205 protein-coding genes, 1 tRNA gene, 26 pseudogenes and 2 CRISPR repeat arrays (1 of these 234 only partly in view) are annotated in these 228708 nt (G+C 68.9%); of the genes and pseudogenes, 135 read left to right on the top strand and 97 right to left on the bottom strand.

Annotated elements, in window-relative coordinates:
• The 3 genes in view from P8A20_RS38255 to P8A20_RS38245 are tightly spaced (each overlapping or abutting the next) and all read left to right on the top strand, a layout consistent with a single transcriptional unit that may run on beyond the window.
• Positions 1-435: the final stretch of an ABC-three component system protein gene (locus P8A20_RS38255; protein ID WP_112489457.1), read on the top strand. 501 nt of this gene lie to the left of the window's left edge; only the last 435 of its 936 coding nucleotides appear in the window; its start codon lies beyond the left edge, outside the window; the stop codon is at positions 433-435.
• Positions 432-698 (top strand): ABC-three component system middle component 6, encoded by a 267-nt coding sequence (locus P8A20_RS38250; RefSeq protein WP_037872348.1) that lies wholly within the window; start codon positions 432-434, stop codon positions 696-698. Before P8A20_RS38255 ends, P8A20_RS38250 begins: the two co-directional genes overlap by 4 nt.
• Positions 676-2436 carry an ABC-three component system protein gene (locus tag P8A20_RS38245; RefSeq protein WP_306105425.1) on the top strand — a complete coding sequence of 587 codons (1761 nt, stop codon included), beginning with the start codon at positions 676-678 and terminating at the stop codon, positions 2434-2436. Before P8A20_RS38250 ends, P8A20_RS38245 begins: the two co-directional genes overlap by 23 nt.
• Before the next feature lie 49 nt (positions 2437-2485).
• Here the strand turns inward: P8A20_RS38245 and P8A20_RS38240 are convergent, their stop codons facing one another.
• The 3 genes from P8A20_RS38240 to P8A20_RS38230 form a co-directional block, all read right to left on the bottom strand.
• Positions 2486-3883, bottom strand: a complete 1398-nt coding sequence (locus tag P8A20_RS38240) for a HEPN domain-containing protein (RefSeq protein WP_306105424.1) — start codon at positions 3881-3883, stop codon at positions 2486-2488.
• Between the two features lie 226 nt (positions 3884-4109).
• Positions 4110-4268, bottom strand: a complete 159-nt coding sequence (locus P8A20_RS38235) for a LexA family protein (RefSeq protein WP_306105474.1) — start codon at positions 4266-4268, stop codon at positions 4110-4112.
• 57 nt (positions 4269-4325) lie between these two features.
• Positions 4326-4568: a DUF8825 domain-containing protein gene (locus P8A20_RS38230; protein ID WP_097243039.1), complete on the bottom strand. Its 243-nt coding sequence runs from the start codon at positions 4566-4568 to the stop codon at positions 4326-4328.
• 327 nt (positions 4569-4895) lie between these two features.
• On the opposite strand from P8A20_RS38230, the gene P8A20_RS38225 reads away from it, so the two are divergent.
• Positions 4896-5159 carry a hypothetical protein gene (locus P8A20_RS38225; RefSeq protein ID WP_097243040.1) on the top strand — a complete coding sequence of 88 codons (264 nt, stop codon included), beginning with the start codon at positions 4896-4898 and terminating at the stop codon, positions 5157-5159.
• Positions 5160-5174: 15 nt separating this feature from the next.
• Here the strand turns inward: P8A20_RS38225 and P8A20_RS38900 are convergent.
• A pseudogene (locus tag P8A20_RS38900) lies at positions 5175-5312 on the bottom strand (restriction endonuclease); the annotation flags it as partial.
• Between the two features lie 560 nt (positions 5313-5872).
• Here P8A20_RS38900 and P8A20_RS38215 point away from each other — a divergent pair.
• On the top strand, positions 5873-6649 hold the full coding sequence (locus tag P8A20_RS38215; protein WP_306105423.1) for a hypothetical protein: 777 nt from the start codon (positions 5873-5875) through the stop codon (positions 6647-6649).
• Positions 6650-6698: 49 nt separating this feature from the next.
• Here P8A20_RS38215 and P8A20_RS38210 read toward each other — a convergent pair whose 3' ends face one another.
• Positions 6699-6956: a hypothetical protein gene (locus P8A20_RS38210; protein ID WP_306105422.1), complete on the bottom strand. Its 258-nt coding sequence runs from the start codon at positions 6954-6956 to the stop codon at positions 6699-6701.
• On the bottom strand, positions 6953-7261 hold the full coding sequence (locus tag P8A20_RS38205) for a hypothetical protein (RefSeq protein WP_306105421.1): 309 nt from the start codon (positions 7259-7261) through the stop codon (positions 6953-6955). Before P8A20_RS38205 ends, P8A20_RS38210 begins: the two co-directional genes overlap by 4 nt.
• Before the next feature lie 126 nt (positions 7262-7387).
• On the opposite strand from P8A20_RS38205, the gene P8A20_RS38200 reads away from it, so the two are divergent.
• The 3 genes and pseudogenes from P8A20_RS38200 to P8A20_RS38190 all read left to right on the top strand — a co-directional run bounded on the left by P8A20_RS38200 (position 7388) and on the right by P8A20_RS38190 (position 8700).
• On the top strand, positions 7388-7834 hold the full coding sequence (locus tag P8A20_RS38200; protein ID WP_306105420.1) for a hypothetical protein: 447 nt from the start codon (positions 7388-7390) through the stop codon (positions 7832-7834).
• Positions 7835-7919: 85 nt separating this feature from the next.
• A pseudogene (locus P8A20_RS38195) lies at positions 7920-8417 on the top strand (NF041680 family putative transposase); the annotation flags it as partial.
• A 34-nt stretch (positions 8418-8451) separates the two neighbouring features.
• A complete protein-coding gene (locus tag P8A20_RS38190) occupies positions 8452-8700 on the top strand; it encodes a hypothetical protein (protein ID WP_097243044.1) in 249 nt (82 codons plus the stop codon).
• Between the two features lie 18 nt (positions 8701-8718).
• Here the strand turns inward: P8A20_RS38190 and P8A20_RS38185 are convergent, their stop codons facing one another.
• Entirely contained in the window at positions 8719-12417 is a 3699-nt protein-coding gene (locus tag P8A20_RS38185) for a hypothetical protein (protein ID WP_306105473.1), read from the bottom strand.
• 279 nt (positions 12418-12696) lie between these two features.
• Between P8A20_RS38185 and P8A20_RS38895 the strand changes: the two are divergent.
• Both P8A20_RS38895 and P8A20_RS38180 read left to right on the top strand, forming a co-directional pair.
• Positions 12697-12867: pseudogene (locus P8A20_RS38895) on the top strand (DUF6303 family protein); the annotation flags it as partial.
• 228 nt (positions 12868-13095) lie between these two features.
• Entirely contained in the window at positions 13096-13419 is a 324-nt protein-coding gene (locus tag P8A20_RS38180; RefSeq protein ID WP_306105419.1) for a hypothetical protein, read from the top strand.
• Between the two features lie 25 nt (positions 13420-13444).
• Here P8A20_RS38180 and P8A20_RS38175 read toward each other — a convergent pair whose 3' ends face one another.
• Entirely contained in the window at positions 13445-13990 is a 546-nt protein-coding gene (locus tag P8A20_RS38175; protein ID WP_306105418.1) for a hypothetical protein, read from the bottom strand.
• A 273-nt stretch (positions 13991-14263) separates the two neighbouring features.
• Here P8A20_RS38175 and P8A20_RS38170 point away from each other — a divergent pair, with 273 nt between their 5' ends.
• The 5 genes from P8A20_RS38170 to mihF all read left to right on the top strand — a co-directional run bounded on the left by P8A20_RS38170 (position 14264) and on the right by mihF (position 19610).
• Positions 14264-14503 carry a hypothetical protein gene (locus P8A20_RS38170; protein WP_306105417.1) on the top strand — a complete coding sequence of 80 codons (240 nt, stop codon included), beginning with the start codon at positions 14264-14266 and terminating at the stop codon, positions 14501-14503.
• Complete coding sequence (locus P8A20_RS38165) at positions 14482-15393, top strand: helix-turn-helix domain-containing protein (RefSeq protein WP_306105416.1); 912 nt, start codon at positions 14482-14484, stop codon at positions 15391-15393. The genes P8A20_RS38170 and P8A20_RS38165 overlap by 22 nt, the downstream gene beginning before the upstream one ends.
• 182 nt (positions 15394-15575) lie before the next feature.
• Positions 15576-17291: a hypothetical protein gene (locus P8A20_RS38160; protein ID WP_306105415.1), complete on the top strand. Its 1716-nt coding sequence runs from the start codon at positions 15576-15578 to the stop codon at positions 17289-17291.
• Between the two features lie 295 nt (positions 17292-17586).
• Positions 17587-18531 (top strand): hypothetical protein, encoded by a 945-nt coding sequence (locus P8A20_RS38155; RefSeq protein ID WP_306105414.1) that lies wholly within the window; start codon positions 17587-17589, stop codon positions 18529-18531.
• Between the two features lie 758 nt (positions 18532-19289).
• Positions 19290-19610 carry an integration host factor, actinobacterial type gene (mihF, locus tag P8A20_RS38150; protein ID WP_097243049.1) on the top strand — a complete coding sequence of 107 codons (321 nt, stop codon included), beginning with the start codon at positions 19290-19292 and terminating at the stop codon, positions 19608-19610.
• A gap of 159 nt (positions 19611-19769) precedes the next feature.
• Here the strand turns inward: mihF and P8A20_RS38145 are convergent, their stop codons facing one another.
• On the bottom strand, positions 19770-19901 hold the full coding sequence (locus P8A20_RS38145; RefSeq protein WP_258395913.1) for a hypothetical protein: 132 nt from the start codon (positions 19899-19901) through the stop codon (positions 19770-19772).
• Positions 19902-19954: 53 nt separating this feature from the next.
• Here P8A20_RS38145 and P8A20_RS38140 point away from each other — a divergent pair, with 53 nt between their 5' ends.
• On the top strand, positions 19955-20209 hold the full coding sequence (locus P8A20_RS38140; RefSeq protein WP_306105413.1) for a hypothetical protein: 255 nt from the start codon (positions 19955-19957) through the stop codon (positions 20207-20209).
• 84 nt (positions 20210-20293) lie between these two features.
• Positions 20294-21184 (top strand): hypothetical protein, encoded by an 891-nt coding sequence (locus tag P8A20_RS38135; RefSeq protein ID WP_306105412.1) that lies wholly within the window; start codon positions 20294-20296, stop codon positions 21182-21184.
• 557 nt (positions 21185-21741) lie between these two features.
• Here P8A20_RS38135 and P8A20_RS38130 read toward each other — a convergent pair.
• From P8A20_RS38130 to P8A20_RS38115, 4 genes are all read right to left on the bottom strand, one after another.
• Positions 21742-22251, bottom strand: a complete 510-nt coding sequence (locus tag P8A20_RS38130) for a hypothetical protein (RefSeq protein WP_306105411.1) — start codon at positions 22249-22251, stop codon at positions 21742-21744.
• A gap of 43 nt (positions 22252-22294) precedes the next feature.
• A complete protein-coding gene (locus P8A20_RS38125; RefSeq protein ID WP_306105410.1) occupies positions 22295-23563 on the bottom strand; it encodes an AlbA family DNA-binding domain-containing protein in 1269 nt (422 codons plus the stop codon).
• Positions 23564-24768: 1205 nt separating this feature from the next.
• Positions 24769-25443, bottom strand: coding sequence for an HNH endonuclease family protein (locus tag P8A20_RS38120; protein WP_306105409.1), 675 nt, complete (start codon positions 25441-25443; stop codon positions 24769-24771).
• A gap of 155 nt (positions 25444-25598) precedes the next feature.
• Complete coding sequence (locus P8A20_RS38115) at positions 25599-25949, bottom strand: hypothetical protein (protein WP_306105408.1); 351 nt, start codon at positions 25947-25949, stop codon at positions 25599-25601.
• A 332-nt stretch (positions 25950-26281) separates the two neighbouring features.
• Here P8A20_RS38115 and P8A20_RS38110 point away from each other — a divergent pair, with 332 nt between their 5' ends.
• Positions 26282-26545 (top strand): Thoeris anti-defense Tad2 family protein, encoded by a 264-nt coding sequence (locus P8A20_RS38110; protein ID WP_097243084.1) that lies wholly within the window; start codon positions 26282-26284, stop codon positions 26543-26545.
• 35 nt (positions 26546-26580) lie between these two features.
• Here P8A20_RS38110 and P8A20_RS38105 read toward each other — a convergent pair whose 3' ends face one another.
• Both P8A20_RS38105 and P8A20_RS38100 read right to left on the bottom strand, forming a co-directional pair.
• Positions 26581-26910, bottom strand: a complete 330-nt coding sequence (locus P8A20_RS38105; protein WP_306105407.1) for a hypothetical protein — start codon at positions 26908-26910, stop codon at positions 26581-26583.
• Positions 26911-26950: 40 nt separating this feature from the next.
• Positions 26951-28222, bottom strand: coding sequence for a competence protein CoiA (locus P8A20_RS38100; RefSeq protein WP_306105406.1), 1272 nt, complete (start codon positions 28220-28222; stop codon positions 26951-26953).
• Between the two features lie 301 nt (positions 28223-28523).
• Here P8A20_RS38100 and P8A20_RS38095 point away from each other — a divergent pair, with 301 nt between their 5' ends.
• From P8A20_RS38095 to tpg, 4 genes and pseudogenes are all read left to right on the top strand, one after another.
• Positions 28524-30137 carry an AAA family ATPase gene (locus tag P8A20_RS38095; RefSeq protein WP_306105405.1) on the top strand — a complete coding sequence of 538 codons (1614 nt, stop codon included), beginning with the start codon at positions 28524-28526 and terminating at the stop codon, positions 30135-30137.
• A complete protein-coding gene (locus P8A20_RS38090; protein WP_306105404.1) occupies positions 30137-30976 on the top strand; it encodes an HNH endonuclease in 840 nt (279 codons plus the stop codon). Before P8A20_RS38095 ends, P8A20_RS38090 begins: the two co-directional genes overlap by 1 nt.
• A gap of 211 nt (positions 30977-31187) precedes the next feature.
• Positions 31188-31364, top strand: a complete 177-nt coding sequence (locus tag P8A20_RS38085) for a hypothetical protein (RefSeq protein WP_306105403.1) — start codon at positions 31188-31190, stop codon at positions 31362-31364.
• Positions 31365-31378: 14 nt separating this feature from the next.
• Positions 31379-31928: pseudogene (gene tpg, locus P8A20_RS38080) on the top strand (telomere-protecting terminal protein Tpg).
• Positions 31929-32060: 132 nt separating this feature from the next.
• Here the strand turns inward: tpg and P8A20_RS38075 are convergent.
• Complete coding sequence (locus P8A20_RS38075) at positions 32061-33488, bottom strand: hypothetical protein (RefSeq protein ID WP_306105402.1); 1428 nt, start codon at positions 33486-33488, stop codon at positions 32061-32063.
• Between the two features lie 463 nt (positions 33489-33951).
• Between P8A20_RS38075 and P8A20_RS38070 the strand changes: the two genes are divergently transcribed.
• The 5 genes and pseudogenes from P8A20_RS38070 to P8A20_RS38050 all read left to right on the top strand — a co-directional run.
• Positions 33952-34866 (top strand): hypothetical protein, encoded by a 915-nt coding sequence (locus tag P8A20_RS38070; protein WP_306105401.1) that lies wholly within the window; start codon positions 33952-33954, stop codon positions 34864-34866.
• 357 nt (positions 34867-35223) lie between these two features.
• Positions 35224-35502 (top strand): hypothetical protein, encoded by a 279-nt coding sequence (locus P8A20_RS38065; RefSeq protein ID WP_306105400.1) that lies wholly within the window; start codon positions 35224-35226, stop codon positions 35500-35502.
• A complete protein-coding gene (locus tag P8A20_RS38060) occupies positions 35499-36104 on the top strand; it encodes a sigma-70 family RNA polymerase sigma factor (RefSeq protein WP_306105399.1) in 606 nt (201 codons plus the stop codon). The genes P8A20_RS38065 and P8A20_RS38060 overlap by 4 nt, the downstream gene beginning before the upstream one ends.
• 3 nt (positions 36105-36107) lie before the next feature.
• Positions 36108-36845, top strand: coding sequence for a hypothetical protein (locus tag P8A20_RS38055; protein WP_306105398.1), 738 nt, complete (start codon positions 36108-36110; stop codon positions 36843-36845).
• Between the two features lie 934 nt (positions 36846-37779).
• Positions 37780-38274 (top strand): annotated as a pseudogene (locus tag P8A20_RS38050) (hypothetical protein); the annotation flags it as partial.
• A gap of 59 nt (positions 38275-38333) precedes the next feature.
• Here P8A20_RS38050 and P8A20_RS38045 read toward each other — a convergent pair.
• Positions 38334-38561: a hypothetical protein gene (locus P8A20_RS38045; RefSeq protein WP_306105478.1), complete on the bottom strand. Its 228-nt coding sequence runs from the start codon at positions 38559-38561 to the stop codon at positions 38334-38336.
• Between the two features lie 139 nt (positions 38562-38700).
• Between P8A20_RS38045 and P8A20_RS38040 the strand changes: the two genes are divergently transcribed.
• Positions 38701-39096, top strand: coding sequence for a hypothetical protein (locus P8A20_RS38040; RefSeq protein ID WP_306105397.1), 396 nt, complete (start codon positions 38701-38703; stop codon positions 39094-39096).
• A gap of 187 nt (positions 39097-39283) precedes the next feature.
• Here P8A20_RS38040 and P8A20_RS38035 read toward each other — a convergent pair whose 3' ends face one another.
• From P8A20_RS38035 to P8A20_RS38000, 8 genes are all read right to left on the bottom strand, one after another.
• Positions 39284-39658, bottom strand: coding sequence for a hypothetical protein (locus tag P8A20_RS38035; RefSeq protein WP_306105396.1), 375 nt, complete (start codon positions 39656-39658; stop codon positions 39284-39286).
• A gap of 88 nt (positions 39659-39746) precedes the next feature.
• Positions 39747-40364, bottom strand: a complete 618-nt coding sequence (locus tag P8A20_RS38030) for a hypothetical protein (protein ID WP_306105395.1) — start codon at positions 40362-40364, stop codon at positions 39747-39749.
• Positions 40365-40368: 4 nt separating this feature from the next.
• Complete coding sequence (locus tag P8A20_RS38025; RefSeq protein ID WP_306105394.1) at positions 40369-41013, bottom strand: RNA polymerase sigma factor; 645 nt, start codon at positions 41011-41013, stop codon at positions 40369-40371.
• Positions 41014-41018: 5 nt separating this feature from the next.
• Positions 41019-41219, bottom strand: a complete 201-nt coding sequence (locus P8A20_RS38020) for a hypothetical protein (RefSeq protein WP_306105393.1) — start codon at positions 41217-41219, stop codon at positions 41019-41021.
• Between the two features lie 744 nt (positions 41220-41963).
• Entirely contained in the window at positions 41964-42251 is a 288-nt protein-coding gene (locus tag P8A20_RS38015; protein WP_306105392.1) for a hypothetical protein, read from the bottom strand.
• 20 nt (positions 42252-42271) lie between these two features.
• Complete coding sequence (locus P8A20_RS38010) at positions 42272-43414, bottom strand: polymorphic toxin type 44 domain-containing protein (RefSeq protein ID WP_306105391.1); 1143 nt, start codon at positions 43412-43414, stop codon at positions 42272-42274.
• Positions 43415-43446: 32 nt separating this feature from the next.
• The gene (locus tag P8A20_RS38005; RefSeq protein ID WP_306105390.1) at positions 43447-43827 is read right to left on the bottom strand and encodes a hypothetical protein; all 381 of its coding nucleotides are present in this window, start codon (positions 43825-43827) and stop codon (positions 43447-43449) included.
• Positions 43828-44005: 178 nt separating this feature from the next.
• On the bottom strand, positions 44006-44176 hold the full coding sequence (locus tag P8A20_RS38000) for a DUF6233 domain-containing protein (RefSeq protein WP_306105472.1): 171 nt from the start codon (positions 44174-44176) through the stop codon (positions 44006-44008).
• A gap of 298 nt (positions 44177-44474) precedes the next feature.
• Between P8A20_RS38000 and P8A20_RS37995 the strand changes: the two genes are divergently transcribed.
• The 3 genes from P8A20_RS37995 to P8A20_RS37985 all read left to right on the top strand — a co-directional run bounded on the left by P8A20_RS37995 (position 44475) and on the right by P8A20_RS37985 (position 47846).
• The gene (locus tag P8A20_RS37995) at positions 44475-45443 is read left to right on the top strand and encodes a hypothetical protein (RefSeq protein WP_306105389.1); all 969 of its coding nucleotides are present in this window, start codon (positions 44475-44477) and stop codon (positions 45441-45443) included.
• Positions 45444-46211: 768 nt separating this feature from the next.
• Positions 46212-46805, top strand: coding sequence for a helicase associated domain-containing protein (locus tag P8A20_RS37990; protein ID WP_306105388.1), 594 nt, complete (start codon positions 46212-46214; stop codon positions 46803-46805).
• 303 nt (positions 46806-47108) lie between these two features.
• Complete coding sequence (locus P8A20_RS37985; RefSeq protein ID WP_306105471.1) at positions 47109-47846, top strand: HNH endonuclease family protein; 738 nt, start codon at positions 47109-47111, stop codon at positions 47844-47846.
• A gap of 100 nt (positions 47847-47946) precedes the next feature.
• Here the strand turns inward: P8A20_RS37985 and P8A20_RS37980 are convergent, their stop codons facing one another.
• From P8A20_RS37980 to P8A20_RS37970, 3 genes and pseudogenes are all read right to left on the bottom strand, one after another.
• Positions 47947-48225 (bottom strand): hypothetical protein, encoded by a 279-nt coding sequence (locus tag P8A20_RS37980; protein WP_306105387.1) that lies wholly within the window; start codon positions 48223-48225, stop codon positions 47947-47949.
• Positions 48226-48534: 309 nt separating this feature from the next.
• Positions 48535-49791, bottom strand: a complete 1257-nt coding sequence (locus P8A20_RS37975) for an RNA polymerase sigma factor (RefSeq protein WP_306105386.1) — start codon at positions 49789-49791, stop codon at positions 48535-48537.
• A pseudogene (locus tag P8A20_RS37970) lies at positions 49788-50149 on the bottom strand (YciI family protein). The gene P8A20_RS37975 and the pseudogene P8A20_RS37970 overlap by 4 nt, the downstream one beginning before the upstream one ends.
• A 1040-nt stretch (positions 50150-51189) precedes the next feature.
• On the opposite strand from P8A20_RS37970, the gene P8A20_RS37965 reads away from it, so the two are divergent.
• Positions 51190-52842 carry a serine/threonine protein kinase gene (locus tag P8A20_RS37965; protein WP_306105385.1) on the top strand — a complete coding sequence of 551 codons (1653 nt, stop codon included), beginning with the start codon at positions 51190-51192 and terminating at the stop codon, positions 52840-52842.
• Between the two features lie 216 nt (positions 52843-53058).
• On the opposite strand, the pseudogene P8A20_RS37960 reads toward P8A20_RS37965, so the two are convergent.
• Positions 53059-53397 (bottom strand): annotated as a pseudogene (locus P8A20_RS37960) (transposase); the annotation flags it as partial.
• A gap of 33 nt (positions 53398-53430) precedes the next feature.
• Positions 53431-53760: pseudogene (locus P8A20_RS38890) on the bottom strand (ATP-binding protein); the annotation flags it as partial.
• 256 nt (positions 53761-54016) lie between these two features.
• Here P8A20_RS38890 and P8A20_RS37955 point away from each other — a divergent pair.
• Positions 54017-54796 (top strand): NsdA family TPR-like regulatory protein, encoded by a 780-nt coding sequence (locus tag P8A20_RS37955; RefSeq protein ID WP_511104035.1) that lies wholly within the window; start codon positions 54017-54019, stop codon positions 54794-54796.
• Here P8A20_RS37955 and P8A20_RS37950 read toward each other — a convergent pair.
• Positions 54786-55649, bottom strand: a complete 864-nt coding sequence (locus tag P8A20_RS37950) for a hypothetical protein (RefSeq protein WP_306105384.1) — start codon at positions 55647-55649, stop codon at positions 54786-54788. The two genes, P8A20_RS37955 and P8A20_RS37950, sit on opposite strands and share 11 nt — an antisense overlap.
• A 306-nt stretch (positions 55650-55955) precedes the next feature.
• Between P8A20_RS37950 and P8A20_RS37945 the strand changes: the two genes are divergently transcribed.
• Positions 55956-56756, top strand: a complete 801-nt coding sequence (locus P8A20_RS37945; RefSeq protein ID WP_306105383.1) for a peptidoglycan-binding protein — start codon at positions 55956-55958, stop codon at positions 56754-56756.
• Positions 56753-57625: a helix-turn-helix domain-containing protein gene (locus P8A20_RS37940; protein WP_306105382.1), complete on the top strand. Its 873-nt coding sequence runs from the start codon at positions 56753-56755 to the stop codon at positions 57623-57625. The genes P8A20_RS37945 and P8A20_RS37940 overlap by 4 nt, the downstream gene beginning before the upstream one ends.
• Positions 57626-58616: 991 nt before the next feature.
• Here P8A20_RS37940 and P8A20_RS37935 read toward each other — a convergent pair.
• From P8A20_RS37935 to P8A20_RS37925, 3 genes are all read right to left on the bottom strand, one after another.
• The gene (locus P8A20_RS37935) at positions 58617-58883 is read right to left on the bottom strand and encodes a DUF6924 domain-containing protein (protein ID WP_306105381.1); all 267 of its coding nucleotides are present in this window, start codon (positions 58881-58883) and stop codon (positions 58617-58619) included.
• Positions 58880-59440: a hypothetical protein gene (locus tag P8A20_RS37930; protein ID WP_306105380.1), complete on the bottom strand. Its 561-nt coding sequence runs from the start codon at positions 59438-59440 to the stop codon at positions 58880-58882. Before P8A20_RS37930 ends, P8A20_RS37935 begins: the two co-directional genes overlap by 4 nt.
• A 792-nt stretch (positions 59441-60232) precedes the next feature.
• A complete protein-coding gene (locus tag P8A20_RS37925) occupies positions 60233-60931 on the bottom strand; it encodes a hypothetical protein (protein WP_306105379.1) in 699 nt (232 codons plus the stop codon).
• Positions 60932-61047: 116 nt separating this feature from the next.
• Between P8A20_RS37925 and P8A20_RS37920 the strand changes: the two genes are divergently transcribed.
• The 3 genes from P8A20_RS37920 to P8A20_RS37910 all read left to right on the top strand — a co-directional run bounded on the left by P8A20_RS37920 (position 61048) and on the right by P8A20_RS37910 (position 65051).
• Positions 61048-61698 carry a TetR/AcrR family transcriptional regulator gene (locus tag P8A20_RS37920; RefSeq protein ID WP_306105378.1) on the top strand — a complete coding sequence of 217 codons (651 nt, stop codon included), beginning with the start codon at positions 61048-61050 and terminating at the stop codon, positions 61696-61698.
• Positions 61699-62646: 948 nt separating this feature from the next.
• On the top strand, positions 62647-63804 hold the full coding sequence (locus P8A20_RS37915; RefSeq protein ID WP_306105377.1) for a ParA family protein: 1158 nt from the start codon (positions 62647-62649) through the stop codon (positions 63802-63804).
• The gene (locus P8A20_RS37910) at positions 63801-65051 is read left to right on the top strand and encodes a ParB/RepB/Spo0J family partition protein (RefSeq protein ID WP_306105376.1); all 1251 of its coding nucleotides are present in this window, start codon (positions 63801-63803) and stop codon (positions 65049-65051) included. The genes P8A20_RS37915 and P8A20_RS37910 overlap by 4 nt, the downstream gene beginning before the upstream one ends.
• 545 nt (positions 65052-65596) lie before the next feature.
• On the opposite strand, the gene P8A20_RS37905 is transcribed toward P8A20_RS37910, so the two are convergent.
• The 5 genes from P8A20_RS37905 to P8A20_RS37885 form a co-directional block, all read right to left on the bottom strand.
• Positions 65597-67090, bottom strand: coding sequence for a S1 RNA-binding domain-containing protein (locus P8A20_RS37905; protein WP_306105375.1), 1494 nt, complete (start codon positions 67088-67090; stop codon positions 65597-65599).
• Positions 67091-67505: 415 nt separating this feature from the next.
• Positions 67506-68522: a Vgb family protein gene (locus tag P8A20_RS37900; protein ID WP_306105374.1), complete on the bottom strand. Its 1017-nt coding sequence runs from the start codon at positions 68520-68522 to the stop codon at positions 67506-67508.
• 13 nt (positions 68523-68535) lie between these two features.
• Positions 68536-71955, bottom strand: coding sequence for a WD40 repeat domain-containing protein (locus P8A20_RS37895; RefSeq protein ID WP_306105373.1), 3420 nt, complete (start codon positions 71953-71955; stop codon positions 68536-68538).
• Entirely contained in the window at positions 71952-72653 is a 702-nt protein-coding gene (locus P8A20_RS37890) for a hypothetical protein (RefSeq protein WP_306105372.1), read from the bottom strand. The genes P8A20_RS37895 and P8A20_RS37890 overlap by 4 nt, the downstream gene beginning before the upstream one ends.
• Positions 72650-73171, bottom strand: a complete 522-nt coding sequence (locus P8A20_RS37885; protein WP_306105371.1) for a hypothetical protein — start codon at positions 73169-73171, stop codon at positions 72650-72652. The genes P8A20_RS37890 and P8A20_RS37885 overlap by 4 nt, the downstream gene beginning before the upstream one ends.
• Positions 73172-73385: 214 nt before the next feature.
• Positions 73386-74205: direct repeats of the CRISPR family, unit length 28 nt; unit sequence GGACCATCCCCGCGTGCGCGGGGAGCAG.
• 234 nt (positions 74206-74439) lie between these two features.
• Here P8A20_RS37885 and cas3 point away from each other — a divergent pair.
• The 9 genes and pseudogenes from cas3 (at position 74440) to P8A20_RS37840 (ending at position 84763) form a co-directional block, all read left to right on the top strand.
• The gene (cas3, locus tag P8A20_RS37880) at positions 74440-77361 is read left to right on the top strand and encodes a CRISPR-associated helicase Cas3' (RefSeq protein WP_306105370.1); all 2922 of its coding nucleotides are present in this window, start codon (positions 74440-74442) and stop codon (positions 77359-77361) included.
• Entirely contained in the window at positions 77354-79048 is a 1695-nt protein-coding gene (gene casA, locus P8A20_RS37875; protein WP_306105369.1) for a type I-E CRISPR-associated protein Cse1/CasA, read from the top strand. Before cas3 ends, casA begins: the two co-directional genes overlap by 8 nt.
• Positions 79045-79743, top strand: coding sequence for a type I-E CRISPR-associated protein Cse2/CasB (casB, locus tag P8A20_RS37870; protein WP_306105368.1), 699 nt, complete (start codon positions 79045-79047; stop codon positions 79741-79743). Before casA ends, casB begins: the two co-directional genes overlap by 4 nt.
• Positions 79740-80933: a type I-E CRISPR-associated protein Cas7/Cse4/CasC gene (cas7e, locus tag P8A20_RS37865; RefSeq protein WP_306105367.1), complete on the top strand. Its 1194-nt coding sequence runs from the start codon at positions 79740-79742 to the stop codon at positions 80931-80933. The genes casB and cas7e overlap by 4 nt, the downstream gene beginning before the upstream one ends.
• Positions 80930-81655 (top strand): type I-E CRISPR-associated protein Cas5/CasD, encoded by a 726-nt coding sequence (gene cas5e, locus P8A20_RS37860; protein WP_306105366.1) that lies wholly within the window; start codon positions 80930-80932, stop codon positions 81653-81655. The genes cas7e and cas5e overlap by 4 nt, the downstream gene beginning before the upstream one ends.
• Entirely contained in the window at positions 81655-82431 is a 777-nt protein-coding gene (cas6e, locus tag P8A20_RS37855) for a type I-E CRISPR-associated protein Cas6/Cse3/CasE (RefSeq protein WP_306105365.1), read from the top strand. The genes cas5e and cas6e overlap by 1 nt, the downstream gene beginning before the upstream one ends.
• Positions 82432-82484: 53 nt before the next feature.
• A pseudogene (cas1e, locus tag P8A20_RS37850) lies at positions 82485-83177 on the top strand (type I-E CRISPR-associated endonuclease Cas1e); the annotation flags it as partial.
• Positions 83174-83524, top strand: coding sequence for a type I-E CRISPR-associated endoribonuclease Cas2e (gene cas2e / locus P8A20_RS37845; RefSeq protein WP_306105364.1), 351 nt, complete (start codon positions 83174-83176; stop codon positions 83522-83524). The pseudogene cas1e and the gene cas2e, both read left to right, overlap by 4 nt.
• Positions 83525-83616: 92 nt before the next feature.
• Positions 83617-84194: a CRISPR direct-repeat array (repeat unit 29 nt; unit sequence GTGCTCCCCGCGCGTGCGGGGATGGTCCC).
• 215 nt (positions 84195-84409) lie between these two features.
• The gene (locus P8A20_RS37840) at positions 84410-84763 is read left to right on the top strand and encodes a hypothetical protein (RefSeq protein ID WP_306105363.1); all 354 of its coding nucleotides are present in this window, start codon (positions 84410-84412) and stop codon (positions 84761-84763) included.
• Positions 84764-85244: 481 nt separating this feature from the next.
• Here P8A20_RS37840 and P8A20_RS37835 read toward each other — a convergent pair whose 3' ends face one another.
• From P8A20_RS37835 to P8A20_RS38880, 6 genes and pseudogenes are all read right to left on the bottom strand, one after another.
• Complete coding sequence (locus P8A20_RS37835) at positions 85245-85766, bottom strand: hypothetical protein (protein WP_306105362.1); 522 nt, start codon at positions 85764-85766, stop codon at positions 85245-85247.
• A 39-nt stretch (positions 85767-85805) separates the two neighbouring features.
• Positions 85806-86264 carry a hypothetical protein gene (locus P8A20_RS37830; protein ID WP_306105361.1) on the bottom strand — a complete coding sequence of 153 codons (459 nt, stop codon included), beginning with the start codon at positions 86262-86264 and terminating at the stop codon, positions 85806-85808.
• A 1265-nt stretch (positions 86265-87529) separates the two neighbouring features.
• Positions 87530-87973, bottom strand: coding sequence for a hypothetical protein (locus tag P8A20_RS37825; protein ID WP_306105360.1), 444 nt, complete (start codon positions 87971-87973; stop codon positions 87530-87532).
• Positions 87974-88567: 594 nt separating this feature from the next.
• Entirely contained in the window at positions 88568-89920 is a 1353-nt protein-coding gene (locus P8A20_RS37820; protein ID WP_306105359.1) for a DUF4241 domain-containing protein, read from the bottom strand.
• A gap of 88 nt (positions 89921-90008) precedes the next feature.
• On the bottom strand, positions 90009-90185 hold the full coding sequence (locus P8A20_RS38885) for a DUF1877 family protein (RefSeq protein ID WP_371934448.1): 177 nt from the start codon (positions 90183-90185) through the stop codon (positions 90009-90011).
• 49 nt (positions 90186-90234) lie between these two features.
• Positions 90235-90501, bottom strand: a pseudogene (locus P8A20_RS38880) (DUF1877 family protein); the annotation flags it as partial.
• A gap of 189 nt (positions 90502-90690) precedes the next feature.
• Here P8A20_RS38880 and P8A20_RS37810 point away from each other — a divergent pair.
• The 3 genes and pseudogenes from P8A20_RS37810 to P8A20_RS38875 all read left to right on the top strand — a co-directional run.
• The gene (locus tag P8A20_RS37810; protein ID WP_306105358.1) at positions 90691-90921 is read left to right on the top strand and encodes a hypothetical protein; all 231 of its coding nucleotides are present in this window, start codon (positions 90691-90693) and stop codon (positions 90919-90921) included.
• Positions 90921-91178: a hypothetical protein gene (locus P8A20_RS37805; protein ID WP_306105357.1), complete on the top strand. Its 258-nt coding sequence runs from the start codon at positions 90921-90923 to the stop codon at positions 91176-91178. Before P8A20_RS37810 ends, P8A20_RS37805 begins: the two co-directional genes overlap by 1 nt.
• 9 nt (positions 91179-91187) lie before the next feature.
• Positions 91188-91392: pseudogene (locus tag P8A20_RS38875) on the top strand (C2 domain-containing protein); the annotation flags it as partial.
• A gap of 8 nt (positions 91393-91400) precedes the next feature.
• On the opposite strand, the gene P8A20_RS37800 reads toward P8A20_RS38875, so the two are convergent.
• Positions 91401-92606: a DUF4241 domain-containing protein gene (locus tag P8A20_RS37800; RefSeq protein WP_306105356.1), complete on the bottom strand. Its 1206-nt coding sequence runs from the start codon at positions 92604-92606 to the stop codon at positions 91401-91403.
• 925 nt (positions 92607-93531) lie between these two features.
• Here P8A20_RS37800 and P8A20_RS37795 point away from each other — a divergent pair.
• The 4 genes and pseudogenes from P8A20_RS37795 to P8A20_RS37780 all read left to right on the top strand — a co-directional run.
• Positions 93532-94608: a bifunctional DNA primase/polymerase gene (locus P8A20_RS37795; RefSeq protein WP_371934447.1), complete on the top strand. Its 1077-nt coding sequence runs from the start codon at positions 93532-93534 to the stop codon at positions 94606-94608.
• On the top strand, positions 94605-96152 hold the full coding sequence (locus P8A20_RS37790; protein ID WP_306105355.1) for a DNA primase family protein: 1548 nt from the start codon (positions 94605-94607) through the stop codon (positions 96150-96152). The genes P8A20_RS37795 and P8A20_RS37790 overlap by 4 nt, the downstream gene beginning before the upstream one ends.
• Before the next feature lie 133 nt (positions 96153-96285).
• Positions 96286-96666, top strand: coding sequence for a DUF6009 family protein (locus P8A20_RS37785; RefSeq protein WP_306105354.1), 381 nt, complete (start codon positions 96286-96288; stop codon positions 96664-96666).
• A gap of 297 nt (positions 96667-96963) precedes the next feature.
• Positions 96964-97362 (top strand): annotated as a pseudogene (locus tag P8A20_RS37780) (transposase); the annotation flags it as partial.
• 18 nt (positions 97363-97380) lie between these two features.
• Here P8A20_RS37780 and P8A20_RS37775 read toward each other — a convergent pair.
• Both P8A20_RS37775 and P8A20_RS37770 read right to left on the bottom strand, forming a co-directional pair.
• On the bottom strand, positions 97381-97614 hold the full coding sequence (locus P8A20_RS37775; RefSeq protein ID WP_306105353.1) for a hypothetical protein: 234 nt from the start codon (positions 97612-97614) through the stop codon (positions 97381-97383).
• A 252-nt stretch (positions 97615-97866) separates the two neighbouring features.
• A complete protein-coding gene (locus P8A20_RS37770; RefSeq protein ID WP_306105352.1) occupies positions 97867-98232 on the bottom strand; it encodes a hypothetical protein in 366 nt (121 codons plus the stop codon).
• 202 nt (positions 98233-98434) lie between these two features.
• Here P8A20_RS37770 and P8A20_RS37765 point away from each other — a divergent pair, with 202 nt between their 5' ends.
• From P8A20_RS37765 to P8A20_RS37735, 7 genes and pseudogenes are all read left to right on the top strand, one after another.
• Positions 98435-98740, top strand: a complete 306-nt coding sequence (locus tag P8A20_RS37765; RefSeq protein WP_306105351.1) for a hypothetical protein — start codon at positions 98435-98437, stop codon at positions 98738-98740.
• On the top strand, positions 98737-99552 hold the full coding sequence (locus P8A20_RS37760) for a hypothetical protein (RefSeq protein WP_306105350.1): 816 nt from the start codon (positions 98737-98739) through the stop codon (positions 99550-99552). Before P8A20_RS37765 ends, P8A20_RS37760 begins: the two co-directional genes overlap by 4 nt.
• A 257-nt stretch (positions 99553-99809) precedes the next feature.
• Complete coding sequence (locus tag P8A20_RS37755) at positions 99810-100199, top strand: roadblock/LC7 domain-containing protein (protein ID WP_306105349.1); 390 nt, start codon at positions 99810-99812, stop codon at positions 100197-100199.
• An 83-nt stretch (positions 100200-100282) separates the two neighbouring features.
• Positions 100283-100731, top strand: a pseudogene (locus P8A20_RS37750) (transposase); the annotation flags it as partial.
• Between the two features lie 425 nt (positions 100732-101156).
• A complete protein-coding gene (locus tag P8A20_RS37745; protein ID WP_306105348.1) occupies positions 101157-101420 on the top strand; it encodes a hypothetical protein in 264 nt (87 codons plus the stop codon).
• 78 nt (positions 101421-101498) lie between these two features.
• Positions 101499-102869, top strand: a complete 1371-nt coding sequence (locus tag P8A20_RS37740) for a VanZ family protein (RefSeq protein WP_306105347.1) — start codon at positions 101499-101501, stop codon at positions 102867-102869.
• Between the two features lie 146 nt (positions 102870-103015).
• Positions 103016-103824, top strand: a protein-coding gene (locus tag P8A20_RS37735) for an IS5 family transposase (protein WP_306105346.1) whose coding sequence is annotated in 2 segments (ribosomal slippage) — positions 103016-103333 and positions 103336-103824 — 807 coding nt in all. Because the reading frame shifts where the segments join, the coding sequence is not laid out codon by codon here.
• Positions 103825-103839: 15 nt separating this feature from the next.
• On the opposite strand, the gene P8A20_RS37730 is transcribed toward P8A20_RS37735, so the two are convergent.
• Positions 103840-104286, bottom strand: coding sequence for an SRPBCC family protein (locus P8A20_RS37730; RefSeq protein ID WP_306105345.1), 447 nt, complete (start codon positions 104284-104286; stop codon positions 103840-103842).
• 142 nt (positions 104287-104428) lie between these two features.
• Positions 104429-104932 (bottom strand): hypothetical protein, encoded by a 504-nt coding sequence (locus P8A20_RS37725; protein WP_306105344.1) that lies wholly within the window; start codon positions 104930-104932, stop codon positions 104429-104431.
• Positions 104933-104967: 35 nt separating this feature from the next.
• Here P8A20_RS37725 and P8A20_RS37720 point away from each other — a divergent pair, with 35 nt between their 5' ends.
• Positions 104968-105378 (top strand): transposase, encoded by a 411-nt coding sequence (locus tag P8A20_RS37720; protein ID WP_306105343.1) that lies wholly within the window; start codon positions 104968-104970, stop codon positions 105376-105378.
• Between the two features lie 217 nt (positions 105379-105595).
• Here P8A20_RS37720 and P8A20_RS37715 read toward each other — a convergent pair whose 3' ends face one another.
• Positions 105596-106717, bottom strand: a complete 1122-nt coding sequence (locus P8A20_RS37715) for a ParB/RepB/Spo0J family partition protein (RefSeq protein ID WP_306105342.1) — start codon at positions 106715-106717, stop codon at positions 105596-105598.
• Positions 106714-107958, bottom strand: a complete 1245-nt coding sequence (locus P8A20_RS37710) for a ParA family protein (protein WP_306105341.1) — start codon at positions 107956-107958, stop codon at positions 106714-106716. Before P8A20_RS37710 ends, P8A20_RS37715 begins: the two co-directional genes overlap by 4 nt.
• Positions 107959-108268: 310 nt before the next feature.
• On the opposite strand from P8A20_RS37710, the pseudogene P8A20_RS37705 reads away from it, so the two are divergent.
• Positions 108269-108569, top strand: a pseudogene (locus tag P8A20_RS37705) (DUF2637 domain-containing protein); the annotation flags it as partial.
• A 221-nt stretch (positions 108570-108790) separates the two neighbouring features.
• Here P8A20_RS37705 and P8A20_RS37700 read toward each other — a convergent pair.
• From P8A20_RS37700 to P8A20_RS37665, 8 genes and pseudogenes are all read right to left on the bottom strand, one after another.
• Positions 108791-109089 (bottom strand): annotated as a pseudogene (locus tag P8A20_RS37700) (transposase); the annotation flags it as partial.
• Positions 109090-109231: 142 nt separating this feature from the next.
• Positions 109232-109714 (bottom strand): annotated as a pseudogene (locus tag P8A20_RS37695) (hypothetical protein); the annotation flags it as partial.
• Positions 109711-109986, bottom strand: a pseudogene (locus tag P8A20_RS37690) (PadR family transcriptional regulator); the annotation flags it as partial. The pseudogenes P8A20_RS37695 and P8A20_RS37690, both read right to left, overlap by 4 nt.
• A gap of 185 nt (positions 109987-110171) precedes the next feature.
• A complete protein-coding gene (locus P8A20_RS37685; RefSeq protein WP_147958319.1) occupies positions 110172-110804 on the bottom strand; it encodes a CoA transferase subunit B in 633 nt (210 codons plus the stop codon).
• Entirely contained in the window at positions 110801-111553 is a 753-nt protein-coding gene (locus P8A20_RS37680; protein WP_306105340.1) for a CoA transferase subunit A, read from the bottom strand. The genes P8A20_RS37685 and P8A20_RS37680 overlap by 4 nt, the downstream gene beginning before the upstream one ends.
• Positions 111553-112758: a fumarylacetoacetase gene (gene fahA / locus P8A20_RS37675; RefSeq protein WP_306105339.1), complete on the bottom strand. Its 1206-nt coding sequence runs from the start codon at positions 112756-112758 to the stop codon at positions 111553-111555. Before fahA ends, P8A20_RS37680 begins: the two co-directional genes overlap by 1 nt.
• Positions 112755-113633, bottom strand: coding sequence for a hypothetical protein (locus P8A20_RS37670; RefSeq protein ID WP_306105469.1), 879 nt, complete (start codon positions 113631-113633; stop codon positions 112755-112757). Before P8A20_RS37670 ends, fahA begins: the two co-directional genes overlap by 4 nt.
• A 5-nt stretch (positions 113634-113638) precedes the next feature.
• Positions 113639-114841, bottom strand: a complete 1203-nt coding sequence (locus tag P8A20_RS37665; RefSeq protein ID WP_306105338.1) for a homogentisate 1,2-dioxygenase — start codon at positions 114839-114841, stop codon at positions 113639-113641.
• Between the two features lie 439 nt (positions 114842-115280).
• On the opposite strand from P8A20_RS37665, the gene P8A20_RS37660 reads away from it, so the two are divergent.
• Entirely contained in the window at positions 115281-115952 is a 672-nt protein-coding gene (locus P8A20_RS37660; RefSeq protein WP_306105337.1) for an IclR family transcriptional regulator, read from the top strand.
• 201 nt (positions 115953-116153) lie between these two features.
• Here P8A20_RS37660 and P8A20_RS37655 read toward each other — a convergent pair whose 3' ends face one another.
• Positions 116154-116816, bottom strand: coding sequence for an IclR family transcriptional regulator (locus P8A20_RS37655; RefSeq protein ID WP_306105336.1), 663 nt, complete (start codon positions 116814-116816; stop codon positions 116154-116156).
• 204 nt (positions 116817-117020) lie between these two features.
• Between P8A20_RS37655 and P8A20_RS37650 the strand changes: the two genes are divergently transcribed.
• The 6 genes from P8A20_RS37650 (at position 117021) to P8A20_RS37625 (ending at position 122767) form a co-directional block, all read left to right on the top strand.
• Entirely contained in the window at positions 117021-117476 is a 456-nt protein-coding gene (locus P8A20_RS37650; protein WP_306105335.1) for a nuclear transport factor 2 family protein, read from the top strand.
• 236 nt (positions 117477-117712) lie between these two features.
• Complete coding sequence (locus tag P8A20_RS37645) at positions 117713-119056, top strand: MFS transporter (protein ID WP_306105334.1); 1344 nt, start codon at positions 117713-117715, stop codon at positions 119054-119056.
• Positions 119053-119868: an SDR family NAD(P)-dependent oxidoreductase gene (locus tag P8A20_RS37640; protein WP_306105332.1), complete on the top strand. Its 816-nt coding sequence runs from the start codon at positions 119053-119055 to the stop codon at positions 119866-119868. The genes P8A20_RS37645 and P8A20_RS37640 overlap by 4 nt, the downstream gene beginning before the upstream one ends.
• Positions 119869-119968: 100 nt before the next feature.
• Positions 119969-120805: an SDR family NAD(P)-dependent oxidoreductase gene (locus P8A20_RS37635; RefSeq protein WP_306105331.1), complete on the top strand. Its 837-nt coding sequence runs from the start codon at positions 119969-119971 to the stop codon at positions 120803-120805.
• On the top strand, positions 120798-122264 hold the full coding sequence (locus P8A20_RS37630) for an FAD-dependent oxidoreductase (RefSeq protein ID WP_306105330.1): 1467 nt from the start codon (positions 120798-120800) through the stop codon (positions 122262-122264). Before P8A20_RS37635 ends, P8A20_RS37630 begins: the two co-directional genes overlap by 8 nt.
• Positions 122261-122767, top strand: coding sequence for a nuclear transport factor 2 family protein (locus tag P8A20_RS37625; protein ID WP_306105329.1), 507 nt, complete (start codon positions 122261-122263; stop codon positions 122765-122767). Before P8A20_RS37630 ends, P8A20_RS37625 begins: the two co-directional genes overlap by 4 nt.
• A 533-nt stretch (positions 122768-123300) precedes the next feature.
• Here the strand turns inward: P8A20_RS37625 and P8A20_RS37620 are convergent.
• From P8A20_RS37620 to P8A20_RS37605, 5 genes and pseudogenes are all read right to left on the bottom strand, one after another.
• The gene (locus tag P8A20_RS37620) at positions 123301-123795 is read right to left on the bottom strand and encodes an HIT family protein (protein WP_306105328.1); all 495 of its coding nucleotides are present in this window, start codon (positions 123793-123795) and stop codon (positions 123301-123303) included.
• A 566-nt stretch (positions 123796-124361) separates the two neighbouring features.
• Positions 124362-124541 (bottom strand): hypothetical protein, encoded by a 180-nt coding sequence (locus tag P8A20_RS37615; protein ID WP_306105477.1) that lies wholly within the window; start codon positions 124539-124541, stop codon positions 124362-124364.
• Between the two features lie 29 nt (positions 124542-124570).
• Positions 124571-124891 (bottom strand): annotated as a pseudogene (locus tag P8A20_RS37610) (SMI1/KNR4 family protein); the annotation flags it as partial.
• A gap of 432 nt (positions 124892-125323) precedes the next feature.
• Entirely contained in the window at positions 125324-125614 is a 291-nt protein-coding gene (locus P8A20_RS38870; RefSeq protein ID WP_371934451.1) for a hypothetical protein, read from the bottom strand.
• Between the two features lie 164 nt (positions 125615-125778).
• Positions 125779-127041, bottom strand: coding sequence for an MFS transporter (locus P8A20_RS37605; protein ID WP_306105327.1), 1263 nt, complete (start codon positions 127039-127041; stop codon positions 125779-125781).
• Positions 127042-127130: 89 nt separating this feature from the next.
• Here P8A20_RS37605 and P8A20_RS37600 point away from each other — a divergent pair, with 89 nt between their 5' ends.
• The 5 genes and pseudogenes from P8A20_RS37600 (at position 127131) to P8A20_RS37580 (ending at position 131957) form a co-directional block, all read left to right on the top strand.
• Positions 127131-128111, top strand: coding sequence for an ArsR/SmtB family transcription factor (locus P8A20_RS37600; protein WP_306105326.1), 981 nt, complete (start codon positions 127131-127133; stop codon positions 128109-128111).
• A 333-nt stretch (positions 128112-128444) separates the two neighbouring features.
• Positions 128445-129487, top strand: a pseudogene (locus tag P8A20_RS37595) (tyrosine-type recombinase/integrase).
• A complete protein-coding gene (locus P8A20_RS37590) occupies positions 129487-129816 on the top strand; it encodes a helix-turn-helix domain-containing protein (protein ID WP_306105325.1) in 330 nt (109 codons plus the stop codon). The pseudogene P8A20_RS37595 and the gene P8A20_RS37590 overlap by 1 nt, the downstream one beginning before the upstream one ends.
• A gap of 10 nt (positions 129817-129826) precedes the next feature.
• Complete coding sequence (locus P8A20_RS37585) at positions 129827-131404, top strand: site-specific integrase (RefSeq protein WP_306105324.1); 1578 nt, start codon at positions 129827-129829, stop codon at positions 131402-131404.
• A 43-nt stretch (positions 131405-131447) separates the two neighbouring features.
• Positions 131448-131957, top strand: a complete 510-nt coding sequence (locus tag P8A20_RS37580) for a hypothetical protein (protein WP_306105323.1) — start codon at positions 131448-131450, stop codon at positions 131955-131957.
• A gap of 225 nt (positions 131958-132182) precedes the next feature.
• Here the strand turns inward: P8A20_RS37580 and P8A20_RS37575 are convergent, their stop codons facing one another.
• Together P8A20_RS37575 and P8A20_RS37570 are read right to left on the bottom strand one after the other, a co-directional pair.
• Positions 132183-133097 (bottom strand): recombinase family protein, encoded by a 915-nt coding sequence (locus P8A20_RS37575; protein WP_306105322.1) that lies wholly within the window; start codon positions 133095-133097, stop codon positions 132183-132185.
• A 287-nt stretch (positions 133098-133384) separates the two neighbouring features.
• On the bottom strand, positions 133385-134368 hold the full coding sequence (locus P8A20_RS37570) for an NADP-dependent oxidoreductase (protein WP_306105321.1): 984 nt from the start codon (positions 134366-134368) through the stop codon (positions 133385-133387).
• Between the two features lie 140 nt (positions 134369-134508).
• Between P8A20_RS37570 and P8A20_RS37565 the strand changes: the two genes are divergently transcribed.
• From P8A20_RS37565 to P8A20_RS37550, 4 genes are all read left to right on the top strand, one after another.
• Complete coding sequence (locus tag P8A20_RS37565) at positions 134509-134862, top strand: winged helix-turn-helix transcriptional regulator (RefSeq protein ID WP_147961230.1); 354 nt, start codon at positions 134509-134511, stop codon at positions 134860-134862.
• Between the two features lie 270 nt (positions 134863-135132).
• Complete coding sequence (locus P8A20_RS37560) at positions 135133-136002, top strand: IS5 family transposase (protein WP_306105320.1); 870 nt, start codon at positions 135133-135135, stop codon at positions 136000-136002.
• 134 nt (positions 136003-136136) lie between these two features.
• Positions 136137-138398 carry an McrB family protein gene (locus tag P8A20_RS37555; protein ID WP_306105319.1) on the top strand — a complete coding sequence of 754 codons (2262 nt, stop codon included), beginning with the start codon at positions 136137-136139 and terminating at the stop codon, positions 138396-138398.
• Positions 138395-139600, top strand: coding sequence for an McrC family protein (locus P8A20_RS37550; RefSeq protein WP_306105318.1), 1206 nt, complete (start codon positions 138395-138397; stop codon positions 139598-139600). Before P8A20_RS37555 ends, P8A20_RS37550 begins: the two co-directional genes overlap by 4 nt.
• 251 nt (positions 139601-139851) lie before the next feature.
• Here the strand turns inward: P8A20_RS37550 and P8A20_RS37545 are convergent, their stop codons facing one another.
• On the bottom strand, positions 139852-140802 hold the full coding sequence (locus P8A20_RS37545; protein ID WP_327436494.1) for a hypothetical protein: 951 nt from the start codon (positions 140800-140802) through the stop codon (positions 139852-139854).
• A gap of 380 nt (positions 140803-141182) precedes the next feature.
• Between P8A20_RS37545 and P8A20_RS37540 the strand changes: the two genes are divergently transcribed.
• The 6 genes and pseudogenes from P8A20_RS37540 to P8A20_RS37515 form a co-directional block, all read left to right on the top strand.
• Positions 141183-141866 carry a hypothetical protein gene (locus P8A20_RS37540; RefSeq protein ID WP_306105316.1) on the top strand — a complete coding sequence of 228 codons (684 nt, stop codon included), beginning with the start codon at positions 141183-141185 and terminating at the stop codon, positions 141864-141866.
• 135 nt (positions 141867-142001) lie between these two features.
• Positions 142002-142217 (top strand): hypothetical protein, encoded by a 216-nt coding sequence (locus tag P8A20_RS37535; protein WP_306105315.1) that lies wholly within the window; start codon positions 142002-142004, stop codon positions 142215-142217.
• Between the two features lie 145 nt (positions 142218-142362).
• Entirely contained in the window at positions 142363-142515 is a 153-nt protein-coding gene (locus tag P8A20_RS37530; protein WP_306105314.1) for a hypothetical protein, read from the top strand.
• Entirely contained in the window at positions 142512-142637 is a 126-nt protein-coding gene (locus P8A20_RS37525) for a hypothetical protein (protein WP_306105313.1), read from the top strand. Before P8A20_RS37530 ends, P8A20_RS37525 begins: the two co-directional genes overlap by 4 nt.
• Before the next feature lie 863 nt (positions 142638-143500).
• Positions 143501-143938: a hypothetical protein gene (locus tag P8A20_RS37520; RefSeq protein ID WP_306105312.1), complete on the top strand. Its 438-nt coding sequence runs from the start codon at positions 143501-143503 to the stop codon at positions 143936-143938.
• 14 nt (positions 143939-143952) lie between these two features.
• Positions 143953-144246: pseudogene (locus P8A20_RS37515) on the top strand (site-specific integrase); the annotation flags it as partial.
• A gap of 62 nt (positions 144247-144308) precedes the next feature.
• Here P8A20_RS37515 and P8A20_RS37510 read toward each other — a convergent pair.
• The gene (locus P8A20_RS37510; protein ID WP_306105311.1) at positions 144309-144803 is read right to left on the bottom strand and encodes an EF-hand domain-containing protein; all 495 of its coding nucleotides are present in this window, start codon (positions 144801-144803) and stop codon (positions 144309-144311) included.
• Between the two features lie 281 nt (positions 144804-145084).
• On the opposite strand from P8A20_RS37510, the gene P8A20_RS37505 reads away from it, so the two are divergent.
• Positions 145085-145477 (top strand): hypothetical protein, encoded by a 393-nt coding sequence (locus P8A20_RS37505; RefSeq protein WP_306105310.1) that lies wholly within the window; start codon positions 145085-145087, stop codon positions 145475-145477.
• Between the two features lie 148 nt (positions 145478-145625).
• On the opposite strand, the gene P8A20_RS37500 is transcribed toward P8A20_RS37505, so the two are convergent.
• Complete coding sequence (locus P8A20_RS37500; protein ID WP_306105309.1) at positions 145626-146663, bottom strand: recombinase family protein; 1038 nt, start codon at positions 146661-146663, stop codon at positions 145626-145628.
• A gap of 326 nt (positions 146664-146989) precedes the next feature.
• Between P8A20_RS37500 and P8A20_RS37495 the strand changes: the two genes are divergently transcribed.
• Positions 146990-147517, top strand: a complete 528-nt coding sequence (locus tag P8A20_RS37495; protein ID WP_306105308.1) for a hypothetical protein — start codon at positions 146990-146992, stop codon at positions 147515-147517.
• A 125-nt stretch (positions 147518-147642) separates the two neighbouring features.
• Here P8A20_RS37495 and P8A20_RS37490 read toward each other — a convergent pair whose 3' ends face one another.
• Positions 147643-150783 (bottom strand): Tn3 family transposase, encoded by a 3141-nt coding sequence (locus P8A20_RS37490; RefSeq protein WP_306105307.1) that lies wholly within the window; start codon positions 150781-150783, stop codon positions 147643-147645.
• Positions 150784-151005: 222 nt separating this feature from the next.
• On the opposite strand from P8A20_RS37490, the gene P8A20_RS37485 reads away from it, so the two are divergent.
• Positions 151006-151269, top strand: coding sequence for a hypothetical protein (locus P8A20_RS37485; RefSeq protein ID WP_306105306.1), 264 nt, complete (start codon positions 151006-151008; stop codon positions 151267-151269).
• Positions 151270-151291: 22 nt separating this feature from the next.
• Here the strand turns inward: P8A20_RS37485 and P8A20_RS37480 are convergent, their stop codons facing one another.
• Both P8A20_RS37480 and P8A20_RS37475 read right to left on the bottom strand, forming a co-directional pair.
• Positions 151292-151672 carry a hypothetical protein gene (locus tag P8A20_RS37480; RefSeq protein ID WP_306105305.1) on the bottom strand — a complete coding sequence of 127 codons (381 nt, stop codon included), beginning with the start codon at positions 151670-151672 and terminating at the stop codon, positions 151292-151294.
• Positions 151673-151879: 207 nt separating this feature from the next.
• Complete coding sequence (locus P8A20_RS37475; RefSeq protein ID WP_306105304.1) at positions 151880-152095, bottom strand: hypothetical protein; 216 nt, start codon at positions 152093-152095, stop codon at positions 151880-151882.
• 180 nt (positions 152096-152275) lie between these two features.
• Here P8A20_RS37475 and P8A20_RS37470 point away from each other — a divergent pair, with 180 nt between their 5' ends.
• On the top strand, positions 152276-152866 hold the full coding sequence (locus tag P8A20_RS37470; protein ID WP_306105303.1) for a hypothetical protein: 591 nt from the start codon (positions 152276-152278) through the stop codon (positions 152864-152866).
• A gap of 149 nt (positions 152867-153015) precedes the next feature.
• Here P8A20_RS37470 and P8A20_RS37465 read toward each other — a convergent pair whose 3' ends face one another.
• Together P8A20_RS37465 and P8A20_RS37460 are read right to left on the bottom strand one after the other, a co-directional pair.
• Entirely contained in the window at positions 153016-153369 is a 354-nt protein-coding gene (locus P8A20_RS37465; protein WP_306105302.1) for a hypothetical protein, read from the bottom strand.
• A gap of 198 nt (positions 153370-153567) precedes the next feature.
• Positions 153568-154674 carry a site-specific integrase gene (locus P8A20_RS37460; RefSeq protein WP_306105301.1) on the bottom strand — a complete coding sequence of 369 codons (1107 nt, stop codon included), beginning with the start codon at positions 154672-154674 and terminating at the stop codon, positions 153568-153570.
• Between the two features lie 1441 nt (positions 154675-156115).
• On the opposite strand from P8A20_RS37460, the pseudogene P8A20_RS37455 reads away from it, so the two are divergent.
• Positions 156116-156559: pseudogene (locus tag P8A20_RS37455) on the top strand (transposase); the annotation flags it as partial.
• Between the two features lie 206 nt (positions 156560-156765).
• On the opposite strand, the gene P8A20_RS37450 reads toward P8A20_RS37455, so the two are convergent.
• On the bottom strand, positions 156766-166194 hold the full coding sequence (locus tag P8A20_RS37450; protein WP_306105300.1) for a hypothetical protein: 9429 nt from the start codon (positions 166192-166194) through the stop codon (positions 156766-156768).
• Positions 166195-166335: 141 nt separating this feature from the next.
• Positions 166336-168879, bottom strand: a complete 2544-nt coding sequence (locus tag P8A20_RS37445; protein WP_306105299.1) for a CHAT domain-containing protein — start codon at positions 168877-168879, stop codon at positions 166336-166338.
• Between the two features lie 128 nt (positions 168880-169007).
• Here P8A20_RS37445 and P8A20_RS37440 point away from each other — a divergent pair, with 128 nt between their 5' ends.
• A complete protein-coding gene (locus tag P8A20_RS37440; protein ID WP_306105298.1) occupies positions 169008-171158 on the top strand; it encodes a hypothetical protein in 2151 nt (716 codons plus the stop codon).
• 19 nt (positions 171159-171177) lie between these two features.
• On the opposite strand, the gene P8A20_RS37435 is transcribed toward P8A20_RS37440, so the two are convergent.
• On the bottom strand, positions 171178-171687 hold the full coding sequence (locus tag P8A20_RS37435; protein ID WP_306105297.1) for a hypothetical protein: 510 nt from the start codon (positions 171685-171687) through the stop codon (positions 171178-171180).
• 1092 nt (positions 171688-172779) lie between these two features.
• Here P8A20_RS37435 and P8A20_RS37430 point away from each other — a divergent pair.
• From P8A20_RS37430 to P8A20_RS37410, 5 genes and pseudogenes are all read left to right on the top strand, one after another.
• Positions 172780-173289, top strand: coding sequence for an SseB family protein (locus P8A20_RS37430; RefSeq protein ID WP_306105296.1), 510 nt, complete (start codon positions 172780-172782; stop codon positions 173287-173289).
• Positions 173286-173933, top strand: coding sequence for a hypothetical protein (locus tag P8A20_RS37425; RefSeq protein ID WP_306105295.1), 648 nt, complete (start codon positions 173286-173288; stop codon positions 173931-173933). The genes P8A20_RS37430 and P8A20_RS37425 overlap by 4 nt, the downstream gene beginning before the upstream one ends.
• Positions 173933-178609, top strand: coding sequence for a putative T7SS-secreted protein (locus P8A20_RS37420; RefSeq protein WP_306105294.1), 4677 nt, complete (start codon positions 173933-173935; stop codon positions 178607-178609). Before P8A20_RS37425 ends, P8A20_RS37420 begins: the two co-directional genes overlap by 1 nt.
• A 17-nt stretch (positions 178610-178626) precedes the next feature.
• A complete protein-coding gene (locus P8A20_RS37415; RefSeq protein ID WP_306105293.1) occupies positions 178627-178947 on the top strand; it encodes a hypothetical protein in 321 nt (106 codons plus the stop codon).
• Positions 178948-179091: 144 nt separating this feature from the next.
• A pseudogene (locus tag P8A20_RS37410) lies at positions 179092-179444 on the top strand (IS701 family transposase); the annotation flags it as partial.
• 92 nt (positions 179445-179536) lie between these two features.
• Here the strand turns inward: P8A20_RS37410 and P8A20_RS37405 are convergent.
• Positions 179537-179707 (bottom strand): hypothetical protein, encoded by a 171-nt coding sequence (locus P8A20_RS37405; protein ID WP_306105476.1) that lies wholly within the window; start codon positions 179705-179707, stop codon positions 179537-179539.
• Positions 179708-180337: 630 nt separating this feature from the next.
• Here P8A20_RS37405 and P8A20_RS37400 point away from each other — a divergent pair.
• Positions 180338-180714 (top strand): annotated as a pseudogene (locus tag P8A20_RS37400) (DJ-1/PfpI family protein); the annotation flags it as partial.
• Here P8A20_RS37400 and metE read toward each other — a convergent pair.
• The 3 genes and pseudogenes from metE to P8A20_RS37385 all read right to left on the bottom strand — a co-directional run.
• Positions 180698-182071: pseudogene (gene metE / locus P8A20_RS37395) on the bottom strand (5-methyltetrahydropteroyltriglutamate--homocysteine S-methyltransferase); the annotation flags it as partial. The pseudogenes P8A20_RS37400 and metE overlap by 17 nt on opposite strands.
• 155 nt (positions 182072-182226) lie before the next feature.
• Positions 182227-182757: a helix-turn-helix domain-containing protein gene (locus P8A20_RS37390; RefSeq protein WP_306105292.1), complete on the bottom strand. Its 531-nt coding sequence runs from the start codon at positions 182755-182757 to the stop codon at positions 182227-182229.
• Positions 182758-182812: 55 nt separating this feature from the next.
• The gene (locus P8A20_RS37385; protein WP_306105291.1) at positions 182813-183454 is read right to left on the bottom strand and encodes an HAD family hydrolase; all 642 of its coding nucleotides are present in this window, start codon (positions 183452-183454) and stop codon (positions 182813-182815) included.
• A 315-nt stretch (positions 183455-183769) separates the two neighbouring features.
• Here P8A20_RS37385 and P8A20_RS37380 point away from each other — a divergent pair, with 315 nt between their 5' ends.
• The 4 genes from P8A20_RS37380 to P8A20_RS37365 all read left to right on the top strand — a co-directional run bounded on the left by P8A20_RS37380 (position 183770) and on the right by P8A20_RS37365 (position 185728).
• Positions 183770-184111: a hypothetical protein gene (locus P8A20_RS37380; RefSeq protein WP_306105290.1), complete on the top strand. Its 342-nt coding sequence runs from the start codon at positions 183770-183772 to the stop codon at positions 184109-184111.
• Positions 184112-184114: 3 nt separating this feature from the next.
• A complete protein-coding gene (locus tag P8A20_RS37375; protein WP_306105289.1) occupies positions 184115-184297 on the top strand; it encodes a hypothetical protein in 183 nt (60 codons plus the stop codon).
• Entirely contained in the window at positions 184276-184560 is a 285-nt protein-coding gene (locus P8A20_RS37370) for a hypothetical protein (RefSeq protein ID WP_306105288.1), read from the top strand. The genes P8A20_RS37375 and P8A20_RS37370 overlap by 22 nt, the downstream gene beginning before the upstream one ends.
• A 64-nt stretch (positions 184561-184624) precedes the next feature.
• Positions 184625-185728 (top strand): hypothetical protein, encoded by a 1104-nt coding sequence (locus P8A20_RS37365; protein ID WP_306105287.1) that lies wholly within the window; start codon positions 184625-184627, stop codon positions 185726-185728.
• A gap of 177 nt (positions 185729-185905) precedes the next feature.
• On the opposite strand, the gene P8A20_RS37360 is transcribed toward P8A20_RS37365, so the two are convergent.
• Positions 185906-186124 (bottom strand): hypothetical protein, encoded by a 219-nt coding sequence (locus tag P8A20_RS37360; protein ID WP_306105286.1) that lies wholly within the window; start codon positions 186122-186124, stop codon positions 185906-185908.
• A gap of 155 nt (positions 186125-186279) precedes the next feature.
• On the opposite strand from P8A20_RS37360, the gene P8A20_RS37355 reads away from it, so the two are divergent.
• The 7 genes and pseudogenes from P8A20_RS37355 to P8A20_RS37320 all read left to right on the top strand — a co-directional run bounded on the left by P8A20_RS37355 (position 186280) and on the right by P8A20_RS37320 (position 190091).
• Positions 186280-186609 carry a PadR family transcriptional regulator gene (locus P8A20_RS37355; protein ID WP_327436616.1) on the top strand — a complete coding sequence of 110 codons (330 nt, stop codon included), beginning with the start codon at positions 186280-186282 and terminating at the stop codon, positions 186607-186609.
• The gene (locus P8A20_RS37350) at positions 186606-187175 is read left to right on the top strand and encodes a hypothetical protein (RefSeq protein ID WP_306105285.1); all 570 of its coding nucleotides are present in this window, start codon (positions 186606-186608) and stop codon (positions 187173-187175) included. The genes P8A20_RS37355 and P8A20_RS37350 overlap by 4 nt, the downstream gene beginning before the upstream one ends.
• Positions 187176-187278: 103 nt before the next feature.
• A tRNA-Gly gene (locus tag P8A20_RS37345) sits at positions 187279-187349 on the top strand.
• 140 nt (positions 187350-187489) lie between these two features.
• Positions 187490-188290, top strand: a pseudogene (locus P8A20_RS38865) (putative antirestriction adenine methyltransferase); the annotation flags it as partial.
• Entirely contained in the window at positions 188291-188842 is a 552-nt protein-coding gene (locus P8A20_RS37330; RefSeq protein ID WP_371934450.1) for a GNAT-like putative antirestriction protein, read from the top strand.
• Positions 188839-189696: a ParB N-terminal domain-containing protein gene (locus tag P8A20_RS37325; RefSeq protein ID WP_306105281.1), complete on the top strand. Its 858-nt coding sequence runs from the start codon at positions 188839-188841 to the stop codon at positions 189694-189696. The genes P8A20_RS37330 and P8A20_RS37325 overlap by 4 nt, the downstream gene beginning before the upstream one ends.
• Positions 189693-190091, top strand: a complete 399-nt coding sequence (locus P8A20_RS37320; protein WP_306105280.1) for a hypothetical protein — start codon at positions 189693-189695, stop codon at positions 190089-190091. The genes P8A20_RS37325 and P8A20_RS37320 overlap by 4 nt, the downstream gene beginning before the upstream one ends.
• An 8-nt stretch (positions 190092-190099) precedes the next feature.
• On the opposite strand, the gene P8A20_RS37315 is transcribed toward P8A20_RS37320, so the two are convergent.
• Positions 190100-190507, bottom strand: a complete 408-nt coding sequence (locus P8A20_RS37315) for a hypothetical protein (protein WP_306105279.1) — start codon at positions 190505-190507, stop codon at positions 190100-190102.
• 122 nt (positions 190508-190629) lie between these two features.
• Between P8A20_RS37315 and P8A20_RS37310 the strand changes: the two are divergent.
• Positions 190630-191120, top strand: a pseudogene (locus tag P8A20_RS37310) (hypothetical protein); the annotation flags it as partial.
• A 2-nt stretch (positions 191121-191122) separates the two neighbouring features.
• Positions 191123-193183 (top strand): serine/threonine-protein kinase, encoded by a 2061-nt coding sequence (locus tag P8A20_RS37305; protein WP_306105278.1) that lies wholly within the window; start codon positions 191123-191125, stop codon positions 193181-193183.
• 430 nt (positions 193184-193613) lie between these two features.
• Here P8A20_RS37305 and P8A20_RS37300 read toward each other — a convergent pair whose 3' ends face one another.
• The 7 genes from P8A20_RS37300 to P8A20_RS37270 all read right to left on the bottom strand — a co-directional run bounded on the left by P8A20_RS37300 (position 193614) and on the right by P8A20_RS37270 (position 200281).
• Entirely contained in the window at positions 193614-193904 is a 291-nt protein-coding gene (locus tag P8A20_RS37300) for a barstar family protein (RefSeq protein WP_306105277.1), read from the bottom strand.
• A 153-nt stretch (positions 193905-194057) separates the two neighbouring features.
• A complete protein-coding gene (locus P8A20_RS37295; protein WP_306105467.1) occupies positions 194058-195422 on the bottom strand; it encodes a replicative DNA helicase in 1365 nt (454 codons plus the stop codon).
• A 26-nt stretch (positions 195423-195448) separates the two neighbouring features.
• On the bottom strand, positions 195449-195832 hold the full coding sequence (locus P8A20_RS37290) for a hypothetical protein (protein ID WP_306105276.1): 384 nt from the start codon (positions 195830-195832) through the stop codon (positions 195449-195451).
• A 1186-nt stretch (positions 195833-197018) separates the two neighbouring features.
• Positions 197019-197270 (bottom strand): helix-turn-helix domain-containing protein, encoded by a 252-nt coding sequence (locus P8A20_RS37285; protein ID WP_306105275.1) that lies wholly within the window; start codon positions 197268-197270, stop codon positions 197019-197021.
• Positions 197271-197358: 88 nt separating this feature from the next.
• Positions 197359-198588: an NsdA family TPR-like regulatory protein gene (locus tag P8A20_RS37280; protein ID WP_306105274.1), complete on the bottom strand. Its 1230-nt coding sequence runs from the start codon at positions 198586-198588 to the stop codon at positions 197359-197361.
• 236 nt (positions 198589-198824) lie between these two features.
• A complete protein-coding gene (locus P8A20_RS37275; RefSeq protein ID WP_306105273.1) occupies positions 198825-199526 on the bottom strand; it encodes a P-loop nucleotide/nucleoside kinase family protein in 702 nt (233 codons plus the stop codon).
• Complete coding sequence (locus P8A20_RS37270; protein WP_306105272.1) at positions 199523-200281, bottom strand: GntR family transcriptional regulator; 759 nt, start codon at positions 200279-200281, stop codon at positions 199523-199525. Before P8A20_RS37270 ends, P8A20_RS37275 begins: the two co-directional genes overlap by 4 nt.
• Positions 200282-200601: 320 nt before the next feature.
• Between P8A20_RS37270 and P8A20_RS37265 the strand changes: the two genes are divergently transcribed.
• The 15 genes from P8A20_RS37265 (at position 200602) to P8A20_RS37195 (ending at position 214786) form a co-directional block, all read left to right on the top strand.
• A complete protein-coding gene (locus P8A20_RS37265) occupies positions 200602-201312 on the top strand; it encodes a hypothetical protein (RefSeq protein WP_306105271.1) in 711 nt (236 codons plus the stop codon).
• Positions 201313-201502: 190 nt separating this feature from the next.
• Complete coding sequence (locus tag P8A20_RS37260; protein WP_306105270.1) at positions 201503-202036, top strand: transcription factor WhiB; 534 nt, start codon at positions 201503-201505, stop codon at positions 202034-202036.
• Complete coding sequence (locus P8A20_RS37255) at positions 202033-202530, top strand: hypothetical protein (RefSeq protein WP_306105269.1); 498 nt, start codon at positions 202033-202035, stop codon at positions 202528-202530. Before P8A20_RS37260 ends, P8A20_RS37255 begins: the two co-directional genes overlap by 4 nt.
• 186 nt (positions 202531-202716) lie before the next feature.
• The gene (locus tag P8A20_RS37250; protein WP_306105268.1) at positions 202717-202878 is read left to right on the top strand and encodes a hypothetical protein; all 162 of its coding nucleotides are present in this window, start codon (positions 202717-202719) and stop codon (positions 202876-202878) included.
• A gap of 13 nt (positions 202879-202891) precedes the next feature.
• Positions 202892-203074: a hypothetical protein gene (locus P8A20_RS37245; RefSeq protein WP_306105267.1), complete on the top strand. Its 183-nt coding sequence runs from the start codon at positions 202892-202894 to the stop codon at positions 203072-203074.
• Positions 203075-203092: 18 nt separating this feature from the next.
• Complete coding sequence (locus P8A20_RS37240; RefSeq protein WP_306105266.1) at positions 203093-203836, top strand: hypothetical protein; 744 nt, start codon at positions 203093-203095, stop codon at positions 203834-203836.
• 134 nt (positions 203837-203970) lie between these two features.
• Positions 203971-205170: a hypothetical protein gene (locus tag P8A20_RS37235; protein ID WP_306105265.1), complete on the top strand. Its 1200-nt coding sequence runs from the start codon at positions 203971-203973 to the stop codon at positions 205168-205170.
• 222 nt (positions 205171-205392) lie between these two features.
• A complete protein-coding gene (locus tag P8A20_RS37230; RefSeq protein WP_306105264.1) occupies positions 205393-207021 on the top strand; it encodes an FtsK/SpoIIIE domain-containing protein in 1629 nt (542 codons plus the stop codon).
• Between the two features lie 187 nt (positions 207022-207208).
• Entirely contained in the window at positions 207209-208207 is a 999-nt protein-coding gene (locus tag P8A20_RS37225) for a C40 family peptidase (RefSeq protein WP_306105263.1), read from the top strand.
• Between the two features lies 1 nt (position 208208).
• Positions 208209-208478 carry a hypothetical protein gene (locus P8A20_RS37220; protein WP_306105262.1) on the top strand — a complete coding sequence of 90 codons (270 nt, stop codon included), beginning with the start codon at positions 208209-208211 and terminating at the stop codon, positions 208476-208478.
• 10 nt (positions 208479-208488) lie between these two features.
• A complete protein-coding gene (locus P8A20_RS37215; protein WP_306105261.1) occupies positions 208489-209772 on the top strand; it encodes a hypothetical protein in 1284 nt (427 codons plus the stop codon).
• 81 nt (positions 209773-209853) lie between these two features.
• Positions 209854-210927, top strand: coding sequence for a hypothetical protein (locus P8A20_RS37210; protein WP_306105260.1), 1074 nt, complete (start codon positions 209854-209856; stop codon positions 210925-210927).
• A complete protein-coding gene (locus tag P8A20_RS37205; protein WP_306105259.1) occupies positions 210924-213077 on the top strand; it encodes a putative type IV secretion/conjugal transfer ATPase in 2154 nt (717 codons plus the stop codon). The genes P8A20_RS37210 and P8A20_RS37205 overlap by 4 nt, the downstream gene beginning before the upstream one ends.
• 141 nt (positions 213078-213218) lie before the next feature.
• The gene (locus tag P8A20_RS37200; RefSeq protein ID WP_306105258.1) at positions 213219-213857 is read left to right on the top strand and encodes a nucleotide-binding protein; all 639 of its coding nucleotides are present in this window, start codon (positions 213219-213221) and stop codon (positions 213855-213857) included.
• On the top strand, positions 213854-214786 hold the full coding sequence (locus P8A20_RS37195) for a hypothetical protein (protein ID WP_306105257.1): 933 nt from the start codon (positions 213854-213856) through the stop codon (positions 214784-214786). The genes P8A20_RS37200 and P8A20_RS37195 overlap by 4 nt, the downstream gene beginning before the upstream one ends.
• 3 nt (positions 214787-214789) lie before the next feature.
• On the opposite strand, the gene P8A20_RS37190 is transcribed toward P8A20_RS37195, so the two are convergent.
• Positions 214790-215062: a hypothetical protein gene (locus P8A20_RS37190; RefSeq protein ID WP_306105256.1), complete on the bottom strand. Its 273-nt coding sequence runs from the start codon at positions 215060-215062 to the stop codon at positions 214790-214792.
• 142 nt (positions 215063-215204) lie between these two features.
• On the bottom strand, positions 215205-215429 hold the full coding sequence (locus tag P8A20_RS37185) for a hypothetical protein (RefSeq protein WP_306105255.1): 225 nt from the start codon (positions 215427-215429) through the stop codon (positions 215205-215207).
• 405 nt (positions 215430-215834) lie between these two features.
• Here P8A20_RS37185 and P8A20_RS37180 point away from each other — a divergent pair, with 405 nt between their 5' ends.
• Positions 215835-216080, top strand: coding sequence for a hypothetical protein (locus P8A20_RS37180; protein WP_306105254.1), 246 nt, complete (start codon positions 215835-215837; stop codon positions 216078-216080).
• Positions 216081-216171: 91 nt separating this feature from the next.
• Here P8A20_RS37180 and P8A20_RS37175 read toward each other — a convergent pair whose 3' ends face one another.
• Complete coding sequence (locus P8A20_RS37175; RefSeq protein ID WP_306105466.1) at positions 216172-216915, bottom strand: HNH endonuclease family protein; 744 nt, start codon at positions 216913-216915, stop codon at positions 216172-216174.
• Positions 216916-217218: 303 nt separating this feature from the next.
• Positions 217219-219855: a DEAD/DEAH box helicase gene (locus tag P8A20_RS37170; RefSeq protein ID WP_306105253.1), complete on the bottom strand. Its 2637-nt coding sequence runs from the start codon at positions 219853-219855 to the stop codon at positions 217219-217221.
• Between the two features lie 181 nt (positions 219856-220036).
• On the opposite strand from P8A20_RS37170, the gene P8A20_RS37165 reads away from it, so the two are divergent.
• The 8 genes from P8A20_RS37165 to P8A20_RS37130 all read left to right on the top strand — a co-directional run bounded on the left by P8A20_RS37165 (position 220037) and on the right by P8A20_RS37130 (position 226423).
• The gene (locus P8A20_RS37165; RefSeq protein ID WP_306105252.1) at positions 220037-221584 is read left to right on the top strand and encodes a helix-turn-helix transcriptional regulator; all 1548 of its coding nucleotides are present in this window, start codon (positions 220037-220039) and stop codon (positions 221582-221584) included.
• Positions 221584-222159, top strand: coding sequence for a transcriptional regulator (locus P8A20_RS37160; RefSeq protein WP_306105251.1), 576 nt, complete (start codon positions 221584-221586; stop codon positions 222157-222159). Before P8A20_RS37165 ends, P8A20_RS37160 begins: the two co-directional genes overlap by 1 nt.
• 157 nt (positions 222160-222316) lie before the next feature.
• The gene (locus tag P8A20_RS37155; protein WP_306105250.1) at positions 222317-222667 is read left to right on the top strand and encodes a DUF8825 domain-containing protein; all 351 of its coding nucleotides are present in this window, start codon (positions 222317-222319) and stop codon (positions 222665-222667) included.
• Positions 222668-222669: 2 nt separating this feature from the next.
• Positions 222670-223014, top strand: coding sequence for a DUF6233 domain-containing protein (locus P8A20_RS37150; RefSeq protein WP_306105249.1), 345 nt, complete (start codon positions 222670-222672; stop codon positions 223012-223014).
• Between the two features lie 57 nt (positions 223015-223071).
• Positions 223072-223257 carry a hypothetical protein gene (locus P8A20_RS37145; RefSeq protein WP_306105248.1) on the top strand — a complete coding sequence of 62 codons (186 nt, stop codon included), beginning with the start codon at positions 223072-223074 and terminating at the stop codon, positions 223255-223257.
• Between the two features lie 36 nt (positions 223258-223293).
• Entirely contained in the window at positions 223294-224295 is a 1002-nt protein-coding gene (locus tag P8A20_RS37140) for an ATP-dependent DNA ligase (protein ID WP_306105246.1), read from the top strand.
• A 180-nt stretch (positions 224296-224475) separates the two neighbouring features.
• Positions 224476-225141, top strand: coding sequence for a hypothetical protein (locus P8A20_RS37135; protein ID WP_306105245.1), 666 nt, complete (start codon positions 224476-224478; stop codon positions 225139-225141).
• Positions 225142-225403: 262 nt separating this feature from the next.
• Positions 225404-226423: a DUF6292 family protein gene (locus P8A20_RS37130; RefSeq protein ID WP_306105244.1), complete on the top strand. Its 1020-nt coding sequence runs from the start codon at positions 225404-225406 to the stop codon at positions 226421-226423.
• Positions 226424-226644: 221 nt separating this feature from the next.
• Here P8A20_RS37130 and P8A20_RS37125 read toward each other — a convergent pair whose 3' ends face one another.
• Positions 226645-227100, bottom strand: coding sequence for a hypothetical protein (locus P8A20_RS37125; protein ID WP_306105243.1), 456 nt, complete (start codon positions 227098-227100; stop codon positions 226645-226647).
• Between the two features lie 850 nt (positions 227101-227950).
• Here P8A20_RS37125 and P8A20_RS37120 point away from each other — a divergent pair.
• The coding region (locus P8A20_RS37120; protein WP_306105242.1) for a DNA polymerase III subunit beta family protein at positions 227951-228708 on the top strand (758 nt) is incomplete at its 3' end.

Here is a 228708-nt window from a genome sequence, read left to right as displayed (position 1 = left end):
GGGATGGAGGACCTGGCACCATTGCTGAAGCAGCTGCAGGACATCCGCGCCGAGTCCAACCCTCTGATGTCCCTGCCTGACGTGCCGGTGGAGAAGTTGGACTTCAACCGGATCGAAGGAGCGGACCGGGAGGACCTCCTCCGCGGCATGCGACAGAGCTACCTGGTAGACGCGTTCTACGCCGGAAGCCAGAGCGAGCTGGAGCACGACGAGGTCGCAGAGGGCTTCCGCCTGCACTACCAGCAAGTGCGCCGCGACTACAGCGACGCCGACGACGTTCTTTGGCAGCTCAAGATGTACTTCCTGGGGAACGCCCAGCCGCGACCGAAGGTGCTGCGCGCCGCCCTTGTAGTCCTGGCGCATTTCTTCGAACGATGCGACATCTTCGAGACGCCGCCCGCCGGCTGGCAACCAGGCATCGGACTGACCGCATGATCACTCCGACGAAAGGAATCGCTCCTGACCGCTGCCTGCTCGCTGTCGGCGCGCAGGTTCTCCTCCAGCTCGATGAACCGCGGACCGTCAGTCAGACGTGGGCAAGGCTGAAGAGCTGGCGCGCTGATCAAGCCCATACCTCACCGGTATCGTTCGAGTGGTTCGTTCTGGCCCTGGACATCCTCTTCGCCATGGGTGCGGTGGAGCTGGTCCAAGACGTTCTCGTCGCAAGGAGTACGGATGCTGCGCCGTCTGAGCGCTGACGACGCACGGTTCAAAACGGTGGAGTTCTCACCAGGACTGAACCTGCTGGTCGCGGACACCACCACGTCGTCGGCTGAAACCGACAGCCGTAACAGCGCCGGCAAGTCCAGCGTGATCGAACTCATCCACTTCCTTCTGGGGGCCAAATCCTCCGGGTCGCTGGCCACGAACAGGGCGCTGCGCCACATCACCTTCAGCCTCGCTATGGACTGGCCGTGGCAGGACGATCCGCTTGAGGTACGACGGCGCGGAGGCAATCCCAAGGTCGTGTCGCTGAGCCGGGACGTGTCCGGCGTGCCGGCCGACACGCTCTTCACGGACCGCCAGGACGTAGAGCTGTCCGTGGAGCAGTGGAATCGCGTCATCGAGAGGGACCTCTTCGGGCTGGATGGCGACCACCCCGGGGTGAGTGGTCGCACGCTCCTGTCGTTCCTCATCCGCCGGGTCTCCGCTCACGGCTTCAACGAGCCGACCCGGACGTTCTCCCGACAGGCCGCCGCCGAGGCATCGTCAAACCTGTCCTACCTCCTCGGGCTGGATTGGCAACTGGTCAACGGGTACCGCGAGCTCAATGCCCGCAAGGCGACCAGGGACCAGCTGAGGAAGGCCGTCAACGATCCCGTATGGGGACGGATCGTCGGGTCCACGGCCGATCTGCGAGGCCAAATCACTCTCGCCGAGGCGCAGGTCGAACGGCTGCAGACGCAGGTTGCCGCCTTCCAGGTGGTCCCCGAGTACGAGCGACTCAAGGAGCGCGCAGACCAGGTGAGCCATCGGATCAAGCAGCTCGCCCAGGACGACGTGATCGACCAGCACAACCTCGAAGAGCTCCGGGGCGCGGTCACTGAGACCACCGACGTCGAGGTGTCCTACCTCGAGCCGGCCTACCGCGAGCTCGGGGTCATCCTCAACGACCAGGTCCGGCGTCGCTTCGACGACGTCAAGGCGTTCCACCACTCCGTCGTACGCAACCGGCGCAGGTTCCTGGAGGAAGAGATCCAGGAACTCACCGACCGCCTGGCCGCCCGGCGTCAGGAACGTGCCGACCTGGGCGAAAACCAGGCCCTCCTCCTGCGCGAGCTGGCGGACGGTGGAGCGCTGGAAGCACTGACCGCCCTGCAGACAGCCCTGGGACGGGAAGAGGCCGCTCTCGGTGCTCTTCGCCACCGCTTCGACGCAGCGCAAGCCCTAGAAACCAGCGCCCGCCAGATCACCGCCAAGAGCGTCGAACTGCAACAGGCCGTCGATCTCGACCTCCGAGAGCGCCGACAACAGACAGACGAAGCGATCCTGCTGTTCTCCCGGTACGCCCAGCGCCTCTACGGCGAAGGCCGCGAAGCCTACCTCGCCATCGAGGCCGGCCGGACCAGCCTCAGCATCACGCCCCGCATCGACGCCGACGACAGCCGCGGCATCAACAACATGGTCATCTTCTGCTTCGACCTCACCCTGGCCGTCCTCGCACACCGCCATGAGCGCGGCCCTGACTTCCTCATCCACGACAGCCACCTCTACGACGGCGTCGACGAACGCCAGGTCGCACGAGCCCTCGCGCTCGCAGCCGAAGTGACGGAGCAAGAGCAAATGCAGTACATCGTCACCCTCAACACCGACACCCTCAGCACCGCGGCCCAGCGCGGATTCAACCCCGAACCCCACATCCGCAGTCCCCGCCTCACCGACGACGAGGAAGGCGGCCTCTTCGGCTTCCGCTTCAAAGCCACAGGCAAGGCATAGCGAGCAGCCCGCCCCGACCGCGATAGCCGCCGGGAGTTTCTTGGCCGCCTCATGACCTGATGTCGTCTTGCGTCGTCACTTCCTCGAAGAAGGTGCGCAGAGGCTCGTCGATGGCTCGCTCACAGCTGCGGCAGTCGGCTGCGGCGTCGAGACGTGGTGCGAGGTCTTCGGTGTCATGGGGGGTGAGGATGAGCCAGCGCAGCACAACCTGCCGCACGATCAGCCTCAGCGCACGTAGCTCAGTTTGTCTTTCGCTTTCCTCCTGCTCTTTGAGCAGGTCTCCGTGCACGTACAAGGACCGCGCGTTGTACGCGTCCCGTACTGCCTTCGTGACGAGTTCGCGCAGCGCTGGGGGGAACAGGGCGGCCGTGCGAGTCTGCATCTTCTTGCTAATGCCGTCGTGCTTGTCGTTGGGGCTGGCTATCAGGGCTTCCAGGGCTATGACGTAGTCCAGGTGCAGCTCGTCTATCTCTTGCTCCCATACTTCGTTGTCGCTGGTGGTGCGCTGGTAGGCCTGCAGCAGGTGTCGGGCGGCTCGTTCAAGCCGTCGGGCACGTTTCCTGGGCAGCTTGCGGCCGCTGGTTGCGCCAGCCATGACGGCATCGATCCTGGCTGTTATTGCGGAGCAGAAAGCCTGCATCCGCGGCAGATCGGCCGGGGCGAGGTAGAAGCTTCCCGTCTTGCGGGCTTCGAATTCGACTGGAGTTCCGTGGCGGCTCGCAACGGTGTCGATGGTGGTCGGGATGTCGTTTCGGTTCAGTTCGAAGTACCGGCCGCGCTCGACTCTGAACACGGCATCGATGTGCAACAGGTCCTCGCTCCACAGGATGAGGGGAAGCAGAGCTCTCCAGTGGCGGGCTTCCGGCCGAGGACCGGCGGTCTCGAACCAGTGGGTCCCTCTGCGGTCCGGCGTACGGTCAGGGTTCGGGGCATGGACGAAGGGCGCACCGCTTAGAAGATCGAGGTCGAGCCCGCCCGGCTGCAAGCCGTGGAGCGCGGGCATGGGGCCCAGCTGCTTCAGTTCGTCGGTGGTGAAGGTCTGCAGGGTGTGCTGGCCCAGCGGAACTCGTGCGCTTTCAGGGAGATCGCCGGTCAGCAGCAGCCAGTCCTCGACGCCCGATGCCGACGCCGTACAGAAGGCAACGAAACTGTCCGCGACCTCTTCCACCGGTACCGCCGCCCCTTGAGCGATCAGACGGGTCGCGTCGCCCAGCCCGGATGCACCGAGGATTACGGGCCATCTGGGCAGCCAGTCACCAGTGAGCTTTCCGTACAGGTCACGGTGCTCCGATATCGGCGCCGCCATGACCACGGCGTTGCTCAGGTCATCCCACTCCGACCGCGCTGCAAGCGCTGCGTCGGTGACAGCCTGGGGAATGGAGGGCAGATGACGTGCTTGCTCAAGCCAGGCGAGGGCGGCTTGACGTAGCTGGGAGGTGTCTTCCATGCGACACGAAACTAGCGCACCCCGCAGCCGGCTCCTGGACATATCGCAGCACGTCGACCAGCTGGCCGCACTCTCGACGCTGAGCGTGGACGATGCGGGCCGGTGAGGCCGCAGCCGTACGGCATTGGCTTGATCCGCCAGTATGCGGGGACACTAACGTCGCCTTGGGGATGTCACGGTTCCGAACTTTGACGGTAGGCCGGGTGCCGCTGAGAGAGCGAGGGACTCAGGTGCCGAGCTGACAGGAGCGCCAACGGCGCCCGGCGCGGCTGATCAGGCCAGGGTCTTCCAGCCGAGCGAGTTGGTAGGCGACCGAGCTGCTACTGGACAGGCCGACCCGTTCTCCGATCTGGCGGATCGAGGGGCCCTCGCCGTGATCCGCGATCCAGTTTTTTGATCACCTGCAGAATCTGGACCTGTCGATCGGTCGGGGCTTCGGTTCTCATGCCGCCCTCGCTGCACGACGGTCGCCGCGGGCCTGGCGGCGCAGCTCGGTCCGGTCTGCTGGCCTGCCGGTCCGTCGGGTGTTCCAGAAGGGGTGCCACCAGATGCGGGCGGACAGGAGGAGCAGATGGCGGCGCAGTGTGGTGTTGCCGTGCTGGTGGGGTGCCGCGAGGGCGTCGTACGTGGCGTTGAGGTCGCGCTGGGCCTGGACCAGGTCGGTGGGGAAGTTGGGGGCGTCCATTCCCGCATTAGATCGTGTGTTCGATTTTTTTGTCACGTCTGGACACGCGTGTCCGTGCTCGCTGCCCGATCAACCGCACGACCCTACCGGCAGACACCGAACATGACGGGCCCTGCAACGCACGGCCCTGCACAGGCTCCACGCACCTTCATCCAGGGCATCGGCGCAGGTCAGGGGTGAAATGTGCAGGAGCGTTTCACCAGTGGCGCTCCACTGCCACGCGCTGATGTTGCACCTGTATGGGCTGCGCAGCGGGCAGGGACTCTTCGTGGTGAAGGCGCACCGATTCCTGTCCTGGTGGCCCCTGTGTCGCACCAGACTGGTCGCATGACACAGGCACCGAGGGTGTACGGCAGCGAGCGTGATGACCTGGAGCCTGGGCCACAGCCCGGCCGCGACTACCGCGAGCTGACCGGTGGGCCGCTGGACGGACAGCTGATCGAGGTGACCGGCTGGACTGAAGAGGAGATCACCACCGGCGCGTTCTTGATCACCCCTCATAGCGCATACGGACCGGGCGGGCGGGCCTCATACGGGCCCACCTTCAGCCGTCCTGGCGGTCCGTGGGTATGGGAGGGCGACACGCCCTGATCGGGCTGAGGGCGCGGCAGACTGACCAGTTGCGGTCTCCAGGCGGTCCAAGCGTTCGTAGAGGGCACGAACAAGCCGCGCACGGCTCTGGGCGCAGCGGACGGCGCCCTCGATCATCGTGGACAGTCGGCCTTCTGCCTCGCGCAGTACAACGGCGCCACTCCATGTACATCGAGTCGACCGCGCGGGCGGTGGCGATGAGCCGGAGGCAGCCCGGCGTGCTGGGCGTGGGTACCGGGTTCGGTTCAGCTGGAGCCGAAGCCGAATAACGCTCGACAGCGCTGGAGACGCGGTGGGCGGCGTGGCGGTGGGCGGCGGCATCAATCCTCTGTTGGACGCAGTGGCCAGGAGGACATGTTTCATGCTCGGGTGAGAATTCTCCGGCGCGCGCCAAGACTCCTCGTCCGTCGAGCGTGCGGCCCGGCAACGAGCCGCACGGTAACCGATGGTCCTTCGGTCCGGCGCAGGGCTAGGATCGACAAATCAGCGCGCGGGGGCGCCACTTGACAACATCGCGACCACCGGCCGGTCGCGGGCGGGGCCGGCTGATCGCCGGTCGTGGGGTGCGTATGTGCTCTTCGCGCACCATAGCGACTGGGGGCAGCATGGTAAGGCGCACGGGCGGGCGGGAACACCTCCGGAGGGTGTCCGAGCGTCGCCGGCCGGCTTCTTCCGGACCGGAGGATCAGAGAACCTCGGCCCGCACGGTCCTCATGGCCGCGGTCCTGACCGGGGTGTCCGCCGTTGTCGTCAGCCTCATCACCGGCCTGGGCTCGTCGCTGCAGGGGCTGGTCACCGACACCCTGTTCGGTGAGGACAAGCCCGCCGCGACGGCCCGGCCGGTGTCGAAGGCCTCGTCGGCCGTCACCGTGGCGGTACTACCCGGGGACAGCAGCGCGTTCCTGGTCTCGGGGCAGCGGGTCAGCCCCGCGGATCGCGCGGTGCTCACAGGACCGTACGATCAGGCAGCGCTGGACCGTCTGTTCCTGAAGATCGGCGCGGTCTCCCTGATCAAGACCGCCTATAAGTTGTCCGTGACCAACACATCGTCCTCACCCATCACCGTGGTGGACATCGTCCCCGTGATCACGCGGCGTACCCCGGCGCTCGGCACCACGATGATCGAGCCGCTGGGAGGCGTGGCCGAGGACACAATCCCGGCGGAGCTGGACCTCGGCAAGCGGGACCCCCGGTTCACCCAGGAGGGGAAGCCCTACTTCACCGGGAAGTCACAGGTACTCAAACCGGGCGACGGCTTCGTCATGGCCGTGGAGTCGAAGCTCCTCAACAAGGAGTACGTCGAATACCACCTTCGGGTCGACTACATCGACGGCAAGGGGAAGAAGCAGTCCCTCCAGGTGAACGAGGACCCCGATATCGTCCACCCTGTGTTCCGTGTCTCGGGACCCATCAGCGACAACGCCGAGTACACCGAACACTGGAAGCCCGCCACGTCCGGCAGAGCCTGGACACTGACCGCAGGCCCGTGACAACGGGGCGGCGCGACGCGGTTCGCCACCTGGTGTCTGAGTGGCTGGCCTACGAGTCGGCCGTGCCGGCGTACGCGATCGTGAGGACGGTCATCGTCGCTGTGTCGTGGCCGAGGAGGATCACCGCGGTGACGTGGCCCTGGGCAACGGTGCGGATGATGCCGTCGTCCTGCCCATAGGGCTCCGAGTACGCGAGCGGGTCCTGCTGAGCGTCGACCAAGGCGAGCGCGAGGTCCCGCCGGGCGAGCTCGGGGAGCTGCTTGTAGGTGTCGAAGACGTCGGTAGGGAAGTTGAGCCGGTAGGTCACGCCGCTCCCCGGCCGCGGTCGTCCCGGTTGCCCTGGCGCGGCTCGGCGTCCCTGAGAACGTCGGCGGTGACGTCCCTGGTCTCCAGGTCGTCAGGGAGAACACCGCGCACCTTTATGTGGGCGCGGGCGGCCTCGATGCGGGGCCGGGCTGATTCGAGCTGCTCGGCGGCCGAGGCCCATCCGTCGAGGACGGCAGGCAGGTCCTCGATCGGGGTGAGGTTGACGTCCTGGAGCAGCTGTTGCCGGGACGCCGAGTGGGGCAGCGCAACGTGCAGTCGGTCCACGGTCCAGTCCTCGTGCGCCATGTGCCCCTCCTGCAGTCGTGCTTAGAGTGCCAGAGTAGCGCCAAGGGGAGCGTCGCGGAGGCGCTCGTTCGTGCTGACGCGTGGGCGTCGTGGCGCGGCAGTGGTCTCTCTCGCTACGGTCAGCGGATGACTTTCGATGATGAGCCCGTCGCCGACTTACGACTGGGCGAAGCACCGGCGAGCGTGATCGTCAGCGCACTGCGCTGGGACATCCTGAACGAGTGGGTCCGTTACCTGAACGATGACAAGTACCCGGACAAGACGGCCGAGATGTCGTACGTCTGGGGCTTCATCAACCGGGACTTTGGCGGCGACGCGCTGCGGTGCCTGTGGAGCAAGCACGAGACCGCGTACCCACTGTTCGCCGAGACGGTGTGGTTGCTGCACCGCGAGTTCAGCGAGGGCGCCGGGCCAGAACGTCACCCCCTGTTCGCCGACCTTCCGCCGATCCCTTCCGACATCCTCTTCCGGAAGATAGCGAACTCGTCAACGGTGGCATTCCGGAAGCTGACCGAGCCCCAGATGATCGAGATCCTCCGCAAGGCCCCGAACGACTACGCGACGATGCAGTAGGGACGGCCCCGAGGAGCGACGGCTCGGCCCGGGTTCGCCCGATGGGCGGGCCGTCGACAACTGAATGCACCACGGATCCAGAGCCGCCACGACCGACGATGTGGATCGCTGCTGGCAGTCCTTCCTCCGCCGCTTCGATCTTGAGCACACGTTTCGCCTGCTCAATCAGACACTCGGGTGGACCAAACCCCGGCTCCGCAGCTTGGAAGCGGCCGACCGATGGACGTGGTTGGTGGTCGCGGCCTACGCCCAGCTTCGGCTTTCCCGCCCGCTGGCCACCGACCTCCGACGGCCCTGGGAGAAGTCGGCCTCGCCGAACAGACTCACGCCCGCCCGCGTCCGCAGAGGGTTCAGAAACCTGCGCGCGAAGACCGGCTCTCCAGCCGGTGCACCGAAACCCTCCCGCCCCGGCCCTGGCCGCCCCTTAGGCTCGAAGAACCACCGCCCTGCCACCCGTCACGATGTGGGCCGGGTCCTCGCGACCGGCCAGACATACAGCCGCCCTACACACCACAAGGCCAGCACCAAACCCCGTCGTGGGAGCGGCACTGACACGCTGGCAGTGCTCCGTAGTCTGCTCTGACACGGGACAGCGTGATCTTTGGCGGGAGACCCTGATGACAGGTGGCAGCAGATCCAGCACGGCCATCGGCGGCGGCCATATCGGACTGGTCGTCACGATCATTGCCCTGGCCGTCATTGCCAGTTTCTCGGGCCCTCGCTGGACTTTGATCATCGCGGGGTGCTTTGCCGCCTGGTTCGTCATTGCGCCGACCATCATCCGCATCAGGGGTGGACGGGGCGGAGAAGCCGTTCGACGCGCTTACGTCGCCACTTTCGGCTGGGGCGACTACGTCACCCCCTGATGGGGTTAAACGACAAGCTCAGCTGGTTGTCGACGTCGTCCGGGCAAGGTCCACCTCTCCGGCCTCCACCAGCGCTCGGCGTAGCTGCTCGGTGGCTGCCGGGTGTTCGGGGGCGGGTTGGGTATCGGCGGCCAAGAGCAGGGTGCGGGCGTGCGCGCGGACCTCGATGTCGTGCCAGGGGGCGAGGGCGGATCGGGTGAGCAGGTGCGCGGCCAGGAGCAGGGCGTCGTTATCGCGCGGGTGGGCGGCGGCCCGTTCTGCGATGTCACCGGCGCGGGTCTGGGCCGGGGTATGGGCGGCGCTGCGGCGGGCCAGCGGCAGCCACACCGTGTCGTCGAGGGCGGTGTCGGCGAAGTCGCCGGCGGCGGCGAGCGCCCCGGGCGGCAGGTCGGCGTCCAGCGCCGCGGTCCACCACCGTGCTGCCGCTGCCAGGGCGCGGTGGGCGGCCGGGTCCGGCGGAGTGTCGCCGGACCCGGTCCGGTGCGGAGTGCGTGCGGCGAGCGCGGCCAGGAGCCGGGATGCCGCAGGCGAGCCGTCAGGTGCGGCGGCCAGCTCCGTCCAGGCGGCCCGTGGGTCGCCCAGAACGTCGTCGGCGTCGCCGGTGCGGATAAGCAGGGCGTGGGCGAGGTGCCGGTCGGCGCCGGGCAGGTTCGCGCGTACAGCGTCAAGGAGTGGGCTGGGGCCCAGGGCGGTGAGCAGCAGCGGGTCGTATCCGCCCCAGCGCAGCCACGCGGCAGCCGGGGTGGGCCGGCCCGGCGTGAGGACGTACAGGCTGGGATGGGCATCGGTGAACTCGGCTGCATGGCGGTGCAGGAACGGCAGGGCCACCCCGATGGCGGTGGTGAGCGCCTCCTCGCCGCCGCGCGCGGTCAGGGCTCGGACCACCAGGTCGAGGACGTCGTTGGGAACTGCGGCGCCGGTACGGACTTGGGCGGCGGCGTACTCCAGCAGGCAGCCCAGCGCGCGCACCGCCGGGTCCGAGCCGGGCAGGTCTCCGGTCGGCTCGGGCACCGCGCTCTCGTCGTCCGGACCGGCAGCGTCGGCGAGCACGATGCTGTCCGGGCCTGGGCCGGGCGCGGGTGGCGGAACGGCGGGAATGGTGAGCGGGGTGGCAAGGGCGTGCAGATGTTCCAGGGCGGGGGTGAGGTCCTCGGCGAGGTCGGTGCCGGTGCGCCACACCAGGGTCAGCAGGTCGAACAGCGCCTGGTCGGCGAACAGGAGGACGGTGGGGTTCGGTTGGCTGGGGACGGGGGCGGGCAGGGTGCGGCGCAGGTCGAGGGCGGCCCGTGCTGCCGGGGCCGGCCCGGCCGGAAGGGCGCCGGGGCGGTGGGCGGGGTTCGCGGTGGCGGCGAGGTAGAACGCGCCGAGCTCCGCCCGGTCCAGGGCGGTGAGCACGGCGGGGACGTCGGCACTCCAGGCGGCCGGATCGGCCTCGACGAGGCGGTGCAGCACGATTGCGTACCCGTCGGCTCCGGCGTCCTCGGCGGCGGCCAGTGCGGCGGCGGCTTCGAGCGGGCCGTCTGCGGCGGCCCGCTCCAGCAAGTCCTCCTCGACGAGGGTGACGGTGCGGCGCAGCGGCACCAGGTGATCGGCGGCGCGCGGGTCTGGGGGCCCGGCCGGGCGCAGGCGGCGCACCGCGGCGAGCAGCGGGCCGAACCCGTCCAGCAACGGTGCGGTGAGCACCGGGGACCAGTCCCACACCCGCAGCCAGGACGCGAGCGGCTCCACCGTTCCGTCGATCTGGGTGGTTCCGGCGGGCAGGGCTTGCTCCACCTCGGCGGCTGCGGGTGTGGGGCCGAGCGCCGCCCGGGCCCGCCGCTGAAGGCTTTCGGCGCGCTCGGGCGGGCAGGTGGTGAGGACCAGGTCGGCCAGTCGGGCGCCCTCCGGAGTGGGGCGGCCGGTCAGCAGCCGCTCCGTGGTCTCCAGCGCCAGATCCCACCACTTCCCCGTTTCCCCTCCCGCCGTTTCGGCGAGGGCAAGGGCGGGGGTGCCCGGGTCCGAAGCGGTGTACGGGTCCGGGGTGTGGGGCGGGTGGGCGGCCAGGTGTGCGGCAAGGAGGCGGGCGTGCAGGTGCGCGTCGGCCTGTTCGATCCGTGGCCATGCCCGCAGCCGCTCGGCGAGCGGGAGGCCTGCCGCGGCGTCCGCTGCGGCGAGGTCGAGAATGGTGCGAGCCAAGCGCGGGCCAATGAAGGCCGCAGAGTCGCCGAGGCGGACCTCGTCGAGGTCGACGTCGAAGACCAGCTCCCGGGCTGCGGATGAGGTCGCCTCGACGTCGCGGCGCAGCAGCCCCGCCACCGCGCCGCGTACGGCGCGCGCCCACCGGAACGCGCTGCCCTCCCCACCAGGGGTGGGGTGGACAGTCGTCACCAACTGGTGCAGCAGGCCCGCGACGTCGCGGGCGGGCAGGCGGTCGGCGTTCTGCCGGGCGATCGCCTCCTCCATCTCCAGATCGGCCAGGGCCGCGGCGCGCTCGGCACCGGGCACCGACGCGGGGCCGGCCTCCGTGGCTTCCTGGGCGGCGTGCGCGCGCTCCAGCACCGCCTGCAGGGCCAGGTGGCCGGTGTGCTCGGCGTCCACAGCATCCGTCAGCAGCATTTCGGCCACCACCACCCAGTCCCCGTCGCGGGCCGCCACCGGGAGGGTGCGCGCCCAGCGGGCCGCGAGCCGGCGCGCGAACCCGCCCTGCCCCGACGGCGCCCCGGGCAGTACCGGGGCGGTGATGTGCGGGAGCAGCGAGCGGATACCGGCCGGGGTGAGGGCGTCGGCCAGGGCCAGGCGCAGCAGCGCGTCCAGTGCGCCCGGGCCTTCGGCGGCGAGCTGTTCGGCGTGGGCGGCCAGCCAGGGTCGGGCGGTGTCCGGGGCGGTGGTGTTCAGGTGCTCGAGGAACGGGGCGGCCGGCCAGGTGCCGTTCTCCTCGTCGGCGAGCAGCAGGTGCCCGGCGTGCTCGTCCAGCACGCCCAGCCAGGCCGGGGACGGGCCGGAGCGGAAGAAGAACGCCTCCGCCCGCGGGTCTGTCCACCGGGCCAGCTCCGCCGCGTCGTCCGGGCCGGGGTCGGTGAGGGCAGTGAGCTCCAGGACCCGATCGGCGCGGCCGGGCAGCGGCACAAGCAACTCGCGTGCTGCGTGCAGGAGTTCGGTGTACAGGTAGGTGGGTCGGTCCTTCTCGGCACCGGCGCCGTGCAGGGTGCCCGATGCTTTCGAGTACAGGGCCCCCCACGTGTCCAGTGCCTTGTCCTGCGCGGCACCGAGCCGCAGACCCATCAGCCGCTCGGCAATTCCCCGCGCCTGACGGCGCTTCTGGCCGCCGGGGCTCTGGATCTCGCTGCGCAGCACCTCGGCCGCCTCCGCGACCAGCTCCCAGGCTCGGCTTCCAGCCGGGGCTTGGTGCCCAGGGGGACCCGTACGCCCGGCGGGTGGCGGGCCGAAGGCATCCACCGCCGCCAGCAGGTCTTTCGCCGCCGACTTCAGGCCGGGCGGGTTCTTCGGGGCACCAGGCAGTTTCAGCAGCGCCTCGGCCGCGCTGCGCACGCACGCCTCCACGATCTCCCCCGGCCGCTCCAGCCTGTCGGCCCCCGACAGGATCCGGTGCGCGTCCCGCAGCAGCCCCAGCGCTCGGACACCGCCCTCGCCCTGCGCCCGGAGCGCGGCGGCCAGGACCTCATCCACCACCGGCAGGTCCAGTCCGGGCCGTACGCCGCCGCCCGGGGGCATCTCCATGTTCACCGGTGCACCGTAGAACGAACGACCCGGCGCCCGGAGGCGAACCGGACAAACGGCAGCCCGCCTGTGGGCGTGGCAGCTCTTGAGGCGTCGGAGCTGATGATGATGCACGGTGCACCTTCGATTCCTACGCGTTGCCCCTCTGTCTGCCCGTACTCTGCCGCTGTCGGTATGGACGCCATAGCCTGGCGCATGTGATGCGGCGGCCTGAAGGATCGGACAGCTCATGACGGATGTGACCGCATTCCTGAGCCCGCAGGAGAGCGCCGGGGGCGTGTGGCGGCTGTGGGTCGACACCACGCTCATCAAAGGAGCTGGCGGCGTGCAGCACGACTTCCCTGCGGGCCGACCGCTCCCACGGTGGCCGCTCGCATCCGGGCACTCGCCGCGCTCGGCTTCGTGCCGGCAGACCCGACCCCAGGCCTCGTATGGCGCTGGACGGAGCTGCCGTCTTTCAGCGGGGAGGGCGTTACGGTCGTCGGCGAGACGCTTGTGCGCCCGCTTCCGGAGGCAACGGGGACACCGGCGGTGTCGGGGCGGCGCAGAACGACGACTGTGGTACGTGACGCGCCGCGTGGCGGACGCGGGCCTGTCGCCCCGGAGGAGCTGGCCGAGCTGCTCGGGCCGGAGGCGGCACAGTGGCCTGCGCTCGGTCTGACCGTGCACCGTGGCGGAGTGATCGACTACGACGGCAGCCAGTTCCGTGTGCTCGACGGCCACGAGCTCGTCGGCTTCACGATGGCGCAGGGTGAGGGCCGGCAGTACCGCGCTGTGGTCCACACCGACCGCGAGGGTCTTCCGTATGGCGAGCCGCTCCCTGCGCTGCCCGACGATCCTCTGAGGGCGCGGCACGAGGCGCTCCAGGGCTTCCTGCCGCCGACCGATCCTGATTACCCGCAGGGGCCGTACGTTCGGCGGGTTGCTCGGGGTGTGGTGGGTGATGGGCCGGGTCCGAATGAGCGTGAACGGGGAAGCGTCGAGCCGTCACCGAGACGGTGAGGCCGATGTGGGCCCCGCTCGACGGCTACCAGTTCTGGGTCGGCCGGGGGCGTTGCTGCAGTTCGGCGAGATCGGCTACGGCGAGGAGACGGTCGGTGGTCTCCTGGCCGACTGCTTCGCTGAGCCGCTCGGTGCTTGAGGCGATCAAAAGCCAGGATCGGTGCGGCAGCAGGCTCAGGCGGGCGATGGCGTCCGCCAGGGCACCGGCCTCCAGTGCCATCGTCGCCTGGACATCTGCTGGGTCGGATTGCAGTGGTCGTGTCGCCTCACGTACCAGGTCGACGGAGAGCGTGACGTCGTCGATGACTGTCACCGCGGTGGTGTTCTCGATCGTGCCGGGTTCGTAGGTGCTCTTGAGATCGAGGGCTTGGTGGACGGTGATGTCCGCCTCGCGGTATCCGGCGGTCGTCAGTCGGCGCAGCGCGGCGTAGGCGGTGTGTGTTTTGCCGGACCAGTGGGGTCCCAGGAGCAGGAGGCGGGCGGTGTCGCCGGCCAGGATGGTGGAGCACCACTGGGCGATGGCCGGGTCGTCGGTCTCGGCTTCGCGGAAGAGGGCCGGTATGACGGACATGGGGGCAGCGTAGTCGCACAGGGCCTTGGTCGCGGGCGTGGGTGAGTCTCTTGGTCTGTGGGGTCAGGCGGCGGCGAGAGGGGGGTGTGGACATGAAAGTGACCTCTCTGCGGCTGACCTGCGCTCGGCGACCGGGCGGAAAGGTACGCCTGCGAGGGGCCTTGGTGAGCAGGTCGCGCGGCATCCGGCGGCGCTGGGACGATCGGTGGCAACGCGCCGGAGTGGTTCTCGCTCCGCACTGCGCATGCCCCCTGACGATTTCGAGGTGCCTGCATGTCTTGTTCCTGTCCCCCGCCGTCCGGGCCGCCCCCGGTCACCGAGAGGGTGTGCGGGCGTGTCGGCGCGGGTGAGGCGCTGGTCGTTGTTTCGGTGGTGGCCGCCGTGACAGTGCTCGCCGTGCTTCAGCGGCCTGTGCCCGCCGTCCTGTTCGCGCTCGCCGCTGCGGCCGGGGCGCTGCTGGTGCCCGGCCGGCTCGGCTGTCTGCTCGGTTCATGTTCCGGCGGCAGCCGGTGAGCCGCTCGGCCCGTCCGGGCACGTGGGCCGAGCTGGACGCATTGCGCGCGTGGATGCGCGAGGTCAAGGGGGAGTTGACCTTTCCCCGTCTCGCCTTCCGGGCTAGGCAGTTCGGCCGACCCGTGGCCGAGCGGACGCTGCGCCGGGCTCTGCAGGAGGGTCTGCCCGGAGTGCAGACGGTCAGGGCTTACGCCTGGGGCAGCAGAAAGGCAACCGACAACCATGCCCGCGAGGCACTGGAGGAGACCGGTCTGAGGCTTCGCGAGGCGGCGCAGCGGGCTGCTCCGGTTCCGGCCAGGACCTGGCCCGCGCCTGTCTACGTCCCGGGGCGTGTCAGAACCTGGCCCGGTCTGACGAGGGCCCTCAACCGACTTCGCCTAGAGGCCGGAGAGCCCCCGGTACGTGCGCTGGCCGCTTCCTGCGGAGCGGCCGGGCGGCTGTCGAAGAGCACGATCAGCAACCTTCTCAACGGGCAGCACCCCACGGTCGAACAGCTCGCCGCGCTCGCTGCGGCCTTGGGTGCCAGCCCGGCGGCCACCGACGCGCTGCTCGCCGCGCACCGGAGGATCACTGCCGGGCCCCGGCCGCCCGCGGTCTATCCGTGCGACGTCGTCGATCGGGCCGAGGAGGAACGTGAGGATCGCCGTGAGCAGGAGGAGAAGCGGCGCCGGTTCAGAGGCATCCCCGAGGAGAAGGAGGTAGAGCTCGACCCGTACGACCAGCAGTTGCGTGAGGAGGAAGAGGCGGAGCACCGGCGGAGGGTGGCGTGGGTGGATGGCCTCAGTGCGGACGAGCTCGCGGCCCTGCAGCGTCAGTCCGTGGCCGGGGCGGGCCGGGACCTGCACGCCGAGCTGACCGCCTACGTGGCTCGGATCTGTCCGGGGAGATGACGAAGGGTGGGGTCGGTGGGGTGCCTGTGGGGTGCGGTGGAGGGCGCGCCTGTGGGAGAAGGCCGCATCACGAGGATGCTCTTCGCCGAAGGGCTGACGTCCTTCGGCAACCGGGCATACCGGTCGGGTGCCTGTGTCACAGTGAGCGCCCAGGCAAAGGGGCGACAAGGGGGCGGGCTGCCGTGTGGCGTGACCGAGAACTGCCGGTGCTGCGGGAGAGGGAGCTGACGGCTGCGGGGGTGGATGTCGGGCCGCTGCGGCAGATCACCGTGGTACTTGGACGCATGGGTGGCGGGAAGTGGCATGTTCCCGCCGACGGGTCCCAGTGGCGGAGCCATTGTCGGCATGCGGAGGGGTTGACGGGCAGCCCGCGCGCGCTGCTGGATGCCTGCGAGCAGGTGTGCCGTCACTGTTGTGCGGTGGTGGGTGTGGAGCCGGGCCAGGAGGCACTGTGGCGGGCTGCGGCGGAGGTCGTGGCGGCTGACGGGCGGGTGCGCGGGCTGGAGGAGCAGGAGGCTGGCCCGCGGTCCTGGGAGGGTTATGCGCGGGTGCTGTGGGAAGCGGCCCGGCACCGTGATGCGGGCGTGCGCGGGAGGCTTGAAGCGTGGACGGGTGATCCGTCGGTCGGTGCGGGCGCGCGGCAGATGCTGCAGGCGTGGTCGGCGGTGGTGGAGCGGTCGGAGGCGGTGCTGGCCGGATGGCGGGCTGCGGCGCCCGCGGCGGGCTCCGCGACGTCGGTCAGTGGGGCGTGCGATGTGGTGGCCGCCGACGGGAACGTGCAGCGGGAGGGTATGCAGTTGGCTGCCGCGGTGCTCAAGTCCCGGTGGGCGGAGCCGTTCGAGGCGTGGGCGACCATCCGGCGGGCGTGGAGCGGTGTCCGGGACCAGGGCGGCCAGCAGGACGCGGCGCGTACGGCGGCCATGCGGGCGGTGGAAGCCGTCTGGGGCGGGGCGCGGGTGCGTGATGTGACGGCGCTGCCGGAGCCGGCCCTTGTGGCGGGTGCACGATTCACCTCTCCCGCGCAGTGGGCGGATGCGGAGTTCGAGCATCGGTGGCAGCAGTACGTGTTGGACTGCTGCGACAAACTGGAGGAAGCGCTCCAAGCGGCCCCGGGGGAGGGCGGCGACGGGCGGCAGTTGATGCTGGTGACCGGATGGCCGCTGACCCGGCGGCAGGATGCGGAACTGGCCTACCTGGCCCAGTACGAGCAGTACGGGCCCACCGTCCCGTTCGGTAGCCGCCGAGCCGGCTACGGCATCGAGCCCGACCACGCTGTCGTGCTCGCCGTCCCCGGCTTCGCAGCCCGGCATGCCGCTGACCACACCGGCGGCGAGCAGCGGCAGATCGTCCTGGGACCGGGCATTCTCGCGGGTACCGCAGGGCCGGATGAGCGGGACGTGCTGATGCTGCTGCGCGGCGCCTACCCCTATCTGTCGGCGGACGCCGCCGGCGACGGGCCGTGGGCCAGACCCACGGCCATGGTGACGACGGCCCGGGCAGTGCGACGCGTTGCGCAGGAAAGGCGGCAGTCCGCCTACAGCGGGTCCGACGATTCGCTCGAGGTGTACAACGACCTGGTCGTCGGCAAGTACAGCTGGGTCCCCGATGACGATCACCCCGGCCCTGCGGCGGCTGTGCTGGAGAAGCAGCCCGTTCACTGGCTCAAGGACTGGGTGCTGTGCCTGGACATCGAGTGCGGGCCCCGGGGTGAGACCGCCCTGTACCGGCTGTACGGCACGGTGACCTCCTACGAGCCCGACACCGGTCACGTGGTGTTCGTCCCCACGGGCGGCCACCCGGCCATCGCCGGGCCCGTCCACCGGATCGTCGCGCTCACAGGCGACCGGCAGCGACGCAGGGAGGGGCAGGTGCCCGCTCACGAGCCGTACGACGGCTAGGTACTGAGAGGGAGCCGGGACGGGCGGGGATCCTGCGCCTGGGCAAGGAGCAGCTCACCGGGCCGTTGAGATCGCTGCTCAGGATTCTGCGCACCTCAGGGGGAACGGCTCCGGTCCGTGTCATACAGGGCTGGCCGTGTACAGGGCCGTGCTGCTGTGGTGGGGGCTGCTGTGTTCCAGGCCCACCCCCGAGAGGGTGTGGCGTGGATCACAGAGAATTCTTGCGGTTGCGTTGTCGGATCGAGCCCGTGCCGGGACCGAGAGGAGAAGGATTTCCCCCGACAAGGAGGCACTCATGGCCACCGATGACCCGACGCCCAGTTACGCCATGGTCGAGGATGACGGCTCCGTCCACACCGATCTGGCCGAGCGGATCAGCCATTTCAACTGGGGCTCGAAGACAGGCGCGGCAGTCACGGCCCTGTTCCCCGCTCCCTGGAACGAGAACGCCGGCGACCTCGTGACCCTCCGGGAGGACGGAAGCCTCGTCCTCGACATGGACGACAACTTCGGGCTGCCGGAGCCGTTCGACCGTGTCGCTCCTCCCATGATGATCACCACCACCACCGGCATGGCGGTGCTCAAGGCCGACCATCCTGCCAACCAGACAATCGAGTCCGGGTTCCAGGCTCTGAACATCCCGGTCCCCGGCGTGATCCAGGCGCTGGGCGCACGCGATGCCGCACTCACCGGCGACGGATCCACGATCCGCTCCTTCACTTCGGACGTGCTGGGACGGTGGAGCGGATGGACTGAGCCGGTCTCCACCGCCTTGCTCGGCAACTGGGCGGACACGCTCTACGACCAAGGCCGCCTGACCCCTGACGCCCTGGACAAACTGAAGGCGGAGGCCCGCGTCATCAATCGGCAGCTCACTCCGGTCTGGCGCCGCAAGGTCACCCAATCGCGGCTGCTGCTGCTCGACACCCCGCTCGGCGACGGGCTGTCCCTGTACGACCTGGTTCCCGGTCAGGCAGCCGCCGACCTCGGAGTAGAGGCCGGCTTCGATGACCCGCGTCTGAGCGAGCTCATGGAGGCGCTCTCCCCGGCCGAGCGGGCGGTGACTCTCGCCCTCGCCGCCGACGGGGTCACCACCTGGGCCGAAGCGGCCATGGCCGCCGGTGCCACCCCACCAGAGTATGTGGGCAATCAGGTCCGCCGGAAGGTGAACCGGCTCGCTGCGCGCATCACCGGCCGCTCTTCGGCGGCGACCGAGGCGACGCCGGGGAGCGGACGATGAGCGCCCGCGCCCCCGCATCAGCCCGCCCTGCCCGGCGCCAGGAGGTGGTGCTGCGGATCACCCTGCCCAGCATTCCAACCTGCACCGCCACGCTCGGCACCGGCGGCATCGCCGCGGCCCTGGTTCACGGCGCTATCCCGGCCGCGTCGCCGCTCGTGTGGCCCCTCGTGGTGCTCGCCCTCGGCGCGATGGCGTATGACATCGGGCTCCGTGCCCGGCCCGCCGCGCGGGCTGACTGCTGCGCCGGAGGGCATCGAGGTCCTGCGGATCGGTAGCTGTACGCGGAAGGCGCTGGCCGGCGGTGGGAGTCGTCCGGCCAGAGCCCGCCCTGCGCCGGGGCCGCAGGCGAGCAGCTGGTAGTCCAGCAGCCCGTCCGGCTGGTCCACGGTCTGCGGCCTGAGCCACTTGTCGAACACGCGCCCTTGCCCCTCCCCCGGCGCCACGCCTCGTCGGCAAGCACACCTGGGGCAAGGCTAGGCCAGGGTGGCGGACCGCCTCCAGCTGAAGGCCGAGGCGGTGGTTGCCGCCCAGAAGGCGTTCCTGGACACCTGACGGGAAGAGCTCTCTTACAACGCCCACGTGTACCAGATCCTGCGCAAACGCAAGAAGAAGCGCTTCCTTCGGCAACTCACCGCCGGCTGACCACGCCTGTCCCCCCTTGAGCTTCCGGTCCACAACGACGGAATCGGGGAGCGCACCGTCCGCACAGGGAGGGCCAGGTCGGTCATGATGGGGCAGCCGACCGATAAAGGAGCGCCATGCCGACCCCTCTCCCCGCCCTGACCGCTGAGCAGCGAGCAGAAGCGCTCGCGAAGGCCGGCCGGGCCCGCAAGGAGCGCAGCGAGATGCTCGCGGCGCTGAAGGCTGGACGTCTTTCGCTCCTCGACGTCCTGGACCGCGGTGACGACACCGCCCGGCAGACCCGCGCTCTTCACCTTCTGCAGTCCCTTCCTGGTGTCGGCACGGTGAAGGCACGCCGTCATCTCGTGGATCTCGGCATCTCGGAAACGCGGAGGATCCAGGGTCTCGGCGCACGGCAGCGTGCCCGCCTGATCGAACTGTTCGCGCCCCAGGCCTGACAGGCCGCGTCTGTGTCCTTGAGCGGTAGAGGGACTGCGGTTCGCCTAACGCGAACTCAGGACGCCGCGCTCTGGTCGACTTCACGCTGGCAGGGCATGCCTAGGGGACCGGTCGACCTGCCGCTCGCCTTCGTGGATGTCCCTGCGACCCGGCCCGCCTCACTGACGCCGCACCGGGCCGGGGCCGGGCAGGTTCAACCGGGCGGTGTAGAGGCGGTAGCCGGGCTCCCGGCCGCGTGCGGTCTTGGGTTCGCTGATGTCCAGCCAGTACGTGGAGACGGCTGCGGCCACGATGTGGTCGTCCAAATGGGGGTCGCGGCGGCAGCCGCGCAGAGGAGGGCGAGGTGGCGGCGGGCTTCGGCAAGCAGGTGGCGACGGTGAAAGCGGCCGCAGCCGTTCATCATTCGCACGGTCGCGGTGACGTCGCGCGCCGCACGATCAGTGTCGACCACGGTGGGGATCCGGTCCCGGATCTTGGGAGCTGCGGCGCGGGAGTTACGGGAATCGCCGTCCGCTACGGCAACGGCCGCTGGGGCCGCACCGCCGACAAGAACTACGAGCAGCACATGGCCGAACTCAACGCCAAGGCCTTCGAGTGAGTACGGCGCCGAAGCAGGCCGCAGCGCGTGGTCGCAGAGCGCTGGGTAACTCTCTTCCTGGCCGGGTTCTGGGAGGATTTGGGGATGTTCATCAACGAGGGCCCAGAGGCTGAGGTAACCGACGCCCCCGGGTGGCACGAGGTGTTCCGGCGGGGCGTGCGCGAACCCAACGACCTGGTCGGGGAGGTCCGTTCGGCGGTCGAGCATGGACTGCACGACCCGGTGGACTCGCTGGAGATGGTCAGCGCGGCCGTGGAGACCACCGGGGCCGTGGTGACCGCGCTGTCGAGCCCGTGGTCGCTGTACACCCCGCAGGACGCCGCGACGGCCGCGGCGGGCCTCTTCGTCCAGCTGGAGCACCAGGCAGAGGCGCTGCAGGAGCTCGGGGGTGCGGTCGGGCGGATTGCCGGGCGCGGCGAGACGGTCCTGCCCGCCCCGGCCGAGCCTGGGCAGGAGGCGAACCTCGCCGACGCCCTGGCAGCTCTCCAGTCGGTGTCCCAGCAGGTTCGGGCTCTGGTCGCCCAGCATGCGCCCGGCATCGTGCGCGCGCTGGACGCCGCTCCGGCCTCTGCCCCCATTGCGGCTGACGTCCACGCAACGGTGGTGGCCGTCGCCGAGCTGCTCACCAAGCAGCACAACGGCACGGTGACGCTGAACCGGCGCCACGAGGACGGTGCGTTCGAGGACCCCGAGGACGGCTTCGGGTGCGGCTGCGACATCACGCTCCACACCACCGAGGAGGAGTACACCTTCTACCGGGGCGACTGCGCGTGGTCGATCGTCAAGGACTCCGACGGCCGCGACCTCGGTGACGGCTCCACGGTCTACGACGCCCACGAGACCCTGAGCGTCAGCCTCAAGACCGCCCACCCGCAGCAGCTCGCCGACAGCGTCCTGCGGATCATCGCGGACGATCAGCAGGAGCCGGCCGACTTCACCCTCGGGCTGCGCAGCGTGCCCACCGGCGGATCCTGACAAACGTCAGGGGCGCGTCCGGTTCCGCCACCACCAGCGGCGGCCATCCGGAGTCTGCGCCGGGTCCGGGACCAGCTCAGAGGCCGGCCCGGTGGCGGGCGGTGGGGCTGTCCGTTCCGGCTGAAGCCCTACCCGGCCCGGATGCACGCAGACCGGGATCCTGCCGTCCGTGGTGTAGCGGAACCCGTCGGCGGCGTCGAAGGGCCAGCTCCTGCTGGGCCGGTCGGCAACCAGAAACCCCTCACGCGGCAACCGCAAGGCCGGGCAGTACCAACAGCAGGGGTAGTCCGACTCCGGGTCGATGAAGGGTAGCCGCGCCGCGTGCTCCATACCCCCGGGACGGTAGCGCACCGGGCGCGGCCTCCCTGCCGCCGCCCAGCCCCACCCGCGCTCAGGGCACGGAGCGTTCATACCCGGGCGGGAGTTCGGTCGGAGCACGAAGAGTTGGCAGAGACAGGTTCCGGCACTGGCCGGCAGAAGGGTTCCCCACCATCCGTATCTCTCTGTGAAAACGGGTGGACGCCCGCAGCGTACGCACAGAAGCGGAGCCCTTTTCGTCACTGGCGGGCGACCCATGTCTGGTGGTCGGGGGCGACGTGCAGGTGCTCGCGCAGGCGTCCGCGCAGCACCCCGACGCGTGTCCGGCCCTCCAGGACCTGCAGCCCGCCGGCGGCCGGGTCCAGGAGACGCCGCTCGATCAGGAGCGGCGGGCGCAGCCACGTCCCGTGCGTCTCCCAGTGGAGGGCGACCTGCGGGGGCCGGACGGCGACCCAGTGCACCGGGTTCTTCGCGTAGTTCTCGATGCAGCCCTCGTCGGAGGCGCCGGTGGTCATGCCGGTGAAGTGGGCGGCGGGGATGGTCTCCAGCTGCCAGGTGATGTCACGCAGGTCGATGGTGTTGTAGTCGTTGATGAAGGCGGTGTTGTCGCCGTGGTCGAAGAGGAACTGCTCCAGGACGTCGTCGGGCCACCGCAGGACGGCCACCGTCGGGTCGGTACGGAAGCGCTCGAAGCTGAGCGCGCCGTCCCGCCGGCGGGCCATCAGCGGCCGAAGGTCGGTGAGCCTCATGCCACCGGATCGGAGTCGGTGGCCGGTGCGGCCGGGCTTGCCGTCAGGACTGGTCACCCAGTGCCCCTGCGAACAGGGCTTCCGAGCCCAGGGAGCGCAGCATCGGGCCCAGGAGCCGGCGGGTGACGGCGCCCGGTTGGTCGCGGAGTTCGGCAAGGGTGGTGCCGGTGGTCTCCTCGTAGGTGTCGTCGCTGTAGCGGTCGTTGGCGGGAAAACTCGACTGCCCGGTGTACCGCCGGCGGCCGTGCAGCCGGTTCGCGCCGGCCCCGATCGCCCAGTTGCCGTGGTAGCCGACCTCTTCGGAGACCAGCCGCATCAGTTCCAGCACACGCCAGGTGAGAAGCACAGCGGCATCGTCGGCCAGCAGCTGCTCCTCGCCTTCCTCCGGCCGGTGGGGGCTGGAGACGCCGATGGAGAGGCGGGACATGTACAGGCGCAGTCCGCCGTCTTCGAAGAGCTGGACTTCGATCACTGCCTCGCGAACATGCTGCGGCTGCTCGTGTGCGTAGGTGCGGTCCGGGTTGAGTCCGCGGGAGCTGAGCGCCACTCCCCTGGCCCTGCGGTGTGCCTGGTAGGCGTCATCGATGTCGGGGTGGAACGTCGCCAGCGTGGCGGGCACGGTCTCACTGGACTTCGCCTTTTCGACCAACGTGAGGAGGCGCGGCTGCCAGTCGGGGGCGCCGGTGATGGGCAGGCACACGTCGCGGCGCGCGGCTGTGGGGCGGGCCACGAGGAAGAGGTGGGACTGGTCGTCGACGTTGCGCAGCGGGTCGTTGTCCATCTCCGTGCGCAGCCGGGTCAGGGTGTCGGCTTCGGTGCTACGCCGCCGGGCGTGGAGGGAGACGACCTCGGCGTCACCCAGTTGGTACTTCGTCTTGTCGCCGCGGCCGTAGTACTTGTTGTCGACCATGTGCGGGGCCACGGGGCTGGCCGGGATGTGCACGATGAGGTACCCGGTGCCGTCCGCGGTCTTGGCGGTGATCTCCTCGGTGATGACGGTGAGCGGGGGGTCGGGGATCGTGCGGGCGACCGACTCGATCTTCTCCGGGAGCCCGTTGAGCGGCTGGGGTGCAAGCTCGAAGGTCCGGCTCTCCTTGTTCTCCTGGACGCCGATGACCAGGGTGCCGCCGTCTATGGCGAACGAGGCCAGGTCCCGGGCCAGCTCCCTGTTGTCGCTCTTGGTGCCCGGGGCCTTCTTGAGGTCGAGGTGGTGGTTCTCCTCGAACAGGCCACCGTCGATCGCGCCTTGGAGGTCCTCCTCGGACCGTGGCACCCAGCGGGGGTTGTCGGAGGAGAGATAGATCGAGGTCACGCGCGTCCCGCTCTCATGCAGAGGCCCGGGCCCGGGCCGCAACTTGCCTTGGACTCAAGGGTAGGGAGGGGCACTGACACAGGGGCGCTGTCCGCTCGTCGGCCTCTGTTTCGGGCGGGTGGTCGGTGGGCGGCAGGAGTCCTTGCCGGGTCGGCGCCGCTGCGTCGTGCCACCCAGCGGCGGTCGTGACAGGCCTCCGGGTAAAGAATTTCCGGCAGCCAAAAATTCGTTCACACGATCGACGAGAAAGGGGGCAAATCCCCCTCCGGAGGAATCCGCACAGAAAATCAGTTCACCTATCCCTTAAGGAATTGACTCAAGCACCCCACCGAGGATCTACTGATAAGCGAGGCCAATTCACCCACTCCAGAAAGGACCGCACGGGCATGACCCGAAATGAAGCAGCGCCACCCGAGGTGCCGGATCAGAGAACCCCGGGAGTTACGTCCGGTACCCCGCTTCCGTGCTCACACCGAAAGCCGTGGGTCGCAGATCCCGCGCGCCGAGGGCTGAGGGTTCTCTACCGCGGAGTCACGATCTCGATCCGTCTGTGGCCGTACGTACATGAACACGTGGTTCTGCTGCTCCAGCAGTACCTCTAGGGCGGCCGCGAGGCCAAGACCACGCCCATGGTCCAAACCTCGCGGCCGTCTCGGAGAGCTCCAGGGGTCAGAGGTTGAGAACGCCCGATGACTCCCGGCGCGTGAATCACGTCCGAGACTGTGCCGGTGAATCACGGGATCCCGTGATTCACCGGCACAGTCATTCTAGGCTCTTCGGAGTGGATGAATCCACTCCGAAGAGCCGTTTTTTGTTCTCAGCCACCCAAATTCCCGCGAAATCTTGATCTGCCGTCCGGCCGAAAAACCCGAACTCATATTTTCGCGAGTTTTCAGCGCCACGCATTCGCCATACGGGCCAGATTCCTGGTTCGCTGATTCCACTTTTGCGAACTTTTCAGGCTTCGGATTCTTCGCGAGCGCCATGACCTGAAAAGTGGGCCGTTCGCCCTCCCCGAACTTTTCAGGATCGGCGTTTTCGGGGAACTGGGGGTGCGCAGTTCTTCGGTTTCTGCGCATCCCGGGCGGGCCGCTGCCCTCGCGTACGTCACGGGCGGTGTGGCAGGACCCTGCCTGTCCTGCGGTTTCGGTGACTCCACGCGACACGGTCGATCGCCGGCCCGGTCCCCGAGGGGTGGGGAGGGTTCAGGCGGCCGGTGTGTAGCGGACGATGGTGTCCTTGCACGGCTCGTCGGCGTACGCCTTCAGCGTCTCCAGCTCGCGGTCGTCCGCGGTGAGCTGCCAGCGGATCTTGGTGGCCACCCACTCCCCCACGTACCGGCATTGTGCCTCGGGGGACGGCGGCATCCAGTCCGTCGGGTCCTGGTCCGCCTTCTGCCGGTTGGTGCGTGCGGTCACCGCGACGAGGGAGGTGTGCGCCTCCTGGTCGTTGGCGTAGGCCTCGCGCCGTGCCGCGGTCCAGGCGGAGGCGCCGGAGTCCCAGGCCTCGGCTAGCGGCACCATGTGGTCGATGTCCAGGGCCCCGGCGCTGGTGACTTCCTGGCCGTCGTAGTAGGAGATCCACGTGCCGCCGGTCAGCTTGCAGCCGGTCTCCACCGTCGGCGCGATGACCGCCTCGGAGATGAGGACCTCGTTTCGGGTGTTGCACCCGTCGGACGTGTCCTCGCCCAAGTTCCAGTGCTTGAAGGAGCTGCGGGTGTACCCGGTGCGGTCCTCCTGCGCCGCCTGCACCAGGCCGACCGCGTCGGCCAGGGTGGTCACCTCGGCCGTCGGGGCGGCCTGGGCGGCGGGGGCGGAGAGAAGGGGGACGAGGGCGAGGGAGAGTGCGCTGAGCCCGCGCACGAGTTTCTTGATCACCATGGCGTTCTACCGGCCGTGATCCGCTCACGGTGAAGCCGGCAGCGCACGCTCACCCGCCCGGGGGACATCGTTCACCGTCAGAACGTTTCAGCGCTCCGCCTGCCCGCAACCGCTCGGGCACGCCTGATCCGGTGGCTGGAGACGTCGCTGTCGGCTCAGCAGGTCTGCGGCGCCGGTTCGCCAGGAGCCGTGGTGGGCTCTGCGGTACCCCGGAGGGGCGCGGCCCGCCGGAGCGCCTGGCCCAGGTGCCACAGGGTCACGGCCGGAAGGAGCCCGCCGAGGCGGTCCGCAGCCCTCAGGTGGGCGACCGCACCAGCCAGTTCGGTCCGGGTGAAGGAGGTGATGGCGTGGAGGTTCGCTGCGGCGTCCTCCAGGAGGACGGCCAGCTCGGCCACCCCGGGGTCTTCGGGCACCTGCCCGCCCCAGTCGGTCACGGCGCGGCTGAGCTCGATGATGACGCGGGCGCGCGCGTCGGCCAGCCGTGCTGACAGATCCCCGATGATCACAGGAGCATCCTCTCTCATGTCCGTGGCGCGGTGGACCCGTTCGGCGAAGCCCCTGCTCAGCAGGGGCCACGGTCTGCCCCCGCTGCGTAGCGCGCGGCGGTGCGCGATCGGTCCACCACGGCCCGCTTTCCGCTGCCCCTGTTCGGCTGCAGACGGCGCGCGTCCTGGGAAAAACAGGTGCGTGCGTGACCCGGTCCGGAAACGGGTTGCCAAGTGGCGAGCGCACTACAGGCGAGGGTCCGGTGCCGGGGCGGTAGGTGGACGGCGGCCGAGTTTGTCAACTGCGTTACCGGTCCACAGGGTTCGGGCTCTACGCTCACGAGGTGACGTACATGAGCTGGTCAGATCTGCTGCGGCGGGGAACGGCGGACCCCGCCTTGACCTTCGCCCGCCAGAAGTGGGAGCAGCCGGGGAAGTTCGTGTGGGTGGCCCCCCGGGAGACGGTTACGGCGCCCACCGGGAAGGAGTACCCGCTGTGCGTCACGGTGTACTTCAAGGACGCCGATGACGTCGTCAAGCCCTACCAGCCCAGCATGGACGGGATGACCGAGGCAGACGACTGGTACATCGGCATCTCCGGGCAGCCACCCGCATAACCGCCCCGGGGGCGCACGCTCGCTGGCCGGCGCTGTCAGAGGAGCTCTCCGGGGTCCCGGAAGACCGGTGTGCCATGTCTGCTCTCACCGCGGTTCGGTGTCAGCCGTTCCCAGTCACGGCCCATCGCCGAGGCCATGGACAGATACCCCCGCTGCTGGAGATCGCGGTCAGCCTCCTCCAGATCGGTGGCCGTGAAGGACTCGCGGACCTCACCCTCGCCGTCCTGGAGGCTGATGTTCCATCCGTGACCGGCGGTGTCCGGGAGCGCCACCGCGTACAGCGGGGCGGGGGTGGCCCTGACTGCTTCCAGTACCTCGGGTCGCCAGGTCACGGCGGGTGCGGGTGGATCGGGTAAGCGGCTCATGAACGGGAGATCTAACGACGCGCGGGCTCCTGTGGTGGGCTCATTCGAGGCGGTCCGGCGCCGGACTTTGAACCGATGGTGGGAGGATGCGTTCGAAGGTGCTGCGTCCGGTGCGGGGGTCCAGTACGGCGACCCGCAGCGGGACCCTGGCGGCGGCCCGGATGCGGGCGAGCCAGGTGTGGTCGGGGACCAAGACGTCGAGCTTCTCCGGCCACCGGGTGAGCGCGCGGGGGTCGGGGCAGACCACGGCGGCCAAGGCGTAACCGCCGTCTGTCCCCCGGGCTCGGGCGTGGACCAGCAGGCCGTTGCCGTAGCGGGGGCTCTGCTCCCCGTACGCGATCGCCTTGCCGGAGGCGGAGCGGACCAACCTGGTGAAGGTGTCCCAGGCCGTGAGGTCGAAACCGGTGCGCTGGAAGAACCCCGCCAGCCGTTGCATCTCGTTGTGCCGTTCCTCAAGTTCGGCCTGGCGGTCCAGGGCCCGCTGCTCGGCGGCCCGGCGGCGCCGGTCGGCGGCCGCGGCCTGTTCACGGCGGCGCTCCGCGGCGGCCTCCTGCTCGGGAGCTTCGGCGTCGGCCTCCAGCCGCGCACGCTCCAGGGCCCGTTCCTCGTAGGCGGGCGCCGTCCACCACACCGTCCCGTTCACCGCTGTGTGAACGCGCACCTTCCCCTGGAGGATCCATGCGAGGGCGTCGCCGAGCGGGCAGGTGATGTGCTCCCACGTGGCCTTCGCCTTCAGGGTGCGGGGTGTCCAGGTGTAGCGGGCCAGTCCGTGCCGCACCGTCCAGGAATTCTCTCCCTCAGCGGGGACGGTGGCTCTGAGCGTGGGCACGGCGCGCGTCCAGGGGCGGTCCTGCATGGCGACCCAGCACGCCCCCACCCCGTCGCGCGCGTAGCGGTCGGTGCGCATCCTGGCCTCGGTGGGCGTCATCGGCGACAGTTGCGCCTCCAGCGCCATGAAGGGCCGGTCCCGGTCGTCGAAGACCAGGACGTCGGCCCGCCAGTCCCGTAGGTCGCTGCTGACCTCCAGCTCCGCGCGCCACCCGGCCGCCCGGGCCGCCATGGCCAGCTCCAGCTTCAGGAAGTGATGCTCCGGCGACTCGTTCGCCAGCTCGCAGTCCGGCGGCCGTACCTGGTGGTAGAAGTGGCGCAGGCCGTAGCGGGAGGATCGGGCGAAAACTCTTCCGCCGCATTCCGGACATGCCAGTCGCATTCCCTTGACCCGGTGGATCTCCCCCCAGGTGCGCCCGCACCCCAAGTCGTTCAGCGACACGTCCAGTCGGCCCCAGACCGGATGCACAGCGGTGTAACCCATCAGCCCCCCCCCTGACGCCCATCGGCATCCCCAGTGTCCCCACGCCAGAGCGGGCCCGGGCTTGAATTGCGGAGATCGGCCGAACCCCGGTGCGGGAGCGGGCAGCTGCAGAGCTGGGGGGCCTGGGCGTGGCCGGTTTGGCGCGGCTTGGCCGCGGTCCGGCGGAGGGTCGTCGGCTGCCGAAAGCCGACGCGTGGTCATCAGCCTCAGTACGGTTGACGAACCACTCGCAAAGTGGTCGCGTCCGTGCCTCTTCGGCGGAGGCACCCAGGGGCAGGGCAGTCTGCGGCAGGAGGGGTTCGTGCGGTTCACCGTGCTACGGGAGGACGAGCATCTGCGAGGTGGTGCTCGCGGGTGTGTCCTGGTGCCGGCGCCGGTGTCGCCAACGCAGGGTGATGAGTACTGCACGCTGTATCGACTGTGGTTCCGCGATGGTGCGGGAGCAGACCGCGAGCTGGGTTTGGTCAAGATCGGCTATGCCGACCTCATCCGAGGGGAACGTCCCCTGGAGGTTGGGGACTTCGCCTCGTTGGGACCGGGGCACGAGCGCCGCTTGTACTGGTTCTCGGTCGGCCAGAACGACAGCTACTACGGCAACATCCGGGCACTTGGCCCGATGCTGCGTGCGGAAATTTTGGACGGGCTGTGCGACATCGCCTACGACGAGGACCTGTTCGATCAGGCGACGCTGTGGGACGTGACGCACGCGTCGTTGCTTCACGCGGTCGCGCCCCAGACAGTCGGGGTCCAGTTCCGGCGCATCGCCTGGGGAGGCTCGCAGTTCACGGACTACAACTTCTCCTACGTCGCGCCCGCCCCTCCGTGCGATGAGGAAGCCGCGCCCGGTCCCTGGCGCCTCTCCTTCGCTGTACGGCCCCATTCCACTCCGCCGACGAACGTGCACGTCCTGATAGGCCGAAACGGCGTGGGAAAGACCACCCTGCTCAGCGGTCTTACCAGCGCAGTGACGAACCCTGACCAACGAGGTGCTGACAAGGGGCGGATCGAAGGGGCGTCTGGGCCCGGGACGTTCGTCAACGTGGTCTCGGTGACCTTCAGCGCCTTTGATCCTTCCCAGGGGCGCTCTGAGGGCGAAAGCGGGCAGGGCGAGCTGATTGGCTGGGACTCTCAGGATGGGTACGGACGAGCGTCACCCTCGGTTGCCTACCAGTACGTAGGTCTGGCCAAGGTCGATGAGATGGGCCGGCCCACAGGAGAGCGCAGCTCCTACGAGGACCTGCGCAGGGGATTCAGTAGGAGCGTGGCGGAGGTCGTGGCTGCCGGCCGTGTCGACCGGTGGGTCGCCGCGCTGGACAGGCTGGGCAGCGACCCTCACTTCCACCAGTCTCCCGTCCACAGTTTCGCGAGGGATCTGCGGGAACACGGGGCGTTCCTGACAGAGGACAAGGAAAGGGCCGAGGCACTCTTTGCCTCGTTGAGTTCGGGGCACGCGATCGTCCTGCTGACCATGACGCGGCTCGTGGAGACAGTTGCCGAGGCGTCCCTGGTGCTCTTGGACGAACCCGAGGCACATCTTCACCCGCCCTTGCTGGCGTCGTTCGTCAGGGCTGTGTCGGATCTTCTCGCCGACCGCAACGGCGTCGCGGTCATCGCCACGCACTCGCCGGTGGTCCTGCAGGAGGTGCCGCGCTCGTGTGTCTGGAAGATCGGCCGCTGGGACCGCGGTGTCCGGCCCGTGCGGCCGGAGATCGAAACCTACGGGGAGAACGTCGGCATCCTCACGCACGAGGTCTTCGGCCTGGAGGTCGCCCAGTCCGGCTTCCAGGCCGAGATCGAGAAGGCGGTAAGGGAGTGCGGGTCCTACGAGGAGGTCCTGGCCCGTTTCGGCGGCCAGCTCGGCGGTGAGGCCAAAGGGCTGGTCCGGATCCTTCTGGCCTACCGGGAGCGCCGCTGATGTGGCCGCTCGAGCCACCAGCCGTGTCCGCGCGCCTCAGCTTCGACACGTGCGTGGGCAATACCCGTGACCCGCAGCGCCGCGAACGGCTCGTTGCCGCCGGGGAGAGCGTCGAGGACGCGGGGGCGCGCTTGCGCGTCGCCGCGCAGGAGGGCGCTCTGCACGATCTGAGGAGCGGGTCCTTCTCTGTGCCGGGGATCGGTGCTGACGATGCTGTGCGGTGGGTCTACAAGAACGGCATGGTCGAGGGGAAGGGCCGCCAGATCTACGACCAGTTGATGCGGGCCCCGTTGTACGAGCGGTGTCCCCTGTGCGGGCATGGCACCGTCACCACGCTGGACCACTTCCTGCCGAAGAAGCTGTTCCCCGCGCTGTGTGTGGATCCACTCAATCTCGTGCCGGCGTGTGCCGAGTGCAACCACGCCAAGGGCGAAAGGGTGCCCTCGAGCGCGGAGACGACGCTGCTGCACCCCTACCTGGACCGCATAGACCAGGACCGGTGGCTCGAGGCGAGGATCGTGGAATCAAGCCCTCTCTGGCTTGAGTTCTTCGTCAGTCCCCCGACCTCGTGGGAGCAGGTACTCGCGCAGAGGACCCGGCATCACTTCGAGCGGTTCCGGCTTGCTGAGCGGTTCGCCGTGCAGGCCAACCGCACCCTGGCGGGCATCCGGCGACAACTCACCAGCCTGTTGCAGGTGGGCGGCGAGGAGCCGGTGCGCGCCTACCTGGCCGCCGAAGCCGAGACCCGGCTCGCCGACCGTCCCAACGGCTGGGAAGGAGTGACCTACCGGACTCTGGCAGAAGACGACACCTTCTGCGCAGGCGGATGGCCGCAATGAGCCTGTGGTGTCCGGCCGGGGCCCACCGGGGGGCTACCAGCAGTGCGGCCCGTCTTGACGACGTGCGAAGGGCGCCGGACGGGCTCCGCACCCCATGATGCCCCTCCGAGCACGCCATAGAGGCGCGGCATGGCCGAGGCGGCGCCCGCACGGCCGTGGGTGAGGTCTGGGCGCGGTCGCATGCGCGGGATCGCCGCCAGGAAGCGGGCTGTTGGACGCGACCGCCGTGAAGCGCCCGGATGCGGTGTGGCGATCGGCAGTGCGACCGGGTCGCGGTGCTGGTGGTGCGGCCCGGCTTTTGGAGCAGCTCGGCGCAGAAGGCAAGGTCGCCAACCTCGCCCGCTACATCAAGACCGGCGAAGTCACCGCCCGGGACACCGGAGAATAGGGAGCGTACGGCGGATGATCACCGTTGAAGAAGAGCTCAGCCGGGCGGTCCAGGGGGCGTTCACACGCCCGGTGCCCAAGTCCGCCGGGGCGTAGATGCGTTACCTGGTGCGCCAGCACCAGGGCAGCACCCACCAGGTAGCCGGTCTGCTCGGCATCAGCCAGCGCACCGTGGAGCGGTATGTGAAGGGCCAGATCAAGCATCCCCGACCGCAGCTGGCCACCCGGCTGGAGGGAGAGGTCCGCAGCCGGTGGCAGCCGCAGGTCAGGGCCCGGGCCCGGCGACAAGCGGCCACGACCGACGGCATCATGATCGACGTGCAGGCCCGGTTCGGCTACACCGCCGCCGCCGGATCCACCGACCAGTCCCGCATCCGCCACCTCACCCTCGCCCTGCCACGCCGCCCGCCTCCTCGACGCCCAGGCCTCCGGACTCGACGAGGACCAGCTGCTCCAGCTCACCGCCGAAGCACTCGGCGAGACCTACTTCCGCGACAACGGACGCCGCGCCCACGGCCTCGAAGTCGAACTCACCGACCTCCTCGACCTCCAGTTCCGGCTGTAGGCGAGAACGGGCTGGCGGGGCGGTTTGCGGGTGCGTGAGCCGAAGCACGACAGGTGTCGTCAAGGCAGGCGTGCTGTCACCGGGGCCACCGGACGGTGAGTGCGGAGCAGAGTTCTGGACCGCTGTGCGGTCTCAGCTGTCCACGCCGGCTTCCCATTTACGTCGGCGTAGTACGTAGTCGCTGAAGAGGTGTCGGCTCCGGTCGAGCAGTTCACCCACCTCCGCGTCGCCATGCCACTCGTCCGGCGACGGATGCCAGCGCTGCACTGATTGTCCCGCCCAGGTGCGCAGCTTGATGTCCGGGTCCTCAAGCAGACCGACCGCCGCCCGTAGCGCCACGATGCCGCCGCGGGCGTCGAGCAGCCGGAATGCGCCGACGCGGACGTGCCGCGGCCGTTCGGAGGTGGTGCGCTCCGCTAGCCAGTCGGCGGGCGATTCCTTGGCCGAGGGCAGCAGGGCGGTGGCGGTCTCGCGGACGACACCGGCGGCAGGGTCGTCAAGGAGTGGCCACAGCACTTTCGCATCTACGCAGTCCAGTGCCCGCAGTCCTGCCACCGCTCGCGCCCGTACCCCGGGCGCCGGGTGCACGAGCAGCGGCCGCAGCAGCCCGGCGTCCGCGCGGATCCCGCACTCGGCCAGCCCGATGACCGCACCAGGCGGCAACTCGGGGGCGCCCGGTGCTGTGCACCGCTCCCGGTACCAGGCAACCGGGTCACCTCCCAGCTGGCTTACGACGTACCGGGCACACGCACGCACGAGCGCGGAGCGGTCACTGAGAAACAGTTCGGCCTGCTTTGACCGCTCCGCCCGTCTCAGGGCGGTGACGCCGGCCGAACGGGTACGTGGGTTGCGTGCGGACAGCAGGGGAGACAGCACATGCTCGTAGGCATCCTCATCCCCCAGGCCGGTGAGCGCAGCTGTGGCACACAGGTTCTGGACCACGGTGTCCTGGTCCAGTGCGGCGGCACGGGCCAGCTCGGCGGGACGGAGCAGTCGGCCCTCGATGGCGAGCCGGTACGCGAACCGCCGGACGATACGGTCGGGGTCAGCGAGGAGAACAGAGAGCTGTCTGTGGGTTGCCTGGCCCAGGATCTGGCCGAGCACCTCGACGCCGAAGGCGCCTCGGTCGCGGCGGCCGACGCTGAGGATGAGCGGCGCGAGGCCGAGGGCAGAGTCAACGGTCAGAGCTTCGCGCAGCAGCTGCCGGGCGTGCTCGCGCACCGGTTCGACCCAATCGGCGCAGCGGATCACGACCAGCGGCAGCAGACCGGGGTATCGAACCGACTGACGTACCGCCTCCTGACGGATCCGCCCGTCGCGGTGGCAGAGGGCGAGTGCGAGCCGAGACTCACCGAGCTGAGTCAGGTCGGCGGGCAGTGGGGCGGAGTGCTCCCACCTCGGCGCCGGCAGGAACTGCGGGCGGTTCCAGGCCACCTCGCGCACTCCTTCGTCCAGCGCGAGCCAGTGACCGGGGTCGGCGATATCAAGCGTGCTGTGAAGCGGCGTACCGCCCGCGAGCCGTATCGCTGCCGCTGCCCCGTCCTCGATGTTCTCGATCATTCCCGCCCCTCCAGCACTCGTACCAGGTGATCGTAGAAGGCGGGGTTCGCGTAGGGCGCGTGAAATATGGCCCGCGATCGCCGAGGGCCGCCGCTCGGCACCGTGCCCGCCGAAGCCGAACGCGGTGACATCGCCCCTGCTTCGGTTGTCGCTGGTGACAGGTAGAGCGCCGCATCGGTGACAACCACTCTGCTTTGTCCTACCGAAGCCGCAGGCCACCGGATGCCGATGGCGGCAAGCACCGTGCTTCGGCTCAGTGCGCCCGCGCGCCGGGTTGACGGTGGCACTGCCGGACGGCTTCCATGGTGTGCGGGCCTGTGAACGCCCGGCCGCGCGACGGACGACGCCCCCGCTGCTTCCGTCGCCGAGGACCGGCCAGAAGTGTCACCGCACGATCTGCCGCACCGTCCCTTCCTTCACAGCGCGTACCGCCCGGGGGCCGGTTCCGCGCGGAAGAACACTCATGAACCCTGCGGCCGCTCTCCACCTCACCGCCGACCGGCGGCGCAGCACCGGTGAATCCCACCAGGCTCTGCACCCGTTGCTGTCCGGCCCGGGCCAGGGGCTGTCCATCCCGGCTGCGCGTGACGCCGAGCAGGCCCGGCTGGAGGCCGAGGTCTTCCAGCGGGTCTGCGCGATGGGCGGTCTGAGCTGTCATGCGCTGGGCATCGTCCGCGTGCGGCCCCAAGAGGACGTGCTCACCCTCCGGCTCGTCGACGAGCCGGCGGTCCTCGGTCACTGGGTCGAGTTCCTGTATCCCCGGGTCAGCGACATCAGGGACGCTGGCGAGGACCCGCGCGACCGGGTGAGCGGTGTGCCCGGGCTGCGCAGCGCCCGTGTCCCCGGCGGGGTACGCCTCTACCGGCCGGGCCTGAAGGCGGCGATCCTCCTGCGCGGATTCAGCCCGGACAGGTGGGAGCGGATCGCCGCGAAGCGCGAGGGCGTCTACGGGTCTGTGCTGCGGCGACCGGACTGGACAACCGTCGAAGAGGCGGCCTACGACGCCCAGAGGGTCCAGCCGTTCGACATCCTGTCGTCTCTGCTGCGCCGGATCCGGGCGACCGCCGGCGCCGGACCGGTCAACAGCACCGACGTCTGGACCAGCGGCAGGGGGATCCGGCTGGAGACGACGGACGGGCCGCCCTGCTCCGACCTCGTCCGGCTTCTGACGAAGGGGCCCTGCGGACTGGGATGGGAGGTCACGGCCAAGACGTGCACCTGCCGCTGCGATCACCCCCATACCTCGACCGGATGCTCCGTCGACTTCCTGGACCCGGCCACCGGACGGCCGGTGTGGTACTCCAACCTGAAATGGAATCGCACCCTCGACGACAACCGCGTCGAGACCCTCGCCCGGCTCCGGTCCGTCTTGACATGAACCACACCGGCAACAGCTCCGCACCTGGGGTCCGTTCCGGCGGGGAACGGCGCCCGGACAGGAGCTGACGCGGCAGGGCCGGGCACGTCCACGGCAGCGTTCCCACCCCGTCCCGTGCGGGGGCGCATATGCCTGGCCGTGCGCTCCCGCACCGCGCCGGGGGCGCGCGGGGCGCTGCTGAGCGCCCGGGCGTCACAGAGAATCTGCGTCGCGGCGAAAGACAAAAGCCCAGTTCACAGGCCTTCACCTCACGAGGGGAGAAATTGAGGTGAGGCCGCTGTTGAGAAACGGAGGCGGGCGGGCCTATGAGCCGGTGAAGTAAGTCGCCGGCCCCGACCCGAGGAAGTCCCCTACCCGATGCCCGAGTTCCCCGAGCTGATCCCGCTCGTCCTCCAGATGCTCCCCCACATGCTCGTCCTGCTCGACCGCCCTGCGTTCAGGCGCTCGCGGCACCACGGCGCCCGCCCCCCGGCCGGCCCCGTCACCGTGCCGACCGCGGCCGGCAACTCGGCACTCCTGGAGCTGATGCGCGGCATGCCGCCTGGCACGGTGCTGCGCTACGAGGCGCCCGACGGGACAGTGCTCACCTGCTGGTCGGCACCGGGTACGGAGCATGGGGAGTACCGGCTGTGGTGAGCCCCGGTCACGGCGGCGGCCAGTACGACGCGGGCCGTGCCTACCTCGAGAACCTGGGCTCTGAAGGGTATGAGGAATTGCGCAGGAAGGTCATCGCTTCGCTCGGCTGCTTCTCGCAGCTCAACCCGGACGAGCGCGCGGACGTGACCACCGAAGCCGTCTTCATGGTGTTGAGGAGCGGTCGTCTGGACCCGTCGAAGCAGCCGGTCGCCTACATCAAGACGACCGCGAGACGACTGGCGTTGGAGAAGCTGAAGAGGGCCGGTGGGACCGTGCTCATGGACAACGTCGACCTGTCCGGCCTGGCCGACGTGCAGGTGGAGGCGGAGCCGGACGAGCAGGACGAGGAACTGGAGGCCAGGGTCTCCCAGGGCATGAGCCGGATCGCCTCTCCGCAGCAACGCGAGGTGACCAGTCGCATGGCACGGGGAGAGTCTGCCAAGAAGGTGGCCGAGTCGCTCGGGATCTCCCGGCAGCAGGTCGACACGCAGTACAACCGCGGCCGCGCCAAAGTACGCGCCGCACCGGAGGTCAGCCCGTTCGTCAGGGCGGCGTACGTGCAGAGCGCCGGTCGCAGGCGCCTGGCGAAGGACGGTGAGTAGGGGATGCGCGACCACGAATTCGAGGCACCGGGCCACCCGGCGGAGGATGAGGACCACGGCATGCGGATCACGTCGGCCTACGAGCAGTTGCTCTCCCGGCTCTCGGGCGGTGAGGAGGACTTCTGGGACCGGCCGGACGGCAGCTGGGGCGAGGGCGGGTACGAGAGGGATGAGGAGCTCAGCGAGGCGGAGGCGGAGCGGAGGGCCGATGCCAACAGCGCGTACGTGATCGGGAGCAAGGCCCTGCGCCGCGACGAACTCGACAACGCGCGCGCATGGTTCGCTGTCGCCACGGACGCCGAGCACCCCGGGGCGGCCTTCCGCAGCGCCCTGGCGGCCGCGCGGAGCACGGCGCAGGCGGACGCCAGCGCCATCAGCGACTTCCTGCGCACCGCCCCGGCTCGCCGGGACACGGAGGTACGGCGATGGCTGCGCATGGCTGCGGACTGGGGACACGGCGACGCACGTCACCTCATCGCTTCTCTGCCCGAAAGCGATGAGGCGTCCTGGGCCGGCACCAGTGCCGGTGCGGCAGGGGACACAGGAGCCGCGGCAGGTCGCAATGGCGAGGCGCCCGCGCCCGGCAGGCCCGTGCGGGTGGAGGACACCGAGTTCTACGACGAGATGCATACCTTCCTCCTCTTTCCAGGCCACGGCGAGCAGCCTCAGCCTGGCCAGGAGACGGCAACGCGGCATGTTCGGTTGGCTGCCTGCTCGCCTACTTCAGCGGGCCTACCGTAGGGGCACCCGCGTCGTCTTCCTGGTAGACGCGTGCCGCGAAGCTCTTCCAAGAGCATTCGGCTCCCGACCCCCGTCCGCCCCGGATGAGCTTGGGCCGCTCTGGGAACAGGCCTATGAACGCCTGTCCGTTTCTGCGTGGGGAGCCAGCTCGCAGCACACGGCCCGATACTGGCCACCCTTCGGAAGCGAATTCGGGCCAAGGCTGCCCCTGGCTGTGGTGACCAAGACGGCCACGTCGCTACGGATGGCTGACGTCCAGCCGCTCGCTACGGACAAAATCAGTGATCTTCTGCTTCTGCTCGCCCGCGCTGTGAAGCGGCCAGTCGCAGATCCCGCGGACGTCGCTCGGGGGCGATGCGCCGGTGCTCCAGAGCGCTGGCCGGGTTCCGGTCTGTGCGTGGCCAGTGATCAACGAGGGCCGGCCGCTCGCACACCGCTGGCGTGGCTCTTGTTCCATGACATCGTCTCCTTGGTGGAGGACTCACGCGTTGATCACCTTCCCAGCCCCGTGGCCGACCAGAGCAGCCTGAGATCGTGCAGGCGGGTTTCTGCGTCCTTGGATGCCCTGCAGCAGTTCGGGGAGGCGGATATGGGGTGGGAACCTGCCCAGTGGTTCGGGCTCCGCGCCGCCGTCGCTGCCTCCGCAGTCCGGCACCCGGAAAAGGCGGGGGCCGGATATGCGCTGGTGCACCTGTGGTGCACAAACCTGCGTGCCCGTGAACCGAGTTGGTGGGTGGTGCTGACCTGCGACAACTGGCCGGAAATGAGCACCGCAGTGAACTCACGACGTGATGCTGCCCATGGCAGCGCGGGGCTGGTGGATTGCCAGTGCGCGCAGTGCGAGCGGGCCCGGCCCGACAAGCGTCTGCCGCAGCCTGGGCCACGGCCGCTCACCTCGTAGGAGAGGACAGCTCAGTTGGAGGACACAGCACATGTGAGGGCGGGGGCTCCCACCGCGGCGGCAGATGCCGGGCCCGGGCGGCGGCGGCGGCTCGCGCCGGCGGGGCCTTTACGGACGGGGCCGCTGACCGGGGAGCTGACGTCCTCCCTGATCGGCCGGATCGCGGACCGTTATGGGATGGGGCGCGCGGAAGTGCTGCGGCAGTGGTCGCTGACCGGGTCACCTCCCCGGCACCCGGGAGGCGGCGGCATCCGGCCGGATGGGGAGGTGGTGCTCAACGAGGCGGGGCGGCGGGTGCTGGCCGAGCTGTGCGGGGTGGATCCCCGGGTTCTGGGCCGGGCCCTGCCCGCCTACGCCGCTGACGGCCTGGCAAAGGACTCCGGCAGCGGCACGGTGGCCCGGGCGCGGTGGCGGGCGGCACAGACGGTCGGGGGGCCCGCCGTATTCGGGTGCCGTTCGTGCGTCGCGCGTCGCACCGGGCGGGCGACGCGCTCGGTGCTCTACCGGCCGCGCTGGCAGCGGGTGTGCGTGCGGCATGGGCGGTGGGCGTTGGACGCGGACGCCGACCAGCGAGGGTGCGGGACGGGTCATTGCGCGGGCTTCTTCGCGGGGAGGACGCGGCCGCACACGTGCATGTCGAACGTTCCCCAGCCGCAGAACCCGCCGTGCGGCAGGTCGCTGGCGGTAAACGGGATGAGACCGCCCCAGCTCTCGCCGTGCTCGCGGCGCAGCAGGACACCAGCCAGTTCCGGGTGCTGGTAGGCGAGGTTAGTGAGCCAGCCGCGGGCAAGGGCACGAAGCTGCTGGCTCGTCATCAGGGGCGGGCGCCACCGGCGGTGACACGTCGGTGTGTGTCAGCGTCGTGTCACGGGGCGGGGTGCTCGAGAGTCGGCCTCTGTCGGTGGCCACTCTCCATAAGATTGCCCCTGATGCGCGACCAACGAGGAGGCATGGGTGGGCAATCTGGGGGGATACCAGACGATGACGACGCTGGCGAAGAAGGTGGGCGGCCCCGGGGCGCTGACCCTCGTCACTGCCGTGGGCGGGTGGGCCTTCGGCCGGGGCGCGGAAGCTGGCGGGAAGAGCGTATTCAAGGCCGCCAAGGCTGCGGCCAAGAAACGGAACGCTGCGTGCTCGACGAAGGGTCAGGTCTTCGCCGTCGTGTTCGACGGCGAGGACGGCAAGGGCCTCGCGCTCCGGGCAGGTGACCAGTACCGAGTCATGGAGTGCGACGGGGAAGCGATCCTCATCGAGGTGCTCGGTGGCACGAACAATCCCTACTTCACGTCAGAGCAGTTCCTGGCGTCGGTGTCGGGCTTCCCCACGGCGGAGAAGATTGATGCCGAGTAGCTCGACTGTGGCTGTGAGCACTCGAGTCAGCAGCTGACCCGCACCACCCGCCGAGCCCAGCCGTAGTGTCCTGCGCATCGCGTCCTTCCTTGCGCTGCTCGTCTGGGGCTGCTTGCGTGAAGGGGACGGGTCCCCGGCAGTTGCGATACCGGGGACCCGCCCCCTTCAGGGTGCTGCCGCGTGCCGGTCAGGCCGGGCTGAGGGCCAGGTTGTAGTGGCGGCCGGTGGCCAGGTAGACCGTGAGGGTGTCGCCGTCGGCAGTAGCGGCCCGGTAGGCAGGGTGGGCTAGGAGCGCGGGGACGATGACGTCGTGCAGCACGCCGGCGGTGGGAGCGTCGGCGTGCCCCGGGGCGCCAGTCGGGTACTGAAACACCTCGCCGTCGGGGCCGGGCTGGAAGTCGAGCACCCAGGTGCCCCCGGCGGCGGTGAAGACGATGTCGCCCGCCGCTCCGGCGTCGGTGGCGTCGCTGGCGCTCGGGTGCGCCTCCAGGACATCGGCCAGACGTACGACCTCTTCGAGCTCGCGCGCCGGCGACAGCCCCGTGCCCTCTCCGGCGATCAACGGGTGCGCCCGTGGCTGCGGGGATGGCTGGGCAGGGAAGCGCAAGGGCCGCCCGGAAAAACCGGGCGGCCCTTGCTGCGGGTCCAGCCTATGGGGCGTCGGTGAGCTCTTCGATCCGGTCGGCCAGGTGCTGGGCGGGGCTCAGCACTCTGCTGTAGCCGGATTCTTCGACTGCGTCGACCTTGAGGGCGCGGACGGCGGCGCGTAGGGCGTCGCGGTGGATGAGTTGGTGGCGGGTGGGTGTGCGGGGAACGGGGTTGTCACAGGTGGCGGCTTGCAGGGCCCAGTGGTCGGCATCGCGGAGTTCGCCGCGGGAGAGGTGGTAGAGGTGGAGGCAGTAGGCGGAGGTTGCGTTGCCGACGCCGGCGGAGAACTGCCACCAGAAGCGGGCGCCTTCGCGTTCGTCGACGAGGAACAGCAGGGAGGCGAAGCGGAGGGCGCCGTCCTCGTCGATGCCTTCGTGGGCGAGCTGGGAGACGTGTTCGGCGGCGTCGCGGTGGTGCAGAAGGTGGGCGGAGAGGGTGGCGAGTCGTCTGCTGGCCTGGTCATGGAGGGTGGGAAACTGGCCGACGGGGGCGGGCTGCGCGCCGAACATCATGGAGGCGGTGACGTCGCGGACGATCTCCTGCTTGAGGTCGGCGAGGTCTTCGTCGGTGAACGGGTCGGGGTATCCAGCACCGCCGAGAACGTCGTGGATGCTGCGCATTGTGTTACTCCTTCTCATTCTCGTCGGAAGCCGAGTCAGGTGACAGGCCGAGTTTGATGGCGATCCGTTCGCGGGCCAACCGCCGGTGGGAGCGGACGGTGTCGGGCTTGATGCCCATGATGCGGGCGATCTTGGGTGAGGAGTAGCCCAGGACGTAGTGCATGACGATGACGTCGTACTGCCGCTCGGGCAGGCCTGCTATCGCGGTGTAGAGGCCGAGCGCGGACTCCATCACCGCGAACTGGCGCCGCATCATCTCCAGAGTGGCGCGAGCGGCCTGCTGGAAGGCGGCCGTCTGCACCATCTGGGAAGTCTGACCCCCCAGCCGCAGGTGGGTCTCCACCCGCTGCTTGAGCAGCTTCCAGGCGTACGCCTCGGGGCTTTCCTGTTTCAGCACGTTCGCCCAGTTCAGAGCGAGGTGGGAGTAGCAGCGCCGGACGACCGCCTTGGCGGCATCTTTGTCGCCGAGCATCGTATGCGCGTACCGCAGGTGGGCGCGGGCATAGAGGTCGTAGAACGCCTCCTGGTCCGGAGTCATCCGGTACTCGATGCCCTTCAGGTTGTTGATCTCTTCCAGGAAGCTGGATCGGGGGAGTTCGTACTGGGCTCCCGGTCCGTCAGGCTCCCCCGGTGACGAGGTGGTGGACATGTGCCTCATGCCTCCCCGCTGTGTGAGTCCGGCAGCGGCGGGCGCCCTTGGCGGGTGCCGGCGGCCGATGTGTCCTCCAGTAGTTGGGTGGTACCGACCCGCACTCCGGCGCTGAGCAGGCGCCGGGTCAGGGCGCGTGCGTCGGGGGCGAATACGCGCAGGGCGGTGACGACCGCCAGCACGACGAGAAAATCGTGAACGACCACAGTTCCCATTCCTCGGGGGCACACTGGGCGGCGCTCCATCCCCTGTCCCGGGAGCACCGGAGAGCGTCTGTGCCCTCAACCGCAGCTTCTCGAAACCCGATAGGCAAACGCGCATCGCAGCCTCGTCTTTTTTGACTGAACGCGATCGGTTGACTACGCAAAGGCGTAGACCACTGCTTGCAGTCACACCTTGATCACTTAAAGTCAACGCTCCCACCAGGGGAAACGTGCGCGTCCAGCCCGCCTTCGCTGCCGCGCCGTGCACGTCAACTGGGCACCTGCGCACCCGCAACGTGACCTACATCACGATCGTTAAGCAGGGGTAAGTCACCCGCGCGGTACACACCCGCAGCATGCAAGGACTGACCACGTCCCGCGCGCTGGCGAGGTCGACCTCACATCGAGAAGAAGAGGTTCGGCCCGACAGCAACGGTCACGGCCGCAGCCCAGCTGCACTACTCCCGGTTCGTCGACATGGCGCAGACCTGGCCGAAGCTCTGTGGCCGGTTGGGCTGACCCTGGCGAGGCGGTGGGGAGCGACGCGGCTCTCGACGGGCAAGGTCGTCTGGTTCGAGATGACTCTGCCTTCAAGGTGACGCTTCGGGCTATGGACCTCATAGATCGCCAAGCGGTGTTACCTGACCGGCACTGACTGACCTGCTGCGCTCCTCCACGATCGACCCGTCGGTGCTGGTGGTGTGCGCTACGTCCCTCGCCCGGGCGTGTGGTGCGGCTCGCACCGCATCAGCAGCGGTAGCCGTTCGGAACGTGGAGAAGAGCCACGAAGATCCAGACCATGACCGCAGCACCGGCCGTGCCACCAAGGAGGGCAACCGCGAGGTTCCAACGTCCTACGTAGCCGACGAGCGCACCCCACCACATTGCCGAGATGATCGTGAGCAGAGCCCCGTAGAAGATCAGCGCAAGGCCGTTGGCCGCGCCGTTCACTCCGACGTCGCATGCCCGCCAGGCAGCCGAGAGAAGTACAGACCCGATCACGCCGGTGACCAGGCCTCCTACAGGGGCGGCCACACAGCCCCACTGCCCGCGCGTCACTTCCGGGTCCTGACCTGCGGAACGTCCTCGCCGTTGCGCTGCGCTTGCTCCATCTGATCCATCGCGTCGTTGATTCCTTGCCGGAGCTGTTCCTCGGTCAGGTCGTCACCGTACTTCTCGTAGAGGTCGACCCCAACCCGCATCGTGATCTGATCGCCCTGGTCGTCGTCTCCCGTGAGCACCGTTTCTCCGAGGGAGGCGCCCTGGATCAGGGTGTCCGTATCGAAGCCGGCGGCCCGGCCGACGTATCCGTAGTGCACGTTGGAGTAGATGTCGTAGAAGACTTCGCGGTTCGTTCCGGGCTGCTTGAAGTAGTAGTCGTCGATCGTCTGGAGGTCGTACCGCTGCTGGAGCTGGGGCTTATGGTCCCAGTCCTGGCCCGGGGCCACCTTCGCACCCCACATCACCATCGCCGCGTTGATGTCCGAACCGTAATTCCGCCCGAACTCATACCATTCCGGCTCATCAAGCAGAGCCTTTATGTTGCCGACGGTGTCCGACTTCGCGTTCCGCTTCATCTCCTCAAAGATCCACTTCTCCGCGTCAGTGAACTTCTGCTCGCTGCGCTCCTGCCCTGTCGGGGGGATGACGGGCGTGGCGGTGGCGTTGAAGCCTCCGACCGTGCCGTCAATCAGGTTGCCGTCCACAACCACGGCTTCGAGCGCTTGCTTGACGGCACTGTCGAATTCGTCCACGGCACGTACAGCTGCAGCGATATGCGAGGTCCAGGACTCCTCCACACCTTTCAGGTCCGGGTCGTGGCGCAGGGCACGTTCCTGCGCCGGATCCTGGAGGCGTGTGAAGTCGAAGGCGGCCCGTCCTGCTGCCGAGACCGCCATACCCGCGGCCACCGCGTCGTCCCGGGTCGATTCGACCTTCTTCTTCAGATCCACGAAACCGGTGTGCGCGTCTCTCAGGATCTTGGCGACCGACTTTGCCTCAGTTTGCGCGGACGTGTACTCGCGTCGGGTCGTCGCGAACTTCGTGTGCGCTGCTTCCACGCTGAGCCCATGCCAGTTCTGTCCCAGCGTGATCTTCTGGACGGTCTCCCCGTAGCGCTTCCCGACCTTCGCAAGGTCGGTGGCCATCGTTTCCCATTTCTCGGCAGCCTTGGTCAGAACAGTGAGATCGGTCGTCATGATTTCCTGATACGACAGCACGGACCGACCGCCTACAGCTCGTCAAGACTGGATCTGACACCTCGAAGCTCGCTGCCCGTGCCAAGATCATTCTGAAAGAACAGACCCGAAGTGTTGCGCAAAGAAGCCTTTTCCGCGGCAAGTCGCCCCATCAGCACTCTCACCTGCTGATCCCAGATCCCCACGACCTTCTTCAGGCCGGAGGCGGTCTCCCAGCCGTCAAGCGTCCTGGCCGCGGTGCTGGTGCTCTCCTTCGCACCATCTGAAAACTTCTTGGTGTCCGGCTCCAACTCGGTCTCGATGCCGTTCGCCGCCGCATTCTTCTCCGCCGGCGACGAGCCAAACAGACCACCACCCCCCGGAACCAACGGGCCAGCCGGTGTACCGCCCTCGCTGCTCTCATCCCACGCCACGATCAGCCCCCTCCCTGAACTCAGCTCAGATCATATGCAGAACGACCGATGCCTCGGCCCCCTTTGTTCACCAAGGGGCGTGAGGCATCGATGGCTTGCCAGCATCCGCGTCTTCGATCCACACGCGCACCCTGCGCACAGGAACTTCTTTTCCATCAAAGCGTGATTGATCGCGTGATTATCCGAGTACCCCGAGATCGGTATCGGGCCGGCAGTGAGCGCCGGCTCGGATCCCTTCGGAGAGAAGGGAGCGGGCCTGGTCCCGGCCGATGGTCCGACGCCGGCTTCCTGCGGCGTGGCAGTGGCCGGCCTGCACCTCGATCGGAGGCCAGCCCTGGCCGATGCCCAGCTCGACTATCCAGTCCGGCGTCGGGGGGCGAGGCCGGGAGGGTTGGGATCGGTCACGTCCGCGAATGTGGCCACGAACGCACCACCCAGAACGGAATGCGAGGTCGAGGTCGAGGTCACCGAAAAGGACGGTCGCGCTGGCGGCATGTTGACGCCGGAAGCCGCCGCACCGCAGTGTCCTCGCCGTTCGGAGAGTGGGGTGTAGTCCCGGCCAGAGGAAGGGCCGGAAAGCGGCGCGTCACATGGAGTGTTTATGGGGAGATACGGCCGGTTGCAGCTCTGAGTGACCAGGGGGTTACGTGAAGTGGAAAGACGCGTTCGGCAGCGCGATGGAGGAACTGAAGGCGATACGGGCCCTGCTGGCGCCGGTCGGTCGTCTTGATGACCCGACGGTCGGGCTGACGGCCCTGCACGGTGATCTCACCCAGACTCGCCTGAAGATCCTGGAGGTCGTGCAGGGAGGTGTCACCGGCCTGCGGGAGGAGAACCGGGAGGTACGCCGCCGCCAGGACCGGATGATCAGCGACCTCAACGAAACCCGCGGCGAGCTCCAGCAGCTGCTGGAGCTCGCCGTCATCCTCCGCCCCCTCGCGGAGCTCCAGCGGCCGGCCGACGCACCCGAGGCCGACGCACCGGCGCCTGGGGGGCCTGCGGCCCCAGAGCCCAGCCTTGAGTACGGGTACGAGCCCGCCGCCTCCGCAACGGCACCGCCCACCTCATCCGACACCGACTCCCAGGGGGGAACCATGGAGAGCAACCAGCAGCAGCCACAGCCGGAACCGGAGCGCCAGAACCGGGACCAGGACGACGCTCTCAAGCGTGCGATCCAGGCCGCCTACCAGGGCAACGGCACGCCCGCCGCGCCCTCTTCCGCCCCTGCGCCGACCGGCGGCGAGGACCCGCGGGTGGCCCACGGGGTCCTGCTGCTGAAGGCCGCCGGGGTGGCCTCCGTGGACTTGGTCGCGCACCGCGACACCTGGGAGTGGCTCACCGCCCTGGCCGTCGACCATGACCACTTCCGCACCCCGCCCTCGGTTGAGGACGTCAAGGAAGGCCGCGTCCAGACCGTCCTGTCCGGCCGCTCTCTCATCGGCCTGCTCATCAAGCTCTGGGACACCCGCCACGCCACCACCCCGCTCGAAGCGGACTGGGCACTGGCCACGACCGCCTACAACCGCATCGCCACCGAACTCACCGGCGTCGACGGAGAAGGCCAGACCATCCGCATCGTCCTGGACGACGGCCTCCCCCACGAGACCAACGACTGACACCATCCCGCACCCCCGGCCGTCCGTACCGGCAGGCACGGCCGCCGGCCCGCCCGTGGCACGGCAGGAGGCCCTCACCGCGATTGGTGCGGGCCTCCTGCCAATCAGAGTGCGAGGGTGAAGCCCCAGGGGGGATCTGGCTCCTGACGGTGCGCGGCAGCTGTCATGACCGGGAGCGTACGCCCGACAGACAAGCAGGCCCAGAGGACAGCTTCCCTGCTCGTTTTCGCGGACTACCAGAGCGGTTCGCGGTGACGGCCCCTGGACCGCAGGGCCGGACGCACTTCTGATGCGGGTCAGCCTTCCTGCCGGTCGCACACCCACCAGACCGGAGGGCCGTCGCAGTGGGCGCAGGGCCCATGGCAGCGGCGGTCGGTCCAGCCTGCGTGGGGCAGGGCAACGCCGGGGCAGTCCTGACCGAGGGTGCAGGACATGCTGCCGTCCTCGTGATCGAGCTGATGGCCTGAGCAGCCCCCCAATGGTGGTAAGCGCCCTGGCGAGGCCGCTGAGATCGGGTGGGCCCATCTCTCGGGCCATGGCGACCAGGTCCTCGAAGACGAAGTCGGCGGTCTGGTCCGGGCGGTCGGCCTGGAGCTCTGCGCACATCTCCTCGGTGACGCGGTGCCCGTTGAGGAGCGGCCAGCCATCGAAGCCGACTTTCAAGGAGAGCTTCTCCGCTCCGATGACGTCGGACCTCCATTCGCCGCCCTTCGGGTGCGGCAGCATCACCGCCAGGGCGTTCTGGAGGTCATCAGGGGTGCGCACCTCGTGGACAGTGGCCGACGAGGCGCCCGTCCGGGAGGTTTCCCGCAGGCGCCTGTCCCTGCGGGCCTGCTTCGCGCGCTTGGTGTCTCGTCCCATACCGGCCTCCTCGATCGGTGCTTTTCCGATCGGACAACGACAGGGTCGACCGAGTGGCAGCGCCACTACGCCACCGCCCGCGCGCTGCTGGGCGAGGAAGGCGGGCTGACCGAGGTCCTTCCCGGCGTCCTGGTCCACGGCTGCGACGTCGGCGCATGGATCAACCGACAGCGCGAACACGCGGTGTGGACCAAACTGCTGCCCGAGCAACGGCAGCGCCTGGAAGCGCTCGGGCTGACCCCTCTGCCCGCAGTGCCGGCCAGGAAGACGGCGTCCACGGCCGGGGCGTTCGAGCGGGGCGTCCTCGCGCTGAAGCAGTACCGGGCCCGCACCGGCACCGTGACCGTGCCCCGAGCCCACATCGAAACCGTCGTCATCGACGGCCAGGAACACCCCATCAAGCTGGGCGTGTTCCTCACGAACAGCAAGACCCGCAGAGCCAAGCTCGCCGCCGACAAACTCGCCGTGCTCGCCGCACTCGGACTGGACTGGGCAGCCTGACCACACGAACGACGGCGCCCGCCCCCGGAGAGATCCCAGGGTCGCCGTACGGGCTCTCCTGCGGCAACCGCGGGACTACTTCAACGTGACACGGGCCTTCGTTGCCAGGCCTTTGAATTCGACGCAGATCCGGGTGCCACCCACCCGTGTCGCGCGCTTCCAGCCGCGGCCACGCGGCGGAGGGTGGTCGCGGCGGGTGCTTCGGGTGTTCCGTTTCTTCAGGTGAACCGGTCTCGCGATCGGGTGACGTAGCGTCGGTGCCCAACCGTCGGGCAGGGGGCTGCTGCTACACCACCTCTCGTGATGATCCCCCTGCTGCGACGCGGCCTGCCCGCGCTCGCCCTCGCCGCCCTGACCCTGCTCGCCACCCCCGCCCCCACCTTCGCCAGCACCCTGCCGGTTGAAGAACTCCCCTTCACCTCCTACGCCCCCGCACAGACCCCCAACGGCGCCTTCGGTGCCCGGCGGTCGCTGGGACTGTTCGAGGCGATCGACGAGCTCCCGGTCGCCGAGGAGCACCGGGAGGGCTACAAGCGGACCCTCTACAAGCACTGGAACCGCGGACTGAACGCCACGGACGGCTGCGACACCCGCCGGGAGGTCATCCTCTCCGAAGCCGTGAACGCACCCGAGGTCGCGGCCGGCTGCAAGCTCACCGGCGGCTCCTGGCGCAGCGCGTACGACAACCTCGTGGTGAACGACGCCGGGAGGCTCGACGTGGACCACTTCGTGCCGCTCGCCGAGGTCTTCGACTCCGAGCAGACACCGTGGAGCGCTGAGCGGCGCGAGGCCTACGCCAACGACCAGGGGTCCCCGGACACGCTGATCGCGGTCTCCGCCGCCTCCAACAGGTCCAAAAGCGATAAGGACCCCGCGCAGTGGATGCCCACCGACGCGTCCTACCACTGCACCTACGCCGCGACCTGGGTCGCGACGAAACTCCGCTGGGACCTCGCCGTCGACGACGCCGAACGCCAGGCCCTCCTCGGCACCGCCGAAGACTGCTCCGGCACCGCCGTCACCTACGAGCCCGCGCGGTAGATCCCGGCCTGTTCAGCCTCTCGCCGGCCAGAGGTGTTCGTACGTCGGCGCCCGCCCCCGGATCTCGTCCCGGGGGCGGGCGCCGACGTCGTGCGGGGTGTCAGCGCTTGATCGTGACGCACGGCATCCGGTCGTGGCCCGTGACCTCCACACAGAGCTGCGAGCGGTGCGGGAAGCTCTTGTTAATCTTCCATGCCGCGTGCTCGAACCGGTGGCCGCGCGTCTCCCGGGCACTGGTCGCCTTCCACCCCCGCACCGTCCGGACATAGCTCCCGCGCTGCCAGAGGCTCACCCGGGCCCTGGCACCGTCCTGCCAGCCGTCCAGGAGCACCCGCACCTCGCGCACCTTCAGCCCCTCACCGATGACCCCGATACCCACCGGCCCGTCCTCAGCGGTCCCACTGGCATGCGCGGGCGCCTGACCCAGACATCCCAACGCCATCACGGACACCTCCACACACATGATCCTTCGCATGCCGTGCCCAACGGCGCGGTGCCACCACTGGGCACCGATGACGGCCACAGCTCACCCGCGAGAGCAACACCCGCCCACAACAGCTGCAAAAGCGACGGGGCATGATGTCCCCCGCCGGGCTGGTGTCGGCGTACACCTGAAAGTGCACAGGTAGGTACAGCTGAACGTGCACCGCGGTGGTGCTCGAGTCCGTCGGCTCTTCGGTTTTGCTGGTCACTCCTGTCGGCCGGGAGTGAGGCGGGCCGCGCGGGTGGTGAGGTGGCGCCGTTCCGGTGTAGTGGTGGTGCGTCGGGCTGCTTCGCGGAAGGCGTGGGCCGCCGCGTCGTGGTTGCCGAGCTGCTCCAAGAGGTGGGCCCGGACCGCGAGCAGGCGGTGGTGGTGTGCGGTGCGCCGGTCGGACTCCAGTGCCGTCAGCAGGTCGAGTCCGGCGGTCGGTCCGTGCACCATCGCGACAGCGACCGCTCGGTTGAGGGCGACGACCGGGTTCGGGGCCAAGTGCTCCAACAGGTCGTACAGGGCGAGGATCTGCGGCCAGTCGGTGGCGTCGACGTGTTCGGCCTCATCGTGGACGGCGGCGATCGCCGCCTGCAGCTGGTACGGGCCGACCCGTCCCCCGGGCAGGGTCCGGCTGATCAGGACGACGCCCTCCGTGACCAGCTGGCGGTCCCAGAGGGCGCGGTCCTGCTCGGCCAGCGGCACCAGAGCGCCGCCGGGTCCGGTGCGGGCGGCGCGGCGCGCGTCGGTGAGCAGCATCAGGGCCAGCAGCCCGGCGGTCTCGGCGTGGTCGGGCAGCAGGCGGTGCAGCAGCCGGGTGAGCCGGATCGCTTCGGCCGACAGGGCAGGCGCTGTCAGGTCGTTGCCGGCGGTGGCGGTGTAGCCCTCGTTGAAGACCAGGTACAGCACATGGAGCACCGCTTCCAGGCGTTCGGCCCGGTCGGCCGGCTGCGGCAAGCGTAGCGGCGTCGCGGAGTTCCTGATGGTTTGCTTGGCGCGGCTGATGCGCTGGGCCATGGTCGCCTCGGGCGCCAGGAAGGCGGCGGCGATCTGTGCGGTGGTCAGGCCCCCGACCGCGCGCAGGGTCAGGGCGATCCGGCTGGGCTCCGACAGCGCTGGGTGGCAGCACAGGAACAGCAGCGCCAGGGAGTCGTCCCGGTCCGCAGTCGCCTCGGCGTCCGCGGCGCGGCTGAGCAACTCGGCCTGCGGGGTCGCGAGGGCGATGCGGTCCTCGCGCCGGCGCCGCGCCTGCTCGCTGCGGACCTGGTCCACCAGCCGGCGGGAGGCGACAGTGACCAGCCATCCCCGGGGATTGTCCGGCAGTCCCTCGGCGGGCCATTGCAAGGCGGCTGCCAGCAGGGCTTCCTGGACGGCGTCCTCGCAAGTGTCGAAGGCGCCGTAGCGGCGGACGAGCGCGCCGAGGACCTGCGGCGCCAGCTCGCGCAGCAGGTCCTCGACGCCGGGTTCCCCGCTCACAGGTCCGTCGCGGCGTCGTGCAGGACCGGCCAGAGCTCGACCGGATCGGTGTCCGCGAAGGGCATGTCGGCGGCGATCTCCTGCGCGCGCTCCAGGGACTCGCAGTCCAGCATGTAGAAGCTGGCGAGATACTCCTTGGTCTCCAGGTACGGCCCGTCGGTGACCGCCGGGGCGCCGTCCTTGCGACGCACCAGCTGCGCGTTGGCCACGTCCGCCAGGCCGTAGGCGCCCAGCAGTTCACCGCTCTCGCGGTACTTCTTGTTGAACGCGTCCTGCCTGGCGATCGCCTCGGGCCAGGCGTCGTCCGGGAAGGAGTCCACTTGGCCTGGTTGCCGTAGATCATCGCGACGTACTTCATCAGGTGTCTCCTTGTGTCCCGCGCACCCCCTTGGCGCGCTTCCATCCCTCAGTCGGAGCCGCGCACGCCTGCTCGACATCCGGCACAGAAAAAAATTCCCCGACTTTTCCTCCGGCGCGTACCGGCGGGCCGCCGCCCCAAACGATCAACCTATCCGGCACCCTCCGCCCAGGGACAGCCACCCGCACTGGTGCACGTTCACTTGCCTCATACCCCGACACCGGGCACTACGGCCAGCTCCTGACGGCCCGCCAGGCAGGTCCTGAGTACCGTGGCTTCTCCGTGGTGAGTGGCGGCGTTCCCTCTGACCTGCTGTGGTGAGTTTCCTGCCGGGGAACTCACCACGGCCGCGCCGGCCAGGACGAGGGTCAGCGGGCCGGTGAGCGCTGGGTGCTCGTAGGACAGGTACGCCAGCGCGCCCAGCACCAGGCCGACGACGAGCGCCAGGAGCAGCGGGACCAGGAGGGCGGAGATCGGACGTGGACACGGACATCACCCTTCTCTGTAGGACGCTCCGCTCGAGCGCGGGGCCAACAGTCCGCACCGGCCGCCGGTCATTCAAGCGTTCGCGAAAATCCGTCCCGGCCCTCTGCCGGACGGGTCCTGACCGGGCGTAGAAGCGGATTCGCGAGCGCTTGACGAACGGGTGGTGCGGGGTGGTGGCAACACGATCGAGGAGGCGGGGCTTAAGGGCCTGGTTTTGGCCCTAGGCGATCTCCGAAAGGACTATCGCGACGGGCAGCAGCCCGAGCTGGCGGTCCACGTTAGCCTCGAACAGGTCGCCCAGGTCCTGCGAACACCGCGTTCTTCACCCGCGACCAGCGCCGCCGCTTCGTCCCCGCCTACCACCCGACGACGGTCCGAAGAGCCAGATGATCGCCCGGGGCGCCGACCTGCTGTCGCACGCCCCGGACAGCGCCGGATGACGGACCCGCAATCTCGAGTTCGAACGCGCGCGTTGCGGGAACCGCGGACGGGATGCTTGCGTGAGTCGTGATACCGGAGCTACCGGTAAGGGCGGATCGACGGAGGTCGCGCACGTGGAACGGGGCGCTCTGATCGCGGACCGGTACGAGCTGGAGGAGCCGCTCGGTCGCGGGGGCATGGGTGAGGTCTGGTCCGGTCGCGACCGCGTTCTGCACCGCGGCGTCGCCGTCAAGCTCCTGCGCCGCGACGAACACGCTCCCGCCGAGCTGATCCAGCGGTTCGAGCGCGAGGCGGTGGCGGCGGCCCAGATCAACCATCCGAATATCGTCGCCTTGTACGACCGCGGTGTCTCCGGCGACCTGTGGTACCTCGTCATGGAGCGGGTCGAGGGCGCCAGCCTGGCCCACGACATGCACGAGCACGGTCCGCTGCCCCTGGGCCGGGCCCTGGAGATCACGTCGCAGGTCTGCGCGGCACTCGTCGCGGCGCATGCCGCGGGAGTCGTCCACTACGACATCAAGCCGTCGAACGTCATGCTCACGGCCGGGGGCTCGGTCAAGGTCGTGGACTTTGGCATCGCCGGTTTCACCCATGCCCACACGTTCACCGTGGCGCCCACGACGCTCCTGTCCCCCGTTGGCACCGCCCAGTACGGGGCGCCGGAGCAGTTCCTGGACCAGCGCGGTGACGAGCGTTCGGATCTGTACGCCCTTGGCAGCCTCCTGTTCACCCTACTCACCGGCGAGCCTCCCTTCGGCGACGGCGGCGCCCTCTCGTTGATTCGCCGCAAACTCGACGGGGAGGCTCAGCGGGTAACCGCCCTGCGTCCCGACGTCCCCGCAGCGGTCGCGAATCTCCTCACCGAGCTTCTGCGGCGCGACCCAGAGGCGCGCCCTCGCTCCGCGTCGGACGTGCACGAATGCCTGGCTGGCCTGCACCGGAAAGCGGCCGTCCCGGCAGGCGAACGCGACGGTGCGGAGCCAAAGACATCAGCCGTCCCCGAGCCAACGGCGACCCGGCCGCTCACCGCCGCCCCCGACAAGAGCGACCCCGGCCCGGACGTCACACCCAGAGGGTCGACCGACGCCGGGACGACGGCACGGCGTCGGCCCACGGGACGTACGCTTCCGGTACTGGTGGCCACCGGCCTCCTGGCGATTACCCTCACCACCTACTACGCGGACGCCTGGGGAGACGACCCGTCGAGCCCCAACCCCACCCCCACCTTCACCCCAGCGCGATACCAGCGGATGCCGGACCTGTGCAGCTACCTGCAACGCAACGACATGCGAGGGCGGGAGGAACTGCCGGCCGAGGAGCTGCTCGATGACGGCAACAACAACAGCAAGCAGGCGAACTGCGGTTGGGCCAGCCCAGACAGCCAGAAGTTCAACACCTACCAGATGATCGTCAGCGCGCAGCTGTACTCCTCGAAGGAGGCCGCGACCAAGGCGCTGGGAAGGATCACGCTGGGACGTCGTTCGGGGGACTCACCCGGCACGACCAAGGTCCTCGAAGAGGTGGGTGACCACGCGGTCCGGTCGATCATGGACGAGAGCCGCCGGGCGGACGGCAAGTTCAACAGCTCGTGGGTGTATTTCCGGCAGGAGAACCTGATGGTGACCGTCTGGTACTCGGAGGACGTCAGGTTGCACGAGTCGGGCAGCCCGGAACGCGTCGCCGACCTCGCACGTGGGCAGGCCACGTCCCTGGATCGGTTCGTCACCGAGGAGCCCGAGAACCGGGAGAAGCCGGTCTGGGGCTGACGCGCCATCGATCCCGTCACGGAGAGGAGGGGCCGGTCTCCGGGGACGAGCGGACGCAGGCGCGGGCCCGGGGTGTGGCCGGGTTCCGGCGCGGCGCCGGCCGTGGTGGCGAGCCCGAGTTCGCGCTCACCGAGGGGTGTGAAGGGGCGCTCGACGTCCGCGTCGGTAACGTCAGGGGGTAGTCGGCGTCCAGCGGAGGGGCCTCTATGTCCTTCGTCAAGCAAGCCGTGGGGTTCTGGGTTCGTAGACGGTTCCGTCGCGGAGCATGACGAACAGGTCGCTGATGCGGTGGCGGGCGAGGCGGAGGAGGGCCTGGGTGTGGGATGTGCCGCAGGCTCGGCAGCGGTCGTAATAGGTGCGGGAGACGGGATCGTGCAGGGCGGCGAACGCGGACAGGAACATCGCGCGTTTGAGCTGCCGGTTGCCGGCTCTGGGGGCGTGTTCGCCGTGGATCGCGGCCCCGGACTGTCTGGTTGCCGGGGCGAGGCCGGCGTAGGAGGCCAGGTGGGCGGCGGTCGGGAAGGTGCTGCCGCCGGCGACTGTGGCCAGGAGGAGGCCCCATGCGCCGCCCCGGGCCTGGACGAGGAAGCGCACGATCTCGAGGCCCCGTCCGTTCTCGGCCTCGTCGCACAGGTGCGCCGGAGGACAGGGATGGCGTCTGGCTCCGTCGCCAACCTCGATGCGCAGTCGGTCGTCCTCGATAACAACGTCCAGGCTGACCTGTGTGCCGCCGCTATGGATGAGCGAGTTAGTGAGCAGCTCGCTGACGATCAGTTCGGCATCATCGGCGAGGTCGGCCAGCCCCCACGAGTCGAGCCTGCCGCGCACCAGGCGACGCAAGTCAGCGACGTGTCGCGCGTCCTGTTCGCGCGGAGCGAGACTGCCGCTGAGCGGGGTGACGGTGAAGGTCACTGTCATCGCGCCTGCGGTGTGATCAGCCACTGCCGAGGCTCGGGGAACGGCGTCGGCGTACGCGGCCGTGGCCGAAGTCCGACAGGTCCCGGCCGTACTGCTCGCGCGTGTGTTCATGGTGGTGCTCACCCTGTCTCCCTGGGCTGAGATCGTTCGGCGTCTGTGCAAGAGGTAACCGCCCGGTCACCGTCTGCGGGTACCGTGGAGGGCCGGTGCGACCGTGAACACCGTGAACGCGATGCAGTTCTGGGGAGTTGAGTGCATGGCCTCAAGGAACCGCACACCCAACCCGGCCCTGGCCGACCTTCTCGACCAGGCGAAACTGACGCGCACGCAGCTGGCCCAAAAGGTCAACCGCCTCGGGCCACAGGCTGGACTAGAACTGACCTACGACCGCACGGCCGTGGCGCACTGGATTGCTGGCACTCTGCCGAAGCCCGAGGTCAGGCCACTGATCGTCGAAGCACTGTCCGTACGTCTCGGACGTCCCGTCACCCACGCCGAAGCCGGGCTCGCGCCGTCGGCGGCCGGAGCCGGGGACAACGGGACCGACACTGTCGAGGAACTGCTGGACCTCGGAAGGGCTGACATGGACCCCTCGCGTCGTGGCGTACTGGCCTACACCCTGTTCTCGGCCGCGCTGGCCGTGCCCGCCTTCGCAACGGCCGCACACGCTGCCGACGAGCCGGTCGCGGACGGCAAGGCGACCACGCGCATCGGCGTCTCGCAGGTGGCCTCGGTGCGGTCGATGACCGACCGGATCGCCGACATCCTCGACGAGTTCGGCGCCGGGCACGCGCGCCCTCTAGCCGCCGCTTTCCTGGTGAACACCGTCGCGCCGTGGCTCCGCGCCCAGGCCAGCGAGCGGGTGCACGCCGACATGCTGGCCGCAGCCTCCGACCTGACGTACCTGACGGGCTGGATGGCCATGTACGACAAGGCGGACGGTCTCGGCACACCCGGCGCCCGCGGGACGCTGTTGCTGCGTCCCGCGGGCGCCAGGGCCTTCGCGGTGGGCGGTCGCGCCGGTGTCAGCCGGTGATCGCCGCCTTCAGGGTCGACGTCTTGCCGTTGGGATGCTCGAACCTGGCGGTGGCGTAGTACTCGTTGGTGCCGGCGGGGTTGGGCGTGTCCCGGCTCACCGTCGCGGAGTAGGACGTCGTCCGCTTGGTGCACGGCTGGCAGAGAGTCCTGGTTTTGCCCGTGGTGCTCCCATCGATCACGGATCCCACACCGATGCTTATCGGGATGATGTACCCACCCTTGACCGGCGTGTAGTTGAGGCGGCTGCGCTCCTGGAGGGTGCCACGGTAGCCGCGCACCTCGTACCGCACACACACCTTGCCGGCCGTGTACGTGAGGCACGTCTGGTCCGCCGTCTGCCACGCGCTCCAGGAGGCGTGCAGGTCCCACAGCGAGCCGTCGCCGAACTCGCCCTGCACCTTGTACGGCCCGGAGCCGGCCGTGTGGACCGGGGACCAGGCGGAGGTCCAGGCGCCGGCCTGCGGCGCGCAGCCTCCCGCACAAACCTCGGAAAGACCAACGCCGGTGCTCCAGTGGAAGGTGGTCGGTTTCATCTCGTAGCCGTTGACGGGGGCGAGGACCACCCTTCCCCGGTATCCCGTGACCGAGCCGGTGTCGGTGACACGCTTCTGCACCTCGGCGCAGATCTGGCCCTTGGACGTGACGCCGTCGAGGGCGGTGTACGTCTTGCAGACCTTGTCCATGGCCTGCCAGGTGGTGGCGGCCGAGGCGCTGGAAGGCGAGGCTGCGACCGCAGACCTCGGGGCTGATGGCGTAGCCGCCGCGGCTGTGCCCGCGGTGGCCGGACTGCCGGTGGCGGCGATCCCGACCGCGGCGGCGACACTGACGAGTGCCCTCGTGAGAGCTCGCATGCTGTCCCCCTCAATTGACGTGCGCTTGAAGAAGCCGACCGCAGCGGCCGGCTCCGCAACGAGACTGCGGGTTCGGCGAGAGCTTCGGCCACACATGACGCGGAAGTGACCTCGTCCTGGGACGTCCCGCGCGCTGACCTGCTGAGATACCGCCCACCGAGTCTCTTCGGCGGGACTGCGACGACAATCGGACAGTCCATTCCGCGCCATGCGAGGTCTCAGCAGGTCTCGTGACAGCTGGTGCAGAATGAGGCTGGAACCGGAGGGCAGGGCTCCCGGTCCCGAACACGAGTGGGGGGGGGAAGCGTGTCGCGCTGGAAGGAACTGCCCGCAGAACTGCATCCACACGTCCTTCGGCTGATCGTGCGGCTGCGCAGGCTGAAAGACCACAGCGAACTGAGCACGCGGCAACTGGCCATGAAGACCGGGTACAGCGCGAAGTCGTGGCAGCGATATCTGAACGGCAGGTCTCTGCCGCCCCGGGAGGCCGTCGAGGCGATGGCCCGCTTGGACGGTGGCGATCCGGCCCGGCTGCTGGTCATGCACGAGATCGCCGCCCAGCGCTGGGCCGAGGGAAAGGCGGTCACCACCGCCGACACCCCCGAGGACTTCTCCGCGACTCCGGAGCCCACCCTCACGAAGCAGCAGCTGTACGGGCGCCACCTGCGCGCCGCGGTCACGGCGGGAGCCGTGGTCACCGCGCTGTCCGTCTCTGCGGCACTCCTGCTGGCCATGCGGCTCACCGAGGCCCGTACCCAGCTCGCGCACGACCGCAGCAATGTTGTCGCGACCGCCCCGGCCACCGTGTCGGAGTCCCTGGTGCCGGTGATCTACACCTGTCGGCTGGAGCAGCGTGACGGCCGCTGGCACGCGAACCTGAGCCGGGTCACAGACGTCCTCCTCTCCAACACCCAGGTGGGGCTCGAAGTGGCTGAGGCGCAGTGCCTGCTGCGCCGGGCGGGCACCGCGCCGGGGGAGATCGACGGCGTCTTCGGGCCGAAGACGCGGAGAGCGGTCGAGCTCATGCAGAAGCAGAACGGGCTGATCGTGAACGGAGTCATCGACCCGCCCACCTGGCAGGCCCTACGGGAGGCGACGCCCAAGTGACCACGGAACACACCCGGCTGGTCGCGGCGCTGCGGGAGCTGCGGGCCGGTGCGGGGCTGAGCCTGGCGGCCCTGGCGGAGCGAACGCTATACAGCAAGTCCTCGTGGGAGCGTTACCTCAACGGCAAGAGCCTGCCTCCTCGCCAGGCCGTACAGGAGCTGTGCCGGCTCGCGAACGAACCGGACGGGCGGCTGCTGGCCCTGTGGGAGATCGCCGAGTCGCACTGGAGCGGGCGCACGGCGGCCCCCGCATCATCCGCCCCTCCCACGGACGAGTCGGCGCGGCCGAATCCTCAGGAGTCGCCACCGCCCGCCGGGACCGGGCGGTGGCGACTTGGCGGGAGCAGGCTCCTCGTGGTGCTCGCGTCGGCGTACACCGTGATCGTCGGTGGTGTCGCCGTCCTGCTGTTCCTACTGTTGCCGGGCTCGGAGGCTCAGGAGGCCGAGCCCCGACCGGCCTCCGTACCGTTCTCCTTCGCTCCCCAATGCCACGGCGCCGCCTGCGAGGGCCGGGACCCGATGCGCCTGATCTGCGGCATCGACCCCGACACCCTCACCTCGTACCGCACGGCCACCGGTGCCCACATCGAGCTGCGCCACAGCAGGAAGTGCGGTGCGAGCTGGGCACGGGTCTGGGGGACCGAGATCGGCGACCGGGTGGAGGTCACGGCAGACGGCCCGACTCATGGCGTGCGCATCAGGAACAAGGACGACGCGGCGACCTTCGTCTATACCAAGATGACCGAGGTCCGTCCCGATAGCACCGTCCGGGCTTGCTTCCGGCCGGCGCAGGCCGACGGCCGGAAGGAGTGCGTCGAGGCTCGCGTGGGCGAGGCCGCCACCCCGGCCCGGACGCCCTCACCTCAGTAGCGTCGGGCGCGTCGACGGCCCCAGCCCTCCGTAACCCGGCTGGTGCGGACGGGTGTTCAGCGTGCAGGCTCGTGGGCGACCTCCTTCCCGGTCAGTGCCGGCGCGTGGGACAGGCCCGCTCCTGAAGACCGTGGTGGGAGGGTGGCCTCCGGGATGCCGGCCCGGCAGCAGCGGCCTCCCGGACGAACGTGTGGGGCGTCAACGCAGCAGGAGCCCTTTACGTCTGTGCCGATCCAGCGATCGAACCAGCGAATCTCTCTGAGGGATCGCTCGTTGGCTCCGGGACGGGTCGGGGGGATTTCAGTACCTGTTTCCGGCTCCCAGCCGCTCGGAGCACAGCGTGAGAGACGTATCTTGATGGCGTGAAGAGACGGCGTCGGTGGTCCGCGATCAGCTTGTGGGCTATGTGGTGGGCGGCTATTACCGCGACCTTTTGGCTCTTGGCCCAGGTTGCCGGTCAGCCGTCGGACCTCGCGGGGTGTGCGGCGAGTGCTGTGTTGGTGATCGTCGTAGGTGAAGTCGGTGATCGACTGCGGCAGCGCTTCTTTCCTCGGCGGGAGATGCGCTGACAGTTCGGCTGGTCAGCGCCCTACTACCCTGTTCTGGCCGCTTCGAGTGAGATGCCTGGTCTTTCCGGCATAGTCGAAGGCGGAGTCGGAGCGACGCTGGGTGACCACGACCAGCAGGGCAAGCCGCAGGTGCAGGAGCACTCCGGGCCCACGGTGGCCCCGGGAGGTCATCCCCGCGGGCGGATGGGTAGCACTCTTACTGAACTGCGAGTTTGTCATCCGAGAGCGTCGTTCTGCATGACTATCACTGAATCCGTCAAACTCGCCATTTCATCCAAGTTAGCCCAGAAATATGTCGCCTCGGCTGCATCAAGTCCAGTTGGGCAGGCGGAAGGACAATCCGCGCCCACTGCGCACCACGCAACGACATGCCCCCACGAACGACTCGCATCTGTTGAGGCAACGGCCGCCCGCTGTTCCGGTCAGATGGGCCGCAATACTCGATCAGGCTCTGTGGAAGCGGCCGCAGCGCGCTCTGCGAAGTCCACGTTGCCGAGCGCCAGGTCCGCCTGAACGCCGTGCACCGCGGCGGGCACAGCTCGACACTCCTGGGGCTCCGGCGACTCGATGAGCTCCTGGTAGTAGACGGAGTCAAGGCCACTCACGTCCTCCCAGACGGTCGACAGAGCCAGCAACGCCCGCACCGGCGACTTCATCGCGGCGCGGTCAGCGAGGAAGACGACACTCATGTCCCCATCCACCACGGCGGCAAGAACCTCGTCCGACGACCGAGCCGGGCGCGGGTGCCCTCGCTCTCGATGACCGCGAGCGGTAGCCACAGGTGGTTGGCCCACTTGTCCCGGGTCAGGCCCGGGTACGTCGCGAAGGCGTTGGCGCCGTGCCCGTACAGCAGGCTCGTGTCGCAAGTCATCCCCTGCGATGCCGCAATCGTCATCGCGTACCGGAGGGACAGGGCCCAGGAAGCGACCTGGTCCGGCGCCAGCCACGCGGACACGAGGGCGGTGTTCTCACCGCGCGTACGGGTGCGCCACGTGATCTCGATCCGACCGTCCTCGCCGGTGTCGTTCACGACAGCCCGGTACCCGTTCAGCAGATCCGGTCCCTGGTCGCCTCGGCTGCGGTAGTAGTTGGTGCGCACCCGTACGGCGTCACCGGAGGCCGGGGGTGAGCCGGTTGCCCCGGGCAGGGCGTAGGTGTGCTCGTCGCCGAGTTCGCCGGCCGCGCGTCGGATCTGCTGGGCCCCGGCGTTGAGCGCGTCGATTTCGGAGTTGTGCGTGGCGAGCACCACCAGCTCGTCGACGAGGTCGTGGGTGTCGGGCCATCGGTCGCGCCGGAGTTCGTCCCAGGCGGTGAGGATCTGCGAGCGGGCCTCGTCCGCGGACTCGGTGGGGTGGATCCGCCCCGGTCGGCGAGCAGACGCAGCACCTGCTCGGGGTCGCCGGTACGCCAGACCTCCAGTGCGTGGCGTTCGGCGGCGTCCTCCTGGCGGCGGTTCTCGTGAAGGGTGAACCCCGTCGTTCGTCTGAACCACCACGTGAAGGCCGTGCTCGGACGTCGTTCGCCGGCGAAGGCGAAGGCTGCACTCTTGGCGTGCGAGACGAGAGGAGCCTTCGAGACCTGCGACAGCTGTGGCTCACTGCGAGTGCTCCAGACCATCGGCTGGACATTTCCGTCGTAGCGCGCACGGAAGGGGCACTGTGGGATCGGGGCCCGGTGAGGACGCCGCAGAACAGGCTGAGCGTTGATTGGTGAGGTGCCGTGCGGCACGGGCGCAGGGCGCGCAGGACCGGTGGTCCTGACAAGAACCACCGGACCCGTCATGCTCAGGGAGGGTGTCAGTTGCCGCTACCACGGGCACAGCCCAGGTTCGATCGACGGCGCGAACGCTGTCGCGGTCGCCAGCGCTGTCGCCTCACCTCGGTTGTCTCACCCTGCCCGACACATCAGGCGTCGCGGCCGCGGCTGCGCGCCCTGCCCGGCTGCTGGGCGGCTGGGCGGCGCCGGCCTTGGCGACGCGTGTCGGCCGTCAGGAGTGTGGCCCACCGGACCGAACCTGCCCGACGGCTGAGCAGACATCTCACACGCGGGTCTGCGCGGCAGCGGTGATCCAGTTCCTGAACTCCACGGCGTAGTGCCGAAGGTGGTGCTCCAGGACATCGCGAGGGCAGGCGCTCGGCACGTAGACCGTCAGGCTCGCGGTGAAGCCGTCGGGGGTGTCACCGAACTGGGTCAGAGCCCGCCCCACGACGGTGCCGTCGGCCAGGAAGAGGTTCGAGGACATCTTGTGCGGAAACTCGGACTCCGGGAGGAGCTCGTCCGCGTCCGTGGCCCAGGCCATCGCGTCCGTTCCCCAGCCGCCCATGAAGAAGGAGCAGACGTGGGGGCCGATGTTTTCCACCACGTTGAAGGCCCCATCGGCCCCGGGTGCCATCACATAGTGCTCGGGGTGAGCCGTCAGGAGTGCGTACTCGTCCCCCGCGAAGGCCTTCTCCATCCAGGCGAGGAACTCGCCTGAGCTGAGCCCACGCGTCGTGAGGACTGTCGTGCCGGCCGTGAAGCTGCCGTCGGAGTCGAGCGCACTCTGACGCAGGAAGGCGTTCCCCTCCTCGATGTCCGCGGCCAGAAGTTCGAGCAGGCCCTCGCGCCCCAACCGCGCCCGGAAGCGGTCCAGGGCGCGGCGGGCGTAGAAGAGTTCGAAGTCGTCGATGCTTCCGGCGCCGGTGGGCCCCGAGTCGAGCGTCACGGTCACGGGCGGGAAAGCCTGGTCGTCGGTCATGGAGAACCTCCAGTATTATGTGAATGCGAATTCGCATTCACATACCGACGGTACACGGAGGAGCACAGCACTTGTCAAAAGTCCCTGGTGGGTCCGCCTCCACTACGATGCAGGGCATGACCGACGAGCCGGATCGCCCACTGCGATACAGGGAACCCCGGCAGGCGCGCAGCGCGGCGACCCTGGCTCGCGTACTACAGGCAGCCGAGGAGATCGCTTCCTCGGCCGGCTTGGAGGAGATGACGATGACCGGCGTCGCAGAGCGTGCCGGAGTCTCGGTCGGCACGATCTACCGCCGGTTCGTGGACAAGGAACAGCTGGTCGCCGCCCTGACGGAGAGAATGCTGGAACGGCGCGAGGAGTACGTAGCCGAGCAACTGCGGAAGGCCGAACCGTCGCTCTCCGGCGTCATGGACGCCTACGCGCACGCCCTGCTGCAGTCCTTCGCCGACAGCAGCAGCCTCTTCCCCGAACTGCTGCGCGCACGTGGAACCACACCCCTGAACCGCGGGGCCCGCACCATCACCGAACTTCACCGCCTCCTGCTGGAAGCGGCAGCCCCCTACGCCGACCAGATCCGGCGTTGCGACCCGCAGATGGCTCTGGACACGACGGCCCGGACCATCCTCGGAGCCTGCTTCCACAACTCCGTACGTCCCGACCCTGTCACCGGAGAAGCGGCCAGACGCCAGTACGCGGACGAACTCGGCAGCATGGCGATCGCCTACCTGCTCACATCCGACGACCGCGACACCACAAGTACCTGAGCCGCCCGTTCGGCACTGGCGGCTGATCCGTCACCGTCACCATCACGGGAGCAGTTGTCGGCACTGCCCCGTGAGCTGCACAGCCCCTGGCCCTGCTGCGTGCATCGTGGCGCTACTGCGAGCCTGGCGAGATCGAACCCAGGGCCGCGTGTTGTCCGCGGACAACACAGACTCCGCCCGCAGCAAGAGGTCGTTGTCCGGGCAGGCTTCACTTCCGGTGGCCAACTCAATGCCTGAGCAGTGGCCTTGGCCGGCCCGTGCGAACTGGGCGCTATCTCCATGCTGACCCCGCGTGCGGGGTGCAGTTCCGGAGGCTCCCGTACGGCATGTGGCCGAGGAGGCCGCTCCCGTGCGCGGAGAGCAGTCCACGGGGACGGCCCTGGCTACCGGGAATGCCCTGCCCGCCGACCGCTTGGGACCAACCCCGCGTGCGCGGGGAGCAGAGGGGCCAGGTGTTGCCGTCCGGCTCCTTGGCGGGACCATCCCCGCGCGCGGGGAGCAGGGTGACCATGCCACCGCGGACACTGGACCCGCGGGACCATCCCCGCGCGCGCGGGGAGCAGGAGGCGGGACTGAGGGGCTGTTCGGTCACGGTGGGACCATCCCCGCGCGCGCGGGGAGCAGATCATCCTGGTCCCGGCTACGCAGAAGCCCACGGGACCATCCCCGCGCGCGCGGGGAGCAGACGGTGTGGGCCTCCCTCCAGGTGTCGCGCTCCGGACCATCCCCGCGCGCGCGGGGAGCAGGCTGACCGACCTGCGGTTCTGTCAGCGGCCAAGTCGCTTCTGATGCACTTTCATCGAATCTGACAATGCACCCCAAACCCCCAATTGCCCCATCCCCCCTGAGCCGCTCACCCCCGAGCATCCCTTCCTCATCCGGGCGACACACCACAAATTCTCACTCCGCCTGCGCCATAACCCTCGACGAGGTGAGTAAGGTAACCGCATGACCGTCCCTTACTCCCCTGATGACAGGGAAAAGGTAGTCGCCAAGCTGCCAGCGCCCTTGCGGCAAGAACTCAAGGTCAGAGCTGCCGAGTTGGGTGTCGACATCAAGGACGCCGTGACCGAAGGCGTGCAGGCATGGCGTGCAGATGACGCCGAGCGCGTCCCCGTGGACACCACTGGCGGCAGTTCGTTCTCCACCTATCTCCCCACGGGGCTGTACGGGGAGTTCAAGAACGACTGCAAGCAGCGCGGCATCCCCTTCAACCAGGGCATCGCCCAGGCGATTCGTCTGTGGCTCGACACCCACCTCTCCCCCAGGCGCACAGCGACCCGGCCCGCGTGGGCCCGGCGGCTCATCTTCGGCAACCAGAAGGGCGGGGTCGGCAAGACCGCCACGTCCTCAGGTGTGGCGCAGGCGCTGGCCGAGGCAGGCAACCGCGTGCTGCTCATCGACTTCGACCCGCAGGGCCACCTCACCAAGCAGCTCGGGTACGAGCTGTTCGACATCGAGTCCCCCAGCCTGGCCAAGCACATGCTCGGTGAGGCGAAGGGAGAGCTTCGCGAGCTGCTCGTCCCGATAGAGGACGGTGCCTTCAGCGGTCGGCTGTTCATGTTGCCGGCCTGCAAGGACGCGTTCCTGCTCGACGCCAAGCTCGCCACGAGCCGCTTCGTACGCATCAAGGAGACCGCGCTCGAGAAGGCGCTGGAGCCGCTGGAGAAGGAGTTCGACTACATCGTCGTCGACTGCCCGCCCAGCCTCGGATACACCATGGACACGGCGCTGTACTACTGCCGCACACGTGAAGGCGAGACATCGGGCCTGTCCGGCATCTTCATCCCCGTGCTCGCCGAGGACTCGTCCGCCGACGCGTACGACATGCTCTACGACCAGATCCAGGACCTGAGCGTCGACATGGAGGTCGAGATCTCGATGCTCGGCTTCATCGTCAACATGTATGACAGCCGCAAGGGTTACATCGCGACCTCGTCGCTCCACAGCTGGAAGGAGATCGGCGATCCGCCGGTTGTCGGCATCATGCCGGAGCTCAAGGAGCAGCGCGAGTCCGTGCGTCTCAAGCAGCCCCTGCTGTCCTACGCCCCGGACTGCGAGCAGTCCGAGGTCATGCGCGCCATTGCCCGGAAGGTCATGTCATGAGCGTCGCCGACCGGCTCGGCACCGGCTCCTCCTTCGGAGGTGTGCCGCGTGGCCGCAGTGCTCGTGGCCGGGCGAAGGCCATAGTGCAGGGCGACGTCCCGTCGTACGAGCTTCGGCGTCTGCCGTTGGAGGATGTCGCACCGACGCCGCTCAACCCTCGTCGCAACTTCGGTTCCGATGAGGACCTCACCCGCTTCGGTGAGGAGCTGCGTATCGCGCAGCTCGCCGCGTGCGTCGCTGTGTCCCGTCCCGCGTACCTGCGGCTCTGGCCGGAGCACGAGGCGCAGATCGGTGACTCCGCCTACGTACTGGTCAACGGCGAGCGGCGCTTTCGCAGCGCGGTCCACGTGGCCCTGGAGGCTTTGGACTTCGTCGTACGTGACGATCTGGCGGCCTCCCGTGAGGAGTTCGTCGACCACCTGCTCAAGGAGAACCTGGAGCGCGAGGACTTCGATGTCGTGGAGCGTGCGCGCGGCGTCCTCGAACTAGTGCGGGTGTGCAGCGAGGAGTCGGAGAAGGGCGCCCGCACGCGTGCCGCCAAGCGGCTGGGGCGTGACCGTTCCTGGATCACCAACCAGCTCGCCCTCCTTGAACTCCCGTCCGAGCTGCAGGCCATGCTCAGCTCCGGCTCACTCCCCGAGCGTGACGGCCGGCTGCTCGCACGGCGGCTGAAGGAAGAGCCTGGGCTGGACGGGGCGGGGCTGCTCGCCCATCTCAAGGAGACCCGGGAGCAGGAGGTCCGTGTGCGCGAGGAGGAAAAGCTTCTCCTTCAGCGTGCACGGCAGACCGCTGCCACAGGATCCCTGTTGTCCACGGACAACGCAGAGCCTATGGACCACTCCCCCGCCCGGGGTTCCATGTTGTCCGCGGACAACACGCCTCGCGAGACGGACACCGCGCTGTCGGCCTCGGCTCGGACACGGACACCGACTCCCCAAGGTCCCGCTCCAGCTGAGGGGCCTGTGCTGTCCGCGGACAACACAGATGTCCGCGAGTCGCAGTCACCGGCAAAAGCCACGTCTGTTCCCGCTCCCGTGTTGTCCGCGGACAACACGACCGGCACGGCCACGTCTACGGCAAGGCCGGACCACCAGGAGGACGAGACGGCGGTACCGGCGGACCACCGCAGCCTGCTCCTGGTGCGCCAACTCGGTACATCCGTCGAGGAACAGGCGCGCACACTCGCCTCGGGGCTTCCCCCGGAGCAGCTGACTCAGCTGATCGAGGAGCTCCACTCCTACGTGTGAGCAGCGATGGGTGCGCCGTGGATCGGCCGATCCACGGCGCACCCTTTTCGTTTTCAGCGGCCACATGTCCTCCGGTGCCGCCCGAGTCACGGACAACCGCCGAAGAGCCGGTATCTCCGCCTGGTGCGGAACGGCAACGTGGAGCGACGCCCGTACGAAGACCACGTAGCAGGGCGGCACCGTTCAGGAGGTGGACCTCGCTCGGCGTTGCCTTCATCGTGATCGTGGCCCTGTTGCTCGTCCTCTGGCGTTTCAAGGGACGTCAGACAGTCCCGCCCGAGGCTCAAGGATGGGCCAAGGCACGGCGGCGGTGTGTTGTCCGCGGACAACAACCAGCGCGGCCCGGTTCCGGCCGCCGTACGGCATCATCGCGACACCGAAACGACGAAAGCGGCGGGCGAGCGCAGCCTGCTTCTGGTGCGTCAGCTCGGCGTACTTCAGTGTCGGAAGCTTTGCTTGAACTACCGGGTGAGCCCGTGAACTCTTCCAGGGAGAGCATGGGGAGAGGCGATGCCTCCGCACCGAGAACCGTCGACCGGCCCTGGTCAGACTTCCGGGTCAGCCTGTCGCTGAGACAGCGTGATCCGACGGCTTCCCAGGTCCACGTCCAGAATCTTGACTCGCAGAGTGCTCCCTACCTCGATGCCACCCTGGGGCTCCTTCTCCTGTCGCCCGAGCAGCTCGGAGTTGTGGACCAGTCCCGCAAAGCCGTTCTCGATCTCCTCGATGCGCACGAACACGCCGAACGGAACGAGCTTGGTGACGTGACCGGACAGAGTGGTGCCGACCTGTCCCGTCAGCTGCTGCATCGGATCGTCCTGCACAGCTCGGAGCGACAACGCCATCTGCCCGCGGACTCCGTCGACGCCCAGAACCTCCGCGTGAATCCGTTGGCCCACAGAGACGACGTCGGCCGGATGAGTCACGGAACGCCAGGACAGCTCAGGGATGTTGATGAACCCTTCGTATCCGTCGACGTCGACGAAGGTGACGCCGAACGGAGCTGTCTCGGTCACCGTGCCCGTCACGACCTGGCCGGGCTGCAGCGTCCTGAGGAAGGCCCACTTCCGGTCCTCGGGGGTCGGTTCGGTCTGCCAGCGTGCCCGTACGACACCGTCGGTGTCGGGCAGGACAGCGGTGAACAGCGGCACTCGTTCGTCGGCATCGATGGACAGAAGAGCCGCGGCCGCAGCGCCTTCCATCCGCGTGGTCAGCTCCGCATAGTCCTCCTCGTCCGCCACAGCACTGTGCAGTCGGCCGTCCGTGTCCTGCCAGACGCCTTCGACCAGACCGTCGCGGGGGAGCGAGCCGAGAACAGCGCCGACGTCGGGAGAAAGGGCGGGCCAGACAGCCAGCCGGGCTCGTGGCGTGAGTCGCGTGCGTACGACGTCGAGGGTGTCTCTGCTCAGCCGGTGGTACCGGGTTGCCCCCTCGATGTACGTCTCCTCCAGCATCCCCGCACGTCCTGAGCCGACGGCCCAGGACAGCGCCGACCAGAACTCATCGTCGGCCGGCCGCTGAATGTCCGACGGCTCGGTCTCCACGGCGTAGGGGGAAGCAATCAACCTTTCAGGTAACAGTCCCAGCGCACGGGTTCGCGCAACCGCGTCCGTGCTCGGCCGGCTGGTGCAGATGTAGAGGTACTGGTCCCAGCCCACATGTACCTCGAAGATGCCGTCCGCCTCCAAGCGGCACCAGGCGCCGCTGTCCCGCAGCATGATTCTCACCAGCTCCAGAGCGGTGGCGAGTCGTACCTCAGCTCCATCGTGGAAGTCGTGCAAGCCGTGCGGGAAAAGCGTGCCGAGCCCGTAGTCGTCCTCAGCCTCTCCGGATCCGAAATGCACGAAGGACGGAACGCCTGGCTCGCGTACGGAGAGGCGGTCGACTCCGGCATCCGCTGCGAAGGTCGCGACCGCCTGAAGGTAGGCCGCTTCGTACTCGCCGCGGTCGCTCGTGACCTCCCGAGCACCGACGTAGTGACCGTGTTCGTCGCGGTCGGCGGGGTCGTACTTGGTGACCTGGTGAACGTGGGGGAGCACGGCTCCATTTTGGGGCATGGGGCCGCCCCGCGTAGCCGTGGAACGGGAACCTCGAAATGCGCCCGCACGGCGACGAAGGCGCGGGCAGATGTGTTGTCCGCGGACAACACGGGGGAGACGAGCGCGTCTCTGACGGGACACGTGCCTCCGCGCTCACGCAAGCGAGCGCGCCCGGGGCGTGGCTGAGCGCGGGCGTGTGGTTGTTGTCCGCGGACAACACCAGTGGGGTTCGTCGTGCGGTGAGGGATCACCCCGCAGAGTTGTCGCCCCGCGCCCGCCTCAGGGCGAAGTAGGCCTCGTACGGGGAAATTTGAATGGCAGGGACAGGGACGGAGGCGGGTCCTGCAGGTTCGTTGAAGCCGGGCGTCCTGTCGCTCTGGAGGCAGCCGACACGTACCTCATCTCTCTTGTCTCCTCATCGAGGCGGCGTGAAGCGTCGGACAACGTCGGCCTTACGATCAGCCAGCCAGAAGGAACCGTCCTCCGCAGGCACCAGAGCACCCAGGTCCTCGGCATCCGGGACCGGCCACAGGGTCATGCGGCCCTGGAGAGTAATGCGGCCGATGCGTTGGCCGGTGGTGAACCAGAGCGATTTATCGGTACCTACCGCGATGTCGCCCAGGTATGTGGCGTTGCGGACCGGATAGCGGGTGAGGTCTCCGTCGGTGTCGAAACGGCTGATGCCGGCGCAGTCGGTGAACCACAGGGCCCGGTCCGGGCCGGTGACAAGGGCGCCCGGGGCCGAGTTCTCAGGCAAGGGCCACTTGCGGTACTTCCCGTCAGGGGTGAGGCGGCCGATGCCTTCGGGCTGCTTCGCGTCGTACTCCTCACTCTGGGTGAACCACACCGCGCCGTCCGGTCCCTCGGTCATGGAGACGACGCTGAACTGGGTGTCCAGCCGGGTGATCTGCCTCGGCCCCTGCTTCAGGTCGACACGGCTGAAAACCTTGTCGCCGGCGGCGGAGTGCTCGTACCAGACAGTGTTGTCCGGCCCCAGGGTGAGTGCGTCGGGAAAGCCGGGCACATCTGGTCCTTCCCCGGGGCCGTTGCCCTTCCCCGTGCCGTCGTCCCACCAGGTGAAATGCCCCGACCTGCTGAGGTGCCCCAGCTGGTCACCCGCGGCGTACCAGATCCCGCCGTCAGGAGAGGGGACCAGATCCGAGGGGCTTGGAGCGAAGCCTCCGTCTCGCGGCAACGGATGCTGGGTGACCTTCCCTGACGGTGCGATCTGGGCAATCGCAGCCAGCGAGGGCTCGGCGACCCACAGCGTCCCGTCCCGGCTCACCACCATGTCCGCAGGCCGCGCCTTGGGCGGCAGACGGATCACCGCAGACGCGGGGGAGGGGGAGGCGGAGGGGGTGGAGCGAGCGTCCGTACGACTGCCGGAGCCGGAGGACTCGCAACCGGTCGCCACGAGCACCGCTGCCAGCACAGCGGCAGCTGTCCTACTTCCCACAACGCAGTGATGACGGCGTGGGCGAATCCATGTGCTGCTCCCAGTCGCGGGCCCGTAGTTCACGGCCGGCAGTGGCGCAGACCGTGCTGATCCAGTCACGTGGATCGAGCCTCCATTGGATGAGCGTTCCGAGTTCTTCGGTGGTGGGGCCGTCCGCTGAGGGGGAATCGGTCTCGGAGTAGTCGGCTTCGGTTGCGGTGACAAGCCCGGTGCCGTCCGGGATGAGGGCGAGACCGGTGGAGTTCTCGAAGTTGTGCTCAGGCAGAGGAAGGGTGCCAATACCGGTCTGCGACGCGAGGTCGAGAAGGCGGACGGCCTGGTCCTTGACGGTGGTGCCTGCCAGCAACCTGCCATCGGTCACCGGACCCACCGCAGGGTCGTCCACACCCTCTGCGGTATCGAGCTCCCGGGCGCCGGAGGCAGACCGCACCTTGATGCTGCCGTTGTCGTGCTGGATCAGCAGGTGGTCGCCGCTGTAGGTGATGCCGCGGGCGCCGTCTGCCGGGATCGTACGGATCCGGCCGGAAGCCGTGCTGATCACGTGCAGGACGATCTCGCCGGAGGGGTTGTCATCGGTCTGCTGCTCCAGAATCGCCGCGTACGAACCTCGTTCGTTCAGCGCCACGTGGGTGGACGACGGCTGCTGGTTGCCGTCGGCAGTCGGCGCCATGGACCGCGGACCGTCGACTTTCCGCAGCGCCTTCCCCGACGCCGCGTCCCGGAACCAGACAGTGCCGGACATGTGCACCTCGGCCAGCGTCCGGCCATCGGGCAGGTACCGCGCCAGGGCCGGGGGATCGGACAACCTCAGCGGATTCGGCACAGGGGGCCAGGAGCTGCCCGCGCGCCACTTCTTGCCCCGCTCAACTCTTTGGGCGCTGCCGTCCGGCGCCAGCACCATCAGCCGCCTGCTGTCCGGCCGCCACACGAGCGTCGAAAAGCCAGGAATCCGCATCGTGCCCTCGTAACCCCGCGGCTTCGTGCCTGGCGGGCCGAGCCGCGCCATGGCCAGCTTGTCGCCCGATCCGTCGACGAACGCCGCGTCCTGCCCGTCCGGTGCCACCGCCACCTGCGGTGGCGCGCAGCTCAGACAGGAACCGGGGATGTCGATCTTGCTCTCCCAGGCGATTCTGGTGTGCTGCCTCAGGTCCCACAGGTTCAGGAACTCCGAGGAGGCCGACAGGAGCCGGTCGCCGCCGGAGCCGAGGAAGGTGACCGCATTCGCCGGCACCGGCCCGGCACCCGACAACGTCAGCGGCCCGGAACCCTTCTCGTCCGGCCCGTGCGTCCGGCTCACTCGCAGCGTGGAGCCGATCGCCAGCGCCACATGCGTGCCGCCCCGGCTGACCGCGAGCGCCGAGGGCAGCCCCGGCTCCGTGTCGGCGACGAGCTCCGGCTCATGGACCTCGGGCTTGCCCCGGGAAGGCCAGACCGGCAACGAGGAAGCCTTGTTGCTGTAGCTGATATGGCTGCCGTCCGGGGCGAGAGCGGACGCCGAGTTGTGTACGCCGAAGCCGATGGTGCTGCCGGCTGTGCGCTTGAGCCGCGGTACGGAGACGCGGTTCCAACCGCCGTATCCGAACTCGGAGACCACCAACTCCTCGTCTCCGTCGAAGGCGAGGGCGCTGGGAGCCAGGGACAGCTCGGCGAGCTTCAGTCGCTCGGTACGGCCTGAATCCCGGTCCAGCACCGACAGGATGCCCGGTACCTGGAACTTCGCCGAATCGGTGGCGACCGCGATGAAGCGGCCGGACGGCGAGACCGCGACAGCCGCAGGCGTCTGGCCCTCGGGCAGGCTGGGCACAGGAGAGCTCTGTCCGGCGGTCCAGACACTGACCGTCCGGTCGTCGGAGGCAGCCACGACGCGGCCGTCGGCGTCGGAAGCGACCGTCTCCACCGAGCCGGGCAGCCGGCCGACTCTCCGGTGATGCCCGGTGAACCTCCCGCCCTCCAGGCCCCACACCTCCACGTCACCGCTGCGGGTTCCGGTGAGCGCCCGCTCGCCGTTCTGTGACGCCGCCACCACCGAGACCGTGCCGGCGGCCCGGACCGAACCGGCCAGATGCGGGCTCTCGGTCACCGCTCGGAACAGCGCCTTCCGGGTCTGCGGATCGGCATGCTGCCGGTACGCGCGCTCGGCGAACAGCCCGGCCAGCGTGACGTCCGTGGACAGCAGGTCCGCCGAGACCTCCGCCAGCCTATGCGCCTGCGCCATCCGCTCCCGTGCCGTGGCCTCCCGGTACTGCACCACCACCCCGGACGCCACCACCGCGAGGACCAGTGCCACCACGGTGACCAGACGGCCGGTGCGGAACCGGCGGGCATACCGGTCGGCCTGACGGAGCGTCTCGGCGAACATCACGTCAGCCGGTTCGGGTGCGTGTGCCGCATCGGGCCGGTTCGCGACGGGCGCCACCAGGCGCAGCCCCTTACGGCGGGCCGCCAGCAGCTTGCCCTCCATGCCGCTGACACCGTCCAGGCGCTCACCGTGTCCCAGAGCACCGGTCACCGCTGTACGAGGGCGCAGGCCGTGGAACACACCGCGCAGCCAGGCAGCGCTGGGCCTACGCCGCTGCGGATACCGCAGGAGCTCCCGCAGGCCCAACGCGAAGGCGACGCCCAGCGAGGGGCCTTCGACACGAGTGGGGGAGCGGTCGGTGAACACCAGCCGCCACAACACACAGCGCGCCCCGGGGCCGCGGCCGGCAACCGCCCACGCCCGGCCCAACGCCGACGCGAACTGCCCGTCCGAGCTTCGCAGTCCGGTCATGTACCGCGGGTCGGGGTAGAGACCGGGTGGCCCGGCAGGGAACTCGCAGAGCTCCAGTACGCCGGTGGCGCCGGCCTCGTCGGACCTCTCCGTCTCGCCGAACACCACCGGAAGCTGGACCCGCCGCCCCGTCTCGCAACCCGCCATCAACAGGAGCGTGGCAACCAGCATGCTGTCGGGTGCGGGGGAAGTCTCCCCGGGCAGATGCGGGACGCGCTCCAGTACGGCCTCGAGGCGAGCGGCAGCTGCTTCGGGCACAGCGGCCAGGCCGCGACCGGACGGTTGCACGGGGCCTGGCGCGGCATTCGCCGACAGCAGGCCGGAGCCGGCCCACATGGTGCGTAAGGAGACCAGCGCCTCGTCATGGTCCGGTGGAGAGGCCAGGGCACGGGCCAGAAGGTATGCGTGCCGGGCGGGCGTAAGGACTGTGGGCTCGCGGTCCGGGGCGTTGGCGTCGATCCAGTCCGCCAGGGCTTCAGCGGGCCCGGCCAGCCAGGCAGGGTCGACCCGGGCGGCCTCGCTGCAGGACTCCCACCACAACCGCCGCTCACCCAGCAACTCGTGGACCGCCCCCTGCGGGGTGGATTCACAAAGGACGGAGTCCAGAGCGGTGCGGTGCGTGTTTCCGGTTTCCGTCACAGCGCGCCGTCGATGGTCTCGCGTATCCCCTGACCGGTACGTTCCCTGACCTGACGCCAAGCCTCGCGGGTCGCCTCGTTGTGCGCGGCCCGGATGGAGTCAGCCACCGTTTCCGAGGGCCAAGCAGGGTTCTCGGGAACGGGTGTCGGGCCGGTGGCCTGCCAGGTCGAACCAGCTGCGAAGCCGTCGAGGCGGACGAAGGAGGCTGTGGGGCCGACAGGGGAGGGCGATACGGGGACGAGGAGGGTGCGCTGTTCACCGTCCGGCCGGGTGTACTGGACCGTGGCCAGCTCCGGCTGATCTGCGACGCCTCGTAGGACGAGTTCGAGGCCGTACTCGGCGGTTCGGCCACCTACGCGGCGCAGGACAAACACCGTTCGGCCGTCGGGCGAGACCACTTCCAGGACTGCTGTGTCACTTCCGGAAGCCGTCAAAGCGCCGGCCGAGGGGAGTGAGGGCAGGACGAACCATCCCTCGGAGGCAGGGGCCGCTGGTCGGCGCGGTTCGGGCATGGAGCGAGGAGCCAGGTCAGGCGCATGGTCGAGGCGCGGGGACAGATCGATTCCGGTGAACGAGGCCCAGACACGCTGCCACAGCGCGTATCCGTCGCGGCCCCGCACCCTCGCGCGCGGGGAAGCAGCACGACGACCGGTGGTGAAGGACGACCAGGAGCGCCGGACGACCGATCCACGCGTCATGGGCCGACCTCCCCGGATGCGGGTGCGGGAGAGACCTGGCTGGCAGGTGCGGCCGAAGCTACGGACGCGCCCGGCGCACCCGGGGCAGCTGAAGCCGATTGTGGGACCGCCGGGTTGGGCGCCCCTGGCACCGCCGGCCCGGGCGCTGCCCCAGGCACCCCTTCCGCAGCCGCGCCGGGCGTGGTGCCCAACTGCAGCGCCTCGGTGACAGTCGTAGCACTGCCCATCTGTGCCAGCACCGCAGGCGCAGAAGCTCCCACCGCGACGGCCGCGAGCATCCCGCCCAACTCCCCGTGGAGCAACCACCCCGCAGCACAGCCCAGCACCACCCGGAACAGCGCAGCGAGCGAATCAGCGGGCGGATCGATATACGCACCGAGCTTGGGAAGGACATCGCCGGCCACCCGCGACACATGCCGCGCCTGCTGCCAGGCGTGCAGCCGCCCGAAGGTCACGACAGCCTCGACCACCAGCCCGCCGCCGGCACCGTACAGCGCGCCCTCGGCCCCCGAAAGCATCCGACCTCCTCTGCACGAGCCGGCACTTGCTGCACCCCCTGGCGCAATCAGCAGAATCTAGTGGCGCGTCAGGTGCTGTGGCCTTGGTTCCACGGAAGCTCCACTTCCTCGCTGGAATATGGCCGGATCCGGATAGACCGGCGCGGGCGTGGGAGTTATCCCCCGCGGGCGCGGGGAGCAGAACCCGACACCACCGACAAGTCCCGCGTCACCGGGACTATCCCCGCGCGTGCGGGGAGCAGCGGATCTTCGCCTCCGGCATAGTGCCGGAGCAGGGACCATCCCCGCGTGCGCGGGGAGCAGATTTCGGGGGTGCGGGACATGGCGGTCTCCTGGGGACCATCCCCGCATGCGCGGGGAGCAGGTGACGGTGATCGCCGCGGTGTCCGTCTCGCCGGGACCATCCCCGCGTGCGCGGGGAGCAGGACGGGGGCAGCGGGATGCGGCCGATCGCGAAGGGACCATCCCCGCGTGCGCGGGGAGCAGGCTTGCGGTACTCCTTGACGACCTGCTCGCCGGGGACCATCCCCGCGTGCGCGGGGAGCAGTCGATGAGCTCACCGGGCCGGCGCTGCACGTAGGGACCACCCCCGCGTGCGCGGGGAGCAGTTCTTCGACCTCGACCGGTTCTACGGTGCCCTGGGACCATCCCCGCGTGCGCGGGGAGCAGAGGCCCGCCCCCGTACAGGTCAGACTCACGAGGGGACCATCCCCGCGTGCGCGGGGAGCAGAGTGAAGGTCGCCGAAGGGTCAACGATCCTTCGGGACCATCCCCGCGTGCGCGGGGAGCAGAAGGCCAACGGATCCGGTTTTGCAGCTGACCGGGGACCATCCCCGCGTGCGCGGGGAGCAGTGGCCCGACCTGACTGGCAAGAGCTGGGCTCACGGACCATCCCCGCGTGCGCGGGGAGCAGCGGTCCCCCAGTGCCGCGCCGGGCCCGGAAAGGGACCATCCCCGCGTGCGCGGGGAGCAGAGTTCGCGGAGGTACTGCACGTGGCGGGCGACGGGACCATCCCCGCGTGCGCGGGGAGCAGACTGCGCGACCTGCGGCTTTATCGCCGCAGGGACTCAGTTCCGAGCACTTCCAAAGAAGCAGACATAGCAACCATTTCACCTATTCCGCCGCCTAAGGTGTCACCAGCACCCAACTGATCGACTCTACTGAGCACCAGCCTCAGCCGGAGCAATAACAGCCACAACAAGCACACATTCTCCGCTGTTTCATCATTTGGCTGCGCGTTCATGCCCCCTCCAGATATTCATCTGGCATGACAGTCGAGGGGGGTTCCCACACCGGCATGCGCGCAAGACTGCGCGGCCCCGTGCTCAAGGTGTGGGCCAAGCACGATCGGGACTCCGATGGGTGGCTGCCGCTGTGGCGGCACATGGAGGACAGTGCCGCGGTAGCAGGACGGTTGTGGGACGAGTGGTTGCCGCTTTCGGTCCGGAGGCTGATAGCCGCCGAGCTGCCGGAGGGCGCGAACGACGCACGTCGTCTCGTTGTGTGGCTGGCCGGCGTGCACGACATCGGCAAGGCAACACCCGCGTTCGCCTGCCAGGTCGACTTGCTCGCCGAAGCCATGCGAGCCGATGGCCTGGAGATGCGTTCCCAGCGGGCGATGGGGGCGGACCGGAAGCTGGCGCCGCACGGGCTGGCCGGGCAAGTGCTGCTGGGGGAGTGGCTGGAGAACCGGCACGGCTGGGCTGTCTCGCAGACCGGCCAGTTCACGGTCGCAGTCGGTGGACACCATGGGGTTCCCCCTGAATACGGTCAGATCACCGCGCTCGACAGACACCCCCAACTGCTGCGCACCCCCGGAAAGAGCGGGCCGCTGTGGCAACGCGTACAGCAGGAGCTGCTGGAAGCCTGCGCGGCAGAGTTCGGTGTGCAGGACAGGCTCGGCGCGTGGCAATCGGTAAAGCTGCCGCAGCCCGTGCAGGTCGTTCTCACCGCGCTGGTCATCGTCTCCGACTGGATCGCCAGCAATCCGGACCTGTTCCCCTACTTCCCTCAGGACGCTTCCCGCAGCAGCAAGGACCGCATCACGGCTGCCTGGCAGGGCCTCAACCTGCCAGGAGCGTGGCGGGCCGCGGATCCGCCTGCGGATGTACAGAAGCTGTTCGCCTCTCGCTTCGCGCTTCCTCCTGGAGCCAGACTTCGTCCCGTCCAGGAAGCGGCCGTGGAACTGGCCCGGACGATGGAAGAACCCGGACTGCTCGTGATCGAGGCACCCATGGGCGAGGGGAAGACAGAGGCTGCACTCGGCGCTGCGGAGGTCCTCGCCGCACGATCCGGTGCCGGCGGTGTGTTCTTCGCTCTGCCGACGATGGCCACGGGCAACGCCATGTTCCCTCGTCTCCTGAACTGGCTGGAGCGGCTCCCCTCACCGGACGGTGCGCGGCATTCGGTCCTTCTGGCTCACTCCAAGTCCGCGCTGAACGACCACTTCACCGACCTGATGGAGCGGGGCCCGATCGCGGCCCTCAACCTCGACGCAGCGGAAGACCAGGAGTTGCGGCCCACCAGCCGTGGGCGCTCAGCCTCAGCCGAGCTGGTTGCGCACGCCTGGCTGCGCGGCCGGAAGAAGGCCATGCTGTCGTCGTTCGTCGCCGGCACGATCGACCAGCTGCTCTTCGCCGGTCTGAAAAGCCGCCACCTGGCCCTGCGCCACCTCGCGATCGCCGGCAAGGTGGTCGTCATCGACGAGGCGCACGCCTACGACACCTACATGAGCTCCTACCTCGACCGGGTGCTCTCCTGGCTGGGCGCCTACCGCGTCCCGGTGGTGGTGCTCTCCGCGACCCTCCCGGCAACTCGACGCCGCGAGCTGGTCGAGGCATACGCGGGTAGGCGGAAAGGTGACAGCCGCGACTTCGACGCTGTCGCCCAGGCCGACGACTATCCGCTTCTCACGGCTGTCCCGCCGGGCGGCACCCCCGTGCTGCGACGTCCACCGGCCTCAGGTCGTGGGGTTGATGTCGAGATCGAGCGCATCGACGACAATCTCGATCACCTCGCCGACCGGCTGGAGGACGAGCTCGAGGACGGCGGCTGCGTCCTCGTCGTACGCAACACCGTGCGTCGGGTGCTGGACGCGGCAAAGGTGCTGAGAGAGCGGTTCGGGGATGCCCATGTGACCGTCGCGCACTCCTGCTTCATCGACGTCGATCGCGCGGCCAAGGACGCCTCGCTTCTCCAACGGTTCGGTCCACCGGAGAAGGCCGAGGGACGGCCGACCAAGCATGTGGTGGTCGCCAGCCAGGTCGCCGAGCAGTCACTCGATGTCGACTTCGATCTGCTGGTCACGGACCTGTGCCCGGCTGACCTGCTGCTCCAACGTATGGGCCGACTCCACAGACATCTGCGCGGAGGGGAGCAGCAGACGGAGCGCCCCGAACGGCTCCGCGCAGCCCGCTGTCTGGTCAGCGGCGTCAACTGGACCAACGAAGTCCCCGAGCCGGTGCGCGGTTCCGTCGCCGTGTACGGGGCGTACGCCTTGCTGCGATCCGCTGCCGCGCTGCTCCCGCACCTCGACGCAGGTCCACGACGTCCCGTACGGCTCCCGGCCGACATCAGCCCACTGGTACAGCATGCCTACGGCGAAGGATCTCCCGTTCCCACGGACTGGGCACAGGACGTGAAGACAGCGCGTGGCGCCTACGACGAGCTCCGGGCGGACCAGGCCGAGCGGGCAGCGACGTTCCGTCTGGGCGCCGTGGCCCGTCCAGGCCGGCCGCTCTTCGGCTGGGTCACCGCGGGAGTCGGCGACGCGGACGACACCAGTCGAGGCAAGGCGCAGGTGCGTGACAGCCGGGAAAGCCTGGAAGTGGTCGTCGTGCAGAAGAAGGCCGACGGCACCTTGGCGACGGTCCCGTGGCTTGTCCCAGACCGCCAAAACCGCCAGTTGGCCGATCTGGCATTGCCCACGGATCAGGTCCCTACGCCGCTGGCCGCGCGTACCGCTGCCTCCTGTGGGCTGCGGCTGCCGATGCAGTTCAGCTACGCCGAGACGATGGACCGGGCGATCGCCGAGCTCGAGGAACTTCACCTGCCCGCCTGGCAGGTGAAGGGCAGTCACTGGCTGGCCGGCCAGCTGGTTCTCGCGCTCGACGAGGACTGTCAGACCCAGCTGGCAGGCTTCACCCTCCGATACAGCAAGAGCGACGGCCTTGAGGTAACCCGTGCCTGACAACAGCCAGAGCGACCGCGAGGACGCCCTCTCGTTCGACCTCACCACTCAACCCTGGATCCCCGTGCTCAGGATCAACGGCCAGCAGGACGAACTCTCCTTACGTCAGGTCTTCGAGCAGGCATCCGAGCTGTGGCGGATCGTCGGGGATCTGCCAACCCAGGAGTTCGCCCTGGTGCGCCTGCTTCTCGCGATCGCCCACGACGCACTCGACGGGCCGGCCGATATCGACGACTGGGCCGACCTGTGGTCCGACGAGCAGTGTTTCGCCGCCGTGGGGTCCTACCTCGATGCTCACACCCATCGATTCGACCTGCTGGACACCAGAGCACCGTTCTTCCAGACCGCCGGCCTGCGAACGACGAAGGACGAGGTGTTCTCCCTCAACCGCATCGTGGCCGACGTCCCCAACGGGGAGCCGTTCTTCAGCGCCAGGATGCCTGACGTCGATCGCCTCACCTTCGCCGAAGCAGCCCGCTGGGTCGTCCACGCGCACGCGTACGACACCTCCGGAATCAAGACCGGCGTGGAGGGCGACAAGCGCGTCAAGGGCGGGAAGGTCTACCCGCTCGGCGTCGGCTGGGCGGGCAACCTCGGAGGGGTCTACATCGAGCGCCCCACGCTGCGCGAAACGCTGCTGCTGAATCTCGTGGCGGCCGACACCACCGGCGTGAGAATCGACGAGCGGGACGCCCCGGCCTGGCGACGCAATCCGTGCGGACCAGGCGGAACCGAGAGGGCATCCACCGGGGTGCGCGACCTTTACACCTGGCAGACCCGACGCTTGCGGCTGCACTTCGACGAGCACGGCGTGCACGGCGTCGTCCTCGGTTACGGCGACCCGCTCAGCCCTCGTAACATGCACGACCGCGAGCCGATGACGGCCTGGCGGCGCAGCCTCGCTCAGGAGAAGAAGCTGCGGGAGAGCCCCGTCTACCTGCCACGCGACCACGATCCCGAGCGAGCGGCATGGCGGGGGATTGCCTCGCTCATCGCAGACACCCTCCCTGGGCTGCAGGGATCGGAACCTCCTTCCTCGCTGCGTCCCGCGGTCCTGGAATGGGTGGCCCGCCTGGCCTCGGAGGGCGAACTCGAACGGGGCTTCCTCGTGCGTGCGCGCGTGATCGGTCCGCAGTACGGCACTCAGCAGTCCGTGATCGACGAGATCGTCGACGACTCCGTGTCCATGGGTGTCGTCCTCCTCCACCAGCAGGACCGCCGCTACGCCGAGCAGGCCATCGCCGCCGTCGAGGACGCAGACCGTGCCGTGTACGCCATCGGCGACCTGGCCACCAACCTGGCCCGTGCTGCCGGCGCCGAGACCGACGGACCTCGGGCCACTGCCCGGGACCACGCGTACGGGCTGCTCGAGGCCCCCTACCGCTCCTGGCTCCGGGACCTGGCCAAGTCCGACGATCCGTACGAACAGCGCCTGGCATGGCAGCGGCAGGTGTACAGGGTCGCCGCGAAGTTCGGAGACCATCTCATTGCCGCAGCGGGGGACGGTGCGTGGCAGGGGCGGATCGTCGAGACGAAGAAGGGCACCGAGTGGCTCAACTCGGCGCTGGCCGACAAGTGGTTCCGCATCGCCCTGAACAGAGAGCTGGGAAGCCCCGACTCGTCCGGCACCGCCCCGGCCACCGATGAACGGACGGACTCCGAGACCACTGTGAAGGCACTGACATGACCACCCTCGCCGCATCACTCACCCCACGCAAGCAAGTCGCCCGGCTCGCCGCCCAAATCCTGGCTCCCCTGCAACAGGGCTACCTCGCCGACCGGTCCCCGGACGTGGCGGCACTGGCACGGCTGCGCCGCGGCGCGGGACGGGAGGCAGGACAGCTCCCGGACCTGTGGAGCCTCATCGACACCGGCCCCCTGCACGTGCCGCCGGACGACGCCCGGCCCCTCGACGAGAGCGACCTCGTGCGTGCCGAGGACGCGCTGCACATGGCCCTCACCCTGTGGGCGCTGCACCAGCAGTCCCGTCCGACCGGCATGCACCAGGCCGACCGGAAGGACAGCCGCCGAGGGCTCGGAACCGCCGTACGCCGCATGATGAAGCCCGGCGAGATCGACGAACCACTGCGCAAGCGCCTGGTCCGGGCCGGCACCGCTCCTGACCTGACCAGCCTCGCCCAGCGGTTGCGCGACATCGTCGTTCTGCTGCGCCGCGCGGACATCCCCCTCGACTACGCCCTCCTCGCCGGACAGCTCTACACCTGGCAGCGGCCTGGCGGCGCCGACGTCGTGCGCCGCGAGTGGGGCAGTTCCTTCCACGCCTGGCACGACAAGGACGCCGAGAAGCCGGGAGATGCCGCCCCCGCTCCAGCCGGCGACAAGACCACCGACAGCACGGACACCGACAAGGACGCCTCGTGAACCGCATCTTCCTCGACGTACACGCTCTCCAGACCGTCCCGCCCAGCAACCTCAACCGTGACGACACCGGCGCGCCGAAGACCGCGGTGTACGGGGGAGTGCCGCGCGCACGGGTCTCCAGCCAGGCCTGGAAGCGGGCAGCCCGTACCTACTTCTCCGACGAGCACCTGCTGGACGCAAACGAACTCGGGGTACGGACGAAGAAGATCGTGGAGGCGGTCGCCGCACGGATCACCGCGCTGGATCCCTCGATCGAGGGGGAGGCCGCTCTGCTCATCGCCGACGAGACCGTGAAGGCCACGGGCCTGAAGACGGAGGTGCCCAAGCGCAAGGCCACCGCAGCAAAGGACGGGGAGCCGGAGCCCGCACCGGAGGCCAAGTACCTCGTCTTCCTCAGCACCCGCCAGCTGGACGGCCTCGCCCGGCTGGCCGTAGAGGGTGCCTCCGACATCACGGCCCACCTGAAGGACAAGGAGACGAAGGCCAAGGCCAAGGAGATCGCGGACACGCACCACTCCGTCGACATCGCGCTCTTCGGCCGGATGGTCGCCGACTCCGCCGACTTCAACGTCGACGCCGCCGTCCAGGTCGCGCACGCCATCAGCGTGCACCGCGTGGAGAACGAGTCGGATTACTACACCGCGGTGGACGACAAGAACACGGACGAGGAGACGGGCGCCGGCATGATCGGCACGGTCGACTTCAACTCGTCGACGCTGTACCGCTATGCCGCCCTCGGCGTGCACCAGCTCGCCGCGAACCTCGGCGAGGGGCTGCGCGAGGACGAACCTCTCACCACCCCGGTGCGGCGAGCAGTGGAGGCCTTCGTACATGGTTTCACCGCGTCGCTGCCCACCGGAAAGATCAACACGTTCGGGCACCACACGCTGCCTGACGCCGTGGTCGTGAAGCTCCGCACCATGCGTCCGGTCAGTTTCGTCTCGGCCTTCGAGGAACCAGTCCGCGGCAACCAGGGCGGTTACGTCCGCGAGGCATCCGAGCGTCTCGCGGAGTACATCCCCGACATCGAGCGCGCCTACGGCGACGAGGGCTCCACCCTCACCTGGGTCCTGCGTGTGGGCCCGAACACCGCGAAGCTCGCCGGGATCGGTACCGAGGCCCAGAACATCGGCGAGCTCGTCGCCGCTGTCGGGCAGGCCGTCGCAGAGCGCCTGGAGAAGCCCGCATGAGCGTGCTCAGCCTGAGGCTGGCGGGCCCCCTGCAGTCGTGGGGGGCCTCCGCGCGCTTCACCCGTCGCACCACCGAGTCCGCTCCCACCAAGAGCGCGGTCATCGGCCTGCTCGCCGCGGCCGCGGGCATCGAACGAGGCGACGACGCGAGCCTCGAGCCGCTGGCAGCGCTCCGGTTCGGCGTCCGGATCGATCAGCCCGGCAGCCGGGTACGCGACTTCCAGACCGCGCATCACAGCGTCAGCGGAAAGTCGATGCCCCTGTCGGAGCGCTTCTATCTGGCGGACGCCGTGTTCGTCGCCGCCGTCGAAGGCGACGCCACGCTCCTTTCCGACCTCCATGCCGCGCTGCGCAACCCTGTGTACCCCCCGTTCCTCGGCCGACGCTCGTGCCCGCCGGCCCAGCCAGTCGACCTGGGCCTCCACGACGGCGCCGCCTCGTTGATGGAGGTACTGGGCGAGCTGCCCTGGCAGGCGTCCGGCTGGTACCGCAGGCAACACGGCAACCGGCCGGACATCGAACTGACCGTGCTTCGGGAGGCCTGCGACGACGAGGGCGAGTTCGCCGACACCCTCCGCGACCAGCCGGTCAGCTACGCCGCCGAACACCGCCGACACGCCCTGCGCACTGTTGTCAGCGACACCGTGCGTGTTCCCGGCGCGTCCGCCGGGAGGCTGCCTCGGCATGATCCGTTCGACGCCCTCCAGGAAGGGAACGTCTGATGTTCCTCACCCGCTTCCGCGTGAACACCGCACGCCCCGGCGCCCGCAGGCTGCTGTCCTCCCCGCAGGTCCTGCACGCAGCCGTCATGTCCTCCTTCCCGTCGCTGCTGCCCAGCAACGCTCCGCCTCCGGACGGGCCGCGTGTCCTGTGGCGCCTGGACCACACCACCCGCGCCGAGGTCATGCTCTATGTGGTCAGCCCCGACCGGCCGGACATGACTCATCTCGTCGAGCAGGCGGGGTGGCCGGCTGCTGCCACCAGCTCCGCACCGGGCTGGGAGAGCCGCCCTTATGGCCCGTTCCTCGACCGGCTCTCGCTGGGGGAGCAGTGGACGTTCAGGCTGACGGCCAACCCCGTCCACCACATCCGCCGCAAGGCAGACGAGCCCACCAAGCGGACCGCGCACGTCACGCCCGTGCACCAGATGGGGTGGCTCCTGCAGCGGCAGGAACAGTGCGGATTCCGTGTCCTCGAGAAGCCCGCAGACCGGCGGCTGCTTCCCGGCGGCACGACCCACACGGGGCAGCCCCACCACGGCGACGGGTACGAGTTCACGGTCCACGACAAGCGCGCCCTGTCCTTCGACAAGTCCCGTGGCCCGGCCAAGGCTGCGGGACGCAAGGGGGCGGTCAGCCTGGTCACCGTCACATTCGACGGCCGGCTCGAGGTCACCGATCCTGAGAAGCTGCGCCGGACGCTGCGGCAGGGAATCGGCAAGGCCAAGGCGTACGGCTGCGGCCTGCTTACCCTCGCGCCTCTCGGCGCAGCAGGGTGACCTGATGACGACGGTCTCCCGACGCGCAGCCCTCACCCCGCGCCAGCTCACCCCGCTCGTCCGCCCTCGCCGAGGCACAGGCCGTGCAATGGGCGAACATCCGCAGCCGGCTAGGCGTCGCACGGGCGATGTACCGCCTGCGCTTTCCGGATGAGGACCCCGCGGGCCTGACCCGCCATGAACTCCTCGGCCGCGAAGGCCACCGCGTCAAGGACTGCTACCGCGCCCAGTCCGCCAGAACCGGGGTGCCCTGGCGAGGCCGCCGGTACACCCCGGGCGACTTCAGCAGCGGAGACGCGGTCAACCAGGCCATTACCGCCGCTGCCCAGTGCATGTACGGCATCACCCACGCGGTCGTCGCCTCCCTGGGCTGCAGTCCGGCTCTGGGCTTCGTGCACTCCGGCCACGAGCTGTCCTTCGTCCTGGATGTCGCCGACCTGTACAAGACCGAGATCGGCATCCCGCTCGCCTTCGACGTCGCCGCTGAGGATGAGGAGGACGTCGGCTCGCGCACACGCCGAGCGCTCCGGGACCGCATCAACGAGACGTCTCTGCTGGACCGTTGCGTAAACGACATCAAGAAGCTCCTCCTGGGAGAGGAACTGACGGCGAACACCGCCACTAACACTGCCGCGAACGACGCCCCGGACGTCGTCACGCTGCAGAGCGACGGAGGCCGGGAAGTGGCCGCGGGCCGCAACTACGGCGGGGGAGCGGACTTCGACGTCCTGGAGACGACCTGGTGACCGTCATCGTGCTCACGAACTGTCCTGCAGGCCTGCGCGGCTTCCTCACACGCTGGCTGCTGGAGATCTCCGCCGGAGTCTTCATCGGCAACCCGTCCGCACGCATCCGCGACCTGCTGTGGGCAGAGGTCCAGGAGTACGCCGACCAGGGCCGCGCCCTGCTCGCTCACACCACGAACAACGAACAGGGCTTCACCTTCCTCACGCACGACCACGCCTGGCACCCGGTCGACCACGAAGGCCTGACGCTGATCCGCCGCCCGAACGCGAACAGCCCCTCCACCGGGCAGAGTCCGAAGAAGGGCTGGAGCAACGCGGCGAAGCGCCGTCGCTTCGGCCGGAGGTGACGGAAGATTTGGCCTGTTTGGGTGCTATGACTGTTTCAGTGAAACTACTTCAAAACAGTGGTCAGGCTTAGCAACACTGCAGGTCATGAAGAGTGCTCCCCGCGCGTGCGGGGATGGTCCCGTCCTGTCGCGGCGGTGGTCACCGACACCGAGGTGCTCCCCGCGCGTGCGGGGATGGTCCCCTCGCCGACGACCGCGAGTGGAGGGGCCAGCGGTGCTCCCCGCGCGTGCGGGGATGGTCCCATCGACGCCGTCGACATCAGCGACCGGCTCACGTGCTCCCCGCGCGTGCGGGGATGGTCCCAACGGCGGGTTGCTGCCCTGCTACTTCGATGCGTGCTCCCCGCGCGTGCGGGGATGGTCCCTCCTCCTCGCTGCCGGGCCGCGTCCACCGTGCGTGCTCCCCGCGCGTGCGGGGATGGTCCCGGCAACGAGGCGATCATCTGGCGGGCGACCCGGTGCTCCCCGCGCGTGCGGGGATGGTCCCTTCCGCCTCTCCCCGTGGGAGGGCATGACGCGGTGCTCCCCGCGCGTGCGGGGATGGTCCCGACGGGTCGAGCCGCTCCAGCAGGCGCCGTTCGTGCTCCCCGCGCGTGCGGGGATGGTCCCGGGGTCGCTCGCGGCTCTGCGGATGGCGGGCTGTGCTCCCCGCGCGTGCGGGGATGGTCCCAGCCCGGCACGCCGCCGAGCTACCCGCCGAAGACCCCACCGCCTCCGAAGCGCCCGTTGTCGCCGCCCCGCCCGGACATCGTGGCCGGCCCCACTGGCACGGAATCAGGGCCTGGTGCAGCCGCGGGCGCAGGAGACGACCCGGCCACTCCTCGGGGTCTGCAGCGCACCGCTCGCCGCGGGGTCAGCATCGCCAACCGGCAAGGCGTGAACTGGATGCTGGAGTCCGCTCCCTGGTCGGTGGCCGCCGCGCGCCGCCGGGTCATCACCCAGCTGAAGGACTGGGGGCACCGTCTCCCCGCGGCCGCCGTCACCACGGTCGAGGACGTCACGACGCTTCTCGTCCAGACTGCCGTCGCTGATACCGGGCGCCGCATCAGCGTCCACCTCTCCACCCAGGACGCCCAGGTCTGTGTCCTCGTCCTCTCCCACCAGGCGGGTCTCACCCCCGGGCACACCCCAGGCGGGGACCGGGTTCTTCACGAGGTGACCGCACAGGCGGGGATGACGGGGTGCGGGACGGACACGGGACCGGACGGGCGCCGGCTCTGGGCCGTCATCGACCTCTGACCGGGCGCCCCTGTGCCGGGTACGACGAAGCCCCGAACCGGTTCGGTTCGGGGCTTCCGTGTTCTCGAGGCCGCGGCTACACCGCAGTGTCCAGGTGCCGGGTGGGTGCCCGCCAGCAGAACGGTGCCAGATCCTGCGCGGCCGCGAATACCCGTGTTGCCGCGCCCACCACGCTGCCGGGCTCAACCCGGGCCCCGTCGATCGAAGCAAGCATGCGGGCCCCGTGGTGCTCGCACCCGGCAACCGCCCCGCCGGCCGCGTCAAGAACGGTCGCCGCGTCCCGGGGGCCGACACAGGGGGTGCGGTCCTCGACGTGTACGGCACCGCACCGCGGGCTGTGCGGGGTGTGGTCCTGGTCCACGGCCGGCTCCTCGGGTGCGCGGGGTCTGTACGGGCAGTGTGACAGCGGGCACCGACAGACCGCGGCCTAACACGGCTGTGCCCCGAACCAGGGCCGGTCCGGGGCACAGGGCGTAGCAGGTCAGGCCGGTTCGATGACCTCGACCAGGTCGGTCCGCCACAGGATGATCTGGTACGTGTCGAGGCCGTACCAGCCGGTGTTGCCGTACGCGATGGCGAGACGCGGGTCTGCTGCAACCCACCGGTTCAGCTCATCCCGGTCGCTCTGGCGGATTCGGTACGGGGCGCTGGTGATCGCGGCGGGCCGGCGGTCGAAAGTCCAGGTGGCCGTGTGGTCCATCCACCCGGTGTCCCATCCGCCGCTCCCGAAGCGGGCGCACGTCCTGGGGCCGCCGCAGCGGGAGTTGCGGTTCTGCTGGAGCCAGACGGGGCAGCACCCGTTGTCGGTTTTCCGCAGCCCGTGCTTCTCCGCCCAGTCAAACACGATCTGCTTGGCCTCTTCCCGGTCCTGGAGGTGCGCTCTGCGCTGTTCCGGCGACCAGGTCGGGTTGGGGATGGTCGCCCCGACTCCGTAGGGCCAATCGACGCCACCTCCGTCGTTCCTTCCGAAGATGGCTTTGGCGCGGGTTGTGCTGATGGTCATGGATCCCCTTGGTGGTGTTCGTCAGTGGAGCGCATCGGGTTAGAAGCTGGGGCAGATGTGCTTGTGCACGGCGTCCAGAACCTTCCCGCCCGTGTCCGGGTTGCTGATCTCGGGGAGGCGGCTGGTGATGGTGAATCGCTCGAGAGTCAACTGCACCAGCTTGTTCCTGTCGTCGGGGAACGACTTGATGGAACTGCACTGGTTGATGCCGCGGCTGATTGCCTGGTCTTCCTTGCCGGGCTTGATGATGCGGGTGTCGATCGCGTTCAAGGCGTCAAGGTAGGCCTGGCGTTCGGCACCCTTCGGCTCGGGAGGCAGGCCGGCAGCTTCACGGGCAGCGTCGCGCTGCTCCTGCGTGAGTTGCGCCGGGGCGCTGCTCGTTGCCGGGGCGGGCTTGTCGTTGCTGCTGGCGGTTTCGCCCTCGCAGCCGGTCAGAGTGGCGAGGAGCAGGCCAGCAGCGACGGTGGTGGCGGCGCGGCTGAGGATGTGGTGCGGCAAGGATTCTCCCGTGATTGCGTGTGCTTGTGAGACAACGGTGAAGGTCGGATGGTTGCAGTGTGAAGGTCGGTCACGGTCGGCTTTCGGTATGCCGTGCTGCTGCTGCGAGCAGAAGGACGGCCAACCTGAGGGCATCGGGCTTCAGCAGTTAGCTGCTCGTGAACGAGGCATCAGTTCCGGGAGCATGGTCCGCGCAAAACCATCCGTAGAGGTAGAGACGGGCCGCAACTCCGCATGTTGTCACCCCGGACTCGCAACGCCCTCGCGAAGCTTCCTGGTGAACAGGCGGGGTCAGAGCGTCCTGCTGATCATGGTGGATCGGCTGGATCTTGGTGGGCGTTACGGCTGGGCGTGCGGGTCGTTGAGGCTGTTACGTCTAGGCGTGAAGGTTCTGAGCCGTCCGACCGCAGTCGGCGGGCGCGCCGACTGCGGTATGCCTTCTGCCGGCAGGCCGCGTTGCAGTATTCAGAATCTGCGCGCCCAGCCGTAACGGGCGTGCCGCAGGTGCCGCAGGAGAGGCCCGATCCGATGCCTCCGTTACGTTTGCGCGTGAGTGATGTCCGGCACGCTCGCGAGCACGTCACCCCCCGCATCGCCTTCTCTGCCCCGCGCACCACAACCAGGCCGCAACCGGCGACACACGCCTGCGGCGGAAGAGCCGTGCCGCGGCCGACCAGTCCCCTCCACTCAACACTCTGCGTCTGCCGGGTAGAGACCGCCCGGGTCAGACCCGTTTCCGGATCCGGGCACCCCCGTTCGTAGCAGGACTTGCAAATCAGGAAGCGAGTAGGCGCACGACGGCCCCGCCGCCGGAAGCCGTCAACCAGATACGCCGTCCCGCCCAGCAGACCGGTCCCGCACATCACACAGAGTCGAGAACGTGCACGCATAGCCATAACAGCCTCAACGACCCGCACGCCCAGCCGTAACGCCCACCAAGATCCAGCCGATCCACCATGATCAGCAGGACGCTCGCCACCTTCACGGAGACCGGACATCCCTCTCTGTTCCGGGACGGCTAGAGAGGACGGACTGGGGGTAGGCGTTCGCCAGGTCGGTGCCCGTGAAGGAGCTCGTCCCGGATCGCGGCCAGGCGCAGCCCAAGCTGCTGGTGTTCCTCGACGGTCAGTCTCGGCTTCGTCATGGCGTCACGCTTCCTTCTGCGGGTGGGTTACAGGGGCGGGATGTACAGGCCGGCCGCGGCACCGATCTGGCGGACGCCCATGGTGGGCCGCAGCGGCGATGGCGCAGTCACGCTGCTAGATTCATCCCTTGGACTGGAGGCGATCGAGGACCCGTGCGTGCGCAGCCCTGATGGCGTCCACGTGGCTGCTGCTCAGGCTGTCGAAGCGGACGCAGAAGACAACCGGGCCGCGCATCTTGATAATGCGGTCGTTTGGGTCGTGAGGTTCAGGTTGCTCATACGGCTCGTACGGCTCGAAGGGCTCAGGAGCGGAGCTGTCGGGGTCTGGCTTGCTGAGTTCCCAGAAGATTCCGTTGGCGACCTTGTTCACGCGCTGCTGTCCCGGGTTGTCGAACGGCACGTAGTGGTAGGCCATGACCGGGAAGCAGTTTGGGATGTCTTCCATGCCGGTCTCGCCCTCCCCTCCGTCGATCTTCCGACGCATGTTCTGGAAGGTGTCCCTGTGGGAAGTCAGGCTGCCGTCGACTTGGACGAGCAGGTAGTGGTGAGCCGGGTACGTCGTCATGCGGGTCAGTCTTGTCGGCTGGTAGGCGCCTTGTCCGGGCATTGCACAACAAGATATCTGCGACGGGTTGTTCTGGCCCCACTGGAACGGTGAGAAGTGGCTCCGCCAAGCGTTCGAGTGCAGGGCCGGAGAGTGGTCCGGCACAGACGCAGCCAGCGAGAAGAGGCCGTCAGTGCCTCGGGTGAACGGTCGGCCGCCCGTTCGGTGGGTGGGGCCAAAACTTCCCGTTCCGCTGGGGCCGCTGGACCCCGTCCAAGACAGAGCCCGGCGCCGAGGATCTCGTGCTCCCCGCGCGTGCGGGGATGGTCCCCGGTCCGTTCGTGCCGACCTGCTGGGCCATCAGTGCTCCCCGCGCGTGCGGGGATGGTCCCGGGACGATCGCGACCCTCCAGTCCGACGTTCCGTGCTCCCCGCGCCCAGGATTATGTGGGCTCGCCGACACGCGCGCGACTACGAACGACTCGTCCAGCAGCCCGAAGCCCTCATCACTTGGGCAGCCATTGCCCTCACGACCCGCCGGATCACCAAAGCACGCAAGCCTTTGAGCGGTCTCCGCTCCTGGTCTGAACAGGCCCTCGTTCTCTCGGACCCTGGCTACACAACTGCGGCAGCGGGAGTTCCGTCCCGCTCCGGGAGCAACTCGGGCATCCCGTCCACCAGCACCACGACGCCGGTCACCTCGCCAGCCTCGGAACGGCCGACCCACACCGGGTAAGTACCGTCCCCGGTCGTCGCGAAGGCCATGAGCTCGCCGCCGGAAGTTTCGTCCCGGGTGCGCTGCATGAACATGGAACCGTCGTCGATGTCGTCGTACCCGTCCAGGTCCGGTTCCCCCTGGATCAGCCCCCGCTCGAAGAGCGCGATGAGCGGCTCCCAGGCCCCGGCGTCGGCGAAGCAGCCGGTGGCGCCGTCGGTATCGAAGCCAGCTATCTGCTTGTCGATGAACAGCCGGGGATCGTCGTCCGGACCGAGGGCCATCTCCCAGGTCGCGGCGGGGGTCTCGCTGACGAGCAGACGGACGGCAGTGGGATCCGTGGTCGTGACCTCGGCGTCCCGCCATTCGCAGTGGTAGCTGAAGCGAACCCGTGCCTCGTCGAGTACGTACTCCCCGGGCGGGACGGGGACCGTGATGCGTGGCCCGTCGCCGTGGTCGATATCCGGGCCGGAGACGGCCAGCAGTCCGCTGGGTACGCGCAGGGTGCCGACCCGGAGCGGCTCCACGACGGTCATCTCGGGGTGATACCCGTCGGTCACGCGCAGCCCGGGCCGGAACAACTCGCTGATCGGCCCGGGCTGCGCGGGGCGCGGCGGACGCCAGCAGGTGGCGGGGGCGTCTTCGTCACCCGGCTCGGCTGCCTCGGCCACCTCAGCCGCCTCGAAGTCGAGCGGCTCAATGAACCCGTGCACCTGGGCCGAGACCAGAGGCCACTCCCCGAAGGCGTGTCGGTCCATCCAGCGCTCGTCGTCCCGGAATGCGGGCGAGGTGATGGAGGAGCCCCCGCCTTGCCCTCGCGGCTCCTCCGTCCGTGCGCCCCTCCCGTCCGGGAGAAGGTCCACGGTGGTTCGTGGGCACGCCTTGTCGAACTCCGCCATCTCCGGGTCTGTGTAGTACCAGCCGACGGAGTACCGGCGCAGCAGCCGCGACGGATCGTCGAGCAGCCGCATGTCCAGGTCGTAGGTGCGGCGGCCCTGGGCGTCGTAGACCCACAGCCCGACGTAGTGATCCAGCCAGGAGACGAGTCGGACTTCCAGCGGAGCCTTACGGCCCGGTTCCCGGTAGACCACAACGTACGGAAGCCCGGCGGCATCCCGCTCCCGGGCCTCCTCGGCTGATACCGGCCGCCAGGGTGCACAAGCCTCCAGGTCCCACGCCCGCGCGTACCCCACCTCGACGACCATCGCCACTCCTGTTCCCGCTACCTGCCCCGGCTCTGTGCTGAGCTGCAAGGTAGCCGCTACCTGTGACAACGGCCCTACGGGCAGGCGGCGGGCCGGCTCCGGCGCCAAGACGGACGTGCCGCTGATCCCGGGTGGATCAGTCGATCCAGATCAGCATCGCGTGACCGGCGGACGCGGCGCCCTGGAAGAACTCTGTCAGGGGAGTGAACAGGTCGCTGGCCCACTCCAACGAGGCAGGCGAGTCCCAGATCAGGGGGTAGACCTCGGCCTTGCTGAGTTCGGAGGGGTCGACATCCTGGATGCAGCCGGCCATACGTCGTCCTGTGCAGGGTGTCAGCGGCCAGACGTACTCGCTCCGGAGTCAGGTACCGCGGCGGTCCGTAACCCCAGTCATCGGTGGCGATGGGTTCCTCTCCGTGGACGACGTCGACGGGGAAGGCCGAGCGTTGCAGGAGGAACCCGAGCAGATGCCATGTCTGGTGTGTGGTGAAGTGTCGCGCCTCGGCGGGTGCAGGTTCGCCCTCCGCCTCCGTGTCCTGAATCTCCTCGACGAGATCCCACGCCCACTCCGGATCCTTCACGGCACGGTCCAGTTGGGCAGGCGTGACGCGCAGGTACTCCCCGTTCATGCTCATGGGCGGCAGCATACGGAGCGTTTCCGACAGCTTCTGCCGCCCTCCGAACCGGCACTCACTATGTGCAATGGGGCTTGGTCCTCAACACCCCTCCCACCGCCCTTCGATCCCCGTACCGCAGACCGGACTCCGATCCGGCGCTACCGTGAGAAGGGAAGCCGCTCACACGCCCGGGAGACCCCGATGAGAGAACAGCCGCCCTCCGCCACCGCGCGGCAGCATCTGGAGCCCGCAGCTGCCGACGCGGTCCGTGCCTATGCGGCCAAGACGCGAGAGGACGCAGACCGTCTGGCCGCCGTGCTCGAGGACATCGCCGCCAACGGCCTGCCGGCCGTCGAGGAGTGCACCCCCTGGGAAGACCTCCGCGACGCACGTCTCGCACACCTCGCCGCACAACGCCCCGCAGTCGCCTGATGGCCTCCAGACGCGCCCGTATCGCTTTCAGCGACTCTGCGGCCAAACAGCTCGAAGAACTGTCGGAGAACGCCGTACACGCCCTGGACCGCAGCCTCGTGGCCATCAGCGTCAACCCCGAGATCGGCGACCCGATAGCCGGCCCCGACACCCAACCCGCTCTGCGCCAGTACGCCGACGAGATCGAAGACGTCCGCGTCCTCTACTTCGTCACGGCCCTGCATACCGTCGTCGTCGTGGCCTACATCGAGGCGTGACCACCTGGGCCACGAGCGCCCCGCCAGCGGCAAGACTTTTCCACCGACGACAAACGCGTGCCTCCGGCGTGGCGCAAGGCGTGCGTGGTACCCCAACCCCGACCTGCCGCAGGGCGCGGTGAACCAGGACGCGTACGTGGTGTGCGTGTTGGGGGCAGTGCACAGAGCCCTGAACATCCCCTTCTCGGGCAGTGCGGCCTTGCGTCGCTGGTCGGCGGCTCCCTACTCTCCCTCGTCGGCGGAATTGAGCTGGAAGTCGACGACGACACATCCGACCTGTCCGTCATTGGTGCGGCCGATCCAGACGGGGTAGGTCCCGTCGCCCTGGCCGGCACGGAAGGCGATGAGGTTCGGCTCCGTCTCCGTACCGGGCAGTTCGACGTTGAACTGGCTGCTGTCGAGGGGTATGAAAATGTCCTCGTCAAGCTGGTCTTCGATCACCGTCCGAGTCGCATCCATGAAAGCCGCTGTACCGGTGTCCACGCCGACCCCGTAGAACTGGCCCTCGCCGAGCAGCCCCAGGTCCTCGTCGGGGCTGAGGACCATTTCCCACTCGCGGGGCGGGACGTCCAGGAACGTCACCCTGGCCGCGGCGACATCGACCCCGCCTGTCGTGCGCAAGAGCGACAGCGTGACCGGGAACTCGCCCTGTGGCACAGCGACGGTCCGTGGGTCTCTGATCCAGCCGGGGTCAGAGACAGCCAGCTGCCCTGACGTGATCCGCAGCAGGCCGGCGTCGACGAGTTCGAAGACGGCCGTCCCGCCCACAGTGTTACTCACGCCCGGACTGAACAGTTGCTCTATTCCGGTGGCGCGCAGCGGTCCCGACCCTTCGGCCACCGACACGTCTCTCAGGACTACGTCCTTGACGGGCTCGTGGCCCTGCTGGGCGAGGAACGGCGCGAACACCTGCCAGTCACCGAATTCCGGTACAGGGCAGAGGAAGCTTTCGAGGGGCGCCGGAAACCGCCTCACAGGGACGCTCGACGGGCCCGCCGTTCGATCGAGCAGTGGGTAAGTCGATTCTCCCCGGCGCCTGGCGGACTCGGACTTCACCTCGACCTGGCCGTCGGCCGAGACGCTCGTGGTCTCCTGGACATCCCACTTCCCGCTCAAGTACTCCTGCTCGCTGGCAAACTGCCATCGGGTGTTCCACCGAGCCAGCAACATCCCCGTGCTGTGGGGCTTGAAGTCGATCATCTGCATGCACCAGGACCTGTCGTCGAACAGATACACACGCCACATCCGGCGCGGCCAGGATTCGATCAGTGCCAGTGGTCGCTCCCGCGCGGACAGCAGAACGGCGTAGTCCATCCCGGCAGCATGCTTGCGTGCCGCGAGCGCGCACGACATCGGGTTCGGATGGGTCATTCCACGGTAGGAACCCCACAACTCGCCGTACGACACATCAAGACTGTCGAAGATCACAGCCGCACATCTCCCCCGTGGCGCCAGCCACCCACGAGCAGTGGCAGTCGGCGGGTGACCCCTGCCGCGCCGCCCTGCCCTTCCGAAGCTTCGTCGTGCCGCAGTCTGCCAGCGAGGTGTGACACAAGGGTTGTGAGAGGCCGACGACCTGCGGTCACCGACGAAATCTGCCACGCCGGGTAAAGCGGTGTGTCACGCACGAGTCCAGAGGCTTCTCGTCGGGCCAGGAGGCCACGCAGGCCAGGGCCTTCACATCACACATCCGTGCAGACCGGTGATCGTGAACGTACAAGAAGCCTGCCAGGGGAGTGGCTCTCCCGTTCGTCTTCAGCGTGCACGTGTGCTGCCTTCCGAAGCCTTGGAGGAGGGACCGAGCTTCTTCGGTCCCTCTTCAGTTCAGTCCCTCAGCAAAAACACAGGTCAGAGCGATCCGTTCGGGACTCAAGGGACCGAAGGGACCGAAACTCCCTGTTCCAGCTGCGTGGGCGCGTGTGTATGCACGCGTACGTAAGGGTGGTCTTACATATCCTGGTGCGCTGATAACTACGAAAATGGGTCCCTTCAGTCCCTCAGTCCCTGGCCGTATGTGCTCTGACCTGCGGAAATGAGACCGTGACTGAAAGGGGACCGATGAGTCCCTCCCGCCTTGCAGGCTTTCGGTCCCTCAGGCGGGGGTCGCACGACCGGATCTGACCCAGCTTCGGCCCAACCCACGCGGGAAGGGACCGAAGGGACTGATTCTGCAATAAGTGCTCATGCCTCCCACGGGGAAGCGGTACCGTGCGCTACGCTCGATCCGCTATATGGGAAGTTCAGTCCCTTCAGTCCCTCAGTCCCTCGCACTACCCTCCCTGAGCTGGGGAAATGGTCGGGTACCGACGGGAGGGACCAAACCTGACCGCACAAGAGGACGGATCGACGAACAGTGCAGCGCCCCGCCGACACCGCCTCGCCCGACGTCGCGAAACAGCCGCGACCCGCGGACGTCGCTCGTTGGCTTGCAAGCCGTCAGTGGCCGGTCCACCCACTGGCTCCGGGACGTAAGACGCCGGCTGCCAACTGTGAACAGTGCCGCGTCCGCAGCCATGAACCCTCGGACTGCCCTTGCCATCGACAGGGCAAGTGGTGCCACGGCTTTCACAGCGCGACCACCGATCTCGCACGCATCGAGGACTGGTGGAGCAGGGAGCCCCGGGCAGGCGTCGCTGTGTCGTGCGGGCCCGCGCACCTCGTGGTGCTGGACGTCGACGCTCACGCGGCCCAGGTTCCGGACCGTGACCGGCTTCTGCCGGGCATCCAGATCCCGGAGCAGGTCGACCTCTCCGGGCTCGCCTCCGGCTTCGACACGCTGGCCCTCCTCGCGGCCTACCGCAAGGAAGCGAACCCGGCCGAGGACGAGACGACCCTGCGTGTCCGCACCCCCTCCGGTGGGCTCCACATCTGGTACGTCAACTCCCATCCCGCGGTTCGCTATCGCTCCTCCACCGGTTCCAGCCCCAGGACCGCCCTCGCCTGGCAGGTCGACGTACGGGCTCACGGCGGATACATCGTGGCCCCCACCACCCGTACGTCAGCGGGCGCGTACACACCCCTCGGTGAGGTTAGGGACCCGGCCCCGCTCCCCGCCTGGCTCTCTGCCGAACTACGGCGCACCGGCCACGTCATACAGGCGACCCCGGTCCCCGGCCCGAGGCCGGCCGGACGAGCGCGGCTTCCGAGAACCGGCGCCGGGCAGGCGCTCTTGCAGCCGCTCATCGAGACCGTTCGTGAATGTGCCGCCGCAGCCGAAGGAACAGGCTTCACGGAGAAACTCAACCGCGCGGCTTACACGGCCGGAGGACTCGCTGGAGCGGGGTACCTGAACCAGGCCGAAGCCCGCCAAGAACTGACAGAAGCCGCTCACTATGCTCGTCCGCATCAGACCCGCCGTAGTGAGACGATCATCGACGCAGCCCTTTCCGCAGGCGCCAGCCGTCCGTTCCATCCCAAAGGACTCGCATGAGTAGCGCCGAGAGCAGCCGCTTCGATGCGGCCGCCGCCGCTCAGCAGATGCTCGACTTCGAGGCTGCTGCCCCCGCGTGGGTCCCTCCGCAGCAGGTACAGGCGCCTGCCGTGACGGACATGCCTGCTCTGTTGCCGCCCATGCTCACTGACCGCGGCAACGCGAAGCTCTTCGCCCAGCTCTACAGCGACCAGTTCCGTCATGTCGAAGGCCTCGGCTGGTACTGCTGGGACCAGTTCCGGTGGAAGCGGGTCGGCGGCGAGAAGGCCGCTCTGTGGGCCGCAGGCGACATGGCCGAGCAGATGTCGCCCACCGATCCCCGCGGCATCTTCAGCGACCGGGAGATCGCCCATCACCGTCGCCGGACCATGTCGACGAGCGGGATGAAGGCGCTGCTCCACCAGGCGAAGGCCGCACCGGTGCTCAGCCTCGACCCCGATGTACTCGACGGCGACGCCTACTCGCTGTGTACTCCCGCAGGTGTTGTCGATCTGCGCAACGGACGGCTGCACAAGCCTGATCCACTGCGGGACCTGCACTCGCGCGCCACCAACGTGGCTCCCCAGGCCACGCCGACCCCTCGCTGGCACGCCTTCCTGGACGACACCTTCGGTGCTGACACCAAGGGCCAGGAGATGATCGACTTCCTGCACCTGCTGCTCGGGTACTCCATCACCGGAGACGTTGGCGCGCAGGTCCTGCCTTTCCTCTGGGGCAAGGGCGCCAACGGGAAGTCCGTTCTGCTCGACGTCATGATCCAGGTCATGGGGGATTACGCGGATGCGGCCCCGCCCGGTTTCCTGATGGACAAGGGCAACTTCGCGGAGCATTCGACGGAGCTCACGGAGCTGCACGGCCGCCGCATCTTCGTCTGCAGCGAGCTCAAGCCCAACGACAAGTTCGACGAGGCCCGGGTCAAGCTTCTGACGGGCGGGGACAAGATCAAGGCCCGCCGCATGCGGCAGGACTACTTCAGCTTCACTCCCACCCACAAGCTCTGGCTGCTCGGCAACCACCAGCCCGAGGTCGGGACAGGGGGCCACGCGTTCTGGCGGCGCATCCGTCTCATCCCCTTCGAACGCGTGGTCGCCGCCGACCGGAAGATCGACAACCTTGCCGGTGAGCTCGTGGAAGAGGAGGGCCCGGGCATCCTGCACTGGCTGATCCAGGGCGCGATGCGCTACCTCACCAGCCGTGACCCGCTGACCGGCCCCTCCTCCGTACGGCTGGCCACCGCCGCGTACGAGACCACCGAGGACCACATCGGACGGTTCCTCAGTGAGGCATGCGCGCGCCAGGGGCCGGACACCGGAGACCTGCGTGTCGAGCAGGGGCTCCTCTACGCGACCTACACCGCCTGGTGCAGTTCCGAGGGGATCCGGGCCGACACCGCGCGAGCCTTCGCTGGCCGTATCCGGCAGGAGATCGGGCTCGCGTCCCCCGCCGAGATGCTGAAGTCGAGCGGCAAGAAGTACTACCCGGCCCTGGCCCTGCTCCCGGACGACCTCGTCCGTCCTGACGGACCGGCAGGCAGGCGCGCATGAAAGACCAGGGCTTGATGTCCCCGATCAGGGAACCCTCTTACCATGGAGGTGTCCCGATCCGCTGCTCTGCAGGGCCCAACTCGATCAGCTGTATTCCCACGCACCGCCACACCACCGACAAGGAGCTACGTCCATGAGCTCGCTGCTGCAGGAAAGCCAGCTCACACACGAGGCGAACGTGGTGTGGCTGGAAGACCTCGACGAACTTGACTACGTCCGCCAGGCGCTCGACAAGAGCGCCCGGCGTAGCGGGAAGCCCCGTTACGCGAGGGATGGACGGATGGTCGGCTACGCGGAGCTCGACAGGGACGCCGAGGCCAGCCCCGACAGCGGTCTCTTCCAGCGCCGCACGTTCTTCCTGCTGCCCCACGACAGACCGAACGACCCCGAGGGCCTCTACAAGGAGGGTGCCCCGGGCGAGGCGGTCGACCCGCGGACGATCGACCCACGTCGGGTGGGGGAGAAGACTCCGCGTTCGCAGGGGAAGCACAGGAACGAGATAGTGCCCTCTTGACGGGCGCCCCTGGCTCTTTCTGTTGGGCCAGGGCTGCTGGGGGATCAGCCACCGCAGCGCGATGACACCCGTCCTGGCCAGGTCGGACGGCGGCGAGGCGGACCCGCAGGAACGCGAAGCGGGCAGACATGGCGAACGGTGCCGGGCGCGGCCTCGTGGTGGACGCTGTGGGGCGTACGCGCACAGAGCCGGACCTGGCCTGGGAGAGGTCCTGACCGCCGTCCTCGACCTTGCCGACGTCTGACGGGGGCCGCCCCGGGAAACAGCAGGTCCCCCCCCGGGGTGTGGGAGACATCGGCCGACCCTCTTTCGAAAGTCCTGACATCGATGCCGGGGATCGGCCTCAGGACCGGAGCCCGCATCCTGATAGAGGTCGGCGACGGCAGCACCTTCCCGACCGCCGGCCACCTCGCCGCCTACGCCGGACTCGCCCCGGCGACCCGGAGCTCGGGTTCCTCGATCCGCGGCGAACAGCCGTCGCGGAGGGGAAACAAGCAGCTCAAACGGGCCTTCTTCCTCTCCGCGTTCGCCGCCCTGGGCGACCCGGCCTCCCGGGCCTATTACGACAAGAAGATCGCCCAGGGCAAGCACCACACGCAGGCCCGGCTCTGCCTCGCCAGACGCCGGGTCGACGTCCTCTTCGCGATGCTCCGCGACGGAACCTTCTACGAGTCTCAACCGGCTGCGGCCAGGTGAGGAGTCCAGACTGCTTGGTCAGTCCTCCGGCCGAAGCCGCTGACGAGCGGCCTCAAGCCGCTGGTCATAGTCAGGCGCGAACAGCTCGGGAAGCGCCTTGTCCAGCGTTCCGGCGATCCGATGGATTGGTGCCCAGACCGCCGGATCGTCAACAATGCGGCTGAGGTCCGTCATCTGGAGCCTCTCCAGCCAGTGCGACAGCACCAGTGCCTCGTCACTCATGAGCTTGATCGTGACCTGGCTATCACTCATGACCACTCCTACGAATCAGCCCGCCCTCGACCGCACGAACCTACTGGCCTTGGACCTTGACCAAATGCATAGGGGCACCCCCCGAGGCGGCCGGCAACGTCGGTGACTTCTCGTTGCGAGAAGCGCTTCGGCGTTCCTCACGTTCTCCGGCCCGGTCCCGCCTTCGGAGCAGGTCTCACCGGCCGGCGTCGGGGGCGCCGCGGACCCGGGACTGTGCGTCGCGGAGTCGCGGAGGAGATGCCGCGCGACCGGTCAGATGTCCAGGGAGGACTCGATCCGCTTCAGGCTGTGACGGGCCAGGGCGAGGTTGCTGCGGCCGCGGTCGAGTGCGAGGTAGAGGAAGAGGCTGCCGCTGCTGCTCGCGAGGGGACGTATGAGGTGGTATTGCCGGCCGAGGGTGATGAGGATGTCCTCGATGGTGTCCTCCATACCCAGCGCCGCCAGCGTACGGATCTTGGCTCGGACGACCTCGGTGTTGCCGGCCGCCGCCATCTCCAGGTCCAGGCCCGCCTCGCCCCCGAGCGATCCCAAAGACATACCGCTCTCGTAGTCGACCAGAGCGACACCCAGGGCCCCGTCGATCGCCATGGCTTCCTTGAGTGCTGTCTCCACGGTCATTGCGTTGCCCCTCGGTCACGTTCGCGCCGTATCGACGTCATGTCATAGATCGGCGTCATGTCGGAAAAACATCCAGAAGCTCTGTATCGAGCTTGATCTTTAAACTACTGTGATTTCTGTCCGAAAGTGAAGCCTCGGGAGAGGGATGGGATCAGTGTCCTCGGTCGAAGACTCTTTGGGTCGCCTGCTTCAGGTGCCCGGAGTGACTGGAGTTTCCCTGATGGACGGGGTCTCCGGGCTGTCGTACGGTGCGGCGGGTCCTCAGGACCTCGGCGCCGACGAATGCGGCCGGCTGGCCGTGCTCATCGACGAACGGCTACATTCAGCCGGTGCCGAGGGAGAGCTTGAGACGGTGGTCGTCACCGGCGCCAGGCACCAGCTCGTGCTGCGCGTGCTGCCCGGCTGTGGTGATCCCCTGCTGCTGGCGGTGGCCCTGGAGCGCGAGCGCGCCAACCTGGCCCTGGTGCTGCGTCACCTCGACCTCTATCCGGCCCAGGAGGCTGCGTGACCACCCGGGCGGACGGACCGCGCAACGTCTCCGCGCTGCTCAACACCCTGCACGAGCAGGAGCGCGACGGCACGGTGCTCGTCGCGGGCGCCCCCGGCGGGCAGATACATGTGCGGCAAGGGCTCGTCGTGAGCATCGAGACTCCCGGCGCCCCCGGCGCAGAATCGATACTTCTCAAGTCCGGGCGCGTGGCGGACACCGATTGGACCGCAGTCCGGGCAGCCTGCCGCGACGAGGAGGGCCGGCTGGCGGACGAACTGTCGGCCCGCGGTCTGCTGACGGCGGTGGAGTTCGAAGTCCTCTGCGTGGCGGCCGTGTTCGACGCCGCCTTCGCCCTGGCTCTCGCCCCTCCTCAGGGCTGGGAGGTCACGGGGTCGGTCCCGGTGCCGGTCAGCGGTCCCGGGCTCGCCCCTCGGCGGATCGCCGCGGAGACCACTCGCCGCCTCGCCACCCTTGATGGCCTGTGGATGCCGGCGAGCGCCCTTGCCGCTCTGCGGGTCCAGCCCGTCGAACCGGTGCCCTCCATGCTTCCGTCCCGGTACGGGGCTCTGCTGCGGGCCGCCAACGACCGGCGAACACCCCGCGATCTGGCCTTCGCACTGGGGCGCGGGACGTACGCGGTCATGCTCGACTTGGCGCGGATGCACAGCCTCGGCCTCCTTAAGGAGCCCGCTGCCGTGACGGTCGCCCGTCCGAGCACGGCGCCGCGCGCCCCGGCGCCCGAAGCCCGGAGCCCGGAGCCCGTCTCGGTGGTCACCTTGCCCCGGCGCACTCCCGGCGCCCACCAGCTGGGCGGGGCAGGCCGGTCGTGAACGCGCGCCGCCGGACACGGGCCAAGGCCCGCAACCTGTTGCTGGCCCGGCGCCTCAGGGCCCACGGCCAGGGCAGGCCGCCGTCTCCGCTGCCGGTGCGCCGCCCAGGCAACCCCGGTGCTCTGCCTCGCCCGCCGGATGGCCTCGATGCCCACCGGCCCGACATCGGCCTGCTACGCCGCGTGTACGCCCGACTGATCGACAGCCCAGAGCCCTGACCTCCTCTGGACGCACTCTTCCATCGCACCAGGAGTTCCATGTCCGGCACCTCGCACCCCGGCCCTCTCGTCGAGATCATGACCGCTCTGCGGGAAAGGGTCATGGGGGTGCACGACCTCGTCCTGTCGACCGGCGACGGCCTTTTGGTTGCCGCGGACGCCACGACCGTCCACCCCGAATCCATCGCAGCGCTCTCCGCCGCCACCCTCAGCCTCGGCCAGCGGCTCGCCCACGAGGCCGACGGAGGCACGCTGCGCGACGTCACGACCCGTTGCGCCGGACGTAATGTCCTCATCCAGGCCGTCGGCGACCGCGCCCTGCTGACCGTCCTCGGCGACGAGGGGCTGGACCTCGCCCTGCTGCACCTGCACATGCCCGCTACCGTTGACCAGCTGGTGCAGATTCTCGAACACGACACCGCCTCCTGAAGGTCGTTGCAGAACGTCTGGGATAGGGCATTCCTCTTGTATGGGTGGGGTGTTGCGGGCTGAGCCGTTGTGGGTGGAGGCGTTCACCGGCCACCGTATGCCGGGCCATTTCTCGCCTGCGGCCGCTTCTCGCGCTGGAGCCGGCGCCGCAGCCTGTCGCGAATGTCGAGCGGTCGTGGATCGTGGACGGAACCCTCGTCCCGGTCCGCGACCGCAAGGTTGCCGCGTCCTCCCGTGACTATCGGTTCTCAGCGAACGTGCAGGTCATCATCGATGCGGACAGCCGCCTGGTGATCGCCTTAGCCCGTCCCGTCCCCGAGAACAAGGCTGACACCCACGCCTGACGAGAATCGGGCCTGCCCGCCATCGAGCCGGGACAACGGTCATCGCAAACGGCGCCTACCTGGGCACCGGACTGGTCATCCCGCGCCGCAGAAGAGCCGGACGCCTACTCCTGCGCGGCCAGGAGGAGGACAACGCCGAACACCGACGCGTCTGCGCCCGCGTCGAGCACACCTTCGCCCGCATGAAGAAGTAGCGGCGTATGTCGAGCCAGACGGCATTCGTAGCACCCCGTTACACACCATCAGTATCGACGTGCACACCGTGGCCCATCACAGCACCGGACGTCTCATCGCGAGTAGCGCACGAGTTCGATAGCACACGGTTGCAGGCCTGTCACGAAGTGGCACCGTCAGGCCAACTTGATCTTCATCACAGAATCTCCATGATCCAAAAGCCACCCGCAGTGCGTAGGCTGAAGCTCGTTGCTCACTCAGAGCGGCGCTTAAGTCACCCTTCGTAAAAATTGGAGCCATTATGCGTATGCGCACGCGTGCGTCTTTCCTTGCTGTGGCCGCACTCGCCATGCCGCTCGCACTGTCCTCTCCCGCTTCGGCGGCTCCGACGTCCTGCCCGAGCAACGGGCAGTCCCCTGGTGGCGTAAAGTGCACGACCTTGTCCAACGGGATTCTGGCAACCATGGCCTCCGGTAAGACTTACGCGGAGGTGAGTTACTACCGCCACAGCGGAAGTAACCTCACCGCAAAGCTGGGTGCAGAAAAGGGCGGCAAGAACTTCTGGTCGGGCAACATAGCGATGAACACGAAGCCGTTTCACTACTACTCCATGCTCACCGTAAGTTCAGGCTGCGGCAGCGTAATCGGCAAGATGCTCGCAAACGGGAGCACCTATACAACGCCGCCGATGTCATCCTGCTGATGGTCAGCTGAGCAACATGCGCGGGGTGACATGCACGCCTACATGCCACCCCGCGCCCTTCACGAGAATACCGGATAAATGCTAACTGCGGTTTTTAAAGGACATGCGCAATTTGTCCTCTTCGCTGTGATAATTTCTTGCATTGCGGGCGCAGTAATTTTTACGGCTACCCGAAGAAGAAACGATCGACCTCTGACTTGGGCCCTGTGGGGGGCCTGCGTAACCGCCACGATCGCACTGACGACGTGGACCACGGCGCCTGGGGATCTGTCGGCCTCGTGCACCGTTAACCGTGACATTCTTGAGCCGTTCCGCCATACGCAGGGTCAGCTGAACTTCGGCATGTTGGTGCCGTTCGGCTTGCTTGGCACATTGGCTACGCGGCGCCCCGGGCTGATGGTCGGCCTAAGCTTCCTTTTTCCGGCTGCGATCGAGGCAACGCAGGCGCTTGCGCCGATCAGCCGAGCGTGCGACACAAGTGACCTTGTAGCCAACGGGTTGGGCGCACTGTTGGGTACGGCTATCGGCACAGTTATCGCGAGGTTTCGAGGTGGTACCCCGCTGGCAAGGAAAGCGACGAGAAGAGCATTCATCAGCGCGGGCGCCATGGCGTGTGCCATAGGTGTCGCCCTCTACACCGTGGCGGATCTTGTCATCGTCGACAGGACAGAATCAAATCTGGCCGCCACGGCAGAGCAGAAATCTGCGATCGATGCCCGGCTTGAGGACGCCTTCGGAGGTGCCTATCGAGCTCAGAATTACAGCGTCACTTCCGGCGAGAATGATGCGGGCACTATCACTGCTATTTTCGAGAACGGGATGGCCGAGTTGAGCTGGCCCGACCGAAGAGATTTCACCGTCTCCATGCCTCCGGCAGACATCGAGGCGGGCAGGGCATTCGCGGTGCCCGGCGCCCAGCTTCGCCCCTCGGACAAGAAGAAAGCGTTGCTCATTGCCGAAACCTACGCCCGCCGGTTCGCTCCCTGGGGATTGAAGGATTCCAAGGTTAATATCTCGCGCGTCGACGAGGAGGAGGACCTCGGCTGGCTTGTCTACTGGCGACGATGGGACGGTAAGGTGCTCCTGCCTATGCGTCTCGACCTTCGCATCGACAGCGCAGGGCGTATCAGCGACCTGATTGAACGCAACATTGCCGATCCGATAATTCCCTCTGTGCAGGTCAGCAAGGGGGAGGCGTGGGACGTCTTCGAGAAAAGATTTAGCGACGAGATCGACGAGGACGCTGAGAGGGGTGAGCCGATCCTTCTGGCACAGTACCGTGACGGCCGATGGCATGTGGACTGGCTTCTCTCGACCAGGACATCGTTGTATGCACTGGAGGCGGCAATCGACGCCACCGACGGTAGTTTCAACGACCCAGTACAAGTACCTTTGCGGCATTCCAATGACACAAACCAATACATGGAGCCTGTTCCAACCTCACGCTGACGCGTGATGGAGGACGTGTACGGCCTGGACGATCGTGGTGATGTGGTTGGTGTTGCAGCGGATCTTCCGTAGAGCTCGTAACACGATCTTGGTGGAAAGTGCTGGTTGGCCGTGACCGGTGTGAAGATTCGGCCGTTCGTGATGGTGTGGGTACTCGGCCGTGGATCGTGGACGACGACTTGTGGGCGCTGGTTGAGCCGCTCCTGCCGCCTTGGCCGGAGCGCTCGCCGGGGCCGAGACCGGTGCCGGACCGGCTCAGTCTCCAGGGCATCCTGTTCGTCCTCTACAACGACATAGCGTGGCAACTCCTTCCGCTGGAGCTGGGGTTCGGATCGGGCCAGACGTGCTGGCGGCGTCTGGACCGGTGGCAGGAGGCGGGGGTCTTCGACCGGCTCCACCGGGCCCTGCTCGCAGAGCTGAACGCGGCTGGCGAACTCGACTGGTCACGGGCCTGCATGGACGGTTCCCACATCCGCGCGAAAAAGGGGGCGCCGACACCGGTCCGTCGCCGGGCGACCGACGGAAGACGGGCAGCAAACACCACCTGATCTGCGACGGACGCGGCGCCCCGCTCAAAGTCATCACCACCGCGGCGAACGTCAACGACATCACCCATACCCTCAATCTGGCCGACGGCATCCCGCCCGTCGCCGGCCGGCCCGGCCGACCGCGACGACGCCCCGAGTCCGTCCCGGGCGACAAGGCGTGCGACTCGAAGGCCGTACGCCGGGAACTGCGGCGCCGCAGGATCCTGCCGGTCATCTCCCGCAAGGGCACCCCGAACATCAAGGGCCTGGGCAAGCTCCGCTACGTCGTCGAGCAGCCTTTCGCCCTGCTCCACCAGTTCAAACGTCTCGCCGTCCGATGGGAACGACGCCTCGAACTCCACGACGCCCTGGTCTCATTGGGCTGCAGCCTCATCTACTGGAGGCGCCTCAAGAAGATCGAATTGTAAACTTGTGCTGCAAATCTAGGAGTTACGACTCACGATTGAGTTGGCGTATGAAGCGAGATCGTGAACCCAAACCTGCAGACGCCGTCTCCTGAGCATGTCCAAGAGAGGGAGGGTGTGCCGGTAGGTCGCTGACCAGGTGATGTCAGTGCCGCCATGGGGGGATCGGGCCAGGTCCACAGACCCTCGATAGGATGTGAAAAGCCCTGCCGCCTGTTCGTAGCTGAACCGCTGGTCGGGAACCATCTCGACCACGCGCTCACGGCAACACACCCGTCCAATGCGGGAACGGATGGTGCGCAGGTCACCCACGCGTGCAGGTCGGCCGACTCCCGCAGGTACTTCCCACTCGACGTCGACGTAGGCGGACCACAACGGCCAGGATTCTGCGTCCAGGAGCGCCGCGTAGACGATGGCGGCAGACGCCGATGAGTGCGAAGAAGCAGTAACAGCGAGGGACGACACCCCAACAAGGGTAGACCGCGCGCGCCACCATGATCGTGTTACGAGCTCTGAGGCATATCACGATTAATGCGACGTTCGGTGACGCAGGTCTAGCACTACAGCGGCAGTTGAGCTGGGTGTGCGCGGAAGGCTCATGGATCGATCAGTCGGCGCCGGATCCGTGCACGGCCTGTTCCCAGAGGTCCAGCCCCACGCGGAGGAGTTCGCGCACGACCGCGGTCTCCTCGTCCGTCCAGGCTTCCTCACCAGCGGTCGGTTCGAGAGCGTCACCACCGAAGATCTTTTCGTAGGCGCTGTCGTGGATCGATCCTTGCGGGGGAAGGGGCGAGCTGGCCTTCAGGCTGTGGGAGAGGTCTTCGAAGAAGTTCCACGCATCCAGCAGGAGTCCTGCCGAGGCAGTGTCAAGGTCAGGGTGCTCGACCCACTGACGTGCGACGCCCAGATCGAGTGTGGCTCCGCCGTCCCGCACGAGCTCCCACCCGTTGCGATCACAGTGATTCCGCAGCGCCTTGAGGTCAGGGAACGTGAGAAGTTTTCCGAGTTCGTCAACGGCGAGCTCATTGGGGGCATCGCCTACTCCGGGCTGCCAGATCAAGCTTAGGTCCCTTCTCCGGGTCGCGATTTGGTACGGATAGTAGTCAGCCATGCGGGTCTCCCTGGTGCTGCGGCGGCACTCGCCGCATGGCTCATCCTGCCTGCAATGATCGTCGTGTGGTGACTTCGGATCAGGTGGAGCTGTGGGGTGCGGAGCTGGCTGGTCTGGGGCCGCGCGGTGCTGGGTGTTTCGAGCGGTCGGAGCCGCGGGCGACGGCGGTCGCTTATGTAAGGGAGCTGCTGGCTGACGTACCGCGCAAGAACGGGTGGCAGTTGGCAGAGCAGGCCAGTGCTTCGAGGCCTTGGTCGATGCAGCGGCTACTGGGGGCCGCTCGCTGGGATGCGGACGGGGTCTGCGATGTGGTGCTGTCATACGTGGTCGAGCGCCTGGGCGAGGCCGGCGCGGTGCTGGTCCTGGATGAGACGGGCTTCGCCTCCAAGCTGGAACTGGGCGCTGAGTGGTGGCCCTGCGCTGCGGCCGGTGCTCCATTCGCGTAGGTGGCCGCGGATGCGGTCTACGGTCAGCATCCGGGTCTGCGGGAGTGGTGCGAGGCGAAGGCCCTGAATCTCAGCAGCGACTTGTCTGACCGAGCGGATCCAGGGGGCCACAGCGACTCTCAGAGGTGCTTACCAGTCGATGCAGATGGCCGGCATCCACCGATGTGGAGCCGGCCATCTGCGTCACGGTGGGGGAGTGCTCCCCAACTTGCAGACGCTATTCGTCTACGCGCAGGCCTGCGGCAACCTGCTGGAGGATGTCTGCGAGTGAGCTTCGTGCCTCGGCAGGAAGGGTCCCCCGCATGTCGGCCGTGACCGCCTTGATCCCCGTGCTGCGCCGGAAGTAGCGGAGGATGAAGGCACTTCGCTGCTCGTCGTCGAGTTGATCGAACGCGGCGTCCATGAGCGCTTCGCCCTGCTGCCGGGGCTGCGAGGGGGGAGAAGTGTTGTCATTTTCGCGGGGAGCGGGCCTCGCGTTTGAGGGCTTGCCAGCCTTGCTTGCAGCATCCGGACCGTCCACTCCTTGATCGCCGTCCGGGGCGGGCGTCATTACGGCGTAATAATCCTGAGCTGGGGGAGTGGGGGCAGGGATGGCTGCAGGCTTCGGGGCTGCGCCCCTCTGTGGGGTCTTTTTCTCCTTCTCCTTCAGACGGCGAAGGTGTTCCTCTTGCTCTTCGGGCTTCTTCTTCCCTACACGCCGCAGCAGTGCTGCGGACTCCTTACCAGTCTGCAGCTTCTCTTTCAGCTCCGGCGTCAGGCCGAGAAGTGCGAGGCGCTGTGACACCCATCCCTGTGACCGGTGGAGCCGGGCGGCGAGAGCGTCCTGGGTCTTGTGGATCTCAAGGAGCCTTTGGAGGACCTTGGCTTCGTCGAGGGGGTCGAGGTCCTGACGGTGGACGTTGGCGACGAAGGCGGATTCGAGAATCTCGTCGGGGTTGCTGCCGAGCTCGTCGTCGAGCATCACCTTGATCTGGGTGAGGCCTGCTTCGCGGGCAGCGGCGAGGCGCGAGTTGCCGTCGATGACGACGTACTTGGTTCCGTCCTCGAGGTCGTTCGCCCGACCAGGGTTGCCCTCCAGGTAGGCGAACCGGCTCATAATGCTGATGGCGGTCTTCTGCTTGTGGTCTCGGAGGCTTGCTCCGAGGTCGGTCAGGTCACCCAAGTCCTCCCGAGGGTTGTCGGGGTTCAGGCTGATGACGTCGACGGGGAGCTTCAGTGGCGGGGGAGCGCCGTCGGTGGGGGCAGCGGCGGCGGCTTCGATTGCGGCGCGGCGGGCGCTGATGCCTCCCCTAGCTTGGCCGAAGGACGCGCTTGCGCGCAGGGTATCTGCCTTGCTCATGAGATCTCCCTGGTGAGTGCGCGCATGCCGACGGCCTGGTCGCAGCGGGGAGCGTAGGCGAGGAGGGGACGCTTCACGCGGACGGCTTCCTTCTGCTCCTTGAGGTCCCCGATGACGCCGACGACCCGCGGATCCTTTATGTCAATCCATGACTGGAGGGAGGAGGTGGCGATGTAGCCGCGGCGGGCGTCGTAGTGGTTGACGACGATGCCGAGGTAGTCGAGTTCGAGGTGCATGTCGGCGCGGAGGTCCTCGATCTGGTTGGTGAGGAGTCCGTACGCGTCGGCGGAGCTGTCTTCGGCCTGGACGATGATGAGGATGCCGGAGTTGCCGGGGGCTTCGCCGTCGCGGCGGCGTCCGTAGTAGGCGGCGGCGTCCATGCTGAGGCCGAGGCTCGGGGGGCAGTCGATGATGATGACGTCGTAGTCGCCTTCGATCGTTCCGAGGACGCGTTCGAGGGCTGCTTCGCGGGCGCGGACGCTGGAGAGCTTCACGTCGAGGAGGAACGCGTCGGTGCACGCGGGCAACAGATGCAGTCTGTTGCCGAAGCGTGGGTCCTCGATGGGGACGATGAGGTCTTTGAGGTCGCCCTTGGCCTCGCCGGCCATGTGCTTGGTGAGGGAGTCGCCCTCGATGGGCAGTGGGTCGTGACCGAGCTGGTTGGTGAGGTGGCACTGGGGGTCGAAGTCGACGAGGAGGGCGCGGAGTCCGAGCCCGGGGAGGTCCTCGTAGTCGAGGGGGGAGGCCGGTTCCTTGTCGGGCTCGAGGAGGGCGGCGGCGAAGTGCTTGGAGATGCGCACGGGGTGCAGCTGGTCGCTGTCCTCCGCAAAGGCTTCGCCGACACCAGCGGCGAGCGCGGTCTTGCCTACGCCGCCCTTCTGGTTGCAGATGATGATCCGCTTGGGGTGTTCTGGCCGGACGACGCCGGGGGCGGGGTTGGTGTCGAGCCAGAACAGTACGGACTGCGTCAGTCCTTGGATGAGCGAGACACTGCGGGCGGTGCAGTCCTCGCGGAACTCGTCCCAGTGGCCTGGCGGGAGGAAGGTCGCGAACGGCTTCGCTCCTCCTGTGTCGGCGGCGGGGAGGTTCGCTCCGAGGCGGCGCCACGCAGTGATGCCGGCTTCGACAGCATGCTGGATGTCGGTGCCGTGTTGTGCAGCACGGACCTTCAGGTCCTGCTGCAGGGCGGGGGGCAGCTTGGAAACGACCTTCTCGCGGTCGCCTGCGTCAGACGAAGTCATGGGGATACCTTACTAACGTCATAGATCAACTTCATCATTGACACGTTAGTTAATGCCCTGAGGTGGCATCAGTAGTGCGTTATTACCGCGTAATGGCGCAGCCCCGCGCATCGAAGGCAGAGTGCCTGGAGCGACAAAAATGGCTGTGCGGCCGACTGGCGGCCCCGCAGCTGATGCCGCATCCGATCACCCCGGCACCACCGACTTCGACCGCCTGTGGCCCCTTCCAGTCGTTCGCTTTTGCGTCATAAATGAATTTCGCCGGAAAGATGGTGCTCCACAGCTGTGAACCAGATCCGGCGAACCTGCCGACCCGCTGGGTACCGGGATGCACGCGGCGATCCCGATCCTGTTCGTCGTCGCCGTCGAGGCGGCGTGGCACGCCGTGGGCCGGATCGCGGACATCACGGCCGACAAGCACATGGAGGGCGTCCGACAAGGCGCGCTTTTAGGCGTGCTTCGGCCGCAACTGGCGCCGCGAGGCGTCCGTTGAGTCGATGATGCCGCTGCGTCTGGCGAAGTGTGGCGTCCCGCTCGCCGGGACAGCCCTGGCAGCCCTCCACGCTGCAGGTAGCGAGGTTCCTCCTGTGCTTGTCCCCGCGCCCCGGGCGCCGGATCTGCTGGCTGATCAGTAACCAGAGGCCCTGCAGCAATCAACGCAGGACAGTTGGCCGGCGGACGCCGAGCACAGCCGGATGATGACTGAACCCCGCCGGGCGCCACGGCATCGGCAACTGCACCGGGGTATCCGACCGGGTCCTTCAACGCCTTCGCACCGGCGCCTCGCCAGTCACAGGCGCTGGCTCCCGAGCGTCGAACCGGCAGCATGGTGATCGACCGAGGCGTGCACGGTCTGGGTGTCCATCACGATCGTCGACGGGTCCTCGCTCCGGCCGCGGTCCTCGCGCACCGGCCAACGCAGCAGGTCATGGGTCACCTGGTCGGTATTGTCGTCGCGCCACTTGCCGTAGTAGTAGTACACCGCGGTGTGCGGCGGGAGTCGTGCGGCAGGTAGCGCCACTGGCAGCCCACCCAGGCCTGGTACAGGATCGCGTTGACGATCTCCTGCATTTCGTACAGGCCCTCATGCCCGCTGACCGAGCGGTGCTGTCCCTTCCAGGACGTGATGACGTGATGAGCGCTGTCACCGCAGTGGCACTCGCGGTGGCGGGCTGGAGGACGAGGAGGAGGCGTGATGGGTCGTCTCCTGCCTCGAAGCCCTTCAGGTCTTCGACCGGTGACGGACATCTTCGGCTGGAACCGTTCCTGCGGGAGTGCGTGCGGCCGTGGGAAGTAGCGCCAGCCCAGATCATGGCTGTTGCGGCCGGCAGGGTGATCCACGCTCTGCCACGAAGTAGAGCGATCAGGCAGCCCAGCGGGAGCAGCCCGTAGGGCAGCAGTCGTATCCGCGTGGGACCTCCGGCCCACGGATACCAGCTGGAGAAGTGGAAGGCGATGGCGTGCTGTCCGGGGTCGATGCGCAGCGCCACACATTCTGCAAGTACGGAACCAGCGCCAGCGCCAGCGCGGCGAGGGTCAGGGCGGCCAGTTGGACGCCGTCCAGCCACCACGGCCGAGTGGTGTCGTCAACGGTGGCGCGGGCATGGGCCTGCACCTCGGCGCGCACCAAGGCGGCTACTTCCCGCGGCGGCGGCCAGGAACGGCCGGGATACGCCTCGGTCCGGCAGGCCAACAACTCGTTGCCCTGCCGGGAACGGTAGGACTTGGGAGAGGCAGCGAGCAGCAGACGGTTCACGCTGATGCCGCTCCGGCATCCCGCGCCCGTCCGATGACGACGGCCGCCGCCTGCTGTATCCGCAGCGCCTCTTGGCCGAGCGCCTCGGTGCCGTCCTCGGTTAGCCGGAAGTAGCGCCGCGCCCACCCGTCCACGATCTCCTCCTGGCCGGCGGCCACCAGCCCGGCCCGCTCCATCCGTTCCAGCGCCCCGTAGAGCGTGCCGACAGTGATCCGGAGCCTGCCGTCGGTGGCCTGCTGGGCAGCCTTGATGATGCCGTAACCGCCCCAAGGCCGGGAAGATCAGCTGATGTCCGCAGCTGGGCGGAACCGGTCCCCGGGCGGTACGTGCTGTGATGGAAGTTTTGGCTGGTGTGCGCCGTCCCCGCCGTGCGGGTTGCGGCCCGCGTCGCCCGTCCACGCCGTGCAGGCCGACGTCTGAACGCCCGGCTCGGACCTGTCCGGTCGTACGGGTTCCGCTATCCGCAACTGATCTCCGGCTGAGTCCTGGCCCTGACGTCCCCGACGGAGACGTTCGGTGCCAGTTCGACCAGGCGCAGGCCCTCGGTGGTGACGTCCAGGACGCACAGGTCCGTGATGATCCGCTGCACGGCCCGCTTTCCGGTGAGGGGCAGGGAGCACTCCTCGACGATCTTGAAGCTCCCGTCCCGAGCGACGTGCTCCATCAGGACGATGACCCTCCTGGCACCGTGCACTAGGTCCATCGCCCCGCCCATCCCCTTGACCATCTTTCCGGGGATCATCCAGTTCGCGATGTCCCCCTTCGCCGATACCTGCATGGCTCCCAGGACCGCTGCGTCGATCTTGCCGCCCCGGATCATGCCGAAGCTGGTCGCGGAGTCGAAGAACGAGGCCCCGGCGCGGACGGTGACGGTCTCCTTGCCGGCGTTGATCAGGTCGGCATCGACCTCGTCCTCGGCCGGGTAGGGGCCGAGGCCGAGGATGCCGTTCTCGGACTGGAGCACCAGCTCCACGTCCGCCGGGATGTGGTTGGGCACCAGCGTGGGCAGACCGATGCCGAGGTTGACGTAGTCACCGTCAGACAGTTCCGCTGCGGCACGGGCCGCCATCTGCTCGCGGGTCCAGCTCATCGCACCGTCCTCTTCTCGATCCGCTTGTCAGCGGCCTGCTCGGACGACAGCGCGACAACACGGTGTACGTAGACGCCGGGCAAGTGCACGTGGTCGGGGTCGAGTTCGCCGGGCTCGACGAGTTCCTCGACCTCCGCGATGCAGATCCGGCCCGCCATGGCGGCCAGGGGGTTGAAATTGCGGGCGGCCCTGTCGAAGACCAGGTTGCCGTGCCGGTCCCCGCGGGCGGCCCGTACCAGTGCGGCGTCCGCCACGACGGCGCGCTCGAGGACGTAGGTGCCGCCGTCGAACTCCTGGGTCTGCTTGACCGGTGAGGCGATCTCGACGTCACCGGCGCTGTCGTACTTCCAGGGCAGGCCGCCTTCGGCCACCTGCGTGCCGACACCGGTGGCGGTGAAGAACGCGGGAATGCCTGAGCCGCCGGCACGCAGCCGTTCGGCCAGCGTTCCCTGGGGCGTGAGCTCGACCTCCAGTTCACCGGCGAGATACTGCCGGGCGAACTCCTTGTTCTCCCCCACGTAGGAGGCGACAATGCGGCGGATCCGGCCTGCGGCGAGCAGGAGACCGAGTCCCCAGTCGTCGACACCGGCGTTGTTGGAGACGACCCGGAGCCGGTCGGCGCCGGATCGGAGGACGGCGTCGATCAGCACGGAGGGAATGCCGCACAGGCCGAAGCCGCCCACTGCCAACGTCGCTCCGGAACCGATGTCCTCAACCGCCTCGGCGGCGGAGGGAACCACTTTGTCCATCAGATCTCCCGGCCGTGTCGCGTGGCGACGACGCGCCCACGCGCCTCACCGAAGCCGACGCGGGTGCCGCCGGCTCCGGGAGCGGTGGCGCTCAGCACCACCTCGTCACCGTCTTCCAGGAACGTCCGCTGTTCCCCGGCGACCGTCACCGGCTCCGCCCCGCCCCAGGTCAGCTCGATGAAGGCGCCGCGCTGCCCCTTGGCCGGCCCCGAGATGGTGCCCGAGGCGAACAGGTCGCCGGTGCGGGTGGGTGCTCCGTTGACCGTGAGATGGGCCAGCATCTGCGCGGGCGACCAGTACATGGCTGCGTACGGCGGCCGGGAGACGACCTGGCCGTTCCACTCGACCTCCAGGCCGATGTCCAGGCCCCAGGGCTCGTCGAGCGCGAGGTAGGGGAGGACCTCCGGTTCCTGGACCGGGGTGCGCACCTTTGCTTCCTGCAGGGCCAGCAGCGGAACGACCCAGGGGGAGACGGTAGAAGCGAACGATTTGCCCAGGTTGGGCCCGAGTGGCACGTACTCCCATGCCTGGATGTCCCGGGCGGACCAGTCGTTGAAGAGGACGACGCCGAAGAGGTGCTTCTCCGCCTGCCCGGCCGCGACGGGCTCACCGGGCGCGCTGCCGGTGCCCACCACGAAGCCGAGTTCGGCCTCGATGTCGAGGCGTACCGACGGTCCGAAGACCGGTGCCGGGTCGTTCGGGCCCTTGCGCTGTCCGGCGGGGCGGATGATGTCGGTCCCGGAGACGACGATTGAGGCGGACCGGCCGTGGTAGCCGACCGGGAGGTGCTTCCAGTTCGGCATGAGCGGCTCGGGGTTATCCGGGCGGAACAGCCGTCCGAGGTTGGCGGCGTGGTGCTCCGACGCGTAGAAGTCGACGTAGTCGGCCACGTCGAACGGCAGATGAAGGGTCACGTCGGCGGCGGGGTGCAGCGCATCCCGGGGTACGTCCTCCTTCAGCGCGGCGGTGACAGCGGATCGCACCTGGACCCAGCGGTCGTAGCCCTGGGCCATGAACGGATTGAGCGTCGGGCCCGCGAACACGTCGTCGCCCAGGAGCGTCGCGAGGTCGACGACGTGTTCGCCGTAACGGGTGCCGACCCGGGGGTCGCGGCCGGGCAGCGAGTACACCCCGTAGGGCAGGTTGTGGATACCGAACAGGTCTTCTCGGGGCACGTCGAGGCGGACGGTGGCGGATGCGGTCACAGGAGGTCCTTGGTCAGGTCCGGGCCGAGCAGGTCGAGAGCCGCGAGCTCACCGACCGGCTCGGCGAGAGAACAGGTACCGAAAGAGCGGAAGGCCTTGCGGACTTGGGGCGACAGGGCGCGGACGAGCCCGGCGACCGTGGCGGCGTCGCGTTCGGCCAGGACTGTGGCGATCTCCATTTCGCCGGCTCCGTCGAGCGCGGCGCCGGTGGCCGTGAGCAGGTTGAGGTGACCGTGCTGCTCGAACAGGGTCCGCGGATCGGTGTTGCGCACCGCGTGGTGCAGCCCCGCCGTCGCCTTGAACGGGACCCCGGCGCCCACCGCGAGGTGCACGGCGCGCGCGAGTTCCCGCTCGTCGGGATACAGCTCGGCCCGCGTCCCGCCGGTGCGGAACTTCGCCAGGTACGGGGAGTCCGCCAGCGAGGCGATCAGCTCGGCCCGGCGTTCGTCGCGCGGCACCTCCACGTACACGGTCACCAGGGGGCCGTCGTCCGCGTTCGACAGGGCGGCGGCCAGCCGGGGCACGATCTCCACGGCGGGGATGCCGTCGGGAACGGCGACCTCGAGGAACCGCAGCCGAGCTGCCCGCAGCGCGCTGACCGAGGCCCGCGCGTGCGCCGCGTCCTCGGGTGAGGGCACCGTGACCGAGAGCTCCACGGACTCCGCGTCGTACGCGGTCGTCAGCTCCGCCAGCTCGGCCAGCCGTGCTTGCGGAACCACGAGAGGCCCTACGAGCGGCGCGTGGGCGGCGGCGACGTGCCCCAGGTGCGCGGGCACCGCCTCGGCCAGCGGTATCTCGCCGGGTGGGAACACCGCGGCGTCGTCGCAGAACGAGGCGAACAGCTCCGGTGGGACCCTTCCGGCGCCGGAAGGCATGCCCGTCACCGGGCCGTCTCTTTGCCGCTCTTGGACCATGAGTAGGCGTAGACGCCGTCGTCGCAGTCCCGTGCTGCCGCACCGAGTTCCAGCGGCCGGAAGGTGTCCACCATGACCGCCAGCTCGTCGAAGAACTCCGCTCCGACGGAACGCTCGTACGCGCCGGGCTGCGGTCCGTGCGGGTGGCCACCGGGGTGCAGACTGATCGAGCCCTGCCCGATTCCGGACCCCTTGCGGGCCTCGTAGTCACCGCCGCAGTAGAACATCACCTCGTCCGAGTCCACGTTGGAGTGGTAGTACGGGACCGGGATGGCGAGGGGGTGGTAGTCGACCTTGCGCGGCACGAAGTTGCAGATGACGAAGTTGTCGCCCTCGAACACCTGGTGGGCTGGCGGCGGCTGGTGGACCCGGCCGGTGAGAGGCTCGAAGTCGCGGATGCTGAAGACGTACGGGTAGAGGCAGCCGTCCCAGCCGACGACGTCGAAGGGATGGTGGGGCAGCGTGTGTACCGTGCCCGCGATTCCCCCCGGGCCGTTGCCGCGGTGCTTGATGTACACCTCGACGTCCTGCTCCGCCACGACCCTGGGGTTCTCGGGGCCGCGGAGGTCCCTCTCGCAGAACGGGGAGTGCTCCAGGAACTGTCCGTAACGGGAGAGATAGCGCTTGGCGGGGGTGATGTGGGAGTTGGCTTCGATGGCGTACAGCCGGACCGTGCCGTCCGGGACGATCCGGTACGTCGTCGCGCGGGGGATGACGACGTAGTCGCCGTCGTCCACCGGTAGATCTCCGAAGACGGTCTCGACTCGAGCCGCACCGGACTCGACGTAGAGGCACTCGTCACCGATTGCGTTGCGGTAGTACGGGCTGGCCGTACTGGCGACGACGTAGGAGAGCCGCACGTCCCCGTTGCCCAGCAACAGCCTCCGGCCGGTCACCGCGTCGGCCTCCGGAGCGTCCTCGCCGAAGAGGCTGTGCGTGGAGAGGTGGCGTGGTGTCAGCGGATGGTTCGGGACGAGCGACTGGTCCGGCAGCTCCCAGCTCCGGTACGCCATGATCGCTGACGGGATGTTCACGTGGTAGAGCAGCGAGGAGTCGGACGAGAAGCCTTCCTCTCCCATCAGCTCCTCGAAGTACAGCGACCCGTCGGGTGCGCGGTGCTGAGTGTGGCGCTTGGGCGGGACGCTTCCCGCCACGCGGTAGTACGGCATGTCTGTCCCTCCTGTCGGCGGTCGCCCTGTGGCGGTGGACACCCGCAGCGGCGGACGCAGGCGGCACCAGGCAGGTGCGACGCGGGGAAGGGCTGCGAGCTGCGCCGAGTGGTGCGCGTAGGCCGTGCGGTTTGGGTGCATGGCCGGCGACGTCGTGCTGGAGATGTCGCCACTGTTCCCGGATGTGCGCCTGGCGCACATTTTTGTGCGCTGTCCGAAACCTGGATGCAACATAGTTCGCGTCCCGAGTGCGGTCAAGAGCTGCTGTGCCGCTGATCGGCCGAGCCGGGGGCCCGGTACGCGCGGCCGCGGCGGCGGCGGACGCGGGGAGCCGTCGGCACATCGGGCGGTGGGGGTGACTAACCTTCGAGTGGCCGCACTCCATGCCCGGAGCCGCGGCGAGCTACGCCCCGCGGAGCCGACACAGGAGGATGCCCACGTGGCCACCTTGCAGAGCCTGGACCGTGGCCTGCGTGCCCTCAGCCTCATCTCCCTCGCCCCCGAGGGCCTCACGGTCGCCGAGATCGCGACACAGCTCGGCACCGACCGGGCGACGGCGTACCGCGTTGTCGACACGCTCGAGCAGCACGCGCTGGTGGCCCGGGGCGTGGGAAAGAAGATCCGGCTCGGGGCCGGCGCGGTCGTCTTCGCGAGCCGCTTCCAGCCCCAGCTGATTCGCGCGGCCGGACCGGTTCTCCAGGAACTCGCCGACGCCGCCGGGGTGGCCGCGTTCCTCTCCCTGGCCCAGGGGGGCGACGCGTGTGTCCCCGTGCTGTCCGCGGAACCCGCCCGGCAGACGATCTTCCAGGTCAGCTACAGCATCGGAGCCGGTCACCCGTTGGACCGGGGAGCCAACGGCATCGCCATCCTGGCGCTCCAGCCCGCAGCGGAGAGCGACTCCGAGGCTGTCAGACGAGCACGGGAGGCCGGGTACAGCGTTACCGCCGGGGAGCTTCAGCACGGAGCCGTCGGGGTGGCGGCGGGCTTCGAGGTGCCGCACCTGCTCGGCGCGTCCGTCGGCACGGTCGCCATGGGGGAGGTCGACGTCGATCGTCTCGGCGAGCTGGTGAGGGAGGCGGCCGCCCGGCTCGCACGGCTCAGCCGCGCCTGAACTCCGCCTCACCAGCACCACGGACGCCGCGCCCCGGGACCGGCACGGCGTTCGCAGTCTTCACGGGCGGCGCCCCGTCGGCAGACCCGCGGGCAGGCGTCGGACGTGCCGTTGCCGCGGCCGACGCCCCGGGTGTCCGACGGGGGCGGTGCCGCGGACGACGAGCGGGACGGCGCCCGCCGGAGCGACCGGCCGGACCCGTCAGCCGAGCAGTTCGCCCAGGCTCCTCGCGGCACGGGCCACCATGGTGCCGAGCTGGTCGAGGTCGGTGTACTCGAAGACCGAGACACCGATGCTGGCCGCCGCCGTCCCGTTGCCCGACGGAACCGCGGCGGAGACGCCGGTCACGGCGGGGATGACCTCGCCCGTGGTGACCGCGTACCCCTTGGTGCGAGCCTCGGTGACCTCCGCGCGCTCACCATCCCGGTACGGGCCGTGGGCGAGTACGGCGACGCCGCCGGAACCCTGCTCGATGGAATGGGTCTGACCAGGCCGGAAGGACACGTGGACCAGGGCGCCGCGCGGCTCCACCACCATGAGAGCGCGCATCAGAGCGGCGCCCTCCTGGACCAGCAGGTGTGCGGTGGCCCCGGTGCTCTCGGCCAGCTCGTCCAGGACCGGGCGGGCCAACGCGCGCAGATCCTGCTGTACGGGTTCGGCCAGCGACACCAGGCCCGTTCCCAGGACGATCCGGCGCTGGTGGTCGCGGCGGCACAGCTGATGTGCCTCCAGGGTGCGCACCAAGCGGTGTGCGACCGTGCGGTGCACCGAGATGGCGTCCGCCAGTTCGCTGACGGTCAAGCCCTGCTGCTGCTCCGAGAGGACTCTGAGCAGCAGCAGTCCGTGGTGCAGCGTCTTGGACATACCAGCATCGAGTTCGGGGACCGACCTGGTCGGCGGAGGTGAAGTCACGAATTCATCCCTTGACGGGTTTCAGCCAGCTACCTATGCTCCCATTATTCGCACAGGTGGTGCGAATATCGCACACCACCTTGATGTCTCGCAAGCTCTCCTCTCCAGCGGCTCGGACGACTGCCGGAGCAGGACACGAGCCGAACGGATCTCCGTATGAACCCCAACGCGCCCGCGCCTTCAGCCAGCGCCCAGCTGGCCGAAATCCACCAGCTGTACCACCTCCAGAGCCACCTCATCGACGGTGGCCGCGCCGCGGAATGGGCAGCGACCTTCACCGCGGACGGCAGCTTCACCTCACCCTCCTATCCCGCCCCGGTGACCGGCACCGCCGGACTGACCGCGTTCGCGCAACGGTTCGCCGCCGACTGCGCCGCGGACAACGTGGTGCGCCGGCACATGGTCAGCAATGTGGCGCTGACCGGCGACGACGGAGACGGAACCTTGCAGGTGGCGGCATATCTGCAGATCATCGCGACACCCCGCGGCGGGACACCGCACACCGAACGGTTCACCACACTCACCGACCGGGTCGTCCACGACGGCGCCGGCTGGCGGATCGCCGCCCGCGTCGTACGCCGCGACGACGCCCCCGCCGGCCCCCAGGCCTGACGCCCCGGACCGGGCCCGCACACAGCACGACACCCCTACGTCGACGTCCGGCCGGGCCACGAGCCTGGAGCGTCGGTGAGAAGTCCGGGCGACGACCGGCACCCCCTCCCGCCGAAAGCACCGGCACCCGTCCCGACCCGCACTGCCTCGGGCATGTGACAGCGATCCCGCCCCCCAGAAGTCGCCATGCCAGTCAGTGCTCCACTCAAGCTTTCGCGCGTTCTAAGGACCGATCCATGGCAGACCTGGCACCCCAAGCGACGCAGACGAACCAACCAGGAGAGGCATCGTCCGAGGCCGCCGCGAACCCGGCCTCCACTCTGAAAGTCATCCGAGCGGCCATCCTCGGGACCGTCGTCGAGTACTACGACTTCGGCATCTACGGCTACATGGCCACCCTCCTTGCCGCGCACTTCTTCGTCGAGAGCGATCCGAACTCGGCACTGCTCTCCACCTTCGCCGCGTTCGCGGTCGCCTTCTTCCTCCGGGCCCCCGGAGGCATCCTCTTCGGTCACATGGGCGACAAGTACGGCCGCAAGAAGGCCCTCACCTGGACCATTCTGCTGATGGCCGTCGCCACCACCGGCATCGGGCTGATCCCCTCGTACGCCACGCTCGGCATCTGGGCAACCTGCCTCCTGGTGCTGTGCCGCTGCCTCCAGGGCTTCGCGGCCGGCGGCGAACTCGGCGGCGCGAACGCCTTCGTGTCCGAACACGCCCCGGCCCACCGACGCGCGTTCCAGACCTCGTTCGTGAACACCGGCACCTACCTCGGCTCGCTGGCCGCCTCCCTGGTCGCACTGGTGCTGACCTCGGCCGTCAGCGAGGACACCCTGCACGACTGGGCCTGGCGCATCCCCTTCCTCCTCAGCGCGGTGATCGGCCTGATCGGCCTTTACATCCGCAGGCAACTGCCCGAGACCGAGCAGTTCGAGGCCGTACAGGAGAGCGACTCGGTCGAGGTGGCGAAGTACCCCATCGCCGACGTGTTCACCCACGCCTGGCGCCAGATCGTGCTGGTCATCTTCCTCGGAGCGCTGATCGTCGGCGGCTACTACGTGGCCGGTGTGTACGCAGCCAGCTACCTCCAGACCGAGGGGGGACGCTCGGCCGACTTCGCGTTCACCTCCACGTGCATCGCCATGGTCGCCGCGGTGATCAGCCTGCCCATCGCCGGATACGTCGGCGACCGCATCGGCCGCCGCCCCGTGTTCTTCTTCGGCAGTGGCATCACCGCCCTCATCGCCCTCCCGGCCTTCATGGTGATGCGCGACGGCAGCCCGGTGGCCGCCGTCCTCGCCCAGTGCTCGTTGACCTTCTCCATCGGCCTGGTCAACGGCGTCTCGTTCGCCGCCTACGCCGAGATCTTCCGGGCGCGCTACCGCTACAGCGGCATCGCCATGAGCAACAACGTCACCAACATGGCGCTGGGAGGCACAGCACCCTTCATCGCCACGCTCCTGATCAGCACCACCGACAACAACCTGGCGCCGGCGGGATACCTGATCGCCACCGCCCTCATGACCTTCATCGCCACCTTCTTCCTCAAGGAGACCCGCGGAACGGAGCTGCAACTGTGAACCGCACACAGACCGGCCGACGTAGGTTCGAAGGCCGTGCCGTCCTGGTCACCGGCGCCGCCGGGGGCCTGGGCCGTGCCGACTGCCTGGCACTGGCCTCCGAGGGCGCGCACGTCTGGGCCACCGACATCGACGTCGCCGCCGCCGAGGCGCTCGTCCCCGAACTCGCGGCGGTCGGCGGGTCGGGGCAGGCCACCCACCTGGACGTCGCCGACGCCGCGTCCTGGAGTGCGCTGGCCGACGAGGTGGAGACCGCCGGGCCGCTCCACGGCCTCGTCAACAACGCCGGCGTCAGCCTGCGCGCGGGTATCGCCGACACCACCGTCGAACAGTGGCAGCGCGTCATGGACATCAACCTCTCCAGCGTCTTCTACGGACTCAAGACGCTCACCCCCGCACTCACGCGTGGGGCCGACGACGGCGGCGCCGCAGTCGTGAACGTCTCCTCCATCGCCGGGATGGTCGGCTACTTCTCCGCCACGTACGGCACCAGCAAATGGGGCGTCCGCGGGCTGTCGAAGGTCGGCGCGCTCGAACTCGCCGCGCACGGCATCCGCGTGAACTCACTGCACCCGGGTCTCACCGCCACACCCCTGCTCCACCAGGCACCCGACACCGCCTTCGTGGACGAGAGCGTGCGGTCGGTCCCGGCGGGCCGGCTCGCCACTCCCGAGGAAATCGCGCGCGTCGTTACCTTCCTGCTGTCCGACGACGCCACCTACATCACGGGCGAGGAAATCGTCGTCGACGGCGGACTGACGTCCGGAGGGCTCTACCACCGCATCCTCGCGGGACTGGCCGAAAAGCCCTGAACCACCCCACCGGGACCGGCCGACGACCGACGCGCCGACGTGCGTCAGCACCGGTCCGCAACCAACCACGCCCCACCACACCCCACCTGAAGGACCTCCCATGACCACCACCACGGCACCCGACAGCAACCCCGGCCGCGTCAACCACGACGTCCTCCCCGCGATCAACCCCGAACTGGTCGGCCGCACCGTCGTCGTCACCGGCGCCGGCCGCGGCATGGGCGCACTCTTCCTCGAGGAACTGGCACGCCGAGGCGTCAACGGCGTCGGTGGAGATCTCGACCAGGAGGAGATGTCCTCCGTCGCCGAGAAGATCAATGCCCGCCTCGCCGGCACCAGCGGCGCGGGCCGCGTGGTCGGCGTCGGCGCCGACGTCACCGACCCGGCCGCCGGCGACGAACTGGTCGACACCGCCCTGCGTGAGTTCGGCCGCCTCGACCTGTGGGTCAACAACGCCGGCGTCTTCCCACAGGCCGGCTTCACCGACATCACGCCCCAACAGCTCGCACTCACCTACGGCGTCAACGTCAACGGCGTCGTGTACGGCGGACAGGCCGCTGCCCGCCACTTCCGCACCGTCGGTGGCGGCGCGATCGTCAACATGTCCTCGGTCGCCGCCGTCCGCGCACGGCCGACCCGTGCCACGTACAACTCCTCGAAAGCCGCCGTGCGGCACCTCACGACCTGCATGGCCGTCGAGCTCGGCCCCGACAACATCCGCGTCAACTCCATCGCCCCTGGCTACATCGACACCGAGATGACCCGCTGGATCCGCGAGGACCAGGCAGCGATGGACCGCGCCCTCACCACGGTCCCGCTGCGCCGGATCGGCGCGCCCATGGAGGTCTTCGCCGCCCTGTACTTCCTCCTCTCGGACAGCGCCCGGTACATCACCGGCATCAGCATCCCGGTGGACGGCGGTTCCCAGCATGTCTGAACCCCACGACACCGCATACGACTACGACGTCATCGTGGTCGGCGCAGGCGGCGCCGGCCTGGCAGCCTCCGTCTCGGCCGCCGAGGCGGGCGCACGCGTACTGCTGCTGGAGGCCGAGGACGAGATCGGCGGATCCACCCAGCTCTCCGCCGGGCTGCTGACCGCCTCGGCCACCAGCGTCCAGGAGAGCCTCGGCATCGACGACTCGCCGCTCCGCATGTTCCAGCACTACATGGACCTGAACGGCTGGCGGGTCAGGCCCGGCCCCGTCAGGATGTTCTGCGAGGAGTCCAGCAGCACCGTCGAGTGGTTGCTCGAACTCGGAGTCGAGATACCCGCCCAGGTGTCGCGCAGCGCCCACCAGCCGGGACTCACCCGGGCCGGGGTGGAGGACGTCTGGCGAGGCCACGTCCCCAAGGACCAGGGCTACGGACTGGTGCAGGTGCTCGACAAGGCCCGCGCACGACTCCACGTGGACCTCGCCCTCGGCAGCCGGGTGGAGGACCTGGTGGTACGGGACGGCGCCGTCCGCGGCGTCCTCCTGGACGGCGAGGAGGCGACCGCCCCGGCCGTCGTCATCGCCAGCGGCGGCCTCGCGGCTGACCCCGACCTGGTCCGCCGGTTCCTTCCCGAGGCCGAGACCGCCGGGGACGCACTCTTCGTGGTGGCCGCGCCCGGCTCACGGGGCGACCACGTCGGCATCGCCGAGAGACACGGCCTCGCACTGTTCGGCCAGGGCTGGGGCCTGCTCCTGGTGACCGCCGAATTCCAGCGGTACCACCACTGGCAGAGCGGATTCCCGCCCGCCTCCCGCATCCACGTCAGCCTGGACGGCCGACGCTGCATGGACGAGGACGCCCCGTACGCCGTCAGCCCGGGCATCCTCAAGGACCACGGCGGCTGGGTCTGGTCCGTGTTCGACGAAGACGCCCGCATGTCCCTGCCCTCCGGCTACGCCGACTGGGACGCCGACCGGATCCTGGAAGAGGCCGCCAAGGGCGTCGTCCTGCGCGCCGACACCCTCGAGCGACTCGCGGACCTCATGGACGTGCCCCCGGATCACCTGACCGCGAGCGTCACCCGCTTCAACGCCCTGTTCGCCGACGGCACCGACGAAGACTACCTGCGCCACGAATCCCTCGCCGCCAAGGGCGCCGACCCACACCTCGCCCCTATAGCGAACGGACCGTTCTTCGCGGTGCGGATGCTCCCCGCCGAACTGGTCTGCACCCACACCGGCCTTGAGGTGGACGCCCGGACCCGGGTGCTGGGCACCGACGGCCGAGCTCTGCCAGGCCTGTACGCGGCAGGCGAGGCAGCCGGCGGAATCCTCGGCGAACGCTACGTGGGCGGCGGTAACTCTGTCGCCCACGCCCTGGTACTAGGCCGGGTCGCCGGCCGTGAGGCGGCCGCCCACGCGGTCGCGTCCTCATCCCCGACCGACAAGGCCCCCGCATGAGCCGCGCCGACGACCGTTTCGAGATCCAGGACGTCCTGTTCCGCTACGCCCGGGCGGTGGATCGACTGGATTACGACGCCATAGCGGCCTGCTACTTCGACGATGCGGTCGACGTCCACGGCGGGTACACGGGGGACGCCGCCGGGCTCGTCGAGGACATCCGCGCCCGACACCGCACCATCGACTCCTCCCAGCACTTCATCTCCAACGTGCTGGTGGAATTCACGGGCGAGCACAGTGCCGACGTCGAGTCGTACTGCCTGTGTTTCCTGCGGCAGGCCCCAGCCGAACCCGGCGGGGAGCAGGATCTGGCGATCATCCGCTGCCGCTACGTCGACCGGTTCGAGCGTCGCGACGGTTCCTGGGGCATCGCCGACCGGGTCGTTGTGTTCGACGAGTCGCGCGTCATCCGTATGGCCGACGGCTTGGCTCCCGACTGGGTCGCATCGCGACGCGATGGAACCGACCCCGTGTACAGCTGGAGGCATCGGAGCCAAGCGTAGGCCGTGAGCAGCGGGGGCGAGCCCCCGGTCGGTGTCGGCCGCGCGGCGCGGGATCGTGTGGCCGGCTTCCGTCGTCGGCCGTAGCGACTCAGAGCCAGTGCGGTGGCCGGCCGGCGAGGTGGTATGGATCGGGTCCGTCAAAACTCATGACCCCGAACTGGACTTGATCGGCACCATCTTGTTCTCGGCGGTGCTTCTCTGCACTTCACCCGAGGGACGGAGCAGAGGCGTGAGCAGGTCATCTGAAATGCGGGTGTGTGAAGCCGTGTCGGTCCTGAAGGATGCACGGTGTGACTCCCGCGACTGACACAGCCCTGCCGCAGGGCCCCGTAGTGGCATGCCTGGAAAGCTTCGCAGCAATAGGTGAGGCGTCGCTTGAGCGTGGCCAGCGGCAGCGGTTCGTCGTTCTCGCTGGCACCGCGGTTGAGCATGTCGATCACAGCTTCGGCTTCAACTGGCGGCCGGTCCGGCGCCGGGGCTGTCGAGGGGGTGTCGGTCAAGAGTTGCTCCAGGCTGACCTGGAACAGCGGGCGTCAGGCCAGGCGCCGCCGCAACTTGGCCGCGATCCTCGCGGTCTCGGCCGGCGCCACATCGGCGACCCCGTGCTCCGTCATGAGCGCATGGAACTGTTGCTGCTCGTAGGGGGTCCCAGGCGGCAGGGCAGCGACATGCCAGTGGACATGCGGATTTCCCTGCCGGGATCCCAAGGACAGCAGGTACACCCGCTCCGGCGCCAGCACCTCCTCGACCGCGAGCGCCACACGGCGTACGGCCTGCATCATCCGCAGGTAACCGTCGTCCGAGAACCCGCTGACCACATCCTCCACGTGTTCCCTGGGCGCGACGAGAACCTTGCCCGGCAGCGTCGGCCACCGATCCAGGAACGCCACATGGTCCGCGTCCTCATAGACCAGCTCGTGCTCGTAGCCGGGTTCTCCCTTCAAGAACGCGCAGACGAAGCACGGCCCGAGACGGGCCCTGGCCTCGTAAGCTTCCAGATCGAACAGCTTGCGGCCCACGGACGACATGGCACACCTCCACCAGAGCGGGGATCTCCCCACAGCACAAAGGCCGGCCGCAGGAACCACTCCCGGTAGTGGACATCGTGTGCCCGGCCGCTGTCGGACGACACGCGCGTCGAGAATCCTTCGCCCGTGCAGCCATAGCCGTCGACAGGGCACGATCTGTTGCATGACGTCCGTGCCCACCGCCCCCGGCGACCCAGCCAGGATATGCCCGATCCCTTCCGTGACTGCCGTGCCCTAGCCTGAGACCGGGCTGTACGGCGAATTTGCTGTTGCCACAACCCTATCGGGCCTATTTTCGCCCCTTGGTGATACCGGACGAGTTCGCGGAAAAGGAACTACCGCTGATCGTGGACTACGCGAGATTCGGCACCACTACCGGCGTCGCCCTGACAATCACCCGGCAGTGGCGACTTCGCGGTCTTCCTGGACGGCCGCCCAGCCGGGTCACCCACGTCTGGGAGGCACAAACCAGGCCTATGTGCCGCATCAAGCAACGTTTGCCCTCTGCCGGGCTCAAGGCAGGGACTTGGCCTTGCCGGGAGTACGGACGCGCTTCGCGTGCGGGCTCAGCCGAATGAGCCGTCGCTCCTCACATTCTCGAACCCGCTAGCCGAGGTGAGGTCCTCGATGAAGGACTGGAAGTCCGGAGCGAGGGCCAACTCCGAGTTGTTGTCCGCGTCGAACCAGGTGACGGAGGGTTCCGCGTGCTCCGGCCACAGGCCCGGTAGTCGAGTCCGATCCAGCAAGGCCCGTCCCCCGAGACCAGCACAACTGGGGCGGGGAGGTTCCACTCTTCCACCAGGTACGGGCTGTCGAGCATGGATATCGTTCGCTCGCGGTGGGCGATGCCCAGCAAGCTGTCGAAGAGGACGTGGTCGGCACTCCATGAGGTCGGCCCTCTCGTAGGGAAAGCATTCCGGCTGCTCGTGACCCGGCCCCCGTTCTGCTGTCGCAGCAGAACGAGCAGGGAGTCGGGGAGCGTGACGTTCAGCAGCCGCTCGGCCTCCAGAATCACCCGGTCGGTCACGGGCGGCTGCACTCCGTAGTCGATACCGGTGTCCCACAGGGACTGCTGGAGATTCTCAAAGCGCGCCATGCCTAGCATCGTAGGAGCCACGTCCGACAGTTGACAGGACCTCGGCGAGCAGCGGCACAGGCTGGCGGAGGGTTGTTCTTACAGCTGGTTCCCACGGGCCTGCCCTGATGGGGCGGCCTGCGCCGAGCTGGAGGCTGATCGGTGACCCGCTGTGTGGGCGACGGCTGGGGCCATGACTTCCCGGTTGAGGACTCGGTTCAGGCGTACTGCCCTACGCATGGCCGTCGGCTGGTCTGGAAGAGCGAGGGCCCTGTTGAGCCCTTGCCCGAGGACGTCGGATCCGGCCTTGAGCCGGTCACATGACTCTGGCTTTGGGGGTTTGGATACGAGCGCCGCAGCGCGGCGCGCGGCACAGCGTCCAGTCTGAGTCGAGGAATCAGAAGCAGCCGGTGGGGATGGGTGTCGGGGATGGTCGCAACGTGGTTGTCGCGCCTACCGATGCCGGTGCTGATGTCGCTCATCGGGTGCCCCGGTGGTGGTTAGGGCGGAAGCCAGGCGGACCGTGGCGAAGCCTTCGTCGTGCAGTTGGTCGACGGTGGGTAGCAGTTGGTGGAGCTGGTGCACGAGGCGCTGGGGCACCATCCGGTCGCGGGCCGCGTTCTGTGCCTCGACCGTTGCCAGTGGTGTGTCGAACAGGACGGCGACGGTGGGGCGTTGCCAGTAGCGGGCGCGGGCCAGCAGGCTGGTCCTGACGTGTACGTGGAGATTGGTCGAGTCGACGATCGTGGTCCGTTCTCTGAACTAACAGATCGTCCCGATTCGTGATCAATCACCGCTCCGTCACGGTGGGCTGGCCGTGGACAATCCGCGTGCACTGGTTGATCAGGGTGCGGAACACTGGGCAATGAGCTTTGCAGCCTCCCAGACATGCAGGGGCGAGCCCTTCGTCATGTCGCGGAATTGGCGTCGGGCCCTCCGATGGTGGGCAGGTGCCAGGTGAAAATCCAGCCGGCGGTAAGCGCCACCGCGCCGCCAGCCAGGGCGATTGCCCCGCCTGTTCCCGTGCCCGCCGAGGCCGCCGCCCCCAGGCAGACCGGCCCGACGCCCTGCAACGTCATGCTGCCGGAGCCGAGCAGGCCGAAGGCCTGGCCCTGGCCGTCCTGCGGCAGGGCGTCCAGGAACGGGCGTTGCAGGCCGAGTCCGTAGGCGTATCCGAGGCCGCTGATCAGCAGCAGGCAGGACGAGACGCCCACCCCGGGCTCGGCGACGAAGCCGAGCAGAGGCAGCCCCGCCAGCGCAACCAACGGGACCACCAGCCGTTCCCGGGTACGTGGCCGCAGGAACCGGCCCACCAGCAGGTCGCCGACCAGCATGCCGACCGGCAGACAGCCCATCAGCACCGCGTACCGGCCGGGCGCGAAGTGGCGTTCTCCCGCGTAGGCGACGATGATGCCCTCCGCGCCCGCCACGAACGCGACGGGCAGCCACTGGGCCAGCATCAGCCGTCGCACCGTACGGTCGCGTAGCAGCAGGCCCGCACCCCGCAGGCTTGCCCGGACGGCCCCGCTGTCGCCGCCGGGTGTGCCGTCGAACTTTCCCGCCTCCAGCCGGGGCAGCCGGACGCGGACAACCAGCGCGCAGCCGAAGTAGAGGACGGCGCTGACCGCGAGCGCCCGGCGTGGGCCGAGTGCCGCGACGGCCGCACCGCCCAGCGCCAGGCCGAACACCTGCGCGCCCGCACTGGCGACGTTGCTCAGTGACCGGCCCAGTACATAGGCGTCGCCCTCCAGCGACTGAGCGACCAGCCGGCTCGACGCGCCGTGAAACACCGGTGTGGCGAGAGAGACCAGCGCCACGACGCCGAGGCTTGCCGTGATCGGCATCCGCACCAGGGCGAGCAGCAGGGCGGTGGCGCAGGTCAGGGCGTAGCCGCCGGTGATGAGCGCGCGGGGCGGCAGTCGGTCGGCCAGTGAGCCCAGCAACAGTGAGCCGAACAGCTGCGGGATGAAGCCGATGCCGAAAGCCACCGCGCTCAGCAGGGCGGAGCCGGTGGACGAGAAGACCAGAACCGAGAACGTGGTGATCCGCAGCGCGTCCGCGGTGATCGCGACGGTGCGGGTCGAGAACAGCAGCCGGAAGCGCGGCTCGGCCAGCACCTCGCGGTACGTGGTCCGGTGGTCGCCCTGCGCGGGCCCGGCGGTCGGAGTCATGACGCGCAGCCTCGCCGTACGCCCGCACCACTCACCAATGATTCGTCGCTGGACGAATCCGAGCAGGCGTCCCGCAGTAGCATGGCCGCGTGCTGCGCTTCGAAGTCTCCGTCGAGGACCTGCTGCGCAGCCGCTTCGCGCTGTCGCCCGCGTTGGACCTCTGCTTGCTGCTGCGCTCGCTCGCCGGGCAGGACCCGCCGCTGCCGCGAGCGTGGGCGGCCCGGCTCCTACCGGCCTTTGAACGGCTTCGCCGTGAGACCGAACTGAACGCCGTCCTCGCCCTGCACACCCAGCGCGGGGCTGGGCCGAACTTCGTCGCCCCGCCGCCGCGCGGCCTCAACCAGACCTGGGCCGACGACCTGGCCATGATCCGGGCCACACCGCTGGAAGCGGCCCGCCACGAAATCGCCGCCAGCGCGACCGGCCCGTCCGCCCGTGATCCCCGTGTACGCGCAGTGCTGGACGCACCGGACGCCGTCTCCCGGATCGCCGAGGCGATGGACCGGGCGTGGCACGAACTGCTCGCCGCGGACTGGCCTCAACTGCGCGCGATCTGTGAGCGCGATGTCGTGCACCGGGTGGGGGTGATCGGCGAACACGGCTGGGCCGCGACCATCGAGAGCCTGCACCCGGGCGTCACCTGGCGCGCCGGCGGTATCGAGATCGGCTTCCTCCGGGGCGGAACAGTCCGCCTCGCCGGAGACGGGCTCCTGGTGATCCCTTCGACCATCGTCGGGCACATCGCCGCCCACATGGACGACCCCTGGCCCAGGACCTTGGTCTACCGTGCCCGCGGCACCGCCGCCCTGTGGGGCGAACAGGAGGCCGTCCCCCGGCCCGACGCGCTGACCGCCCTGGTCGGCCGGTCCCGGGCCCGGCTGCTGCTGGCGCTGGACGCCCCGGCCAGTACGAGCCACCTCGCCCGAAGCCTCGCTATGGCACCTGGCGCGGTAGGAGACCATCTCGCCATCCTGCGCGGCGCGGGGCTGCTTGTCCGCGCCAGGTCCGGACGGTCGGTGCTCTACCGGCGCACCCCGCTCGGCGAGGCACTGGTCGCCGGTTCGGGCTGAGGGCTCAGAGAAGCACCGTTCGCCCCAAGATCTACTTTCGATACACGGCTAGAAGTTCACGAACCCGGTGGCTTCGGCATCGACGGAGGGGTCTGTGCTCGATGGCCTTTGTTGAGGGATTTGTTCCGAGCGGTTGTGCGACATCCCGTGAGTTCTTCTGAGCCTCGCTGAGTCTCTGCCCCTGTGGCCAGGGGGTTCCTCCTCCTTCGAGTGCTCTGTGGTCGTGTGACGTAACTTCGGGATTCTTGAAGCGTTCTCACCGTGTCCGACCGATTCGTAGTCGGGCCGAAGGTGAGGGGGCTCGGGTTGGCGGCGCTGGCAGTTGTACGGGACATGCGCGAGCACTGGGCGCCCGCGTCGGCGGAGGAACTGGAGCAGTTCGAGACCGACGCGCTGTCCGGGTTCGTCCTCGCACGCGCCTCGGCAGGACTGGCGGACGGCACGATCCGCGGGGATGTCGGACACCTGGACCAGATCAGGACCTGGTTCGGCCGACCGCTGTGGGATATGGAGCCAGCCGACGCCGACGCGTACTTCGGCAAGGTGCTGCGTGGCTCGCCGAGCGGCACCCGGCTGGCCCGGTCCCAGGCGCTGAGCACGTACTTCATGTTCCTGGAGCTGCGGCACAAGGTCGAACTGCACCGTATGACCGGCCGGGTCATCGAGTGCCCGATCGACGAGATGAACAAGCCACGCGGCGCGAAGGACGCCCAGCTGCGGATTCCACCGAGCGAGCCGGAGGTCGGGGCACTCTTCACCGGCTGGGGCAGTGAGCTGGCCACCTGCCGCAAGTTCGCCCCTACCGCCAGGAACTACACCGCCTCGAAGCTGTTGTCCCGGGTCGGCCTGCGGGTGAGCGAGGCATGCGGGCTCGACCTGGATGACATCAAGTGGGACCTGGGCCGCTTCGGCAAGCTCCACGTCCGCCACGGCAAGGGCGCCCGGGCCCGCGCGAACGGATGGTCCCGCTGATCAACGGCGCCGACCGAACCCTTCGGTGGTTCATCGAAGACGTCTGGGGCCAGTTCGACGACGACCACACCCGCCCCGGCGCCCCGCTGTTCCCCTCTGAGTGCAAGAACGCCGACGGGTCCTCGCGGCGGGTGGGCGACGACGCCCTGCGCAATGGGCTCAAGGACGCGGCGAAAGTGCATCTGCCCGGGTGGGGCAAGAAGCTGACTCCGCATGTCCTGCGGCATTTCTGCGCGTCCCAACTCTATGGAAGTGGGTTGGACTTGCTTGCAATCCAGGAGGTTTTGGGACACTCGTGGATCGCCACCACGATGCGATACATCCACGTCCAGCAGACCCGGGTCGAGGACGCCTGGGTCGCCGGGATGGAACGGGCCGCGAAGCGGCTGGAAGGACTGGTCTGATGAGGTGGAACCTGCGGCTAACCGCCGCAAACAAAGGGGTCTGGAAGGCTTCTGAGCTCCAGCGGAACCTGGCCGAGCACGGGTTGGTGATCTCGGCGGGGAAGATGTCCGGCCTGTGGTCGGGGCAGCCCGTTTCGCTCAAGCTGCAGGACCTGGACGTCATCTGCGTCGTCCTCGGCTGCGAGATCGGCGACCTGCTGATCCCCGAGCCGGAGAAGGTCAGCCGCCCGGGGCAGGCGGAGACGGAACGAGTGGCCGTCGGCGCGGGGACTGCCACTCCGGCGGTGATCCCCAAGCGCCGGGACGGCCGATCCCTCCCGCCGGCCTGACGCCGCCACGATGAGCAAGATCCGCGACAACAAGCCTGCGGCCTCCTGCGTGGGCTGCTTCGCCTGGGGACAGCTGCCCGGCCGGTTCTGCCGGGCCTGCTACACCTACGGCCAGCTCAACTCGCCTGACGCATGTGCTGTCTGCCGTCGCGAGGTTCCCGTCCACGACGGCCATTGCCGGCTCTGCCGGGCCCAGGCCAGCTGGGCCGTCAAGGCTGCGGGCGTCAACGGCGAGGCCGCCGCACTGGCGATCTTCCTTCGGCGCGTGAAGCACCAACAGCTCTTCTTCGCGAACCTGCAGCGGCCCCGGAACGGTGGGCCGCCCGTCGGCAGGCAGGGGCGCCGCGTCCTTAAACGGGCACCAGGGCCAGCCCCTGCGCTCGTGATGACGGGCTGGATCCAGCCGCCTCTGTTCACCACCACCCGGGACTACCGCACCTTCGAACGGGAACGGCACGCCGACCTGGGCAACCCGTGGCTGATCCGGGCCCGGCGGGCAGCGCGCGTTCTGGGTGAGGCGCGCGGGTGGACCCGCTGGGTCGCCAGCGATGTCGACCGGGCCCTGGTCATCGTGCTGTCCGGCCATGCCGAGGGCGAGTCGATCCGCTACACCGAGATCTTCCCGGCCCTGCGAGGCCGGGGACTCCCGGTCGGTCGAACCGCCGAAGTTCTCGATCAACTGGGCCTGTTCACCGACGACCGCACGCCAGCGGTCGACCGGTGGTTGGACCGCAAGCTCGACGCCGTTGCCCCGGGCATCCGCGGCGAGGTCGAATCCTGGGCCCGGACCCTACTCGACGGCGGCCCGCGGTCCGAGCCCCGCGCACGGCAGACCGCCTGGACCTACCTCAACGAGATCCAGTCGGTTCTGCTGGAGTGGTCCAGCCGCTACGACCATCTGCGGGAGGTCACCCGGGAGGACATCATCGCCGCCCGGGACGCCGCCAGCGGCAAGCAGCGGGAAAGCCGGGTCGTTGCACTGCGGTCGTTGTTCCGTCACGCGAAGAGGAACGGTCAGGTCTTCCGCAACCCCACCCACCGGATCCGTGTCCACCGGCAGGCTGGCGGCGTCGCCCAGCCCCTGGGGCAAGCGGACATCGACCAGGCGGTCGCCAGCGCGACCACCCCGGACATCAAGCTGATCACTGCCCTGGCCGCCGTCCACGCGGCACGGCCGAAGATGATCCGAACGATGCAGTTGAACGACGTGGATCTCGGCAACGGGCGAATCACCGTCGCCGGTCACGTCCGCCCGCTCGACGACCTCACCCGCCAGGCCGTCCTGGACTGGCTCGAGCACCGCCGCAACCGCTGGCCGAACACGGCCAACCCACACCTGCTGATCACCCAGAAGACGGCCGTCGAACTCGGGCCAGCGGGCAAGCTCTGGACCACCCGGGCCACCCGCAACCTCACCGCGACCCTCGAACGGCTCCGCGTCGACCGTCAGCTCGAAGAGGCGCTCACCCACGGCGCCGACCCGCTCCACCTCGCTCTCGTTTTCGGCATCGACGAGAAGACCGCCATCCGCTACGCGGACTCAGCACGCGCGCTTCTGGGAGAAGCTGCCGAGCAGACATCGCAATGAAACCCACTCGACCCGCCCATCCCACTGAGGAGATCATGGATGCATGCCGTCGACCGAACCAGCAGCCCGCCAGCTTCAGGACCATGCCGTTCTCTGGAGCATGGGCGAGATCCGCGCAGCCGACGTCGTCACTGCTGCCTGTGATGCACTCGTTGCCGGCCTCGACAGTCCTGCCCTGCGAATCCTGGCCGCGTGCACGCGCGCGGAGGCGGATTACGACGTCCCCGACCTCCTTCCCCCGGCACTCGACGAACTGGGCCTCACCTTCCACCCAGCGGGCAGCATTGCCGGACAGGAAGCCGCGGCGCGAGCACTTGCCGCCCGGATGCTGGCCGGCGAGCTGACGCCACGCGAGCTGGCCTTCAGGATCCATCAGCGTTTCGGGCACGAGCTGCCTCTGGCCGAGCGACTCGCCAACCTGGACGACGACTACGACGTCCTTGAATACGCCGACAGAACACAGGCGCAGATCGACGCCGATGTCACGGCCGAAGCTCTTCGGCTTGCACAGCACCCTCGTGTTCCAACCGAACCCACGGATCTACCGACCTGAAGCAGGCCGGTGGACCCGTGGGTTCAGGCTGAAGGACCTTCGGTTTCCTTGAACCCACGGGGATCGAGGCCCTGTTCTCCCGAAGCTACGGCGAAGTGACAAGTAGCTCTCTGTAATCAGAGTGACGCTCGGTCAGGGATAGCCGAGCGGGGTCCGGGGACCTCGCCGACCTGGAGCGGCCTCGGGGAACATCGGTACAGCCGTTGGCGCTGAGAACGATCATGGTCACGGCGTGAGCTCGCTGACCCGGTTCTCGTACTCGCGGCGAGCCTTGCGCTGGGCCGGGACCGCAGGGACGCCCTGGGCGCCGTCGAGCGGCTGGCAGCGGGCGAGGAGCTGACGGTGCGCAGCAGGAACGGTGCTGACGCGCAGGGTGTAGCCCTGGCCGCGCCGTACGGTCACCCCCTGGTCGAGCGCGGCCCGCTCGGCGGGCTCCAGCTCGACGGTGCGCAGGAAGTCGGCGACCTTGCCCGGCATGTCGAGGGTGACCAGCGGCTCAGGGGCGACGGCCTCCTCAGTGGCGGTGTGGTCAGGCAGGAGGTCGGCGACGGCCGTGCGGACCGCGCCGCGGCCGACTCCGTGTTCGCGGGCGAGGGCGGCGATGGAGCGGCCTTCCAGGTGCGCGGTGCGGACGGTGTCGGTCTTCGTGGTCGCCACGGCGGGGCGGCGTCCGCCCTTGCTGCCCTTCGCCTCGGCGGCCCGCAGCCCGTCGTAGGTCAGCTCGCGCTGGAGGTCGCGCTGGAGTTCGCCGGCGGCGGCGAGGGTCTGCACCATGAACTTCACGGTGGACAGCAGCTCGCCGGTGCGCGGGTGGCGGGCGGTGAGGTCCATCGCGGAGAACGCGCCGTCGTGGATGCGCAGCGCGAGGCGGTCGCGGTGCAGGACGTCGAGCACGTCGAGGATGTGCTGGTTGCCGCGCACGAGGCGGAACATCTCGGAGATGTGCACGGTGTCACCCGGCCGCGCGTACGTCAGCAGCTCGCCGAACTTCGGGCGCTGGAGCGGGTGGAGACGGCTGGAGGTACCCGGCTCCTCCTCGAAGAAGACCGGGTCCTCGATCCCGGCCTCGGCCAGGACGAGGTCCTGCCGGGCGGTCGACTGCTGGTCCGTCGAGACCCGCTTGTAGACCAGGTTCGCCACCGAAGGGACCCCTTCCGTACGGAGGATCGGACCCTACCTGTCGTCAAACCCCGTCAGCAATCACCATCGGATCTGATTGGATTCGCGCGGCCTCGAACCCCCAGATTTCCCGAGTTCATTGGACGCGCCGCCTCTCTGTTGTCAAACGATCGTTTTCCGACAGGGGCAGATGCTTTCTCCGACGGTTCAACATCGATCTCATCTACGGGCCTCAGACGTGGAGCTCTGGCGGGAAGCCAGTCCAGCGGAGCTCGGCGGGGAGGTGGCCGGTGTCGGCCTCTGCGTCGTCAGATCACACGCAAGACTGTCTTCCCGCGTGCCCCGGTCTCCGCATAGGTGTGGGCGTCGGCAGCAGCGTCGAGAGGGAAGACCTTGTCGAGGTGAACGGCCAGCGCGCCGGCCTCCACCAGCCGGGCGATCTTCTGGAGACCGTGTCCGTCGGGTTCAACCAGCGGTTCGGGCGCGACGTGGACGCCGGCTGCTGCGGCTGCCTCGGTGAAGCCTGCCGGCCGGCCGGGAGCCACACCCAGGAAGAGCCCGCCGGGCTTCAGGACGGTGAGGGAGCGGGTAGCGGTATCCGGCTGGGCGATACCGACGAGGTCGAGCACCACGTCGATGTTTCCGGTGGCCTCCTCGAATGGCGTGGCCCGGTAGTCGATCACCTCGTCGGCCCCCAGAGCGCGCAGCCAGTCGTGCTTGCCGGCGGTAGCGGTGGCGATGACGTGCGCCCCAAGGTGCTTGGCCATCTGGACGGCGAGGTGGCCGACACCTCCCCCCGCGGCATGGATCAGTACGCGCTCGCCGCCGTCGAGCTGGGCGATGTCGGTCAGGGACTGCAAGGCCGTTAGCCCGGCCAGGGGCAGTGCGGCAGCGTGGTCGTGGTCGATGCTCGCGGGCTTCCGAGCGAACTGCCGTGAGGGCGCGGTGACGTACTGCGCGTAGGCGCCGGCGGGCCGGGGCAGCCAGAGCAGGCCGAAGACCTCGTCGCCGGGCGCGTAGAGGAACTCACCTGGTCCGATCCCCACCACTGTGCCCGAAACGTCCCAGCCCAAGATGTGCGGCCCCGTTCCGAGGGCCGCCCTGGCGGGGGTAGGGAAACCAGCCCGGGTGCGCAGGTCCAGCGGGTTAATCCCAGCAGCGTGCACCCGAACCAGAACCTCAGTGGGCAGAGGTTCCGGGCGTGGCACCGTCGTCGGCACCAGAACCTCCGGGTCGCCGAAGTCGGTGAAGACCACGGCCCGCATCGCGGAACCGACGTTCTGATCAGACATGTACGACTCTTCCAGTAAGGGCGGCAACAATCCTCGGGCGACCGCAGTGGTGATGCGGTCCACGGTAGGTCGGCACCCTTGGTGACCCGCAAGCACCCTTGCTTCCCTTTGGGTAGAGTCGCAGGCAGGAGGCATCTTTCATGACAACGACACCCGTCGAACCCCTCAGCCGCACCGCAGACGTCTATGCCGCGCTCTGCCCGGCTCGCGACGTCCTGGACGTTCTGTCCGGCAAATGGTCGGCCCTGGCCATCGGAGCCCTCGAAGAAGGCCCGCGCCGGTTCACCAGCCTTCAGAACTGCCTGCAGGGCGTCAGCCCGAAAGTTCTGACCCGGACCCTGCGCCAACTGGAGGACTACGGGTTCATCACCCGCACCGTGATCGCGCAAGTCCCGGTCCGCGTCGACTATGCCCTCACGGACCTCGGACACGGTGCTGCAGCCCCGCTGGCACACCTGCGTCACTGGGTCGAGACGAACACCCAGATCAGGTAGGGGGCCGAGGAACATTGGAACGGAAACCGGCGCTAAGAGGTCGTTTTCACCCTCATTGCCCGTGTGTCGGCTAGTTCTTGAGGCGTCGGACGGTGGTGCGGGTGAGGCCGTGGAAAACGTCGGTATCTGCGGGGCTTGTGGGGTTGTGGGTGGGGCGGAAGACGACGTAATCCTGTTTCATCCCAGGGTGCCCGGCCTTCGTAGTCGTGTGCTTCCACAGCCGCTGCCGTGCGCCTGGGCGCATTCGGCTCATGGCGGTACGCCGGAAGCATGCCGAAGCGACGCCCGTATCCGAGTGACCTGTCCGATGCCCGCTGGGAGTTGATCGAGCCGGTCCTGTCCGCGTGGCGAATGGAGCGCCGACGCACGGCTCTGCACTTCGGCCGGCCACCCGAGCACGACCTGCGCGACATCATGGACGCGATCTTGTATGTGGACCGCACCGGGGTCCAGTGGCGCTATCTCCCACACGACTTCCCGCACTGGAACACGGTCTACGGCTACTTCGCCAAGTGGGCCGATGAGGGTGTGTTCGCGCAGCTCAACGGCTTACTGCGGCAGCTGTTGAGGGAGAAGGAGGGCAGGGAGGGTGAACCATCGGCGTGTGTGATCGACGCCCAGAGCGTCAAGACCTCCACCAGCGTGCCGGCCTCGAGCCAGGGCATCGACGCGGGGAAGAAGATCGTCGGCAGGAAGCGGAGCATTGCCACCGACACGCTCGGACTTCTCCTCGCCGTGCTGGTGACCGCGGCCGGCGTGCAGGACTCCGTTGCTGGCACTCACCTCCTGGACCAGGTCGCCGCCGAACACCCGGGCATCGGCAAGGTCTGGGTCGACGGCGGCTACTGCCAGCACCTCGTCGAGCACGCCGCGACCCTCGGCATCGACATGGAGATCACCGCCCGCAAGCCCGGGACCAGGGGCTTCACCCCGATACCGAAACGGTGGGCGGTGGAGCGGACCTACGGCTGGCTCATGCTGAACCGCCGCCTGGCCCGCGACTACGAAACCCTGCCCACCCGCTCCGAAGCCCTGATCCACCTCGCCATGACCAGCCTCATGACCCGCCGCCTCATTGGCGAGAACACCATCTCCTGGCGCGACCCGAAGAAGACCACAGAACATCCCATCTCGGGATGAAACATTGGACGAAAACGACCTCTGAGGTAACCGGGGGCGACCCCGCAGCCCTGAACCCCGTTGCATGACCTATCAGACCTCCGATCCCCTCACTAGTGTGGGCACTTCGAAACACTCGAGGGGTGGGTGGCAGTGTGGCGAGACGACCGGACGGCGCCGAGGTCGCGGTGGTGGTGCAGCAAGTCTTCTGCGGCGGGTTACGGACCGGGAAGTCCGCGTTCCAGCCGGAACTGGCAGCCTGGACCGAGGCGACCGCGTCCGATCTGCGCGCCCGCTTCGTTGACCGGCCCGATGAATCGTCGGACACCTTTCTCATCAAGCTGCGCCGGCAGCTCACCGACGCCCCCGACGAGACGATCGTCCTCGCCGCCGAACTGCTCTTCGTGAACATGGCCCCTCTGGTCCCCGAGCAGATCGGTCTTCCGAAGAAGCTCCAGATCCTCCGCGAGGTGCTCTCCTGGGCCGGCCGCCCCCTGGATGTGCCCCCGGACATGGAGCCCGCACTGAAGGGTTTCCTCCATGGTGGGCAGGGATTCCTCAACTACCGCTGGGCGCAGTTCCAGATCCTGGTTCTCCTCGTCGAGCGGCTGGCCAGGGCGGAGCCCACGGAGCGGGAGGCACTCCTCAAAGATCCCTGGAGCTTCCGTGCCCTCTGCTTCGGCATCCAGGACTCGGTCGGCCACAAGAAGGGCCGTGCCCAGATCCATGTACTGCTCTTCACGCTCTTCCCGGACGACTTCCAGCCCATCGCCAGTGCCCACCACAAGCACGAGATCCTCAAGGCGTTCGCGGACGAGCTCTCCGATCCCACCGGCAACGACGACAAGGACCTGCTGACGCTCAGCAGAACGCTGGAGGTCCAGGTCGGCCAGCCCGTCGACTTCTACGACGAGCCCTGGGTCGGCCGCTGGCGCAAGGGCGCCGTAACGCACGAGCAGCGCGGCTGGCTGGTCCGCGGCCACAACGTGGACGGGCACGACTTCATCCCGGCCTGGCTCAGGCAGGGCTACTGCTCGCTCTCCTGGCGGGAGATCCCGGAGATCCCCGTCGGCGCCACCAAGCAGCAGGTCCGGCAGGCGGTCGCCGAGGCCATGCCAGAGGCCACCGCCCAGCTGCGCGGGGCGGCCGCCTATCAGCTGCATGTCTTCCTGACCGTCATGCAGCCGGGCGACCTGGTCGTCACCGTCACCCCGGACGAGGTACACGTCGGCACCGTCCAAGGCGCACCGACGTACGACGCCTCCGAAGGCCTCGACAACGCCCGCCGTCTCCCGGTGCGCTGGGCGACCGCCGACCGCCCCCTGGTCCGTGCCGACCTCCCCGAGAAGGTCCAGGCAAGGCTGCCGCTGCCGCCGGCGGTGTACGACATCAGCAGTGTGGCCGCCGAGCTGGCGGAGCGTGCGGGTCTGGAGGACGCGGTCGACGATGTACTCGCCGAGGTCGACGTCACCAAGCCCCTCGAGTTCCCGCCGATCACCCAGGAGCTGGCTGACGAATTGCTCATGCCGCTGGAGTGGCTGCGAGAGACCGCCGAACAGCTGCAGGACCAGCTCCAGCTGGTGCTCCACGGGCCGCCCGGCACCGGGAAGACCCACGTCGCCCGTGCACTGGCCAGACATCTGGCGGGTCCGGACCGGGTGCAACTGGTCCAGTTCCACCCCTCCTACACCTACGAGGACTTCTTCGAGGGCTTCCGTCCCGTTCGGGGCGACGGCGGCTCGGTGATGTTCGATGTGCTGCCAGGCCCCTTCAGACTGCTGGCCGAGCGGGCGCGGAAGGACCCGGCGAATCCGTACTTCCTGATCATCGATGAGATCAACCGGGCCAACCTGGCGAAGGTCTTCGGCGAGCTGTACTTCCTGCTGGAGTACCGCGAGGAACCCATCACCGTGCAGTACAGCCCGCACGACCCGTTCCATCTGCCCGGCAATCTCTTTCTCATCGGCACGATGAACACCGCCGACCGCTCCATCGCGCTGGTCGACGCGGCGATGCGCCGCCGCTTCGCCTTCCGCCGGCTGTCCCCCGAGAAGCCGCCGGTGCAGGGTCTGCTGGCCCGCTGGCTCCAGGCCCGCGGTCTCCCGGACACCGCCGCCCGGCTGCTGGACGAACTGAACTCCCGCCTCGGCGACGCCGACCGTGCCATCGGCCCGTCGTACCTGATGAAGCCCGGCGTGGCCCGCCCCGGGGGCCTGGACCTCATCTGGCGCACCCAGATCCTGCCGCTACTGGAGGACCAGCTCTACGGCACCGGCGTCGACGTCGAGGCGGAGTACGGCCTGGACTCCCTGCGGGCGGCCGTCGCGCCGCCGGGCCCCTCGGCCGGATTCCCGTCCCAGGCCGCCGCCCCGCAGGGCCGGCCGGTCGGTTCCCCGCTCCCGGCCGTCGAATCGTGAGCGCCGACCTCACCCTCACCGTCCAGGAGACCGGCCCGGGCAGCGCGTACGAACTGACCGGCGACCAGGTGGCGGCCCTGGTCGCCGTGCCGGACCTGGTACGGCTGACCCCAGCACCGGGCGGGCGCTGGAACGTGCGGGGCAACCAGAAGGTGGGCCTGATCCGTCTGCCCACGCGCTCCGGCGGAGCGGTCCATCTCCGGCTGCGCCCCAAACTCCCCATCAGGGACCTCCTCTTCCTCCTCTCCTACTCCTCCACCGACCCCTGGCACTCGGAGCCGGTCACCGCGGCGACGGCCGACGACCTCCTCCCCGCCCTCGCCGACCTGCTGGCCCGCACCGCCCGCCGCACCCTGGAGGCGGGCATCCTGCACGGCTACCGCGAGGTGGCGGAGGAGCTCCCGCTGATCAGGGGCCGTATCCGCACCACGGACCAGCTCCGCCGCACCGGTCTGCCGCTGCCGATATCGGTCCGGTACGACGACCACACCCCGGACATCCCCGAGAACCGCATCCTGCTGGCTGCCCTGAATCTGGCCGCTCACCTGCCGGGCGTACCCGATCCGACCCGCCTGATCCTCCGCCACCTCGCCCACCGCCTTCACGGTGTCCGCCGCCCCCACCCAGGCGAACCGCTTCCCACCTGGACCCCGACGAGACTCAACGCCCGCTACACCTCGGCCCTCAGGCTGGCCGAACTCCTTCTGTCCGGCCGCTCCATACGACAGGAGGGAGGCGCCCCGACTCCGTCGGACGGCTTCCTGCTGGACCTGCCGAAGGTCTTCGAACGCTTTCTGACGGTGACACTCGGCGAAGCCCTGGCCCACCACGGCATCCGCTGCGCTCCCCAAAACGTCCACCGCCTGGACGAGGCGCGCCGGGCCACGTTCCGCCCCGACCTGGTCCTGTACCGCGGGGGTCGTCCGATCTCGGTGATGGACGCGAAGTACACGTTCCTCAAGGTCACGTCTCCACCCGTGGAACACCTCTACCAACTCCTGGCCTACTGCACCGCCCTGGGCATCAGCCACGGCCACCTCGTCTACGCGGCGACCAGCCCGGGCACGGCCCCCACCGACCATGTGATCCGCTGTTCCCCCGTCACGATCACCGCCCACGCCCTGAACCTGAACGAGCCCCCAGCCGACCTCCTGGCGCAGATAGCCACCCTGGCCGGCAGAACAGCGACGGCCGCCCCGTGATTCCGCCTGACCTGCCTACTCGCCGTTCGATCGCGGCTTGATGGCCGGCACCGCCTGGGGCCGGCATCGCGCCACCGGCATGCGTGACGTGGACCCGCGCCGGCACTCCGCCGAACCGATCGCGACCTGCTGCCCGCCGATGGCGAGCGGATCGCAGGCGAACAGGTCGACAGCGGCATCGGCTGCACCGGAAGGATTTCTCCAGCACCACTGGGCCGGCGGCCGAGGCAGGCAAGGACGAGGCTCTCCGGTTACTGGAAGCTGAGCCGGTGCGGGTGTGCGGGGTCGGTGAGGCAGGTGTGTACGCGCATCAGGCCGCGCCCGAGGTAGACCTCGGTCGGGTTGGTCGCGTACGGGTCTTGGCCGTCCCGGTCCTCGATCGGCAGCCAGCTGCGTGAGGCACCGTCGCATTCCCACATGTTCACGGTGAGCAGCGGCGGCATCGCTGCCCCGCACACCTCGCAGCCGACCGGAGCGGGGTCGGTCAGGTGCCATGAAGCAAAGCCGCCGACCTTCCAGCCAGGGGCGATCGACAGATCGCTCATGTAGTTGATCTCCTCGGGCTCGGCAGCTTCGGCTGCGGCCATTGCCTCTTCGTACTCCTCATACGTCGCGTAGCTTGCTGGTGGAGCGGAGTTGTATTCGTCCGCATCGTCCTCGTCGAGGCGCGCCTCCTCCCACTCGTCGATCTCCTCCTGGAGTTCCTCCTCCAGCAGGCCGAGGTACTCGTGCTCCACGACGCGCTCGGGGTGTACGACGCACATGTTCGGCACGCATTCCTTCCGGCCGACCACGGGAGGTTCGGGCTGTGGCATGAGTACGGCGCCGACATCGGTGGACCGTCGCCACTTCAGTACGACGTCGATCGTGCGGTCGGTGCCGTGCACCTCGAAGGGGCACCAGAAGACCTGCAGCAGGTCGTGGTCCTCGGGTCCCACGAGATCGGGAATCTCGTGTGCGTACAGCTGGGCAACGGCCAGCATCGGCAGCGGGGCGTCGTCCCGAAGTTCCGGGAGGTGATTGCCCGCGGTCATTCCATCGATCAGGCGCTGTTCCTCGGCGGTGTATTCCCGCCCGCGGGAGTCCTCCAGAATCCTGCGGCTCAGCCGCACGTCGGAGAGAAGGTGGCCCGTGCCCTTCGGGTGTACGGCCGTGCACACCGGCCACGGTTCGTCGGCCGGCCAGAGGAGAGGGCCCGCCACCGAACTGTCCTGCGTCCCGGGAGAGCCGTGACGTGGGTGCAGCCGGGTGGTTGTGCGCCGGTGGGCTGCCAGGGCAGGGAAAACCGCTTCTACGTCGAGGGGACGTGGCGGGGTGGCGCGGGTCATGAGGGAGCCTTCCAGGTACGGTCGGTGGCGATGTTATACAGCGGTCCGGACACCAGCGGCGGGGTTCTCCAGGCTGTGGGTGAAGGTGTAGCCCTTGTTTCCGAAAGCCGTGAACTCCAATCTGACCGGGATCGGATTCGCTCCCTCGTAGACCGGCCTGATGCTGTACTGAACGACTTGTTCCTCCCCGAGGGCCGGCTCCGTCCGGGCGCCGTCCGTTCCCTGAGGCGCTCGCCTACCTCGCCCTGGGCGGGATGCTCGTCGCCGGGGCGGGTGCGATGGCGGGCGAGCTCATCACCCCGTACCTCGGACTGCTGGCCCCCTGGAAGCCGGTGATCGTTTCCGTCGGGGGACTGGCCTGGATGGTCGCGGCCTGGATGCTCGCCCCTTCCCCGGACACGGCCGACGACGCCGACGTCGACGAGGACGTCGAGGAGCAGGACGAGGAGCAGGACGAGGAGGTCGAGGCCGACCGGGGCGCCGCGCTCCTGTGGCACGTGGTGCGGGCGGCGGCCGACGCGGAGTCAGCCGGCCGCGCCGGACTGCACCTCGACACCGTCCTCGACTCCGCGGCCGAGGCCGGGCTCATCCCCCAGGGCACCGAGCTGACCGAGTTCCGGGCGTGGGTGGAGTCCTGCGGACTGCCCACCGCCGACAAGGTCGGCATGCGGATCGGCGGCAAGCCCGTCACCCGCGTCGGGATGAAGCTCGTGGCGGTGACCGATGCGCTCGGGATGACCCCCACAGCACTGCTCCAGGCCCGCCCCGAAACCCCGTCCGTGGGAGCCCCCGCTCAGCCGGTTGGGCAGACCCCCGCCGAGGCGCCCGCCGAGACCCCCGTACCGGCCGTACTCCGTCTCATCCCCGGGGGGATTAAGGACCCGTCCGGGACCGCTCCCCTGACCCTCTCCAAGGAGAGGGCCCAAGAAGCCCGATAGACCGGCCTATCGCCGCTGTGACCTGCGGTTCTATCACCGCCCTAACACCCCCTGACGGCTCCTCTGACGCCTCTCCCTGACACCGAATCCACCGGATCCGAGAAGGGGTCCGGACACCCACCGAAGGAGATCACCATGAGCGTCACGGTCCGCTGGCAGACCCCGGGCAACCCCTGGGCCATGGCCCAGGAAGTCGAGGACGCCGCCTACGACCTCCGGCTCAATCTCCAGGACGAGCACGGCGGCGGCATCACGACCCCCGAAGCCCTCGTCGCCGAGGAGCGCGCCGACCAGATCTACGACGAGTTCCTGCGCATCTACGGCACTCCGTACAACCGCTACCTGGTCTGACGGTTGCCCGATCCGCTCGAGTGAGACGGGCGGTGAGGGGAGCCGGACAGACCCACGGCCCCACCAAAAACGCGCGAGACGACCGCCCAACTGCCAAGAAAGCCGGTCGCCCCGCGCTCCATCTCCGCAGAGACAGGAGCCCATCGTGGCACTCCGCAAGAACATGCCCGCACGCGACCCCCAGCGCTCCAAGGCCGAGCCGCAGCACTCCCGTGACTACTCCGCCAGCCGAGGCGGCTACACCAGCAGCCCTGCCGAGCGCCCCGTCGCCGGGACCCCGAAGGGGAACCGGTCATGAGCGCGGAGCAGCAGGCCGCCGACGCGCTTGCCCAGCAGCGCGTCGAAGAGGCCAAGAGGGCCGCCGAGGCCGCAGACGCCGCCCGTGCCGCCCGAGAGGCAGCCGAAGCCAAGCGGGGCTGACACCCCATCACTCCGGGCGGGGCGGCGCGAGGTGCGCGCCGCCCCGCCCCTACCCTGATTCGTTTCGGTGAGGAGAGACCCAGATGACCACGATCACGACGGAACCGAACCCGGTTTCGGCGACCGGGCCGCACGGTCCGACGGCGCGCCCGGAGATTTCGGCAGCGGCAGAGCCGGTTGCGGCGACGGACGCACCCGTTGCGGCGGCCAGTGGAACCGGTTCGACGACGGGTCTGGCCGGGTGGCTCGACACGGCGGACGACACCGACACCGAGCCTGCGACACCCGTCAAGGAGGGGCCACAGGGAAGCAGCCGGCTCCGGTTCTGGCTGGGTCTGGGCTCCCCGTCGTCATACCTGGGAGGTCCGTGCAAGAGCCTACGCAGAACGCGCGAGCCGACCCCAACCGGACCGCCCCGCGCACACCCGCCTCAAACGGTGAAATGCCCTCTGTGCTGCGGAAACTGACTAAGCGTGAAACTGTTCCCCTCGGTGGACCCCTGCCCTATCTGACAGACCTCGGAGCCATCTCGATCGTCACGATCGTCGATCTCTTCGCGGGGGCTGGTGGCATCGTTCGCTGCCAGGGTTTCTGGACTTTCTGGACCCCTCTACCGCCCTTGAGTAGTAGAGGGGCAGCGGTTAACGGTGAGATTGATCTTGACCTGCATCCAGCTCGGCTCGCTGGGTGACCGGGCGCTGGCGGAGGTCGAGTTCCTCACAGGGGGTTCAGAAAGTCCAGTGCCCGGTCTTGGCCGTGCTCCCGTCGTTCCTTCGGGTGGCTCTGCGGCCTGGTTCGGAGTGCGACCCAGGGAACCGCGAGATGGTGGCGGGGACGCTGATCGCAGAGAACGAGGAGCTCCCGTGGCAGTTCAGGACACCGACCAGGTGCAGCAGGCCCGACGGAACGCCGAGGCCGCCCGCCACACGATGTACGCCGCAGCCGACGACAAGGCCAAGCTGGAGAAGGCGGCCAAGGCCGCTCGCGCGGTCGCCGACAGCACGGCGAACATGCCGGGCGGGCACACGGTGGCGGAGGCCGCCGCCAGGGCCGAGCAGGGGGCCAAGGCCCTGGATTTTGGGGCGGTTGCCGCAGCCGTGACTGAAGCCGCCGAGGCTGCGTACTCCATCCTTCCCAACTGGGAGACGGGCCCGGCCCGCACGGATGCTGAAGCGGCCGAGCAGGCCGGCAGGGAGGCCGCGTCAGCCAGCCGCGCCAAGGACTTCGAGTCGGCCACCGCGGCGTCGCGTGCGGCGGACGAGGCGCTGGCACTCGCCGAGAAGGAAGCCGCGAAGGTCTAGCCGGTGCCCGGCCCAGCCCGCGCGATGTGTGCCCGGACACTGGGCTGGCACCGCTCTCCTGCAGCCAGGCACGCGCGCTGCTCGATGAGCGCACCGCCGTCGGCGGTGCGCCGGGCACGGGCTGGGACCTGCACGAGTACTGCCATGCCGGGCTCACCTACCTCGGCGGACAGGGAGCCTCAGAGCTGATGCTGATGGCCAAGTCCCGGCACGAGAAGGCCGAGAACGTCCGCCGGTACTTCACGCCCTCGGCAGAGGCCATCGCGGGCATCACCAGGCTGCTCGCGCCCGGGGACGCCCGGCGCTGACCGGCCGCCGTGGTGAACGTTTCCGCCGCCGTCGGCTGCGGAAACCGGTAAGGATTCGTGGCCTACACGATGCCCAGGACGATGCTGCTGGCGGGGTCGGAGTTGTGTAGGTAGTTGGCGAGGCCGCCGTGGAATTCCTTACGGTGGAGCCCGCCGTCGCGGTCGCCGTGGAGCCGGGTGAAGTCTTCCTGCGCGGTGGCTTCGTCGCTGCCCGCAGCCGTGTAGTAGCGCACGAATTTGTCCTTGGTCACTTCGCCGAAGCCGAACGCGGAGGCGAACACGCGCCCGGACAGGCTGTCGAAGTCCCTCATGTGTGTGGCGTTCAGCGCGTCGACGAACTGCTGCTTGGACAGGTTGGACCGGTACTCGCTGCGGCTCTGCACCGCCTGCCAGAACTCGTGGAACGCCTTTCGGAGGTCGCGGATGTTTGTGTCGGAATTGTGGGCGAGGCGCGAGATCAGGTTGTCGAAGCTGTGCTTGCCGACGACGTCGTTCCGGTCGGGGTCAAGGGCGTCGAAGAGTTCCTGGAAACGCTGGGTTTTGAAATCAGTGGCCACAGGGAGGGCCTTTCTCGGCAGGATGGTCGGGATGCGGGGCGGGGCCCGCGTCAGGCTTACTCGCCCGCCCCGCCCGGCGCCCGTCGCCGGGGGGCCGTTCGGGTGATTGCGGAGGTCATGATCATCCGCAGGGGTGAAACCGGCTGGGACGCTGCGTGAGCGGCGGGAGTCAATGACGGAGCACCCGGGTTTCGACCTGGGCTGCAACTCCGTCCCCAAAGGGCGCCCATCCACATGCAGGGCCGCAGCCGGTGACGGATGCGGCCGTGAAAGGAACCACCATGCGTATCCGAGTCCTCGCCCTGGCCGCCGCAGCAGTGGCGTCGGTGCCGCTCCTGACCGGTCCCGCCTCCGCCGCCCCGGCCGCCCTGAACGCGCCCTACGCCCGGGCCGCGGCCAAGGTGAGCGCGGACGGAACCCTCCTGGCGACCAAGAACGTCGCCTCGTCGGCACGGCTCAACGGGCAGCCCGCGGGCTACTACTGCGTGGCGGTCTCGGACCCCACCGTCGACCTGCGCAACGCGGCCGTACTCGCCACGGTCAACAACCAGCGGTCCATGATCACCGCCATCCCGAACAGCAACTGCAACGGCAAGACCCGCACCATCACCGTCGTGACGAGCAACTACAACAACGACGCGGCTGACGTTCCGTTCACCGTCGCCGTTCTGTAGCCACCCGCACGCGAATTACCCCGGGCCGGCAGGCCGGTTCACCAGCCCAGGTCCAAGAGTGGAGCCCAGCAGCCCTGCCGGGCTCCGCTCAGCCACGAGAACGCACCTGTCACGGGGACCCCGCCCTTGAGTAGTAGAGGGGCAGCGGTTAACGGTGAAATTGATTTTGACCTGCATCCAGCTCGGCTCGCTGGGTGACCAGGCGCTGGCGGAGGTCGAGTTCCTCGGGGGTGAGCGGGTCGCTGGGGCGACGGATCTGTACGCGGGTGGGTCGTAGTGATAGGTCGGCATCCACCGCGGCGAGGGCTGCGGCCTCCTCGGCGTCGGCGAGTGCCCGGTAGACCGAGGCGACCGAGGGGTGTTCGCCGGCGTTCTTGCCGGTCTTGATGACGAGCTTCTTGGCGATCTCCGGGACCGGGGTGCCCTTGTCCTTGAGCGCGACGGCGAAGGTGAGCATGTCGTCGTCGATGACCTTCGGTCTGCCGCCGTGGTTGCCCTTGCGGGCGGCGGTCTGCTGGCCCTCCAGGGTCTTCTCCCGGATGTAGTTGCGGTCGAGCTGGGCGGCGACGGCGAGAACGGCGAAGAGCATCGAGCCCATGCCGCCCGGGTCGTAGACGCCGGTGAGCGGGCCGGTGAGGAGTTCGAGCCGGATGCCGGCGCCCTCCAGGTCGGCGGAGAGCTGCATCAGCTCGGCGGCGTTGCGGGCCAGGCGCTTCATCTCGTGGACGGTCAGGATGACGACCTGGTCGGGGGCCGTCTCCTTGAACTCGGTGGCGAGCTTGAGGGCCGCGGCCATCTCGGGGCGGTGCTTGACGCGGGTGCTGATCTTCTCGCGGAAGATCTTCGTGCAGCCCGCCGCCTCCAGGGCCTCGATCTGGCTGGCGAGCTCCTGGCTGACCATGGAGGTGCGGGCGTACCCGATCCGCACCGGCCGGCTCCCGGCGGCGGGCTGGGGGACGACGGCGAGTGCGGGGCCCGGCTGCCAGGTGCGGCCCGGGCCGCGGTCGGCGGGGACGAGGACTTCGAGGTCCTCGCGCAGCGCGGGCACCAGGATGAAGCGCGGCGTGTGGTACTTCGAGGCGGTCTTCCCGCCGAGCGTCCGGCACGGACTGCCGGGCGGCGCCTCGCACTTCGGGCATCCATGCCGTTCCACCGCAGAAGCTGCCCGATCAGGCGTCAGATCCATGCCGGGAGTCTCTCAGAAGTGTCTCGCATAAGTGCAGGGTTCTGAGAGGTGTTCTGCGAGAGCGGACCGGGGTGAACCGGACACGGTCCGGGCCTCTCACGGAACTCGCACAACTGATCATTTCTGCGAGTCACCCACCGCTACAGATGTCACGCCCGGCGACGCGAGGCAGTGGCCAGGCGACCATGACCGCCCTTGCCGATGACCTCGGTTCCCGTGATCCCCGGGGCGGGACACTCGATCGGGTGACCGTCTGGGTGCCTGCCGGTCTTTCGGGATCGGGATGGGCGATCGTGGGCAGCAACGACGATCAAGGAGCCATACTCATGTCCCTGCTGCCCAACATCAGCAAGGAGACCCTCTTTCACTTGAGCGTCCGCGACGCCAAGATCGAATACGAGGGCGAAACCCTGGAACTCGACTTCACGGGGCAGATCAGGCAGGTAGTGGTGCCGTTCCCCGACGAGCCGGCCGACCGCGTGCAGCTGTGGATTAGGGACCAATTCGAGCTGTCCGGCAGCGGCAATGGCCTGTACGTCGTGTTCGGGGAGGGAGAGCACGACCGGAACCAGCCCAGTTGGGTGCGCGTCGTCCAGGAGTCCCCCCCGAAGCTTGAGCAGCGCGATGTCATCAAGTTCGCGGTTGCCTTCACAAAGGAGGGCGGTGACCGGGTCGAGCTGGTCACCAAGAAGCCGATGGTCATGATCGGGGACCTCAACGAGTACCCCCCGACCAGGGGTGACCATGTCAAATACCGTCTCGAAGCCCCCGTAGAGCTGACGACTAGGGACGACCCGGACACCGTGGTCGCCCGTATCAGCAGTTTCAGCTACGAGAAGGGCGACATGTTCTAGGACTGTCCATACACCGCGAAGGCCCGCCGCCCCCGTTCGGGCGGTCGGGTTCTTCGAAAAAGTCTGAATGAACCGCCGGATCACGGGAGCAAGCCGCTCCGGTTATCCGGCGTTCGGCTGCCGGGTTACTCCTCGGCCTGGTCCTCCTCGTCCACCGCGGCCGGGTCGCGCAGCGGACGCAAGGTCCCCTCGGGCTGCGAGGGGGTGAAGGCGTAGCGCCCCAGGACGTTCAGATGCCCGGCCTTGAGCGGGGAAAGGCGGGCCACGTCCTCGTCCAGGACGTCGTGCTCGCGCTGGCCGGCGGGCAGTGCCCGCAGCGTCTCGACGGCGGCGTCGAGGTAGCGGGTGTTCCACAGCACCACGGCGTTCAGCACGAGTCCGAGGCTGGCGAGCTGGTCCTCCTGGCCGTCCTTGTACGCCTGCTGGATGTGCCCGCGCTTGCCGTGGCAGATCGCGCGGGCCAGGGTGTGGCGGGATTCTTGGACGGTGAGCTGGCGGTTCATCCGGCGCCGGTAGGTGTCGTCCACCGGGTCGACCAGGTCGAAGAGGTGGAAGGTCTTCTCGATCCGGCCGTACTCGGCGAACGCCTGGCCCAGCGGGGTGGGGTGGCCCTCGCGGCCGAACATCCGCAGCAGGTCGTAGGCGCGGACCTGGTTGGTGATCAGCGACCCGGCCACCCGCAGCATGTCGGGCCACTGCTCGCGGATCTTCTTGAGGCTGACCTTGTTGCGGGCGATCGCCTCCAGCGGCCCGTAGCTGGCCGCCGGTTGCTTGCCGGGGATGTCGGCGCGCCAGAACCGCTGGTCGGCTAGGTCGCGGAAGCGCGGCGCGAAGCGGAAACCGAGCATCTTGAAGATCCCGAAAACCATGTCGGAGTACGAGGCGTTGTCGGTCGCCACCATCTCCGGGCGCACGCCGCCGTCCAGGTTCAGCAGGGTGTCCAGGATGAACAGCGAGTCGCGCGGGGTGCCGGGCACCAGCATCGCGCCGATCCCCGACACCTGGTCATTCAGTGCGTTCAGCCAGGTCAGACCCCTCTTCTGCCCGAAGTACTTGGGCGAGGGGGCCGAGTTGATGCTCCGCTTGGGCACGACGAACCGCAGGCCATCCACCGAGGCCAGCAGCCCGCCGCCCCAGCTCTGCGCGAGCGGCACCCGGCCCTGGGCGGAAATGAGCAGGGCGTTGCCTGCGGCGATCGTGTCGCCCCGCAGGTAGTTCTGGTCAACGTGGGACAGGCGGCTGCGGGTCAGCTCCGGGTAGGCCGGGTTGGTCACCGGGGTCAGCCCGATGTTGCAGCTCTCGGACACCAGCAGCGCCACCAGGCTGACCGGCAGGCCCTCCATGCGGGTCGCGCTGGTGGACACGTGGGTGAAGGCGTCCAGGAACCCGGTCCAGGAGTGCACCTCGAACAGCAGGTCCGGCAGGTCGATGCGCGGCAGCATCGCCAGGGTGGTCTTGCGCAGCCACGTCAGCGAGGCGCTCTCGCCGAGCGCGCCGAGCTTGTCCACGCTCAGCCGGGCCCGCCCGCCGTCCGGCGGCACCACGATCTCCACCTTCGCCGCCGGCCCCGCCTCCTCCAGCCTGGCCGCCATCTGCCGCCACGCCGCGTCCAGACCGCGGGTCAGTCCGTCCAAGTGCTCGTCCACCGGCTCGGTCAGGCTCAGGCCCGCCAGCACGTCCTCGCGCACCGCCTCCCACCTCGGCCCGTCCAGCAGCCGGGCCCGCGGGTCCGACCATCGGTTCGACGGCGAGGCGAACACATCGCGGCGGGTCAGCGCACGGTGCAGCTGCTCCAGCACGCACACCACGTAGGCGTCGCGGTCCACCGCGCCCTCGGGCAGCGCGGTGTTGGAGTACACCGCCTTCTTCCACGCCGGCGGCACCAGCTCGGCGTCGATCTCCCTGGGCAGCAGCGGACGCTGGGCCACCTTGCGCCGGGCCAGCACCGGCAGCCGGCGCACCGCCTTCAGTACCCGCCGCCCGCCCTGCGCGGCCCCCAGCGCGTCGCTCTCGCCCAGCAGCGCCAGGAACGGGCGCACCGTGTTGTAGCGGCCGGTCAGCTGCCGGCGCAGCGCGATCTCCGCTGAGCCGTCGTCCTCGGGCACCAGCTGCTGGACCACCCGCACCGCGTTGTTCACCGCCGCCCGCGAGACGACGTCCTCCAGCGCCCGCCACAGCCCCGCCGTATCCAGGTCGCAGCCCGTCTCCTCGGTCAGCTCCAGCTGCCCGATCAGCACCCGCGCCGCCTTCGCCACGGTGCGCGACGCCTTCTCCAGGTGCGGCAGCATCACCAGCCGCTCCCGGTCCGAGGCCCGCCGGGCCGGGCTGATCAGCCGGGTCGCCATCAGCAGCGCGAACAGGTCCAGCGCGTCATCGATCGCCGCCGCCTCAAGGCTTCGCACCACCGCCGTCAGCAGCGCGGTGCGCCTGGGCTCCGCCGACCGCTCCAGCGTCTGGGCCTTCGAGGCGAGCCCGTACCGTGCCAGCGTCGAGAGCCGGTTCACCGGCACCCGGGTCAGGTTCACCCGCCCCAGCTGGAACGCGGAGATCTCGTTCACCCGGTCCAGCGCCCGCGCCATCGCGGTGCCGGTCGTACGGGTCGGCGGCCGGCGCAGCCGCTCCAGCTCCGAGACCCGCGCGCCGTCCGGCACCTCCAGCAGCCGCACCAACTCACCCGGAAGCACCGGGTCGGCCCGGTGAGCGGCCCGGGCCACCGTGGCGTGCAGCCGCTTCTCCGCCACCGCCCGCACCTCCGACACCTGCCGGGCCAGCACCGAGACGCCCGGCAGCAGCACCCGGTGCCGCCGCAGCCACGCCACCGCGTGGTCGAACAGCGCCACCGGCCCCTCGGCATGCGTCCAGGCCCGCCCGTGCAGGAACGTGCGGAACCGCCGGCCCCACGCCGGGTCTTCGTACTCCCTGTACTCATAGCGCCGGCGGATCTCCCACGAGTGCTCATACGCCGTCGGCTTGCGCTCGGTGTACCGCTTCACACACGAGGCGTCCTCGATGCCCAGCTGTCCGGCCAGGTAGTCCACCACCTCCCACGGCACGTCCAACGGGTCCTCCAGGAACCGGCCGACGTACCGCACCGTGCAGATCTGCAGAGCCAGCCCCAACCGGTGGCTGTCCGCCCGTCTCAACGCGATCAGGTCCCGGTCGGCGTCGTCCAGGAAGAAGAACCGCTCCAGCTCGGGTCGGGTCGGGATCTCCTTGAAGGCCCCGTACGACGCGGCCTGCTCATCAGTCAGAAACTCCATCGGCACGCGGCGGACGGTAGTCCGACGCCAGACCGCTCATACGATCTTTCGCCGATCCCCGGCAGTTCAGTCGACCACCGTGGTAGCCCATCCGCCACCAAGATCGATCTCACCGTTAACCGCTGCCCCGCTACTACTCAAGGGCGTCTACGCGGGCGCGCGCGTACGAGGCTCACAATTCGGGGCAGAAGATCCCGTGCGGCACCTGCGTTGCGCCAGACTGGCCGCATGACACAGGCACCAGGGGTGTTGGGCACCGAGCACGACGCGCCGGCGACCGGGCCACAGCCCGGCCACACCTACCGCGAACTAGTCGGCGGACCGCTGGACGGACAGCTGATCGAGGTAACCGGCTGGACGGATGAGGAGATCACCACCGGCGCGCACCTGATCACCCCTCACAGCGCCTACGGACCCGGTGGGAGAACCTCGTACGGGCCGACGTTCAGCCGCCCTGACGGCCCCTGGGTCTGGGAAGGTGACGTGCCCTGACCACTGCGGTGGAGGCAATGGCTCAGTCCTCGTCATCTCGGATGATGCCGCCTGACACGTGCGGGTCGAATCGGCTGGCGCGCATGGCCTCGATGCACTGCAGGACACGAGCGAAGGACGTCAGCCCGTACGTGATGTATCGCGTAGGCGAGTCCCCGGAGACGCTTTCACGCTCGACAGGGACGCCGCCCATGATCGCCGAGTAGGTGTCCCGCGTCTTGTGCTCGGGGTGAGCCCCCATCCACGCCATCTCGACGTCCGACGCGAACTCGTTGGCGGACGTGCAGGTGTACCGGTCCCATTCCACGACTGGCTTGGTCGGGTCGAGCGCGGCGATCGTGCGCACCTGCTCGAGACAGCGCTCGTAGATGCGAGACAGCTCCGCGTTCAGATCTTGGCTCATCAGGTTTCTTCCTCTCTCGCGCCGAACCGTCCGGCGACTGGTGAACCCTGCCCTAGGCCGCAGTGGAACAGTCGCATCGCCTCATACGCGATCCAGTGGCCCAGGGGGGCGGAATCAGTCGAAGGCGGCCTCGCCCATGTGGGCGGGACCGCCTTGACACCTGCTATGCGAGCCTGTCTCCGAGTCGGAGTCCAGCACTCCCCGGCATCAGCTCTTGATGAGGAACCCAAGCGCCTGGCGCAGGATGCCAGCCATCTCCTCGGGCGGCGCAAGGCGCATGGCCACATAGGTAAGTACGAGGATCACGACCGCGGCGAGTGCGAACCGGACAACCGATGCGACGTCGTCCTCCTTGAGCTTGTCCATGGCGCGCCACAACAGCAACGCCAGGACAACGAGGGCAAGGCAGATCAAAGCAAGCATGGCCTGGGGATTCCCTTTTCCACGAGGTGTGCAGGCGAGGCCATGGAGGTCCTCAACCTTCGGTGGAAGGAGCCTCAGCCCGACGACCGGGTGTTCCGCCGAAGCGATACACCTGCTGAAACCCTCTGCTGAACCTGGTAGTTGTCCTCTACGTTGAGATGTAGTTGGACGCTTTTGGACATGGGAGAGGCCATGGCTCGTGCCGGACGGTTGAGGAAGCCGGTGCTGACGGGGGAGGCGCATCAGGCGCTGAACGAGGCCCTCCACCAGTTGCATGCCTACGCGCGCTACCCATCGCTGTCGTCACTCGAGACGGCGCTGGAGGGGAACGGCGTGCGGCGTGCCTCGCGAGCCACCATCCACAATGCCTTCTCCAGCGTCAGGTTGCCGCGAGTGGACCTTGTCGACGCGCTTGCCGTGGAGCTTGCTCGGCAGGTCCGCAATGTTGAGGAGGAGGCGATCGACCAGGTCGGCAACATCTTCGACAACCTTTGGTTCCTCGCCGACCTGGAAGACCGGGAACGCACCCGGCCGGAGGAGATGAGCTCAGAAGCGGGCACAGGCGATGTCCCTGACAGTCAAATGCCAGTCCTGGCCACCGCAGAGCTCTTGCCCGTTTCGGTACAGCGATCTGTGCCCAACATCCTGGACGTTGAGAGAGTGACTACCGGGCGGCTGCGGAACCTGTTCCCCACGAGGACGTGGTCCCTGTTCGACCAGGAAGATTTGCTCTTCGCCTGCAGGCACGCCATCGTCACGCTCTTGGTGTGAGTCCATTGCCGTCCAGAGGCGCAATCGGTCGCCTTCGCCCGAGATCCTTACAGGCTGATGCCCTCGGTCGCGGCGTCCTCCCAGTCTCGCCCTCGTCGACGTACTCCCAGAAGACACTGCGGTGGTGTCGGCGACTGGAAGGGGGTAGATCAAGATTTCACCCTCCCTCTGCGCGCCTTCCGTCGTTCCCGAGCTCGGGCGACACGGGCTTCAGCGACCAGCTCTTCGAGGTCTTCCGTTGTGTCGAACACCAAGTCCCAGCCCTCGTCATCATCCGGGCCGTCAAGGTCAAGTTCGAACCCTCGAGCCTCAAGACAAGCTATGACGATGCGGGAGATGTTTCTCCTCTCGGGAAGGCAGTTGCCAGCCAGGTAGCTGGTGACTTTGCGGTTCAGCTCCCCGAAGAGCAGCCACCGGCTGTCTTCCAGCCCCGTTGAGTCGATGAGCCCCTGCCCATCACGGCTGCCGTCGACCCAGTACACCCAGGGGAAGACGTGGCGCATGGGCCTCCGGGCCAGAATTTCCAAGCGAGCTCAGCGCCGGATGTTCCGTTCGCTGATCAACTCCGCCAGCCACGGCGCCGCCAGGGGGCGGGCAGCTCCCTGGGCGCGTTCGCTGTTTCTGCAGTGATCTGGTGGATCCAGCACAGGTGAAGCCGGGCCCTTGGGTGCTGGTCGCCCAGGGGCCCCTCTCCCCTCCGGTTACAGGCCGATGCCTTCGGTCGCGGTGTCCTCCCAGCGTTCGCCCTCGTCGACGTACTCCCAGAAGACCGGGCTGTTGGCGGCCCAGCCGCCCTGCTTGCGGAGCTTCTCGGCGCGCTTGCCGCGCTTGCGGCCGGTGGTGACCAGGCCGCGGCGTGCGGAGTGCCCGGTGAGCTTGACGTCCAGGCCGGCGCGCTGGGCGGCCCGGGTGATGGCCAGGCGGCAGCCGTCGGGTCCGAGCCGCCGAGATCCGAGGCGGCCCTTCTGGTCGACGGGAAGGAAGGCGGGCCCCGCGGTGAGGTCGGCTGCTTCCTTCCAGGCCTGCCAGCAGCGGACCGGGCAGGTGTCGGGGTTCTCGCCGTAGGCGACCGCGACGTCGCGGGGCGGGCGGCCCTTGACGGAGGGGACGTGCACCTCAAGTCCTTCGGCGACCTGGGTGATGCCCTCCGTGTCGAGGGAGGAGACCTCCTCGGAGCGCCCGGCGATGCCGAACGCCAGCGTCGCCAGCGCCCGGTCGCGGAGCCGGGCGAGCTCGGGCAGCTCCTGGGTGCCGCGCCGGCGGCCGGTCTCGGGCTGCGGGCGGACCGCGGGCGCGGTGTTCATCGCCTTCAGGTGCGCCGGGGTCGCCGCGATCGCCTTGCCGCGGCCGCGCGCGGTCCGTACCGGGTCGAGCTTCATCGGCTTGAGCGCCTCCCGGGCGGCCTTCGTCGCCTGCTTGGGGACCTCGGTGCCGTGCCGGCGGGCAGTGACAGTGACGCCGGTGATGCGGCGGTCGATGGTGGAGGGCGCGGCCTTCTTCATCTCGTCCAGCCAGACGACGAAGGCGACCAGAGTGCCCTTGGTGACGGCGGTCAGCGGCAGCGTGTGGCCGGTCCGTCCGGCGAGCCAGCGGTGGAACTCGGCCCAGAGCTCCCAGTCGCGGGCGTAGGAGGCGCGGGTCTTGTGCGGCCGGGAGTCCGCCAGGTGCTCCTCGGCGCCCTGGTCGAGCGCGGCGAGCACGGCAGCGGTCGCGCGGTCGTACGCCTCGACGTCCCCGGCGGTCTCCGCTACGCCGGTCGGCGGCAGCTCGGCCTCGACGACACCGGTGTGCTGCAGTTCCGCGGTCATCCGGCGAGCCTCTCCTTGACGGGCGGTCATGTCCGTTTTACCGCCTCGGATATCGCATCTTATCCAAGGCGGTTCACCGGTGCCCTCTCCGGCATGACCACCGCACCCCGCCCCCGCTTCTCTGCCCGCATCGGCATGTCCCAGGCAGTCGACGAGGCTCCACACGACGGCGTTCCAGAACACCTGCTCGGGCCCTTCGGTCCGGGCACTCCCTTCGCCGCGGGGTCGCCACCGCCGCCGGACACGACCCGCTCGAGATCGCCCGCGCGGGCGGATGGGCCGACGGCTCCCGCGTTCTCGCCCGGTACATGGACGACGTCGACCGTGTGAAGAACAGTCCGCTCGTCGGAATCGGTCTGTGACCCGGGCCGGAAGCCGGTATGTACAGCGCTGTTCGCCGTACGCGCGGGTCACCACGGCGGCGCGGCCCATGCCCAGCCTTCTGCAGGCAGCACACGAGAGGGAGGCACTGTCAGACCTGTTGGAGCTGTCAGGCCTAACAGGGCCGCCGTCAGGCAAGCCGGGATAGTGGTGGCTCAGTTGGGTGCGGTGGGCAGACCCTGGACGGGTGATGCCCTTTCATCCACTTTCCCCGTCTCGGCGTCGACGTAGACCGGGTAGGAGTCGGTCCCGGACGACACAGGGATGACCCACTGGGCTCGCCATTCGCCTTCACGCCGGATAGCCAGCAAGTTGCCGGCGGCTGTCTTCGCTCCACCTGCGTACTTGGACGCGGTGGCCGCAGCCTGCTTCTCGCTCACCTTGCACCGACGCCCCGCGGGGCCTCGGCGCCAGTCTCGGATTCTCCCGGGAAATCCATCCGGCATTCCTCGCCGACACCGACGAGGCGCGGTCGGTGAGGACATGGCTCCGTAAGCGGGAGGCGCTGCTGACCGACGCGGACGCGGTGGCCGTGATCCGGCGGCTCGCGGCCATCGGCGCGGCGGGGAGCAGCGGCCCGAACGTACTGCGGCTGACAGATGACCAGCAGCGGCCCGTGTACGCCGTCGAAGACCCGTTGGTAGCCGAGGCGCTGGGCCGGGAACGTGCGGTGTGGTGCCCGGGAGTCGAATTGGAGCAAATCCAACCGTTAATCGGAGCCCTGCGCGTGAGCGAGCTCGCCGCAGAGCATGTCACCGTGTACAGCCCTGGCCCGGCCCCGGCGGACCCGGACGCCACAGCGCTGGTCCGGTCAGCCGTCACCCACCTCCGCGAGGACCTGCAGCGCAACGCCGCGAGCGTTGCGCAGGCCCTGGACTGCTCGTGGGACCAGCTGGCTGGCCTGACACGCACATCCGGGGTGGGCCGGTCGATCGCCTCCCGGTTTCCGGGCAGCCGCCGCGAGGTGGCCCTCGCCTGGGGAGTTCTCCGCTGCTCGCTGGAACTCCGCGGGCGTCAGCAGCACCGTGTCCGGCTCGGGAAGGAGCTGGTCATTGCCGTCGGTCGGCAGGCGGCCCGGCCGGTGTCCTGGCGGGAAGGTTCTCGGCCGGGCACCGGCCGCAGCGGGCTGAAGCGCATGTACTCGCGTTTCGTCGCCCTGCGTATCCGCCCGGCCGGGCGCGAGATCCGCCAGGCCACGGACGGTCCGGAGCTTCCCGAGCGGTGGCTGCTGACCGAATGGCCCGCCGGTGAGAGCGAGCCGGTGCAGTTCTGGCTGTCGAACCTGCCCTCGGGCATGCCGCTGGCCACGCTGGTGTGGCTGGCCAAGCTCCGCTGGCGCGTCGAACACGACTACCGGGAGATGAAACAGGCCCTGGGCCTGGCCCACTTCGAGGGCCGCACCTGGAGCGGCTGGCACCACCACGTCACCCTCGTCTCCGCCGCCCATGCCTTCTGCACCCTGCAACGACTGACGCGAAACCCAAAAGATCCGGCGCCAGCCTGAGCCTCTACCAAGTCGTCCGGAACCTGCAGACACTCCTCGCCACCTGGACCGGCGCCTGCCCCACCTGCCACCGCGACATACCCACACCCCTACGAACCTGACCGTGCCCTACTAGGACGCCGAGTCCTGGACGGTCCGTATTCCGGTCTGACCGGCGACCCGCCATCGCGCGCCGCACCGCGGGGAAGCGGCGCGGCGCACCTGGCTCACTCGTCGCGCGTACGCCGCGCCTCTGCCCGCTGCAGGAGCACGGAACCGTAGCGCTCGGCCGTAGTCGTCAGCGGTTCGAAGGCCGGCAGCAGGGTCAGCGGAGCACCGGACGGCAGTACCTTCCGGCACACGATGTCCACCTCGCCGTTCTGCGCCCGCAGCGGGGGCCACGGGGGGACTGCGGCGTCCTCCGCGGGACGCAGGCTCCTGCCGACCGCCGCCAGCCGGCTCAGCAGCGGCGCGTCCCGGTGCAGGTGCGCCGCCGACGGGAGCCGCCCCACCGCGGCCAGCAGCCCCCGGGCAAGCGGCGCTGCCTCGCTCTCCGCATCCGTCGGGCGGCCCGTGACGGCACGTCCGAAGTCGTCGACCGAACTGACCTGACCGGCGGTCATGTACTTGGCCACGGACACGGTCCGCAGCCTGCGCCAATCGCCGTCGAGGACATGGCGTTCCGGCCGGGTGAGCCACTGGGTGACGAGCGCCTCCGTGTGCAGTGAACTGACCGCCCGGTCCCCGAGCCGCAGCAGCAGGAAGGCATGCCAGCCACTGGTCAGCTCCGCGACGCGCTGCGGGAGCAGGCTGCCCAGACGGCAGGCGGCCAGCAGGGGAGCGAGGTCGATCTGCACGTCCCGCTGGAGCACGACAGTCTGCCCGTGCTCTGAGCAGAGCCAGTCGGCGAGCGCCGTCGCGGCCGTACGCTGCGCGGCCACGACGTCCTCGCCCGACGCCCGTTCCAGCGCCCCGAGCGCCCACAGCATCGCCCGGCCGGTCGAGCGCCCCGTGGGACGCTCCCCACCCTCACGCCCCGCGCGGTAGCAGTCTCGGTACTTTGTGAACCACTCCGGCACCAAGTCCTCCACGGGCCCCGCAGGGGCCGCGAAGGACCGGACGTGCAGCCTGCCCAGGGCGCGGCACAGCCAGTCCGGCAGGTCCGCCACCGTACGCCGGGAACCGGGCTCGACCAGATGCAGGGTGCCCCGGCCCTCGACCCGGCTGAGCCGGGATACCTCGGCCATCACGCCCTCGGGGGGCAGTTGCGCCGTGCCGCCGGCGCTGAACACCGCCAGGACACCGAGCGGCTCCACGGACACCAGCAGCGTGCGGTGGGAGCGGCGGCCGGACGGCGCCTCCAGCTCACCGACCCTGGTCACGCGCAGCAGCTGTCCTGCGGCCAGGTTCTCGTACTCGCGGGCGATCAACGGATGGTGGACGAGGCTGACCATGCACCTGCCCCGGCGCAGGACGGTGAGTCGGCGGGCCTTGCGCAGATGGCTGAGCAGCAGGTCGCCGGGGACCCCGGCCGCCCAGGCGGCGTCCTGTGCGGGCAGCCAGCACAGTGCCTGGGTCTGCGTGTCCTGGCACAGCACGCCGAGGCAGTCACCGTCGGGGGAGTCCACCGCATGCAGCGCGCGTACCACGGTCTCGCCCTGCCCGCCGCGGTCACCGGGCAGTCCGCTTGTCAACGTCCGGGTCGCCGCGTCCCAGTGCAGCCGCAGCAGGCGCCGCGCGGCGACCAGCGCGTCCGCCGTGGCCGTCACGGCCTCGGTGGGCAGCCCGGGCAGCAGCCGTTCCACGTGCACCCGTACGAGCGCGGATCCGGTCCGCATCGCCAGCTGGCCGTTGCCCAGGTGGACGACCGGCCGGGCGAGGACGGTGCCGTGCGGCCAGACACCGCCGGGCTGCAGCCGGCGCGACACGGTGATCACCGGCTGCGGATCGTGCGTGACCTCGTCCACGGTCACCGGCAGTGCGCCCAGCGCACCGAGCACCGCACTGCCGCCCGCCGCTAGGTCGTCTCGCAGCCACTCGGTGCGGAACCAGTCCCGTGGGGACCACGCGGCGAGCTCCACCCGGGCCTGCGGCAGGCCCACCACGCGCAGACCGCCCTGCGCCGCGTCGGCTGCGAGGAGGACGACGTCGTCCCGGGACACCAGGGAGTCGTCGAGGGCGGTCAGGGCGTTGGTCTCGTCCAGCCACACGCGGCTGTGCGGGGCATGCCGGGCCAGCAGCGTCCGCTCTGCAGCGTACGGGAGCGTGGCCTCGCCCTCACCCAGATATAGGGTGCCGCCCGTCTCGTCGATGTGGGATACCGGCATCAGTACCCGGCGCGGACGGCCGCCTCTCTGCCCCGGGCGGGCCGGTAGAAAGGCGCCGCGCAGTCCCGGCCTCCAGTCCTCCAGCACCAGGTGCCCGCACTCGTTCACACCGCCCTCCACTCGCCCGTACAGCAGGTCACCCGGCGCGAACAGGGACCAGTCCAGGTCGGCGAGCGAGTGCCCGTCGGCGAACCGGACGAGTTCGCCGCGGACCTCGGCGACGCGTCCTGGCGCGAGCTCCAGCCAGACGCTGCCTTCGTCCGCCCGGGCCACCACCCAGTGCACCCGGCGGGCGCCGGGCCGTTCCTGGAAGGTCTCCTCCAGCAGTTCGGTGGCGGGGAATCCGCAGCGGCGCAGCGCCGACAGCTCGTACCGCAGCGTCCAGCCGGTGCGGTTCTTTGAGAAGAACACCGGCTCGTCCACCGAGCGGGCCAGTCTGCCGAGCCGCCGCATCCGCGGCTCGCCACCGTCCGCGGGCCAGGTCCGCGTCCACGAGTCGTGGTAGTGCCAGCCCCATTCCTCGCACGCGGTGGCGATCTGCCGGGCCGACCCGTCCAGGTATGACAGCTGCGCCCAGGCGACGGGACGCCCGTCCCCGCCGTCGTCCGCGGGCGTGCCGCTGTCCAGCACCCGTACGCCCGCGACGGCGTCGTCGGGGTCGAACGCGAGGATGCCGGCCCGGGGGTACGGGGCGGGGACGAGCTGCGCCTGCACCGCGCCGTTCGGGCCGCTCCGGCGGACAACGCCGGCGATCTTCGGATGCTCGGTACGCAGCAACCCGGCGCCGGTGCCCCGACGCGCGGTGGCGCTGAGGCCGGGCAGGCCCGCCACGGTGAAGCGCCCGTGGGCGTCCGCGTCGCGGATGTCCTCCGCCTTCTTCAGCCGGTCCTTGGGGAAGACGACCATCGGGCGGGGCGTGTCGTCGAGGTAGGTGATGTCCGCCGGGATCGCCTGGTGGATCGTGACCCCGTCGGCCTCGTCCCGGCTCAGCCGGACCACGGAGCCCGGTGCGATCCCCTCGGCCCCCGTCATCCCGGCCGTGGCAAAGAGCACGCCCGGACGCAGCTCGACGTGCTGCCCGGAGCCGTCCACGACTCCGAAGCAACCCTCCACCCTGCGGGCGAGGTAACTGCGCAGCGTCGCCGTGCTGCGGGGCGGCGGCGACTTGGTCGAGCCGTGCCACTGGTTGGCGGGAGCGGCGGAGCCCCGGCCCGTCCGGCTCAGTTGGACGAGCATCCGTGCCCGCCCCTCATACGCGCCGAGGCCCTCCGTCTTTGCGGCCCGCCGCAGGCAGCTCTCCCGGTGGGAGAACTCCCGCCGCGGCACCAGCACGGCGAACGGCTCGTCGTCCTGGCGCAGTTCGGGCGGGAGGGCGAAGCGCAGCAGGTGGTCGTTGCGGGTTTCCACGATCGGCCCCGCCTCCAGGTACAGCCGGTCGCCGTCGCGCAGCGCCGACTCCGCGTCGGTGGCCGCGGCGCGGGGCAGGACGGCGGCGAAGCGCAGCGCCCGCCGCCGGCGCCCCTGCTGCTCGGGCTGCAGTCGGCCGAGGATCAGCCGGCGCGGAGAGTCCACGTCGTGGGCGGAGAGCAGGGCCTGTACGTCGGCCTCGTCGAGCCGGGCGCTGACCGGCTGCTTCTCCGCGTGGAAGTCCTCCCGGCCCAGGCCCAGTTCGCGGCTGCGGGTCAGCGCGCGCAGAACAGTTACCCGTTGCCGCGCCCGGTCCACCGCGACGTCCAGCAGATGGACGACGTGGGCCGTGGTGGCCTCCCAGTGGATCTGGTACTCGATGCCCTTGTGAATGTCGGCCAGTTCGATGGCGACGGCGATTCCGCCGGGCACCTCGCCGGTCTCGTCCGCGGTGAAGGCCATCGCGTCCACGGGATCGCCGTGGAAGAGGGTGAGCCCGTCGGGGTCCACGGGGTCGCCGCCGACGGTCAGCGCCCCGGCGGGGATGTCCACGAACCAGCCGAGGCCGAACTCGAAGCGGTGCGCGATGCCGTCATCGGTCTCCTCGACCCCGACGTAGTGCGGCTTGCCCAGGGTGTTGCGCTCGGTGCGGAACACCTGGCGGTGGCCGTCCGCCGAGCCGTACGGGACGATCTCCGCCATGAACTCGGCGACGGTCAGCGCCGGAGCGCGCAGGAACGACGCGCGGTAGCCCGAGGCGTGCTGCACTGGGACCGCCCTGACCCGGTCCGTGGAGTAGTTCCGTCCGGCGACCAGTGCCCGCGGCTCGTCCAGCGGCTCCAGCCACGGCTGGTACACGCCCGCGGCGTCCGGCGCCCGGTAGCCGCGCAGCACCAGCCGGTTCTCGGAGTCGAGCCCGCCGGTGAAGACGAGGCCGGGCTCGCACAGCAGCCGGTGCCACTCGGCGACCGGGTCGTGGACCTGCTGGGCGGCCTGCGCGCGGTGCCTGCGCGTCTGCGCGGCGGGCGAGAGATCGAACTCCCGGGACACACGCACGAAACGGGTCGCGCCGGGCAGCTCCGGGCCGCGGCGCCGTGCCTCGTCGCCGATGTCCCACACGTCCAGCACGGTTTGTTCCAGGTGCATGGGCTGGAACTCCTTGCCCAGCTCCCCTCCGGTGACCGTGCCCACGAGATGGGTGGTGCCGTGTTGCACGACGACCCGGACCGTGTTGCCGCGCTGCCAATTGTCCGCGCGCCGCGCGTTGGCCCGGCCGGCCGGTTCCGGATCGGAGCAGGCAGGTCCGGCGGCCAGCCGCGCCAGCCGGGGGTGCTGGAAGAGGAAGCGGGGCTCATCCTCGGTGCCGCGCAGCTGCCCCAGCTGCTTCCAGTCGTCCCCTGGCCGCTCCGCCCACTCCCACAGGGCCTGGAGGTGGAGCTTGCGGCGGTGCACCGAGAACATCCAGCCCTCGGAGGTGGGTGTGCCCGTCAGGTGGTCGCCCACCGAGGGGTTCTCGACGTCGAAGCACTCGGCAGGCAGCTCCGCGACCACGACCCGCGTCCCCAGGTGGAACCAGACCCGCAGCAGACTGAACCGGTCGGCGCCCTGCACCTGGATGCGAGCCACCACCATGCCGGTGAGCGACGGCCGGTGCGGCAGCAGGCCCCCGTCGGCCGGGGGCCTGCACAGCTCGGGCAGCCGGGCCGCGGGAAGCGGGACGGCACTGGGCCGTCGCGGTGCGGGGAACGCCTGGCCGACGGAGTCCGACACCACGACTGCCCAGCGCTGCGCGGTCCTCGACAGGGACGGGAAGTCACCGGTCAGGGTCAGTGAGTCCGTGGTGATCAGGCCGCGCAGCCCGTCCGTGGTGGTTGCGCGGTTCTGGCCGTCGGCCGCCTTGCGCTCGGCCCACTCGAGTTCGACGACTGTGTTCACGGGCAGCCGGGCGTACTCGGCGTACTGCTCGGGCGTCGGCTTGGCCTCCGTGATGCCCCGCTCCTGGAACGGCTGGACAGTCGCCTCGGCCTTGCGGGCCCCGACGTCGCCCCACGAGTCGACACTGCACAGCAGGCGCGTCCGGTGCCCGACGGTGCCCGTGAACGCGGCCGCGACCGAGCGCGGGAACCCCTCGATGTCGGGCACATCGATCTGCCACTGTGGCTGCCCCACGGCGTCGGTGCGCAGGAACGCCTCCTCGTGCGTGTTCCGCTCGCGGACCTGGTCGTCGTCTCCGGCGTTGCCCGCCGTCCCGGACGGCCGGTCGAACACAGACAGCCACAGGGCGTTGTGGCGGTCGAAGGCCCGTTCGGCGGACAGGCGCAGCCTGCTCTCGCCGTCCCGGAACTCGGCGTGCACGATAAGACCGGGCGGATCCGCCAGACACGCCTCGTCGAGCCGGGACCAGTCCTCCGGCTCCCAGGCCGCCGGGCCCAGGACGTACGCGTGGCCGGGTGCGGTGACGAACCGCCACGCCGCGCCGAAGCCGGAGCGTTCCGTAGCGGCGCCGGCGAGCACCAGCCGGACCGGGGTGACGCCCTCCGGTCCGGGCGTGCCGGCGGCGACGGCGAGTTCGGGAAGGCCGGCGTCGAGCGGCAGCCACTGCCGCATCCCCGAATGCCAGCGGGCCAGGGTGTCCTCCCGGGGCGCGTCCGCCTCCCCGGCCCGGAAGGCGCGCGCGAGGTCGGGGTCCCAGCGGTGACGCGCGGCGATCCCCTTGTCGGAGGCGTCCTTGGGGTAGCAGTCCGCACCGATGCCGTCCACGCGCAGGGTCAGCCACGGGAAACGGTCCATCCGGCCGAGTTTCGCCGGGCGCACCTCGCCGTCCTCCGGGGGCAGCGGGGCGAGCGGCAGGACGCTCGCCCCACCCCCGGCGTCGTCCAGCCTGACCGCCACGGTGCTGCCGATACGCCATCGCCGCTGGTCGTACGGCTCGACGCGGCACTCGACGGGGCGGGCGAGACCGCAGTTGACCCAGAGCGAGGACGTCCGGTCGCCGGTGCGCGGCACCGAGCAGACGACCCCCAGTACGAGCGACCCGGCGGCGGGACGCTCCGCGTCGGGCGCCGCACGGAAGGCGTCGTGCACGAAGGGCCGAGCGGACCGCTGCAACGCCGCCTGCGGATCCTCGCTGCGCGGGTACAGGACGGTTTCGCCGGTGCGCCGGTCCACGGTCGCGGCCATGACGAACCGGGCGTCCGCGGTGACCTGCCCAGTCGCCTCGCGCACCGCCGCGAACGGGGTCGGCCGCTGGGTGCTCGCCCACAGGCCGGACAGCGCCCCTGCGAGCGGCATGCCCTGCCCTCGCAGCTCCACGGACGCGGTCGCCCGCAGGAACCGGACGAGCGCCGTCTCCGTCCCCCTGCCGGAGACGCGGCTGACGTACGTGGCGAATGGGTTGTCGCGCACCATCACGGGCGGGTTGCCGCCCCACTTGTGGTATAGCGCCCGCAGCGCGCGGACTCGCAGGCGGTTGGCCATCTCAGTCGGTAGCGCCCGGACGGACAGCGCCTCGAAGAGCCGGTCGTAGTAGAACTGCGCTCCGCCGCTCAGGTCGACGATGACGTCCACGACGTGTTCCAGGACCTTGAGCAGGCGCTCCTGCGACCCCGCTCCCTCCACCTGCGCTCCGAACATGTCGAACATCCGGGCCCGTACGTAACGGGGGAGGTGTGTAGGCGAGTTGAGGGAGCGGATGCGGCCGCTCCAGGCGTTCACCCAGTCCTCGTGCGCTCCCTGGTCACCGAGTTCGGGCCGCTCCAGCAGTGCCGCCAGCCGGAGCGTGTCCAGCGTCACGGGGACGATGGCGTGGGTGTCGTTCTGGGCCAGCAGCTCACCGAGCCCGCCCGCCATGTCCCGCCATTCCTCGACGGAGAAGGAGTCGCGGTCCACGTCGAGGGGGCCGCTGAGCACCAGACCCCCCGGGGTCAGCACCGGCGGTCGGCCCCGAGTCAGCTCCGCAGGGAACACGAGGCCGCTCTCCGGCCTCCAGTCCCAGCGCAGGGCCGCGCCCCGCCGGTGCGTGTGGAGGTCGCGGCTCAGCTGGGCCGCCCGGACCGCGGTGCCGGTGTAGGCGTTGCGCTCCCGCTCGCCGATCAGAGACAACAGGCCGTCGGCCGGTGGCGGGTCGCCCGCGAACCAGCGGCCGCCCGCCTCCGTGCGGTGCGGCCCGGTTCCGCCCGACGACGACTCCTGCACCCAGTGCAGGGCGACGTTGCGCGCGCCCCACTCGGGCAGGGGCGGGTGGTGGGTGTCCTGCTGGTACTGAGGGAGTGCGGCGACCACCCGCACGATCTCGGAGGGGTGGACCGTCGGGCGTACGCCCTTGCCGATCAGGTCGGCGGTCGCCTCGGCGTGCAGGATGAGCGAGCACAGGTGACCGGCATAGACGCCGGCCAGCCGCATGTCCTCGCCGAGGGCGTCCATGACGGGTCTGAACACGCGGTTCAGGCAGTCCCGCAGGTGGATGAGGAGCAGCAGCAGATGGTCGCGCCGCGGCCCCACTTCGTCCGGTTCGCGCGGTGCCGCCTCGTCGTGCGCCGTGCCTCCGAGGAGGGAGGCGGCGAGCAGTCCGGCACCGAGCAGCCTTACCAGTTGCTCCGGCTGGTTGTCGCGCAGCTCCGGAGGCGGTGGTGGGGCCGCCGCCCTGCCCTTGGCTCCCGTCTGCTTGCCCGGACCCGGCGGAGCGGGAGCGACGAGCCACGGGGACCACAGCCGCGCGGCCGTGGCCCGCGGGGTGGCCTCGGCGGGCCCCTGCTCGAAGATCAGCCGCGGTCGCGGGGTCTCCGGGGGGCGAAGGGTCAGGAGCCGGTGTGCGTGCACCAGGACGGCGTCGTAGGACGTGTAGGGGAGCGTGACCGTCAGCAGCCCCTGATCGAAATTGCGTTGGGCGGGTTCGTCGGGACGCCGAGGCGGGCCCTGGGGCGTCTGCCACCACAGGGCGAGCCGTTCGATCGTCCCGGCGGGATCCTGCTCGGCCGCGCGCGACCACAGAGCTGTCTGCCACAGCACCGACGGCATGGCCGAATCGCGCAGGGGCCCCACGCCGCCGAGGCGTACGTAGGCCAGCCGCCGCGAGTCGTTGTCGAGTTCCTTCGGCAGGGTGCCGCCGGTCCGCCACCGGCCGAGCCAGCCGAGGAGCAGCTCGCCGGTCAGCGCCTCGCTCTCCAGGGCCGCCACGGTCGCGCCGGGTTCCGGGCGCCGGCCCCCGGGGGGCAGGACGAACGTGACCCGGGCCGCGGTGGCCAGCAGGTCCGGCTCCATGTCGAAGGCGCCCCGGGAGGCCACGGCCAGAGCCTCGCGGGCCGCCTCCGCGCCGTCCGGTCTCAGCAGAGCGCACAGCTCGGCCGCGTGGAGCAGCGCGTATCGGCCATGACGTCCCTCCAGCGCGTCGTCCAGGACGGCCGGGGACTGCTCCAGGAGTTCCCCGACGCCCTGCGGATCGCGTCCGGCGAGGAAACGGGCCACGACCAGGGCGACGGTGGGGGCGAGTTGCTCCACCAGGTCGTGATACGGCGGGACGGAGGTGTCCGCCTCGGCCGCGCCGTCACCGGCGTCCGGCAGTAGATCACGCAGCGACGCCAGCGCCCTATGGGCCTCCGAGCCGCCCGCAGCGCGCAGCGCGGCACCGATACGGGTCCGCAGCTGTTCGGGCGCGACCGACGCGATGTCCCGGTAGAGGGCCGCGGCACGGGCGTTGACCTCGGTGACGCCGGAGAACCGCCGTTGGGCGGCGAGAACGTGTGGCAGTGCGTACAGCGCGGTCCCCGTGCCGGCCTGGCCGAGGCACTCGATGGCCGAGGACACCAGTTCCTCGGACCGTTCGTTGCCGACCGGCTCGTCAAGTGCCGTGACGACGTCCAGGAACGTCGCTGCGGTCTGCGGGGGGAGTCCCAAGGAGGCGGTGAAATACCAGTGTTCGAGCATCGTCGCCCCTTAATGTCCTGAGCCGGGCCGCACTGCCCGCGCTCTCCCCGTTGCCGGAACGCCGGCTAGTGGTCGTCAGGATATGGACGGGCGGACATCTTGGGGACGGTTTTGTGCCATACCCATGCATCCGTTACCGGCTCAGTGACCCGGCAGTGGGGGACGCAGCGCCCTGCGGCGCTCGGACACCTGTTCCTCCAGTTCCAGGTCGTACGCCTCGGGTGCGGGCGACAGGCCGGCGAGGCGGCGCAGGACGGGGTCGAGGCCGTTGAGCCAGGCCGCGGCCCGCTCGTCGAGCGGATGGCGGGTGACGAGCGCCCAGCTCCCCGGGTACCGCCCTTCCGGGTCGAGCAGCGGCAGATCGGCGGGGCCGATCAGCCCCGCACGGTCCAGCGCCACCGCGGTGTCCGGTCGTTCCAGGTCCACGCCGGTCACCCGTCCCCGCTCGGCCACCGCCACTGCGGCGAGGACCGCGGGGGACAGGTCCTCCTCCCGCCACTGCGCGAAGGCGTCCGTGTCCCGCAGGCCAGCCCGCACCAGGGCGAGGACGACCGAGTCGGCGAGTTCGGCCAGGCCGTCGAGGAGCGGCAGGTCAGCCGGGTTCGGCACCGCGTTACCGGCCCTTCTCAGCCAGTGCTCCAGGTCGCCGTCACGGGCGGCGGCCAAGCGCAGCGACCACGCGCGGGCGGGACCGGTGCGCAGGGCGGCGTACGCGGCCAGCAACCGCCGGTGCAGCACTGGCCACCAGTGACCCACGGCACGGAGCACGGTTGCCTCGTTGGCCGGATCTCCCCACGAGTCCTCGGCGTTGAGCTGCTCCACGACGGCACGGGCGTCGACTACGGGTGCCGGGCCCGGCTCATGGTCGCCGTCCGCGGACCGCACCCGCTCCAGCAGCGCGCCCGCCGCCCGCCCGGGCCCGGTGAGCGGCGCCAGCGCGGACGGCATGGCCACCGGGGGCGGGTCCGAGCGCTCCCCCTGCCGGGACTGCTCCCGCACCAGGTACTCGCCCAGCAGCAGCACACGGGCCACCCGCTCGGCCGCGTGCTGCACGAAGTCCGCCCGCGGGCCGTGTACCTGGACCACGACGCCCCGCAGGTCCCAGCCGAAGTCGTGCAGCCGCGTCAGGTCCTCACGGAACTCCTCGCCCATCGTGAACGCGGTGGCGGCGGGACAGCGGACCACGAGTCCGACACCCCGCCCCCGGCCCCGGGGACTCTCCCAGAACCGCGGGTAGACGGCCCCGCGCAGCTCGCCCTCGGTCCGGGGCAGCCGGCCCGCCGGCGCGTCGCAGGCGTACCAGACGCGCGGCCCTTCGTGCGGTAGGGACTGCGCGTGCCGTGCGGCGTGGAGCGTGCTCTCGGCCGCGTCGAGCAGCCTGGGGAGGTCGACAGCCGCCGGGTCGGCGAGCACGTCCAGGAGGGGGGCCTCGTTCAGGGACCAGCACGCGTCGAGGTGGACGAGGAACCGCTCGTCCGTCATGGGTAGTCGGCCGCCTCCGTCGCCCACGGGCAGGCGGTGGGCGGTGGACGAGAGCACCGGACGCCCGGCCTCGGGAAGCAGTCCGACCGTCAGGTCCGCGCTGCGCCGCTGCGTGTAGAGGACCGGCACGGCCCCCTCACCGTCCAGAAGCAACGCCCCCTCCCGCAGGGCGACATCGATGGGACACCCCCGGGCCAGGGCATCGAAGAAGCCTCCCGCGAAGGTCGCGGCCCTGCTATGGCTGACCTTGCCCTGCACGGCGACGACGTGGGGCACGCCTTCCCGTACGAGCCGTTCGGCGGCGGACACGGCCGAGCCCGGGGTGTCTGCTGACCCAGCAGAGTCGCAGGCCATGAGGACCGCGAGCCGGACGCCCGCGGTCCGCAGCCAGCCTGCCACGGTCCCGGCGTCCAGCCACTCGGCCGCGCCGATGCCGCCCTCGGCACCCACCACGAGCCCCCCGGCCGTCTGGTGTCCGCCGAAGTAAAAGATTCCGGCCCCCGAGGCGAGTTGCCGCTGCATCTCCTCGGCGGTCGCGGGGGCGGGCAGGGTACGGGCCGAAAGCCACGACCCGTTCAGCGCCCGTGTCACGGACTGCCGGTCGGCGTCTCCTCGCCTCCAGCTCTCGGGCGACGGCACTCTCTCCACGTGCTGCGGCGTGCTGATGTCGCCATGGACGGAGGTGGCGTCGGCGACGAGCACCAGCCCCTTTCCGGGTCTGTCCATGGCGGGCAGCGGACGCACGGGCCGTACCTCGCGGACGAGGGTGAATCGCGGGTGCCTGCCCAGCTCGTGGCCCCCGTCGGGCAGGGGCCCCGCCTCGGCCGCCCAGTCCTCCCAGGCGACGGCGGGGGCAGTCGGAGAGGGGACGCGTACCGACTCCCAGCGCAGGGCGCCGAGCGGGCGCGGCCCCTCGTCCCCGGCGCCGGGCAGGACCAGCCGCAGCCGCAGATGACCGTCGCCAGCCAGGTACGGAGCCCGTTCGGCGACGATCCGGCGGACGGAGGGAGGGAACAGGGCCCTTGCCAGCATCTCCGCCACCACGGACGGCACCGGCTCGTCCCAGGCCGTTGCCGTGTTCGGGCCCAAAGCCCGGGGCTGTGGGGTGTGCAGCGGACGGTCGTCAGCGTCGACGACGACCGCGGTCGCCTTGCGGTCGTCCGTCCACGACAGCCTGATGGTCAGGTCCTGGGCTCCGCTCACCGCTGCTGGCCCCCGCTTCCCTCGTCGCACGGCGCGTTCACCGTCACCCTAATCGGCGAAACCATCGCGCCCGCGCGGGCACCGGCCACACAATGGACGCCCGTCGACCCGCGAAGAGGACTGGCACCGTGCACGAGACCGGCCCGTACCCCGGCGCACCGCGCTGTCCGTCCGAAGCCGAACTGCGGGAGCTGCGGGCATCGGAGTTCTGGCGCCGGTCGGAACTGGAGGACGAGGCACGTCGTAAGTGGGAGGCCCTCCTGCACCGCACGGACCTCGGTGCCGAGGACTTCACCGACGAGTTCTTTGGGGTCTTGGGGGAGTATCCGGGGGCGCTACTGGTGCTGGAGCTGTTCCGCGCGGCCCGGCAGGACGGCCTGCGCGGCCCTGGCACCCAGGCCCCGCCTGACGGCCGCCCGGACGGCGTCACCGTCCCGCCTCTTGGCGACATTTCGGTGGGGGACATCGAACCGGCCACGGACCAGAACTCGGTGACGGAACCGGACGCCGACCGCTTCCTCAACCTCTCCGTCGTCTGGCCCCTGTCCCGGCAGACCGTCCCCGCCGACCGCGTCCTCGCCGCGGGCCGGACCTACGAACTCCAAGTGGACATCGGTCGGCTCGCCGACCAGAGTCTCCTGGCGCGGCAGGCCCGCCCGTTCCCCGACGGCATGCTCGGCCACACGGACGACGGCGGGCGGGGCGACTGGCTGGAGATCACCGTCCTCAGCGACGACTTCGACCTGCCCGCCGCACGGCACTCGGTCTTCCTGCCGCGGACCGGCCCCAGCTGGGTCTGTCCCTGTCCGCCGCGCGAGCACGCGCCCCACACCTGCGAACCGGTACACCGCGGCGAACACCTGTACATCCCCTTCACCGCGCCCGACGAGCCGGGCCCGGCCCGCCTGCGCCTGTTCGTGTCCTACCGCGGAAACCAGCTGCAGTCGGTCTCCCTGACCGCCCGCGTCGGCGCCCACGAGAGCCCCGACGGCGACACCACGGCGAGCGTCGACTACACCCTGACGGCCGGGTACGCGCAGCTTGCGGCGCTGCCCGCGCGGACCGCCGCGGTCCGGGTCGGCCGGCCCGTCGGCGGGACGATGACGATCGACGTCCTCTCCCAGGACGGGCCGGTCAGCAGCTTCTGGCTGACCGAGCACCAGGTGCGGGGCGCGCTCCAGCGCATCCGTGACGTCCTGTTCGGCCTCCACGCGGTCCACCACGAGGACGACTCCCTCGAGAATCTGATCGACGAGAACAACGCCAAGACGCCCGACGCCGCCCACGACGACCTGGCGAAGCTCGCCCACCAGGGCGCGGAGCTCTTCCTCCTGCTCGCCCGCAGTCGGCCCGAGCGGGAGGGGCTGCGACGCGTGTTGAGGGCACCCGCGGCGATCCAGGTCTGCCAGCAGGAGCTCGGCAACGTCACCTTCCCCTGGAGCCTGCTCTACGACATCCCCCTCGACAACCAGGGAGACCTGGAGCGCTGCGCCGCCGGATGGGCGGAGGTCCATCGCGACGACACGGCACGTTCCTGCCCCGAGGAGAGCCGACACGGGCTCAACACCCTGTGTCCGTTCGGCTTCTGGGGATATCGCCACTTCATCGAGCAGCCGCCGTCGGCCCCGCCCGGCCGCCGACTGCAGCTGTGGGCGGGCCGTGACGGTGAGGCCCCGGCACTGACCGTGGCTCGCAGCCTCACGATCGACCAAGAGTTGATGGACAATCACCTCACCGTGTTGCGTGGCCACTTCCTGCACGGCGGCGTCCACGACTGCAACCGCAGCGACACACTGCGCAAGGCGCTGATCGACGCCTCGGGAGCCTGCGTCTACTTCTACGGCCACGGGCGCCGCCCCGACCCCCTGGCCGAGCCCCCCAGCACCACCGTGCTGGAGATCGGTCAGGGAGAACGGATCACCCCGCGGGATCTCGCCGCCTGGGCGGACTCCTCACCCTGGCGGCAGGGCGACGAGGTGGCCCCCGTCGTCTTCCTCAACGGCTGTCACACCCTCGACACCGACCCGGCCTCCTGGCTGACCTTCGTCGAAGCCTTCTCCGCCTTCAGCGCCGCTGGAGTGGTGGGCACCGAGATCATGATCGAACAGGGGATGGCCAACGAGATCGGCGAGCGCTTCTGGGAGCGGCTCCTCGCTGGCGAAGCGGTCGGGCCAGCCCTGCACAAGGTCCGCATGACCATGCTGCGCAAGAACAACGTGCTGGGGCTGGCCTACACCGCCTACTGCTCCGCGGAGCTGCGCCTGCGCAACGTGTCCTGACAACTTGCGGTAATTCGACTTACCGCCCTCTCCGCTCCGGCTTGTCACCCATCCAGTGCCCGGTGCGAGGACCGGCTGCGATCTGCGGCACCGGGTCAGGGGCCTGGGGCGCCGGGGCGCTGGTGGGCTGCGGCGTCGGCTCACCAGGGGCCTGCTGCGTCGCTCCGGCGGTTACCTGCGGCGTCGGCTCGCCGGGGGTCCGGGGCGGCTGCGGCTCCTGACCCTGCTGCGGGACGGGAGCCTGGGCGAGAGCCCGCTGATCGGTCTTGCGTGCCGCGCGGTCCGTTAGGGAACCGGTGATCAAGTAGGCGAAGAAGCCGACCATGAGCCCGATGCCGTACATGGCGAAGAGATCTGGTTCGGCGAACTGCGTACTGACGACGGTGCCACCGCCCAGGGCAGCGATCACGGTGACGAGATCGGCGATGCGCGGCCCGTCTGTGGTCCGCCGCAGTGTGCGGTACGCGATCCAGCCGATGACGACCCCGAACGCCCACGCGCCCCAAAGACTCAGCGTCGATACCTGCACGTGCGACTCCCTCCCATACCCGTTGCTCACAGCGGGCGACGACTCGGACAGTCACGCTATCGGCTGCGCGACCTCCGCACGGCAACTCCGCGGCACCACGCACCGATGGGTGCACCGGTGCCGCGCCTACGCCACCCCAATAGTTCGTACGGCCGTGGGCGGCGTCGGTGTGAAGGCGGGGAGGGCGAAACCAGAGCCGTATGGTGGCCACGGTGACGGTGTCTTGGAAGACGTAGGAACCGTTTGTCGTACCTCGTAGCGAGGGTTCGCCAGCTCTTGAGTATTCATGGTCCGCTCCGCTTTTGCGCGGGTGGCTCAAGGCCGAGAACGCCCAGTTTCGGCGGGCGAACGAAACCCTCAAGGCGCCCCCGGCTAGTGGGTGGCTCCGTCCCCGGACGGCGTGCAACAGGCGGGACAAGCCTCCCAGGTCCGGACTGGCCTCGTCAGCAGATTTTGATCAGCCGTAAGGCTCCGTCCCACGGGAGGCGCTGCGTACTACGGGTAGCCGTGACGCGCCAGATTGCCGATGCCGAACTGACGTAGGACAGTGACGCTCATTTGACGCTCCGGGCGCCCGGCGGCCCTCATGCGAGACCCCAAAGCACCTCTGACCTGCTGCTTTCTTACCTGCGTCCAGGCCGACATCTTTTCGATGACTTCGCACGTTGAGTGCGTGGCGATTCTGGAGCCTACTGACAAGGGTGCCTGACCTGCGGTTTTGTGGTCCAGGTGGGTCGCTCGACCTGTTTCCCTCCATGCAGCGGGTCGAGCGGACGGATCGATCCTCGCAGGCTGGCTGACCTGCGCATTCATGGGGGAGACGCCCGCATAGGCGGCGCCTTCAGGTTCGCGTTCGGAGCTTCTTGACGCTCGGATGACGCTTGCCTCGGAACCCTGGACCAGTCGCATTGCTCTGGTCACTGGGGCGATCACGGGGCGATCTCGGTACCTCTGACCATGCTGGGCAGGTTCAGTTCCCTGGCTTTGCGGGCCGTTGCTGACTGGCTTGGAGCTGTGCCGGGGTGGCACCGTGATGGTCTGGCTGCTTTTGTTCGTTGCTCTTGGGAAGCGTGCCGTGACAGCATTCGGTAGGTGTTCGATAACGGGGATGATGTTGCGGAGCCGCCTGCCCAGCGTTCGAAGATCGCCGACTTGGTCAACTGGCCTGCTCCCGAGGCGCCACTCGCACCGTATGAGGCGCAGGTGCCGGGCCCTGTCGCGCCACCAGATGATCATCTGATGGCGGCGGCTCGACATGAGTTCGCCGTGTTGCTGGGTGAGTTCCGGCGTACGGCGGTGTTGGTGCCGCTGGATGAGACCGGTGCTCTGTGGTCGGCGGAGCAGAACGGTGTGCGCTGGATCTGTGCGTTCTCGGATGGGGAGGCGCTGGCCCGGTTCGCGCTGGCTCGCGGGGGCGCCGGGCGGGAGTGGACGTATCGGACCGTTCTGGGTGCGCGGTTGCTGGATGTGATGGTGCCGTTGCTGCCGGGTCCGGCCGGAGTGGCGCTGGACGCGGGCAGTACGGATGGCGGGATGTTGTTCCCGCCGGTGGCGGGCATCGTGCCGGACGTGGTCGCGGTGGATCTCGGGGGGACGCAGTGAGCGGGGAGAACGCAGATCTGCAGGTGCCGCCGGAGGCGTTGGCGGAGATCGCGAAGGGCATCGACCTGGCGCATGCGGAGCTGAAGGAACTCGGGTTCATCGGCCAGGCGTCGACGGGCCGGGGTTTCTCTGATCTTGCTCTGTCGGGACTGGAGTTGGGGCATGGCGGGCTGACGTCGGAGTTCGAGACGTTCTGCGACCGCTGGGAGTGGGGTGTGCGGGCCCTGACGCAGAAGGGGAACGGCTTCGCTCTCGGCGTGGGCCTGTCGGCGGGTTCGTATGCGGAGCAGGAGCAATACGTCAAGGACTCGATCAAGATCGGTGTGAACTCTCTGAACGGGAATCCGCATGCGTCCGAGGACGAGGTCAAGGCGATGAGCTGGGACACGGTCAGCACCCAGTCCGCGTACGACAACCCGGACTACAGCCGCGAGTCGTGGGATGCGGCTCACGCCGAGGTCAAGCAGACCTGGAAGGACACCGCCTACGACGTGGAGGACGCCGCCCTCGACTCGATGGAGCGCAACGGGCTGATGGACCCGGAGGTACGGGACGCGGCGGACGAGCGGATGAGAGATCAGCTCGATCCGTCGCAGGAGACGATCGATCAGGCTGAGCAGCCGCGGTGGGGGGAGAGTCGCTGATGGGGGACTTGGGGAAGTTTGTCGGTGACCTGTACGACGGTGCCGGCGATGTGGTCGACAAGGGCAAGGAGATCCTCGGTACCGGGATCGACAAGGGCACCGATGTGCTCGGCTCGGGCCTGGAGAAGGTCGGTGCCGATGAGTGGGCGGACAAGGTCGAGGACTGGGGCGATGAGACCGCCTCCTCCTTGGGCGCGGAGGTCGGGGAGCAGCAGCTCGGCCAGACCGAGGAAGCCGACGAGCTGATCCATGGGCGGCCGGAGAAGATCAGTGCGGCGGTGAAGAACCTCCGGGATTTTCAGAAGGCGTTCGATCTCGTCGGTGGCGGGATGAAGAAGCTCGACTCCGGTCACTGGAAGGGCGAGGCCGCCGACGCGTTCCGGGCCAAGTTCCAGACGTTGCCGACCGACTGGTTGCGGGCGGCGGATGCGTTCGAGGACGCGGCCAAGGCGCTGGAGACGTTCGCCGGGGTGGTGACCAGCGCGCAGGCCAAGGCCGGTGAGGCGATTGCCCTGTACAAGGAGGGCAAGCAGGACTACGAGACCGCGGCGGCCGCGTTCAAGGAGAAGGCGGAGGCGTACAACGCGGTCCGCAACACCGACCATCCGCTTCCGCATCCGGGGACGTTCTCCGACCCGGGCGCGGCCAAGCGCCGGCACGCGCAGGAGATCCTCCAGCGGGCCCGGCGGGCGCGTGACGACGCAGGCGAGGCCGCGAAGGGTGCGATCACGGCCGCGATGGCGCACGCTCCGAAGGAACCGACCGGGATGGACCGGGCAAAGCAGGAGCTGTTCGACTACGGGGTCGGCCAGGGTATGGAGCTGGCGCACTTCGGCGGTGGTGTCATCAAGGGCACCGCGGGGCTGGTGAACTTCGTCCGGTCGGTCAACCCGCAGGATCCGTACAACCTGACGCACCCGGCCGAGTACTACAAGGGCGTCAACATGACGCTCGCCGGCCTCACCTCCACCGTCGCCAACCCCGACCGCGCGCTGAAGAACGCCTGGGACGCGGCCAAGGGAGACCCCTCCGAATTCCTCGGCCGACTCGTGCCCGAACTCATCGGTACCAAGGGCGGGGGCCTGATCAAGGGCGGCCTACGGGCCGGGATGAAAGACCTCGCCGAACGCCCCAAGAGTCCCAACCGCCGAGGACACGAAGACAATCCTGACTCCCACGGGCAGCAGTGCAGCAAGGTCAAGTGCGCCGGGGATCCCATCGACGTCGCGACCGGGCGCATGCTGCTCCCGCAGACCGACATCGTGCTGCCCGGGTCTTTGCCCCTGGTCTTCGAGCGTGTCTTCGACTCCTCGCACCGGGCCGGCCGCTGGTTCGGCACCGGCTGGTCCAGCACCGTCGACCAGCGGCTGGAGATCGACGCGGAAGGCGTGGTCTTCAGCTGCAACGAGGGAAGCCTGCTCGCCTACCCGCACCCCGCACCCGGTGTTCCCGTCATGCCCACGCACGGCCGGCGCTGGCCCCTGGACCGGGTGGCCGACGGCTACACCGTCACCGACCCGGAAACCGGCCAGGTCCGGCACTTCGTCGACCAGCCCACGGGAGAACTGGCGCTCCTGGCCCAGATCGACGACCGCAACGGCCGCTGGATCGCCTTCGAGCACGACGAGGCAGGTGCCCCGACCTCGATCGTGCACCACGGCGGCTACCACCTGAAACTCACCACCGCCGAAGGCAGGGTCACCACCCTGCACCTGGCGGGCGCCGGCCCCGACGGCACCGACCAGGAAATCCTCCGCTACGGCTACACCGACGGCCACCTCACCACGGTCACCAACTCATCGGGCAAGCCCATGCGCTTCGACTGCGACGAACTGGGCCGCATCACCGCCTGGACCGACACCAACGGCAGCCGGTACGAATACGTCTACGACGAACACGACCGCTGCATCTACCAGGCCGGCACGAACGGCCACCTCGAAGCCCGCTTCACCTGGGACGGCACAGACCCTGAGACCGGTCTGCGCATGACGTCCATGACTGACGGCATGGGCCACACCACCCAGTATGTGATCAACGACCGCGCCCAGGTCGTCGCCGAGATCGACCCTCTGGGTGCGGTCACCCGCTTCGAGCACGACCGCTACGACCGACTGCTGTCCGTCACGGACCCGCTCGGCCACGTCATCCAGGCCACATACGACGAGCACGGCCGTCTCATATCGGTGGTCCGACCGGACGGGCGAGAAACGACCGCCGAATACAACGCCCTCGGGCTACCGGTGCGCGTCAAGGGTGCGGACGGGACGATCACCCGACAAACGTATGACGAGCGCGGAAACCGCACTTCGGTAACCGATTCCGCCGGCTTGACCAGTCGCTTCGCGTACGACGAGGCCGGAAACCTGACACTCGTGACCAAGCCGCTCGGCCACACCATCCGCGTGGTCTGCGACCGGATCGGCCTGCCCTCGGCGGTCGCCGATCCGCTGGGCGCGGTGACCCGCTACGAACGCGATGCCTCCGGCTGTCCCACCACCATCACCGACCCGACCGGTGCCACGATCCACCTGGAATGGACCGTGGAAGGCCGGCTGTCCCGCCGTACAGCGCCGGACGGCGCGAGCGAGTCGTGGACGTATGACGGTGAGGGTAACTGCACCAGCCATACCAATCCCACGGGTGCGGTCCGCCAATTCGAGTACACCCACTTCGATCTGCTCGCTGCCCGCACCGACGCGGACGGGGTTCGCCACGAGTTCGAGCACGACACCGCACTGCGGCTGACTAAGGTTATCAATGCGCAGGGTCTGACATGGAGTTATAGGTATGACGCGGCCGGACGCCTGTCATCCGAGACCGACTTCGACAACCGCTCTCTGACCTACACCCGCGACGCCATGGGCAGGCTGGTTTCTCGCACCAACGCCCTGGGCCAGATGGTGCGGCTCGAGCGGAACGAACTGGGCCAGGTAGTCCGTAAGGACGCGGCTGGTGAGGTCACCACCTACGCCTACGACCTGACCGACCAAGTAGCGCAGGCCACCGGACCAAGCGGCAACACACTCACGGTGCTGCGGGATCGATTCGGCCGAGTGCGCGAGGAGGCGATCGACGGCCGCGTCATGGCCTACTGGTACGACGAGCTGGGGCGTCGTACGGGCCGTAGGACACCGTCCGGCGCATCAACGACCTGGTCATACGACGCAGCCGGACGCCGCACCGGCATGCTGGCCTCTGGCTGGGCCATAGACTTCGCCTACGACGAGGCCGGCCGCGAGGTGACCCGCCACATCGGTGAGACGCTGACTCTGGAGCACACCTTCGACACCCTGGGCCGCCTGACCACCCAGGCGATGGCAAGGGTGGACGGCAGCCTGGTTCAACAGCGCGCGTACACCTACCGCGCTGACGGTCATCTCCTCAGCACCCTCGACCATCTCTCAGGCTCCCGCCGCTTCGACCTCGACGCGATCGGCCGGGTGACGGCGGTCCACGCAGCCAACTGGACTGAGACCTACGCCTACGATGAGGCCAACAACCAAATCCAGGCAACCTGGCCGCCGGACCACCCCGGCCAGGAGGCAGTAGGCGCTCGCACCTACGTTGGAACCCGAATCACCCGTGCGGGCGATGTCCGCTACGAACACGACAACCTCGGCCGCATCACCCTCAGGCAGAAGACCCGACTGTCCCGCAAACCGGACACCTGGCGCTATGAGTGGGACGCCGAGGACCGCCTCACCTCGGTCGTCACCCCAGAGGGCACCCGCTGGCGTTACACCTACGACCCACTGGGGCGTCGCACCGCGAAACTCCGCCTGGCGGAAGAAGGGGAAACCGTCGTCGAACGGGTGGTGTTCACCTGGGACGAAACGGCCTTGTGTGAGCAAACCACCACGTCCACCGAGCTGCCCCACCCGGTCACTCTTACATGGGACCACCAGGGCCTGCAGCCCCTGGCTCAGAGAGAGCGCATCGCCGCCGCCGATGCCCCGCAGGAAGAGATCGACTCGCGCTTCTTCGCCATCGTCACGGATCTGACGGGCACACCCAGCGAACTCGTCGACGGTGAGGGCCGGATCGCGTGGCGCACACGGAGCACGCTCTGGGGCATGACCACCTGGGCCGCGAACAGCACCACCTACACGCCGCTACGCTTCCCAGGGCAGTACTACGACCCCGAAACGGGCTTGCATTACAACTACTTCCGTCACTACGACCCCGCGACAGCCCGGTACCTGACCTCGGACCCGCTCGGCCTGGAGCCCTCACCCAATCCCGTCGCATATGTGCTCAACCCGCATGCATGGGTCGATCCGCTCGGTCTCGCTCCCTGCCCCCCTCGTATCAAGGACGGCGGCTGGGACCTGAGGAATCACAACCCACTTGATATCGTTCCTGGTGACGCCGAAATGCGAGTACTCACACCGGACGCCAACGGTGGTGCGCAAAAGGGAGTCGAGTACAAGTGGAAAGACCCTGAGACGGGAAACACAGCTCGGCTCCGAGTTCATGACAAGGACGGGACCGCCCCGGCGGGCTCGAATGCGGCGAATGGAGACGTCTATCGGGTAGTGATCGGTGGCAAATACCAGGACGAAGCAGGGGTTTTGTACCATCGGCAAGTCCACAACCCGAATAGTCCGCATTACGATCCGGATGCGGCCAACGGTACGCATATCCCCTGGCCGAGTCAGTATCCACTTCCATATTGAGCAAGTAGGTTGAGCACATGGAACCCTGTGAATTCATCGACGTGGCGCGCAAGGTCTTGGACACGGAATCGGCGGTGCGTGAACGCGCGGCCGACGAAGTTACCGATCACTTGAGTTCCTATTCGCCCGCTCAGGCTTCGTCGTTGGCTACGCTGCTGGCGGCGGCTGCGGCCTCCGAGAAGGAAAACTCGACCCTGGAGGCCGAGCTCCACGCCATCCTCGAATTGATGTCAACCGGCCATGTCGGCGTTGACCATGTAGCACAGTTGCGGGATATCCGACTCGGGGAGGCGACACCTGAACTCCGCGAGTACATTAACGACTTGCTTGAAAGCTGAGTAGGGCCCCGGGGGACGAGCTGGTCAGCGGGACTGGGTGGTGTGGTCGGGCTACTGCTGTGTCCGAGGCGAGGGAATGTGGGATCCATGGCCCGGTGAGAAGAAGCGTTTGAGTAGGTCACCGGCCGTTGGCGGGAGGTGGCCATGGGTCGCATCCCGGGCCGGTTTGCCCGGGTCGATCCCCAGCTTGCGGGCCGGGCGGTTGGTACCGGAATGTTGTCGGACCTGCCGCGAAGGAATTGCTGGACGATCACGGAGTGGCCGGAGAGAAGACCCGCACGGCATGCAGCATCTGTTGTGCCGGACATCCTGGGACGCCGATGCGGTGCGCGATGAGGTGCGCGAATACGTCGTCGAGTATCGGCCGGATCGAGACTCCGAGGTCGCCGGCTACCTCGTCTACGCCAGCGCCCGCGGGCACGCGGCGGTGGGCCGGGAGTTCGCGTTCCGCACTCCTGGGCTCCCGACCCGCGCGCTGCCAGGCGGTCGGGCTGGGCGTATAAGGAGCCTCACCGATCCCGCGCGCCATCTGACATCGCCTATGCTGCTACCGGCCCCGCCCCGCCGTCCCTGGCCACCTGCAGGCTGATCAATTCCTGCCTGGACCTGATCCACCGATCCACTGCTCGAAGGGGTGCAGGATCGTGGGCCTGTCGCCCCGGCCCAGCTCCGGGAGGCCCATCAGGCCCTGTGTGCCCAGCGCGAGGACCGGCGCCGCGTCGATGCCCTGCTCTCGCTCATCCTGTGATGCCAGAACCATGTTGGACCTGCCGACGGTTGTCTGCAGTCAGGCGCGACGGAGGCCGACGAGGAGGCTGTGGTCGCTGTCCGCCCGGTCGGCCCGATGGGACGCTGATGGGTCTGGTCGTGACGCTCGTTTGACGCTCTAGAGTGTTCGCCAGGCTGATCAAGGTTGCCGAAACCAGCGTTGACCTGTGCTTATGTCGGCACTCGCCTTGCTGACGTGTTCCCGATGACGCACCATGTGGAGTGCGTTGCCATCCTTGAACCGGTCGCAAAGGCCGTCTGACCTGCGGGTTTGAGTGGTGTGCGTTATGCGTACTGTGGGCGTTACGGGCGATATCTTGACGCTGAAACGACGCCCTCCGAGGCATCTTGGCGCTCGTTCTGATGGAGCATCAGGCGACCCATTGGGCAAGTCAGGTCCTCTCGGGGTGGCGTATATCGATGGGGCGCCGAGGGAGTGCGACGCTCTGCGCGGAGCTGCCGGCTCCCGATGGTCAGTTGTCCCGGAAGAGACCAGCCGGTGCGGTGACCTGCGACGATGTGAGGGATGCGGTCGCTGACCTGGGAGAATGGTCTTTCAGCTGTTTCATGCTCGTGCCGGATGATGAAGCCGAAAGTCCCAGAAAAGTCCCAGTGGGTCACGGTGCCCGAGCCGGGCGTCGTGCTCGTCGGCGGCGGTCCGGGACAGGCGGACCAGATGTCCGACGGCCCCCTGCGTGCCTGGCTGCCGAGCGTCGACCGGCCGTCCACGTGGATGACGTCCGTGTGCACGGGCTCCCTGATCCTCGCCGCCGCCGGGCTCCTCACCGGCCGCCGGGCGACGAGCCACCGGGGTGCCCTGGAGCAGCTCACCGAGTTCGGCGTGACGCCGGTGAACGAGCGCGTCGTTGTCGACGGTCACCACGCGACCGGGGCGGGCGTCTCGGCGGGGATCGACTGGCCCTGACCCTGGCCGGCCTGATCGCGGGAGACGACGTGGCCCGGGCCGTGCAACTCCTCATCGAGTACGCGCCCCGGCCGCTGCCTCTTCGGTGCTCGGGATGCGGGGCGAGTGGATGTCGTAGACGCCGGGGCCGGCCTCGCGCGGGTACCCGTGTTCGGCCAGCTCACGTGCGACCTGCATGTGCGAGCGGGCGGCCTCCAGGCTGATGACATCGCGTCGAGGTCGTCGATGGCCTGGACGATGTCGCCGAACTCGGCGTAGCACATGTGGGTGTGGATCTGGGTGTCCGGTCGCACGCCGCCGGTGGTGAGGCGGAAGGACTCGGTGGCCCAGGCAAGGTAGGCGGCGTGGTCCGCGCCGCGGAGGGGAAGAGTCTCGCGGCGGGCCGGTTCATCGACCTGGATGACCGAAGTGCCTGCGTTCTTCAGATCGTTCACTTCGTCGCGCAGGGCGAGGGCGACCTGGCGGGCCGTGTCGCCGAGCGGCTGGTCGTCACGGACGAAGGACCAGGCGAGCATCGTAACCGGCCCGGTGAGCATGCCCTTGACGGGACGTTCGGTCAGCGACTGCGCGTACGTCGTCCAGCGCACCGTCATCGGTTCGGGGCGTGAGATGTCCCCGGCCAGGACGGGCGGCCGGACGTAGCGGGTGCCGTAGGACTGGACCCAGCCGTGCTGCGTGGCGAGGTAGCCGGTGAGCTGCTCGGCGAAGTACTGCACCATGTCGTTGCGTTCGGGCTCACCGTGCACCAGGACGTCGAGGCCGACCTTCTCCTGGAAGGAGATCACCTCGCGGATCTCGTCCTTGATCCGCTCCTCGTAGCCGTCGGTTTCGATCCGTCCGGCTCGCAGGTCCGCCTGAGCGGTGCGCAGCTCGGTGGTCTTGGGGAACGAACCGATCGTGGTCATCGGCAGCAGGGGCAGACCGAGGTGTGCGCGCTGAGCGGCGGTCGGTCCGCTCCGCGTACGACTGTGTACGCCGTCCGTCCGCGTCGGTGATCGCCACGGTACGGGACCGGACGGCGGGGTCCTTGGTCAGTGCGGAGCCCGAACGGGGCGCCAAGTCAGCCTTGTTGGCGGCGAGCTCGGCTGCGATGGCGGCGGCCAGCCCGCGGGCCAGGACCGCGATCTCCGTGATCTTCTGCCTGGCGAAGGCGAGCCAGCGGGCGATCTGCGGATCGATGTCCTGCTCGGCGGCGGCGTCCAGCGGGACATGCAGCAGGGAACAGGAGGCGGAGACGTCGACGCGGTCGGCGAGCCCGAGGAGGGTGCCGAGCGTGGCGAGGGACTTCTCGTAGTCGTTGATCCAGATGTTGCGGCCGTTGACGACGCCCGCCACCAGGCGCTTGCCAGGCAGGCCGCCAACGGCGGCGAGTTCCTGAAGGGTGCCGGCGCCGGACTCGGTGAAGTCCAGTGCCAGCCCTTCGGCGGGGCTGACCGGGGACGGGCAGGCGTCGAGGGCCTGTTCGAGGGCGCGCAGGCCGGCGGTGTGAGCTCGGGCGGCGAAGAACGCCTCAGTGCGCACGTACGCGGCGGTCGCCTGCGTGATGGGGTCCTCGGTTCTGTCCGCGGCCCACCGCATCAGCTCGATCAGTCGGGCCGAGAGATCACGTGCACCGAACTTGAACGCCACGGCGTCCGCTGAGCGGGTCGTGGTGGCGAGCAGGCGCGCGGCGCGCAGCCGGTCGGTGCTGGTGCTGTGGTGAAACGCGGTGAGCGCCGCGGTGAGGAGGTGCGGCGCCTGCTCGGCGATGCGGGCGTACTGCGCGGCGAGCCGCCATTGCACGAGCCGGCCGAGTCCTCGCCGAGCTCGTCGAGGGGGCGGGCGGCGTCGTCGGTGGGGACGTCGTATGCGGCGATCGCTGCGGAGATTCCGGGCAGGGCGGCGTGTACGCGGCTGTCGGTGCGGGTGCTGCCGACGACGATGTGACTCGGGTCGACGGCGAGCGCCGCGGCGATCGAGTCGAGGGTGTCGTCGGACGGTGAGCGGGCACCGCGCTCGATGCCCTTGATGGTGGCGAGGGAGACATAGGCGGCGCGGGCGAGGTCGGCCTGCGTCATCCGGCGTGCTCGACGGATGGTGGCGATGCGCTGCCCCACCCCGCGCATGGTGGTGGGCATGTGAGCACCGTACAAAGGATCCGCGCTTCGGACACGCAGTGTCGCGACTCGAGGTCTACTGGGTGAGCAGGGTCGGCAGGTCGGTCAGGGCGGCGATCCGCCAGTCGGCGTTTTCGAGGACATCGGGGCTGTCGGCCCACAGATGCCCCCACGGCCCGCGCCGAAGGTGCGCCGTGCGGAGTCCGGTCGCCGAGGCAGGGCCTACGTCGTTGGCAGGGTGGTCGCCGACGTAGACCGTCTCCTCGGGTGCCGCCTGCCCTGCCTCGACTGCCCGGCGAAAGAACGCAGGATCGGGTTTGGCCACGCCCCACTCACCAGAAGTCCCGATCACGTCGGCCGGAAGGTCGAGAGCGCGCAGCAACTGGCCCGCGCGGGCGGTCTGGTTCCCGGCGATGACGACGCGCAGCCCGCAGCTGCGGAGCTCCGCGAGGGCGGGGCGCACGTCCGGGTAGAGATCGCTCTCGTCGAGGTGCTCGCCGCGGCCGGCCGCCTCGCGTGCCGCGTACTCGGCGGCGACATCGATGCCGGGTCGCAGGAGTCGTAGCGCGTCGGCGTTGTCGCGGCCTTGGGCGACAACTGCGCCGACGAGCGCGGACACGGTGTGTCGGGGGACATCGAGCCAGTCGGCCCAGGACGCCCAGTAACGGTCATCGCGGGTGAGGGTTTCACCGACGTCGAAGATCACTGCTCGAATCATGCCGAAAAGGGTATCGGGGCATGACGAAAGCGCCCCTGCCCGGCCACGTGACCAGACAGGGGCGCAGCATCATTCGATCGAGTACCGGACGAGCTCGGCCGGCACCTCCTCGGACGGCAACTAGCTGCGCACAGCCGACGGTGCGCCCGTCGGATGATCCGCATCGCCAGACGCAGCAGCCGTTCCAGCGTCGACACCCGCTCGCGCCTTTCCTCGACGAGCGCCGTCGTGATCAACGGCTCACCTCCGCTCGAGCGCAGGTGAACCGACGCACCGGCGGGCGGACGGGCAGACCGTGAGATCGGCGTCGACGCGATGGGCTCGGTCCACACCGAGCACGCCACCAGCGCCCGCGAGGTTGTCTACCGCCTCGTCAACGAGTTGTGCGCACAGTCCGGGATCGGCTCGTATGGCCTGGACGCCGACAGTCAGCTCGGCAACTACGAGGCGGACGTCCCCGCCCAACCAGCCACCTACGAGCCCGAGCCGTTCGGCCGCGCGGACACTCTCTCGGCCACCCACGACAGCGGCTACCAGGTCCTCGCCAGCACCGTGCCCGGACTGCCCGCCTTCAACGTGGACGGCCTGCCTGTCCGGTCCCCGAACGAGACCAGGGATAGGGCGCGCGCAGAGGTCATCAACAGCGGCCTGGACTGACCGATGGTGAACGTCCTGGTCCGCCTCACCGTGATCAGCAAGGGCGGGAGCAGCGTCGGGACCAGCGGGCTGGACCTTGCGATCGCCTGCTCGGTCCTCGCGGCAGTCGGCCAGCTCCCCGCCGACTGCCGCGCCGGGGCGGCGAGCTCGGTCTCGACGGTGCGGTGCGCGTCCCGTACGACCTGACGACCACGGTCAGCAGGATCGCGGCCGACGGTGCGACGACCGTCCTCGTCCCCAGCCGCGCCCTGGAGGATGCGGCCACCGCGGGCGTCCGCGTGGTCGGAGTCGCCTCCCTGGACGAGGCCCTGGCGGTCCTGACCGGGCACTGGCACCACCCGTACGGCTGCGCCCACTGCACCCCCGACGGTGACGCCGAGCCCCACCAGCCCCGCACCGTGACCCCCGATGGCCTGTGCCCGGTCCGCCTGGAGAAGGCCCTGTTCTGACCAGCGGGCGCCGGGCGGGCCCCGCACTGGCCCGCCCGGCGCCTCCCCTCCACCACCACCCGTAATGCAACGGAAGGGCAGTACCACCACGACCGCCAACGCTGATCAGATCCAGTTCACCGGGTACAACAAGGGGCGTTTCGCCGAGCACCTGCCCTTCGGCCGGACCGCCAGCCTCTTCGCCGTCCCCGGCAGCTTCCCGGAGGACACCCCCGCGCACACCAACGTCACCGACATGGAGATGGCGGTCTACCGCAAGCACGGCGAGTGGGAAGCCCGCGACGTCAACGGCGACCGCAACGTCTGGGGCGTCGGCCCCACCCGCCGGGAAGCGGCAGGCCTGTCCTTCCACGCGATCGCACGCAAGCGCCGCTACCGCGCGGCCGACATGGCCAACATGCGACACGCGTGCGGCCTGGAGACCGTCCCGCCGTACGCGGTCGAGGTCACCGACAGCGTCACCCTCGTCCTCTTCTCCCAGGCCATCGCCCACCTGGTGCGGATCGAGGCGACCGACTTCGGGCACCCGGCCAACTACCACGTGACCGACCCCCGGCGCGGCGGTGCCTACGTCATCCCCGCCGGTGCAGGGGGCGAGCTCCGGACCCTGAAGGTCGGCGTCCTCTACATCCGGTGCGCCCACGACGTCGACGTGGACTACTTCGAGCACGAGACCGAAGCCCTGGACCACGTCCGCGAGGAGATGGCCGTCTGGGAGGTCTGCCCGCAGTCCCCGGGCGCCCCGGCCGACGGTGACCAGGGCGACGACGGCCAGGGCGACGACTTGGTAGAGGGCGCCCTCGACTCCATGCGCGCGGACCGGATCGGCGAAGCGGAACGCGCCCGCTGCGCATCCCTCACGGCCACGGCAACGGCCGCCTACGCCGCCCACGTCGTCCGCAAGTCCATGCCCGCCGCGGCAGCCCTCACCATCGACGTCACCAACGGCAACCTGCGCGCGGTCCTCGACGCCGAGCGCCGCACCCTCTGGTACGCCCCCGCCAGCCCGACCGGCCTCCCCGAAGACGCCGTCGAAGACATCGAGGACGCCATGCGTGACGCCTTGTCATTCGGCGCGGACGAGACGGCCCTTGAGCAGGCCGGGTGGACGAACCCTGGTGCGTACGACGACACGTACGACCTGACCCTCCCCGAACCCCAGCAGTAGCCGCCAAGCACCGAGTGGGGCCGCGACCGATACCCGGTCGCGGCCCCACTCGCAGTTCTAAGCCTTCACTCGCCTCGCGCTCACTGCCCCCCCAAGAGCGCTGAACGAGGAGGCCACAGAGCCGGTCAAGCCCCTTCACGGCTGACGCCCCACTTCTCTCCCCCCGAAGGGAGGCGGTTACGAGAGGCCCTGGACCGCCTTGACGAGAAGGATGATCACGCCCGCCAGCGCGATGAGTAGCGTCAGCGTGGCCGCGAACGCCTTGGCGCCCCGGCGGCAACGATCCGACCAGTGAGGGGCGGCCGGGTCGGGGAGGGCGGCGGCGACGCCACCGACTATGACCGCGAGAAGCAATCCGATACCGCAGAGCAAAGCCACGAGGGCCCAACTGATCATGAGGTGCCTATCTCGACGGGGCCGGTCGCCTCACGCGACTCGGCCGCTCAACCGCTGGGCCTCATGTCTATCTCTACCTAGGAGGCTGTGTCTAGCTCTACCTAGCCTTGGCTTATCTCTACCCAGCTAGGTGGCATAAGAAGTAGGGTAGATGCATGGGTGAACCGAGAATGACGATGGCGACTCGGGCGGTGTTGTACGCGCTGCTCAAGCACCCGGCCGAGGAGCACTACGGACTACAGATCGCTGACGCCGCAGACCTGCCGGGTGGAACGATCTACCCCATCCTGATCCGCTTGGAGCAGTGCGGGTGGCTCGAAAGTCGATGGGAGGAGATCGACATCTCTGTGGAGGGGCGACCGAAGCGCCGGTACTACCGACTCAGCGAGAAGGGCGCCCAGGCCGCGCCCTTGGCCCTCGCGAAGGCTGACGGCCGTAAGCGTCGCCGCTCCCTCGTGCTGCGCCCCGGCGGAGGGGAAGCGTGAACGTCTCCATGGTTATGACGCTGCTCACGGCGTTGACTAGCCTGAGCGCTCTCTGGTTCGCCTTCATGGCTCGACGGACATACGCGGAGGCTTTCCGGTCGATGCGCGCGACCTCCACGGAGAACCTGAGGCTGCCTCCCGACTCTCACGTCGTCGTCTATAAGGAGGACGGCTCGGTGGAGGCTGTGCTCGATGCCGATGGGAAGCCGCTCAAAATCAAATGGACGGCGACGGAGGCCAGTGCAGTGCCCAAGGGTCCTCGGCCGCCAATCCTCAACATCACCGAGCCGCTCGCGAAGTGGCTTGATAAGCGGAGGATGGCCAAGGGGGGAGGGCGGTCTGCCGCTTCGGACCCGGCGCTCCGTGTCGCTGAACGGAATCTCGCCCTCGCGGTCATCTTCCTGCCGGCGGGGCAGCGAGACCGCTACCGCGAGGAGTGGGCCGCCGAGATATACGCCTTGGACAGGCAGGAGGCCGCCGCCTTCGCTTTCCGAGTGTTGCTCCGGGCCCCCAGGGCGGGCCTCGCGCTCCTGCTCAGCAGGGTATTCGGCCGCTCGAAGGCGTGAGGCCGGGAAGTGGCACGAGCGCATCGGCCGATGGTGTCGGTGAGTGAGTGTAGTGTTACGAATTGCGATCAGCTGTTTCATCGCGTCGTGCAGTTGACCGCACGCGCCAGTAGTGCAAACGCAGCACACCCGCCTTCCGGGTGGGAGGTCCTGGTTCAAATCCAGGCTGGCGCTCAACCCGAAGCCCCCGGCCGGCACCCGCCCGGCCGGGGGCTTCGCCGTATCGCCCTGGCCTGCGCGGATGTCCCAGGGAGGGGCCCGCCGGGTCGGCTACCATCGCCGCCCATCTCGGCAGGTCCCCCAAGGAGCGGCTCATGTTCCACGGCTCGATTCCCGCGCCTCTCCGGTCGATCATCTACGAGCACGCGGGCACCTGGCCCGAGTCCGACATCTACGTCGGCTGCTCCGGGAACATGACGATCAAGCGGGTGCTGCACGAGAAGTTCGGCAGCTCCCGGCCGGTCCACGGCAACGACATCCAGGCATACAGCTGAGCGCTGGGCTGGTACCTCGCAAGTGACCCACTGGAGTTCACCCTGCGCGAGGACCACGAAGAGGAACTGGGCTGGCTCCACCCGTATCGGGAGGACCGGGCGGACCTGATGGCCACGCTGATGCTCGGAACGCGGTTCCTCCAGTACATCGGGAAGGACGGCGTGTACTACCGGCGGACGCTCGCCGCGACCCAAGAGCAGTGGCCGAGGATGCACGAGAAGACCGCCACGAAGCTGCGCGGCCTGGAGACCCGCCTCGGGAGCTTCTTCGCCGGCGACGTCCGTGACTACCTCGACCAGGTTCCGTCCGAGGCTCCCCTCGTGATGTTCCCGCCGTTCTACTCCGGGGACTACACCAGCCAGTTCGCACCGCTGGACGCCGCTTTCAACTGGCCTGATCCGACGTTCGGCGAGCTCGACGAGGCGGGCAAGTAACGGATCATCGAGCAGGTCCAGGACCGGCCCAATTGGGTGCTGGGCCTGCACATGGAGCGCCCCGAGCTGCCCAACCGGCTCGCCGGCGTCGTCCAGACCGCGAACCGCGACCTACCGATCTACGTGCACGCGGCGGCCGGGCCCCGGCGCATCGTGCGCCCCCGGCAGCCCACCGAGGCCATCCCGATGCCGAAGATCGGAAAGGACGACGCCCTCGGCGACCGGATGAGCCTGCACAACCTGACGGGCGGCCAGTTCGCCGCGATCCGATCCCAGTTCATGAGCAAGACGATCAAGCCGGGCAGCCCGCTCATCGCCTGTGGTGTCGCGGTCGACGGGCGCCTGATCGGCGCGTTCGCGTACCTCCCGCTGAAGTTCGACCCGAACACCGCCTACCTCATGAGCGACTTCCCGGTCTCGTGGACGAAGTACCGGCGCCTGGCCAAGCTGATCGTGATGGCCGCCTCCACGAAGGAAGCGCAGCTCCTCATCCAACGATCGCTGTCGAAGCGGATCACCGGCTGGACGACCACCGCGTTCACCGACCGGCCCAGCAGCGAGAAGTACGGCTGCGGCATCCCCGGCATGAAGCTCCAGAAGCGCACCGAGACCACCCCGAAGGACCAGGGCGACGGGATCCACCGCTACCAGCTCCAGTACGGCGGCCCACTCGGCTCCTACGACCTTGCCGGAGCCCTCGACCTGTGGAAGACCAAGCACGGTAAGGACATGCGATGACCGACACCCCCCTGTTCCGGCCCCGCCTCGTACGCCGAGACCCCCGCCAGCTCACCAGGCTGGAGGTCAACGCCCGCTTCATGCGGCAGGAGGAGTACGACCGGCTGGTGGAGAACGTCCGCCGCGACGGGTGCCTCACCTCGACCCCGCTGATCTACGCGGGCGGCGAGTACGACGAGGGCCGCGAACTCGTCCTCTCCGGGAACCACCGCACCATGGCGTCCATCGACGCGGGCCTGGGCGAGATCGACTGCATGCTGATCGAGGAGGCGTTGACCCGGCAGCAGCTCGTCGCGATCCAGCTGTTGCACAACGCCATCGCGGGCGAGGACGACCCAGCGACCATCAAGCAGCTCTACGAGGAGCTGGACGACGTCGACTGGCGGGCCTACTCCGGCCTGGACGACGACCAGCTCAAGCTCCTCGCCGAAGTCAGCCCCGAAGGGCTCTCCGAGGCGAACCTGGACTTCGCGACCGTGAGCCTGATCTTCCTGCCCGCCGAGCTGGAAGCCGCTCGCACCGCGTTCGAGGAGGCACGCCTCGGCCAGAACGAGAGCTGGGCCGACCAGGGCTTCAAGAACCAGGTCGTTCTGCACGGCGCCGGCCTGGGCATCAATGTCGAGATCGTCGAACGCGACCCACAGGTCAAGGGGTTCGTGCCGCAGCCGAAGCGATGGAGAGTCGAGCAGACCTACGGCATCCTGATACTGCACCGGCGCCTGGTCCGCGACTACGAGCACCGGTCCTCCTCCTCCGCCTCCCGCGTCTACTGGGTGATGACCCACGTCATGACCCGACGCCTCACCGGCGTGAACGCCCCCACCAGGCGCGCGATGCAGACGGTGGCAGCGTGAACCTCCAGCCCCTGCTCGAAGCCCTGGACCTCCAGAAAGACGCCGCCCTGGCCCTGGCCGACGAGCTCCGCGCACAGATCGACGACCTGCAGACCCGGCTGCGGGAGGCCGAGACGCACCTGGAGCACCTCGCGATCACCCGCAAGACCGTGACCGGTCTCGCCGACCGGCTCCCCGCATCCTCGCCGGAGCTGCCCGAACACCCGGACTACCCCCGCATCCTCGACGCCTTCAATCAGACGACCGGACCGCTACGGGCCAAGAACGTCTGCGAAGCCCTCGGCCACGAACTGCTGCCGAAGAACATCGAAGGCACCCGCGCCAAGCTGAAACGCCTGGTCAAACTCGGCCTCCTCACCGAGGCCGACACCGGCAACTTCGCGAGAAAGTCGTAGCTGGACACCTACGTCCAGCAATCGCCGGCCACAATCTGGCGTGCGTACTGGTCCTCCGGGCCGATGTCCGCAACTACCTTCTGAGCTTCTTGCACCCGACCCGTCTCGCACATCAGTCGAACAAGGATATACAGGGCGCCACAGTCGCCGTCTTCGGCGCGGTCACGCAGCGCCGCTTCCATACCCCGCTCTCGAAGCGATCTGTTGAGTCTTCGACGTGCGTGGCTATCCGTGAGGGCGCGCTCCGTAAGTTCTGGAACCCGTTCCGCTCGGGCCAGCAGATCCATGTGCCACAGATGGTTGTCGTGTATGTCCGGATCGTGGGAGAAGCATTCGGCGTGGGCGCTTACCAGCGCGATCGCCTCGTCCCAATCTTGAAGCTGTTCCGCCGCCCAAGCTCGCTTCAACCAGTCCACAACACGAGTATCGCCTGCGGCCCCACCGGACAGCGCCTTTCGAAGTAGCCGCTGATGAGCGCCCTTCAAGACAAGACACGGTCAAATGCTCACGAACCATCCTCTAACAGCATGCCCGAGGGATTTGGCTGGGCCTCGCGGAGCGGGTCGACAGCGTTCGCCCGTATCCGGGACTTGGCGAGCTGCGGCGAATGGTCGCGCGGAGCGCGTACGCGCAACTGCGGCACAATCCGCTGCTGCTCGTGGGGACGGCCGCGGGTCTCGTGTTCGTCTATCTGGCTCCACCGGTGGCCCTGGTAGTCGGCGTCCGGAGCGGGAACACGGTGACGGCGTGGCTGGTGCTGCCGCGTGGGCGGTGATGGCGGGTACGTACAGGCCGATGCTCCGCTACTACCGTCAGCCGCTGTGGCTCGTTCCACTGCTGCCGTTCACCGCGTTCCTATATCTCCTGAGGACGGTGGACTCGGTGGTGCCGCACAGGGCGCTGCGTGGAAGGGGCCAATGTAGGCGAGCCCGGAGGTGGCGCCGGACCGGCGAATGGCATGACTTCCGATCGACGCCCGGGCGATACGCTGGAGAGCCGGACAACCAGCCCCTCGCGTTGGAGACTTAGCCTTGCCGCAGCTCGCCGTCGTGCACACCTTCTGGACCGACTACGAGCAGCTGGAGAAGCCCGTCCGGGCCGGGGTTCGCAAGGCGATCACCAAGTTCCAGTCGCTGACGGTGGCCGAGCTGTACGCGGACAAGGGGCTGGGGTTGTCCGTCGCGCGCATGGCCCGTGATCCGCGGATGAGGACGATACGCATCACAGCCTTCTGGAGGGGCGTGCTCCTCGCGCCCGACGACGGAAGCGAGACCTTTCTCCTCCTCAAGGTGCTGCCGCACGACGAGGCCCTCCAGTGGGCCGCCACCCGGCTCGTCTCCGTGAACTCCGCGATGGGGAGTCTGGAGGTGCGGGACGTCGTGGCCATGGAGCGGCTGGTCACTTCGCGGCCCGCCTCCCACGCTCCGACGACTCTCTTCGCTCGGTTCTCCGTCACCGACCTCACAGCGCTGGGCATCGACGGCCAGACCTTGGAGGCCATCCGCACCATCACGGGCAGGGCTCAGTTCGACGCCTTCCAACCACTGCTGCCCGAGGACCAGCGCGAGGTGCTCCAGTACCTCGCTGAGGGGTTCGAACCCGCAGAGGTCTTCCAAAACGTCGTCGCTCCCAGGCGACCAGCAGACGCGAACCCGCCGGCTTCGGTGAGCCTCGCGGATGCCATTGCTCACACGAGCGACCGGATCACCCTTTTCTCGGAAGCTGGGGAACTGGAGGAGATCGCTGGCAAGCCGCTGGTCGCGCCACGAACCGGAGAGCTGCTCAGCCCCTCCAGACGGGGCGAGCGCAAGGACTACGCGTGTGAACGGCTACCCCTCGCCGACGGCGGCCAGGCAAACGTCTTTAAGGCGGTACACAAGCCCAGCGGCAAGGTCGTCATCCTCAAAAAGCTGAAGGACAAGTACCCGCCCGCCCGTCAAGTTGCCCGCATGAAGCGAGAGATTGAATGCGGGCGCAGCCTGATCGGGAACCCGCACGCGATGCCGATCCTGGACTTCGATCCCAAGTACACCTGGTTCGTCATGCCGTACGCGGAGGCCACCGCCGAGAGCTGCCAGGAGGAATTCTCCGATGATGCAGCCCTACGAGAGCTGCTGGAATCCCTCTGCTCGGTCCTCGCGGTGGCGCACCATGAGGGATGGATCCACCGGGACATCAAGCCGGCCAACGTCCTGCGCCTGAAAGGTCGCTGGGTCCTGGCGGACTGGGGGATTGTGCGGCGGCCCCTGGGCCAGACGACCGATCCGCAGCGTACCCGCGTGGGGGTCTTCCTCGGCTCCGAGGGTTTCGCGGCCCCTGAGCACTACAACGACGCCCACCACGCGGGCCCCACCGCCGACATCTACAGCCTGGGGCAGCTCATCGGATGGGCCGTCACGGGCGAGATGCCCCTCGTGAACGTTCCGTTGCTCCCCAAGTCGGGCCCCTGGCGTGCGATCGTCCGGGAAGCGACCCAGAGGGACCCGGAGCGACGCCCGGCCACGGTGTCTGCCTTCCTCGATTTCGTCGCGCAAGAGCTGGACGAGCCGGCGGAGCCCGTTGTGCTACGCGGCGAGCACCTCCAGCGGGAACTGTTCGCCGGGCCGACGGGTGCGGGGGCGGACCTCCTGACGCTGGCCGCTACGCATCCCGACGACGCTGCTCTCTACTTCGACGTGCTGATCAAGGTTCCCGTCGCCTCGATCATGGCGGACCTGCTGGCCGACGCCGCTCGTGCTGTAGAGGTCGTGTCCGCGATGGCGACACTCTTCGGTACGGACGTCTCCCACGGCTCCGAGGAACTCGGCGCCACCGTCAAGTGGCTGGCCAGTATCGCCGAGGAAGCGGCCCGGGCGAGGGAGCTCGATCTCCTGGAAGCGTGCTGTGGTGGCGCGTTCGAATGGATCCCCCTCCTGGACGACCAGAGCGGGCAGGCAGAGGGCTTCTCCTGGTGGACGACCCTGAGCGGGGACGCCGCCAGCTCGGTGGCGGCCATGCTGCGACAGCACCCGGAGAGCGTGATGTACTTCGGCCACCTGGCGCACGACCTCCGCGTCGACCACCGGATTCGCGCGGCCATCGCCCAGCAGTAGACCGGTTCGGCGCAGTCGGCGCGGTGCAGCGCCTCGGCGAGTCCGCACCGCAACTGGCTTTGGGTGATGGAGCGATGGGGCAGACTGTTCCACAGGGTCGGCCACAGGTAGTGGGTCTCATCGGGCGCTGCCTTCGCCTGCACCTATGCCCGGTCCCCAACCGCTGGTTGAGGCTGAAGCTCGCATGCCAGCTCCTGCAGCTTGACCAACGAGGCCGTATCGAGGGCCTTCAACTCCCGAGGTACTGGCTCATCCCAGCCTATCGCCCTATGCTGCCCGACAACACCCCAACACCTGGAACCGGTCCGCCGTCTCGCGCCGTGTCGGACGCGCAGCCTCTCAGCTTCGTGTCGGACGCCGGACGGATGCGGCGGCCCGACCCGCTTGACCTGTCTCGACGATGTGTAACCGCTCGCCGCTGGGCTCCACATCAGGTGAAACGCACGGTGAGCCTCTTGTCCGGTGCATTCGGCTCGTCTTCTGCGGCAGCTCGGACCAGGACGGACGCGATCGCTTCGAACACTTCATCGCCCATGCGGCCACGACTGACTGCAGCGTTCTCCCAAACGATCTCGACCGGGCGCTCGACATCCCTGCTCAGGCGGTCCCACAGGGCGCTCAGGTTGTGCCCGTAGTACGGACCGAAGTCCAGAGACTTGGCAAGAACCCGGTGTAGGTCCGCCTGGCTTCCGATCTGTGCCCCGTCAATGGCGACCCGCATGTCCTCCACCTCCTTCGGCCAGCCAGGCGATTCTGCGACTCCCAGCCCCCCTGCAGGCACCGCGCCCCGCTTAACTGACGTGTCTCACGGTCGATGTCGGATCCGACTGCCGTCCGACATCGACCATGAGATTCCGACACGAAACTTGAGACCCTACATGTTCGGCTCGTCCTGTTGGCTCATGTCGCGCAGGCGGCTGTAGTGGAACTGGTGGGCCACAGTGATGGTGCAGGTCGGCCCGTTGCGGTTCTTGCTGAGGATGAGGTCGCTCTCGCCGGCCCGGGGGCTCTCAGGCGTGTAGGCGTCATCTCGGTGCAGCAGGATGATGCCGCTCGCGTCCTGTTCGAGCTGTCCGGAGTCGCGCAGGTCGGAGGTCTGTGGGACCTTGCCTTCCCGGTGCTCGGAGCCGCGGTTGAGCTGTGCGCAGCAGAGGATGACGGCGCCGGTGTCTTCGGCGAGGAGTTTGAGTTCGCGGCTGACTTCGCTGACGCGGTCGTAGTTGCTTTGCCGGGGGTTGCGCTGGTCGGTGTGCATGAGCTGGACGTAGTCGATGATCACTAGTGGGGCTTTGCCGGTCTGGCGGATTAGTGAGTTGATGCGGGTGCGGACCAGGCCGGGGGTGACGCGGGGGGTGTAGTCCATCCACAGCGGCATCGTTTCGAGGTCGGGCAGGCGCCTGGCGATGCGGGTCCAGTCGCTTTCGGTGATGGCCGGCCCACCCTCCATGAGGTGGTGCAGGGCGACACGGGACTTGCTGGCCAGCACGCGGTTGGTGACCTCGTGCTTGCCCATCTCGATGCTGTGTACGAGGGTGGGCCGTCCGGAGGCGGCGTTGGCCAGGGCCACCCCGAGCGTCATCGCGCTCTTTCCCATGGCCGGGCGCCCCGCGACCATGATGATGTTCCCGGGCAGCATCTTGAGAGCCGCGTCCAGGTCCGTGAGCCCGGTGATCGCGGCGGCCTCCAGCGTGGTCTCCAGGCCGTCCATGTGGGCTTCGAGGCCGTCGCCGAACCGGCCGAACAGCCCGTCGTCGCTCGACTCGTCGGCGGCGATGTGCTCCAGCTCCGCCTGGTGGGCGGCGATCGCTTCGTTGACGCTGACAGGGTCGACCTGACGGGACGTCTGCATCCCGCGCACCAGCGCCTCCTGGTAGCGGCGCAGGCGGGCATAACCGTGGACGATCTCCGCGTAGTGCATCACCTCGACCGAGGTGCAGGCCTGCTGGGCGATCTGCGACAGCTGGACGAACCCGCCGATTTTGTTCAGCTCACCGGTACGGCGCAGCTCCGACTCCACCATCGGCACGCCGGTCGGCTTGCCCTTGGAGTGCAAGGTGACGATCGCCCGCCAGATCGTCTCGTGATGCGGCCGATACCAATCACCCTCCTTGCTCAGCACCTGCATGGCGGCGGCAACCGGGTCGTACGCAGCGGTGGCCAGCAGGCACGCCCCCAGAATCGACGTCTCCGCGGCAACGCTCACCGCGTCCGGCGACTCCTCCAGCTGCTGCACAGGCATGCTCACGACCGACTCCTCGAACACGCTCACAGCTGCTCCTGGGGGGTCGTCAGGGTCGGGTGGGTGCAGCGGCGGTTGGGGCCGTCGTCGTCGTCGTCCAGGGCCCAGCCGTACTGGTCGCAGTCCGGGCAGGCGGCCCGCAGCGCGACAGGGTCCTGCGGGGCGGCACCCGGGGCCGTGGCGGCGGCCGGGGAGGGCTTGCGGTAGAGGCACAGGTCATCGACCCAGCCCGGCAGGCACTTCACCCACGAGGTCGCGCCACCGGTGTTTTTGAAGATTTCGGCCTCCAGCGCCAGGCGCTGGACGTCGTTCATGCCGGCCAGCGAGGGCCAGCCCTGGGTACGCATCGCACGCAGCAGCCGCGGGGCGCACTTGCGGGCCGTCGACAGACCGGCCTGCCATCGCTGCATTCGCTGCAGGAAGTCCTGTGCTGCTGCGAGCTCCTCGGGAGTGAACTCCCGCCCTTCCTCCCTCTGGGGCGGGAGCGACCGGTTGGTGCGCGTGAGGGGGTTGGGGGAGGAGGAATCCTCCTCCTCCGGGGGGTGTGGGGGGTGGGACCCGGACTGCGGGTTTTCCGTATTCCGGCTCTGACCAGGCGAAACGCGGGTTCTCGAACTGCTGATTTTCCGCAGTTCGGGCCCGGACTGCGGGTTTTCCGCGTTCCGGCTCTGACCAGGCGAAACGCGGGTTTTCCGCGATTCGGTGGGCGGCTGGCACTCCGAATCGCGGGAAGCCCGCGTTTCGGCGTGGACCTGCATAGATGCGGTGATGCCCAGATCGACGTACTGCTCGTTGTTCGCCGGGTTCCGGTAGACGCGGGTGACCCAGGTGGGGCGCTCAGTGGTCGAGTCATAGGCGGGGACGCGGGAAAGATGCCCTGCTCGCGTCAGCCGCGCAGTGATCGTTTTGTACCGGTCTTTGCCCATCTTCCAGCCGCGCGCCTGGAGGTCGCCGCGGATGGCTTCCATCGTGGAGGGGAGCCTGGGATCGCGGAGGAGCAGCTCCGCGAGGACGCCGAGATCCTCGGGCTGAAGTCCCGGTGTCCGGACCAGCTCACGGCGCAGAACCACCTCCTCCGGGGTCTCCCAAGCACGCTCCAGGAAGCTGTTGCCGAATTCGTCAGTCACAGCTCACCGCCCGGAACGCGAGCGATCGAGTGCGGGGCGCGCAGGAGGATGCCGAGTGTAGGCGCGGTGTTCACGGCCGGGGCGAAGGTAGCGAAGGCCGTGGTCACGCCTCCTGCCGGTGTCGCCTCAGGCGTCGGTGTGACACTCCAGGAAGGAAAGATTCGTCGAGCCGCAGCTGGATGCCGACGGCGTGGGCAGGGCGGGCGGTGCATGTGGCGATCTCCCCTAATAGGGAAGCCGTGACCAGCAGATGTGACCTGACAGGAGACTCAGATGGTGGCGATCCGTGACATGGTCCGCTTATCCTGGGTAGAGGTGAAACGCGGACCGATAGGTCCACGGGCATCACCCCCGGGCGAGGTCACCTCACCGGGCACGACTCGGGATGCTTGCAGGCTGCGAGTCGACTTATTTGCAGGTGAACGGTCCTCGTTGTGGCGACGAGGACCGTTTCTGTGTGTAGAGAGGCTTAGGCTGATTTGTTCTCCATGCTTATTTCAGGGTGTTTCTTCGCCAAGCCTTGGAGGAGGCGCAGGTAGGCGGCACGGGATCGAGCTCGCGGTTCAGCCTGGCCCGTCTCCCAGCGATGGAAGGCGACGCGGCTCACTTCCAACGCCTCTGCGACTTCCGCTTGGGTGAGGCCATCTGCCCGCCGCAAAGCCGCGCGCGCTGCCGGGGGAGGCAGGTTCGGTCGCGACAGGAGAGCTTCAATGGCGTCCATGTGTACTCCTTAGTGCCACTGAAACTATACATGGATCTATGCTTCTTTGTGTGTCCCGCGGTAAGTCGTGAGCGTTCTTTGCGGTCAGTCACTGACCACCTCTCAGCTCGCGGAGATGAGCTATGAAAGCCTGGGCTTCTGACGCATGCGGGTAGTGGGACTGGAGGGCCTGACCGAGGTCAGCGGAAACCATCGCCAGCGACGGCAGCGACCGTCGGCTGCCTGTGAGAGCCCTTTCCCCGAAGCCGAGCGCGGAGTCCAGGTCGCCTTCGCGGGCCGCGACCACGCCCAAGGTGACCCGGGCCTCCGCGATTCGCATGGGCGAGCGTTCTGTCCCGTCGAAGTCCGTTCCGGCCCGGATTACTTCGTGAGCCAGCTGCTCTGCGAGACGGTTCTCGCCGACCTTGCGTAGCGCGTCCATCCGGTAGAAATCCCACTTGGCAGGGTCCACGACGAAGTGGTCCTCGATGTTTTCCGGGTACGGCAAGCGCTCCAGGAGCTGACGGCCCTGGTCCAACGCCACCTCGGTCTGAGTCCGGTCCCCTAGCCGCGCCCATGCTTTCGCCCTCTGCGCATGCAGCTGCACGGCAACGCTCTCAGTTGGCGCCACGGCAATGCCGGCCTCTGAAGCCGCGATAACACCACGGTAGTCGCCCCTCGTCAGCGCAAACCATGCTCGCATCTCATGCGCCCAACCCTGCACGCTCAACTCCCCGGCCTCCTGGCCGAGCATCAGCGCGGCCTGCCGTGTGGCCTCCGCGTCGCGAGGTCGGCCGGAGTCGTACTCGACGCAGCCCACCAAGAGCGAGAGCTTCCCGGCGAGCGCGATGATCTCGCGGTGCTGTGCCAGGCTGACCCGCTGGTGCTGGAGGCCCACGACGCGGGCCAGCCACGCCTTGCCCTCCAGGAGCAGTTGGTCGGCGGGCAAGTATGCGTACTCGCAGCACAGCCGATCCGCAGTAATCCGCAGCGCATCCAGGGTGGCCACGTCGATGTCGGAGGCACGTAGCCGAGCGATGACGTCCACGGTGTCCATGCCGCTGACCTGCAAGATCTCGGCTCGCCCGTCACGGCGGCCCCGCTCGGGGAAGAAGGCACCCGTCGTTGTGTTGAAGACGGCGGCGATGGCGGACCGGTACTTCGTCGGCTGGGCGTCGCCGCGTTCCCAACGCTTCCACTGGCGAAGCAGGTCCTGCTCACTGACCTCTTGGTCATCGGGGAGTCGGGCCATCAGCGCGCGTATGGCGTCGGCCTGCGACCAGTCGCGGGCGGCGCGCTCCTCGACCATCCGGCGCGCCCAGTCGGGACGTTCATCCATCGCCGATCCCTTCACCGTACGGTCCAGCGGCGCATCCTGCGCCCCAACAAGGTGCTGTCAGCGGAGCAGAAGCCAGCCCCTCTGCGGGCGAGCATGGCACGCACCCATGTTCGCGCGGAGGTGACAAGTGGCGGTGACATTCCGAATGTCACCGGCCGATGTCACTTTACGCAGTCGCACTACCTGAGCACGGTCATGGTCACTGAGCGCCAAGAGCTGCGTATGGGAGGTCGTGGTCAATGAGGACCGCCAGAACTTGCATGGCGAAGCTCTGCCAGGACGTGCGCCGGATCTCCGCCGTAAACGATGTGCGGTTCGTCGGCGGTGGGCGTCTCGAAGCGGTTCGCATGCCGAAGCAGGTCGTCCTCGCTGAACGAGATGCTGTTCGCATCAACCAGCGACTTTGCGTTGCGCTTCCGGATCCTTTCCCAGCGCACCTCGTGAGGCGCAGGCAGGTAGATCAGTACGGGCTCACCGCCGGCTTCCATGATGGTCGCCGCCCACAAGGCACGCTCTTCCCGTGTCCAGAACCCGTGGTCGACTACGACTTCGTGTCCGGCCGCCAGGAGCTGCTGTACGCCCAGGGCGATGTCCTTGAGGACGGGTGCCTCCCGGACAAGGAACTCGCCGCGGGGGAAGTCGCGACCGTAGTGTCCGTAGCGGCGGAACATTTCCTCGTCAGGGCAGAGGCGCCGGAAGCCGGCATCCTCCAAGGCGCGGGCGAGGGTCGTTTTTCCAGCACCCTGCAGACCAGTCATGAGGATTGCGCGGGGCGCAGGCCCCTGGCGACCGGGCAACGCTGTGGAGATGCGGCTGATCTCGAATCGTCCTTCCAGAGTCAGGGTGTCGGCGTGCTCAGCGCGAATGAGCTCGCCGTGGCGTGCTTCGAGGTAGCTGGTGAGGGTGTCGTCCAGGAGTACGGCGTCGCTGGCGTTCACCGCAGCACCTCGGACGTGGTGCGTCGCGTGCGGCCAGGACCACCCAGGTCTACGCCGTACTCGAGGAGCTGGCCGTCGACGTCCAGGAACCTGGCGGTCAGTACCAGGATCGCTGCGACGGTTTCGGCGTCCAGCTCTAGGAGCTCCAGATCCTCCTTCGTAGCGATGCGAGCGGTCTCCTCATCTATGCGCTGTTCAACCTGGCGCCCGGTGGCTTCAGCGATGAGGTCCAGCGACAGACCTCCCTTGAGGCGCTCGCTGCGCGCGAGCTCGGGCAGCACCCGGGAGAACTCCGCTGGGATCCAGGACGTTGAGTGGGAGACGATCCCGTGAGCGTCCCGGTAGACGCGGCTTCGGCGAATCACGTCGTCACCAGGGTCGATGCCGAGCACACACGCGACGCTCTTGGGGGCCGGCACCATGCCAGCGGTGTGGCCGGAGGACTTCTCGCCCACGCCCCACGACGATTTCGTCTTGCTGCTGCGGTCGTGACGTTCGGACCCCGATGCGAGGGACAGGGGCCGCGCCATGACTTCGGTGCCGACGCCCGGGATGCCGTGCACCAGCTGCTCATCCCGCAGCAGCTTCATGGCACGGTCGGCCGTTGCAGTGCTGACGTTCCACTGGTTCGCCAGGGCTCGGATGCTGGGCAGCAGTTCGCCTGGCGCGAGTTCCCCGGAACCAATGAGGTCGCGGTAGTGACCCGCGATGCGCGCGTACGGCGGCCGGTTGTCGGCCCTCGGTTGCCCTGGCATGGCGCCTCGCCTCCTTCATTTCCGTCTAGGTGCCTCACTATACCGCTTGACACCTGAGGGTACCTGAGGCAACCTGATGTATGTAAGTCGGTGGGCCTCACGGAACACCGACTAATCCAACGTAGAAAGTCGTCCGCCTCGTAAGAGGGGACCGGGGTTGATGGCACCAACAAATCCGCCGGGTTCTTGACTCTCTACTGCACGTCGCAGCGCTATGTGCTGTCCGTCCGACAGGACGCCGGGGTCACCCGCGCGGCCTGACGGGCGGAGAGAGCACCGCGACGCCGCCCCCTTCCCCTTCGCACATGAGGAGATCCCGCATGCCCGTCACCGCCGCGATGCCCACCGCCAAAGAACGCCCCCGCCGGACCCGCACCAAGCGGGTCAGCGCCCTTCCTGCCATCAAGCTCTCTCAGCTCCTGCCCTCGCACATCGACCTCCGCAACCCGCTCAAGGCCGTACTGGTCTGCCAGGACTGCGAGACCTGGGTGCCCATCACCGGCATGCAGAGCAAGGTGCAAAAGCTGGTCCCTCACCACACCGGCAAGGCCCACGTCGCCGCCGCAGTCCACTGCCGGAGCAGCAACCGCAGGGTCCAGTTCGACATCACGATCCCCGAGTGGCGCCACGCCCTGACCGACGCCGCCACGGAAGCCTCCAGCCGCCAGGCCACCTCGGTGCTGCCCAAGGCATTCAGCCCGCAGACTGACCAGACCCTGCGGGGGCGCAGCGAGAGTGGGGCGGTCGAACGCCGCGCTGAGTGGGCTGCCGCCTTCCACCGTGTGCGGCAGGCAGACCAGCGTCGCACCGTTCCGCAGGGCGCGCGCCCCACCGACGGTCCCGAGGCTCCGCTGGTTTCCCACCAGGCTGCCGCGCAGCTGGAGGAGGGCCAACTCCAGTGCGAGCGCTGCGGCGCCACCGCGTCCAGCCTCGTCGAGGCGGTCGCTGCCGGATGGTGCCGGATCATCCACCGGCCCCACTGCGGACGATGCGCGCAACGCTTCCCGGCCTGGACGCGTACCTCGTTCTGACCTCGAATACCCGCGACGAACGACCACGGCCCCGGCCGCCCCGCTTCAAGAGGGGGCGGCCGGGGCCGTGGCTGCTCGTACAGCAGCCCAGGGCCACCGGCCCTGAACACGACGAACCCCCAGGCGGGCATGCCCGGGGGTTCGTCTTCGCAGTTCACCCTCTGTAGAAGGGCAAACGCGCATGCACAGGATGACATCCACTCAGGCCCGGCACACACGCCGGGCCGTAATCCAGGCCGCGGTCGACTCCAGCGCAGCGCGCGCTGGCGGTGACCCGGACCTCTATTTCTGCGCCGACGACCAGGGGCTCGCCGCCTGGCAGGCCCGCCGTACCGAGGCGATCCGCCTCCGCACCGGCTGCCCCGTGCGGGCCGCGTGCGAGGAACTCGCCCTGCGCGACGGCGACGGACGACCCGACACGGACGAGATGGTGCGTGCCGGCCGGACCGGCCGCGAGCTCGCCGCCCACCGCGCTGCCCACACTGAGCGCCTGGCGGCCGCGGTCGACGCGGACCGGGACACCGAAGGCCGCCGGCTCGACACGCTCACCACCCAGCTCCAGCACGAGGCGAGCACGAACCCCGACTCCAGCCGCAATGGCGGACCCCGCGCCATCGCGTTGCGGACCGCCGCCCAGAACGACCGGCTCCGTACCCTCTCCGCTCAGATCCACCAGATCCGCGCCGCCCGCCCGGCACGTGCCGGATGGGCGGTGGCGGCATGAGCCCCACCACTCTCGTCCCCCGGGCCGGTTGGCTGGAGGACCAGGAGCGCGACGACAACCAACGAGGCTTCGAACGCGACGAGACCGACAACGCCTTCCGCCAGCTCGTGCACCACCTGGTCGTCGACGGCGATGCCCGCGCCCGGTCCGCCGGCCGCCAAGCACGCCGCACCCTCGCCGAGATGGACCCCGGTTACGAACTGCAGCCGGTACTCCTCCTCGCGCCCAAGGTGACGTTCCGGCCGTCGAACGGGCAGCGCCCGCGCAGCACGGCCCCGGCCCCGGTGCCGGTGGAGAACAGCGGCACGTTGCAGTGCGACACGTGCTCAGGGTGGTTCGGTTTCACCGGCTGGACCTGCCCCGCCTGCAAGCAACTCCAGGGCGCGGCGGCGCTTCCGATGCGGCCGACTCCGCACGAGCGGGACGGCCGGACCGAGCCGTCCCCGGCCCCCGCCCGGCCGCACTCCCCCGCCCCCGTGCGGCACCGGTCCTGACCCGGCACATACCTGCTGCCCGCGCCGCACAGCACCTCGCGGCACGGGCAGTCACCGTGTGCGGCATGGCCCACCCGCTCGCTCTCGCGCTCCTCGCAGCCGCCGCAACGGCGGCTGCGAGGGCGTGGGACGCGGGCCACCAGGCCACCAACGTCCACCCCGCACCACCGAGAGGCACCACCCCTCATGGCCGATGACCTGCACACCCGCTACATGCGCGCCGCCGACATCTGGGACGCGTACCGGGCGGGCTGCACCACCTGCCAGCACGACACCCGATGCGCGGCCGGCGTCCGGCTCTTCGAGCGGTTCACCCGCCTCCAGGACGCCTACCTCAACCGCTCCTGACCCGGAGGACCACTTGCAGGACAGCAACCGGCCGGGAGTCTCAGCCGAGGACGACCCCATCTTCGACGCGGACCACTCCCGCTGCCCCTCGGGCACCGAGCGCCGCGCCCGGACCACGGTCGACGCGGTCGAACGGCACACGGAGCTGTGGCGAGCAGCCGCAGCTGAGAACAGCACCCGCCCCCGCTTCACCTGACCCGATCGGAGAACCCAGATGTTCAGCAACAGCCACAAGATCACCCCGGACGAGATGCCGGAGATTTTGGACCGCCTCCAGCCGCACTTCCCGCCGTACCTGACGAAGGTCGGCCGTGGTGAGTTCGGCGGACTCGACTTCGAGTTCGAGCCGTTCACGGGCCGGGAGGCAGAGTCGGTTCAGCCCTCCACCCACCATGACGCCCGGCTCTCCTACGTGTACAAGGACGACGACCCGGCCGAACGCCTGATCCGCGAGAAAGCCCTGCGCGTCCTGGACCGTTGTTTCGAGCGTGCGCAGCAGCAGTGGCGGGACGCGGCCTACGTCGCCGACTTGCGGGACGTTGTCCAGGACGCCCCCGCCCTCTGGGTGTTCTACAGCCGGGACGTAGAGGCGCTGGACGCGGCGTGCGCCTACCTGCGGACGCCGGAGGCCGCCGCGGAGTGGCCGTCAGCGGTGAGCCGTCTGGTCGACGCCCAGAGCCGCGCGGCAGCCGCTGCCGCCGCGTTCGACGAGCGGGCCCAGCACATCGCCGACGCTCACGACCGGCACGTCTACGCCGATCTCGGCCCCGTTGAGGCCCTGAAGCGGGCCGGATTCCCGGAGGCCACGAACTGGCACATCGCTGACGCCTCCTGCTACGGCCGCAGGCAGTACAGCGACTGGGAGACACACCCCCCGCTCACCGAGCAGATCCGCCGCCTGGTCGAGCAGCAGGACAACCACCTCACCAAGGTGAGGCGCCTGTCCGGCACCGGCTGACACCCCCTCACCGCACCACCAACCGGAAGGGGAGGCACGCCATGCGCGCCGTCTATCTGCTCGGCATGTTCAGCCCGTTCATCGTCCTCATCGCCGTCCTGCTCGCGCGCTGAGCCCTTAGAAGGAGACCAGACATGGGAATGCCGGACATCCCGGAGCGCCTGCGCCAGCCGCGCGGGGCAGTGCTCGCCGGTCTGAGTGTGATCACTCTGGCCGTGGCCATCCTGTCGGTGGCCGTCACCTACGACATCCTGGAGCCCGCCTTCGGGGCCTGGGCCGTGCCCACGGTCGGCGCCCTGGACACCCTGTGGGTGATTTTCCAGGTGACGGAGATCCTGGCCGGCAACAACCGGCCCCGCGCGAAGCGGGTGCAGGCGGCCGGGCTGACACTCACCCTCATCAACGCAGCCATCCCCACCACGCACCTGATCCTCGCGGCCCGGAGTGGTGCGCCGTTCGACCTGGCCGTGGTCATCACCCCGGTCGCGATCATCGCGACCAAGGGCGCCTGGTGGTGGGCGCTGCCCAGCCTCGGGCGGCCCGTATCGGAGACGACGCGGGGCAAGCTCGCCACCAAGCGCCAGGACGTCGCCGACCGCCTGGAGGAGATGGAGGCGGAGGCCGCGCACCGGATCGAGATGCTGGGGCTCGCGACCACGCTGGAGACTCAGGTTGCGGAGGCCGAGACGGCCTACCGAGTGGCCATCCTCAAGGCGCAGCAGACCATGACCGAGAAGCTTCACGGTCAGGCCATGACGACGGAGAAGACGGTCGCTGAGAAGGCGCTCCCGGCGTCGGTCGCGGCGATCAGGCTGCCGGTGCTGGAGGAGTGGACGCCGACCGCGCCCGCCCTGCCCGGCACACCCGGCGGCACACTCGAACTGCTGGCCGCAGACGGAGTCACACAGGTCAGCGAGGGTGCAGCCGGAACCGGCACACCCGGCGGCACACCCGAGGACGACGGCGGCACACCCGGCGGCACACCCGAGGACGCAGCCGTCACACCCGAGGAGCAGGCGGCACGTGCCGCCGCGCTCGCCGACCTCGCGGCCGTGGCCGGTGTGCCCGTGCCGGAGCCCGGAGAGCCGCTGAGCGACGGTCAGCTGGACGTGGCGCTGCGGCACCTGCGCTACGTCGACGACCCGCCGCAGTCCTACCGCCAGGCCCGCGACGAATTCCGCGACCTCGGCTTCGTCGGCTCCGAACGCCGCGTACGCCGCGCCTGGGCCGAACTCATGGAGAAGGAGGAAGAGGCCGCCGGTCCCCAGACGGACAGGGACGGGGGAGCTGAGCAGACCGAGGACGAGGACACCTCCGAGGACGCGGGAGCCTGACCCACCGCGGATCCGGACCACCGTCCGGCACCACCGATGCAGCCCAGCCGGAACCGTCCGGCTGGGCTGCGTCGCGACTGCCGGAAACAGCACAGCAGTCGAGACGAAGCAGACCCGGTGAGTGACCAGGTGAGCGAACCGAGCGTTCGCAGAGCCCAGGGCAGCAGACCCGGCGAGCAGCCGCCACGCCACCCGCCCACGCACGACAACGAAAGAGGGGCAGTGACCAAGAAGAGCACGCAGGCCGATGCCGAAGAAGAGCTCTACGCCCAAGCGGCAGGCGCGATCGGCGTCCTGTGTATCGCGGCCGGCATCCTCGCCGCGATCAAGGACAAGCTGGGCCTCTCCTGGGGAGGCGCCGTGGCCGTAGCCATCGGAGCGCTCGTCGCACTCGGATACGCGGCCTGGTGGATCCGCACCCGCATCCACGCCTACCTGCACCGCAAGACGCAACCTGCGGTCAGGCAGGACGGGCCCGCAGGGGACGTGACAGCGGCTCAGGGCGACGTTCCCGGGCCGCCTGTCCACGCGGGGCTCACGACCGCGCTGTCCCGGGCCGGGGCCATCGGGAAAGAGGAGGTGGTCCTGGACGAGGACGTCACCGTCAAGCAGCTCGACGTCGGCACCCTCTACAAGTTCCTCCTGCCCCCGAGCCGCACGTCCGAGGATGTGGGCAAACACCTCGGCCCCATCGCCTCGATGTTCGGCGTTACCCGGCTCCACCTGAAAATGGAGACCAGCCGGAAAAGCGAACGCCAGGTGCGCCTCCTGGTGCTGAAAGAGCCGCCTTTCAGCCGTCCGTTCCCGGCGCCGACCCGGCAGGAGATCGCCGATTTCGCCGGAGTGCCGATGGGGCACGACGTCACCGGAAAACTCGTCGGCGTCCCCACTTTCGACAAAGCGTCACTGCTTGTCGGAGGGATGACGCAGACCGGAAAGACCACACTGGTCAACGGCATCATCACGTGTCTGCTTATCGCGTACGGCGATTTTGATCTCTATTTGCTCGACGGGAAACTGTGCGGGCTCACGGAGTTTCAGAAAGTCGCTGTCCGGTACGAGGCATCCGATGATCCGGCTGTCCTGGGGAGCATGCTCGATGAGCTGAATGCCCGCGTGGACGACCGCTACACGAAGATGCAGGAAGCCAAGCGAAACCGGCAGCCCGCACCCGTATTCAAGCCGGTGTTCTTCATCATCGATGAAGCTGCCGACTTCTACGTCGACAACGGCAGCAAGGACTCACAGGAAACCGTCCGCCAGAACGAGGACAAGTCACGGAAGCTGGTCTCCAAATCGTTGGAGTCCGGAATCTCCACCATCATGATGACCCAGCGTCCATCCAACGACGCTATCCCGGTCAAGGTGCGTGACCAGTTCCTCTACCGCCTGTGCCTCTACGTGGCAGCAAAGGGAACAGCGAAAGTGGCACTCGGCGACTCGTATTTTGAAACGGTCGCCCCGATCCACCCCGCACTGCTCGACCCGAAAATCCCGGGTCAGGCCGTACTCTTCGCGGGTGGATCATCTGCCCTCATTCGCGGATTCTGGTTCGCCGATGAGTTCATCTGGCGGACAGTCGACGAGGTACTGGCCAAGCAGCACTCGGTGATCAGCGAGGTTCCCGAAACCCCGCTTACCCGCGCCCTGAGAATCATGGAAGAAAAGGGCGTCGAGTTCATCCCGACGGCAGACCTGGCCCCGCTCCTCGATGTCACGGACACATCGCCAAGTGTGCAGGGAAAGCGGCTTTCCAAGCTCCTTGGAGTGCCCCCCGGTAAAGACGAAAAGGGCGTGGTTCGCGGCTACTGGGTCAATGACCTCTCGGCCGCTGCCAAGGCTTCCAGGTGACCTCCCCGGCTCCCGCTGAACGTCCGCTGGCGGTCCGCTGGCTCCCGTCTGGGAGCCGTCCAGCCAGCGGCTACTGGACGGCTCCCAGCGGACCGCCAGCGGATCCCCAGCGGACCGCCAGCGGGAACAAAAGAGGCGCTGACCTGCCAAGACGCCGAAACGACAGAGCGAGGAAGGAGAAACCCCCGTGAGAGCCACATCAGCCGTCACGATCGGCGTGGGAGCCACCGCGGCCGTCGTCGTCGGCGCACTCGTGCAGGCGACCGGCGTGGGATCCGCCGGCACTGGGCTCGGGACGGCACTCAGCATGTCCGTCCCCGCCGAATACCGGCCGCTGATCGAGGAGGCAGGAAATACCTGCCCCGACGTCAGCCCGAACCTGTTGGCCGCACTCATCACGCAGGAATCCGGATTCAACCCGAAAGCGCAGTCCCCCGCCGGTGCGCAGGGAATCGCGCAGTTCATGCCGTCAACGTGGGAATCCCACGGAATCGACGGCAACCGGGACGGTAAGCGGGACGTCTGGGATCCAGAGGACGCCATCCCCTCGTCCGCGAAATACCTGTGTACCGTCGCCGAGGAAGTGAAAGACGTTCCCGGCGACAGGCAATCCAACATGCTCGCCGCCTACAACTCGGGGAGCAGTAGGGTTATCGCGGCCGGGGGTGTCCCCGATATCGACGAGACGCAGAATTACGTCAAATCGATCAACGCGTTAACCAAACAGCCCGGCGGCGGAAAGACAGCCACCAGCACGCAGGCTGAAACGGCAGTCAATGCGGCAAAGGGCGAGATCGGCACCCCCTATTCGTGGGGCGGCGGTAACGCCAACGGCGCCTCCGCGGGGAGTTGCTGTTCCCCGAATGGGAGTTCCGGATCGAGCGTTGCCGGTTTCGACTGCTCCGGACTCGTCCTCTACGCCTATGCGAAAGCGGGAATCAGCCTGCCTCGCACAGCCGCCGCACAGTTCGCGGCATCCGAACCCGTGACACCCGGACAGATGCGCCCCGGCGATCTCGTGTTCTACGGATCGAGCGCCGCGAGCATTCACCACGTCGGAATCTACGTCGGGGGCGGCTGGATCATCAACGCCCCCAAACCCGGCACCAACGTCCGGTATGACCCCATGGACATGATGACCGACCTGTATTCCGTCGCACGGCCCGTACCCTCCAAGGAGATCTGAAATGCGCAACTCCACCACGCTCGCCGAGGCAATCGACATGTCCACCGGATTCACGGACTTTTTCGCCACCATCGGTCTCACCGGTACCGGACTCGTCACCAAGGGAATCGCGGCAGTAATCGCCATTGTCGCGGTCCTCATGCTTCTCAAGCTGCCCACCGACCCGAAGGCGGCGCTCCGCAAGGGGGGAATGGCGATCGGCACGCTGTTCGTCGCGGTAATCCTCGCGATGTACGGAAGCTCGCTGTTCTCCACCGTGACGAGCGTGTGAGGACGACGACATGCCGGACGACAACCCCTGCGACCAGATCAAGGGCTACGCCCGCGAGTTCTGTGATCGCAGCCTCGACGACGGCACCACCGCCCCGGACGGAAACGTCATCCCGCCGGGCGGTGGGGTCACCGACACAGCATCAGACCTTGTCAAAGACCTCGCCAGGGGTCTGAGCGAGACGGTCAGCGAGCTGGTCGCCCCGAAGAACCTCTCAGCACCGCAGGAGGCCGAGAGCTGGATGATCGACCCGTTCATGTGGCTCGGAGAGCACATTGCCGTCGCGATCCTCATGTGCGTGATCGTGGTGTGTGCCCTGACCGCGTGGCAGGGCGCACCCCGCCTCAAGCAGTTGGGTCTCTCCACCGGGTGGACGCTCGTGGCTATCGCCGCCATGTCGTCTGTCCCGGGCGTGGTCAAGATGCTGAATAAGGGTGTGAGCGAGGCATTCACAGCCGCGTTCAACTCCAACGAAGCCACGCTCTTCGGCGCGATCCAATCGCATCTGGAGAAGGGCGGCGATGCCGGAAACCCGTTGGCGCAACTGTTGATCATCAGCGCTCTGGTCGTCTGCCTGGCATTTGCCGGGCTGGTCTTCCTCACCCGCCAGCTCGGCATCCTGGTGTTCGTCTGCATGTCGCCTCTGGTGATCGCCTCGCTCGCACGCGGCGGCGACACCACAGCGGTCCGCGCATGGATGAACCGGCTGCTGGGCCTGATGTTCTGCCCGTTCGCACTGCTGGCCATCAGCCCGTTCATCCCGCTCACCAAGGGCTCGCTCGTCCTGGACGCGGTGCTGCTGCTCGCCGCAGACGCCCTCATGCTCCGCATGATTTTCCACGGCGTCCCGTACATCGGCCCCCGCCTCGCGGGTGCCGCCCGGAGCATGGTGGAGAGCCGCACGACGAACCCGATGGCGCGGGCCGTCGTGCGGGCCGGCGTCCCCGACGTCTACGAGCAGGAGAACGGCCCGCGCGGCATCAGGACGGTCCCCACCCCGGGCCGCGCCGTGCACCAGGACCGCGGAGTGCTCCTGGCTGCGTACGGCGTCCAGCAGCACGCACGGCCCGGACGGCTGACCACCGCGTCCACCATCAAGCAGGTTCAGGAAGGCGCGGAACGTCACGCCCAGCTCACCGAGGCGCGCCGTCAGGCACGCGTTGCGACGCAGCCCAGGACGGGAACCCCGCAGCCCCGACCAACGGTCCCGCCGGTCCCGCCTGCGGGCGTTCGCGCTCCGGTAGCTCCGGCTCCGCAGCCGGCCCCGATGCCCACAAGGCCGCCCACTCCGTAGCTCGCCCCCGGGCCGCGACGTCCGCCCCGACCATCACGGTCGGGGCGGACGTCGCGGCCCGCCAATTTCCTGGAGGAACCCGTGTACTCCCTGACGCCCGGCTACCGAATTCCCGCCCTGCAGCGCGGTCTCAGCCCCACGGAAACGATCCTGACGAAGTCCAACGTGGGGCTCGGGAGTGCCGTGCTGATGTCGGCGATGATCACCCCGCCTCCTGCGTGGATGTTCGGGGCGGTCGGCGCTGCTGCCGCAGTCCTCAACCTGACGCCGGGTCCCCGATCGATCGGGCGCTGGGCGGCTGTCGGATACCGACGTGTCCGGGAGCGCACCGCGCCCAGCTCCATGACCACCAGGCCGGGCAGTACCCGGACGTGGGCGCTCTACCCGCAGCACGGCACGATGCAGGACGTCCACCGCCGGACCGAGTTCCATACCGCGTTTGCCCGCGCCCTGAATTTCGCGGGTGAGCAGGCGCGCACCGCAGGGATTCAGGTGCACGTGACCCACCACGCCACGGTCGGTGCCACCACTGACCACACACAGACCATCTCCGTGCACGTCCCCAAGGGGCTCGCCGGGCATCCCGCACGGATCGTCGACACCTTGGAGGGGGAGTTTGCCGCACTCGGCACCCTGACGCCCTTCGAACTCGAACCCGTGCCCGTGGTGGTCGAGCGGGGGCACGGGTGGGCCGCGCTGGACGACGGCCGGTACGCGGCCACCGCCAGGGTCACCGGCTGGCCCGAGGAGACCGGCGGCGACCTCATGACACGCCTCCTGCTGGGACAGAGCGCCGATCGGTCCATGGCTGTCCTCTACCGGCCCCTGCCACCCGCACAGTCCCGCCGCTCAGCCCGGTGGCAGCGCGCGGCCGGCGAGGCGTTCACCACCGACAAGATCAAGGCAGACGCCCAGGACCTCGCCAGTGGGACTACCCACGGCGCGCTCGTCCAGGGCGCCACGCTCGTCGACCTGGACGCCTACCTGACCGTCTGGGGCGAAAGCCCCGAGGACGTCACGGACGCCCGGTGGCAGGCAGTTCTCACGGCTGACCGGCACCGAATCCGCCTCGACTGGCTCACCGGCCAGCAGCACCGCGCACACGTCATGACCACCCCGCACGGAGCCTCCACCCAGAAAGGGGCGATCCTGTGATCCGCCTGCCCTCCACCCACGCCGCGATCACCGCCCCCCTCGTCACCTCTAACTCCCGCTTCCCCGGCATCACGATCGGCCGGTCCATGCTCGACGGAAGGGAATTCCGACTCTCCCCCGTGCTCACCGAATCCGCGGTACTGCCCTCCACGAATTCGCTCGCGCTGGGCGGTCTGGGCTCCGGGAAGAGCACCACGGCCAAGAAGCGGATCCGCCGGGAGATCCTTGACCACGGCCACCAAGCCGTCGTCATCGACTCGTTCGGCGAGGGGGACGGCGGAGAGTGGGCCGCACTCGTCCGGTCGCTGGGAGGCCAGGTCATCAAGGCCGGAGCTTTCACGCTCAACCCATGCTCCGAACTCTTCCCCCAGGAGGTGAGTGAGCAGCTGGTCCGCTCGCTCATCCTCGCAGTGGAGCCAGGCGCGCTCACGCCGCAGGCAACGCACGCACTTCAGCACGCGCTGAATCACCCCAAGGCCACCTCGCTCAGCGGGCTCGTGGACGCCCTGGCCGCGCCGGAGGACGGCCGGTGGCCCGCAGCGAAGCTCACCGAGTGGGGGGAGGGCGCCGCGATCGCGTTGTCCCGCTACACCGAAGGATCGCTCCGCGGCCTCTTCGACGGCCAGGACGCCAGCCTGCCCCCAACAGACCTGCCCATCCTCAGCTTTGACTTCACCGGCCTGGACCGCAACAGCCCCGCCATCCCGTCGCTGATGGCAGCCGTGACGTGCTGGATGGAGCACGTGTGGCTGCCGCAGTCGACAGCAGTACACCGGCACCTGGTCATCGAGGAGGCGTGGCAGATTTTCCTGTCTCCCAGGACGAGCGAGCTGATTCAGCGGCTGACGAAGAACAGCCGCAAGGCGTCGCTGTCGCTGGACGTCGTGATGCACACGCTCTCCGACCTCGGAGAGGGAAAAGCCCAGGACCTCGCGAAGCTCTGCGAGATCGCCCACGTCGGACGCCTGGGCCCCGAAGAAGCCGAGATCGTCGGCGCGCTGCTCGGCCTGCCGTCCTGGGCCGTCACCATGCTTCCGACACTCGGCCCCGGCCAGGCCGTGTGGAAGGTCGGACCCGGCTACGTCGACATCATCGAGACCGTGCTGACCGAGGAGGAAGCCGCCCTCACCGACACTTCCTCACGGCGTCGCCAGGCACAGCAGGCCGCCGCCGTCGAACAGGAAACCACCCCCCTCGACGACGGCGAGGACCAGGAGCCCGACTACGACCAGGACCACGCAGACGCTCTGCCGGCCGAGGCTGCACCAGCCCTTGATGAGGAGGAGGACGAGGAGGACGAGGCCGGATGGTTCTGGGAGATGCCGCCGAACGTCGTCGACTGGCACGACAGGGCCCTTCAAGCCGCCAGGGAGGGGCGCTGCGCTGAAGCTGCGGACCTCGCAGCCCTGGGGGAACGCGAGGATATCGCCGTTCACGGCATCAACTCCGACGAGGCCATCGCTTGGCTGTCCACGCGTGCCCAAGTGGCTGATCTATGCGGAAGCCCCGAACGGGCGGTGCAGCTGCGCGCTACCGTCGCCCGCATGGGCAAAGACGACATGTGGGCGGGCCAGGCCCACGACATCACCCCGAAGCCCCACCAGCCCGAAACGGCCACCGATGACGACCCGACCCGCGACACCCTGAAACGGCTGTGGCCCGCCGCTGCGGCCATCGTGGCACTCTCCCTCGCGATCGCATTTGTCTGGGACAACCCCGGCGGCGAGGCCAAACAGCGCCATCAGAAAGAGGCGAGTGCTGCCGTTGCTGCGGACGAGGGCAGAGCAGGAACAAGGGTCACCATCGATGGTGTGGAGGCTCACGTAGTTGCCGTCTGGAGCGATGACCGCAAGAGCGTTGTCCTGGCGGTCCATCCGTACTACGACAAGGACAGGCCCGCCCGGTACCTGCGGATCGACGTAGGAGACAAGAGCGTCAGCGACATCCGCGGTGAGGAAAAGGTCCCCAAGGACCCTGAACTCGTCGTACCAGTCAAGGACCCGTCCGCAGAGGTGACTCTGCGAGTGGCAATGGGTGGCAGGAACTGGGAGGAAGGGGCACGAGCTGAGTCACGCCAGATCCGCCTTTTCCCGAACGGCAAGGCAGTCGACGCGGGAAATGGGAAGACACTCCCCTCCGATCCGGTCTGAAATCGACCGCCTACCCACCCCACGGAGCGGCCCCGCTGTCCGGACCTCGGTCCAGGCAGCGGGGCCGCTTTTTTGCGTTCACAGACCAGCAGGGCGCGGCCTGGCGTACCCAGGAAGAGCGCACCTCGATACGCTCACGCCATGTTCTACATTGCCAACGTCAGCCCTCGCAGTACGGGCAAGACCACGAATTCCGCGTGGATGGGCCATGCCCTGCACGAACGCGGGCGACGCGTCATCGGCTACGACGCGGACGACTCCCGGCAGTTCAGCCGCTGGCAGGCAGCAGGCGCCTACCCGTTCGTTGTGCAGCAGGCAGCAACCGCCGCCTTCCACATGAACGTTCCGCAGATGGTCCCGGCTGGCTTCGAGGATGGCGTCGGCGTCGTTGACGTCGGCCACCTCGAAGACCACCAGGCCGTGGGGGCGTCCGTGCTGCGCCTCGCGGACCTGGCCATCGTGAACCTGCCCCCGTCGATGAACGACGTGGAGCGCATGGAAGAACTTCCGCTGCGGGAGTTCATCGAGAACGTCGCGCCGCTGCGGCTGGACAGCAAGGCGCCGGTCACGTGGGTTCTGCTGTGCAAGGCGCCGAACGGCGTGAGCGAGATCAAGCAGGTGCGGGAGTACCTGGAGGACGAGGGCTACAACGTGTTCACCACGGTGATCCCTGCTGTCGTCAAGTACATGCGCACCCATGAGGGCAGCGAGATCCTGGCCAAGGGGTCAGTGTTCGACGAGTTGGTCACCGAGATGGAAGAGCGAGCCCTGCTGCCGTGAGCAAGAAGCCCAACCCCTTCAAGGACCGCCAGGCGCGCCGCCAGGGGACCGCGCCGCTCCCCGAGCAGCAGAGCGCTGCATCGATTCCGGCGGACGGGAACGACTCCAGCGGACTGCCCGCCGGCCCTCAGTTCGCGCAGGGGCGACCCGAAAAGCTCATGACGCTGTCGGACCTGCCCGCCCCTGTGGAGACCCCTCACGCCACGGGCGACCTCTCCGACGAAGAGGAGCAGATCCTTGCCCTGTGCCTACGGGGCATCGCGCAGTTCGAAGACGCCTGGTGGGTCATGGGCAAGGCCATGGCGAACATCAGTAGCCGTCGCCTGTACCGCAAGACACACGCGACGTTCGAGGGGTTCGCCCGCGACGTCTTCAAGAAGTCCCGACCGATCGCCTATGAGGAGATGACCTCCTACGCGATCGGCGAGCTGCTGTCTGCACGTGCAGACAAAGCGTTCGAAGGAAATTCGAACGGAGTGTCTGCACGTGCAGACATCCCCGTCATCGGCAAGAAGGTAGCGGGAGCTCTCAACCCGGTCACCAAGGACTACGGACCCGAGGCGTCCATCGCCGTCCACGAAACGATCAAGGACGCCACGGGTGGCACGGTCACCGTCAAGGCGATCAAGGGCGTAGTGCAGCAGCTCCCGCGCAAGCGGGCTGAAGAGCTGACCCGGGAGGAGCTGACGGCCCGCGCGCGCAAGGCCGCAGAGGCCAGCAGCCAGGACGAGGAGGCAGAGGAGGCACCCCTCCGTCAGGCAGTGAGCCGCCGCACTCGACAGCTGGCCGACGATCTCAAGAGAGGCCGGATTTCCCGGCAAGAGTTGCACGGCATGTTCGAGGTGGCATTCGTTGACGCCGACGACCAGCGCGTCTATCAGGCGCTCGTCCGCTGGATGAAGGACCGAGAGACTGAGCCCCGTGAATGAGGGTCAGGGGACGTCGCCTTCCCAGACCCATGGGCCGTCGGGTCGGCTGAACGTCGGTCCGTAAGAGGCGCGTCCGCCGGGCCCGTACGCGCTGTGCGGGGTGATCAGGTAGGCGCCTTGGGTGCGGTCGTCGGCGGTGAGGCCGGTGACGTCGAGTAGCTGCCCGTCCAGCAGTCCGCCGGCCAGCTCGACGTATTCGTTCCCGGGACGGGTGGCGTGGGTGTCGGGGGCGGCGTGGTCGGTCCCGTAGATCCGGGGCCGTGTGTGCTCGGTCATGCGCTCAGGCTGTCAGCCGGCCGGGGGCGACGCGCCGGTTTCCGGTCTCCCGGTGCCCGCAGTGCGGGAGGAAGTGCCGGACCGGCGAGGAGTGGTCGCCGGTCCGGTCACCGGATTCTCGGCCTTCCGTTCTCGGCGACTGTCAGGACGGCCCGTTGGGGTTTACGAGCCCGGCATAGTTGCAGGTCAGCTTGGAGGAGTCGAAGAGCAACCCGGGTGAGCACCTTCCGATGGTGTGCCTGACGTCGTGAACGACGCCGCCGGCCGCGTCGGCGGGGGGAGCGGGGTCGGCGGCGACGGCGGGGGAAACCGATCCCATCGCGGCAGCGCCCATCAGCAGGGACGCGATGACGACCTTCTTCAGCATGCGAGGACCCTTTCGGAGACGATCTTCCAGGCATACAACGGACCACGGTTGTCCGAGTAACGGATCACTACTCCGCCTTGCCGGCACCGCCCCCCGGCAGGCCAGACTCATCCGGGGGCCGGTTACGGGTGACGTGCTGGCCGGGGGAGCCCTAGGCGTGTTTCGTCGGTCGGTGTGCCGCCCCTGCCGGTGGCCCCCTCCGGGCGGTCCGGTAGCTCTCGCGGGTGAGCTGTGGCCGTCATCGGTGCCCAGTGGTGGCACCGAGCCGTTGGGCACGGCATGCGAAAGATCATGTGTGCTGCGGCAGTGATGGCTTTGGTGTGCTTGGGCCAGGCGCCCGCGCACGCCAGTGGGACCGCTGAGGACGGGCCGGTCGGTATCGGGGTCATTGGTGAAGGGCTGAAGGTGCGCGAGGTGCGGGCGCTCCTGGACGGCTGGCAGGACGGGGCCAGGGCCCGTGTGAGCCTCTGGCAGCGCGGGAGCTATGTCCGGACGGTGCGGGGGTGGAAGGCGACCAGTGCCCGGGAGACGCGCGGCCACCGGTTTGAGCACGCGGCATGGAAGATTAACAAGAGCTTCCCGCACCGCTCGCAGCTCTGTGTGGAGGTCACGGGCCACGACCGGATGCCCTGCGTCACGATCAAGCGCTGACACCCCGCACGACGTCGGCGCCCGCCCCCGGGACGAGATCCGGGGGCGGGCGCCGACGTACGAACACCTCTGGCCGGCGAGAGGCCGGGATCTACGGCGCGGGCTCGTAGGTGACGGTGGTGCCGGAGCAGTCTTCGGCGGTGCCGAGGAGGGCCTGGCGTTCGGCGTCGTCGACGGCGAGGTCCCAGCGGAGTTTCGTCGCGACCCAGGTCGCGGCGTAGGTGCAGTGGTAGGACGCGTCGGTGGGCATCCACTGCGCGGGGTCCTTATCGCTTTTGGACCTGTTGGAGGCGGCGGAGACCGCGATCAGCGTGTCCGCGGATCCCTGGTCGTTGGCGTAGGCCTCGCGCCGCTCAGCGCTCCACGGTGTCTGCTCGGAGTCGAAGACCTCGGCGAGCGGCACGAAGTGGTCCACGTCGAGCCTCCCGGCGTCGTTCACCACGAGGTTGTCGTACGCGCTGCGCCAGGAGCCGCCGGTGAGCTTGCAGCCGGCCGCGACCTCGGGTGCGTTCACGGCTTCGGAGAGGATGACCTCCCGGCGGGTGTCGCAGCCGTCCGTGGCGTTCAGTCCGCGGTTCCAGTGTTTGTAGAGGGTCCGCTTGTAGCCCTCGCGGTGCTCCTCGGCGACGGGGAGCTCGTCGATCGCCTCGAACAGTCCTAGCGACCGCCGGGCGCCCGGGATGCCGTCGGGGGTCTGTGCGGGGGCGTAGGAGGTGAAGGGGAGTTCTTCCACCGGCAGGGGAGTGGTGAGGGTGCCGGCGGAGGCGGGGGTGGCGAGCAGGGTCAGGGCGGCGAGGGCGAGCGCGGGCAGGCCGCGTCGCATCAGGGAGATCATCACGAGACGTGGTGTAGCAGCCGCTCCCTGCCCGACGGTTGGGCACCGACGCTACGTCACCCGATCGCGATACCGGTTCACCTGAAGAAACGGAACACCCGAAGCACCCGCCGCGACCACCCTCCGCCGCGTGGCCGCGGCTGGAAGCGCGCGACACGGGTGGGTGGCACCCGGATCTGCGTCGAATTCAAAGGCCTGGCCACGAAGGCCCGTGTCACGCTGAAGTAGTCCCGCGGTTGCCGCAGGAGAGCCCGTACGGCGACCCCGGGATCTCTCCGGGGGCGGGCGCCGTCGTTCGTGTGGTCAGGCTGCCCAGTCCAGTCCGAGTGCGGCGAGCACGGCGAGTTTGTCAGCAGCGAGCTTGGCTCTGCGGGTCTTGCTGTTCGTGAGAAATACACCCAGTTTCACCCCGTGTTCCTGGCCGTCGACGGTCACGGTTTCGATGTGGGATCGGGGGACGGTCAGGCTTCCGGTGCGGTTCTTGTACTGCTCCAGTGCGAGGATCCCGCGCTCGAACGCGCCGGCCGTGGAAGCCGTCTTCTTGGCCGGTGCTGCGGGCAGAGGGGTCAGCCCGAGCGCTTCCAGGCGCTGCCGTTGCTCGGGCAGCAGCTTGGCCCACACCGCGTGTTCGCGCTGTCGGTTGATCCATGCGCCGACGTCGCAGCCGTGGACCAGGACACTGGGCAGGACCTCGGTCAGCCCGCCTTCCTCGCCCAGCAGGGCACGGGCGGTGGCGTAGTGGCGCTGCCACTCGGTCGACCACTCGGGGCACCACTCGGGATCGATGGCTTCCAGCGCGGCCCGCCGTTCCCCGGCCCGTTCCTGGTCCGTGCCGAGCCCGCCGGCCTTGCGGAGGTTGGCCAGCCACTGACCGACCGCCACCCCCTCGACCACGGCGTCCTTCGGAGCGGCGAGGGTGCCGTGCACCGCGTAGTAGGTACGGGCCGCGGTGAGGTTGCGCCAGAATCCGGCGTCCGCGACCGACCACACCATGCCCACCTCGTTCAGCAGATCGGCCCGCCACGCCTTGAGCGTGCCGAGGCGGAAGGCGCGGCGCTGCTCGCTGACCCATGCGCCCAGCGCATACGTGATGCGGTCCTCACCGAGCTCCACCACCTCGTCCAACGGCACCTCAGCGCTCCCGTGTCCGCGCGTCCAGTGGCGCAGGGCGTTGTATCCAGTGAGCCAGATTTCGGAGTCGGGGTGCAGGACCCGGGTCCGCAGGAACAGCGCGACGTCCCCGGGGTCCCGGGGGAGGGAGAACCGCAGCAATGGCACGTTGCTGCCCGGGTGCTCCTCCTCGGCCGCGTCGTCGTCCTCGGTGCCGGTCTCGTCCCCGGCACCGGTCCCGGCCGCGTCGCCCTCGGTGCTGTCCTCGGTGCCGGCCGGGGCCGTGGCGGTCTGCTCCTGGTCCTCGTCGACGTCGTGCTCCTGGCCGTCCTCGGTGCCCTCGCGGGCGGGGTCGAGTGCGACGACGGACGTCGCTTTCCCTCGGGCCGTGGTGGTGGGCAGTGCCAGGCGCTCGATGACCCGGGCATCATGCGCACGCAGCCCCTGGAGCACCGCTACGAGGCTGCGGTAACTGGGGGAGGCCATCATGTCGGACGGGTCCTCGCCGGGCTCCAGGAAGACGGGCACGATGATGCGGCTGATCTTGCCCTCGCCGGGGTCCTGGCGCAGGCCCCGCCCGATGATCTGGACGATCTCCACGGGCGAGCTGCGGGTGTCGGCGAACACGACCGCTCCCACCCCGCGCTTGCCCCTGATGTCTACGCCCTCGCCGAGCACCCGGCAGCTGGAGAGGACACCGAGATCGGTGACCCACCCGTCCGCGTCGATGCCGTCCGCGAACCTGCCCAGCACAGTGCGGCGGTGCACGGCGGGGTGTTCCCCGGACAGCCACTCCGCACCGACCCGCCCCGGATAGGTCACGGGGTCGGTCGCGTGAAGCTCCGCCGCCGTCTCCGGTAGCGCACGCGCAAAGGCCATGGCGTCCAGGGTCCGGGTGTGGAACGTCATGAACGACCGCACCCCCGACTCGTCCGCGTGCTTGAGCAGCGCTTCCTGGAGCGCGGCGAGGCGCCGGCCGCGCCGCTCCTCCACCGACGCGTCCGGCCCGGGTGCCTGCGGGTCCCGGATCTCCAGGACGTCAATCTCGAACCGGGCCAGGACGCCGCGCTCGACACTTTCCATCAGCCCGAACTCGAACAGCACGTTGCCGTACAGATCGACGTCGTCCATGGAGGCGACCAGGCGCCCGCCGGTCTCGTCCGCGCCGGCACTTCCGGGCGCCGCTTCCCACAGCCGAGGGGTGGCCGTCATATACAGGCGCCGGACCGCCGGAACCCTGGTCTGGTCGTGGACGGCCGCCCACGCCTTACCAAGATCACCCGAAGTTCTGTGTGCCTCATCGACGACCAGGAGGTCGAAGGGGCGCATGGTCTGGCCGTAGGAGCCGCGCAGTGCGCGTTCCAGGGCACCGGGTGCGGCGCCGTTCTCCTCGTCGCCCTGGTCGTCGTCCAGCCCTTGCGGGGAGAGGCTGGCGTACGTCGCGAACACGAGCATGGGCCCGTCCGGGCCGGTCCAGAGGGCGAGTTGGGTGGGGTTGGTCGTGCACCGCACATCGAGCGCTTCCAGCAGCGGATCCGACCCGAGGCTGCATACCGCGACGGCGGGGGCGGTGTGCCCGACCGCTCGCCAGGCTTCCACGGTCTGGGTGAGGAGATCCAGGGTCGGGACCAGGACGCCGACCATGCCCCGGGGAACCATTCGCAGCGCGGCTACCGCAGCAGTGATCGTCTTGCCCGATCCGGTGGACATGTGGACCTGCCCGCGCTGCCCCGATGCGGGCACCGTGCCGTCCAGGGGGAGGGCCAGGCCCTCGATGATCGAGTCGACGGCCTCGACCTGATGCGGCCGAAGCGAGATCACACCCTGCATACCCACCACTCCCTCACTCCCCATGAACAGCGGATTCTCCGGCGGCAGCCGGTGCGGGCGCGTTGCCTCACTGTTCGCTGTGCCGTTGTGCTGAAGACGACCGTAGCGCATCCGTACAACAAGCGTTCACTAATCGTCCAAACCAATGCCGTAAGTCGTCCAAGTGCGCTAGGGTCGCGGCATGAGCGAAGAGAACAGCGTTGAAGCGCTGCTGGAGGAAGCACGGCTGAACGCGTCGATTCCGCCCCCGGCTGAGCGCCAGCGTCTGCGGGAGGCCGCGAGCCTGTCCCGCGCCCAGGTCGCAGCGGCGGTCGGTGTCGGGCGCACCACGGTCGCCAACTGGGAGACCGGCCATTCGGATCCGACCCCGCCCGGCCGTCTGCCCTACCTAAAGCTGCTGAAGGGCCTCGCCGAGATCTACCCGCCCGGCTCGACCCCCGCAGCGGCCCCCGCACCCACCGCGGATCCGGCACCACAACCCGCCCCCGCCCCCGTTCCGGCTGCGTTCACCGCCGCACCCGAGACGCTGCGCGGCCTGGACGGGCGCGCGATCGAGGGCGACCCCGGCCCCTGCATCCGGTGCGGCATCGAGACCACCTACCAGTCCACCGACGGCCGTCCTCTGCACTCCGGTGCGATGTGCCAGCCCGCAGACCCCGCCGCCCCGGCCGCACCCGCACCCGTGTCTGCCTCGCCGACCCCGGCACCGGTGCCCAGCCGGCCGGAGCGCCGCGCCCGCAGCGCGGCTCGCGCTCAGGCCGACACCACGGTCCTGATCGCCCGCGCGGTCCAGGAGGAGGCAGAGCGAGCCGGCGGGGACGAGGAAACGGCGCTGAAGGCGCTGATCAAGCGGGCGATTCCCGATGTGATGCACCTGTTCAACGAGACGCGTGCGACCGCCCGTTACGACTACACCGCCTACCCGGCCCTGCCCGACATCCTGAAGAAGCCGTCGAAGAAGGACCCGGACCAGATCTGGGAGGCCCGCCCCAAGTTCCACCACCCCGGCTACTCCCTGAGGGTCCCCGGGGACGTCAAGGTGACCGCCCTGGACGTGAACGCGGCTTACCTGTCGGCGCTCAAGTGCTGGTTGCCGATCGGGAAGCTGGAGCACCACGCCGGCACGGACGGCGTCGACCCGAAGCGGTCCGGAGTCCACCTGATCACCCCCGCACCGTGGGCCCACCCGCACCTTCCGGACCCGATCGGAGACCGCGACGAGCCCGGCGCCCTCTGGGTCACCAACAGCACGCTACGGCTCCTGCAGCGCCTCTCCGGCCCCAAGTACGGGCTGACGGAAGCTCCGGTCATCCACGAGTCGTGGACGTCCGGCGCCACGGAGAACTTCCTCGACGCGCTGCGCAAGCTGCTGTCGGCCGCGCGGGACGAGGCGATCGAGAACAACGACTCCTTGACGCTGGAGTACGTGAAGGCCATGTACTCCAAGTTCATCAGCACCATGGGGGAGTCGATCCACAACCGCGAGATGGTCCGCCCCGACTGGATGCACATCATCCACTCGCAGGCGTACGCGAACCTGTGGGGCAAGGCATACAAGGCCTCAACGGCCGGGCTTGATGTCGTCGCGATGATGGGCACCGACGAACTCCACCTGACGGGCGACTGGCGCAAGGTGTTCCCGGAGGGCCGTGGCGTCGCGCAGATGAAGATCAAGCACGGTGAGGGCAAGGCCACCGGTGAGTACACGGTTGGCACGGTGGCCCGCTGATGGCCGGGCGTTGGATGGACCTGGGCGCGCTCAATGCCCGGGGGCTGCCCGGTGCTGACGCCCTGGGCGTCGCGATCGAGCGCATGGTGACCGGCATCGCCTCGTCCGTGGAGAGTGAGCGCGGCCTCGCCGCGCGCCTGAACTACCTGACCAAGACGGACGCCGGATATGAGGCGATGGACCGTGCCGGCATCCATGTCTCACCCCGGACGCTGATGGCCTGGCTGGCGGAGGAGCGGATCCCGAACAAGGCGAACCGGTCGCGGCTGGATGCCGCGTACTGGGACCTGCGGCGCCGCAACGTCGCAGCGGACCTGAAGAAGCGGCTCAACCGGGAAGGCCGCGGAACGCGTGTCGAGATCAACCCCGTCGACCAGACCCGCGTAGAGGGCAAGTACCAGCGGGACCTGTCCGGCCGCAGCCTCAACGTCCGGGGCGTCTGGGACCGCGCCGTCGACGCCTGGATGAACGACGACTTCGACGAACTCGACGCGGTCTGGGATGTCATCATCGAAGACCTCGGATCCGACTACGACGCCTACACCTACGTCTCCTCGGTCGGCTGGGCCGCCTGAGACCAGCACAGACGCACCGCACCCCGGCATTGCAGCTGCCGGGGTGCGGTGCGTTTCGCATGGTAGTCCCGCCCTCGACGGCGGGGGCTGCGCGCTTTCAGGCGATGGCCCGGTGCGGCATTCGCCTCCCGAATTCGAACAGACATACCATTGATGGGTGCCCGCCTACGACTTCCCCCAGGACCTCCTCGACGCCCAGGCCGCCCTCGACGCGGTGCAGGCCGAGCGCGACGAGTTCGCCCAGAGCCTGCCGTGGTCAGCCGAGCCGCTGCCCGGCTGGAAAGCGGACAAGAAGCTGCACAGCGACTACATGCCGGAGAAGCCGGACAGCCCCGGCTACACCCCCGAACAGGCCGAGCGCCTCGCCGCCTACCGGGCCCGCATCCTGGAACTGACCACCCAAGTCCTCACGCACCCCTACTGGGCCACGCTGTCCGGCCCGGACCGCGTGGAAGCCCGTACCGCCCTCAAGCACACCCACGACACCGCCGCCGGCCCCGAGGCATGACCATGCCCGACCCCACACAGCCCTCCGGCGTCATCAGCGACCTGGAGAAGAACCGGGCCCTCCTGGACTGGCTGCGCTGGCAGGTCGGACAGACCGAGCGCCGCGTCCGGGAGCTGGAGACCCAGGAAGCCCAGGAACGGGCACGCCGCGAGCGGGCACGCGCCGAGATGTCGTGGAAGATCCAGCCGCAACGCTCCTCGTCGACCGCCCTGCTCCACCGCGGAGGCTGCGCCACCTACCCGGACCAAGTGGGCCTGATCTCCCGCGAGGACGCCATGGTGGCGCTCGCAGAGCCGGACATCGAGCCGTGCGAGGTCTGCCGACCGGATACCGGACTGCGAGGCTGACGGGCAGCGGGCACTCCCGCAGTCGCGTCCTACGGCGGGGCGTCGTACACCGGATACATGAGCGAGGAACAGAGGTCGTGGCATCCGGGCGAGGTCGTGCCGGAGAGCGGGATCTACGAGTGTGACTGCGGTGCGGGCCACCACTGGAGCACCGACGTGAAAGGCCACCGCTTCCCGCCCCTCCCCGCCGGCTGCCCCGGGGGCTCGTGGAGGCTCCAGACGGACGCACACCCCGACTCCTGACACCCCAAGCAACTGACCGCCTGGAGGGAGGCCCGCGTGGTCTTGAGGCCGCCTGTGGAGCCGATGCTCGCCCGCGCCCGCGAGTCCCTCCCACCGCTCGGCGCCGGATCCGGTCAGATGGCGGTCCAGCCCAAGTTCGACGGGTTCCGGGCGCTGATCTTCACGCCGCTGCGCGAGGGTGACCCGGTGCTGTTGCAGACCCGGGGCGGGGCGTTCATGCAAGACCGCTTCCCCGAGCTTGCCGCCGCCGCACGCGGCCTCCCGGCTGGTCTCGTCCTGGACGGCGAGCTCGCCGTGCTCGACCACTACAACCAGCTGAGTTTCACGGCCCTGCAACGCCGTGCGACCGCCGGCCGCAACGCCCGCGCCCTGGCGGCCGAGATGCCCGCCCACTTCATCGCGTTCGACGTTCTGCAGCGTGACGGCCAGGAGCTGCTGGACGAACCGTTCGCGCGCCGCCGCGAGGTCCTGGAAGCCTTGTTCGCCAACCACCGGCTGGTGCCGCCGTGGACGCTGTGCCCGTCGACCACGGACGCAGTGGTCGCGGACGAGTGGCTGCATGAGTGGACCGATGTTCCCGGTGTCGAAGGTGTGGTGGTCAAGAGCTTGGCGGGCCGCTATCGTCCGGGCGTGCGTGGCTGGACCAAGGTCCGCCGCCGGAACACCACCGAAGCGATCATCGGCGGCATTACCGGTTCCCTGCACCGCCCCCTGGTCCTGCTGCTGGGCCGCTACGACACCGCCGGTCGTCTACGTCTGGTGGGCAAGACGACCCCGCTGCAACCCGGCCAGGCCCAAGAGGTCGCCGACCACCTCACCGCGGCCGGCCCCGACCACCCGTGGACCGGCGTCCGGTTCACCGCGTCCTGGAACAGCCGCACCCCCCTGGAACCGGTCCTCGTCGCGCCCGCCCTCGTCGCGGAGTTCAGCGCCGACGTGTCGCAGGACCACGGCGTGTGGCGCCACCCGCTGCGCTACGAACGGCTCCGCCTGGACGCCACCGAAGCCGATGTCCCACCGGTCGGCGACAGGCAGTAGGGAGCGCACCGGTTACGGCGTCTAAGTCGCCACCGAGGCCAGCAAGCGCCGCTCGATGCTCGGGGGAGAGCAGGCGTTGCCAGACCGCTCTGCCTACCATGGTTGACACTAACCGGTCGAGTGTCTACCTTGGTGCGCATAGGTCGGCGAGGTCGACCATCAACGCGCCGTGGAGGCACCGTGCAGACCGTCACCGCAGAAGAGGTCACCGGCATCACGCGGGAGGACGTCGTCATCGCTGAGGAGCGAACCTGGATCGACGAGTCCTACAGCCGTGGGATCACCGGCGCCGGCCAGGAAATCGTCATCATCGAGTCGGTCAACGGCGGCACCGAGTTCTTCACTGTCGACACCGAGACGGATGCCCAGCGCTGGATGCTGCACCAGATGGCAGAGAGCATGCGTGCCACAGAAGAGCCCACGACCGACATCACGTTCTCCTGGCCGGCCAACCGCCTGGACATGGACTTCGCAGCAACACGGACCGACTCGCGGACCGGCGCCTACTACAGCGTCGTTCGCGTCGGCGACCGCATCGAGATCGAGGAACACGACGATGCGGAGAGCGCCCTCGTCTCTGCCACCCAGGGCGCCATCGATCTGGCCCACGCGCTCAACGAGAGCGGCGACGACGTGAAGCAGCTCGGAGCCCCGCACATCATGGCCCGCGCCTACGAAGCGCGGGCCAGGATGTGGCGCACGATCGCAGGTGGTCGCATGCGAGCTGCCAAGCACGAAGGCATCATCGGGCGCGCCGGGCAGATCACGGCAACTGATCTCGCGGTGAACCTCGGGGGATCCCGCTCCCTCGTGAACAAGATTCTCGCCGGTGAAGACTGGATGTGAAATCACCGCAAGAACCGGAATTGCCGGGGGCGGACCGGTCCGCAGCCCGCCCCGCTGACCGCACGGTCAGCGGGCAGCGCGGGGCACCGCCGGGACGTAAAAGGCCGGCACCCTCAGTCCGCCCACGGGGGTGAGACGGGTGGCACGGGTACCGGCCGCAAGGCAACCACCCCGAAGGGGGCCCACCCGCAGCCTACCGCCCACCGGCCCAGGTTCAGGGCCGCTACCGTCGTTCGACACAGAGTTCTGGAGGAGCACCCCCGTGATCAGAGCAGGCCGTCACCACCTCGTGCGCACCCTGGCGGACCTCGCCGCGCACCAAGGGGTCGGCATTGACCACTACACCCGCCTCAAGCCCTACGACGCCCCCGGCTTCCCGAAGCCGATCAGCTCGAAGGGCTCCCGTACGCGGCTGTACGACGGCGAGCAGGTCGACGCCTACCTCCTCGGCAAGCCAGTCCCCCCGCTCCCGGAGGAGGACAACGACGGCGACCTCCTGGACCGCCGCGAGTGCGCGGCCCTGATCGAGGTGGCCCCGGACTCCTGGAAGACGTACAAGAACGACCCCGCCCTCACCGCGGCCCGGGTCGAGGCAGGCGGGGTCGAGCACTGGCCCCGCCACGCGGTCCGCGCCTTCCAGGAAAGCCGCCCCGGCGACGCCGCGCCCAAGTCCGGCCGGCCCCGGCACACCGGGGACCAGGTCCCGCGCGACCAGGTCACCGCACGCGTCGCCGAACTGCTCGACGCCGACCCCACCATCAGCGCCGCCACCGTCACCACCCGCCTCGGTGTCCACCGCAACACCGGGCAGGACGCCCTGACCCGGCTACGCGCCGACCGCATCGCCGACCGCATCGAGGCCGACCCGGACCTGACGCCCGCCGAGGCCGCCGCCCAACTCGGCTACCCCGCCGGACAGGTCCGCCGCGCCACCGCACGCGCCGAAACCGTCCTGCGCGCCCGCCGCGCCGCCCCGTACCTGGCCGACGTCGCCGCCGCCCTGCACCGCGCCGGCTGGACCACCACCGAGGCCGTGCCCGATGTCCAGCACCCCGCCGACGACCTGGTCGTCGCCGCACTCGTGCTGGACGGCGACCAGGCCCCGGCTCCCGCCTTGGTGTGGGACGAGCGGTATGGGTGGCGCACCGCGTCGTCCCGCCGCCACCCGATCGCCCGGGGTGCAGCGCTTCCCTCTGAGGGCGACGGTGTGCGCTACCTCGCCGGGGGCATCACCCCGCCGCCCGGCGACGTCGCCGCCGCCCTCACGACCACCGACGCATAGGTCCAGGAGGACTAGTGCGCACGTCACCCGACCCGATCACGACCTAGGAGCAGGCGGCCCGGGAGAGGGAAATCGGCTCGACCTCTTCGCGCGCGACGACTCGGGCGTCCACAGCGTCCCAGATGATCCGCCCGCTCTGCTGGTACGAGTCCGCGCCCCGCACTGGAAGCCCCCCGACCTCAGCATTCCGGGGGGCTTCGCGCCGCGTGGTGGCCGTGCGGCTACTCCGCGGTTTCGTCGTCGCCCGGCGGCGGGAACAGCTTGTCGAACTGGCGGCCCGTCACGACCATCGCAGCCGCGGCAATCGGAAGAGCCAGCTCGGCATTCTCAAGCAGCTCCTTCACCGCTTCGCTCTGCACCATCCCCTGCATCAACACAAGGAACACCCAGGTCGCGACGAAGTACATCGCCAACTTGCGCTGCGTCTCCCGGGACAGCCCTGCGCCCTGTGCCGTCGCGAACGTGACACCCTGCCCCCCAAGATCCTCCAGGTCGCCATCCACATCACCCGGGAGATGGGCATCCAGGTCCAGAGAAGCTGCCATCTCCGCGACGTGGGCCAGCGTGTCCGTTATGCCCGCGTAGGCGCTGTCGCTCAGACGCAGGCCCTGCACGGATTCGATCAGATGGTCCGCCCACGAGGTGTCCAGTACGGGGAGGCTGACCTCCGACAGCATCCGCGAGAAGTCGAAGAAGGGCCGGCTGGATCACGTTAGTGATCCCTGCCGACACCTCCTCACCCATGAAAGCCAGTGCAGGTTGCATTTGGCTGATGGCCGCAGCAAGGGCCTCGGTCTGTTGGGGGGTGATCTCGGCGATGCGCTGGGCGAGTTCGGGGCTGATCTCGTACCCGTCGCCTGTGGATGCGGTGGTCATGGCGCGAGCTTGGCACAGGCCTCTGACGATCCCCGAACCCGCAGAGACCATTGACGCGCTCGCACTACGCCCCCGGCGCAGCGAAGCGCGACGGGGCGGGGGCCTGACGGCCCAGCCCGGAGCCTGGCGGCCCTGGGGCGCACCGGGCCTGACGGCCCGTTCATCACGAGTGGGGCGGGGCGGGGGGTTGACGCGCCGCCGCGTGCAGGGGTGATCCGCTGCGCTCCTCACCCCTGCGGGACGTGCCCGGTCCGCTCCGCTCCCCGGACCGAGCGCTCCGCCCTCTCACGCCCGAGGATGCCGGGGCCGCCGGTCCGCTCCGCTCCCCGGCCGCGCGCTCCGCGCGCTCGACCCCACCACCCTCCCCGCCGGGTCCGCTCCGCTCCCCACGGCGGGACCGTCCGGCCGAGCGGGGCGGCGCTCCGCGCCACCCCGAGCGCTCCGCGCTGCCGGACGACGCCCATGCCGCTGCGCGGCACGGGCGCGGCACCCCGCCAACCCCCCGCCCCCGCCCCACTCGTATGGGTTGACCTGCGGAAACGCACCGAAAACCACCCCGGATGTCGGCGTAGCGGGATACACTTGTCTTGTTGGTCGGCAGTGGCAGCCGACCACACAAAGCAACCCCCTACCCACACCCAAGGGAGACCCATGTCCGAGCAGCCCACCCCCACCGCGACCGCGCACGTCACCGCGCCCTACGGCCCGCTCGCCGACGCGCTCAAGATCGCCGGATTCGGCACCGTGTGCGCCCAGACCCCGGCCCAGTCCAGTGTGCTCATCGAGGCCGACGACACCGGCCTGACCCTGCGCACCCACGACTGGGAGACCGCCGTCTCCGTCACCGTGCCCGACGCAACCGTCACCCGGGCCGGGGCCTCACTGCTCCCGCTTGCCCAGCTCAAGAAGACGCTGACCGCGATGGTGGCCGGGGAGACGAAGGCGACCGCAGAGCGCACCACGCTCACGCTCGCCGGGGACCTCCTGAGCACCGACCACCTCATCGTCCCGGTCACCGCGCTCCCCGTGGGCGAGTTCGCCCCAGCGAAGAAGCCCGCGCCCACCGCCGCCCACCTCGACGCCCAGGAGCTCTACCGCCAGCTCCAGCGCGTCCTCCCGGCCGCCGGAAAGGACGACACCCTCCCCACGCTGACGGCCGTACAGATGACCCTCACAGGCCAGACGCTCAACCTCTCGGCCACCGACCGCTACCGCTTCGCCGTCGCCGACGTCCCCGCCACCCCGCACCCCGACCACCCGGCGACCGCCGCCGACCACACCCTGACCACGCTCATTCCCGCCAGCGTCCTGACCCGCCTCTCCACGTACCTCAAGACCTGCACCGGCCCCGTCGCCGTCGCGTTCGGCACCCCCGAACTCACCCTGACCGTGGGCGACACCACCCTCAC

The sequence above is a fragment of the Streptomyces sp. Alt3 genome, from assembly GCF_030719215.1.
Taxonomy (GTDB): Bacteria; Actinomycetota; Actinomycetes; order Streptomycetales; family Streptomycetaceae; genus Streptomyces; species Streptomyces glycanivorans.
The sequence above is the reverse complement of the archived record's forward strand: the minus strand, read 5'-3'. Positions and strand labels throughout refer to the sequence as shown.

Excerpts from the sequence above, each read along its gene's own strand:
- P8A20_RS37525 (WP_306105313.1), top strand. The coding sequence starts at position 142,512 with ATGAGCGCGGAGCAGCAGGCCGCCGACGCGCTTGCCCAGCAGCGCGTC.
- P8A20_RS38010 (WP_306105391.1), bottom strand. The coding sequence starts at position 43,414 with ATGACGACCGATCTCACTGTTCTGACCAAGGCTGCCGAGAAATGGGAA.
- P8A20_RS37725 (WP_306105344.1), bottom strand. The coding sequence starts at position 104,932 with ATGGCTGACTACTATCCGTACCAAATCGCGACCCGGAGAAGGGACCTA.
- P8A20_RS37590 (WP_306105325.1), top strand. The coding sequence starts at position 129,487 with ATGAGGTGGAACCTGCGGCTAACCGCCGCAAACAAAGGGGTCTGGAAG.
- P8A20_RS37915 (WP_306105377.1), top strand. The coding sequence starts at position 62,647 with ATGACCGTCCCTTACTCCCCTGATGACAGGGAAAAGGTAGTCGCCAAG.
- P8A20_RS38165 (WP_306105416.1), top strand. The coding sequence starts at position 14,482 with ATGTTCCGGCGGCAGCCGGTGAGCCGCTCGGCCCGTCCGGGCACGTGG.
- P8A20_RS37565 (WP_147961230.1), top strand. The coding sequence starts at position 134,509 with ATGACAACGACACCCGTCGAACCCCTCAGCCGCACCGCAGACGTCTAT.
- P8A20_RS37840 (WP_306105363.1), top strand. The coding sequence starts at position 84,410 with ATGCTGGAGTCCGCTCCCTGGTCGGTGGCCGCCGCGCGCCGCCGGGTC.
- P8A20_RS37885 (WP_306105371.1), bottom strand. The coding sequence starts at position 73,171 with ATGCTTTCGGGGGCCGAGGGCGCGCTGTACGGTGCCGGCGGCGGGCTG.
- P8A20_RS37910 (WP_306105376.1), top strand. The coding sequence starts at position 63,801 with ATGAGCGTCGCCGACCGGCTCGGCACCGGCTCCTCCTTCGGAGGTGTG.
- P8A20_RS37375 (WP_306105289.1), top strand. The coding sequence starts at position 184,115 with ATGGTGAACGTCCTGGTCCGCCTCACCGTGATCAGCAAGGGCGGGAGC.
- P8A20_RS38230 (WP_097243039.1), bottom strand. The coding sequence starts at position 4,568 with ATGGACGCCCCCAACTTCCCCACCGACCTGGTCCAGGCCCAGCGCGAC.
- P8A20_RS38030 (WP_306105395.1), bottom strand. The coding sequence starts at position 40,364 with ATGCGCAGCATCCACGACGTTCTCGGCGGTGCTGGATACCCCGACCCG.
- P8A20_RS37835 (WP_306105362.1), bottom strand. The coding sequence starts at position 85,766 with ATGACCATCAGCACAACCCGCGCCAAAGCCATCTTCGGAAGGAACGAC.
- P8A20_RS37560 (WP_306105320.1), top strand. The coding sequence starts at position 135,133 with ATGCCGAAGCGACGCCCGTATCCGAGTGACCTGTCCGATGCCCGCTGG.
- P8A20_RS37580 (WP_306105323.1), top strand. The coding sequence starts at position 131,448 with ATGCCGTCGACCGAACCAGCAGCCCGCCAGCTTCAGGACCATGCCGTT.
- P8A20_RS37950 (WP_306105384.1), bottom strand. The coding sequence starts at position 55,649 with ATGCGAGCTCTCACGAGGGCACTCGTCAGTGTCGCCGCCGCGGTCGGG.
- P8A20_RS37215 (WP_306105261.1), top strand. The coding sequence starts at position 208,489 with ATGCCGGACGACAACCCCTGCGACCAGATCAAGGGCTACGCCCGCGAG.
- P8A20_RS38200 (WP_306105420.1), top strand. The coding sequence starts at position 7,388 with ATGACTTTCGATGATGAGCCCGTCGCCGACTTACGACTGGGCGAAGCA.
- P8A20_RS37890 (WP_306105372.1), bottom strand. The coding sequence starts at position 72,653 with ATGACGCGTGGATCGGTCGTCCGGCGCTCCTGGTCGTCCTTCACCACC.
- P8A20_RS37125 (WP_306105243.1), bottom strand. The coding sequence starts at position 227,100 with ATGCTGTCGGAGGTCAGCCTCCCCGTACTGGACACCTCGTGGGCGGAC.
- P8A20_RS37740 (WP_306105347.1), top strand. The coding sequence starts at position 101,499 with ATGCTAACTGCGGTTTTTAAAGGACATGCGCAATTTGTCCTCTTCGCT.
- P8A20_RS37260 (WP_306105270.1), top strand. The coding sequence starts at position 201,503 with ATGACATCCACTCAGGCCCGGCACACACGCCGGGCCGTAATCCAGGCC.
- P8A20_RS38120 (WP_306105409.1), bottom strand. The coding sequence starts at position 25,443 with ATGGTGATCAAGAAACTCGTGCGCGGGCTCAGCGCACTCTCCCTCGCC.
- casB (WP_306105368.1), top strand. The coding sequence starts at position 79,045 with ATGACCACCCTCGCCGCATCACTCACCCCACGCAAGCAAGTCGCCCGG.
- P8A20_RS37325 (WP_306105281.1), top strand. The coding sequence starts at position 188,839 with ATGACCGACACCCCCCTGTTCCGGCCCCGCCTCGTACGCCGAGACCCC.
- P8A20_RS38105 (WP_306105407.1), bottom strand. The coding sequence starts at position 26,910 with ATGAGCCGCTTACCCGATCCACCCGCACCCGCCGTGACCTGGCGACCC.
- P8A20_RS37670 (WP_306105469.1), bottom strand. The coding sequence starts at position 113,633 with ATGCCTTCCGGCGCCGGAAGGGTCCCACCGGAGCTGTTCGCCTCGTTC.
- P8A20_RS37170 (WP_306105253.1), bottom strand. The coding sequence starts at position 219,855 with ATGCAGGGTGTGATCTCGCTTCGGCCGCATCAGGTCGAGGCCGTCGAC.
- P8A20_RS37300 (WP_306105277.1), bottom strand. The coding sequence starts at position 193,904 with ATGCGGGTCGCCATTGACGGGGCACAGATCGGAAGCCAGGCGGACCTA.
- P8A20_RS37620 (WP_306105328.1), bottom strand. The coding sequence starts at position 123,795 with ATGTCGTCCGTGGGCCGCAAGCTGTTCGATCTGGAAGCTTACGAGGCC.
- P8A20_RS37680 (WP_306105340.1), bottom strand. The coding sequence starts at position 111,553 with ATGGACAAAGTGGTTCCCTCCGCCGCCGAGGCGGTTGAGGACATCGGT.
- P8A20_RS37270 (WP_306105272.1), bottom strand. The coding sequence starts at position 200,281 with ATGCCAGGGCAACCGAGGGCCGACAACCGGCCGCCGTACGCGCGCATC.
- P8A20_RS37165 (WP_306105252.1), top strand. The coding sequence starts at position 220,037 with ATGAGCGAAGAGAACAGCGTTGAAGCGCTGCTGGAGGAAGCACGGCTG.
- P8A20_RS37450 (WP_306105300.1), bottom strand. The coding sequence starts at position 166,194 with ATGCTCGAACACTGGTATTTCACCGCCTCCTTGGGACTCCCCCCGCAG.
- P8A20_RS37655 (WP_306105336.1), bottom strand. The coding sequence starts at position 116,816 with ATGTCCAAGACGCTGCACCACGGACTGCTGCTGCTCAGAGTCCTCTCG.
- P8A20_RS37920 (WP_306105378.1), top strand. The coding sequence starts at position 61,048 with ATGACCGACGAGCCGGATCGCCCACTGCGATACAGGGAACCCCGGCAG.
- P8A20_RS37605 (WP_306105327.1), bottom strand. The coding sequence starts at position 127,041 with ATGACTCCGACCGCCGGGCCCGCGCAGGGCGACCACCGGACCACGTAC.
- P8A20_RS37500 (WP_306105309.1), bottom strand. The coding sequence starts at position 146,663 with ATGGATCTGACGCCTGATCGGGCAGCTTCTGCGGTGGAACGGCATGGA.
- P8A20_RS38155 (WP_306105414.1), top strand. The coding sequence starts at position 17,587 with ATGGCCACCGATGACCCGACGCCCAGTTACGCCATGGTCGAGGATGAC.
- P8A20_RS37635 (WP_306105331.1), top strand. The coding sequence starts at position 119,969 with ATGACCACCACCACGGCACCCGACAGCAACCCCGGCCGCGTCAACCAC.
- P8A20_RS37380 (WP_306105290.1), top strand. The coding sequence starts at position 183,770 with ATGGGCTCGGTCCACACCGAGCACGCCACCAGCGCCCGCGAGGTTGTC.
- P8A20_RS38130 (WP_306105411.1), bottom strand. The coding sequence starts at position 22,251 with ATGAGGCTCACCGACCTTCGGCCGCTGATGGCCCGCCGGCGGGACGGC.
- P8A20_RS37685 (WP_147958319.1), bottom strand. The coding sequence starts at position 110,804 with ATGAGCTGGACCCGCGAGCAGATGGCGGCCCGTGCCGCAGCGGAACTG.
- P8A20_RS37265 (WP_306105271.1), top strand. The coding sequence starts at position 200,602 with ATGCCCGTCACCGCCGCGATGCCCACCGCCAAAGAACGCCCCCGCCGG.
- P8A20_RS37185 (WP_306105255.1), bottom strand. The coding sequence starts at position 215,429 with ATGCTGAAGAAGGTCGTCATCGCGTCCCTGCTGATGGGCGCTGCCGCG.
- P8A20_RS37985 (WP_306105471.1), top strand. The coding sequence starts at position 47,109 with ATGATCCCCCTGCTGCGACGCGGCCTGCCCGCGCTCGCCCTCGCCGCC.
- cas3 (WP_306105370.1), top strand. The coding sequence starts at position 74,440 with ATGACAGTCGAGGGGGGTTCCCACACCGGCATGCGCGCAAGACTGCGC.
- P8A20_RS37290 (WP_306105276.1), bottom strand. The coding sequence starts at position 195,832 with ATGCAGCGATGGCAGGCCGGTCTGTCGACGGCCCGCAAGTGCGCCCCG.
- P8A20_RS38110 (WP_097243084.1), top strand. The coding sequence starts at position 26,282 with ATGAGCTGGTCAGATCTGCTGCGGCGGGGAACGGCGGACCCCGCCTTG.
- P8A20_RS38225 (WP_097243040.1), top strand. The coding sequence starts at position 4,896 with ATGACACAGGCACCGAGGGTGTACGGCAGCGAGCGTGATGACCTGGAG.
- P8A20_RS37420 (WP_306105294.1), top strand. The coding sequence starts at position 173,933 with ATGGGGGACTTGGGGAAGTTTGTCGGTGACCTGTACGACGGTGCCGGC.
- P8A20_RS37355 (WP_327436616.1), top strand. The coding sequence starts at position 186,280 with ATGGGTGAACCGAGAATGACGATGGCGACTCGGGCGGTGTTGTACGCG.
- P8A20_RS38175 (WP_306105418.1), bottom strand. The coding sequence starts at position 13,990 with ATGTCCGTCATACCGGCCCTCTTCCGCGAAGCCGAGACCGACGACCCG.
- P8A20_RS37250 (WP_306105268.1), top strand. The coding sequence starts at position 202,717 with ATGGCCGATGACCTGCACACCCGCTACATGCGCGCCGCCGACATCTGG.
- P8A20_RS37200 (WP_306105258.1), top strand. The coding sequence starts at position 213,219 with ATGTTCTACATTGCCAACGTCAGCCCTCGCAGTACGGGCAAGACCACG.
- P8A20_RS38170 (WP_306105417.1), top strand. The coding sequence starts at position 14,264 with ATGTCTTGTTCCTGTCCCCCGCCGTCCGGGCCGCCCCCGGTCACCGAG.
- P8A20_RS37160 (WP_306105251.1), top strand. The coding sequence starts at position 221,584 with ATGGCCGGGCGTTGGATGGACCTGGGCGCGCTCAATGCCCGGGGGCTG.
- P8A20_RS37770 (WP_306105352.1), bottom strand. The coding sequence starts at position 98,232 with ATGACCGTGGAGACAGCACTCAAGGAAGCCATGGCGATCGACGGGGCC.
- P8A20_RS37280 (WP_306105274.1), bottom strand. The coding sequence starts at position 198,588 with ATGGATGAACGTCCCGACTGGGCGCGCCGGATGGTCGAGGAGCGCGCC.
- P8A20_RS38245 (WP_306105425.1), top strand. The coding sequence starts at position 676 with ATGCTGCGCCGTCTGAGCGCTGACGACGCACGGTTCAAAACGGTGGAG.
- P8A20_RS37285 (WP_306105275.1), bottom strand. The coding sequence starts at position 197,270 with ATGGACGCCATTGAAGCTCTCCTGTCGCGACCGAACCTGCCTCCCCCG.
- P8A20_RS37150 (WP_306105249.1), top strand. The coding sequence starts at position 222,670 with ATGCCCGACCCCACACAGCCCTCCGGCGTCATCAGCGACCTGGAGAAG.
- P8A20_RS37570 (WP_306105321.1), bottom strand. The coding sequence starts at position 134,368 with ATGTCTGATCAGAACGTCGGTTCCGCGATGCGGGCCGTGGTCTTCACC.
- P8A20_RS38075 (WP_306105402.1), bottom strand. The coding sequence starts at position 33,488 with ATGATCGAGAACATCGAGGACGGGGCAGCGGCAGCGATACGGCTCGCG.
- P8A20_RS37485 (WP_306105306.1), top strand. The coding sequence starts at position 151,006 with ATGACACAGGCACCAGGGGTGTTGGGCACCGAGCACGACGCGCCGGCG.
- P8A20_RS38135 (WP_306105412.1), top strand. The coding sequence starts at position 20,294 with ATGTTCATCAACGAGGGCCCAGAGGCTGAGGTAACCGACGCCCCCGGG.
- P8A20_RS37775 (WP_306105353.1), bottom strand. The coding sequence starts at position 97,614 with ATGAGTGATAGCCAGGTCACGATCAAGCTCATGAGTGACGAGGCACTG.
- P8A20_RS38065 (WP_306105400.1), top strand. The coding sequence starts at position 35,224 with ATGCCCGAGTTCCCCGAGCTGATCCCGCTCGTCCTCCAGATGCTCCCC.
- P8A20_RS38070 (WP_306105401.1), top strand. The coding sequence starts at position 33,952 with ATGAACCCTGCGGCCGCTCTCCACCTCACCGCCGACCGGCGGCGCAGC.
- cas5e (WP_306105366.1), top strand. The coding sequence starts at position 80,930 with ATGAGCGTGCTCAGCCTGAGGCTGGCGGGCCCCCTGCAGTCGTGGGGG.
- cas6e (WP_306105365.1), top strand. The coding sequence starts at position 81,655 with ATGTTCCTCACCCGCTTCCGCGTGAACACCGCACGCCCCGGCGCCCGC.
- P8A20_RS37585 (WP_306105324.1), top strand. The coding sequence starts at position 129,827 with ATGAGCAAGATCCGCGACAACAAGCCTGCGGCCTCCTGCGTGGGCTGC.
- P8A20_RS37235 (WP_306105265.1), top strand. The coding sequence starts at position 203,971 with ATGGGAATGCCGGACATCCCGGAGCGCCTGCGCCAGCCGCGCGGGGCA.
- P8A20_RS37390 (WP_306105292.1), bottom strand. The coding sequence starts at position 182,757 with ATGCCCACCACCATGCGCGGGGTGGGGCAGCGCATCGCCACCATCCGT.
- P8A20_RS37385 (WP_306105291.1), bottom strand. The coding sequence starts at position 183,454 with ATGATTCGAGCAGTGATCTTCGACGTCGGTGAAACCCTCACCCGCGAT.
- P8A20_RS37535 (WP_306105315.1), top strand. The coding sequence starts at position 142,002 with ATGAGCGTCACGGTCCGCTGGCAGACCCCGGGCAACCCCTGGGCCATG.
- P8A20_RS38100 (WP_306105406.1), bottom strand. The coding sequence starts at position 28,222 with ATGGGTTACACCGCTGTGCATCCGGTCTGGGGCCGACTGGACGTGTCG.
- P8A20_RS37465 (WP_306105302.1), bottom strand. The coding sequence starts at position 153,369 with ATGCGCCACGTCTTCCCCTGGGTGTACTGGGTCGACGGCAGCCGTGAT.
- P8A20_RS37935 (WP_306105381.1), bottom strand. The coding sequence starts at position 58,883 with ATGAGTGTCGTCTTCCTCGCTGACCGCGCCGCGATGAAGTCGCCGGTG.
- P8A20_RS38240 (WP_306105424.1), bottom strand. The coding sequence starts at position 3,883 with ATGGAAGACACCTCCCAGCTACGTCAAGCCGCCCTCGCCTGGCTTGAG.
- P8A20_RS37805 (WP_306105357.1), top strand. The coding sequence starts at position 90,921 with ATGGCCTCCAGACGCGCCCGTATCGCTTTCAGCGACTCTGCGGCCAAA.
- P8A20_RS37405 (WP_306105476.1), bottom strand. The coding sequence starts at position 179,707 with ATGGTTCTGGCATCACAGGATGAGCGAGAGCAGGGCATCGACGCGGCG.
- P8A20_RS37220 (WP_306105262.1), top strand. The coding sequence starts at position 208,209 with ATGCGCAACTCCACCACGCTCGCCGAGGCAATCGACATGTCCACCGGA.
- P8A20_RS37240 (WP_306105266.1), top strand. The coding sequence starts at position 203,093 with ATGTTCAGCAACAGCCACAAGATCACCCCGGACGAGATGCCGGAGATT.
- P8A20_RS37925 (WP_306105379.1), bottom strand. The coding sequence starts at position 60,931 with ATGACCGACGACCAGGCTTTCCCGCCCGTGACCGTGACGCTCGACTCG.
- P8A20_RS37330 (WP_371934450.1), top strand. The coding sequence starts at position 188,291 with ATGCCGAAGATCGGAAAGGACGACGCCCTCGGCGACCGGATGAGCCTG.
- P8A20_RS37650 (WP_306105335.1), top strand. The coding sequence starts at position 117,021 with ATGAACCCCAACGCGCCCGCGCCTTCAGCCAGCGCCCAGCTGGCCGAA.
- P8A20_RS38045 (WP_306105478.1), bottom strand. The coding sequence starts at position 38,561 with ATGACGAGCCAGCAGCTTCGTGCCCTTGCCCGCGGCTGGCTCACTAAC.
- P8A20_RS37255 (WP_306105269.1), top strand. The coding sequence starts at position 202,033 with ATGAGCCCCACCACTCTCGTCCCCCGGGCCGGTTGGCTGGAGGACCAG.
- P8A20_RS37710 (WP_306105341.1), bottom strand. The coding sequence starts at position 107,958 with ATGACTTCGTCTGACGCAGGCGACCGCGAGAAGGTCGTTTCCAAGCTG.
- P8A20_RS37645 (WP_306105334.1), top strand. The coding sequence starts at position 117,713 with ATGGCAGACCTGGCACCCCAAGCGACGCAGACGAACCAACCAGGAGAG.
- P8A20_RS37145 (WP_306105248.1), top strand. The coding sequence starts at position 223,072 with ATGAGCGAGGAACAGAGGTCGTGGCATCCGGGCGAGGTCGTGCCGGAG.
- P8A20_RS38190 (WP_097243044.1), top strand. The coding sequence starts at position 8,452 with ATGACAGGTGGCAGCAGATCCAGCACGGCCATCGGCGGCGGCCATATC.
- P8A20_RS37360 (WP_306105286.1), bottom strand. The coding sequence starts at position 186,124 with ATGATCAGTTGGGCCCTCGTGGCTTTGCTCTGCGGTATCGGATTGCTT.
- P8A20_RS37810 (WP_306105358.1), top strand. The coding sequence starts at position 90,691 with ATGAGAGAACAGCCGCCCTCCGCCACCGCGCGGCAGCATCTGGAGCCC.
- P8A20_RS38205 (WP_306105421.1), bottom strand. The coding sequence starts at position 7,261 with ATGGCGCACGAGGACTGGACCGTGGACCGACTGCACGTTGCGCTGCCC.
- P8A20_RS37790 (WP_306105355.1), top strand. The coding sequence starts at position 94,605 with ATGAGTAGCGCCGAGAGCAGCCGCTTCGATGCGGCCGCCGCCGCTCAG.
- P8A20_RS38885 (WP_371934448.1), bottom strand. The coding sequence starts at position 90,185 with ATGGCCGGCTGCATCCAGGATGTCGACCCCTCCGAACTCAGCAAGGCC.
- P8A20_RS38025 (WP_306105394.1), bottom strand. The coding sequence starts at position 41,013 with ATGTCCACCACCTCGTCACCGGGGGAGCCTGACGGACCGGGAGCCCAG.
- P8A20_RS37495 (WP_306105308.1), top strand. The coding sequence starts at position 146,990 with ATGTCCCTGCTGCCCAACATCAGCAAGGAGACCCTCTTTCACTTGAGC.
- P8A20_RS37720 (WP_306105343.1), top strand. The coding sequence starts at position 104,968 with ATGGCTCATCCTGCCTGCAATGATCGTCGTGTGGTGACTTCGGATCAG.
- P8A20_RS37475 (WP_306105304.1), bottom strand. The coding sequence starts at position 152,095 with ATGCTTGCTTTGATCTGCCTTGCCCTCGTTGTCCTGGCGTTGCTGTTG.
- P8A20_RS37785 (WP_306105354.1), top strand. The coding sequence starts at position 96,286 with ATGAGCTCGCTGCTGCAGGAAAGCCAGCTCACACACGAGGCGAACGTG.
- P8A20_RS37630 (WP_306105330.1), top strand. The coding sequence starts at position 120,798 with ATGTCTGAACCCCACGACACCGCATACGACTACGACGTCATCGTGGTC.
- P8A20_RS37540 (WP_306105316.1), top strand. The coding sequence starts at position 141,183 with ATGCTCGTCGCCGGGGCGGGTGCGATGGCGGGCGAGCTCATCACCCCG.
- P8A20_RS37470 (WP_306105303.1), top strand. The coding sequence starts at position 152,276 with ATGGGAGAGGCCATGGCTCGTGCCGGACGGTTGAGGAAGCCGGTGCTG.
- mihF (WP_097243049.1), top strand. The coding sequence starts at position 19,290 with ATGCCGACCCCTCTCCCCGCCCTGACCGCTGAGCAGCGAGCAGAAGCG.
- P8A20_RS38250 (WP_037872348.1), top strand. The coding sequence starts at position 432 with ATGATCACTCCGACGAAAGGAATCGCTCCTGACCGCTGCCTGCTCGCT.
- P8A20_RS37190 (WP_306105256.1), bottom strand. The coding sequence starts at position 215,062 with ATGACCGAGCACACACGGCCCCGGATCTACGGGACCGACCACGCCGCC.
- P8A20_RS37175 (WP_306105466.1), bottom strand. The coding sequence starts at position 216,915 with ATGATCTCCCTGATGCGACGCGGCCTGCCCGCGCTCGCCCTCGCCGCC.
- P8A20_RS38185 (WP_306105473.1), bottom strand. The coding sequence starts at position 12,417 with ATGGAGATGCCCCCGGGCGGCGGCGTACGGCCCGGACTGGACCTGCCG.
- P8A20_RS38055 (WP_306105398.1), top strand. The coding sequence starts at position 36,108 with ATGCGCGACCACGAATTCGAGGCACCGGGCCACCCGGCGGAGGATGAG.
- P8A20_RS37755 (WP_306105349.1), top strand. The coding sequence starts at position 99,810 with ATGTCCGGCACCTCGCACCCCGGCCCTCTCGTCGAGATCATGACCGCT.
- P8A20_RS37365 (WP_306105287.1), top strand. The coding sequence starts at position 184,625 with ATGCAACGGAAGGGCAGTACCACCACGACCGCCAACGCTGATCAGATC.
- P8A20_RS37715 (WP_306105342.1), bottom strand. The coding sequence starts at position 106,717 with ATGAGCAAGGCAGATACCCTGCGCGCAAGCGCGTCCTTCGGCCAAGCT.
- P8A20_RS37415 (WP_306105293.1), top strand. The coding sequence starts at position 178,627 with ATGGAACCCTGTGAATTCATCGACGTGGCGCGCAAGGTCTTGGACACG.
- P8A20_RS37955 (WP_511104035.1), top strand. The coding sequence starts at position 54,017 with ATGGCCTCAAGGAACCGCACACCCAACCCGGCCCTGGCCGACCTTCTC.
- P8A20_RS37460 (WP_306105301.1), bottom strand. The coding sequence starts at position 154,674 with ATGACCGCGGAACTGCAGCACACCGGTGTCGTCGAGGCCGAGCTGCCG.
- P8A20_RS37625 (WP_306105329.1), top strand. The coding sequence starts at position 122,261 with ATGAGCCGCGCCGACGACCGTTTCGAGATCCAGGACGTCCTGTTCCGC.
- P8A20_RS37825 (WP_306105360.1), bottom strand. The coding sequence starts at position 87,973 with ATGACGACGTACCCGGCTCACCACTACCTGCTCGTCCAAGTCGACGGC.
- P8A20_RS37295 (WP_306105467.1), bottom strand. The coding sequence starts at position 195,422 with ATGCCTGTGCAGCAGCTGGAGGAGTCGCCGGACGCGGTGAGCGTTGCC.
- P8A20_RS37505 (WP_306105310.1), top strand. The coding sequence starts at position 145,085 with ATGCGTATCCGAGTCCTCGCCCTGGCCGCCGCAGCAGTGGCGTCGGTG.
- P8A20_RS37480 (WP_306105305.1), bottom strand. The coding sequence starts at position 151,672 with ATGAGCCAAGATCTGAACGCGGAGCTGTCTCGCATCTACGAGCGCTGT.
- P8A20_RS38090 (WP_306105404.1), top strand. The coding sequence starts at position 30,137 with ATGTGGCCGCTCGAGCCACCAGCCGTGTCCGCGCGCCTCAGCTTCGAC.
- P8A20_RS37665 (WP_306105338.1), bottom strand. The coding sequence starts at position 114,841 with ATGCCGTACTACCGCGTGGCGGGAAGCGTCCCGCCCAAGCGCCACACT.
- P8A20_RS38215 (WP_306105423.1), top strand. The coding sequence starts at position 5,873 with ATGGCCGCGGTCCTGACCGGGGTGTCCGCCGTTGTCGTCAGCCTCATC.